Annotated in this window: 215 protein-coding genes, 1 tRNA gene, 1 other RNA gene and 6 pseudogenes (2 of these 223 cut by a window edge); 119 read left to right on the forward strand and 104 right to left on the reverse strand. The window is 70.7% G+C overall.

From position 1 onward, the window contains the following. Positions 1–431, forward strand: the 3' portion of a protein-coding gene (locus ACGFWE_RS10720) for a site-2 protease family protein (protein ID WP_393599338.1). 337 nt of this gene lie to the left of the window's left edge; the window shows 431 of its 768 coding nt (coding positions 338–768); its start codon lies beyond the left edge, outside the window; it ends in the stop codon at positions 429–431. Here the strand turns inward: ACGFWE_RS10720 and ACGFWE_RS10725 are convergent. Both ACGFWE_RS10725 and npdG read right to left on the reverse strand, forming a co-directional pair. Beyond that, positions 416–595, reverse strand: coding sequence for a hypothetical protein (locus ACGFWE_RS10725; protein ID WP_352383179.1), 180 nt, complete (start codon positions 593–595; stop codon positions 416–418). The genes ACGFWE_RS10720 and ACGFWE_RS10725 overlap by 16 nt on opposite strands. A gap of 60 nt (positions 596–655) precedes the next feature. After that, positions 656–1,363: an NADPH-dependent F420 reductase gene (npdG, locus tag ACGFWE_RS10730; RefSeq protein ID WP_352383181.1), complete on the reverse strand. Its 708-nt coding sequence runs from the start codon at positions 1,361–1,363 to the stop codon at positions 656–658. A 312-nt stretch (positions 1,364–1,675) separates the two neighbouring features. On the opposite strand from npdG, the gene ACGFWE_RS10735 reads away from it, so the two are divergent. Further along, positions 1,676–2,278 carry a hypothetical protein gene (locus tag ACGFWE_RS10735; RefSeq protein ID WP_393599340.1) on the forward strand — a complete coding sequence of 201 codons (603 nt, stop codon included), beginning with the start codon at positions 1,676–1,678 and terminating at the stop codon, positions 2,276–2,278. A 51-nt stretch (positions 2,279–2,329) separates the two neighbouring features. Beyond that, positions 2,330–3,628 (forward strand): MFS transporter, encoded by a 1,299-nt coding sequence (locus ACGFWE_RS10740; protein ID WP_393599342.1) that lies wholly within the window; start codon positions 2,330–2,332, stop codon positions 3,626–3,628. Here the strand turns inward: ACGFWE_RS10740 and ACGFWE_RS10745 are convergent, their stop codons facing one another. Continuing rightward, a complete protein-coding gene (locus tag ACGFWE_RS10745; RefSeq protein ID WP_352383186.1) occupies positions 3,629–3,859 on the reverse strand; it encodes a hypothetical protein in 231 nt (76 codons plus the stop codon). It abuts the gene before it with no gap. Between the two features lie 58 nt (positions 3,860–3,917). On the opposite strand from ACGFWE_RS10745, the gene map reads away from it, so the two are divergent. After that, positions 3,918–4,775: a type I methionyl aminopeptidase gene (gene map, locus ACGFWE_RS10750; RefSeq protein ID WP_393599344.1), complete on the forward strand. Its 858-nt coding sequence runs from the start codon at positions 3,918–3,920 to the stop codon at positions 4,773–4,775. 198 nt (positions 4,776–4,973) lie between these two features. On the opposite strand, the gene ACGFWE_RS10755 is transcribed toward map, so the two are convergent. Continuing rightward, entirely contained in the window at positions 4,974–5,618 is a 645-nt protein-coding gene (locus tag ACGFWE_RS10755; protein ID WP_393599346.1) for a PhzF family phenazine biosynthesis protein, read from the reverse strand. A gap of 157 nt (positions 5,619–5,775) precedes the next feature. On the opposite strand from ACGFWE_RS10755, the gene efeO reads away from it, so the two are divergent. From efeO to ACGFWE_RS10775, 4 genes are read left to right on the forward strand one after another with little or no spacing between them, the layout of a single operon-like run. Then, on the forward strand, positions 5,776–6,927 hold the full coding sequence (efeO, locus tag ACGFWE_RS10760) for an iron uptake system protein EfeO (RefSeq protein ID WP_393599348.1): 1,152 nt from the start codon (positions 5,776–5,778) through the stop codon (positions 6,925–6,927). 10 nt (positions 6,928–6,937) lie between these two features. Next, positions 6,938–8,194: an iron uptake transporter deferrochelatase/peroxidase subunit gene (efeB, locus tag ACGFWE_RS10765; RefSeq protein WP_393599350.1), complete on the forward strand. Its 1,257-nt coding sequence runs from the start codon at positions 6,938–6,940 to the stop codon at positions 8,192–8,194. 3 nt (positions 8,195–8,197) lie between these two features. Then, positions 8,198–9,070 (forward strand): iron uptake transporter permease EfeU, encoded by an 873-nt coding sequence (efeU, locus tag ACGFWE_RS10770; RefSeq protein ID WP_352383194.1) that lies wholly within the window; start codon positions 8,198–8,200, stop codon positions 9,068–9,070. Then, the gene (locus tag ACGFWE_RS10775) at positions 9,030–10,034 is read left to right on the forward strand and encodes a hypothetical protein (RefSeq protein WP_352383196.1); all 1,005 of its coding nucleotides are present in this window, start codon (positions 9,030–9,032) and stop codon (positions 10,032–10,034) included. The genes efeU and ACGFWE_RS10775 overlap by 41 nt, the downstream gene beginning before the upstream one ends. Before the next feature lie 11 nt (positions 10,035–10,045). On the opposite strand, the gene ACGFWE_RS10780 is transcribed toward ACGFWE_RS10775, so the two are convergent. Both ACGFWE_RS10780 and ACGFWE_RS10785 read right to left on the reverse strand, forming a co-directional pair. Next, entirely contained in the window at positions 10,046–10,783 is a 738-nt protein-coding gene (locus ACGFWE_RS10780; protein WP_352383198.1) for a bifunctional DNA primase/polymerase, read from the reverse strand. A gap of 90 nt (positions 10,784–10,873) precedes the next feature. Continuing rightward, complete coding sequence (locus tag ACGFWE_RS10785; RefSeq protein WP_352383200.1) at positions 10,874–11,506, reverse strand: TetR/AcrR family transcriptional regulator; 633 nt, start codon at positions 11,504–11,506, stop codon at positions 10,874–10,876. A 107-nt stretch (positions 11,507–11,613) separates the two neighbouring features. On the opposite strand from ACGFWE_RS10785, the gene ACGFWE_RS10790 reads away from it, so the two are divergent. After that, complete coding sequence (locus ACGFWE_RS10790; protein WP_393599353.1) at positions 11,614–11,808, forward strand: DUF6243 family protein; 195 nt, start codon at positions 11,614–11,616, stop codon at positions 11,806–11,808. 21 nt (positions 11,809–11,829) lie between these two features. Here ACGFWE_RS10790 and ACGFWE_RS10795 read toward each other — a convergent pair whose 3' ends face one another. From ACGFWE_RS10795 to ACGFWE_RS10805, 3 genes are all read right to left on the reverse strand, one after another. Continuing rightward, the gene (locus ACGFWE_RS10795) at positions 11,830–12,822 is read right to left on the reverse strand and encodes a small ribosomal subunit Rsm22 family protein (RefSeq protein ID WP_393599355.1); all 993 of its coding nucleotides are present in this window, start codon (positions 12,820–12,822) and stop codon (positions 11,830–11,832) included. A 270-nt stretch (positions 12,823–13,092) separates the two neighbouring features. Beyond that, a complete protein-coding gene (locus tag ACGFWE_RS10800) occupies positions 13,093–14,268 on the reverse strand; it encodes a serine hydrolase domain-containing protein (RefSeq protein WP_352383206.1) in 1,176 nt (391 codons plus the stop codon). Then, positions 14,220–15,521 (reverse strand): multidrug effflux MFS transporter, encoded by a 1,302-nt coding sequence (locus tag ACGFWE_RS10805; RefSeq protein ID WP_393599357.1) that lies wholly within the window; start codon positions 15,519–15,521, stop codon positions 14,220–14,222. Before ACGFWE_RS10805 ends, ACGFWE_RS10800 begins: the two co-directional genes overlap by 49 nt. Before the next feature lie 87 nt (positions 15,522–15,608). On the opposite strand from ACGFWE_RS10805, the gene ACGFWE_RS10810 reads away from it, so the two are divergent. The 4 genes from ACGFWE_RS10810 (at position 15,609) to ACGFWE_RS10825 (ending at position 19,976) form a co-directional block, all read left to right on the forward strand. Continuing rightward, positions 15,609–16,628: a Gfo/Idh/MocA family protein gene (locus ACGFWE_RS10810; RefSeq protein ID WP_393599359.1), complete on the forward strand. Its 1,020-nt coding sequence runs from the start codon at positions 15,609–15,611 to the stop codon at positions 16,626–16,628. A 28-nt stretch (positions 16,629–16,656) separates the two neighbouring features. Next, complete coding sequence (locus ACGFWE_RS10815; protein ID WP_393599360.1) at positions 16,657–17,433, forward strand: SDR family oxidoreductase; 777 nt, start codon at positions 16,657–16,659, stop codon at positions 17,431–17,433. A 343-nt stretch (positions 17,434–17,776) separates the two neighbouring features. Next, entirely contained in the window at positions 17,777–19,243 is a 1,467-nt protein-coding gene (locus ACGFWE_RS10820) for an ABC transporter permease (RefSeq protein ID WP_393599362.1), read from the forward strand. Between the two features lie 43 nt (positions 19,244–19,286). Continuing rightward, positions 19,287–19,976 carry an ABC transporter ATP-binding protein gene (locus ACGFWE_RS10825; RefSeq protein WP_393599364.1) on the forward strand — a complete coding sequence of 230 codons (690 nt, stop codon included), beginning with the start codon at positions 19,287–19,289 and terminating at the stop codon, positions 19,974–19,976. Between the two features lie 24 nt (positions 19,977–20,000). Here ACGFWE_RS10825 and ACGFWE_RS10830 read toward each other — a convergent pair whose 3' ends face one another. Both ACGFWE_RS10830 and ACGFWE_RS10835 read right to left on the reverse strand, forming a co-directional pair. Next, complete coding sequence (locus ACGFWE_RS10830; RefSeq protein WP_393599366.1) at positions 20,001–20,981, reverse strand: aldo/keto reductase; 981 nt, start codon at positions 20,979–20,981, stop codon at positions 20,001–20,003. A gap of 62 nt (positions 20,982–21,043) precedes the next feature. After that, positions 21,044–21,370 (reverse strand): nuclear transport factor 2 family protein, encoded by a 327-nt coding sequence (locus tag ACGFWE_RS10835; protein WP_393599368.1) that lies wholly within the window; start codon positions 21,368–21,370, stop codon positions 21,044–21,046. A gap of 129 nt (positions 21,371–21,499) precedes the next feature. On the opposite strand from ACGFWE_RS10835, the gene ACGFWE_RS10840 reads away from it, so the two are divergent. The 3 genes from ACGFWE_RS10840 to ACGFWE_RS10850 all read left to right on the forward strand — a co-directional run bounded on the left by ACGFWE_RS10840 (position 21,500) and on the right by ACGFWE_RS10850 (position 23,780). Then, the gene (locus tag ACGFWE_RS10840) at positions 21,500–22,075 is read left to right on the forward strand and encodes a DoxX family protein (protein ID WP_393599370.1); all 576 of its coding nucleotides are present in this window, start codon (positions 21,500–21,502) and stop codon (positions 22,073–22,075) included. A 39-nt stretch (positions 22,076–22,114) separates the two neighbouring features. Continuing rightward, entirely contained in the window at positions 22,115–22,459 is a 345-nt protein-coding gene (locus ACGFWE_RS10845) for a MazG-like family protein (RefSeq protein ID WP_393599372.1), read from the forward strand. A gap of 742 nt (positions 22,460–23,201) precedes the next feature. Next, on the forward strand, positions 23,202–23,780 hold the full coding sequence (locus ACGFWE_RS10850; protein ID WP_393599374.1) for a hypothetical protein: 579 nt from the start codon (positions 23,202–23,204) through the stop codon (positions 23,778–23,780). 418 nt (positions 23,781–24,198) lie between these two features. On the opposite strand, the gene ACGFWE_RS10855 is transcribed toward ACGFWE_RS10850, so the two are convergent. From ACGFWE_RS10855 to ACGFWE_RS10875, 5 genes are read right to left on the reverse strand one after another with little or no spacing between them, the layout of a single operon-like run. After that, positions 24,199–25,437: an ROK family protein gene (locus ACGFWE_RS10855; protein ID WP_393599376.1), complete on the reverse strand. Its 1,239-nt coding sequence runs from the start codon at positions 25,435–25,437 to the stop codon at positions 24,199–24,201. Between the two features lie 9 nt (positions 25,438–25,446). Beyond that, positions 25,447–28,101, reverse strand: a complete 2,655-nt coding sequence (locus ACGFWE_RS10860) for a beta-galactosidase (RefSeq protein WP_393599378.1) — start codon at positions 28,099–28,101, stop codon at positions 25,447–25,449. Then, positions 28,098–29,030, reverse strand: coding sequence for a carbohydrate ABC transporter permease (locus ACGFWE_RS10865; RefSeq protein WP_393599380.1), 933 nt, complete (start codon positions 29,028–29,030; stop codon positions 28,098–28,100). Before ACGFWE_RS10865 ends, ACGFWE_RS10860 begins: the two co-directional genes overlap by 4 nt. Next, entirely contained in the window at positions 29,030–29,935 is a 906-nt protein-coding gene (locus tag ACGFWE_RS10870; protein WP_311714221.1) for a sugar ABC transporter permease, read from the reverse strand. Before ACGFWE_RS10870 ends, ACGFWE_RS10865 begins: the two co-directional genes overlap by 1 nt. Positions 29,936–29,941: 6 nt before the next feature. Then, the gene (locus tag ACGFWE_RS10875) at positions 29,942–31,228 is read right to left on the reverse strand and encodes an ABC transporter substrate-binding protein (RefSeq protein ID WP_393599382.1); all 1,287 of its coding nucleotides are present in this window, start codon (positions 31,226–31,228) and stop codon (positions 29,942–29,944) included. Between the two features lie 459 nt (positions 31,229–31,687). Here ACGFWE_RS10875 and ACGFWE_RS10880 point away from each other — a divergent pair, with 459 nt between their 5' ends. Together ACGFWE_RS10880 and ACGFWE_RS10885 are read left to right on the forward strand one after the other, a co-directional pair. Further along, on the forward strand, positions 31,688–31,933 hold the full coding sequence (locus ACGFWE_RS10880; protein ID WP_393599384.1) for a hypothetical protein: 246 nt from the start codon (positions 31,688–31,690) through the stop codon (positions 31,931–31,933). A gap of 313 nt (positions 31,934–32,246) precedes the next feature. Further along, positions 32,247–34,139 carry a DNA/RNA helicase domain-containing protein gene (locus tag ACGFWE_RS10885; RefSeq protein ID WP_393599386.1) on the forward strand — a complete coding sequence of 631 codons (1,893 nt, stop codon included), beginning with the start codon at positions 32,247–32,249 and terminating at the stop codon, positions 34,137–34,139. Positions 34,140–34,261: 122 nt separating this feature from the next. On the opposite strand, the gene ACGFWE_RS10890 is transcribed toward ACGFWE_RS10885, so the two are convergent. Beyond that, positions 34,262–34,636, reverse strand: a complete 375-nt coding sequence (locus ACGFWE_RS10890) for an ATP-binding protein (RefSeq protein ID WP_393599388.1) — start codon at positions 34,634–34,636, stop codon at positions 34,262–34,264. A 313-nt stretch (positions 34,637–34,949) separates the two neighbouring features. On the opposite strand from ACGFWE_RS10890, the gene ACGFWE_RS10895 reads away from it, so the two are divergent. The 15 genes from ACGFWE_RS10895 (at position 34,950) to ACGFWE_RS10965 (ending at position 50,418) form a co-directional block, all read left to right on the forward strand. Further along, entirely contained in the window at positions 34,950–35,816 is an 867-nt protein-coding gene (locus ACGFWE_RS10895) for a helix-turn-helix domain-containing protein (protein ID WP_393599390.1), read from the forward strand. Next, entirely contained in the window at positions 35,813–36,034 is a 222-nt protein-coding gene (locus ACGFWE_RS10900) for a DUF397 domain-containing protein (protein WP_352383245.1), read from the forward strand. The genes ACGFWE_RS10895 and ACGFWE_RS10900 overlap by 4 nt, the downstream gene beginning before the upstream one ends. 1,000 nt (positions 36,035–37,034) lie before the next feature. After that, positions 37,035–38,087, forward strand: a complete 1,053-nt coding sequence (locus tag ACGFWE_RS10905; protein ID WP_393599392.1) for a lytic transglycosylase domain-containing protein — start codon at positions 37,035–37,037, stop codon at positions 38,085–38,087. A 54-nt stretch (positions 38,088–38,141) separates the two neighbouring features. Beyond that, the gene (locus ACGFWE_RS10910) at positions 38,142–39,185 is read left to right on the forward strand and encodes an RNA polymerase sigma factor (RefSeq protein ID WP_393599394.1); all 1,044 of its coding nucleotides are present in this window, start codon (positions 38,142–38,144) and stop codon (positions 39,183–39,185) included. Positions 39,186–39,380: 195 nt separating this feature from the next. Then, positions 39,381–40,325 (forward strand): ABC transporter ATP-binding protein, encoded by a 945-nt coding sequence (locus tag ACGFWE_RS10915; RefSeq protein WP_393600188.1) that lies wholly within the window; start codon positions 39,381–39,383, stop codon positions 40,323–40,325. Then, positions 40,322–41,092 (forward strand): ABC transporter permease, encoded by a 771-nt coding sequence (locus tag ACGFWE_RS10920; RefSeq protein ID WP_057614781.1) that lies wholly within the window; start codon positions 40,322–40,324, stop codon positions 41,090–41,092. Before ACGFWE_RS10915 ends, ACGFWE_RS10920 begins: the two co-directional genes overlap by 4 nt. 3 nt (positions 41,093–41,095) lie before the next feature. Beyond that, complete coding sequence (locus ACGFWE_RS10925; RefSeq protein WP_168490879.1) at positions 41,096–41,899, forward strand: ABC transporter permease; 804 nt, start codon at positions 41,096–41,098, stop codon at positions 41,897–41,899. Between the two features lie 5 nt (positions 41,900–41,904). After that, on the forward strand, positions 41,905–43,140 hold the full coding sequence (locus ACGFWE_RS10930) for an MCE family protein (RefSeq protein ID WP_393599396.1): 1,236 nt from the start codon (positions 41,905–41,907) through the stop codon (positions 43,138–43,140). Next, positions 43,137–44,174, forward strand: coding sequence for an MCE family protein (locus ACGFWE_RS10935; protein WP_393599398.1), 1,038 nt, complete (start codon positions 43,137–43,139; stop codon positions 44,172–44,174). The genes ACGFWE_RS10930 and ACGFWE_RS10935 overlap by 4 nt, the downstream gene beginning before the upstream one ends. 194 nt (positions 44,175–44,368) lie before the next feature. After that, on the forward strand, positions 44,369–45,349 hold the full coding sequence (locus ACGFWE_RS10940) for an MCE family protein (protein WP_393600189.1): 981 nt from the start codon (positions 44,369–44,371) through the stop codon (positions 45,347–45,349). Then, positions 45,346–46,470, forward strand: coding sequence for an MCE family protein (locus tag ACGFWE_RS10945; protein ID WP_393599400.1), 1,125 nt, complete (start codon positions 45,346–45,348; stop codon positions 46,468–46,470). Before ACGFWE_RS10940 ends, ACGFWE_RS10945 begins: the two co-directional genes overlap by 4 nt. Then, positions 46,467–47,744, forward strand: coding sequence for an MCE family protein (locus ACGFWE_RS10950; protein ID WP_393599402.1), 1,278 nt, complete (start codon positions 46,467–46,469; stop codon positions 47,742–47,744). Before ACGFWE_RS10945 ends, ACGFWE_RS10950 begins: the two co-directional genes overlap by 4 nt. Continuing rightward, complete coding sequence (locus tag ACGFWE_RS10955; RefSeq protein ID WP_393599404.1) at positions 47,741–49,018, forward strand: MCE family protein; 1,278 nt, start codon at positions 47,741–47,743, stop codon at positions 49,016–49,018. Before ACGFWE_RS10950 ends, ACGFWE_RS10955 begins: the two co-directional genes overlap by 4 nt. 8 nt (positions 49,019–49,026) lie before the next feature. Beyond that, the gene (locus ACGFWE_RS10960; protein ID WP_329242172.1) at positions 49,027–49,530 is read left to right on the forward strand and encodes a hypothetical protein; all 504 of its coding nucleotides are present in this window, start codon (positions 49,027–49,029) and stop codon (positions 49,528–49,530) included. Positions 49,531–49,593: 63 nt separating this feature from the next. Beyond that, the gene (locus ACGFWE_RS10965; protein ID WP_393599406.1) at positions 49,594–50,418 is read left to right on the forward strand and encodes a hypothetical protein; all 825 of its coding nucleotides are present in this window, start codon (positions 49,594–49,596) and stop codon (positions 50,416–50,418) included. A gap of 271 nt (positions 50,419–50,689) precedes the next feature. On the opposite strand, the gene rnpB is transcribed toward ACGFWE_RS10965, so the two are convergent. The 5 genes and pseudogenes from rnpB to ACGFWE_RS10990 all read right to left on the reverse strand — a co-directional run bounded on the left by rnpB (position 50,690) and on the right by ACGFWE_RS10990 (position 55,113). Next, an RNA gene (gene rnpB / locus ACGFWE_RS10970) (RNase P RNA component class A) lies at positions 50,690–51,107 on the reverse strand. Positions 51,108–51,285: 178 nt separating this feature from the next. Further along, positions 51,286–52,068: pseudogene (locus ACGFWE_RS10975) on the reverse strand (DMT family transporter); the annotation flags it as partial. Positions 52,069–52,086: 18 nt separating this feature from the next. Next, positions 52,087–52,914 carry a helix-turn-helix domain-containing protein gene (locus ACGFWE_RS10980; protein WP_393599408.1) on the reverse strand — a complete coding sequence of 276 codons (828 nt, stop codon included), beginning with the start codon at positions 52,912–52,914 and terminating at the stop codon, positions 52,087–52,089. Between the two features lie 48 nt (positions 52,915–52,962). After that, the gene (locus tag ACGFWE_RS10985; protein ID WP_393599410.1) at positions 52,963–53,541 is read right to left on the reverse strand and encodes a Uma2 family endonuclease; all 579 of its coding nucleotides are present in this window, start codon (positions 53,539–53,541) and stop codon (positions 52,963–52,965) included. A gap of 147 nt (positions 53,542–53,688) precedes the next feature. Further along, positions 53,689–55,113 carry an RNB domain-containing ribonuclease gene (locus ACGFWE_RS10990; protein ID WP_393599412.1) on the reverse strand — a complete coding sequence of 475 codons (1,425 nt, stop codon included), beginning with the start codon at positions 55,111–55,113 and terminating at the stop codon, positions 53,689–53,691. Positions 55,114–55,177: 64 nt separating this feature from the next. Between ACGFWE_RS10990 and yaaA the strand changes: the two genes are divergently transcribed. Both yaaA and ACGFWE_RS11000 read left to right on the forward strand, forming a co-directional pair. After that, entirely contained in the window at positions 55,178–55,960 is a 783-nt protein-coding gene (yaaA, locus tag ACGFWE_RS10995; RefSeq protein WP_393599414.1) for a peroxide stress protein YaaA, read from the forward strand. 74 nt (positions 55,961–56,034) lie between these two features. Then, complete coding sequence (locus ACGFWE_RS11000; RefSeq protein WP_393599416.1) at positions 56,035–56,661, forward strand: bifunctional 4-hydroxy-2-oxoglutarate aldolase/2-dehydro-3-deoxy-phosphogluconate aldolase; 627 nt, start codon at positions 56,035–56,037, stop codon at positions 56,659–56,661. On the opposite strand, the gene ACGFWE_RS11005 is transcribed toward ACGFWE_RS11000, so the two are convergent. From ACGFWE_RS11005 to ACGFWE_RS11015, 3 genes are read right to left on the reverse strand one after another with little or no spacing between them, the layout of a single operon-like run. Further along, complete coding sequence (locus ACGFWE_RS11005) at positions 56,644–57,774, reverse strand: bifunctional RNase H/acid phosphatase (RefSeq protein ID WP_393599418.1); 1,131 nt, start codon at positions 57,772–57,774, stop codon at positions 56,644–56,646. The genes ACGFWE_RS11000 and ACGFWE_RS11005 overlap by 18 nt on opposite strands. Positions 57,775–57,786: 12 nt before the next feature. Beyond that, positions 57,787–58,530 carry a C4-type zinc ribbon domain-containing protein gene (locus ACGFWE_RS11010; RefSeq protein WP_352384323.1) on the reverse strand — a complete coding sequence of 248 codons (744 nt, stop codon included), beginning with the start codon at positions 58,528–58,530 and terminating at the stop codon, positions 57,787–57,789. Next, complete coding sequence (locus ACGFWE_RS11015; protein ID WP_393599420.1) at positions 58,527–59,366, reverse strand: Nif3-like dinuclear metal center hexameric protein; 840 nt, start codon at positions 59,364–59,366, stop codon at positions 58,527–58,529. The genes ACGFWE_RS11010 and ACGFWE_RS11015 overlap by 4 nt, the downstream gene beginning before the upstream one ends. Positions 59,367–59,553: 187 nt before the next feature. Here ACGFWE_RS11015 and ACGFWE_RS11020 point away from each other — a divergent pair, with 187 nt between their 5' ends. Both ACGFWE_RS11020 and ACGFWE_RS11025 read left to right on the forward strand, forming a co-directional pair. Further along, complete coding sequence (locus tag ACGFWE_RS11020) at positions 59,554–61,011, forward strand: hypothetical protein (protein ID WP_393599421.1); 1,458 nt, start codon at positions 59,554–59,556, stop codon at positions 61,009–61,011. Positions 61,012–61,107: 96 nt separating this feature from the next. Further along, on the forward strand, positions 61,108–61,260 hold the full coding sequence (locus ACGFWE_RS11025) for a hypothetical protein (protein ID WP_352383280.1): 153 nt from the start codon (positions 61,108–61,110) through the stop codon (positions 61,258–61,260). 56 nt (positions 61,261–61,316) lie between these two features. Here ACGFWE_RS11025 and ACGFWE_RS11030 read toward each other — a convergent pair whose 3' ends face one another. Genes ACGFWE_RS11030 through ACGFWE_RS11040 form a run of 3 tightly spaced genes read right to left on the reverse strand, consistent with a single transcriptional unit; the run spans position 61,317 to position 64,270 of the window. Next, complete coding sequence (locus ACGFWE_RS11030) at positions 61,317–62,261, reverse strand: 3-oxoacyl-ACP reductase (protein ID WP_352384325.1); 945 nt, start codon at positions 62,259–62,261, stop codon at positions 61,317–61,319. 15 nt (positions 62,262–62,276) lie between these two features. Then, positions 62,277–63,353, reverse strand: a complete 1,077-nt coding sequence (locus ACGFWE_RS11035; RefSeq protein WP_393599423.1) for a Zn-dependent alcohol dehydrogenase — start codon at positions 63,351–63,353, stop codon at positions 62,277–62,279. Between the two features lie 44 nt (positions 63,354–63,397). Continuing rightward, positions 63,398–64,270, reverse strand: a complete 873-nt coding sequence (locus ACGFWE_RS11040) for a MaoC/PaaZ C-terminal domain-containing protein (protein WP_393599425.1) — start codon at positions 64,268–64,270, stop codon at positions 63,398–63,400. Between the two features lie 319 nt (positions 64,271–64,589). On the opposite strand from ACGFWE_RS11040, the gene ACGFWE_RS11045 reads away from it, so the two are divergent. Together ACGFWE_RS11045 and ACGFWE_RS11050 are read left to right on the forward strand one after the other, a co-directional pair. Continuing rightward, on the forward strand, positions 64,590–65,969 hold the full coding sequence (locus tag ACGFWE_RS11045; protein ID WP_393600190.1) for a sensor histidine kinase: 1,380 nt from the start codon (positions 64,590–64,592) through the stop codon (positions 65,967–65,969). Between the two features lie 101 nt (positions 65,970–66,070). Continuing rightward, positions 66,071–66,703 (forward strand): response regulator transcription factor, encoded by a 633-nt coding sequence (locus ACGFWE_RS11050; protein ID WP_352384329.1) that lies wholly within the window; start codon positions 66,071–66,073, stop codon positions 66,701–66,703. 13 nt (positions 66,704–66,716) lie between these two features. Here the strand turns inward: ACGFWE_RS11050 and ACGFWE_RS11055 are convergent, their stop codons facing one another. Genes ACGFWE_RS11055 through ACGFWE_RS11065 form a run of 3 tightly spaced genes read right to left on the reverse strand, consistent with a single transcriptional unit; the run spans position 66,717 to position 69,541 of the window. Continuing rightward, entirely contained in the window at positions 66,717–67,517 is an 801-nt protein-coding gene (locus ACGFWE_RS11055; RefSeq protein WP_352383286.1) for a hypothetical protein, read from the reverse strand. Continuing rightward, positions 67,517–68,056 (reverse strand): SigE family RNA polymerase sigma factor, encoded by a 540-nt coding sequence (locus tag ACGFWE_RS11060; RefSeq protein WP_352383288.1) that lies wholly within the window; start codon positions 68,054–68,056, stop codon positions 67,517–67,519. Before ACGFWE_RS11060 ends, ACGFWE_RS11055 begins: the two co-directional genes overlap by 1 nt. A 51-nt stretch (positions 68,057–68,107) precedes the next feature. After that, positions 68,108–69,541, reverse strand: coding sequence for an MFS transporter (locus ACGFWE_RS11065; protein WP_352383290.1), 1,434 nt, complete (start codon positions 69,539–69,541; stop codon positions 68,108–68,110). 136 nt (positions 69,542–69,677) lie between these two features. On the opposite strand from ACGFWE_RS11065, the gene ACGFWE_RS11070 reads away from it, so the two are divergent. From ACGFWE_RS11070 to ACGFWE_RS11095, 6 genes are all read left to right on the forward strand, one after another. Further along, positions 69,678–71,417 carry an MFS transporter gene (locus ACGFWE_RS11070; RefSeq protein WP_393599428.1) on the forward strand — a complete coding sequence of 580 codons (1,740 nt, stop codon included), beginning with the start codon at positions 69,678–69,680 and terminating at the stop codon, positions 71,415–71,417. A 345-nt stretch (positions 71,418–71,762) separates the two neighbouring features. After that, positions 71,763–72,413, forward strand: a complete 651-nt coding sequence (locus ACGFWE_RS11075) for a class I SAM-dependent methyltransferase (protein WP_393599430.1) — start codon at positions 71,763–71,765, stop codon at positions 72,411–72,413. Positions 72,414–72,449: 36 nt separating this feature from the next. Further along, positions 72,450–73,343, forward strand: coding sequence for an N-acetylmuramoyl-L-alanine amidase (locus ACGFWE_RS11080; protein ID WP_393599432.1), 894 nt, complete (start codon positions 72,450–72,452; stop codon positions 73,341–73,343). 85 nt (positions 73,344–73,428) lie between these two features. After that, positions 73,429–74,295, forward strand: a complete 867-nt coding sequence (locus tag ACGFWE_RS11085) for a DUF5336 domain-containing protein (RefSeq protein WP_393599434.1) — start codon at positions 73,429–73,431, stop codon at positions 74,293–74,295. A 114-nt stretch (positions 74,296–74,409) separates the two neighbouring features. Further along, positions 74,410–75,420, forward strand: coding sequence for an LLM class F420-dependent oxidoreductase (locus ACGFWE_RS11090; protein WP_393599436.1), 1,011 nt, complete (start codon positions 74,410–74,412; stop codon positions 75,418–75,420). Positions 75,421–75,472: 52 nt separating this feature from the next. Then, a complete protein-coding gene (locus ACGFWE_RS11095) occupies positions 75,473–75,766 on the forward strand; it encodes a hypothetical protein (protein ID WP_028807437.1) in 294 nt (97 codons plus the stop codon). 15 nt (positions 75,767–75,781) lie between these two features. On the opposite strand, the gene ACGFWE_RS11100 is transcribed toward ACGFWE_RS11095, so the two are convergent. Genes ACGFWE_RS11100 through ACGFWE_RS11110 form a run of 3 tightly spaced genes read right to left on the reverse strand, consistent with a single transcriptional unit; the run spans position 75,782 to position 78,977 of the window. Next, complete coding sequence (locus ACGFWE_RS11100) at positions 75,782–76,852, reverse strand: prenyltransferase/squalene oxidase repeat-containing protein (protein WP_352383301.1); 1,071 nt, start codon at positions 76,850–76,852, stop codon at positions 75,782–75,784. Next, positions 76,849–77,583, reverse strand: coding sequence for a class I SAM-dependent methyltransferase (locus tag ACGFWE_RS11105; RefSeq protein WP_020116038.1), 735 nt, complete (start codon positions 77,581–77,583; stop codon positions 76,849–76,851). Before ACGFWE_RS11105 ends, ACGFWE_RS11100 begins: the two co-directional genes overlap by 4 nt. Next, the gene (locus ACGFWE_RS11110; protein WP_393599439.1) at positions 77,577–78,977 is read right to left on the reverse strand and encodes a glycosyltransferase family 4 protein; all 1,401 of its coding nucleotides are present in this window, start codon (positions 78,975–78,977) and stop codon (positions 77,577–77,579) included. The genes ACGFWE_RS11105 and ACGFWE_RS11110 overlap by 7 nt, the downstream gene beginning before the upstream one ends. Positions 78,978–79,231: 254 nt before the next feature. Between ACGFWE_RS11110 and ACGFWE_RS11115 the strand changes: the two genes are divergently transcribed. Next, the gene (locus ACGFWE_RS11115) at positions 79,232–79,855 is read left to right on the forward strand and encodes a TetR family transcriptional regulator (RefSeq protein ID WP_352384331.1); all 624 of its coding nucleotides are present in this window, start codon (positions 79,232–79,234) and stop codon (positions 79,853–79,855) included. A 69-nt stretch (positions 79,856–79,924) separates the two neighbouring features. On the opposite strand, the gene ACGFWE_RS11120 is transcribed toward ACGFWE_RS11115, so the two are convergent. The 3 genes from ACGFWE_RS11120 to ACGFWE_RS11130 form a co-directional block, all read right to left on the reverse strand. Further along, positions 79,925–80,788 carry a tetratricopeptide repeat protein gene (locus tag ACGFWE_RS11120; RefSeq protein ID WP_393599441.1) on the reverse strand — a complete coding sequence of 288 codons (864 nt, stop codon included), beginning with the start codon at positions 80,786–80,788 and terminating at the stop codon, positions 79,925–79,927. A 318-nt stretch (positions 80,789–81,106) separates the two neighbouring features. Then, positions 81,107–81,340 (reverse strand): ferredoxin, encoded by a 234-nt coding sequence (locus tag ACGFWE_RS11125; RefSeq protein WP_393599443.1) that lies wholly within the window; start codon positions 81,338–81,340, stop codon positions 81,107–81,109. A gap of 6 nt (positions 81,341–81,346) precedes the next feature. Next, entirely contained in the window at positions 81,347–82,804 is a 1,458-nt protein-coding gene (locus tag ACGFWE_RS11130; RefSeq protein WP_352383307.1) for an aldehyde dehydrogenase, read from the reverse strand. Positions 82,805–82,972: 168 nt separating this feature from the next. On the opposite strand from ACGFWE_RS11130, the gene ACGFWE_RS11135 reads away from it, so the two are divergent. The 7 genes from ACGFWE_RS11135 to ACGFWE_RS11165 all read left to right on the forward strand — a co-directional run bounded on the left by ACGFWE_RS11135 (position 82,973) and on the right by ACGFWE_RS11165 (position 90,508). Further along, a complete protein-coding gene (locus ACGFWE_RS11135) occupies positions 82,973–83,998 on the forward strand; it encodes an MBL fold metallo-hydrolase (RefSeq protein ID WP_352383308.1) in 1,026 nt (341 codons plus the stop codon). A 407-nt stretch (positions 83,999–84,405) separates the two neighbouring features. Further along, a complete protein-coding gene (locus tag ACGFWE_RS11140; RefSeq protein ID WP_393600191.1) occupies positions 84,406–85,581 on the forward strand; it encodes a prenyltransferase/squalene oxidase repeat-containing protein in 1,176 nt (391 codons plus the stop codon). Next, positions 85,578–86,213 (forward strand): SCO2322 family protein, encoded by a 636-nt coding sequence (locus tag ACGFWE_RS11145; protein WP_352383311.1) that lies wholly within the window; start codon positions 85,578–85,580, stop codon positions 86,211–86,213. The genes ACGFWE_RS11140 and ACGFWE_RS11145 overlap by 4 nt, the downstream gene beginning before the upstream one ends. Continuing rightward, positions 86,203–87,306, forward strand: coding sequence for an energy-coupling factor transporter transmembrane component T (locus ACGFWE_RS11150; protein ID WP_352383313.1), 1,104 nt, complete (start codon positions 86,203–86,205; stop codon positions 87,304–87,306). The genes ACGFWE_RS11145 and ACGFWE_RS11150 overlap by 11 nt, the downstream gene beginning before the upstream one ends. After that, a complete protein-coding gene (locus ACGFWE_RS11155; protein ID WP_393599445.1) occupies positions 87,303–88,964 on the forward strand; it encodes an ABC transporter ATP-binding protein in 1,662 nt (553 codons plus the stop codon). The genes ACGFWE_RS11150 and ACGFWE_RS11155 overlap by 4 nt, the downstream gene beginning before the upstream one ends. Further along, positions 88,961–89,803, forward strand: coding sequence for an ECF transporter S component (locus ACGFWE_RS11160; protein WP_393599447.1), 843 nt, complete (start codon positions 88,961–88,963; stop codon positions 89,801–89,803). Before ACGFWE_RS11155 ends, ACGFWE_RS11160 begins: the two co-directional genes overlap by 4 nt. Before the next feature lie 285 nt (positions 89,804–90,088). Continuing rightward, positions 90,089–90,508, forward strand: a complete 420-nt coding sequence (locus ACGFWE_RS11165; RefSeq protein ID WP_352383318.1) for a transglycosylase SLT domain-containing protein — start codon at positions 90,089–90,091, stop codon at positions 90,506–90,508. Between the two features lie 13 nt (positions 90,509–90,521). Here the strand turns inward: ACGFWE_RS11165 and ACGFWE_RS11170 are convergent, their stop codons facing one another. Next, a complete protein-coding gene (locus ACGFWE_RS11170; protein WP_393599449.1) occupies positions 90,522–91,808 on the reverse strand; it encodes an alpha/beta hydrolase family protein in 1,287 nt (428 codons plus the stop codon). 103 nt (positions 91,809–91,911) lie between these two features. Between ACGFWE_RS11170 and ACGFWE_RS11175 the strand changes: the two genes are divergently transcribed. Beyond that, the gene (locus tag ACGFWE_RS11175; RefSeq protein ID WP_393599451.1) at positions 91,912–92,610 is read left to right on the forward strand and encodes a YoaK family protein; all 699 of its coding nucleotides are present in this window, start codon (positions 91,912–91,914) and stop codon (positions 92,608–92,610) included. Between the two features lie 27 nt (positions 92,611–92,637). Here the strand turns inward: ACGFWE_RS11175 and ACGFWE_RS11180 are convergent, their stop codons facing one another. Then, complete coding sequence (locus ACGFWE_RS11180; protein ID WP_352383324.1) at positions 92,638–93,471, reverse strand: alpha/beta hydrolase; 834 nt, start codon at positions 93,469–93,471, stop codon at positions 92,638–92,640. Positions 93,472–93,577: 106 nt separating this feature from the next. Between ACGFWE_RS11180 and ACGFWE_RS11185 the strand changes: the two genes are divergently transcribed. After that, a complete protein-coding gene (locus ACGFWE_RS11185; protein ID WP_393599454.1) occupies positions 93,578–95,818 on the forward strand; it encodes a helix-turn-helix domain-containing protein in 2,241 nt (746 codons plus the stop codon). A 106-nt stretch (positions 95,819–95,924) separates the two neighbouring features. Here the strand turns inward: ACGFWE_RS11185 and ACGFWE_RS11190 are convergent, their stop codons facing one another. The 4 genes and pseudogenes from ACGFWE_RS11190 to ACGFWE_RS11205 all read right to left on the reverse strand — a co-directional run bounded on the left by ACGFWE_RS11190 (position 95,925) and on the right by ACGFWE_RS11205 (position 97,772). After that, the gene (locus tag ACGFWE_RS11190; RefSeq protein WP_352383328.1) at positions 95,925–96,383 is read right to left on the reverse strand and encodes a pyridoxamine 5'-phosphate oxidase family protein; all 459 of its coding nucleotides are present in this window, start codon (positions 96,381–96,383) and stop codon (positions 95,925–95,927) included. Position 96,384: 1 nt separating this feature from the next. Beyond that, positions 96,385–96,840, reverse strand: coding sequence for a hypothetical protein (locus ACGFWE_RS11195; protein WP_393600218.1), 456 nt, complete (start codon positions 96,838–96,840; stop codon positions 96,385–96,387). Positions 96,841–96,955: 115 nt separating this feature from the next. After that, a pseudogene (locus ACGFWE_RS11200) lies at positions 96,956–97,372 on the reverse strand (DUF6461 domain-containing protein); the annotation flags it as partial. Positions 97,373–97,379: 7 nt separating this feature from the next. After that, positions 97,380–97,772, reverse strand: a complete 393-nt coding sequence (locus ACGFWE_RS11205) for an ATP-binding protein (protein WP_352383329.1) — start codon at positions 97,770–97,772, stop codon at positions 97,380–97,382. 95 nt (positions 97,773–97,867) lie between these two features. Here ACGFWE_RS11205 and ACGFWE_RS11210 point away from each other — a divergent pair, with 95 nt between their 5' ends. Both ACGFWE_RS11210 and ACGFWE_RS11215 read left to right on the forward strand, forming a co-directional pair. After that, on the forward strand, positions 97,868–98,692 hold the full coding sequence (locus tag ACGFWE_RS11210; RefSeq protein WP_393600192.1) for a helix-turn-helix domain-containing protein: 825 nt from the start codon (positions 97,868–97,870) through the stop codon (positions 98,690–98,692). Beyond that, positions 98,673–98,855 carry a DUF397 domain-containing protein gene (locus tag ACGFWE_RS11215; protein ID WP_393599456.1) on the forward strand — a complete coding sequence of 61 codons (183 nt, stop codon included), beginning with the start codon at positions 98,673–98,675 and terminating at the stop codon, positions 98,853–98,855. Before ACGFWE_RS11210 ends, ACGFWE_RS11215 begins: the two co-directional genes overlap by 20 nt. Here ACGFWE_RS11215 and ACGFWE_RS11220 read toward each other — a convergent pair. Further along, positions 98,839–100,008, reverse strand: a complete 1,170-nt coding sequence (locus ACGFWE_RS11220) for a steroid 3-ketoacyl-CoA thiolase (protein WP_393599458.1) — start codon at positions 100,006–100,008, stop codon at positions 98,839–98,841. The two genes, ACGFWE_RS11215 and ACGFWE_RS11220, sit on opposite strands and share 17 nt — an antisense overlap. A gap of 265 nt (positions 100,009–100,273) precedes the next feature. Between ACGFWE_RS11220 and ACGFWE_RS11225 the strand changes: the two genes are divergently transcribed. Continuing rightward, positions 100,274–101,512, forward strand: a complete 1,239-nt coding sequence (locus ACGFWE_RS11225) for a cytochrome P450 (RefSeq protein WP_352383337.1) — start codon at positions 100,274–100,276, stop codon at positions 101,510–101,512. Between the two features lie 138 nt (positions 101,513–101,650). On the opposite strand, the gene ACGFWE_RS11230 is transcribed toward ACGFWE_RS11225, so the two are convergent. Beyond that, positions 101,651–103,657: a bifunctional glycosyltransferase 87/phosphatase PAP2 family protein gene (locus ACGFWE_RS11230; protein ID WP_393599461.1), complete on the reverse strand. Its 2,007-nt coding sequence runs from the start codon at positions 103,655–103,657 to the stop codon at positions 101,651–101,653. 311 nt (positions 103,658–103,968) lie between these two features. On the opposite strand from ACGFWE_RS11230, the gene proP reads away from it, so the two are divergent. Together proP and ACGFWE_RS11240 are read left to right on the forward strand one after the other, a co-directional pair. Beyond that, entirely contained in the window at positions 103,969–105,324 is a 1,356-nt protein-coding gene (gene proP, locus ACGFWE_RS11235) for a glycine betaine/L-proline transporter ProP (RefSeq protein ID WP_393599463.1), read from the forward strand. Positions 105,325–105,410: 86 nt separating this feature from the next. Beyond that, positions 105,411–106,082, forward strand: a complete 672-nt coding sequence (locus ACGFWE_RS11240; protein WP_352383343.1) for an O-methyltransferase — start codon at positions 105,411–105,413, stop codon at positions 106,080–106,082. Between the two features lie 10 nt (positions 106,083–106,092). Here the strand turns inward: ACGFWE_RS11240 and ACGFWE_RS11245 are convergent, their stop codons facing one another. From ACGFWE_RS11245 to ACGFWE_RS11255, 3 genes are all read right to left on the reverse strand, one after another. Beyond that, on the reverse strand, positions 106,093–106,485 hold the full coding sequence (locus ACGFWE_RS11245) for a hypothetical protein (RefSeq protein ID WP_352383345.1): 393 nt from the start codon (positions 106,483–106,485) through the stop codon (positions 106,093–106,095). 176 nt (positions 106,486–106,661) lie between these two features. Next, complete coding sequence (locus ACGFWE_RS11250; protein WP_393599466.1) at positions 106,662–107,219, reverse strand: hypothetical protein; 558 nt, start codon at positions 107,217–107,219, stop codon at positions 106,662–106,664. Between the two features lie 107 nt (positions 107,220–107,326). Continuing rightward, a complete protein-coding gene (locus ACGFWE_RS11255) occupies positions 107,327–108,022 on the reverse strand; it encodes a hypothetical protein (RefSeq protein ID WP_352383348.1) in 696 nt (231 codons plus the stop codon). Between the two features lie 67 nt (positions 108,023–108,089). Here ACGFWE_RS11255 and ACGFWE_RS11260 point away from each other — a divergent pair, with 67 nt between their 5' ends. Next, positions 108,090–108,578 (forward strand): GNAT family N-acetyltransferase, encoded by a 489-nt coding sequence (locus ACGFWE_RS11260; protein ID WP_393599468.1) that lies wholly within the window; start codon positions 108,090–108,092, stop codon positions 108,576–108,578. Between the two features lie 122 nt (positions 108,579–108,700). Here ACGFWE_RS11260 and ACGFWE_RS11265 read toward each other — a convergent pair whose 3' ends face one another. Beyond that, positions 108,701–110,734, reverse strand: a complete 2,034-nt coding sequence (locus ACGFWE_RS11265; protein WP_352383352.1) for an MDR family MFS transporter — start codon at positions 110,732–110,734, stop codon at positions 108,701–108,703. 161 nt (positions 110,735–110,895) lie between these two features. Here ACGFWE_RS11265 and ACGFWE_RS11270 point away from each other — a divergent pair, with 161 nt between their 5' ends. Both ACGFWE_RS11270 and ACGFWE_RS11275 read left to right on the forward strand, forming a co-directional pair. Beyond that, positions 110,896–111,840, forward strand: coding sequence for a peptidoglycan-binding domain-containing protein (locus ACGFWE_RS11270; protein WP_393599470.1), 945 nt, complete (start codon positions 110,896–110,898; stop codon positions 111,838–111,840). A gap of 367 nt (positions 111,841–112,207) precedes the next feature. Further along, on the forward strand, positions 112,208–112,408 hold the full coding sequence (locus ACGFWE_RS11275) for a hypothetical protein (protein ID WP_393599472.1): 201 nt from the start codon (positions 112,208–112,210) through the stop codon (positions 112,406–112,408). Here the strand turns inward: ACGFWE_RS11275 and ACGFWE_RS11280 are convergent. Next, entirely contained in the window at positions 112,396–113,064 is a 669-nt protein-coding gene (locus ACGFWE_RS11280) for an HAD-IA family hydrolase (RefSeq protein WP_352383358.1), read from the reverse strand. The genes ACGFWE_RS11275 and ACGFWE_RS11280 overlap by 13 nt on opposite strands. A 215-nt stretch (positions 113,065–113,279) precedes the next feature. Continuing rightward, entirely contained in the window at positions 113,280–113,861 is a 582-nt protein-coding gene (locus ACGFWE_RS11285) for a TMEM165/GDT1 family protein (RefSeq protein ID WP_352383359.1), read from the reverse strand. 373 nt (positions 113,862–114,234) lie between these two features. Here ACGFWE_RS11285 and ACGFWE_RS11290 point away from each other — a divergent pair, with 373 nt between their 5' ends. The 4 genes from ACGFWE_RS11290 (at position 114,235) to ACGFWE_RS11305 (ending at position 118,045) form a co-directional block, all read left to right on the forward strand. Then, positions 114,235–114,879 carry an HNH endonuclease family protein gene (locus tag ACGFWE_RS11290; RefSeq protein ID WP_393599474.1) on the forward strand — a complete coding sequence of 215 codons (645 nt, stop codon included), beginning with the start codon at positions 114,235–114,237 and terminating at the stop codon, positions 114,877–114,879. A gap of 72 nt (positions 114,880–114,951) precedes the next feature. Next, complete coding sequence (locus ACGFWE_RS11295; protein WP_352383363.1) at positions 114,952–116,622, forward strand: alkaline phosphatase D family protein; 1,671 nt, start codon at positions 114,952–114,954, stop codon at positions 116,620–116,622. Between the two features lie 246 nt (positions 116,623–116,868). Then, positions 116,869–117,318 carry a DoxX family protein gene (locus ACGFWE_RS11300; protein ID WP_393599476.1) on the forward strand — a complete coding sequence of 150 codons (450 nt, stop codon included), beginning with the start codon at positions 116,869–116,871 and terminating at the stop codon, positions 117,316–117,318. A 115-nt stretch (positions 117,319–117,433) separates the two neighbouring features. After that, the gene (locus ACGFWE_RS11305) at positions 117,434–118,045 is read left to right on the forward strand and encodes a VTT domain-containing protein (protein ID WP_352383366.1); all 612 of its coding nucleotides are present in this window, start codon (positions 117,434–117,436) and stop codon (positions 118,043–118,045) included. Positions 118,046–118,254: 209 nt separating this feature from the next. Here ACGFWE_RS11305 and ACGFWE_RS11310 read toward each other — a convergent pair whose 3' ends face one another. Further along, complete coding sequence (locus tag ACGFWE_RS11310) at positions 118,255–118,485, reverse strand: DUF2277 domain-containing protein (protein WP_352383367.1); 231 nt, start codon at positions 118,483–118,485, stop codon at positions 118,255–118,257. Positions 118,486–118,602: 117 nt separating this feature from the next. Between ACGFWE_RS11310 and ACGFWE_RS11315 the strand changes: the two genes are divergently transcribed. Next, the gene (locus ACGFWE_RS11315; protein WP_393599479.1) at positions 118,603–119,517 is read left to right on the forward strand and encodes a ketopantoate reductase family protein; all 915 of its coding nucleotides are present in this window, start codon (positions 118,603–118,605) and stop codon (positions 119,515–119,517) included. A 40-nt stretch (positions 119,518–119,557) separates the two neighbouring features. Here the strand turns inward: ACGFWE_RS11315 and ACGFWE_RS11320 are convergent, their stop codons facing one another. Then, positions 119,558–120,070, reverse strand: coding sequence for a GNAT family N-acetyltransferase (locus tag ACGFWE_RS11320; protein ID WP_393599481.1), 513 nt, complete (start codon positions 120,068–120,070; stop codon positions 119,558–119,560). A 90-nt stretch (positions 120,071–120,160) separates the two neighbouring features. Beyond that, positions 120,161–121,309, reverse strand: a complete 1,149-nt coding sequence (locus ACGFWE_RS11325) for an MFS transporter (RefSeq protein WP_393600193.1) — start codon at positions 121,307–121,309, stop codon at positions 120,161–120,163. A gap of 142 nt (positions 121,310–121,451) precedes the next feature. Here ACGFWE_RS11325 and ACGFWE_RS11330 point away from each other — a divergent pair, with 142 nt between their 5' ends. Together ACGFWE_RS11330 and ACGFWE_RS11335 are read left to right on the forward strand one after the other, a co-directional pair. After that, entirely contained in the window at positions 121,452–122,000 is a 549-nt protein-coding gene (locus ACGFWE_RS11330; RefSeq protein WP_393599483.1) for a YciI family protein, read from the forward strand. A gap of 60 nt (positions 122,001–122,060) precedes the next feature. Next, a complete protein-coding gene (locus tag ACGFWE_RS11335) occupies positions 122,061–123,026 on the forward strand; it encodes a YihY/virulence factor BrkB family protein (protein WP_352383373.1) in 966 nt (321 codons plus the stop codon). A gap of 190 nt (positions 123,027–123,216) precedes the next feature. On the opposite strand, the gene ACGFWE_RS11340 is transcribed toward ACGFWE_RS11335, so the two are convergent. Then, complete coding sequence (locus tag ACGFWE_RS11340; RefSeq protein ID WP_393599485.1) at positions 123,217–123,642, reverse strand: DUF6003 family protein; 426 nt, start codon at positions 123,640–123,642, stop codon at positions 123,217–123,219. A gap of 224 nt (positions 123,643–123,866) precedes the next feature. Here ACGFWE_RS11340 and ACGFWE_RS11345 point away from each other — a divergent pair, with 224 nt between their 5' ends. Continuing rightward, entirely contained in the window at positions 123,867–125,153 is a 1,287-nt protein-coding gene (locus ACGFWE_RS11345) for an MFS transporter (protein WP_393599487.1), read from the forward strand. Between the two features lie 540 nt (positions 125,154–125,693). Further along, positions 125,694–126,032, forward strand: a complete 339-nt coding sequence (locus ACGFWE_RS11350; protein WP_393599489.1) for a hypothetical protein — start codon at positions 125,694–125,696, stop codon at positions 126,030–126,032. Between the two features lie 46 nt (positions 126,033–126,078). Here ACGFWE_RS11350 and ACGFWE_RS11355 read toward each other — a convergent pair. Next, positions 126,079–126,150 (reverse strand) — tRNA-Val (locus tag ACGFWE_RS11355). Positions 126,151–126,395: 245 nt separating this feature from the next. Between ACGFWE_RS11355 and ACGFWE_RS11360 the strand changes: the two genes are divergently transcribed. The 7 genes from ACGFWE_RS11360 (at position 126,396) to ACGFWE_RS11390 (ending at position 132,794) form a co-directional block, all read left to right on the forward strand. Beyond that, positions 126,396–127,166 carry a DUF4097 family beta strand repeat-containing protein gene (locus ACGFWE_RS11360; RefSeq protein ID WP_393599491.1) on the forward strand — a complete coding sequence of 257 codons (771 nt, stop codon included), beginning with the start codon at positions 126,396–126,398 and terminating at the stop codon, positions 127,164–127,166. A gap of 224 nt (positions 127,167–127,390) precedes the next feature. Beyond that, entirely contained in the window at positions 127,391–128,728 is a 1,338-nt protein-coding gene (locus ACGFWE_RS11365; protein ID WP_393599493.1) for a hypothetical protein, read from the forward strand. Positions 128,729–128,869: 141 nt separating this feature from the next. After that, the gene (locus tag ACGFWE_RS11370; protein WP_007381710.1) at positions 128,870–129,058 is read left to right on the forward strand and encodes a hypothetical protein; all 189 of its coding nucleotides are present in this window, start codon (positions 128,870–128,872) and stop codon (positions 129,056–129,058) included. A gap of 13 nt (positions 129,059–129,071) precedes the next feature. Further along, the gene (locus tag ACGFWE_RS11375; protein WP_352383382.1) at positions 129,072–129,785 is read left to right on the forward strand and encodes a hypothetical protein; all 714 of its coding nucleotides are present in this window, start codon (positions 129,072–129,074) and stop codon (positions 129,783–129,785) included. 11 nt (positions 129,786–129,796) lie between these two features. Next, complete coding sequence (locus ACGFWE_RS11380; protein ID WP_352384339.1) at positions 129,797–130,804, forward strand: DUF6895 family protein; 1,008 nt, start codon at positions 129,797–129,799, stop codon at positions 130,802–130,804. Further along, positions 130,801–131,721 (forward strand): DUF6895 family protein, encoded by a 921-nt coding sequence (locus ACGFWE_RS11385; protein ID WP_393599495.1) that lies wholly within the window; start codon positions 130,801–130,803, stop codon positions 131,719–131,721. The genes ACGFWE_RS11380 and ACGFWE_RS11385 overlap by 4 nt, the downstream gene beginning before the upstream one ends. After that, a complete protein-coding gene (locus ACGFWE_RS11390) occupies positions 131,718–132,794 on the forward strand; it encodes a serine hydrolase domain-containing protein (protein WP_393599497.1) in 1,077 nt (358 codons plus the stop codon). The genes ACGFWE_RS11385 and ACGFWE_RS11390 overlap by 4 nt, the downstream gene beginning before the upstream one ends. 43 nt (positions 132,795–132,837) lie before the next feature. On the opposite strand, the gene ACGFWE_RS11395 is transcribed toward ACGFWE_RS11390, so the two are convergent. Then, complete coding sequence (locus ACGFWE_RS11395) at positions 132,838–134,202, reverse strand: carbohydrate-binding protein (RefSeq protein ID WP_393599499.1); 1,365 nt, start codon at positions 134,200–134,202, stop codon at positions 132,838–132,840. Positions 134,203–134,362: 160 nt separating this feature from the next. Next, positions 134,363–135,988, reverse strand: a complete 1,626-nt coding sequence (locus ACGFWE_RS11400) for an alkaline phosphatase D family protein (RefSeq protein ID WP_393599500.1) — start codon at positions 135,986–135,988, stop codon at positions 134,363–134,365. 104 nt (positions 135,989–136,092) lie between these two features. Here ACGFWE_RS11400 and ACGFWE_RS11405 point away from each other — a divergent pair, with 104 nt between their 5' ends. Next, complete coding sequence (locus ACGFWE_RS11405; protein ID WP_352383390.1) at positions 136,093–136,314, forward strand: zinc ribbon domain-containing protein; 222 nt, start codon at positions 136,093–136,095, stop codon at positions 136,312–136,314. 58 nt (positions 136,315–136,372) lie between these two features. Continuing rightward, positions 136,373–136,999 carry a DedA family protein gene (locus ACGFWE_RS11410; RefSeq protein ID WP_393599502.1) on the forward strand — a complete coding sequence of 209 codons (627 nt, stop codon included), beginning with the start codon at positions 136,373–136,375 and terminating at the stop codon, positions 136,997–136,999. On the opposite strand, the gene ACGFWE_RS11415 is transcribed toward ACGFWE_RS11410, so the two are convergent. From ACGFWE_RS11415 to ACGFWE_RS11425, 3 genes are read right to left on the reverse strand one after another with little or no spacing between them, the layout of a single operon-like run. Then, positions 136,974–137,798: an HAD family hydrolase gene (locus ACGFWE_RS11415; protein ID WP_352383394.1), complete on the reverse strand. Its 825-nt coding sequence runs from the start codon at positions 137,796–137,798 to the stop codon at positions 136,974–136,976. The two genes, ACGFWE_RS11410 and ACGFWE_RS11415, sit on opposite strands and share 26 nt — an antisense overlap. Further along, positions 137,798–140,266 carry a phosphoribosyltransferase domain-containing protein gene (locus tag ACGFWE_RS11420; protein WP_393599504.1) on the reverse strand — a complete coding sequence of 823 codons (2,469 nt, stop codon included), beginning with the start codon at positions 140,264–140,266 and terminating at the stop codon, positions 137,798–137,800. The genes ACGFWE_RS11415 and ACGFWE_RS11420 overlap by 1 nt, the downstream gene beginning before the upstream one ends. 24 nt (positions 140,267–140,290) lie before the next feature. After that, complete coding sequence (locus tag ACGFWE_RS11425; protein WP_352383397.1) at positions 140,291–141,454, reverse strand: HpcH/HpaI aldolase/citrate lyase family protein; 1,164 nt, start codon at positions 141,452–141,454, stop codon at positions 140,291–140,293. A gap of 206 nt (positions 141,455–141,660) precedes the next feature. Here ACGFWE_RS11425 and ACGFWE_RS11430 point away from each other — a divergent pair, with 206 nt between their 5' ends. Next, positions 141,661–142,461, forward strand: coding sequence for a TerD family protein (locus tag ACGFWE_RS11430; protein ID WP_352383399.1), 801 nt, complete (start codon positions 141,661–141,663; stop codon positions 142,459–142,461). 6 nt (positions 142,462–142,467) lie between these two features. Here the strand turns inward: ACGFWE_RS11430 and ACGFWE_RS11435 are convergent, their stop codons facing one another. From ACGFWE_RS11435 to ACGFWE_RS11460, 6 genes are all read right to left on the reverse strand, one after another. Then, positions 142,468–143,205: a Tellurium resistance gene (locus tag ACGFWE_RS11435; RefSeq protein WP_280851750.1), complete on the reverse strand. Its 738-nt coding sequence runs from the start codon at positions 143,203–143,205 to the stop codon at positions 142,468–142,470. An 87-nt stretch (positions 143,206–143,292) separates the two neighbouring features. Beyond that, on the reverse strand, positions 143,293–144,441 hold the full coding sequence (locus ACGFWE_RS11440) for a DUF475 domain-containing protein (protein WP_352383401.1): 1,149 nt from the start codon (positions 144,439–144,441) through the stop codon (positions 143,293–143,295). A gap of 125 nt (positions 144,442–144,566) precedes the next feature. After that, positions 144,567–145,142: a TerD family protein gene (locus ACGFWE_RS11445; protein WP_352383402.1), complete on the reverse strand. Its 576-nt coding sequence runs from the start codon at positions 145,140–145,142 to the stop codon at positions 144,567–144,569. A 123-nt stretch (positions 145,143–145,265) separates the two neighbouring features. Continuing rightward, positions 145,266–145,841 carry a calcium homeostasis/redox stress adaptation protein gene (locus ACGFWE_RS11450; RefSeq protein ID WP_007381726.1) on the reverse strand — a complete coding sequence of 192 codons (576 nt, stop codon included), beginning with the start codon at positions 145,839–145,841 and terminating at the stop codon, positions 145,266–145,268. 126 nt (positions 145,842–145,967) lie between these two features. Then, positions 145,968–146,426 (reverse strand): peroxiredoxin, encoded by a 459-nt coding sequence (locus tag ACGFWE_RS11455; RefSeq protein ID WP_020136458.1) that lies wholly within the window; start codon positions 146,424–146,426, stop codon positions 145,968–145,970. Positions 146,427–146,536: 110 nt separating this feature from the next. Next, the gene (locus tag ACGFWE_RS11460) at positions 146,537–146,968 is read right to left on the reverse strand and encodes a DUF3052 domain-containing protein (RefSeq protein ID WP_020116104.1); all 432 of its coding nucleotides are present in this window, start codon (positions 146,966–146,968) and stop codon (positions 146,537–146,539) included. Positions 146,969–147,340: 372 nt separating this feature from the next. Here ACGFWE_RS11460 and aceE point away from each other — a divergent pair, with 372 nt between their 5' ends. Then, positions 147,341–150,073 carry a pyruvate dehydrogenase (acetyl-transferring), homodimeric type gene (gene aceE / locus ACGFWE_RS11465; protein WP_393599507.1) on the forward strand — a complete coding sequence of 911 codons (2,733 nt, stop codon included), beginning with the start codon at positions 147,341–147,343 and terminating at the stop codon, positions 150,071–150,073. A 79-nt stretch (positions 150,074–150,152) separates the two neighbouring features. After that, a complete protein-coding gene (locus ACGFWE_RS11470; protein WP_352383406.1) occupies positions 150,153–150,890 on the forward strand; it encodes a potassium channel family protein in 738 nt (245 codons plus the stop codon). 74 nt (positions 150,891–150,964) lie between these two features. Here the strand turns inward: ACGFWE_RS11470 and ACGFWE_RS11475 are convergent, their stop codons facing one another. Together ACGFWE_RS11475 and ACGFWE_RS11480 are read right to left on the reverse strand one after the other, a co-directional pair. Beyond that, the gene (locus tag ACGFWE_RS11475) at positions 150,965–151,276 is read right to left on the reverse strand and encodes a small hydrophobic protein (RefSeq protein ID WP_352384341.1); all 312 of its coding nucleotides are present in this window, start codon (positions 151,274–151,276) and stop codon (positions 150,965–150,967) included. Between the two features lie 252 nt (positions 151,277–151,528). Beyond that, on the reverse strand, positions 151,529–153,148 hold the full coding sequence (locus tag ACGFWE_RS11480) for an MFS transporter (RefSeq protein WP_393599509.1): 1,620 nt from the start codon (positions 153,146–153,148) through the stop codon (positions 151,529–151,531). Between the two features lie 66 nt (positions 153,149–153,214). On the opposite strand from ACGFWE_RS11480, the gene ACGFWE_RS11485 reads away from it, so the two are divergent. Genes ACGFWE_RS11485 through ACGFWE_RS11495 form a run of 3 tightly spaced genes read left to right on the forward strand, consistent with a single transcriptional unit; the run spans position 153,215 to position 156,038 of the window. After that, on the forward strand, positions 153,215–153,850 hold the full coding sequence (locus ACGFWE_RS11485; protein WP_393599511.1) for a TetR family transcriptional regulator: 636 nt from the start codon (positions 153,215–153,217) through the stop codon (positions 153,848–153,850). A 54-nt stretch (positions 153,851–153,904) separates the two neighbouring features. Continuing rightward, positions 153,905–155,122 (forward strand): alpha/beta hydrolase, encoded by a 1,218-nt coding sequence (locus ACGFWE_RS11490; RefSeq protein WP_393599513.1) that lies wholly within the window; start codon positions 153,905–153,907, stop codon positions 155,120–155,122. 58 nt (positions 155,123–155,180) lie between these two features. Next, positions 155,181–156,038 (forward strand): DUF4429 domain-containing protein, encoded by an 858-nt coding sequence (locus tag ACGFWE_RS11495; RefSeq protein WP_393600194.1) that lies wholly within the window; start codon positions 155,181–155,183, stop codon positions 156,036–156,038. A gap of 1 nt (position 156,039) precedes the next feature. Here ACGFWE_RS11495 and ACGFWE_RS11500 read toward each other — a convergent pair whose 3' ends face one another. Continuing rightward, on the reverse strand, positions 156,040–157,056 hold the full coding sequence (locus tag ACGFWE_RS11500) for an aldo/keto reductase (protein ID WP_393599515.1): 1,017 nt from the start codon (positions 157,054–157,056) through the stop codon (positions 156,040–156,042). Further along, positions 157,053–157,517 (reverse strand): MerR family transcriptional regulator, encoded by a 465-nt coding sequence (locus tag ACGFWE_RS11505; protein ID WP_125191391.1) that lies wholly within the window; start codon positions 157,515–157,517, stop codon positions 157,053–157,055. Before ACGFWE_RS11505 ends, ACGFWE_RS11500 begins: the two co-directional genes overlap by 4 nt. Before the next feature lie 97 nt (positions 157,518–157,614). On the opposite strand from ACGFWE_RS11505, the gene ACGFWE_RS11510 reads away from it, so the two are divergent. Both ACGFWE_RS11510 and ACGFWE_RS11515 read left to right on the forward strand, forming a co-directional pair. After that, positions 157,615–158,085, forward strand: coding sequence for a GNAT family N-acetyltransferase (locus tag ACGFWE_RS11510; protein ID WP_393599517.1), 471 nt, complete (start codon positions 157,615–157,617; stop codon positions 158,083–158,085). 19 nt (positions 158,086–158,104) lie between these two features. Next, positions 158,105–158,920 carry a serine hydrolase domain-containing protein gene (locus ACGFWE_RS11515; protein WP_352383419.1) on the forward strand — a complete coding sequence of 272 codons (816 nt, stop codon included), beginning with the start codon at positions 158,105–158,107 and terminating at the stop codon, positions 158,918–158,920. Here ACGFWE_RS11515 and ACGFWE_RS11520 read toward each other — a convergent pair. Then, the gene (locus tag ACGFWE_RS11520) at positions 158,917–159,570 is read right to left on the reverse strand and encodes a pirin family protein (protein WP_352383421.1); all 654 of its coding nucleotides are present in this window, start codon (positions 159,568–159,570) and stop codon (positions 158,917–158,919) included. The genes ACGFWE_RS11515 and ACGFWE_RS11520 overlap by 4 nt on opposite strands. Positions 159,571–159,662: 92 nt before the next feature. Here ACGFWE_RS11520 and ACGFWE_RS11525 point away from each other — a divergent pair, with 92 nt between their 5' ends. The 5 genes from ACGFWE_RS11525 (at position 159,663) to fabF (ending at position 164,589) form a co-directional block, all read left to right on the forward strand. Next, positions 159,663–160,871 (forward strand): helix-turn-helix domain-containing protein, encoded by a 1,209-nt coding sequence (locus ACGFWE_RS11525; RefSeq protein WP_352383423.1) that lies wholly within the window; start codon positions 159,663–159,665, stop codon positions 160,869–160,871. An 89-nt stretch (positions 160,872–160,960) separates the two neighbouring features. Next, the gene (locus ACGFWE_RS11530; protein ID WP_393599520.1) at positions 160,961–161,884 is read left to right on the forward strand and encodes an ACP S-malonyltransferase; all 924 of its coding nucleotides are present in this window, start codon (positions 160,961–160,963) and stop codon (positions 161,882–161,884) included. A 16-nt stretch (positions 161,885–161,900) separates the two neighbouring features. After that, a complete protein-coding gene (locus tag ACGFWE_RS11535; RefSeq protein WP_352383427.1) occupies positions 161,901–162,896 on the forward strand; it encodes a ketoacyl-ACP synthase III in 996 nt (331 codons plus the stop codon). A gap of 78 nt (positions 162,897–162,974) precedes the next feature. Further along, entirely contained in the window at positions 162,975–163,223 is a 249-nt protein-coding gene (locus ACGFWE_RS11540) for an acyl carrier protein (RefSeq protein ID WP_062042561.1), read from the forward strand. 85 nt (positions 163,224–163,308) lie between these two features. Then, on the forward strand, positions 163,309–164,589 hold the full coding sequence (gene fabF, locus ACGFWE_RS11545) for a beta-ketoacyl-ACP synthase II (protein ID WP_031055970.1): 1,281 nt from the start codon (positions 163,309–163,311) through the stop codon (positions 164,587–164,589). 78 nt (positions 164,590–164,667) lie between these two features. Here the strand turns inward: fabF and ACGFWE_RS11550 are convergent, their stop codons facing one another. Beyond that, positions 164,668–165,162, reverse strand: a complete 495-nt coding sequence (locus ACGFWE_RS11550) for a DUF3145 domain-containing protein (protein WP_352383431.1) — start codon at positions 165,160–165,162, stop codon at positions 164,668–164,670. Positions 165,163–165,412: 250 nt separating this feature from the next. On the opposite strand from ACGFWE_RS11550, the gene ACGFWE_RS11555 reads away from it, so the two are divergent. Beyond that, complete coding sequence (locus ACGFWE_RS11555) at positions 165,413–166,297, forward strand: SGNH/GDSL hydrolase family protein (protein WP_352384345.1); 885 nt, start codon at positions 165,413–165,415, stop codon at positions 166,295–166,297. 10 nt (positions 166,298–166,307) lie between these two features. Further along, on the forward strand, positions 166,308–167,279 hold the full coding sequence (locus ACGFWE_RS11560) for an aldose epimerase family protein (protein ID WP_393599523.1): 972 nt from the start codon (positions 166,308–166,310) through the stop codon (positions 167,277–167,279). Between the two features lie 25 nt (positions 167,280–167,304). Here the strand turns inward: ACGFWE_RS11560 and ACGFWE_RS11565 are convergent, their stop codons facing one another. After that, positions 167,305–169,788, reverse strand: a complete 2,484-nt coding sequence (locus ACGFWE_RS11565) for a glycoside hydrolase family 3 protein (RefSeq protein WP_393599524.1) — start codon at positions 169,786–169,788, stop codon at positions 167,305–167,307. Positions 169,789–169,892: 104 nt separating this feature from the next. Here ACGFWE_RS11565 and ACGFWE_RS11570 point away from each other — a divergent pair, with 104 nt between their 5' ends. Further along, entirely contained in the window at positions 169,893–170,474 is a 582-nt protein-coding gene (locus ACGFWE_RS11570) for a TetR/AcrR family transcriptional regulator (protein WP_352383436.1), read from the forward strand. Positions 170,475–170,498: 24 nt separating this feature from the next. Here ACGFWE_RS11570 and ACGFWE_RS11575 read toward each other — a convergent pair whose 3' ends face one another. Continuing rightward, positions 170,499–170,888 carry a RidA family protein gene (locus tag ACGFWE_RS11575; RefSeq protein ID WP_393599526.1) on the reverse strand — a complete coding sequence of 130 codons (390 nt, stop codon included), beginning with the start codon at positions 170,886–170,888 and terminating at the stop codon, positions 170,499–170,501. 58 nt (positions 170,889–170,946) lie between these two features. On the opposite strand from ACGFWE_RS11575, the pseudogene ACGFWE_RS11580 reads away from it, so the two are divergent. Further along, positions 170,947–171,607: pseudogene (locus ACGFWE_RS11580) on the forward strand (LysR family transcriptional regulator). Between the two features lie 75 nt (positions 171,608–171,682). Next, positions 171,683–172,930, forward strand: a complete 1,248-nt coding sequence (locus ACGFWE_RS11585) for a pyroglutamyl peptidase (protein ID WP_393599527.1) — start codon at positions 171,683–171,685, stop codon at positions 172,928–172,930. On the opposite strand, the gene ACGFWE_RS11590 is transcribed toward ACGFWE_RS11585, so the two are convergent. Both ACGFWE_RS11590 and ACGFWE_RS11595 read right to left on the reverse strand, forming a co-directional pair. Beyond that, positions 172,878–173,177 (reverse strand): hypothetical protein, encoded by a 300-nt coding sequence (locus tag ACGFWE_RS11590; RefSeq protein WP_393599529.1) that lies wholly within the window; start codon positions 173,175–173,177, stop codon positions 172,878–172,880. The two genes, ACGFWE_RS11585 and ACGFWE_RS11590, sit on opposite strands and share 53 nt — an antisense overlap. Then, positions 173,161–173,982, reverse strand: a complete 822-nt coding sequence (locus ACGFWE_RS11595; RefSeq protein WP_352383445.1) for an EI24 domain-containing protein — start codon at positions 173,980–173,982, stop codon at positions 173,161–173,163. Before ACGFWE_RS11595 ends, ACGFWE_RS11590 begins: the two co-directional genes overlap by 17 nt. Before the next feature lie 172 nt (positions 173,983–174,154). Here ACGFWE_RS11595 and ACGFWE_RS11600 point away from each other — a divergent pair, with 172 nt between their 5' ends. Both ACGFWE_RS11600 and ACGFWE_RS11605 read left to right on the forward strand, forming a co-directional pair. Next, complete coding sequence (locus tag ACGFWE_RS11600) at positions 174,155–176,686, forward strand: M14 family zinc carboxypeptidase (protein WP_393599531.1); 2,532 nt, start codon at positions 174,155–174,157, stop codon at positions 176,684–176,686. 15 nt (positions 176,687–176,701) lie between these two features. Further along, positions 176,702–177,853, forward strand: coding sequence for a serine hydrolase domain-containing protein (locus ACGFWE_RS11605; protein ID WP_393599533.1), 1,152 nt, complete (start codon positions 176,702–176,704; stop codon positions 177,851–177,853). Between the two features lie 85 nt (positions 177,854–177,938). Here ACGFWE_RS11605 and ACGFWE_RS11610 read toward each other — a convergent pair whose 3' ends face one another. Together ACGFWE_RS11610 and ACGFWE_RS11615 are read right to left on the reverse strand one after the other, a co-directional pair. Further along, a complete protein-coding gene (locus tag ACGFWE_RS11610; protein WP_352383450.1) occupies positions 177,939–178,361 on the reverse strand; it encodes an organic hydroperoxide resistance protein in 423 nt (140 codons plus the stop codon). 108 nt (positions 178,362–178,469) lie between these two features. Then, the gene (locus ACGFWE_RS11615) at positions 178,470–179,468 is read right to left on the reverse strand and encodes an NADP-dependent oxidoreductase (protein ID WP_393599534.1); all 999 of its coding nucleotides are present in this window, start codon (positions 179,466–179,468) and stop codon (positions 178,470–178,472) included. Positions 179,469–179,560: 92 nt separating this feature from the next. Here ACGFWE_RS11615 and ACGFWE_RS11620 point away from each other — a divergent pair, with 92 nt between their 5' ends. Then, positions 179,561–179,995 (forward strand): MarR family transcriptional regulator, encoded by a 435-nt coding sequence (locus ACGFWE_RS11620; RefSeq protein ID WP_352383454.1) that lies wholly within the window; start codon positions 179,561–179,563, stop codon positions 179,993–179,995. A gap of 32 nt (positions 179,996–180,027) precedes the next feature. Here ACGFWE_RS11620 and ACGFWE_RS11625 read toward each other — a convergent pair whose 3' ends face one another. From ACGFWE_RS11625 to ACGFWE_RS11650, 6 genes are all read right to left on the reverse strand, one after another. Beyond that, complete coding sequence (locus ACGFWE_RS11625; protein ID WP_393599535.1) at positions 180,028–180,945, reverse strand: hypothetical protein; 918 nt, start codon at positions 180,943–180,945, stop codon at positions 180,028–180,030. Between the two features lie 144 nt (positions 180,946–181,089). Then, on the reverse strand, positions 181,090–182,121 hold the full coding sequence (yjfF, locus tag ACGFWE_RS11630) for a galactofuranose ABC transporter, permease protein YjfF (RefSeq protein WP_352383458.1): 1,032 nt from the start codon (positions 182,119–182,121) through the stop codon (positions 181,090–181,092). Continuing rightward, the gene (locus ACGFWE_RS11635) at positions 182,121–183,206 is read right to left on the reverse strand and encodes an ABC transporter permease (protein WP_062042626.1); all 1,086 of its coding nucleotides are present in this window, start codon (positions 183,204–183,206) and stop codon (positions 182,121–182,123) included. Before ACGFWE_RS11635 ends, yjfF begins: the two co-directional genes overlap by 1 nt. After that, positions 183,203–184,741, reverse strand: a complete 1,539-nt coding sequence (locus ACGFWE_RS11640; protein ID WP_352383459.1) for a sugar ABC transporter ATP-binding protein — start codon at positions 184,739–184,741, stop codon at positions 183,203–183,205. Before ACGFWE_RS11640 ends, ACGFWE_RS11635 begins: the two co-directional genes overlap by 4 nt. Positions 184,742–184,863: 122 nt before the next feature. Further along, positions 184,864–185,865 (reverse strand): ABC transporter substrate-binding protein, encoded by a 1,002-nt coding sequence (locus ACGFWE_RS11645; RefSeq protein WP_352383460.1) that lies wholly within the window; start codon positions 185,863–185,865, stop codon positions 184,864–184,866. Positions 185,866–185,983: 118 nt separating this feature from the next. Further along, positions 185,984–187,003, reverse strand: a complete 1,020-nt coding sequence (locus tag ACGFWE_RS11650) for a LacI family DNA-binding transcriptional regulator (RefSeq protein ID WP_352383461.1) — start codon at positions 187,001–187,003, stop codon at positions 185,984–185,986. Positions 187,004–187,422: 419 nt separating this feature from the next. On the opposite strand from ACGFWE_RS11650, the gene ACGFWE_RS11655 reads away from it, so the two are divergent. From ACGFWE_RS11655 to ACGFWE_RS11690, 8 genes and pseudogenes are all read left to right on the forward strand, one after another. Beyond that, entirely contained in the window at positions 187,423–188,583 is a 1,161-nt protein-coding gene (locus ACGFWE_RS11655; protein WP_352383463.1) for a mandelate racemase/muconate lactonizing enzyme family protein, read from the forward strand. Beyond that, positions 188,580–189,584, forward strand: a complete 1,005-nt coding sequence (locus ACGFWE_RS11660; protein ID WP_393599539.1) for a zinc-binding dehydrogenase — start codon at positions 188,580–188,582, stop codon at positions 189,582–189,584. Before ACGFWE_RS11655 ends, ACGFWE_RS11660 begins: the two co-directional genes overlap by 4 nt. 121 nt (positions 189,585–189,705) lie before the next feature. Continuing rightward, entirely contained in the window at positions 189,706–190,674 is a 969-nt protein-coding gene (locus tag ACGFWE_RS11665; RefSeq protein WP_352383466.1) for a hypothetical protein, read from the forward strand. A gap of 153 nt (positions 190,675–190,827) precedes the next feature. Next, positions 190,828–191,934: a multiple monosaccharide ABC transporter substrate-binding protein gene (chvE, locus tag ACGFWE_RS11670; RefSeq protein ID WP_352383468.1), complete on the forward strand. Its 1,107-nt coding sequence runs from the start codon at positions 190,828–190,830 to the stop codon at positions 191,932–191,934. Between the two features lie 41 nt (positions 191,935–191,975). Beyond that, on the forward strand, positions 191,976–193,526 hold the full coding sequence (mmsA, locus tag ACGFWE_RS11675) for a multiple monosaccharide ABC transporter ATP-binding protein (RefSeq protein WP_352383469.1): 1,551 nt from the start codon (positions 191,976–191,978) through the stop codon (positions 193,524–193,526). After that, positions 193,523–194,767, forward strand: a complete 1,245-nt coding sequence (gene mmsB / locus ACGFWE_RS11680; protein ID WP_352383471.1) for a multiple monosaccharide ABC transporter permease — start codon at positions 193,523–193,525, stop codon at positions 194,765–194,767. The genes mmsA and mmsB overlap by 4 nt, the downstream gene beginning before the upstream one ends. 58 nt (positions 194,768–194,825) lie before the next feature. Next, positions 194,826–195,881: pseudogene (locus tag ACGFWE_RS11685) on the forward strand (aldose epimerase family protein); the annotation flags it as partial. A gap of 175 nt (positions 195,882–196,056) precedes the next feature. Beyond that, positions 196,057–197,742, forward strand: a complete 1,686-nt coding sequence (locus tag ACGFWE_RS11690) for a pyridoxal phosphate-dependent aminotransferase (RefSeq protein ID WP_393599542.1) — start codon at positions 196,057–196,059, stop codon at positions 197,740–197,742. A gap of 24 nt (positions 197,743–197,766) precedes the next feature. On the opposite strand, the gene ACGFWE_RS11695 is transcribed toward ACGFWE_RS11690, so the two are convergent. The 8 genes from ACGFWE_RS11695 to ACGFWE_RS11730 form a co-directional block, all read right to left on the reverse strand. Further along, entirely contained in the window at positions 197,767–198,723 is a 957-nt protein-coding gene (locus ACGFWE_RS11695; RefSeq protein ID WP_352383474.1) for an arabinan endo-1,5-alpha-L-arabinosidase, read from the reverse strand. A 349-nt stretch (positions 198,724–199,072) separates the two neighbouring features. Beyond that, complete coding sequence (locus ACGFWE_RS11700; RefSeq protein ID WP_352383476.1) at positions 199,073–199,603, reverse strand: SUKH-4 family immunity protein; 531 nt, start codon at positions 199,601–199,603, stop codon at positions 199,073–199,075. Between the two features lie 36 nt (positions 199,604–199,639). Beyond that, positions 199,640–200,194: a hypothetical protein gene (locus ACGFWE_RS11705; protein WP_393599545.1), complete on the reverse strand. Its 555-nt coding sequence runs from the start codon at positions 200,192–200,194 to the stop codon at positions 199,640–199,642. Next, positions 200,187–200,996 carry a hypothetical protein gene (locus tag ACGFWE_RS11710; RefSeq protein ID WP_352383480.1) on the reverse strand — a complete coding sequence of 270 codons (810 nt, stop codon included), beginning with the start codon at positions 200,994–200,996 and terminating at the stop codon, positions 200,187–200,189. The genes ACGFWE_RS11705 and ACGFWE_RS11710 overlap by 8 nt, the downstream gene beginning before the upstream one ends. Beyond that, on the reverse strand, positions 200,993–201,697 hold the full coding sequence (locus tag ACGFWE_RS11715; RefSeq protein WP_393599547.1) for a hypothetical protein: 705 nt from the start codon (positions 201,695–201,697) through the stop codon (positions 200,993–200,995). Before ACGFWE_RS11715 ends, ACGFWE_RS11710 begins: the two co-directional genes overlap by 4 nt. A 676-nt stretch (positions 201,698–202,373) precedes the next feature. Beyond that, a complete protein-coding gene (locus tag ACGFWE_RS11720; RefSeq protein WP_393599549.1) occupies positions 202,374–202,859 on the reverse strand; it encodes a hypothetical protein in 486 nt (161 codons plus the stop codon). 77 nt (positions 202,860–202,936) lie between these two features. Beyond that, complete coding sequence (locus ACGFWE_RS11725; RefSeq protein ID WP_393599551.1) at positions 202,937–203,281, reverse strand: DUF1330 domain-containing protein; 345 nt, start codon at positions 203,279–203,281, stop codon at positions 202,937–202,939. Between the two features lie 103 nt (positions 203,282–203,384). Beyond that, positions 203,385–204,335, reverse strand: a complete 951-nt coding sequence (locus tag ACGFWE_RS11730; protein ID WP_352383487.1) for a helix-turn-helix transcriptional regulator — start codon at positions 204,333–204,335, stop codon at positions 203,385–203,387. A gap of 155 nt (positions 204,336–204,490) precedes the next feature. Between ACGFWE_RS11730 and ACGFWE_RS11735 the strand changes: the two genes are divergently transcribed. From ACGFWE_RS11735 to ACGFWE_RS11745, 3 genes and pseudogenes are all read left to right on the forward strand, one after another. Further along, positions 204,491–205,336 (forward strand): SDR family oxidoreductase, encoded by an 846-nt coding sequence (locus ACGFWE_RS11735; RefSeq protein WP_393599552.1) that lies wholly within the window; start codon positions 204,491–204,493, stop codon positions 205,334–205,336. Positions 205,337–205,356: 20 nt separating this feature from the next. Further along, a pseudogene (locus ACGFWE_RS11740) lies at positions 205,357–205,518 on the forward strand (nitroreductase/quinone reductase family protein); the annotation flags it as partial. Continuing rightward, a pseudogene (locus tag ACGFWE_RS11745) lies at positions 205,445–205,876 on the forward strand (trypsin-like serine protease); the annotation flags it as partial. The pseudogenes ACGFWE_RS11740 and ACGFWE_RS11745, both read left to right, overlap by 74 nt. A gap of 176 nt (positions 205,877–206,052) precedes the next feature. Here the strand turns inward: ACGFWE_RS11745 and ACGFWE_RS11750 are convergent. Next, positions 206,053–206,358: a hypothetical protein gene (locus ACGFWE_RS11750; protein WP_352383490.1), complete on the reverse strand. Its 306-nt coding sequence runs from the start codon at positions 206,356–206,358 to the stop codon at positions 206,053–206,055. Between the two features lie 157 nt (positions 206,359–206,515). On the opposite strand from ACGFWE_RS11750, the gene ACGFWE_RS11755 reads away from it, so the two are divergent. Next, on the forward strand, positions 206,516–207,286 hold the full coding sequence (locus ACGFWE_RS11755) for an intradiol ring-cleavage dioxygenase (protein ID WP_352383492.1): 771 nt from the start codon (positions 206,516–206,518) through the stop codon (positions 207,284–207,286). Positions 207,287–207,331: 45 nt separating this feature from the next. On the opposite strand, the gene ACGFWE_RS11760 is transcribed toward ACGFWE_RS11755, so the two are convergent. Together ACGFWE_RS11760 and ACGFWE_RS11765 are read right to left on the reverse strand one after the other, a co-directional pair. After that, positions 207,332–207,982 (reverse strand): DUF4360 domain-containing protein, encoded by a 651-nt coding sequence (locus ACGFWE_RS11760; RefSeq protein WP_393599554.1) that lies wholly within the window; start codon positions 207,980–207,982, stop codon positions 207,332–207,334. A 198-nt stretch (positions 207,983–208,180) separates the two neighbouring features. Then, a complete protein-coding gene (locus ACGFWE_RS11765; protein ID WP_352383496.1) occupies positions 208,181–208,639 on the reverse strand; it encodes an Rrf2 family transcriptional regulator in 459 nt (152 codons plus the stop codon). Positions 208,640–208,749: 110 nt separating this feature from the next. On the opposite strand from ACGFWE_RS11765, the gene ACGFWE_RS11770 reads away from it, so the two are divergent. Beyond that, complete coding sequence (locus tag ACGFWE_RS11770) at positions 208,750–211,737, forward strand: beta-galactosidase (RefSeq protein ID WP_393599556.1); 2,988 nt, start codon at positions 208,750–208,752, stop codon at positions 211,735–211,737. A gap of 9 nt (positions 211,738–211,746) precedes the next feature. On the opposite strand, the gene ACGFWE_RS11775 is transcribed toward ACGFWE_RS11770, so the two are convergent. The 5 genes from ACGFWE_RS11775 to ACGFWE_RS11795 are packed head-to-tail and all read right to left on the reverse strand — an operon-like array spanning position 211,747 to position 217,416. Continuing rightward, the gene (locus ACGFWE_RS11775; RefSeq protein WP_393599558.1) at positions 211,747–213,264 is read right to left on the reverse strand and encodes an alpha-N-arabinofuranosidase; all 1,518 of its coding nucleotides are present in this window, start codon (positions 213,262–213,264) and stop codon (positions 211,747–211,749) included. Between the two features lie 21 nt (positions 213,265–213,285). Then, entirely contained in the window at positions 213,286–214,251 is a 966-nt protein-coding gene (locus tag ACGFWE_RS11780) for an arabinan endo-1,5-alpha-L-arabinosidase (protein WP_393599560.1), read from the reverse strand. Between the two features lie 11 nt (positions 214,252–214,262). Next, positions 214,263–215,123 carry a carbohydrate ABC transporter permease gene (locus ACGFWE_RS11785; protein ID WP_352383503.1) on the reverse strand — a complete coding sequence of 287 codons (861 nt, stop codon included), beginning with the start codon at positions 215,121–215,123 and terminating at the stop codon, positions 214,263–214,265. Beyond that, the gene (locus ACGFWE_RS11790) at positions 215,120–216,070 is read right to left on the reverse strand and encodes a carbohydrate ABC transporter permease (RefSeq protein WP_393599562.1); all 951 of its coding nucleotides are present in this window, start codon (positions 216,068–216,070) and stop codon (positions 215,120–215,122) included. Before ACGFWE_RS11790 ends, ACGFWE_RS11785 begins: the two co-directional genes overlap by 4 nt. Further along, the gene (locus tag ACGFWE_RS11795) at positions 216,067–217,416 is read right to left on the reverse strand and encodes an extracellular solute-binding protein (protein WP_393599564.1); all 1,350 of its coding nucleotides are present in this window, start codon (positions 217,414–217,416) and stop codon (positions 216,067–216,069) included. Before ACGFWE_RS11795 ends, ACGFWE_RS11790 begins: the two co-directional genes overlap by 4 nt. A gap of 194 nt (positions 217,417–217,610) precedes the next feature. Between ACGFWE_RS11795 and ACGFWE_RS11800 the strand changes: the two genes are divergently transcribed. From ACGFWE_RS11800 to ACGFWE_RS11810, 3 genes are read left to right on the forward strand one after another with little or no spacing between them, the layout of a single operon-like run. Further along, positions 217,611–218,201, forward strand: coding sequence for a toxin-antitoxin system, toxin component family protein (locus ACGFWE_RS11800; protein ID WP_393599566.1), 591 nt, complete (start codon positions 217,611–217,613; stop codon positions 218,199–218,201). Continuing rightward, complete coding sequence (locus ACGFWE_RS11805) at positions 218,198–219,430, forward strand: MAB_1171c family putative transporter (protein ID WP_352383511.1); 1,233 nt, start codon at positions 218,198–218,200, stop codon at positions 219,428–219,430. Before ACGFWE_RS11800 ends, ACGFWE_RS11805 begins: the two co-directional genes overlap by 4 nt. Next, positions 219,423–220,823, forward strand: a complete 1,401-nt coding sequence (locus ACGFWE_RS11810; RefSeq protein ID WP_393599568.1) for an NAD(P)/FAD-dependent oxidoreductase — start codon at positions 219,423–219,425, stop codon at positions 220,821–220,823. The genes ACGFWE_RS11805 and ACGFWE_RS11810 overlap by 8 nt, the downstream gene beginning before the upstream one ends. 20 nt (positions 220,824–220,843) lie before the next feature. On the opposite strand, the gene ACGFWE_RS11815 is transcribed toward ACGFWE_RS11810, so the two are convergent. Continuing rightward, positions 220,844–221,692 (reverse strand): SMP-30/gluconolactonase/LRE family protein, encoded by an 849-nt coding sequence (locus tag ACGFWE_RS11815; RefSeq protein WP_393599570.1) that lies wholly within the window; start codon positions 221,690–221,692, stop codon positions 220,844–220,846. Beyond that, positions 221,689–222,462 carry an IclR family transcriptional regulator gene (locus tag ACGFWE_RS11820; RefSeq protein ID WP_352383517.1) on the reverse strand — a complete coding sequence of 258 codons (774 nt, stop codon included), beginning with the start codon at positions 222,460–222,462 and terminating at the stop codon, positions 221,689–221,691. The genes ACGFWE_RS11815 and ACGFWE_RS11820 overlap by 4 nt, the downstream gene beginning before the upstream one ends. A gap of 253 nt (positions 222,463–222,715) precedes the next feature. On the opposite strand from ACGFWE_RS11820, the gene ACGFWE_RS11825 reads away from it, so the two are divergent. Then, entirely contained in the window at positions 222,716–224,770 is a 2,055-nt protein-coding gene (locus ACGFWE_RS11825; RefSeq protein ID WP_352383519.1) for a TerD family protein, read from the forward strand. A gap of 25 nt (positions 224,771–224,795) precedes the next feature. Here the strand turns inward: ACGFWE_RS11825 and ACGFWE_RS11830 are convergent, their stop codons facing one another. Beyond that, positions 224,796–225,393: the 3' portion of a helix-turn-helix domain-containing protein gene (locus tag ACGFWE_RS11830; RefSeq protein WP_352383520.1), read on the reverse strand. It continues 626 nt past the right edge of the window; the window shows 598 of its 1,224 coding nt (coding positions 627–1,224); its start codon lies off the right edge, out of view; its stop codon occupies positions 224,796–224,798.

The following is a 225,393-nucleotide window of genomic DNA, read 5'->3' on the forward strand; positions in this document are numbered from 1 at the left end:
TGTTCATCGAGCGCGACCGGATCCGCGGCCGCTGGCGGCACAGCCTGATCTCCGCGGCGGGTCCGCTGACGAACGTCCTGTTCGCCGTCGTCTGCACGGCCCCGTTCTGGCTGGACGCCCTCGACGGCGTACCGCCGGTGTTCCTCTACGCGCTGGCCTTCCTCGCCCTGCTCCAGGTCTCCGCCGCCATCCTGAACTTCCTCCCGGTCCCGGGACTGGACGGCTACGGCATCATCGAGCCCTGGCTCTCGTACGAGGTCAAGCGGCAGATCGAGCCCTTCGCCCCCTTCGGCCTGCTGTTCGTCTTCGCACTGCTGTGGGTGCCGCAGGTCAACAGCGTGTTCTTCGACCTGGTCCACGCGGTCCTGAACGGACTCGGGGTCAGCGACCTGGAGGCGTCGTACGGCTGGAGCCTCTACCGCTTCTGGTAGGCGTCGATCCTGCCGCGCTTGACGTAGTACCAGCACATGTTGGACGACAGCCCCGCCAGCAGCACCCACACGATCCCCAGCCAGCTGCCCTGGACGAAGGACACGACCGCCGCCGCGACGGCGAGGAGGCAGACGGCGAGGGCGTAGAGGGCGAGGCGGGGCATGGGATCGGGCTCCTGTCGGGGGACACTGCTGCGCTACGGCGTCCAGTGTCCCCCATCGGCTCACACGTCCGTGACCCGCAGTCCCGCGTGCGCCTTGTACCGCCGGTTGACCGAGATCAGGTTGGCGACCAGCGACTCCACCTGGTGGGCGTTGCGCAGCCGGCCCGCGAAGATGCCGCGCATCCCGGGGATACGGCCGGCCAGCGCCTGCACGATCTCCACGTCGGCCCGCTCCTCGCCGAGCACCATGACGTCGGTGTCGATCTCCTCGACCTCCGGGTCCTGGAGCAGCACGGCCGACAGATGGTGGAAGGCGGCGGTGACCCGCGACTCCGGGAGCAGGGCCGCCGCCTGTTCCGCCGCGCTGCCCTCCTCCGGCTTCAGCGCGTAGGCGCCCTTCTTGTCGAAGCCGAGCGGGTTGACGCAGTCGACGACGAGCTTGCCGACGAGTTCCTCGCGCAGCGACTCCAGCGTCTTGCCGTGGCCGTCCCACGGCACGGCGACGATCACGATGTCGCTGCGGCGCGCGGTCTCGGCGTTGTCGGCGCCCTCGACACCGTGCCCGAGTTCGTCGGCGGCGGCCTGGGCGCGGTCGGCGGCGCGAGAGCCGATGATCACCTTCTGCCCGGCGCGGGCGAGCCGGTAGGCGAGGCCCTTGCCCTGCGGCCCGGTCCCGCCGAGCACGCCGACGACGAGCCCGGAGACGTCGGGAAGGTCCCAGGGGTCCTTGGCGGGAGCCTTCTGTGCAGCACTGTCGGTAGAGGTCATGGGCCCGACTTTACGTCCGCCCCGCCCACCCCGGCCGGTCGGGTGAGCCGCGTCACGGGCACCCGCCCGAAGGCGATCCGCTCCCCGGCGCCGAGGTCCCAGGCCTCGTCGCGGCGCCCGACGGGCGAGGCGTCGACCCGAGCCAGGTCAGATCCCCCGATCCGGACCGGCTCGCAGCAGGCGGCGGGCAGGCCGTCGGCGGTGCGTGCCGGCGCCGGCGATCCGTCGTCCTCGGTGCCGCTCTGCCCGGTTCGGGCGAATCCGGGCCGAACCACGGGCCGCGCACGTCCGCTTGCGGCAGGATGCGGCCCCATGGACGCCGTACGGGTCGCGCTGCTGCGCGAAGTGCTCGCCGGGACCGAGTGGTTGGGAGCCACGCGGCGGTTCGCGGGCGTGCTGCGCGGGTCGGTGGTCTCGCACGGGGGCGGACTGCTCCTGGTCGGCACCCCGGAGTACGAACCGTGGCACCTGGCGGCCCATCTGGTCGACGAGGCCGCCTGGTCGGGCACACCGGAGCTGGCCCCCACGCTCGTACGCCACGACGCCCGTCCCTCCGACCCCGCGCACCTGTCGGTCGGTCCTGGCCGGCTCGCGGCGGCCCGGCGCGGCGAGACCCTGCTGGTGGTGTCCCTGGACCGGCCGGGCGCCCCGCTCCTGGAGCAGGTCCACGACGCCCGGCGGGCCGGCGCGACGGTCCTCTCCCTCGGCCCCGGCGAGGGCGAACTCGCCGCGATGGCCCACGAGTCGCTGGCCGTACCGGAGGGCACGGACCTCGATCTGGACACCGTGCAGCACCTGGTGAGCGCGGCGGCCGGCGAGAACGCCGTGCCCACGCCCAGGGGCCGGCGGCGGTTCCGGGACCGGCTGTCGAGACTGGCCGACCAGCTGACGGCGCCGCCTCCGGCCCGCTGGTAGCCTCGAAAAGCAGTTGCCGCACCGGGAGGCCTCCCCGGACCATGACGAGTCGTGACCGACGACGCCCCCGCACCCCCTTCCGGCCTTCGCGCGATGCTCCCCGACCTCGCCCCCTGGCGGGCCTCCCGGGACTTCCGGCGGCTGTGGTACTCGGGGCTGATCTCGAACTTCGGCTCCTTCCTGACCTTCGTGGCACTGCCGGTGCAACTGAAGGACCTGACGGACTCGGCGGCGGCGGTGGGCGCGATCGGGGCCGTGGAGCTGCTCCCGCTCCTCGTCTTCGGCCTGTACGGCGGCGCGCTCGCGGACGCGTGGGACAAGCGGAAGCTGATCGTGTGGACCGAGGCCGGGCAGGGCCTGCTGAGCGCGGCCCTGCTGCTCAACGCGCTGCTCCCGCACCCCGCCGTCTGGCCGCTGTACGTCGTCGCCGCCCTGTCCTCCGCCCTGGTCTCGGTGCAGCGTCCCGCGCTCGACTCCCTCTGGCCCCGGATCGTGGCTCACGAGCACCTGCCGGCGGCGGCCTCGCTGAACTCCTTCCGCTGGACGGTCGGCGGGGTCGCGGGCCCGGCGCTGGCGGGCGTGGTGGTGGCCTACGCGGGTCTCGGCTGGGCCTACGGCGCGGACCTGCTGACCTTCGCCGTGTCCGTCGTCCTCGTCGTACGGATCGCGGCCTCCCCCGCCGCCCACGAGGCGGCCAGGCCGTCGCTGAAGGCCATCGCGGAGGGCGCGCGGTACGCCTGGAGCCGCAAGGAACTCCTCGGCACCTACGCCGTCGACCTCGCCGCGATGTTCCTGGCGATGCCGCTGGCCGTGCTGCCGTTCCTCGCGGACGAGCTGGACGCCGAGTGGTCGCTGGGCCTGATGTACGCGAGCGTCCCGCTGGGCGCGCTGCTGGTGAGCCTGGTCAGCGGCTGGACCGCGCGGATCCACCGGCACGGCCGGATGGTGGTGCTGTCGGCCGCCCTCTGGGGCCTGGCGATCGCGGCGGCCGGGACCATGAGCAACGTCTGGCTGGTGCTGTTGTTCCTCACCGTGGCCGGAGGCTGCGACATGGTCAGCGGGATCTTCCGGGGGATCATGTGGAACCAGACCATCCCGGACGAGCTGCGCGGGCGGCTCGCCGGAATCGAACTGCTGTCGTACTCCGTGGGCCCGACCGTCGGCCAGGTCCGCAGCGGTGGTTTCGCCGCGTGGTGGGGCGTGCGGACGTCCGTCTGGTCGGGCGGGGTGCTGTGCGCCGGGGCGGTGGGCCTCCTGGCCCTGTGCCTGCCGAAGCTGATGACGTACGACGCCCGCACCGACGAGCACGCGGCCCGGGTGCGGGAGCAGAGGACCGCGGCCCAGGTGTGATCAGTCGTCCTCCCGGCCCGCCGCCGGGGTGTCGTGCCACTTGGGGTCGTTCTCCCACTCGACGTTGCGCTCGCGGGCCGTCTCCATGGCCTGCTCGGCCTCCTTGCGGCTCGCGTACGGCCCGAACCGGTCCTTGGCCGGGCACTCGGGCCCTTCCTCGACCTTCTTGTGCTCCAGGCAGTAGTACCACTCGCCCGGCTTGCCGACCGCGCGCTTCTTGAACAAGGACATGACCTGCTCCTCTCGCCTCCGACATGTTCCCCCATCGCCGCTGGATAGACTCTTCGCCATGTCTGGCCAGTCGCTGCTCGTGCCCGGGGACCTGTCCCCCATCCGTTCCGTGCCCGGAAACATCCGTCGCCCCGAGTACGTCGGCAAGCCCGCGCCGACGCCGTACACGGGGCCGGAGGTGCAGACCCCGGAGACCGTCGAGGCGATGCGGATCGCCGGCCGTATCGCGGCGCGGGCGATGGCGGAGGCCGCGAAGCTGATCGCCCCCGGGGTGACCACCGACGAACTGGACAAGGTGGCGCACGAGTACATGTGCGACCACGGCGCCTACCCGTCGACGCTCGGCTACCGGGGCTTCCCGAAGTCCCTGTGCACCAGCCTCAACGAGGTGATCTGCCACGGCATTCCGGACTCCACCGTGCTCCGGGACGGCGACATCATCAACCTCGACGTGACGGCGTACATCGGCGGGGTGCACGGCGACAACAACGCGACGTACCTGGTGGGGGACGTCGACGAGGAGAGCCGGCTGCTGGTCGAGCGGACCCGGGAGTCGCTGGCCCGCGCGATCAAGGCGGTCAGGCCGGGCCGTCAGATCAACATCATCGGCCGCGTGATCGAGTCGTACGCCAAGCGCTTCGGCTACGGAGTCGTCCGCGACTTCACGGGCCACGGCATCAACTCCTCCTTCCACAGCGGCCTGATCATCCCGCACTACGACAGCCCGCACGCGACGACGGTCATCCAGCCCGGCATGACGTTCACGATCGAGCCGATGCTGACGCTCGGGACGCACGAGTACGAGATGTGGGACGACGGCTGGACGGTCGTCACGAAGGACCGCAAGCGGACGGCCCAGTTCGAGCACACGCTGGTGGTGACGGAGACGGGCGCGGACATCCTGACGCTGCCGTAGTCCTGTTCCGGGGTGGCCGACCGAGTGGCGGTGGTTCGGGTACGCGGCGTCGGCCCGGTGGCGCGCGCAGGAGCGGGACCTGGCGTATCTGCGGGGACCGCAGCGGCGGTCGAACCAAGAGGGCCTTCACGCTGGACAGCGGAGCGTTCCGGGCACTCGGCCGAGACGTTCCCGCTGTCCGCGTGAGACGCGTGAGCCTCAGCGTTCCAGGAGGACGCGGCCTCCCACCTCGACCCAGTCCCCCGGCTGCGGAGCCGTGAGGATCTGGGAGCCGGCGCCCTGGACGATGTTCAGGGCGCGCCCCAGTTCGGCGGTGAGCTGGAGAGCGGCGGCGCCGGTGGCCTCGTCCTCCTCGACACCGTCACCGCGGCCGGGGAAGCCGCGGGCCCTGATCCGCCCGGCGGCCTCGTCCTCCCAGGCCCAGGCGTAGATCCAGTCCCCCGCCGAAGGGATGGCCAGATCGTCCACCTCGGCGGCGGTGGCGTACTGCCGGAACGTCCGCGGCGCCGCCCATTCGGCCCGCGCCTCGATCCAGCTGAACTCCCCGTCGAGCCGGGTACCGACGACCCCGGCGGGTGTGACGAGTTCGGGCACGTCGAGCAACCAGGCGGCCCCGACGCACGGGTATCCGGCGAAGGCCAGCCGTACGGAGGGGGTGTAGATGTCGATGACGCCCCGCTCGGGGTCGTCGACGAACACGGTCTCGCTGAACCCGAGCTTCGCGGCGAACACCTGTCGCTCGTCCGGGTCCGGGATCGCGGACCCCTCGCGGACGACCCCCAGCTCATTGCCGTAGCCGCCGTTCGGCGCGCAGAAGACGCGCAGCACGTCGTAGTCAGTCACGGGGGAATTGAAGCATCCGCGCAGGTCCCGTACCTCCCCGTGCCTCCGGAGCTGAGTCTTTGACTCTCACTTGACCCTTACTTGGCAATTGCTTGGGGCCATACATAGATAAGCCTCAGATAAGTTAGGCGAGCCTATCCAACCCTCAGGAGCTCGTATGCGCGCCGCCAGACTGTCCGTCGTCACCGTCACCGCCGTGGCGGCCCTGACCGCCGTCACGGGATGCACGGAGAAAGCGAGCTCCGGCTCCGGCGACAGCGACCGTGTGATCGACGTGACCGCCACGGACAGCAAGTGCGAGATCTCCAAGAAGGAGTTCCCGGCCGGCCACGTGGAGCTCGCGATCGAGAACAAGGGTTCCAAGGTCACCGAGGTCTACGTCCTGTTCCCCGACGACCGGATCGTCACCGAGCGCGAGAACATCGGCCCGGGCACCAAGCAGAAGGTCACCGCCGAGGTGAAGGCCGGCACCTACACCATCGCCTGCAAGCCCGGCATGAAGGGCGACGGCATCCGCCAGCAGGTCAAGGCCACCGGGGGCACCGCGGCCAAGCGCGATCCGCGGCTGGACGCGGCCGTCGCCGCGTACCGCAAGTACGCGCAGGAGCAGGCCGACGCCACCCTGCCGCTCGCGAAGACCTTCGCCGCCGCGGTCAAGGCGGGCGACCTGGAGGCCGCCAAGAAGGCGTACGCCCCGTCCCGCATCGGCTGGGAGCGCACCGAGCCGGTCGCCGAGTCCTTCGGGGACATCGACCCGAAGGTCGATGTGCGGGCCGACGGGCTGGAGGACGGGCAGAAGTGGACCGGCTGGCACCGGCTGGAGAAGTCCCTCTGGCAGGACAAGAAGATCACCGCCGAGGACAAGACGCTCGCCGACCAGTTGATCACCGACCTCACCGACTGGCAGAACCGGGTCGGCAAGGCGGACATCACCCCGACCTCCATGGCCAACGGCGCCAAGGAGCTCCTCGACGAGGTCGCCACCGGCAAGGTCACCGGCGAGGAGGAGCGCTACTCGCACACCGACCTCGTCGACTTCAAGGCCAACGTCGAGGGCGCCGAGAAGTCGTACGAGCTGCTGAAGCCGGTCGCCAAGGAGAACGACGCGGCCCTGGTCACCGAGCTCGACAAGCAGTTCGCGGCGCTGAACACGCTGCTGGACAAGTACCGCGCCGACAAGACGTCGTACGACTTCACCTCGTACGACAAGGTCGGCGACGGCGATCGCAAGCAGCTGTCGGACGGGGTCAACGCGCTCGCCGAGCCGCTGTCCAAGCTCGCCGCCGCCGTCGTCACCAAGTCCTCCTGAGGCAGGGGTCATGACGGACGCAGAGAACACCACGGCGCCCTCGCGCCGCGCGCTCATCGGCTGGGGCGGGGCCGGGCTCGCGCTCGGTGCCGCCGCGGCCGGGGGCGCGGTCGCGATGACGCGTACCGGGGACGACATCTCCCCCACCGCCGCCGAGACCGGTGCCGCCGTCGAGTTCCACGGCACCCACCAGGCCGGTATCGCCACGCCCGTGCAGGACCGGCTGCACTTCGCCGCGTTCGACGTGACGACCGACGACCGCGCCGAGTTCGTGCAGATGCTCAAGGACTGGACGGCCGCGGCCCGGCGGATGACCGAGGGGAAGGCGGTCGGGGATGGGGCGTACGGCGGTCTCGCCGAGGCGCCTCCGGACGACACCGGTGAGGCGCTGGGGCTCAAGCCGTCGCGGCTGACGCTGACGATCGGCTTCGGGCCGTCCCTGTTCGGGAAGTTCGACCTCGCCGACCGGCGGCCCGAGGCGCTCGTCGACCTGCCCCAGTTCGCCGGGGACAACCTCGACAAGAACCGCAGCGGCGGCGACCTGTGCATCCAGGCCTGCGCGGACGACCCGCAGGTCGCCGTGCACGCGATCCGCAACCTCGCCCGGATCGGCTTCGGCAAGGTCGTCATCCGCTGGTCGCAGCTCGGCTTCGGCAAGACCTCGTCCACCACGCCCGACGCGCAGACCCCGCGCAATCTGATGGGCTTCAAGGACGGCACCCGCAACATCGCGGGCACGGAGACGGACCGTCTGAAGAAGTTCGTGTGGGTGGACTCCAAGGACGCCAAGGACGCCCCGTGGATGAACGGTGGCTCCTACCTCGTGGCCCGTCGCATCCGCATGCACATCGAGACCTGGGACCGCACCTCGCTGCAGGAGCAGGAGGACGTCTTCGGCCGTGACAAGGGCGAGGGCGCACCGGTCGGCAGGGCGAAGGAGCGCGACAAGCCGTTCCTGCCGGCGATGAAGCCCGACGCGCACGTCCGGCTCGCGCACCCCGACTCCAACGGCGGGGCGACGATCCTGCGGCGCGGCTACTCCTTCACCGACGGCACGGACGGCCTCGGCCGGCTGGACGCGGGGCTGTTCTTCCTTGCGTACATGAAGGACGTCCGGGAGGGCTTCATCCGTATCCAGCGTCATCTGGCCACCGACGCGCTCAACGAGTACATCCAGCACGTGGGTTCGGCGGTCTTCGCCGTCCCGCCCGGCGTCCGTGACAAGGACGACTGGTGGGGCAGCACGCTGTTCTCCGAGGAGGCCTGACCCGTGTTCTCCAACTACCTGATCGGTCTGCGCGAGGGCCTGGAGGCGTCTCTCGTCGTCTGCATCCTCATCGCCTACCTGGTCAAGACGGGCCGCCGGGACGCCCTGCGGCCCATCTGGACCGGCATCGGCGTCGCGGTCGCGCTCGCCCTCGGCTTCGGATGCGCGCTCGAATTCGGCTCGCAGGAGCTGACGTTCGAGGCGCAGGAGGCGCTCGGCGGCTCCCTGTCGGTGCTCGCGGTCGGCCTGGTGACGTGGATGGTCTTCTGGATGCGGCGCACCGCCCGGCACCTGAAGTCCGAGCTGCACGGCAAGCTGGACGCCGCCCTGCAGATGGGCACCGCCGCCCTGGTCGCCACCGCGTTCCTCGCGGTGGGCCGGGAGGGCCTGGAGACCGCCCTGTTCGTGTGGGCGTCGGTGCACGCGGCCGGCGACGGCACCCCGCGCCCGCTGATCGGCGCGGCCCTCGGTATCGCCACGGCGGTCTTCCTGGGCTGGCTGTTCTACCGGGGCGCCCTGCGCATCAACCTCGCCAAGTTCTTCACCTGGACCGGCGGGATGCTGGTCGTCGTGGCCGCCGGTGTGCTGGCGTACGGCTTCCACGATCTCCAGGAGGCCGACTGGCTGCCCGGCCTGAACGACAGGGCCTTCGACATCAGCGACACCATCCCGCCGGACAGCTGGTACGGCACGCTCCTCAAGGGTGTGTTCAACTTCCAGCCGGACCCGACCGTCCTTCAGGTCACGGTGTGGCTGCTGTACTTGATCCCGACGCTCGCGCTGTTCCTCGCCCCGGTAGGGTTCGCCTCCGGGAAGGGGAAGGTGAAGGCACCTGATGAGCAGGGATCGCGGCCCTCGAAGGCTCCGCAGGCTTGACCGGAGCGCACTGACAGCAGCCACTGTGACCGTTTTGTCGATGACGGCGAGCGGATGCGTGGTGGTGCACGGCGAGCGGGAGGTGCTGCCCGCGACCACCAAGGCGGAGGCCGCCAAGGCGCTCCAGCAGTTCACGAACGCGTACAACGCGGCGGACAAGGCGTACGACAGCTCGCTGGACGCCGCCCATGTCACCGGCGCGCTCGGTGCCATCGACGCGGCGCGGCTGAAGGCCGGCAAGGCCAACAGCCCGAGCGGGAACGCCTCGCACACTCCGCTGAAGCTCTCGGACGTGACGTACACCATCCCGAAGAAGGCGGGCTGGCCGCGCTGGTTCGTCGCCGACGCGGCCGGCAACAAGGGCGGTACCGCGCGCTGGTTGCTGGTGTTCACCCGTGACGGCCTGAACGAGCCGTTCCAGGTGGCGTATCTGACGCTGGTGGCCGAGGGCAAGGTGCCGGAGTTCAAGAAGGACGCGGACGGCTGGGCCGAAGCGGTCCCGGCGAACTCGACCGGTCTGGCCACCGAGCCCGGGGACCTGAGCAAGGACTACGCGAGCTATCTGAAGAGCGGCGCGGACGACGTCTTCGCGGACGGCACCCACACCAGCGTGTGGCGGGCGGACCGGGCCAAGGACGCCATCAGGCCGGGCCTTGCCACGCAGTACATCGACGCACCGCTGGCGAACGATGCGTACGCGCCGCTGGCGTTGCGCACGAAGGACGGCGGGGCGCTGGTGTTCTTCGCCACGCACCACTACGTGAAGGAGACGGCCCACTCCGGTACGTCGGTCCCCAGTCCCGGTGCGGCCGTGCTCGCGCTGACGACCGGTGAGATCAAGCAGTCGCTGATGATGGAGTTCGTCTCCAACGAGGTGGCGCTCGACCCGCCGAAGGGCGCGGACGACCCAAAGGTCGACGTGATCGGCAGGATCCAGGGCCTGACGTCAGCGCAGGGCTCCTAGCGCTCGGGCCGCTATCGGCGCAGGGGCCAGGCCGTGTTGGTGTGGTCCGGCTCCTCGCCGACGTGGCGGGCGCAGACGTCGGTGAGGACTTCCAGGAGGCTCAGCGGGTCGGGCAGCGGGTGTTCGAGGCCGCGGACCCAGTGCACGGTCTGGTCGCCGGGCAGCCGGGCGGGCGGTACGAGGACGTAGGAACCGCGGCAGTGCCAGCGCAGGCCGGGGTGTTCGTCCGCGGTCTCGGGGTGGCAGTCCAGTTCGCACGGCCACCACTCGTCCTCGTCCTCGGGGGTGCCGCGGGTGAGGGTGAAGAAGAGGAGCCGGCCGTCGTCGCTCTCGGCGACCGGGCCGACCTCGATGCCGGAGGCCAGGAGCCGCTCGAGGGCCTCCCGGCCGGCTTCCAGGGGGACGTCCAGGACGTCGTGGACCATGCCGGTCGCGGTGATGAAGTTGGCCTGCGGCTGATTCCGGGCCCAGCGTTCGATCTGCGCGCGGTCGGTGGTCGACTGGGTCTGCCAGGCGAAGGACACGGGGTGGCGGGCGGGCGTGGGACAGCCGACCCGGTCGCAGGAACACCGGTATCCGGGGGCGGGGTGCGCGGCGGGCGCGAGCGGGAGTCCCGCTGAGGCGGCGGCCAGCAGCAGGGCCTCACGACCGCCTTCGTCCCCGGCGTCGGCCTCCTTCGGCCGGCGACCGCGCAGCCACTGGGAGAGTTTGCCCTGCAGGCCGGTCAGGCCCCCCGACTCCGCGCTCATCTACCACCCTCGCCTCGCTGTCGTGCGGAACAGCATGCCTCATGGTCCCACTTTCCACGGCTTCGGGGGTCCGGAACCGAGGTGGGGCACTCAGCGGGGTGCGATGCCGTGGAGGGCGTAGTCGACGAGGGTGTCGGTGTAGTCGTAGCTGATCGGGCCGGTGTGCTGGAGCCAGCGCTGGGCGAGGGGGGAGACCCAGAGTTCGAGGGCGATGCGCGGGTCGATCTCGGGGCGCACCTGGCCGGCCTCCTGGGCGGCGCGCACCCGGTCGACGTACAGCTGGAGCGACGGTTCGAGGAGTTTGGTCATGAAGGCCCGGCCGACTTCCTCGTTGACGACGCCCTCGGCGGCCAGGGCGCGGGAGGGGGCCTCGAAGCGGGGGTCCTTGAGCTGGTCCACGGTGAGCCGCAGAACGGCCTTGAGGTCGGCTGCGAGGTCACCGGTGTCCGGGATGGTGTACGCCGCCGGCTCGGGGCCTGCCTCGCGGGCCGCCTGCTCGCCCAGGTCGAGGAACGCCTCCATCAGGACCTCCGCCTTCGACGACCACCAGCGGTAGATCGTCTGCTTGCCGACACCGGCGCGGGCGGCGATCCCCTCGATCGTGGTCTTGGGGTAGCCGACCTCGGCGACGAGGTCGAGGGCGGCGTCGTAGATGGCGCGGCGGGAGCGCTCGCTGCGGCGGGTGGTGTCGGGGGCGGGCTGCTTGGGGTTGTGGGTGGCCATGAAGCGAACTTACCAGGTTGACAAGACGGCGCGTCTCGCCGGAGAGTGGAGGCCATGGGCGAGACGAGACGTCTCGTTTGGAGTGGGAGGCGTGAAAGGAGCAGGTCATGGCACGAGGTGGATCGGGCGGCATGCTCGGCGTCGGCGGTACGCGCAGCAACATCGGCCGCAAGGCGCTGCGCGGCGGCGAACGCGACGGCCGGATCGGCGGCGCGCGGGACCCGCAGGCGCACAAGCGTGAGCTGTTGCGGAAACTGCAGGAGAAGCGGGCCGCGGACGCGGCGGGGGAAGCGTCCGCGTGAGGGGGCCACCGCGGATCGGGGCTACGGCCTCTCCGGCGGGGGCCAGGCGTCGCCCCACGCCGTGTCCCTCGCCGCCTTGTACAGGTCGCCGTGGCGCTTGGTGACCGTGCGGCGGGTCAGTTGCTCGTCCGGCTCGCAGAGGTCGAGGAGGACCTGGCCCTTGCGGATCTGGGGACGCCGGATCACCCGGGCCGGCGCCGGGGTGGCGGGGAGCCGGGTGGCGGCGACATAGCTGAACTTCTCGTCCTCGTACGGCAGGGAGCCCCCCTTGACCTGACGGTGGAGGGAGGAGCGGCTGACCCTCGCCGAGAAGTGGCACCAGTCCTCGCCGGGGGCGATCGGGCAGGCGGCGCTGTGGGGGCAGGGCGCGGCGACGCGGAAACCGGCGGCGACGAGACGGTCGCGGGCCTCGATGACGCGGGCGTACCCGGCGGGGGTCCCGGCCTCGACGATCACGACCGTCTGTGCCGACGCCGCCGCGGTGTCCACGAGGGCGGTGCGGTCGGCCGGGGCGAGTTCGTTGAGGACGTACGACACGGTGACCAGGTCCGTCGCGGGCAGAGCGAGGTCCTGGCCGATCCTGGCGCGCTGCCAGCGGGCGTCCTTCAGGGCCGGGTTGGCGGCGGCGATCTCGCGGCCGAGGGCGAGCGCGGGCTCGGACCAGTCCAGGACGGTGACCGCCCGGTCGCCCGGCCAGGTGGCGGCGACGGCCCAGGTCGCGGCACCGGTGCCGCCGCCGACGTCGGTGTGACCGGCGGGACTCCAGTCGGGGACGGCCTCGGCGAGCGCCTCCAGGGCCGCGTGGACCGCCTCGAAGGTGGCGGGCATGCGGTAGGCGGCATAGGCGGCCACGTCCGCGCGGTCGCGGAGGATGGGGCTGTCGGTCGGGGTGGCTCCGCGGTAGGCGGCGATCAGACGATCCACCGCCTGGGCGGCCTGCTTCGGGGGAAGGCCGTCGAGGAGGGCGCCGAGGGCGCTACGGAGGGTCTCGGCCGGGGGTGCGGGGGCGGTCACCCGGTGATTCTATGGGCGGCCGGGGGGCGGACCTCGCGGTGCGGGGGCGGACCTCGCGGTGCGGGGGCGGTTGCCCTCGCCATGCGGCGGCGGGCCTCGCGGGTTCTCACCCTCCCGCTGTCCCTGTCCGTACCGTCCTTCAGGGGCTGCCGCTCCTACGGCCCGCCCGTGGGCTGCGGCCCCAGACGTCAGCCCCACCGGCCCTGAGGGCCGCGCTCTCGAACGCCGGACGGGCCGAGATCGCCCGGGTCGGCGTGAGAGCGAAGCCGCTCACGCCCCCCGCACCGCCCGCGCCACCCTCGTCGCCGCCTCCGCTCGCGGCCGGTTGTCCGGTGGGCGTCTTCTCGGGTGCACGGTGTTGGCCAGGAGTACCACGAAGGTGTCGGTCGCCGGGTCCAGGACCAGGGACGTGCCCGTGAAGCCCGTGTGGCCCGCCGCTCCCCGGCCCGCCAGCTCCCCCATGAACCACTTCTGGTCGATGGCGAACCCCAGCCCGGGTGGCGTCAGCAGCAACTCCACGAAGTCCGGGCCGAGGATGCGGGCGGGGCCGTACGCGCCGCCCGCCAGCAGGGTCCGGCAGAAGATCGCGAGGTCGTGCGCGGTCGAGAAGAGACCGGCGTGGCCCGCCACCCCGCCCAGCGCCCACGCGTTCTCGTCGTGGACCTGGCCCCGCAGCATCCCGCGGTCCGCCTTGGCCCACGGCCGGCGCTGGTCCTCCGTGGCCGCCGCCCCGGGGCAGGGGCCGAAGTGGGTGGACATCATGCCGAGGGGGCGGGTGATGCCCTCGTGGACGAGGACGTCGAGAGGGCGGCCGGTGATGCGTTCCAGGACGTGCTGGAGGAGGAGCGGGTTGAGGTCGGAGTAGGTGTAGGTGCCGGGAACCCCGACGGGCGGCTCGGCGCGCAGGAGGTTCAGGCGGTCCTCGTCGTCGTCGCAGTCGTGGAGCGGGAGTTCGGGGCGCAGTCCCGAGGTGTGGGTGAGCAGTTCGCGGACGGTGATGCCGTGGGTCACGGCCGCCGTGAAGTCGGGCAGGTAGGCGCCCACCCGGGCGTCGATGCCCAGCGTGCCCCGCTCGATCTGCTGCACCGCCGCCACGGCTGTGAACAGCTTGGTGAGGGACGCCAGGTCGAAGGGGGTGTCCACGCGGGCGGGGACGCGCGCCCCGGGGGGCAGTTCCACGCCCGCGTCGGCCGCGGGGTCGTAGGACGCGTAGCGGACGGCCCAGCCCGACGCCTCCTCCACGGCGATCACCGGGCCGCGCCCCGCGACCAGGACGGCGCCGGGGGCCCAGGGACGTTCGCCGGTGGTGAGGGCGTGGAAGTCCCGGACGAGATGCCGGAGTTCCCCGGGGTCGAGCCCGGCCCGCTCCGGCGTGTCGGTGCGCAGTCTCGGTGCGCTCAGTTCTCTGCTCCCTCCACAGTCGCACGCCTGTTCCAAGGACGGCACATTGCCATGAAACACAGCAGCGCTACCAGTGCGGCCACCAGCTGGACGACCGCCATCGGGACCGCCGTGCCTTCTCCGGCCATTCCTACCAGCGGGGAGGCGATCGCGCCGATGAGGAAGGAGGACGTACCGAGCAGGGCGGACGCGGAACCCGCGGAGTGCTTGGTGCGCAGGAGGGCGAGGGACTGGGCGTTGGGCAGGGCGACACCCATCGCGGACATCAGGACGAAGAGGCCGGCGGCGACGGGGAACAGGCCCACCTCGCCGAAGACCCCGGTTGTCATCAGCAGCAGCGCCGTGGCCGCCGCCGTCACGGTCAGCAGGCCCACGCCCAGGACCCGCTCCAGGCTGACCCTGCCCACCAGCACCTTGCCGTTGATCTGGCCGACCACGACGAGGCCGACCGAGTTCACGCCGAACAGCAGGCTGAACGTCTGCGGGGAGGCGCCGTAGATCTCCTGGATCACGAACGGGGACGCCGAGATGTAGGCGAACAGCGCGGCGAAGGCGAAGCCGCCGGTGAGCATGTAGCCGGTGAAGGGCAGGTCGGCGAGGAGACGGCGCATGGAGTGCAGGGCCTCGACGACACCGCCGGTGTGCCGCTCGGCCGCCGGGAGGGTCTCGGGCAGCCTCGCCCACACCAGGGCGGCGAGCAGCGCCCCGATGACCGTGAGGACGACGAACACGCCCCGCCAGTCCGTGACCCGCAGGATCTGCCCGCCGATGAGCGGTGCCACGATCGGTGCGACCCCGCCGATCAGCATGAGGGTGGAGAAGAACCGGGCCATCGCCACGCCGTCGTACAGGTCCCGGACCACGGCCCGGGCGATCACTATGCCCGCGGCGCCCGCGAGCCCCTGCACCAGCCGGAAACCGACCAGGAACTCCACGGTCGGCGCGAGGGCGCACAGCGCGGTGGCGACGACGTATGCGAGGAGACCGGCGAGCAGCGGACGGCGGCGGCCCCAGCGGTCGCTCATCGGGCCGACCACCAGTTGCCCGAGCGCCATGCCGAGCAGGCAGGCGGTGAGGGTGAGCTGGACGGTGGCGGCGGGCGCGTGCAGGGAGTCGGTGACCTGCGGCAGCGACGGCAGGTACATGTCCATCGCCAACGGGGGCGTGGCGGTGAGGCCGCCGAGGAGCAGCGTGACGAGCAGACCGGTGCGACGCACGGCGGCCGCCGGTGGTTCCGCCTTCGGTACGTTTGCCCTCTCGACGTGCCCCCGCTGCTCAAGGTGCCCCTGCTCGGGCATGTGCCCCTCCCTCTCCACGTGATCCGACACCTATGCTCTCAGCTCGTACAGAGTGGCGACGGTCACGTGAGCGAGGGTGGAGCCGGGATGACGGAGCAGAGGGTGCGCTGGGGGATTCTGGCGACGGGCGGGATCGCGGCCGCGTTCACCGCGGACCTGGTGGATCTGCCGGACGCGGAGGTGGTCGCGGTGGCCTCCCGGTCCGAGGCCTCGGCGAAGGCGTTCGCGGAGCGGTTCGGGATCGAGCGGGCGTACGGCGAGTGGGGTGCCCTGGCCGAGGACGCGGACATCGATGTCGTGTACGTCGCCACCCCGCACGCGGCGCACCGGGCGGCCGCCGGGCTGTGTCTGAGCGCCGGCCGCAATGTGCTGTGCGAGAAGGCCTTCACGCTGAACGCCCGGGAGGCCGAAGATCTGGTCGCGCTCGCGAAGGAGCACGACCGCTTCCTCATGGAGGCCATGTGGATGTACTGCAATCCGCTGGTCCGGCGGCTCAAGGCCCTCGTCGACGACGGCGCGATCGGCGAGGTCCGCACCGTGCAGGCCGACTTCGGGCTCGCCGGGCCCTTCCCGCCCGCGCACCGGCTGCGGGACCCGGCGCAGGGCGGGGGCGCGCTCCTGGACCTCGGGGTGTACCCGGTGTCGTTCGCGCAGCTGCTGCTCGGGGAGCCCTCGGACGTCACGGCGAAGGCGGTGCTCTCCGAGGAGGGCGTCGATCTGCAGACGGGTGCGCTGCTGTCCTGGGACAGCGGGGCGCTCGCCTCTCTGCACTGTTCCCTGACCGGCGGCACCGCCACGATCGCGTCGGTCACCGGCTCGCTGGGCCGCATCGACATCCCCAACGGCTTCTTCCACCCGGACCGTTTCGTGCTGCACCGGGACGGGCGTGACCCGGAGGAGTTCGTCGCCGACCCGGCCGACGGGCCCCGCAACAGCCTCAAGCACGAGGCCCTCGAGGTAATGCGCGCGCTGCGGGCCGGGGAGACCCAGTCCCCGCTGGTGCCGCTGGAGGGCACCCTCGCGGTGATGCGGACGCTGGACGCGGTTCGGGACCGGATCGGCGTGCGCTACCCGGGAGAGACCGCCGGGATCGTCACGCCGGCGTGAGTCCCTGTCTCACCTACGCTGCGGGTTCATGGACACCAAGAAGTTCACGGACACCAAGAACGTGAAGACCGCCGTGGTGACCGGCGCGGGCTCCGGGATCGGCCGCGCGGTCGCCGTGGAACTGCTGCGGACGGGATGGTCGGTGGCGCTGGCCGGGCGGCACACCGAGACCCTGGAGGAGACGGCGGCCCTCGTGCCCGAGGGCGACCGTCTCGCCGTACGGACGGACGTCTCGCAACCCGACGACGTGGCCGCGCTGTTCGCCGTCGTGGTGGAGCGGTTCGGGCGGGTGGATCTGCTGTTCAACAACGCGGGGACCTTCGGGCCCGGCGGGGTGCCGGTGGAGGAGCTGCCGTACGACGCGTGGCGGCACGTGGTGGACACCAACCTCAACGGGGCGTTCCTGTGCGCGCAGGCCGCGTACCGCCAGATGAAGGAGCAGGACCCGCGGGGCGGCCGGATCATCAACAACGGCTCGATCTCGGCGCACACGCCCCGGCCGCACTCCGTCGCCTACACCGCGACCAAGCACGCCCTCACCGGCCTCACCAAGTCGCTGTCGCTGGACGGGCGGGCGTACGGCATCGCGGTCGGGCAGATCGACATCGGGAACGCGGCGACCGACATGACGGCGGGCATGGGGGCCGGGGCGCTGCAGGCCAACGGGGAGGTCGTGCCGGAACCTGTGATGGATGTGGCCGATGTGGCGCGCACGGTGCGGCACATGGCGGAGCTGCCGCTGGAGGCGAACGTGCAGTTCGCGACCGTACTCGCGACGGCGATGCCCTATGTGGGGCGTGGCTGAGCAGCCGATTACCACAAGCGGAATACGACATTCCACCCCACTGCGGCCGGTTGGCGGCTTATGCTCATCACGCGTCCTCCACAAGAGCTTCACACTTGAGGAGTGGCGTTCCGACGACCGCATCCGAGGGGGGAGCGCGGCGGCCATCCACGGACCGGGTGGGGGTGGATCTCGCGTGGGACCGCGAGGTACGCACCGGTCCGTGGACGGCCGCCGCGCACATTCTCAGCTCCCGCACATCCCTTCTCAGCCTGCGCATATCCCTTCCTCACGGCCCCGCAATGCAGCGTCCCTACGTTGAGGGCGCGCCCACAGCGGGCGCCAAGAACCTTCGAGGAACGGGATGTTTGGCATCTATCTCAAGCGCGAGCTGGGCCGGCGCAAGAAGGCGGCCCTGGTCATCGCTCTGGGTCTGGCGCTCGGTATCGCGCTGGTCATCACCGTCAACTCGGTGTCGGCCGGCATGACTCAGGCTCAGGACAAGGTCCTGAAGTCGCTGTACGGGCTCGGCACCGACATGACCGTCACCAAGACCAGGTCGGCCCCCACGTCGGGGAGTTCGGGCAGACCGAACTTCCAGTTCGACGCCAACTCCAACGACAGCGACGACACGCAGAGCTCCGACCGCGTGACGACCCAGGGCGGTCAGGCCCTGGCGTCCAGTGTGGTCACCAAGGTCGCCGCGCAGAAGGGCGTCTCCAGCGTGGTCGGCGCGCTGACGCTCAACGTCACCAAGGTCGACGGCTCCTTCACCCAGGGCAAGGCGCAGAGTTCCGGCGGAAACACCGGGAACGGCGGCCAGGGCGGTCCGGGCGGCGGCAGCAGTGGCAGCACCGCCGCGCCCCAGGTCCAGGGCGGCGGCGCCAACTTCGACGTGAACTCCTACTCGGTCGCCGGCGTGGACGTCACCGACCAGACGCTCGGCCCGCTGGCCGGCTCGAAGATCACCACCGGCAAGACCTTCGCCGCCGCGCAGACCAACGCGAAGGTCGCCGTCGTCAGCAAGGCGTACGCCAAGGAGAACTCCCTCAAGGTCGGCAAGACCCTGACCATCTCCGGCACCAAGTACACGATCATCGGCATTGCGACGCCCGACAGCAGCGAGTCCACCACCGACGTCTACCTGCCGCTGAAGCAGACCCAGACGCTGGCCGACGCCAAGAACCAGGTCACCACGATCTACGTCAAGGCCACCGACTCGCAGCAGATCGACTCCGTCAAGGCGGCGATCCAGAAGAACATCTCCGGTACGACCGTCACGACCTCCGCCGACCTCGCGGAGACCGTCTCCGGGTCCCTGTCCACCGCCTCCGACCTCGCGACCAGCGTCGGCAAGTGGCTCTCCATCGCCGTGCTCGTCGCCGCCTTCCTGGTCGCCGCGCTGCTGACCTCCTCGGCGGTCTCGCGCCGGGTGCGGGAGTTCGGCACCCTGAAGGCGCTCGGCTGGCCGAGCCGCCGGGTCACCCGGCAGGTCGTCGGCGAGTCGATCGTGAACGGCCTGCTCGGCGGCGCCCTCGGCATCGGCCTGGGCCTCGCGGCCGCGTACACGGTGACCGCGATCAGCCCCAAGCTGACCGCGCAGCTCGGCAACACCGGCGGTGGTGGCGCGGGCGGCCCCGGCGGGGGCGGCGGTCCCGGCCGGCAGGCCACCCAGAACACCATGGAGATCGCGCTGTCCGCGCCGGTCTCGATGACCACCATCGCGCTCGCGGTGGGCCTCGCGGTGACCGGCGGACTGATCGCCGGCGCGATGGGCGGGTGGCGGGCGTCCCGGATGCGGCCGGCGGACGCGTTGCGCAGCGTGTCGTAACACCCCCTCACTTCATCGCTACGGAATTGGCAACGGAGCTCTCATGTACAGACTCACCGGCGTCACCAAGCGCTACACGCGCGGCAAGGAGACGGTCGAGGCACTGCGCGGCGTCGACCTCACCATCGAGGACGGCGACCAGTTGGTCATCCAGGGCCCCACGGGCGGCGGCAAGTCCACGCTGCTCCAGATGATCGGCGGCCTGGACCGCCCCACCGAGGGCAGCGTCGAACTGGACGGCGTAGACCTCGCGAAGATCAGCGAGGCCAAGCTGACCCGGCTGCGGGCCGAGAAGGTCGGCATCATCTTCCAGTCGTTCAACCTCATCCCGACGCTGACGGCGCAGGAGAACGTGGAGACGGCCCTCGTGCCGCTCGGCGTGAAGCCGGCCGAACGGCGCGAGCGCGCGGCGGAGGCCCTCAGGTCCGTCGGCCTCGGCGAACGGCTCACCCACGCGCCCGCCGAGCTGTCCGGCGGACAGCAGCAGCGGGTGGCCATCGCGCGGGCGCTGGTCAAGAAACCGAAGGTGCTGCTCGCCGACGAGCCCACCGGCAACCTCGACGAGTCGATGCGCGACGAGATCATGGCCTTGCTGGAAGGGCTGTGGCACGAGTACGGGCTGACGTTCGTCCTGGTCACGCATGACTCGTCGATCGCGCGGCGGGCGCCACGCCTCGCGACCATCAAGGCGGGGCAGATCACGTTGACCGAGCAGGCCTTGGCTCAGGGCTAGTAGTCGCTCGCCCGGGGGGGCCGCTCACCGTTCCAGAAGCTTGTTGATCTCGGTCACCTGCTCGGCGGTGAGCGGCCCCTTGTCGATCGCGCCCGCGTTCTGCTCGGCCTGGGCCACCGACCGGAAGCCGGGAATCGGAACCGTGCGCGGGCTGCGGGCCCAGATCCAGGCCAGGGCGCCCTGCGCGAGCGTACGGCCGTCGCTCGTCAGGATCTCCTTGAGCGCGTCGATACGGGACAGCCACTCCGCGTCGGCGGACGTACCGTCACCGAAGCCCTGGAGCCAGGCCGGGGGCTTGCTGCGGATGTCACCGGCGTCCTTCGGCCCTTGGCGCTTGCCGGCCAGCAATCCCATGGCGAGCGGGCTGCGGTTGATGCCGGCCAGGTCCAACTCCTCGCACAGGGACAGCATGTCGGGCGCGTCCTGCAGCACGTTGAGGGCGTGCTGTACGGCCGTGCAGTGCTCCCCTCGCGCGAACACCGCGGCCCGGGCCGGGTCGTCGGTGCTCCAGGCGTAGGCACGGATGAGCCCCTCGCTCACGAACTCCTCGCACAGATCCCGGAGTTCGGCCGCGAGTGCCGGGTCGAGGTCGGAGAGGTGGAGCTGGTACAGGTCGATGTGGTCGGTGCCCAGACGTCCCAGGGAGGCGGTCAGGGCGCGGCGGGCGTACTCGGGGGTGTGGTCGGAGCCGGTGAGGGTGCGGGTGTCCTCGTCGAAGACGTTGCCCCACTTGGTGGCGAGGACGATGTCGTCCCGCCGCTTGCCCAGCGCCCGTCCGAGCACCCGCTCACTGTGTCCGGCACCGTAGGTGTCCGCCGTGTCGAAGAAGGTGATGCCGAGGTCGAGGGCGCGCCGGACGGCCCGTACGGACTCCTCGTCATCGACCTTGCCCCAGCCGAGGGGCTGTCCGTCGGCGTCCTGCCATTCGCCGCCGATCGCCCAGCACCCGAAGCCGAGCGCGCTGACCTCGATGCCGGAACGGCCGAGAGTGCGTGTGGTACCCATGATCTCCATGGGTGAGAACGCTAGGAGTTGGAGTGCGCTCCAGGGCAAGGGCTTTCTCGGAATTAGGCCTGGCCGGTCTCGAATCGGGAGATCCTGCCGTCCTCACCGACCGTGAAGTCCCAGCGGGTGCGCATCTCGCCCCAGGCGTCGTTGCGGTAGTGGGCGAGCAGGGAACGGCCGCCGTTGGACTCGTTGTCGACGTCGAGATGGCCGTGGGAGGAGAAGATCTCCCGCTCGACCCACTCGTCGAGGTCACGGTCGCTGCCGTCGTCCGCCATGGTCGCCCCGGGCGCGAGCAGGGCCAGGAACGCCTCGCGGTCATGGGCGTTGACGGCGGAGACGAAGGCACGGACGGCCGGGTCGCTGAGCCTCGCGGTCTGAATCGTCATGCCAGCCAGACTCACACCGCTCCCCCGCACCCGCCACCCGAACGGCGGCGCGGGTTTTCCGGGCAGGTGTGAGCGGTGCGACGGTGGAAACGCGAGGGGGGTCTCTTTCCACTTCTGCTGGGAGTCATCGTGAGCGCTTACGACCGACGCGATCTGGGCCTGCTGCTGCTCCGGCTGGGAACCGGGGGTGTACTGGCCGCCCACGGCGCGCAGAAACTGCTCGGCTGGTTCGGCGGGGGCGGCCTCGAAGGGACCGGCCAGTTCATGGAGTCCGTCGGCTACGCGCCGGGCAAGGCCAGCGCCACCGCGGCGGGCCTGGCCGAGGCGGGCGGCGGCACGCTGCTGGCACTGGGTCTGGCGACCCCGGCGGCGGGTGCGGCGGCGGCCGGCGCGATGGCCGGAGCGTCCGCGGTACATGCACCCAACGGCTTCTTCAACACGGGCGGCGGCTACGAGTACGCGGCAACGCTGGGACTTACGGCGGCCGGTCTCGCGGTGACGGGCCCGGGGCGCCTCTCCCTGGACCACGCGCTCGGCCACACGGTGAACCGGGGGTGGATGGTGCCGGTGGCGCTCGCGGCGACGGGGCTGGTGACCGCGGCGGTCGTGGGGGCGCGGGGGCGGCGGCTGCGGGAGAAGGAGGGTGCGGGCGACGACGGGCAGGCGTCGCTGTTCGAGGAGGAAGAGGCGTTGTTCGCGGAGTAGCGGAGTAGCGGAGTAGCGGACCATGGGAACCTGCTCCGCATGAGTGAGCACGACTCGTCCCGCGAGGACCTGTGGACATCCGTCGACGCCCTGTGGAGCTGGCTGGAGAGGGACCAGCCGGTGAACGGCCGCGAGGGTCTCCTGCTGCGCATGCTGAAACTGTCCGAGGAGGTCGGCGAGGTCTCCGAGGCGGTCATCGGGGCGATCGGCCAGAACCCCCGCAAGGGCGTCAGCCACACCTGGGACGACGTGCAGGGCGAGCTGTGCGACGTGGTGATCACGGCACTGGTGGCGCTGCGCACGCTGACACCGGATACGCGGGAGGTCTTCCATCGCCATCTGAGGGGGGTGACGGAGCGTTCGCTGGGGAACGGGGCCGTGTGACTCCGTCACCCGGTCGGCCTACGTCCCGGGCTCCCCGCGCCGCCCCGCTCCTCGGACGATGAACGGACGACGGCGGCGGTCGGAGGAGCCCCATGAACGACACCCCGGCCTACTTCGCAGACTAGGACTACGCAGCCCGCTGCACGGCTACCGCCCCGCCGCGACGACGGTGCCTCACCCTCCTCGTCCTCACCCCCGGCACCGAACCCGCCTGCTGGTCCCGTCCCTCGAACGGCCTCCGCATCGGTCTCGACCTCGCCGGTTTCATCCCCTTCGGTGACCTGGCGCGCGTCGGGAAGGTGGCGAAGGGAACGCTCACGGCGCGTGGTTACGAAGCGGTGGTCGGCGCGAAGGATCTTCACGCGGAAGGGCGCCCGTCTTGTCACGGAGGATGTCCAGTACGCGTCCGAGAAGTTCCACGAGAGCGTCGAGGGGCGCGTAGTGCCGCCGGGGAGTTCGCCAACCGCGCAGCCGCCGTAAATCCCTTCGGCTGAGCAGGTCGGCACCTTCCGACCTGCGTCAACGGCGGCCGTATCCTCTACATCCTCTACGCATGTACGAATGACCTGATCGAACGAGCGCATCCGTATCTCACCCGGAGTCCGAGAGCAGAATGCACCCCACTCCTCAGGAGCAGCCCTCTTCGGCCTTCTCCGTGCCGATGCAGTCGCCACAGACCCGATACACGTTCGTGGTCAAAGCGAACAGCCCTGTCCCCGCAGTTTCTCAGCGCGATGTCGAGATGAGTTCGACGATCCAGCTGACGGATGCTCAGCGTGAGGCCGCCCCCGCGGCGGAGGTCTTCGAGCGGCGGACGACGGAGCGGTGGAGTCGCCGGTCTCCGATTCCCTTCTGGATCCACGGCGGAGGCGGGGGTGGGCTGATGTGCTCGATCCAGCCGGCCGGCCCGGACGTCCACGACGTGTACGCCGCCGACGGCACACCACTCGCCCGCATCACACGGCGCACAGGCCGGTTCCTCCCCTGGCCTCGCCGTATCCGGTGGACCGTACAACTCAGCGGCGCGCCAAGGGCCTTCACGGGGAAGGTCGGGAGCGGGCAGACCTGGCTGCTGTACGTCCTGACCTCTCCGCTCTGGCTGCTCTTCTTCCTCTTCATGCTGGTCTACTCACTGTTCGAGGGCGACACGACCGACACCGGCCTCGACGGCCCGACCCGTACGCGGTGGCGCATGGCTGGAGCCGGCACGGCTTTGGACTACCGGGGAATCAACAAGATCTACCACTACGAGCCCCAGCAGCTGGACGTCCGCGTCGCCTATGCCCAGGCGGTGCTGCATGCGTGGGAGCGGGTGCTCTGATCCGGGCGCGCGGAGGGCATGGCAGGGGCAGCCGCATCCGGTGCAACTCGTCGTGCAGGTGAGATTGCTGGACGAGACGTTCCCAGCCGCCTGGGAACGTCTTGCAGTGCGTCTGCTCATCCTCAGCTGGGACGAACGCCGCGACGATACGCAGGAACGGATACTGGCCGCGCGGCCCTACGCCTGCCGAGGACCAGCCTCGGTCCAGCTACCGGCGAGCCTCCCGGCTTCCAGGTGACTGCCGCATTCCGGGCACCTGGCTCAGCAGTGCGCGGGCGATGGGGCCCCCCCGGCCCCTTCAGGCGAAAGGCGTGGGCGGACTCGGTAGGACAGAAGCCGGCCGCGTGCCAGGGCCTGATCGAGGAGATGTCCGAGCCAACTCATCGATCAGTTGCGCAAGCGGCGTACCCAGAACCTCCTACGACTCCGGGTCCGGCCGAGGCCGTGTTCCCGCCGGGCTGCCCAGCCCCAGCCGTGTGAGGAACCGCTGCAGGGTGAAGGCCGCCATGCCGAGGGCCACGGCGTTGCCCGGGACCTGGGACGGCTCCACGGTGAGGCCCTGCAGGGAACCCGGCATGACATGGTCGGGGAGTTCGGCTCGCACGGCGGGGACGAGCCACCGGGCCAGGGCCGTGGAGGTCCAGCCGGTGAGAGTGACGCTGGGGATGTTGAGCAGGTTCACCAGGTCGCCGAGGGCCGCCGCGAGGTAGCGCGAGGTGCGCAGGGCCAGTTCCTTCAGCGCAGGGTCGCCCGCGTCGAGACCGTCGGCGACCGCCTCGACGAAGTCGCGCTGCCGTGGCTGTCCGAGCGTGGGGTGGTCCGGGTCGATCTCGGCGAGCGTCGTATGCAGACCGGGGGCGCCGAGGTACGCCTCCACACAGCCACGCCGGCCGCACCGGCACGGTCTGCCGTCCAGCCGGAGGAGCGTGTGGCCCCATTCCCCGGCATTGTTGGTGGCGCCGCGCACCAGTGACCCGTCGATGGCGATGCCCACGCCGACACCGGTGCCGAGGTTGACGACGGCCATGCTGTCGACGACCCGCCCGACACCGAACCACATCTCTGACAGGACGACCGCCTTGAGCGGGTTGTCGACGTACACGGGGACCGGGAGCACCTTCTCCAGCAGCTCCTCGATGTGCACGTCGTGCCAGTCCCAGTTCGGCGCGAAGACCGAGACGCCGGCGTCGGGATGGACATGCCCCGGCATGCTGACACCGACGCCGAGGATGCGCTTCTGCTCGACTCCCCCGTCCGCCACGGCCGCCTCGATCGCGCGAACGATTCCGTCGACGACGTACGAGGGGTCGTTCTCGTGCTCGTCGAGTGCGACCTCGCCATGCGCGAGCACACCGAGTTCGAGGTCGTACACCGTGGCGTCGACGTATGTCTCGGCCACGTCGACGCCGACGATGCGGCCGCGCTCGGGGTCGATGGTGAGCCGCTCCTGCGGCCGTCCACCGGTGTTGTTCTCCACGGTGGCGACGCGCAGGACACCTTCGGAGAGGAACTCTGTGACGATGGTCGCCACGGTCGCCGGGCTGAGTCCGGTGTGCCGGGCGAGCTCCTGCCGGGTGGAAGGCCCGAGTTCGAACAAAGCGTGCAGAACCTCGAAACGGTTCTCGCTCCGGAGATCCCGGGCCGTGCGTCGCGCCACCGCGCTCCCTCAGTCGTCTGGACACTCCAGCCGCAGTGTACGGAGCTCCGGATTGCCCGGTCCGGCGGTGCCCCGCACCAGCAGGGTGAGGCCGGACCAGCCTGGCGGTATCCATAGTATGTTCGAGTCTCCGCCGGAGAAGGCGGGCCTGTCGCCGGCCCAGACCCGGCCCAGGCACTCCCCCGCGGCCCATCCGGTCACGCGGATCTGCGTCCCGGCCGGCCGCACCGCGAAGCCCTTGTCGGACGGCGGCAGTTGCGGCAGATCGACGTCGAGCCAGGCCTCCTCGCCCGGTTCCAGGGCCAGCGGCAGCCGGATGTCGTACCGCTCGAGGGCCGCGGGGTCGGCGGGGTCGGCGGGGTCGGCGGGGTCGGCCTCGGCAGCGAACCTCGTCAGTACGTCATCGTTCTGGACGGCGCAGGTCCAGTCCGTCACCGGTTCCAGGCCGAGCAGCTCGGCGCGCAGGCCCCCGCCGCTGGGGTGGTGCGGCAGCGTGACGGAGACCCGGTGGGTTCCCGCGGGGAGCAGGACCCAGGGGTCCTCGGTGTGGACGGTGCGCGGCTCGCCGTCGTCCACGCTCACCCGCACCGGCTCGACCACGCCCCTCAGGTGCAGCGCCGACGCGGTGGCCGACCGGATCTCGCGGCGGTAGGTGACGGGGATGCCGACCCGGGTGCTGCTCCAGCCGCCGAGCCCGCGGACGGGCGCGGGCAGGCCCGCCCAGTGGCCGTGCACCGCCCACAGCGCCGACACGTCCGTCACGTCCCGGACCGTCCACAACGACCCGAGCCCGCGCAGTGCCCCGAGTCGGAGGGCCGGCAACCGCGCGTCGTCGAAGTTCGCGTGCCCCCAGATCTCCACGACGGCCTCGACACCGACCCGGCCACCCGCTTCCCGGACGTCGATCCGCTGTGCCGCGCCGAACCCGGCGATCGTGGGATGCACCCGGCCACCGACCGACAGGTCGACGATGTCTGCGGCGCCGACGAGCAGCAGTTCGTCAACTCCCGTCAGATCAACGGTGGTTCGGTAGGCCCCACGCCCCCGATACACACCGAGTGCCTCCAGCGCGGGCGGCAGCTCATGGGCCCCGGCCGGCTCCTCGTGGGCCCCGGCCGCCCGCCGCCGGACGTCCCGTACCTCGACGGACGGCGCCGCACTCGGCAGGGGCAACGCGTCGGCCAAGCGCACCGTTCCGTCGCGCTCCGTCGCCCGCAGTCGTACGGCATCCCCCGGCGCCAGCGCGACAAGGGTCAGCCCCTCGAACGTCACCCGCTCGGGCGTGCCGACCGCCGGAGCCGGGATCTCGACCCGGTTGCCGCCGAGGACGACGGTGACCGGCACCTCGGAGGAGAACGTCAGCACACCCTCCGACGCGGCCACCAGATCCGCGGAGGCCAGGGTGAGCGTCCCGTCATGGCCCCACGGCCGCAGCGGCACGTCCGTCAGCATCAGCGGGCACGAGTCCGCGGCGACGGCGACCGGTACGCCGTTCACGACCGCCGTGCCCGGTGCCGTACCTGCCGTGCCTGCCGTACCTGCCGTGCCGAGATGCGGTACGGCGATGAGCTGCCCGCCTCCGTCGAGGTCCCGAGCCGAAGGTGAGGAGCTGGTGGGGAAGTCGGCGGTGACCGGCACGCGGGGCACGGACGAGCCGGCGAGTGCCAGCCGAGAGCCCAGAGCGTCGATCACGCGCGCGAGCAGCTGGGCCTGGGCGTACTCGGGGCGTTCGGCGCCGGTGGAGGAGACGTAGCCGCCGAAGTCGTAGCCGTGACTCATGAAGTTGCCGGGGGCGCCCCAGTTCCCGGTGGACGGGGTGTACCCGAAGTTCCAGCCGGACGACTGGAGATAGGGCGCGATCAGCGAGGCGCCGCTCGCCAGGAGCCGCCGCAGTGTGCGGTGACGGCGGTTGGTCTCGGTGATGAGCAGGGGCAGGTCACGGTCGGCCAACACCTGTGCGTATCGCCGGACTTCGGGCTCGATGTCCGGGGAGTCGTCGTCCGGGTAGAAGTTGCACGCGGGGATGACTCCGGGGACGTCTCCGGTGGCTCCCTCGATGTCGCCCTGTCCGGAACAGGCGATGAGGGGCACGGTGATGCCGTGACGCAGGGCCTGGTCGCGCAGGGCGGTCAGGTATCCGGCGCGGTCCTCACAGTCGAAGAAGTCGAGCTCGTTCTCCAACTGCACCATGATGACGGGGCCGTTGGCCGGGCACTGGCGCTCGGCGAGCAGCGGTAGCACCTGGTCGAACCATGCGGTGACCTGGGCGAGGAAGCGCGGCTCGTGCTGCCGTACACGGAGGTCGGGATCGAGACCCAGCCAGGCCGGCAGCGCGCCGCCGTCCCACTCGGAGCAGATGTACGGTCCGGGGCGGGCGATGACGTACAGTCCGGTCTCCTGCGCGAGGTCCAGGAAGGCGGCGACGTCGCGCCGGCCCTCGAAGGACCAGCGGCCGGGCGCCAACTCGTGGAAGTTCCACGGCAGGTAGACGTCCACGCAGGTGTATCCCGAGTCCCGGACCTGTTCGAGCCGGGCGCGCCACTGCTCCCGCGGCAGGCGGAAGTAGAACAGGGACGCGCACAGCACGACACGCTCGGTGCCCTCGATCCGGATGCCGCGCGCATCCAGGTCGACGCCGGTGCCCGCGATGGTTGAGTGGCTCACTTGACTCCCGCGCTTCCGCCGCTGATGTCCATTTCGTACAGGTACCGCTGGCCCAGGTAGTAGACGGCGATCATCGGCAGGGTGAGCAGGATCGAGCCGACCATCACCAGGTTCCACGGCGGCGGCTGGCCCGCCACGGCCGTTGTGGTGATGTACTGCACGCCCAGCGCCAGCGGCATCTTCGAATCATCGTTGAGGTAGATCAACGGCCCCATGAAGTCACCCCAGTTGTAGGTCAGGGTGAAGATGCCGATCGCGATCAGCACGGGCCACAGCATCGGGAGCATGATGCGCCGGTAGATGCCGAAGAACCCGAGCCCGTCGACCATGGCGGCCTCGTCGAGCTCGCTGGGCAGGCGGGAGACGAACTGCCGTACCAGGAAGACGTTGAAGGCGTTGGAGAAGAAGTTCGGCACGATCAGCGGGAGGTAGGTGTTCACCCAGCCCAGGTCCTTGAACAGGATGAACTGCGGAATCATCGTGATCTGTGTCGGGATCATCATCGTCGCGATGACGACGAGGAACATGACGTTCTTGCCGGGAGCCCGAAGACGCGCGAACGCATAGCCCACGAGTCCACTCGACACCATCTGGCCGATGACCGAACCGAGGGCGATGAGCAAGGAGTTGACGAGGAACCGGCCCATCGGCAGGTCGCCTTCGAAGACCTTGGTGAAGTTCCGCCACTCGAACTCGTGCGGGAAGATCGTGAACGCGTTGGTGGTCACGGTGTGGTCGGTCGACAAGGCGATCGACACGGCGAACACCAGCGGCACGGACAGCACCGCCGAGACGATGATCAGGGTCGCGTAGGTGAACGGGGTCGCCTTGAAGACGCCGAGAACGCGACTCGTACCGCCCCCGGGCTCCTCATCCTTGTCGGCCTGGCCACCCTGTTGGGGTGCGACGGTGGGTGCGAGGGTCGCCATCACTTCACCTCGGTCTCGTAGAACACCCAGCGGCGGGTGGTGCGGAAGGCCAGCAGGGTGAACACCAGGATCACGGCGAACAGCAGCCACGAGATCGCCGAGGCGTAGCCCATGTGGTAGTAGGAGAAGGCCTGGTCGAAGAGGTAAGGCACCATCGTCTGGCTGGCGTTGTAGGTGCCGGGCTGGGAGGCCTTCGGCATGAGGATGTACACCTGCGAGAAGACCTGGAAGGCCGCGATGAGCCCCATCACCAGGTTGAAGAAGATGACCGGGGTCAACTGCGGAACCGTGATGGACCAGAACTGCCGCACCGGCCCCGCGCCGTCGATCTCGGCGGCCTCGTACAACTCCCGCGGGATGCCCTTCATGGCGGCGAGCAGCAGGACGGTCGCGCTGCCGGCGCCCCACACGGACAGCAGGATCAGCGCGTACTTCACCCAGGACGGGTCCAGCAGCCACTGCGGCCCCTTGATCCCGACCCACCCGAGGACGTCGTTGAGCGGGCCGGACGGGGCGAGCACGACCCGGAAGGCCAGCGACGCGGCGACCAGCGGGACGAGTGTCGGCAGGTAGATCAGAGTGCGGAACAACTTGCGGGCCCGGACCTGCTTGTTGAGCAGATTGGCCAGCCACAGCCCCACGAGCAGCCCCAGCGGAACAGAGACCGCTGCGTAGAAGAGGGTGTTCCCGAGGGCCTTCCAGAAGATGGGATCGTCGGTCAGCAACTTGGTGTAGTTGTCCAAGCCGACCCACTTGGGCGGGGTGAAGGAGTCCCAGTCCGTCATCGAGAAGTAGATCGAGGAGATCATCGGCCCGAGCAGGAACGCGAGGAACCCGATCACCCACGGTGAGACGAAGACGTAGAACCAGAGCGCCTCACGGCGCCGCAACCTCGACATGGCCATGGGCGGTCATCCCGCGGACTTGATGATGGACTCGAGGTTCTTCTGGAGCGCGGTGAGCGCCTTCTTGGCGCTGCGCTCCTTGCCGAGCCAGAAGTCGGCCGTCGCGGTGTCGATGGCCGCGAGCATCTCGTTCCACTCGGGGATGAACGGTGCCTTGAAGAGGAACTCGCTGGACTCGGCGAACACACCCATGTTCACGTCCGACTTCATCCAGGCGGGCTTGAGGAACGCCGCGCTCTTCTGCACCTCGAGGTTGGCCGGCACGTCCTCGGCGGCGGCGATGATCTGCTGCTGGGCCGCGGGCGAGGTGAGGAAGTCGATCGCCTTGAAGGCGTTGTCGGGGTTCTTCGCGGTACGGGAGATGGCGAGACCGCTGCCGAAGGAGGCCACGGCCTGCTTCTTGCCGCGCCACATCGGCGCGATGTCCCACTCGAACTTGGACTCCGCCTGGCCGGCGATGGCCCAGAACCCGGTGGCGTTGACCGCGACCGTGCCGGCCGCGAAGGCCTGGTCACCGCCGACGTCCGTGCCCATGTCGGCGTACTGCGCCTTCGTCGGCACCACGCCGTGCTTGAAGGTCAGGTCACCGACCCACTGCAGCGCCTCGACGACCTCGTCGCTGTCCGCGGTCGGCTTCCCGTTGGCGTCGATGATGGCGCCACCGTTCTGGTACGCCATGCTCCACCACTGCGGCCACCAGCCGGCGCCTCCGTAGCCCCAGGTCTTCCCCTTCTCCGTCAGCTCCTTGAAGGCATCGAGGGTGTCGTCCCAAGTCCAGTCGGCGGTAGGAGCCTTGATGCCCTTCTTCTCGAAGAGGGTCTTGTTGTAGTAGACGATCATCGCGCCGGACCGGTCCGGTATCGCGTAGAGCTTGTCCTCGTACGAGTAGAGCGACCCGATCGTCCCGAACCGCTGCGTCAGGTCCAGCCCCGCGCTCTTGGCGAGGTCGTCGAGCGGCCGAAGCTGGTTCTTGCTGGAGTAGACGTTGACGTTCTCGGCGACCTGCATGATGTCCGGGCCGTTGCCGCCCGCGATCATCGTCTGCACCTTCTGCGCGTACGACTCCGACGGGATCAGCTGGAGCTTGACCTTCAGCTCGGGGTACTTCTTGACGAGCAGGTTGATGCGCTTCTGGTACGTCGCCCGGTCGGTCTCCCCACCCCACACGGTCATCACCAGCGGGTCATCACTCGACCCGGCGCCGGAGCCGCACGCCGTGAGCGTGATGACCCCCGCCGCGACTCCGAGACCCAGAAAACCCCGACGCGAAAACTGCGCCCTGTCAACCGTCATGGCACTGCCCTTCCTTGAAGCATGCACACGCCGTGGAGACGCCCGGGTGATCAGGTCGGGCTTCGAATGGCGGTTAAACTAACCGTCGTTTTAAGTCGGAGGCAAGGGCTTGTTTCGTGCGAGTTTCAACTGGGTTCGGCGGGGGCGCTCGCGAATCCTCAGATAGGCGGGGTAGCCGTAGCCAAACATGACAATGGGCGCTGACCGGCCATTGGACCAGGTCAGGTCGCTGCGGTCTGCCTCGCGCTGTTGCTCATTCGCGTTACCTCCAGCCAGGTGAGCCGAGACGTCGAGGACCGACGCCTCGACGAAGAAGGAACTCGTGGGCAACGCGCTCAAGCACACAGTCGGCGGACCGGACTGCCTGCGGGTGGAGATCCACCGGGACGTGGCTGTATTGCGAGTCCATGACGCGGACGGGATGTCTCCAGAGTCCGGGCACGCTCTGCGGAGGAGTCGGTGGATGAGTTGACGGGCAGTGGTCTCGGACTGCTGCTCGTCGGGGAGTTGGCCTCCGCGTGGTCCGTCCGCCCGACCGCGATCGGCAAGGAAGTGGTCGTGGTTCTCGCCCTGGACGCCGGTGGGCTATCCGAGCGGGACGCTCTTCCGCACATCCCAGCGGTACGTCCGCCCCACACGGCAGAGTTCCACCAACTGGACGGCGGGCACGGAGAGTTCCATGGCAGGGCGACCCCGGAGGCTTGAGACCGCGTCCACTACCGGCGCTGCGGGGCGCCGACGGTTGTTGTACACGAGGCTCAGGTGCAGCCAGAAAACGGACGTCGGCTTCTTCGGGTCCAGACCGACGCTGCTCGACTGGCTACGAGCGGAACTCGGCGAGCGAGACTCCACCTGACGCCCCCCTCCACCGCCCCCTCCCCGTGATCGACTCGCTCACCTAGGATGGCGAGCAACATCTCAGCGGCCCGACGGGCTTCCTGATCCGCCTGCGCGGCGGCCAGCACAGGACATGCCCCCACCCGCACGAGTCTTCTTCGTGCTGCATGGGGGCGTTTTCTTGCTGTTCCGTGAGTCCGCGGCGTCCGTGGCCGCCCGCATCCTCGAAGGGTCGCTGGCGCTGCATCTGACCGAGAACTTCCGTCACCAGCACGGCCGGAGGCCCGCACAGGCGGAGATACGGTCCTGGGAACGCAGCCTTCCCGCCCTCGTGAACGCGCTCATCGAGGCCGGGCTCGACGAAGTGGAGGTCCTCGTCGAGTACAGCTTGCCCCTGACCAGCAAGCGCGCGGACGCCGTACTCGCCGGTGTGCACCCGACCACAGGCGAGCCGTCGTACGTCGTCGTGGAACTCAAGCAGTGGAGCGCGGCCTATCCGGAGGAGGACGAGCCGCTGCTGTGCCGGATCGACGCGTACGCGCAGCCCGTCCTCAACCCGATCGAGCAGGTACGGGGCTACTGCGAGTATCTGCATTCGTTCAACGGTGCGTTGGAGCGGATGCCCAACTCGCTGGCCGGCGTGGCGTTCCTGCACAACGCGACCGAGTTCCAGATCGCTGGTCTGAGGAACGTCGAGGAGAACCAGTACGGTCGGATGTACACCGGGGAACAGCGCGGCGCCTTCCTCGACTTCCTGCGCTCGCGGCTCGCCGCGAAGCCCGGCGCACACGTGGCCGACGTACTGCTCGACGCCAAGGTACGGCCGTCGAAGCAGCTGATGTCGGTAGCGGCAGCCGAGATCCGCGACCGCGAGCAGTTCGTGCTCATCGCCGAGCAGCGGGTCGCGTACGAGAAGGTGATGTCCGCCGTCCGCAAGGCCAAGCGCGGCAACCACAAGCAGGTGATCGTGGTGACCGGCGGTCCCGGATCCGGCAAGAGCGTCATCGCGTTGTCGGTCCTGGGTGAGCTGTACCGCCGCGGCGTACCCGCGCTGCACGCGACCGGATCCGCGTCGTTCACCAAGACGATGCGCAGGGTCGCGGGTCACAAGAAACGTGAAGTGCAGCAGCTGTTCATGTACTTCAACAGCTTCATGGACGCCGAGCCCAACGACCTCGACGTGCTGATCTGCGACGAGGCCCACCGTCTACGGAAGACCTCCGCCAACCGCTACACCAAGGCGGCACTCCGCACCGGACGCCCCCAGGTGGCGGAACTGATCGACGCGGCCAGGGTCCCCGTGTTCCTGCTCGACCAGCACCAAGTGGTGCGCCCCGGCGAGATGGGAACCAGGCAGGAGATCGAACGGGCCGCCGCCGCGGAGGGCCTCGACTGCACGGTGGTGGAACTGGACGGCCAGTTCAGGTGCGGCGGGAGCGACGCCTACGAGAAGTGGGTCGTCGACCTGCTCGGCCTCGACGGCGGCACACCCACCCAGTGGGAGCCCGACGGCAAGCTGCAACTACTGACCGCCGAGACCCCTCAGGAGCTGGAGGACTTCCTCGTCGCGCGCCGGGAGGAGGGCTACGGCGCCCGCATGTCGGCCGGCTACTGCTGGAAGTGGACCACGAAGATCACACCCGACATGACGACACTCCCCGAAGATGTCGTGATCGGCCAATGGTCCCGCCCCTGGAACCTCTACGGCGACCGCTCCGCCCTCGGCGCACCACCTGCCCCCCTGTGGGCCACCGACCCGGCCGGCTTCGGCCAGGTCGGCTGCGTCTACACCGCGCAGGGCTTCGAGTACGACTGGTCGGGCGTGATCATCGGCCCCGACCTGGTCTGGCGAACGGACCGCTGGGTCGTAGACCGCTCGGCATCGAAGGACCCGTCCTTCACGAAGGCCACCCCGGACGACGACGTCGACCAGCTCATCCGCAACACGTACAAGGTGCTGCTGACGCGGGGAATGGTCGGGACAATCCTCTACTCGACGGACGCGGAGACCCGCGAGAAGCTGCGGTCGCTCATTCATCCGGCATCTCGGGCCGAGGTGCCGGAACTCGTGTAGTTCGGTGTGCGTGAGAGGTGCTCAGCTGGTGGCACCGGGATTGCGTGATCACTGGCTGCCCGTGAGGTTCGTCCGGTGTCAATGCCGTCTCATACGAGGCGGTGCGCTTCCGGACGACGCCCTCATGCGGCCAGAACCTGGGCAGGGCCCTTCAGTCCCACCCAGGTTCGGCGGCCACCCCGGCAACGCACCTGCTTCCCAATCGCCGACCTCCGCACGTTCCATCCCGGCGCAAGCAGCTCGACTAGGCCCAGCCCACGCCCGCCCTGTGCTTGCGCGCTATCGAGGGGCGTAGCCCGGCTCATCGGCAGCGCGCCGGGGTCCGGGTCGTGCACGTTCACCGCGACGCCGTGCGCCGTCACGTACACCTCGACCACGAGCGGTACGTAATCGCCGTAGGCACGCACCGAGTTGCCGACGAGCTCTGAGAGGACGAGTTGCGCAGAGTCGACGGTCTCGTCCTCGATGCCCCGAGCCAACAGTTCGGCGCGGGCCAACTGCCGTACAGCGCAGAGATTCTGGGGTGAAGCGCAAATGTGAGCGGCGAAGCCGTGGGGGCGAGGACGGAGGTAAAAACCGAGGTCGGTGGGGTGAGTGGTGATGCGTGTGCGGTGGTACCGAGGAGCGCTGGGTGAGCAACGAGGGGCGGAGTGGGGTGCATGTCGCTTGGCCTCCGGGTTGGTTGACGGGGCTGCCCCAGCTTCAGCCCCAAGCACAAATTTCCCCCTAAGGTAGAAAACTTCCAACCCGAAGGAGTGAAGTTCTCGCTACGGTGTGCGATCTACGCGAAGGCGTTGCCAGACTCCCCACATGCCCAACTCACCACTCGTTCCGACCGTTCGACGCCGCCGACTGGGCGCGAGCCTGCGGCGCCTTCGCAGTGACGCAGGCATGACACTCGAGGCCGCTGCCGGCGCCATGGGCTGGAGGGCACCGAAGCTCTCGAAGATCGAGGGAGCCACCCAGTCGATCAGACCCGCAGACGTCGGGTCCCTGCTGAAGGTCTACGGAGTAGAAGACGCACAAGTAAGGGAGGCTCTAGCCGCCCTCGCGCGGGACGCCGGAAAGAAGGGGTGGTGGCAGACGTACAGCGCGATTGTCTCGCCTACCTATGCTGACTACATCTCCCTCGAATCGGACGCCGACACGATCTACGCATGGTCCCCTCTGGTCGTACCCGGCCTGTTGCAGACAGCCGCCTACGCACGCGAGACGATCGCCGGCGCGACGACATCACGCACACCGGAAGAGGTAGCCGCCCTGACAGAGGTACGGATGGCCCGGCAGTCCGTACTCTCCCGCCCGGGTACGGCTCCGGAGCTGTGGGCCATCGTCCACGAGGCAGCGCTGCACCAGCGCTTCGCCGAACGCCCTGCGATCATGCGTGAGCAGCTCCGGCGGCTGCTCGACGTTTCGGAGATGCCCAAGGTCACCGTGCAGTTGATGCCGCTGGACTCCACCGCGCACCCCGGCGTCGTGGGCGGCTTCACCCTGACTGGCTTCCCCCAACCGATGCCCTCCGTAGTGCTCTTGGAAAACCTCAGCGGCGCGACATACGTTGAGGGCGACGACGCGACGCCCTTCGCCAAGGCCTTCGAACGCATCCGCGCGACAGCGCTGCCCGTGGAGGACTCGCTCGCGAGAATCGCCGAGCTGGAAGAGGGCCACCGGAAGTGAACGACCCCAGGGCTGAGCTGCACGCATACGACCTCACCGGGGCGATATGGCGGAAAGCATCCGCCAGCGGCGCGGAACACGACTGCGTCGAGGTCGCAGGACTCCCCTACGGCGCAAGGGCCGTCCGCGACTCCAAGAACCCCAGCAGCGAACCCCTCCGCTTCACGGCCTCGGAGTGGGCTGCCTTCCGCTGGGGCGTCATCTCCGGAGAACTCTGACTCACGCCGAAGCGGACGGCGGTCTCCAGGAATCACTCAGGGGCCCGAGCCGCGATGGGGATCAGGCCTCTGACCCGGTATTTCAGCGTCGGCATGACGGGATGTGAACCTACGACCTCTTCGTCCCAAAGGACGGGCGACCGGTGAGCGAGGTCCACCAGGTCATCACTGCGGATAAGGCCGCCTACCCGGGGCCCTGCTGTGCCGTGTCCTGCGCGTGGTCCGCTCCTCGTTCACGCCTGGCTGGAGGCGGAGAGAAGGTCCTGTCCTGCCATCCGCCACCCCCCGACCAAACCGCAGAACGCGGCTCTGACCTAGGGAAACAAAGAGCGGCAGACGAGCCGAACTGTACGCCGGGCACAGCTGCAAGGCATGTGAAGCGGCCGCTGAGCTGCGCGGCCGTTGCGCGTGACCAGAGGCCGTGCCCCTCGCGTGCATACCGGCCGGAGCAGGCTCGGCTTCGAGGACAGGTACCGGCAGTCCCCCGGATCCGCGACCAAGGACGGGCGGCCGAGGAACTCATCGAGCAAGCCGGGCTCTATGCGGCTTGCAGGGGTCAGGCCCTCGGCCGGACCACGCAAAGCCCCGTCAAGCAGTTCGCATGCCGCTAGGTCGCTTGCAGCCACTCCGCCCCGCAGCCCGGTCCGTGCCCCTGCACGCCAGTCGCGTCCTCATCTCCGCACGCCGGTCCCCGCCTCGCCCCCGCACGCCGGTCCCCGCCTCGCCCCCGCACGCCAGCCGCAGGCCGCTCACGACCGGCCCGGAACCGCCGCTCGCGACCTGCCCGGAACCGCCGGCCTGACACCGCGAAGCCCTCATGCCGGCACCCGCGCGTCTCGCCGGGTCCGCCATCGCGAGCGCGCCGCCCCGGCCGCTCGGGGAGATCTTGACGGACGTGCGTGCGGACCCCGTTTCCTGAAATCGCCCCGCTCCGTGCGACGGACCCGCCGCCCTGGCACGTAGAGCAGATGACATCAGTTCACCGGGAGGGGAGCACGACGTGGCAGGGCACAGAGTCAGAGGCGCCAGGGGTACGGCGATCGCGGCGGCGACCATGGCGGTTCTGACCGCGTCACAGGCGCCGGCGGCGCTTCCGGCACGGGCCTCCGTACCCCCGCGGCAGGCGGCCGCCGAGCACGGGCCGAGCGTGTCGGGCGACACCCGGTACCGCACCGAGCTCCCGCCACTGCGGACCCGGAAACGCAAGGGCGGGGCGCCGGTGGCGGGCGCCGCGCTGCCGGTGAGCGTGTTCGCCGCCTACCGGCAGGCCGAGGCAGAGCTCGCGCGCACCGCGCCCGGCTGCCGGCTGCGGTGGCAGTTGCTGGCCGCGATCGGCCAGGTGGAGTCCGGGCAGGCGCGTGGCGGTCGGGTGACGGCGGACGGTACGACCGTGGCGCCGATCCTCGGGCCGCGACTGGACGGCGGCCTCTTCGCCGTCGTGCGGGACACCGACGGGGGCGCGTACGACGGGGACCCGGCCTACGACCGGGCGGTCGGACCGATGCAGTTCATCCCGTCGACCTGGGTTCGCTGGGGCGCGGACGGCAACGGCGACGGGCGGGCCGACCCGAACAACGTCTTCGACGCGGCGCTCGCCGCCGGGCGCTACCTGTGTGCGGGCGGGCGAGACCTCTCCGACCCGGCCGAACTGGACCGGGCGGTCCTCGGTTACAACCACTCGCAGGACTATTTGCGCACGGTCAGGGCCTGGTACGCGTACTTCCTGGAGGGGCACCGGGTGGTGCCGGACAGCTCCGCGAAGGCGTCGACACGCCCCAAGCCGTCGCGGCCGAAACCCACGCCGGAGCCGACATCGTCCCCCTCCCCCAGCGCCTCCCCGTCCCGGACTCCGTCCGCGCCTGACTCGCCGGCCCCCACCAGGTCACGTCCGGCGGGCGGGGCCGAGAGGACCGAGGAGCCCCAACTCCCCCCGCCCGGCACGGACATCGAGCTGCCCGGCGACGATCTGCTGCCCAGCGACGGTCCGCTGACCAGCAACAATCTGGATTTGATGACCTCCTCCCCCTCCCCAACCGCGGATACTGGGCGGTAATGTCGCCACCCGCCGGACGGCACAGGACCGGCGGGTGAGCGCAAAGGGGCCCTCATGGCGACGGACATGCCGGACATGCCTGCTGAGATACAGGCGGCCCACGACCGTTGGCAACGCATGTGGAGTCACCGCGAGCAACTGCTCAAGGTGGCCCGGCGCAGGTCGATGAGCCCGGAGGACGCCGAGGACGCGGTGCACGAGGCGATGCTGCGCGCCGCGGAGCGCCCCGACCTGGACGACGAGCGCCTCGGCGGCTGGCTGACGACTGTGACCGTGCGGCTGTGCGTCGATCGATACCGCCAGGTCAACCGTGAGACCGAGGTACACCGCAGCCCCACACTCGCCGCGCCGGGTCCGGTGCCCGTCGAGGAGGCGGTGTGCGACCGGGCCGAGGCCATGTGGCTGGCCGTGCGCAGCGGGGAACTGCCCGCGCGCCAGGCCGAGGCACTCCGGCTGAAGTCCGAGGACCTCGACGTCGGCCAGGTCGCCGTGCGCATGGGGCTGAGCTACCGCACCGTCGAGTCGCTGCTCGCCCGGGCCCGGCGCACGCTGCGCAACTCGCTGGCCGGAACGCTGGCGCTCGCCCTGTTCCTGTGGGGGCGCGGCAAGCTGCGCGCGGGCGGACACGCGCAGGCCGTGGTGGTGACCTCGACGGCCGCGACCCTGGTGGTGGCGGGGTTCGTGTTGCCGTACGTCCACGACGGGGGCGGGCAGGGCACAGCTCCCCGTCCCTCCGTGTCCCGCATGGCCCAGGCGACCACGCAGACCGTCCGGCCCGACAGCGTCAGCCGGGTCGCCGCCCCGAACGCCCGTGATCTCTCGGCCGCCTCGGCGTCTCCCGCAGCGACGCCGGCGGTGCCGCCCGGCGATCACGGCCGGTCGCTGCTGCCTCTGTCGGTGCCACCGCTTCCGGATGCCTCGCTGTCACCAGTGCCGTCCGTCCCCGACGTCCCCGGCGTGTCCGACCTGCCCAGCGTGCCCGGCCTCCCCGATCTGCCGGCCACGTCCACGGTCCCGACGACGCTTCCGTCCCTCCCGAAGGCTCCCGCCACGCCCCCCGCCCCGGCCGACGTACCGACCCCGACCGCGCTGCCATAGCACCGCCGGAAATGCACTGCCCTAGCACCGCCGGAAGAGCACTGCCGTAGAACCAGCGGAAAAAGCGCGGCCGCCGAGCCGCCGGAACCCCGGCTGCAAGACCCCCCGAAAAAAACCGCCTCCGTCGCGACGGACGCCCCGCCCCTCCCCGTAGAGCAGATGTCGGAGCTGCTCCACGGCCGAAGGGTGGACTGGATGGGTGTCGAGATCTGTGTGGAAGGGCTGACCAAGTCCTTCGGTCACCAGGTCATCTGGCAGGACGTCTCGCTGACGCTGCCCGCCGGGGAGGTATCGGTCATGCTCGGCCCCTCGGGCACGGGCAAATCGGTGTTTCTCAAGACGCTCGTCGGACTGCTGAAGCCGGAGCGGGGTTCCGTGAAGGTCGCGGGCCGGGACGTCACCAAGCTGCGCGAGCGCGACCTGTACGAGGTGCGGAAGCTGTTCGGGGTGCTGTTCCAGGACGGCGCGCTGTTCGGCTCGATGAGCCTGTACGACAACATCGCTTTCCCGCTGCGGGAGCACACCCGTAAGTCCGAGAGCCAGATCCGGCGCATCGTGCTGGAGAAGATGGACATGGTCGGGCTGATCGGTTCGGAGGGGAAGCTGCCCGGCGAGATCTCCGGCGGCATGCGAAAGCGGGCCGGTCTCGCCCGAGCCCTGGTCCTCGACCCCGAGATCATCCTCTTCGACGAACCCGACTCCGGCCTCGACCCCGTACGCGTCGCCTATCTCAACCAGCTGATCGTCGACCTCAACGCACAGATCAATGCGACCTTCCTGATCGTCACCCATGACATCGCCTCGGCCCGCCAGGTGCCGGACAACATCGGGCTGTTGTTCCGCCGTGAGCTGATCATGTTCGGCCCCCGCGAGAAGCTGCTGACCAGCGACGAGCCCGTCGTACGGCAGTTCCTGAACGGCCGGATGCAGGGCCCCATCGGGATGGCCGAGGAGAAGGACGCCGCGCAGGTCGAGCAGGAGCTGGCCCAGCTCGGCGACGGAGCGCACACAAAATCTCCCGGCAGCCAGACTCTGACTCCCCGCCTGCTGCCGGGACCAGGCATCACCAGGCCACCCCGCTGGGAGGCGATCGCGAGACGCGAGGCCGAGCTGCGCCAAAAGGCGGTGACCGGCGCATGAGGCTGTCACCGACCGGAGCCCTCAGACAATCCGGGAACCTCTTCGCGATGGCGCTGGACGTCGTCCGGACCATCCCCCGACGGCCCTTCCAGGCACGGGAGTTCATCCAGCAGGCCTGGTTCGTCGCGAGCGTCACGATCCTGCCGACGGCCCTCGTGTCCATCCCCTTCGGCGCGGTCATCGCGCTGCAGATCGGCAGCCTGACCCGGCAGCTGGGCGCCCAGTCCTTCTCCGGGGCCGCCTCGGTCCTCGCGGTGTTGCGGGAGGCCTCACCGATCGTCACCGCCTTGCTGATCGCGGGCGCCGGCGGCACGGCGATCTGCGCGGACCTCGGGGCCCGGAAGATCCGCGAGGAGATCGACGCGATGCAGGTGCTGGGCATCGACCCCATCCACCGGCTGGTCGTTCCGCGGGTCCTTGCGTCGATGGTGGTGGCGGTGCTGCTCAACGGCCTGGTCTCGGTGGTCGGCGTCGCGGGCGGCTACTTCTTCAACGTCGTCCTGCAGAACGGCACACCCGGCGCCTATCTCGCCTCCTTCACGACGCTCGCCCAGCTCTCCGACCTGTGGGCGGCGGAGATCAAGGCGCTGGTGTTCGGTGCGATCGCCGCGATCGTCGCCTCGTACAAGGGACTCACCGCGAAGGGCGGTCCGAAGGGTGTGGGCGACGCGGTGAACCAGTCGGTGGTGATCACCTTCATGTTGCTGTTCGTGACGAACTTCGTGATGACTGCCGTGTACTTCCAAGTCGTTCCGCAGAGGGGCTGAGTCATGGCGCTGCTGAATCGCCTGGAGGAACTGGGCAGCCAACTGTCCTTCTACGGCCGCTCGTTGGCGTGGACGGGCCGCACCCTGCGCCGCTACAAGAAGGAGATCCTGCGGCTGCTCGCCGAGGTGAGTTTCGGGCGCGGCGCCCTCGCCGTCGTGGGCGGCACGGTCGGCGTCATCGCCTTCCTGTCGTTCTTCACCGGCACGGAGGTGGGCCTGCAGGGGTATGCCGCGCTCAACCAGCTCGGCACCTCCAACTTCGTGGCGTTCCTCTCGGCGTACTTCAACACCCGGGAGATCGCCCCGCTGGTGGCCGGCCTCGCGCTGTCCGCCACGGTGGGCGCCGGGTTCACGGCGCAGCTGGGCGCGATGCGGATCAGCGAGGAGACGGACGCCCTCGAAGTCATGGGCGTCCCCTCCCTGCCGTTCCTGGTGACGACCCGGATGATCGCCGGCTTCGTCGCGGTGATCCCGCTGTACGTGGTCGGGCTGCTGTCCTCGTACTTCGCCGCCCGCACCATCACCACCGGCTACTACGGGCAGTCGGCGGGCACCTACGACCACTACTTCCAGCAGTACCTGCCGCCGGTCGACGTGCTGTGGTCCTTCGGGAAGGTGCTCGTCTTCGCCGTCCTGATCATCCTGGTGCACTGCTTCTACGGCTACTACGCGAGCGGCGGCCCGGCGGGCGTCGGCGTCGCCGTGGGCCGCGCCGTGCGCACCTCGATCGTCGCGATCAACGTCCTGGACTTCTTCCTGTCGCTCGCGATCTGGGGCGCCAACACAACCGTACGGATTGCGGGGTGAGCCGAATGAGGGTGCTGAGACTGCGGTTGTACGGCGTCGTGTTCCTCGCCGTGCTCGCGCTGCTGTTGTCGCTGTCGGTCGCCGTGTACCAGCAGGTGTTCACCCCGGCCGTACGGATCGAGCTGGAGGCCGACAGCCTCGGCAACCAGCTCGATCCCCGCGCCGACGTCAAGCTGCGAGGACTGCTGGTCGGCGAGGTGCGCGCGGTGCACGCCGACGGGACGAAGGCGACGCTCGACATCGCGCTCAAGCCGGAGTACGTCACGTACATCCCGTCCGACGTGCACGCGCGCCTGCTGCCCAAGACGCTGTTCGGCGAGAAGTACGTCGACCTGGTCGCGCCCGCGCGCCCCTCGGCCAGGCCCATCCGCGCGGGGGACGTCATCACCCAGGACCGCACCCGCGTCGGCATCGAGCTCCAGCAGCTGATGAACGACCTGCTGCCGCTGCTGCGGACCGTGCAGCCCGGCAAGCTCAACGCCACGCTCTCCGCGTTCGCCACCGCCCTCGAAGGGCGCGGCGACCGGATCGGCGCCAACCTCACGCGCGTGGGGGACTATCTGCACCGGCTCAATCCTCACCTGCCCTCCCTCACCGAGGACTTCGCACGCCTGGCCGACGTCGCCGAGGTGTACGGCGACGCGGCTCCCGACCTGATGGAGATCCTGCGCAACACCGTCACCACCAGCCGCACCATCGTCGAGCAGCGGGACCGGCTCGCGGCCGCGCTCACCACGACGGCCACCGCCGCGGCCACCGCGGACGACTTCCTCGACGCGAACGGTGACCGGCTGATCACCCTGGGCCGGGTCTCCCGCCCCACGCTCGACCTCTTCGCCCGCTACTCGCCCGAGTACCCCTGCCTTCTCGCCGGCCTGGTCCATGAGGAGCAGGCCTCCGAGCAGGCGTTCCGCGGCGGCAAGATGCACATCACGCTCGAAGTCGTCCGCCGGCAAGGGGCGTATGAACCCGGTGAGTATCCCCGCTACGACGACCGGTCGGGGCCCGACTGCCGCGACCTGCCCCATCCCCCGGTGCCCGCCCCCGGGGTCCACCTCAACGACGGTTCGGCGAAGGGCAGTTCGTCGGGTCCGGTCGGCGTCTCCGCCACCCGGGCCGAGCAGCGCTCCGTCGGCTCGCTCGTGGCGCCCGTCATGGGCGTACCCGCCGACGAGGTGCCGCCGGTCGCGACCCTGCTGTTCGGACCGATGGCGCGCGGAACGGCGGTGAGCGTCGCATGAGGACGTCAGGAGCCCGGCAGGCCGCCGCCCCGCTGATCAAGTTCAGCCTCTTCGCCCTGGTGACAATCCTGGCGACCGCCCTGCTCGCCGCCACCATCGTCAACATCTCCCTCACCCCCGAGCACACGTATCGCGCGGTGTTCAGCGACGTGACGGGCCTGGAGAAGGGCGACGACATCCGGGTGGCCGGGGTGCGGGTCGGCGAGGTCGAGGGCATCCGGCTCAAGGACCGGACGCTGGCGGAGGTCACCTTCACCGTCAGCGCGGAGCGTCCACTGCTGAACAGCACCGGCGCGGTCATCCGCTACCGGAACCTGGTCGGACAGCGTTACGTCGCCCTGACCGAGGGCGCGGGAGACGGCACCCTGCTGAGGCCAGGCGCCGCGATCCCGCTGTCGCGCACGCAGCCCGCGCTGGACCTCAACGCGCTGCTGAACGGCTTCAAGCCACTGTTCGCCGCGCTCAGCCCGCAGGACGTCAACCAGCTCGCCACCGAGATCATCCGGACTCTCCAGGGCGAGGGCGGCACCGTCAACAGCCTGCTCGCGCACACGGCTTCGCTCACCACGACCCTGGCCGGCCGCGACAGGCTGATCGGGTCGGTGATCGACAACCTCAACACCGTGCTGGAGACGCTGGACAAGCGTGACGCCCGCTTCTCCGGGCTCCTCAAGCAGCTGCGTCGGGTGATCTCGGGGCTGTCCGCCGACCGCAAGCCCATCGGACAGTCGCTGGTGGGCATCGGCGACCTGACGGACGCCACCGCGGGGCTGCTCAAGGACGCGCGTCCGCCCCTGAAGGACGACATCGCCGAGCTGACCGATCTCACCGGAACGCTCAACAAGAACGAGAACACCGTGGAGGGCGTCCTGAAGCGGCTGCCGAACAAGCTCAACGCGCTCACGGGGACGGCGTCCTACGGCTCCTGGTTCAACTTCTACCTCTGCGACTTCGACGGCCGGATCGTGCTGCCGAAGACGAAGCAGGTGCTCACACCGGAACTGCACGTGGCGAGGGCGAGGTGCGGCGCATGACGAAGCACTTCCTTCCGCGCAGGACCCGCAAGCGCCGCCCGGAGCCGCTGGTCAAGGTCCGCATCGACCCACCGAAGCTCCCGAAAATACGGCTCCTGCCGCGCCGGGCACCACGCCCCCGCCGCCCCGACCCCCTGGCCGAAGTCCGCGTCGACCCACCCAAGCTGCCCCGCATACGGATACGCCGCCCACGCCTGACCCCGTTCCGCGACCGCAACCCCGTGGTGATCGGAGCCGTCGGCCTCACCATCCTCGGGCTGCTGACCGTGGCCGCGTTCAACGCCGACAGCCTGCCGCTGATCGGCGGCGGCGAGACGTACAGCGCGGCCTTCTCGGAGGCGGGCGGCCTCAAGCCCGGCGACGAGGTGCGGATCGCCGGCGTCAAGGTCGGCAAGGTCGAGGACGTCGATCTGGACGGTGATCACGTCAGGGTCACCTTCAAGATCAAGGACGATCCGGGGTTCGGTACCGAGACCGGCGCCTCGATCCGGGTCAAGACGATCCTCGGCGCGAAGTACCTCGCGCTGCACCCCAAGGGACCGGGACAGCTGAGGCCCGGCAGTGAGATACCGCTGAAGAGGACGGTTCCGGCGTACGACGTCGTGCAGGCGTTCAGCGATCTCACCACGACGACGGAGAAGGTCGACACCGACCGGTTGGCGAAGGCCCTGGACACCATCTCCACCACCTTCCAGGACTCGCCCGCCGAGGTACGGGCGTCCATCAAGGGCCTGTCGAAGCTCTCCCGGACGGTCGCCTCGCGCGACAAGGCGCTGGGTGAACTCCTCGACCACGCGAACGGAGTCACGGGCGTGCTGGCCGAGCACTCCGAGGACTTCTCCGCGCTGGTCAAGGACGGCGACAAGCTGTTCAAGGAGATCAGCCTGCGGCGCGAGGCGATCCACAAGCTGCTGAAGAGCTCGGCCGTGCTCGGCATCGAGCTCTCCGGCCTGGTCGCGGACAACGAAAAGGAGATCGGGCCCGCGCTCAAGGGCCTGAACCGCGTGGTGCAGATGCTCGAACGGAATCAGTCCAGCCTCGACCGGAGCGTCAAGCTGCTCGCGCCGTACGTCCGGGTCTTCACCAACGCCGTCGGCAACGGCCGCTGGTTCGACAGCTACGTCCAGAACCTGGTCGCCGCTCCGGTGGTGCCGCGGACGGGAGGCGCGCAGTGAAGAACCTGAAGAGGCGCGTGGCCGTGGTCACCGCCCTCGCCCTCGCCGTCGCGCTCACCTACGTGCTGTGGCCGCGCTCCGAGTCCGTGCACGTCACCGCGTACTTCCCGCGCACCGTCGGCATCTACCCCGGCTCGGACGTCCGCGTCCTCGGCGTCCGGATCGGCGAGGTCGAGAAGATCACGCCGGAGGGCGACCGGGTGCGGGTGGAGCTGGCGTACGACGAAGGCCGCAAGGTCCCGGCGGACGCGAAGGCCGCGATCATCAACTCCTCGGTGGTCAGCGACCGTTACCTGCAGCTGCTGCCCGTGTACCGAAAGGGCCCGGTGCTGCAAAACGGCGCCGTCATCCCCGAGACGCGGACCGCCGTGCCGGTCGAGCTGGACCGCATCTTCGACAGTCTGCACACGACAGCCGACGCGCTCGGCCCCGAGGGCGCCAACAAGGACGGCTCGCTGTCGCGGCTTCTCGGGGTGAGCGCGGACAACCTCGACGGCCAGGGCGAGAACCTCAACCAGACGGTCGAGGACCTCTCGCAGGCCGTCACCACGCTGTCCGACGGCCGCAAGGACCTCTTCGGCACGGTCAGGAATCTGCAGGTGTTCACGGCGGCGCTGGCCGCCGACGACAAGAGCGTGCGGTCGTTCAACACCAGCCTCGCCGAGGTCGCCGGGCAGCTCGCGGGCGAGCGCGAGGACCTCGCGGACGCGCTGCGGAACCTGGGGACGGCGCTCGGCGACGTGTCGGACTTCGTGAAGAACAACAAGAAATCGCTGACCTCGAACGTGCAGGGCCTGAGCAAGGTGACCAAGGTGCTCGTCACCCAACGGGCCGCACTGGACGAGTTGTTGGCGGTCGCTCCCACGGGCCTGTCGAACCTGAACAACGCGTACAACCCGTCCGCGGGCACCCTCGACACCCGCAACAACGCCCAGCAGGCGCAGGATCCGGCCTCGCTGCTGTGCTCCGTGCTGAAGACGACCGGCGACGAGGGCGGCAAGAACCCCGACTGCGAGGAGCTGAGGGACCTCTTCGACTCCCTGCCGAAGGTGCCTCAGGGTTCCGCGGTGACAGGAACGGTCGACCGGACACTCGGCGGAATTCTGGGGGCGAGCGCATGAGCGCACTGCGCGGAGTCGGGGCCCTCGCGTGGGCCGCGGTCGGAGCACTGCTGCTGTCCGGGTGCGAGTTCAACGGTTGGTACGACGTCCAGCTGCCCGGTGGAGCCGCCGCGGACGGCCACGCGTACCACGTCACCGTCGAGTTCCGCGACGTCCTCGACCTGGTGCCGCAGTCGGCGGTGAAGGTCAACAACGTCACCGTGGGCGCGGTCGAGAAGGTGCAGCTGGACGGCTGGCACGCGCGCGTACGGCTGCGGGTCGCCGACTCGGTGAAGCTGCCCGCCAACGCGGTCGCGGAGCTGCGGCAGACCAGCATGCTCGGCGAGAAGTACGTCGCGCTCTCCGCCCCGTCCGGCACGGCCCCCGTGGGCCGGCTCGGCGACGGCGACCGTGTCCCGCTGTCCCGCAGCGGCCGCAACCCGGAGATCGAGGAGGTGCTGTCCGCGCTGTCGGCGCTGCTCAACGGTGGCGGGGTGGCCCAGCTCAAGACGATCACCGTGGAGCTGAACAAGGCTCTGAACGGCCGGGAGAACCGGGTCAGGTCGCTGCTCAAGGAGCTGAACACGTTCATCGGCGGTCTGGACGACCAGCGCAAGGACATCGTCCGCGCCCTCAAGGCCGTCGACCGGCTCGCAGGGCGGCTCGGGAAGGAGAAGAAGACGATCGCCCAGGCCGTCGATGCGATGCCGCCCGCGCTGAAGGTCCTTGCCGACCAGCGACGCGATCTGACAAAGATGCTCACCGCCCTGTCGAAACTGGGCAAGACGGGCACCAAGGTGGTCACGGCCTCGCACGACGACACGGTCGCGAACCTCAAACAGCTGCGGCCGATCCTGCAGCAGCTGAACACGGCGGGGGACGATCTACCCAACTCCCTGGAACTGCTGACCACTTACCCGTTCCCGCGCAACGCGTTGGACGCCGTCAGGGGTGACTACGTCAACCTCGACATCACAGCCGACCTCGATCTGTCCGACCTGTACGGGAACTTGACGGGCGGGTCCGGCAAGTCCGGGGAGGGGAACGGCGATTCCAAGCAGCCCGAGGCCCCCGATATACCCGACCTCCCGGACCTGCCGGCCGTCCCGACCCCCACCGCGCTGCCCAGCACACCGAGCCTGCCGTCGTCCCCCTCGGTGCCGTCGGCCCCGTCGGGCGGCGGCGGTCCGTTGTGCCCGCCGGTGTGCACCAGCAGCTACACCGCCCGAGGAGAGCTGCCCGAGGGGATCGACCTCGCGCTCGCAGAGCTGATGCTGAAGGGGGTTCAGTCGTGATCACACGTACGGTCAAGGCCCAGTTGCTCGCCTTCGCCACCGTCACCGCCGTCGGGGTCTCGTACGTCGGCGCCGAGTACACGGGCCTGGTGGACGACGTCCTGGGCGGCGGCTACACCGTGCGGGCGGACTTCGCCGACTCCGGGGGCATCTTCCCCGGCGCCGAGGTCACCTACCGCGGGGTGCCGGTGGGCCGCGTCGGCGCGCTGCGGCTGACCGGCTCCGACGGCGTCTCGGTCACCCTCGACATCAAGGACGGCGCGCCGCGCATCCCGGCGGACACCCTGGCCGTCGTGGCGAACCGCTCGGCGGTGGGCGAGCAATACGTAGATCTGCAGCCGCGAACTTCGCATGGCCCGTATCTCCTCGACGGCAGCGCCATCCCGCGCGGCAGCACCCGCGTGCCGCTGGCAACGACGGACTTGGTTCTCAGCCTGGACGGACTGGTGAACTCCGTCGGCAAGGACGATCTACGCATCACCGTCGACGAGCTGGGCAAGGCATTCTCGGGCACCGGGCCGAACCTGAGCCGGCTGGTGGACTCGGGCAACGCGCTCGTGGAATCGGCCTCCGAGTCACTCCCCCAGACGATCTCGCTGATCGAGGACTCGCGAAAGGTCCTCAGGACACAGGCCGACCAGGGCTCGTCCATCAAGTCGTTCGCGCACGACCTGGCAGCGCTCAGCGCACAGCTGAAATCGAGCGACGGGGACCTGCGCAAACTGATCGGCAACGCGACGCCGGCCGCGCAACAGGTGAACTCTCTGCTGAGATCCACCGGCCCACGGCTGTCGGTCCTGCTGGCCAACCTGATCAGCGGCGGCCAGGTCACGCTGGCCCGCCTGCCCGGCGTGGAGCAGTCCCTGGTCACCTTCCCGGCGCTGGTCGCGGGCAGCTACACGGTCGTCCCGGGCGACGGCACCACCCACTTCGGCCTGGTAGTGAACGCCGACGACCCGCCGGCGTGCACCCAGGGATACGGGACAACACGGCGTGATCCCTCGGACACCAGCACGCGCGAGGCGAACACCGACGCACGCTGCACCGCCCCGCGCGGAAGCAAGACGTCGGTGCGGGGCGCACAGAACGCCCCCGGCACGTCGACCACGTCCGGCGGTGCGAACCAGGCGGCGTACGTCACGCCGTACGACCCGGAGACCGGCACCACAACCGGCCCGGACGGAAGGCCCGTCGAGATCGGCTCGACGGGCGGTCAACAGGCGGTGTTCGGAGGGGAGTCGTGGCAATGGCTGCTAGTCGGACCGATGGCATGAGCAGGACCATGAGAGGTGCCCTGTCGGGCAGAGGGACGGGCAGAGCCTGGTCGGTGGGGCTGGTCGTGGCGACCGTCCTCACCACCGCGCTGACGATCTGGCTGAGCTTCGGGCTCTACAACCAGCGCGAGGCGGAGCAGCGGCGCCAGGACCTCCTGGCCGCGGCCCGCCAGTCGGCGCTGAACTTCACCTCGCTCGACTACCGGCACTACGACCGGGACAGCGCGAACGTCCTCGAGAGCGCCACCGGCGACTTCAAGAAGCAGTTCGCCGCGCAGACGGAGGAGCTGACGCAGCTGGTCGCCCAGAACAAGTCGGTCTCCGAGGGCCAGGTTCTGGAGGCGGGCATCGTCCGGTCCGACGAGCACTCGGCCCGCGTCCTGGTGGTCGCCGACAGCAGGGTGACCAACATCGCCGCGCCCAAGGGCGAGGCGCGCACCTATCGGCTGCAGCTCGACCTGGTGCACCGGGACGGCCGCTGGCTGACCTCCGACGTGGAGTTCGTCGGCTGACGCGCGGTCGGCTGACCGCGCCCCGACCGCCGCACGCCCCATGAGGACTTGAGGAGCAAGACCGTGACGAAGACGACCACCCGAAGCCGCGGCTCCGGTTCCGGATCCGGCACCGGCACCGGCACCGGCACCGGGCGCACCATGACCGCAGCCGCCCGCGCGGCGGCCAAGCGCGCGGAGCGCGGCCACCGCGAACCGGACCCGGCGGCCACCGACAAGGAAACCCCGGGGCGGCCGGAGGCGCCGGAAGCCGGACGCACCGTGCTCATCGAGCCCAAGGACGAGAACGGCTGGGACGACCCGCCCGAGCCCTCGCCGGAGTCCTTCGAGGAGGACGCGCCGCAGCAGGAGGGCGAACCCGGCGGCCCCGCCGCGCCAACGCGGCACGGTCGGCGGCGCCTGCTCACCACGACCCTGTGCGTCCTGCTCGTGGCGGGCCTGGTCGCGGCCGCCTTGCTCGGATGGCGGTACCGGGAGGGGGCGCGGGCCGAACAGGCCCGGGGACAGGCGCTCGCGGCCGCGCGGCAGGCGGCGCCCGTCGTGCTGTCGTACGACTACCGTCACCTGAACCGCGACTTCGCCGCGGCCCGCGCCCGGCTCACTGGCCACTTCCGCGACGAGTACAGGAAGACCACCACGGCGGTGGTCGGCCCGACGGCCAGGAAATACCACGGGGTGGTGAAGGCGACGGTGGCGGCTCCCGCCGGCGGCTCCCCGGCAGCCTCCGTGATCTCGGCCTCGGCGGACCGCGCCGTCGTCCTCCTCTTCGTCAACCAGGTGACCACGAGCACCCAGGTCTCGGGCTCCCGCGTGGACCTGAACCGGGTGCGGATGACGCTGACCCGTACGTCCGACGGCTGGAGGGTGAGCGCGGTCGACGCGCTCTGACATCCGTATCCTCCGGCCCGCGGAGGACAGCCGAGTCGGACTGGTGTTCCAGTCGATCACCTGCATCTGGTCGATCTGCGTCGCGACGACCGCGCCTATCGCCGGCGCGTCATCGAGCAACGGGCTCTGAGCTGATCTCAGGGACTTTCAGTGCTGCCTGGGGGACTTTCGAGGGTCTTTTCGCCACCTGACGCGGCAAACCGCTGAAAGATCGGAAAGGGCATCCGGCGCAGGTCAGAGGCCCTTTACCAGGCAAATCCGCAGGTGGCGGCAGACGAGTCGGGCTGTACGCCGGGTTCTGTCGCCCGACTGCCTCGCGGCGGTCGGGGAGACGGCCATCCATCTAGGACCGGCGTTGCCGCCGGTCTCGTGCGGTCTACCCGGGGACTCGGGCGGGCAGCCCTCGAACGTCCCCGCAGGAGCCCTTTCCTATCCTTGGCAGGAACTCCCTTTTGACCTTGCTCCGGGTGGGGTTTACCTAGCTGCTCAGGTCGCCCTGGGCACTGGTGGTCTCTTACACCACCGTTTCACCCTTACCGAGGACCGAAGTCCCCGGCGGTTTGTTTTCTGTGGCACTTTCCCGCGGGTCACCCCGGGTGGCCGTTAGCCATCACCCTGCCCTGTGGAGCCCGGACGTTCCTCGGGAAGCCCTCCAAGAGGGGACTTCACGCGGCCGTCCGCCCGGCTCGTCTGCCGTGTCGACCATGTTACCGGGCGCGCGCCCCGCCTCTGTCCGGCCGGGGCCCCGCCCGCGGCCTCGCCCCTCGGGGGACCCGGCGCCGGGGAAGTGGCGGCCCCGGACGCGGTCGCCAGTACCGAGCCCGCCAGGATCAGGGTGAAGGCCACGACGATGGTCGCCGTCAGTGGCTCGGACAGGAAGATCGCGCCCGCTGCCACCGCTACCGCCGGGTTGACGTACGTGAAGACGGTTGCCCTCGTCGGGCCCGCCTCCTTGATCAGCTCCAGGAAGGCCACGAAGGCGACCGCCGTGCAGACCACGCCCAGGGTGGCCAGCGCAGCCAGGACCGAGGCGGAGGGCATCGCCGACGGCCAGGTCATCGCCGCCGCCGGGGCGTAGACCAGGGCCGCGAGGGCCAGGCAGGGGGCGATGAGCTGGAGGGTGGGGACAGCCTTGAGGTAGCGCGCGGCGATCAAGGGGGCCGTTGCGTAGCCGATCACCGTTATCAGCACCTCGGCCAGGGAGCGGGCGTCACCGCCGGTCAGGTGCGGGACCGTGAGGACTCCTACGCCGGCCAGGCCCAGGCCGAGCCCGACGACGCGCCGCACTCCCAGCCTCTCCGTCTCGCCGAAGAAGCGGGCCAGGGCCACTCCGACGATCGGGACGCCCGCGATCAGCAGGCCCGCTGTCGAGCTGGACAGGTGGCGTTCCGCGTCGGTCAGGGTCCACCAGGGGCCGATGATCTCGATGCACGCGAAGGCCAGCATCGGGCGCCAGTGGGTTCGCACGGTGGCGGGCAGGCCGCCCTGCCGTATCGCGAAGGGCAGGAGCAGGGCCGCGCCCAGCGCGCAGCGCGTGAACACCACCATCGACGGGGACAGCGGGGCGTCCACCGCCACCTTGATCAGCAGGTAGGGGATGCCCCAGACCACTCCCATCAGGGAGAACAGGAACCAGCCGCGTGCAGTCATGCGGCCATCCTCGGCGCGTCAGCGGCCCGCGTCTTGAACGCTGTTGCGGTATGCCGCCGGAGTCACCCCGAGCACCCTGCGGAACCAGCGCGTCAGGTGTGCCTGGTCCGCGAAGCCCACCAGGCCCGCAACCTCGGCCGGCTTCAGGCCGGACTCCAGTAGTCCGCGGGCTCGGTGTACCCGGTGCTGCGCCAGCCAGGCGTACGGGGGTATCCCCATCGTCGTACGGAAGGCTCGGAGGAGTTGGTAGCGGGACAGGCCCAGAGCGGTGGCGAGTTCGGCGAGGGAGGGGGGTTCCAGGAGGTCGTCGGCCAGGCGGTCCCGTACCGCGTGGGCGATGTGGGCGGCGCCCGCCACCCTGTCGTCCGTCGCACGGGCCGTGGAGTGGCGGCGGGTGAGGGCCGTCAGCAGCCATGGGAGGCGGGACTCCGTCTCCAGCGGGTCGGGGCAGACGCTCAGTTCGGCGTGGGCGCGACTGAAGGCGGTGGCGAGTTCGGGGTCGTCCAGGAGGGGTTCGCGGAAGTACGGGAGGCCGCCGCCGAGGGTGCCTTCGGTGAGGAGGGAGGGGGCGGGGTACAGGGCGCGGTAGGCGTAGCCGCCGTCAGGGGCGGCGGGGCGGCCTGTGTGCATTTCGCCTGGGGCCAGTACGACGATGGAGCCCGGGCCTGGGCGGAGGTGGTCGCCCCGGTAGTCGATGACCTCGGCGCCGCCGACGCAGATGCCGATGCTGAACTGCTCGTGCGTGTGCGCGGCGTAGACGTGGCGGTCGAAGCGGGCGGTCAGCAGGTCCAGTGCGGGGCCGCAACGGCCCAGCCGCGCCCTTGTCCACAGTGCCTGTTCCGCCACGGTCCGTCCCCCTGTCCGTCTTGCTCAGAGGGTGCAACGCCGTGGCAGTCAGAGAAAGTCCGCGGTCTCCAGGTCGAAGGCGAACGGTTCGGGGAGAGTGACTGGCTTGCCGAAGGGCCGGGTGCAGTGTCCGCGGTAGTCGTCCTTCTCCGGGTCGCCGAACAGCGTGACCGAGGCTGCGTCTCGGTCGACCAGAAGGTAGAGGGGAATGCCGCCGCGTGCGTAGCAGCGGCGCTTGGCCTCACGGTCTGCCTGGGGCTTCGTGGACGTCACTTCCAAGACCATGGCGACACCGTTGCAGCGCATCCAGGATCCGGCATGCGCGAAAAGGTCGAGGTCAAGGGGCGCGAACGTGACATCCGGAACCACGTGGTTCTTCGGACAGGCCTCGCCGCTCTTCAGTAGGAGACCCTTGTTCCCGGAGAAGTCCATTTCCGTCCGGGACTGTTTGATCACTTGTCGCACGAGCCTGCTGATGTACTTCTCGTGCTCCCCGTCCGGCGGCGGCGTCACAACGATCTCCCCCTCGATCAGCTCCGCCCGGAAACCCTCCGGGGTGTCCAGGGCGAGAAAGCCCTCCAGCAGGACCTCTTCCTGCGTGAGCGGCTCGTGGGCCATGGCAGTCATGTCACGCCCCTCCTTCTGTCGCTCGCCAGACTGGGACATCGGAAGATCACCTGCCCGAGAGATCGGGAACCGTTCCCTCGATCGTGGCACATGAGGATGGGCAACGTCAGTCACCGAGCCCCCCGCCCCTCACCTACCGGCCTTCGGTCAAGCGGGCGCGAACCGCACCTTCGAGGTTCCCGGATCCGACTGAACGACCTTCACCCTGAGGCGTTCACCCAGAGACAGCGACAGATCCGCCCCGTCGATCCGGCCCATGACCGCCGGCGTCTCCAGCTGCACGGTCCCCACCGTCGGTCGGTCTTCGTCGACGTCCACCACACAGCCGTCGAACACCTCCCCCACCCGGTCCTTCAGCAGGGCCGCCTCGACGAGGTCGACGCACTCCCGTTCCGCCTTGGCAGCGAGCCGACCGCCTTCGGTCATCTCGCGAGGCAGCGCCTCGAAAGCCGCGAGCACCCACTCCGGCACCGGCTCCCCCGCCACCGCGGCCAGGCAGATCTCCGACGCGTACCGGTCGATGAGGCGCCGCAGCGGGGCCGTGCAGTGGGCGTAGGGGGCGGCGACCGCCGCGTGGGTGGTGAGGGAGGGCAGGATGCCGTCGCGGAAGACCGTGTAGCCGGCGCCGCGCAGCAGGGTCGTGCACTCCTGGAGGAAGGCCGCGTGGTGGGGGATCCGCGGGTCCAGGGAACGCACCAGCGCCGCGTACGACACATGGTGCGGCCAGTCGATGTGCAGGGCGTGAGCGGTGCGGCGCAATCGTCCCACCGCGCCGTCCGGTGCGGCGGGCAGGGTGCGGAGCACTCCCGTGCCGTGTCCGAGCATCAGGTCCGCCGCCGCCATGCCCGTGAGCAGGGAGATCTGGGCGTTCCAGCCGTCGGCGGGCAGCGGGGCGCGGTACGACAGTTCGTACGTGCCGTCCCGCTCGGCAATCTCCTGCTCGGGGATCCGCAGGGAGATCCCGCCGCGCTCGACCTCCAGCCGTTCCCGCAACTCGCCGACGACGCGAAGCAACTCCAGCGGCTCCTCGGCCGTGCCGGAGTCGATCGCTCGCTGCACGCCCTCGTAATCGAGCTTGGCACGGCTGCGGACCAGGGCCCGGCGGACGTCGGCCGCGGTCGTACGGCCTTCCGCGTCGAGGTCGATCGTCCACAGCGCGGCCGGGCGGACCTGGTCCGGGAGGAGGCTCGCGGCGCCCTCGCTCAGCACCGGCGGGTGGAGCGGAATGCGGGTGTCCGGGAAGTACAGGGTCATCACCCGCCGGTGCGCCTCCGCGTCGAGGAGGCCGCCCGGGACGACGAAGGCGGCGACGTCGGCGATGGCGTACCGGAGGCGGTAGCCGGTGCCCCGCCGGGAGAGGTGCATGGCCTGGTCGAGGTCGGTGGAGGCGGGCGGGTCGATGGTGAAGAGGGGGAGGTCGGTGGCGTCCTCGTACCCCTTCGGCACAGCCGCCCTTTGCGCTTCCGCCGTCACTTCGGGCGGGAAGTCCGACGGCACGTCGAGTTCGGTGCGCAGGGCGGCGAAGGCGGTCCGGAGCGAGGCGTCGGTCACGCGGATGCGACGGCGAGGCATACAGCGAGGGTAAGCAGATCGGGCCCCGTACGCTGTCCGGAGCTCAAACAGAAGGAGACGTTCCGTGCTTGTCCTGCTGCCTCCCTCCGAAGGCAAGGCGTCCTCCGGTCGTGGCGCCCCGCTGAAGCTGGAGTCGCTGTCGTTGCCGGGGCTCAACGAGGGCCGTGAGGCGGTGCTCGACGCACTCGTCGAGCTGTGCGCCGGCGACGAGCAGAAGGCGCGGGAAGTACTGGGGCTGAGCGAGGGGCTGGCCGGCGAGGTCGCGAAGAACGTCGAGCTGAGGACCGCTGGGGCGCGGCCCGCCGGGGAGATCTACACGGGTGTGCTCTACGACGCCCTCGACCTGGCTTCCCTCGACGCGGCCGCGAAGAGGCGTGCGGGGCGTTCGCTGCTCGTGTTCTCGGGGCTGTGGGGAGCGGTCCGGGTGACGGACCGGATTCCGTCGTACCGCTGCTCGATGGGGGTGAAGCTGCCGGGGCTCGGGGCGCTGGGTGCGCACTGGCGCAAGCCGATGGCCTCCGTGCTCACCGAGGCCGCCGGGAACGGACTCGTGCTCGATCTGCGGTCCTCCGCCTACGCGGCCGCGTGGAAGCCGAAGGGTGAGGTCGCGAGGCGGACGGCGAGCGTACGGGTGCTGCACGCGCCGACACGGAAGGTCGTCAGCCACTTCAACAAGGCGACCAAGGGGCGGATGGTGCGGAGTCTGCTGGCGGCGGGGGTCTCACCGAAGGGGCCGGCCGAGCTGGTCGAGGTGCTGCGGGAGCTGGGGTACGAGGTGGAGGCCGAGGCGCCCGCCAAGGCGGGGGCGGCCTGGACGCTGGATGTGCTGGTGGACGAGGTTCACTGAGCCTCCCCGAACCATTGATTGCAGCATGTGCAACGACCTTTGCGCATGCTGCACACCGCGGGCAGGATGACGCCATGGCCCCCTCGCTCCTGGACCTCGCCCCCGTCGTGCCCGTCGTCGTCATCGAGGACGCCTCCGACGCCGTGCCGCTCGCCCGGGCCCTTGTCGCCGGCGGGCTGTCCGCGATCGAGGTGACCCTGCGGACGCCCGTCGCGCTCGACGCGATCCGGGCGATCGCCGGAGAGGTGCCGGAGGCCGTGGTCGGGGCCGGGACCGTCATCACGCCGGAGCAGGTGAGGGAGTCGGTGGAGGCCGGTGCGCGCTTTCTCGTCAGCCCGGGCTGGACGGACGTACTCCTGGAGGCGATGCGGGAGTCCGGGGTGCCGTTCCTGCCGGGGGTGTCGACGACCTCGGAGGTCGTGGCGCTGCTGGAGCGGGGGGTGCGGGAGATGAAGTTCTTCCCGGCCGAGGCCGCCGGCGGGACGGCGTATCTGAAGTCCCTGTCGGGGCCGTTGCCGCAGGCGCGGTTCTGTCCCACGGGAGGGATCGGGGCCGAGAACGCCCCCGAGTACCTGTCGCTGCCCAACGTCGGTTGCGTGGGCGGGACTTGGATGCTCCCGGCGGATGCGATCGCCGCGCGGGACTGGGCACGGGTCGAGAAGCTGGCCCGCGCGGCGACGGGGCTAAGGACGCAGGTGTGACGTGTCGTTCAGGAGCCGTACGCTCGCGTTGCCGTCGGCGTAGTACGCGACCACCGACATGGACGCAGCCGAGAGTTCCATGCGGAACAGGGACTCGGGAGGGGCGCCCAGCGCGAGGCGTACGAACATCTTGATCGGGGTGACGTGGGTGACGAGCAGGACCGTACGGCCCGCGTAGGCGGCGACGAGCTTGTCCCTGGTCGCCGCGATCCGCGTCGCCGTGGCCGCGAAGCTCTCGCCGCCGCCGGTGGGTTCGGCCTCCGGGTCGGACAGCCAGGTGGTGAGGTCGTCCGGGTAGCGCTCGCGCACCTCGCCGAAGGTGAGGCCCTCCCAGGCGCCGAAGTCGGTCTCGATCAGGCCGTCCTCGACGGTGACCTCGAGACCGAGCCGGTCGGCCACGGTCTCGGCGGTCTGCCGGGTACGGGTCAGAGGCGAGGCGAGGATGTGCTGGATCGTGCCTCGGCGGGCCAGGGCGGTCGCTGCGTGTTCTGCCTGCTCCCTGCCGACCTCAGAGAGGGAGGGATCCGTACCGCCGCTCCCCGAGAACCGCTTCTGGGGCGTGAGCGGGGTCTCCCCGTGCCGAAGGAGTACGAAGGTGGCGGGCGCACCCATGTCGGCCGGGGCCCAGCCGGGGCTTGCCACGGCCTTGGCGGCACGCACGTCGGCCTCGGCCTTTGCGGAAGACAGCTTCTTCACCGAACTAGCCGACGCCCGCGAGTCCATCGCCTCGTTCGCCAGCCGGTCCGCGTGCTTGTTCTGCTCTCTCGGGATCCACTCGTACGTCACCCGCTCCGGCGGAAACGCCCTCCCCGCCTCCAGAGCGAGCGGCTTCATGTCGGGGTGCTTGATCTTCCAGCGCCCCGACATCTGCTCGACGACCAGTTTGGAATCCATGCGCACGTGGACGCGGGCCGAGGGATCGAGGTCGTGTGCGGCACGCAGGCCCGCCAGGAGTCCCCGGTACTCGGCGACGTTGTTGGTGACGATGCCGAGGTATTCGTACGTCTCGACCAGCGTCTCCCCCGTCGCCGCGTCCCGCACCACGGAGCCGTAGCCGGCCGGCCCGGGGTTGCCCCGCGAGCCGCCGTCCGCCTCGACGATGAACTCCCGCACGCCGACGACCGCCTACAGACCCGACTCGGACGTGCGGACGAGGATGCGGCGGCAGTTCTCGCAGCGCACCACGGTGTCCGGCGCGGCCGCGCGGATCTCGTTGATGTCGGTGATGGCGAGCTCCTGGCGGCAGCCCTGGCAGGTGCGCTGGTACAGCTTGGCCGCACCGATGCCGCCCTGCTGCGCGCGGAGCTTGTCGTAGAGCTTGAGCAGGTCGGCGGGGACGGAGGCCGCGATGACCTCGCGCTCCTTGGTCGCGGAGGCGATGTCGCCGTCGAGCGTCTGGAGGGCCGCGTCCCGGCGGGCGGTGGCGTCCTCGATCTTCGACTGGACGGAGGCGACCCGCTCGGTCAGCTCGGCCACCCGCTCCTGGGCGGACTCCAGGCGCTCCATGACCTCCAGGACGACGTCCTCGAGGTCGCCCTGGCGCTTGGCGAGGGAGGTGATCTCGCGCTGGAGGTTCTCCAGGTCCTTGGGCGAGGTCGCGGCCCCGGAGTCCAGGCGCTGCTGGTCGCGGGCGGCGCGCTGGCGCACCTGGTCCACGTCCTGCTCGGCCTTGGTCTGCTCACGGGCGGTGTCGCTCGCCTCGGTCTGCGCGGCCACGAGCAGGTCGCGCAGCTGGGTGGCGTCCTTGGTGAGCGACTCGATCTCGGCGTGCTCGGGCAGTGAGCGGCGCTTGTGGGCGAGCTGCTGGAGGCGGACGTCGAGGTCCTGGACGTCGAGGAGTCGGATCTGGTCGGCGGGCGCGGCGTTCAGTTGGGGGCTCCAGGTGAAGGGGAGTGGCTGGTCCAGGGGTCGGTGACCGTCTTGGAGACGTGCACGCGCAGGTTCCAGCCGTGGCGGTCGGAGATCTCGTCGAGCTGGGCGGCGGCCAGCTCGCACCAGGGCCACTCGGTGGCCCAGTGCGCCGCGTCGAGCAGCGCGAGAGGAGTGTGGGCGCGGGCCTCGGAGACGGGGTGGTGGCGCAGGTCCGCGGTGAGGAAGGCGTCGACGCCGGCCGCGCGGACCTGGTCGAAGAGGCTGTCGCCGGAGCCGCCGCTGACGGCGACCGTGCGGACGGTGGCCTCGGGGTCGCCGGCGACGCGGATGCCCTGGGCGGTGGCCGGCAGGCGTGCGGCGGCTCGCTCGGCGAGCTCGCGGACGGTCGTCGGGGGGTCCAGCTCGCACACGCGGCCCAGCCCCCGGCGCCCTTCCGGGTCCGTCGGGTCCGGCACCAGCGGCCCTACGACACGGAGGTCGAGCGCGCCCGCGAGCGCGTCCGAGACGCCCGGGTCGGCGGTGTCCGCGTTGGTGTGGGCCACGTGCAGCGCGATGTCGTTCTTGATGAGGGTGTGGACGACCCGGCCCTTGAAGTGCGAGGCCGCCACGGTGGTCGTACCGCGCAGGTAGAGGGGGTGGTGGGTGACCAGCAGGTCCGCGCCCAGCTTCACCGCCTCGTCGACGATCTCCTGGACCGGGTCGACGGCGAAGAGAACCCGCGTGACCTCCTGGTCGGGTTCGCCCACGACGGTGCCGACCGCGTCCCAGGACTCGGCCCGCTCGGCGGGCCACAGGTTCTCCAGCGCGGCGATGACTTCAGACAGACGGGGCACGGGGAAAGGCTACCTGCCTGGTCTGTCCCGCTGAACCCGCGCTGCCCACGGCTGTCCCGCTCAGCACAGTCGCCCCGGTTTCCTCAGGCGAATCGTTCCTGGGCCATCCCTTTGTGTGAAGCGGCGGCCCGCCCGTCCCACGACTGTGCGTGCGAAAACTAGTTTCGTCGCCGGAGGTGACCGGACGATGACGGCCTGTGCCATCGAACCTGCGGCGGCGAACGAGGAGAACGCCGAGCACGCGGACGGGGAGATCCCGCGGACGGAGGACGCGATCACCGAGGACGGGCAGACACCGCGGAGCGGGAACGACCGGCAGACACCGCGGAGCTGGAGCGACGCGCAGACACCGGGAACCGGGAACGACGCGCAGACGCCGGAGACCGGGAACAGGGCGACACCCCGGACCGGGAACGGGGAGACCCCGCGGGCGGGGTGTGTGATCACCGTCGACGGCTCCTATGCGGCCCGTCTCGCCGGGCACGGCGACTCCTGGTTCCCGGAGCGCTGGACCCTGGACGGCCCCGAGCCCTACGCGGTGCCGCTGCCCGGCAACCAGCCCGAGGAGCCCGGCACCGAGGTGCAGCCGATGGGCGACGGACGGGTGCTGATCAGGCGGTTCGCGGACCGGCGGCACACCTTCTCCCTGCTCTACCCGACCGGGCCGCAGACCGGCGAGCTGCCAATGGGCGCGGTCGAGTGCCCGGACGCGGGGACGGTCCTACGGCTGCTGCCGCCGGCGCCGGGCGGTGAGAAGGCGTACGCCCTCGCCGTGGGCCCGCACTCCAGTGCGGTGTGGCTGGTGGCGGGCGGTGCCTTCGGGCCGGAGCACCTCGCGGAGGTCCCGGGGCGCTGCTCGGGCGGGGTGTGGCTGGACCGGGCCGGACGGATGCTGGCCCTGGACCGGGAGGCCGGCGGGCGGACCAAGGCTGTCGTGGTCGATCTGGAGCGGGGCGGGGAGGTGTCGCCGCTGCTGCAGATCGCCGACGGCAGCGACGACCGGTTGCTGCTGGCCGACCCGGACAGCGGGCTGCTGCTGATCTCCTCGGACGCGCCGTCGCCGGGGTGCGCGCGGCTGGGCTGGGGGGTGCTGGGCAGCACGCTGCCGGTGCGCTTCCCGGAGTGCCTGCGGGTGCCGGGCTGCGCGGTGACGCCGTTCGCGATCCAGCCGGGGCAGGTGCTGATGCCGGAGAGCTGCGGGGTGGCGCTGCGCGTCGACGGCTCGATGGGCAGCTGGCTGGGCGTGTGGCGGCCCGCCGCACGGCAGGTCCTGCATCTTCCGGCGCCCGAGGGGTGGTTGGCGGGTGCCGGGCTGTGGACCGAGGACGGGGAGCTGCTCCTGCCGTACGCCACGCCGGCCGCGCCGTGCGGGGTGGCGCGGTGGGCGGCGGCATCGGGGAACGGGGCCCTCACCGGGGATACGGAGGGCCCGGGGGGAACGGGGGACGCGGGGAGAACGGGGGAAGCGGGGGCGGGGGGCGCGGGCCCGGAGGATCCGGAGGGCGGTGGTGGCGACGGCAGCAGTGGCCGTGGCGGTGGTAGCGATACAGCCACGCAGTCGCCCGAACCGGGTCCTCCGGAGCCCGTCATGGCACGCCCTGTGCCCCTGCAGCAAGCCCCGTTGGGCAGTCTTGTAACGAAGTAGTGCCGGTTGGTCCGGCCGCCTGGATTCGCCCTGTGGTGTGCCGGTTAAACTCCCCCCGCTGTAAGAAAGATCATGTTGACGGGGTGAATTACTTCCATGAGCGACGCCAGCAGGAACCAGTCGACCGCCGACGTCCAGGAGTCCACGGGCCACGGTAGGCACCGGGGTCCGGTCTCGGTCCAGGACAGCGACACGGCCCCCCGCGGCCGTCACCGCAAGTCGGTCGAGCAGACCGAGGCCGCGGCCTGAGGTCGGACGACGACACACGGCCCTGTTTCCTTACGGGAGACAGGGCCGTTGCGCGTCTACTCCCTTTTGAGTCCCAGCACTTCGGCCGCCGCGAAGGTCTCCCCCGCCGGCCTGCGCGCGTAGTGGGGGGTGAGCAGGGCGTCCAGTTCGTCGTAGGTGAAGGTGTCCTGTTTGCTGTCGAACTTCGCCTGCACCCGCGGTCGTTCGACGATGGTGACCATCCCCCCGTGGACGACGAGCAGCTGGCCGTTGACGCGCTCGGCGGCGGGCGAGGCCAAGTAGCCGACGAGGGGGGCGACATGCTCGGGGGCGAGGGGGTCGAGTCCCGACTCGGGTCGCTCGAAGCCGGCGCCCGAGAAGACGTCCTCGGTCATCCGGGTGCGGGCGCGCGGGCAGATGGCGTTGGTGGTGACGCCGTACTTGGCGAGGGCGAGGGCCGTCGAGGTGGTGAGTCCGACGATCCCGCCTTTGGCCGCCGCGTAGTTGGGCTGTCCGGCGGACCCGGCGAGGAACGCCTCCGAGGAGGTGTTCACGATACGGCCGTACACCGGCCCGCCCGCCGCCTTGGACCGCTCGCGCCAGTGCGCGGACGCGAACCGGGTCGTGTTGAAGTGGCCCTTGAGGTGGACCCGGATCACCGCGTCCCACTCGCCCTCGGTCATGGAGAAGATCATGCGGTCGCGCAGGATGCCCGCGTTGTTGACGAGGATGTCGAGCTTGCCGAACTCCTCGATCGTCAACTCCACGAGCTGTCGCGCCTGTTGGTGGTCGGCCACGTCCCCGGTGTGGGCGACGGCCTGTCCGCCCGCGGCCCGGATCTCCTCGGCGACCTGCTCGGCGGGGCCCGCGGAGGCCTCGCCGGAACCGTCCCGGCCGGGCTGTCCGAAGTCGTTGACGACCACGGCCGCGCCGAGCCGGGCGAGCTCCAGCGCCTCGGCGCGGCCAAGACCCCGGCCGGCGCCGGTGACGATCGCCGCGAGCCCGTCGAGTGGCAGTGGCAGGGTCATCGCGGGCCCTCAGATCTCGATGCACGTACGGAGTGAGGTCCCCGAGCGCATCTGGTCCAGCGCCTCGTTGACCTCGCTCAGCGGCACCCGGTGGGTGATCAGGCCGTCCAGGTCGACGCGGCCGGCCCGCCACAGGGCGATGGTCCGCTCGTAGGAGCGCAGGACGTCCCCGCCGCCGTACAGGGACGGCAGGATGCGCTTCTCGTCGAAGAACAGCTCGAACATGTTGAGCTGCAGGTTGTCGTCCATGGCGCCCGCGCCGACGATCACGAGGGTGCCGCCGCGCCGGGTGGTCTCGTACGCCGTCCTGGCCGTCGCGGACTTGCCGACGACTTCGAAGACGTAGTCGAAGCCCTCGCCCGCGGTCACCTGCTGCTTGGCGTCGGCCAGTTCGCCCGGGGAGACGGCCCGGGTGGCGCCGAACTTCAGGGCGGCCTCGCGGCGGGAGGCGACCGGGTCGACGGCGACGATCTCCGCGGCGCCCTTGAGGCGGGCGCCCTGGACGGCGGAGATGCCGACGCCGCCGCAGCCGATGACGGCGACCGAGGAACCGGCTTCCACGTCCGCGGTGTTGAGCGCGGCGCCGAGCCCGGTGGTGACCCCGCAGCCGATGAGCGCCGCGATGTCGAAGGGCACGTCGTCGGGGATCGGCACCGCGCAGCCCGCGTCGACGACGACCTCCTCGGTGAAGGTGCCGGTGCCCGCGAAGCCGAACACATCGCCGCCGGGGCGCCGGAAGTTGGGGGTGCCCGCGTTCATGAAGCCGGCCAGGCACAGTTCGGTCTGGCCCCGCTTGCAGGCGGGACAGATACCGCAGGCCGGCAACCAGCAGACGACGACCCGGTCGCCCGCCTTCAAGTGGCTGACGCCTTCCCCGACTTCGACGATCTCTCCCGCGCCTTCGTGTCCGGGCACGAACGGCGCCGGCTGCGGGAGGACCCCGGCCATCGCGGACAGGTCCGAGTGGCACAGGCCGGTGGCCCGGATCCGGATCCGCACCCTGCCGGGTCCGAAGCCCACCGCCTCGACGTCATCGAGGACTTCGAGCTTTTCCTGGCCGATCTCGTGCAGTACGGCTGCGCGCATGGTGCGGGCTCCCCTCGTACGGCGTTCTGGGTTCAGGAGTGTTCTCAGTGGTCGACGACGGTGTCGGCGAGGACGGGCGCGTCGTCGCGCTCCACGGCGGTGACGGCGACCCGGGTGGACCGCGGGGTGTGCCACATACGGATCCGCAGGGTCTCCCCCGGGTACACGACCCCGGCGAACCGGGTGACGTACGACCGCACCCGGGTCACGTCCCCGCCGAGCAGCGTGTCGACGACCGCCTTGAGCGTGATGCCGTAGGTGCACAGCCCGTGCAGGATGGGCCGCTCGAACCCGGCGACCTTGGCGAACTCCGGGTCGGCGTGCAGCGGGTTCCAGTCGCCGGACAGGCGGTAGAGCAGGGCCTGGTCCTCGCGGACGGGACGTTCCACGGTCCGGTCGGGTTCGCCGGTGGGGGGTTCCAGGCGTGCGGAGGGCCCCCGGTCGCCGCCCCAGCCGCCCTCTCCCCGTACGAAGATCTGGGCGTCGTTGGTCCACAACGGGCCCTCGGTGTCGGCGACTTCGGTCCGCAGGACCAGGACGGCCGCCTTGCCCTTGTCGTACACGGCGGCGATGCGGTGGGTGGCGGTCGCGGTGCCCTGGGCGGGGAGCGGGCGGTGGACGATCAGTGACTGGCCGCCGTGCAGGACCTTGGCGAGGTCGACGTCGATGCCGGGCATGGACAGTCCGCTGATCACTCCCGGCGATCCCGAGCCCGCCACCGTGGCGAAGCTCGGCAGGACGTGCAGCCGGGATTCGAGGGTGTAGCGCAGTTCGTCGGGGTCGGTGGCGGGGCTGGGTTTGCCGGGATGCGAGCCCGCCCCGATGCCGAGGTGGTAGAGCTGGACGTCCTTGGTGTTCCAGGAGATCTCGCCGATCCGGGGTTCGGCGGCGAGGGCCTTGGCTGCGTCGATGGGCATACGGCTCCTGACAGGGGCTCGGTCAAGACCTCGATCAAGACCTCGGTACGGCCGTCCGCACCGTCGGCCGCACCGAGGTCGTCGCGGGCCGATCTAGAACGCGTTCCAGTCCGGCGCCCTCTGTATAGCCGAGCCCACCGCACTTGTGAAGGCTCCTGACGGTGTGTCAGGTGTGGGGCCTGGTGGGCTGCCCCGGGTTCCGGCGCCGTGACATTTGTACTGCCCAAGTCCGTACACGCACACCTGCCGGGCGGACTCCGCGATCCGTAGCGTCTTGGGTATGACAACAGGAGACACGAGCGGGTTCGGGGGAACGGTCATGGTCTGGTCGCGCAAGCTCTCGCGCCGCGTCGGCGAGGTCCGCGAGCAGGTCCGCGAGGCGCGGAGGCACCAGCGGGACTGGAAGGCGAACAAGGCACGCTGCAAGGCCGAGTACAAGGCCGCGCAGGAGGCCGGAGAGGTTCACACGAAGGCGGGCCTGGGCAGCGGGTTCGGTCTGCTGCCGTGGCTGCTGCTGGGGATGGGCGCCTTCTCCAACCTCTTCCAGGGCGAGGCCGCGAACCCCTGGATCGGCGGCCTGGGGCTGCTCACGTTCAACTCGCTCTACATCTACGTCGCCTTCCGCGCCTTCCACAAGGAGACCCGGGAGGCGGTCTCCACCCGGGTCGCCCTGGTGCTGATGGGACTGGTCACCTGCGGTCTGGCGATGGGGTACGGCGGCAACTGGCTGCTGTTCTTCCCCCTGCTCGGGCTCGCCACGGGCGCGGTCGTGCGGCTGCCGCACCTGCGGTGGGTGGGAGCGGTCGTGACGGTGGTCGCCGGCGCGGCCTCCGTCTTCCGCGACGGCTGGGGCGGCCTCGACACCGCGTACGCCACCTGGATCTCCACGATGGTGACGGCCGCGATCCTGTCCCTGTCCGAAGCGGTACGGCAGTTGCGGGAGGCCCGCGAGGAACTGGCCCGGCGTGCGGTCGAGGAGGAGCGGCTGCGGTTCTCGCGCGATCTGCATGATCTGCTGGGGCACACGCTGTCGGTGATCGTGGTGAAGTCGGAGGCGGCCCGGCGCCTGGCCCCCCGCGATCTGGACGCGGCGCTCGTCCAGGTCTGCGACATCGAGTCGGTCGGCCGCCAGGCGCTCACCGAGATCCGTGAGGCGGTGACCGGCTACCGCGAGGGCAGCCTCAGCACGGATCTCGACCGGGCCGCCTCGGCTCTGCGCGCCGCGGGCATCGAGCCCGTCGTCCACCGTTCCGGTCACCCGCTCACCGCCCAGACCGAGGCCCTGCTGGGCTGGGTGGTCCGCGAGGCGGTGACCAACGCGGTCCGGCACAGCGGGGCGGAGCGCTGCGAGATCTCCGTGCGGGGCTCGGCGGAACGGGTGCTGCTGAGCATCCGGGACGACGGCCCGAGGGCGGCGGCCACGGGGCCGAGCGTGGGTGAGCGCGCCGCCCCTGAGGACGCCGGCACCATGCATGACCCGATCATCGGCGGCACCGGTCTCAAGGGGCTCACCGAGCGCCTGGCGGCGGCCGGTGGATGGTTGGAGGCCGGGCCGGGACCACGGGGAGGGTTCGTGGTGCGGGCCGAGTTGCCGGTCGGGCTGCCGGTCGAATCGGTGGAACCGGCGCGAGCCGATGAGCCTGCGGGCGCGGGGGCGGGGGCCGCCGGTGGGTCCCGGATCGGTGACGCGGCCCGGTGACGCGGCACCGGGCCGCCGACTCCTCGTTTCCCCTGTGCACTCCACTCTTCAGTTCTCAAGGATCCGGCGCGCCGTCCCCCTACTCTGGGGCCGTGAACGAGATGCCCCGGGACCACCGGCCCGCCAAGTCCATCCGCGTGCTGCTCGCCGAGGACCAGGGGATGATGCGTGGGGCGCTCGCGCTGCTGCTCGGCATGGAACCGGACATCCAGGTCGTGGCCCAGGTCGCGGCGGGGGACGCGATCGTGGACGCGGCCCTCACGCACCGCCCCGACGTGGCGCTGCTCGACATCGAGCTGCCGGGGATGAGCGGTCTGGACGCCGCCGCCGAACTGCGCGACCAGGCGCCGGACTGCCGGGTGTTGATCCTGACCACCTTCGGAAGGCCGGGTTATCTGCGCCGGGCCATGGAGGCGGGTGCCGCCGGTTTCCTCGTCAAGGACGGTCCCGTCGAGGAGTTGGCCGCCTCGATCCGCCGGGTGCTGACCGGCGAGACCGTGATCGACCCCGCCCTCGCCGCGGCCGCCCTCAGCGCCGGCCCGAACCCTCTCACCGCCCGCGAGTGCGATGCCCTCAGGGCCTCCACGGACGGCGCGACGGTGGCCGACATCGCCGACAGGCTCCACCTGTCCGAGTCCACCGTCCGCAACTACCTCTCCTCGGCGATCGGCAAGACCGGCACCCGCAACCGGATGGAGGCGGTACGGGCGGCCCGGCAGCAGGGGTGGCTGTGAGCCCGGCCGCTCCCTACTCGACCACCTCCGCCGTCTTGTACTCGGTGCCCTTGGGTGCCAGGCACACGAACCAGTTGTAGGGGGAGCCCGCCGCCGACCGGATCGCCGGGACGTCGGCGCCCGTACCGGAGCCGGCCTTCTCCACCACTGTCGCCGTGTCGTTCGTCCAGGCGCAGATGACGCGCTGGGCGGTCTTGGCGACATAGCCGATGACGAGGCGGACGTCCTTCGTGTCGCCGCGTTCCAGAGGGAGGGAGCCGGACATGAGATCCGTGCCGGTGAGGGTGTCCGTCCTGGCGACCGTGTTCTCCATGACCTTGGTCGTCCGGCCGCCGTAGTCGCGATAGACGAAGTAGGTGATCTTGCCGATCAGATCCGAGGCCTTGTGGGCATCCGGCGGGGTCTCACCTCGCAGCGCCATGGCGGCAAGCTGGGAATCGGCCTGTCGCTCGTCACGCGGGGCCGGCCACATGTCGAGCAGAACCCGCCACTTGGTGCCCTGGTCGGTACCGGTCGCCAGGGTGGTGCGCAGAACCCTGGACGGATCGGCGTCGGCCGAAGCGGACGGCCGGCTCGCCACCTGCCCGCCGTCCCCGCCCGGCAGCCCCGCCACCGCGAGCGTCGCCGAGGAGCCCGCGAGGACCAGTGCCGTGGCCGCGGCCACCGCCCAGCGTCGGGCCCGGCGCCTGCGGCCACCGCGGAGTACCGCCTGGTAGGGGGCTATGCCGATCTCCACCTCGTCGGTGGCGTCGGCCAGCAGGAGGGCGATGTCGCTGTCGCTCATGTCGTGGCTCTTCTCCCGGTCCGCGCTCATCACTTCCGCCCTCCCTGGGTCGCCATGTCGGCCAGTGCGGGTATGGCGCGAAGTTTCGCGATCCCCTTGGCCGCGTTGCTCTTCACCGAGCCGACCGAGCAGCCCATCGCCTCGGCCGTCTGTGTCTCGGTGAGGTCCTCCCAGTACCGCAGGACCACCGCCTCCCGCTGCCGCGGCGGCAGTTGGGCCAGCGCCGTCAGCAGGGCGCCGCGGTCGTCGGCCTGGGCGATGCGGTCACCGGTGTCGGCGACCTCGCGCACCAGGCCGAAGTCGTCCCCCCGTGCCAGGAACTCCCTGAGTTTCCTGCGGTGCTTGCGTGCGTGCGCGTTGATCATCACGCGCCGTACATACGCCTCCGGATCGTCCGCCGAGCCGACCCTGCGCCAGGCCACATAGGCCCGTTCCAGGGTCGACTGGACCAGGTCCTCCGCGGCGTGCTGCTCCCCCGTGAGGAGAAATGCCGTCCGCATCAGCCGTGGCCAGCGGCCGATGACAAAGCTCTGGAACTCCTCGTCCCGAGCCTGTTTCCGATCCCCCATGGGCACCTCCTAGATGTCTGAAGGAGTCCATGGGCGGCCCGGACCGTTGCCTCAGTTCGCGGAGATCTTTCTCGGCAGCCACGCCAGCATCAGCACCACCCCGCCGAGCAGCACCCCCGTCCCCACCCGGAACGCCAGCGCGTACCCCTCCGTCAGCGCCTGCGGCGAACCCGCTCCCCCCGTCCGTGCCGCCGCCAGCGTCGACAGGACGGCGAGCCCCAGCGAGCCCCCCATCGTGCGCGAGGTGTTGACCAGGCCCGACACCAGCCCGGCCTCCCCCGGCGCCGCCCCCGACGTGGCCAGCGAGGCGAGCGGCGTCGTGGCGAGACCGGCGCCCAGCATCATCAGGATCCCGGGGCACATGATCGCGGTCACATAGGCGCCGTCCGCGGTCATCGTCGACTGCCAGGCGAACCCGGCGACCGCGACCGCCGTACCGAGCACCGCCACCCACCGCGCCCCGAGCCGGCGCATGAAGCTCGGGGCGAGTTTCGAGCCGACCACGATGGCCAGCGAGGTCGGGATCAGTGCGGCTCCGGCGGCCAGGGGCGAATAGCCGAGGGCGTTCTGGGCGTACAGCGTCATGAAGTACCACATGGAGAACATCGCGGAGCCGCTCAGGAACATCGCCGCGTTCGCCGAGGCCACCGCTCGCACCCTGAGCAGTCCGAGCGGCATCAGCGGGGCGGCCGTACGGGACTCGACGACGAGGAAGCCCCCTACCAGCGCGAGTCCGGCGGCCAGCGGGACCACGGTCGCTGCCGCCGTCCATCCCTCGGCCTCGGTCTGCGAGATGCCGTACGCCAGTACCGCCAGCCCCCCGGTGATCAGCAGCGCTCCCGGCAGGTCGAGGCGTCGCCCGTCGCCGCTGCGGCTCTCGGTCAGCCACAGCAGCGAGCCCAGCAGGACCAGCGCGCCGACGGGCACGTTGATCAGCAGCACCCAGCGCCAGGACAGGGTGTCCACCAGGAGTCCGCCGACGAATCCGCCCGCGGCTCCGCCCCCCGCGCCCACGGCCGTCCAGGTGGCGATGGCCCGGGCCCGCGCGGCCCCCTCCGGGACGGCCGAGGTGACGATGGTCAGCGTCGCGGGAGCCAGCACCGCCGCGCCCAGGCCCTGCACGGCCCGCGCGATCAGCAGCTGGGCGTCCCCCTGGGCCAGCCCGCCGGCCAGCGAGGCCACGGTGAACAGCCCGAGCCCGACCAGGAACATCCGCTTGCGGCCGTAGAGGTCGCCGGCCCGGCCGCCGAGGAGCATGAACCCGGCGAAGGCGATCGAGTAGGCGTTCACGACCCACTGGAGTCCGGATTCGCTCATGCCCAGGTCGGCGCGCATGGACGGCAGCGCCACATTGACCACCGACACGTCGAGCACGACGAGGAACTGGCCCGCGCACGCCAGCGCCACCACCAGCCAGGCGGGCGGGGCCGACCGGGGACGGCGGGGTCTGCGGGCGACTTCAGCGGCTTCGAGCATGGCCGTCATGCTCTCAACCCGGCCTCCACTTCCCCAAGAGAATATAAAGAAATCGTTAGTACGCCGAAGCATCGGAATAGTTGCCCATGCATACGTAGTTCAAGCCACACGTAACCGATCTTCCAGGCCCGGAGGCCTCCCTCACATGACGCACACGCCGACCGACCAGCCCACCCGGAGAGCGTCCGGCGCTGTCGTCCCGGTGCTCGCCTTCGCGGGCATCGTGGTCGCGGTGATGCAGACCCTGCTCGTCCCCGTCATCAAGGACCTGCCGCAGCTGCTGGACACCGCGCCGAGCAACGCCACCTGGGTCCTGACGTCCACCCTGCTCTCGGGCGCCGTCGCCACCCCGATCATGGGCCGCCTCGGCGACCTGTACGGCAAGCGCCGCCTGCTCATATTCAGCCTCGCCGTGATGGTCGTGGGCGCCCTGGTCAGCGCCCTCACCAGCGACCTGCTCACCATGATCGCCGGGCGCACCCTCCAGGGCTTCGCCATGGGCGCGATCCCCCTCGGCATCGGCCTGATGCGGGACATGCTGCCCCGCGAGAAGCTCGGCTCGGCCATGGCCCTGATGAGCTCCTCGATCGGCGTCGGCGGCGGCCTCGCGCTGCCCCTCGCGGCCCTGATCGCCCAGCACGCCGACTGGCACGCCCTCTTCTACGGCGCCGCGGGCATCGGCGCGCTCGCCATCGCCCTCACCCTCCTCGTCGTCCCCGAGTCCCCGGCGCGCGCCGAGGGCACGTTCGACGTCATGGGCGCGATCGGCCTCTCCATCGGCCTGGTCCTCTTCCTCCTCCCGATCACCAAGGGCAGCGACTGGGGCTGGACCTCGGCCACCACGCTCGGCCTGTTCGCCGCGTCGGCCGTCGTCCTCCTCCTGTGGGGCGTCATGGAACTGCGCGTGAAGGCCCCCCTGGTCGACCTGCGCACCACGGCCCGCCCCGCGGTCCTCTTCACCAACCTGGCGTCGATCATGGTCGGTGTCTCGTTCTACGTCGTCTCGCTCGTCCTTCCCCAGCTGCTCCAGCTCCCGAAGGCGACCGGCTACGGCCTCGGCCAGTCGATGGTCGTCGCGGGCCTGCTGGTCGCTCCGCTGGGCCTGACGATGATGTTCACCGCGCCCGTGTACGCCCGGCTGTCGGCGAAGTACGGCCCCAAGGTCACCCTCATCCTCGGCATGCTGATCATCGCGATCGGCTACGGCGCGGGCCTCGGCCTCATGAGCGCGGCCTGGCAGAGCCTGGTCATCGCGGTGGTGCTGGGCGCGGGCATCGGTCTCGCGTACTCCTCTCTTCCCGCCCTGATCGTCGGCGCGGTCCCCGCGTCGGAGACGGGTGCGGCCAACGGGCTCAACACCCTGATGCGCTCCATCGGTACGTCCGTGTCGAGCGCCGTGATCGGGATGGTGCTGGCGAACACGGCGAACAACGTCGGGGGCGTCGCGGTACCGACCATGCACGGGTTCCGGGTGTCCTTCCTGATCGCGACCGGCGCGGTGGCCGTCGGACTGCTGATGGCCCTGTTCCTGCCGAAGCCGAACCGTGCCCCGCAGCTGCGGGCGAGCAGCGAGGAGGAGGCGAACCTGGAGCGGGCCGAGGCGGTACTGCGAGGGTTCCGGGGCCGTGTCCTCGACGCCTCCGGTGCTCCGGTCGCCCGTGCCAAGGTCACGCTGATCGACCGGCGCGGTCGGCAGGCGGGGGCGACGCTGTCCGACGAGGACGGCACGTACGTACTCGGGGTGCCGAGCGGGGGTGCGTACGTGCTCGCCGCACGGGCCGCCGGCCACGGTCCCCTGGCCTCTTCCGCCACCCACGCGGGTGACGAGCGCGCGATCGCCCTCGACCTGGCCCTGCCGGGCGAGACCGAGACGGTCACGGCCTGACGACCGCTCAGCGGAACCACACCCCCGCCCGACACCGGGCGGGGGTGTGCCGTACCAGGACGCGCCCAAGACCGTAGGCCCGGCGCAGGGCGCGCAACCGTCGCCCCCCCCGGCCCCCGGGGGGTGTGGGTGTTCGGAGCCCTCCGGGGCAGGTGGCGATGGTCGCTCGCCGGGCGGCCGCGTGTCCTGGTCGGCCTGGTCTGCCTGGTCGGTCTCACGGTCGCGCCGGGCGCGGGGCTTCCCGCCGCCGAACCCCCTGTCCCTCTGCGAAGGAGCGTGCGGCAGCATGGGCGTCCGGCGTCCGCCCACCCGCACGACCGACCCGTACGACCGAGAGGAACCCCCATGGCCGCGGCTCCCAAGCCCGAGATCCTCGCCGCCTTCGAGGCCGCCAAGGGGTTCATGCCCCTGGGTGAGGGGCTGGCCCTCTACGCGGCCGCTCTGGAGGCCGGGCGGCTCGGGCTGCCGCTCCTGGAGGTCGGTACGTACTGCGGACGTTCCGCGATTGTGCTGGCCGACGCGGCCCGGGAGGCCGGCGTCACCGCGCTGACCGTCGATCATCACCGCGGCAGCGAGGAGCAGCAGCCGGGGTGGGACTATCACGACCCGGAGACGGTGGATGCCGAGCTCGGGCTGATGGACACGCTGCCCACCTTCCGCAGGACCCTGCACCGGGCCGGGCTGGAGGAGCACGTGGTCGCCCTGGTCGGCCGTTCTCCGCAGATCGCGAAGGTCTGGGGCTCGCCTCTCGGCCTGGTCTTCGTCGACGGCGGTCACACCGACGAGCACGCCACCGCCGACTACGAGGGCTGGGCCCCGCACGTGGCCGAGGGCGGGCTGCTCGTCATCCACGACGTGTTCCCCGAGCCGGAGGACGAGTTCACCGGGCAGGCGCCCTACCGGATCTACCTCCGGGCCCTCGACTCAGGCGCCTTCACGGAGGTCTCGGCGACCGATTCGCTGCGGGTGTTGCGGCGGACGCGGGCGGGGATCTGAGGGCGGGGCGGCAAGGGCAGGGTTAGAGTCGCAGACGTGTCGTACGCAGGCCCTGAATTCGATTCCTCCCAGCCCCGCCGCCCCCGGCGCCGGCCGCTGGCCCTCGCTCTCGCCGTGCTCGTGCCGGGCGCGCTGCTCGGGTGGCTGGTGTACGCGGGGGTGAGCGGGGCGGCCGACAACAACGGGACCACGGCCGCGTCCACCAGGGCGTCGCCGACCGTCTCCTCCACCACCGCCGAGGACAAGAAGCCGCTCGGCTCACTCCGGGGCAAGGTCGTCGTCATCGACCCCGGACACAACCTCACCAACTTCCGGCACCCGGCCGAGATCAACCGCAAGGTGGACATCGGCACGAACCGCAAGGAGTGCGACACCACCGGGACGTCCACCAACTCCGGTTACGCGGAGGCCAAGTTCACCCTCGACGTCGCCCGCCGGCTGCGCACGCTGCTGGAGAGGCAGGGCGCGACGGTGAAGCTGACGCAGGACGGCGACCGGCCCTACGGCCCCTGTGTGGATGAGCGAGCCAGGATCGGCAACAGGGCGAAGGCCGACGCGGTGGTGTCGATCCACGCGGACGGCGCGGGCGCCGGGCAGCGTGGTTACCACGTGATCCTCCCGGGCCGCGTCCACCAGGGCATCGCCGACACCCGCCGGATCATCGCCCCCTCCGCCGCACTCGGCAAGAGCATCGCGCACGACTTCGGACGCAAGACGGGCACCGCCCCCTCCAACTACATCGGTCACGGCACCGGCCTGGACACCCGCACGGACCTGGGCGGCCTCAACCTGTCAAAGGTTCCCAAGGTGTTCATCGAATGCGGCAACATGCGGGACAGCAAGGACGCGGCCCTGCTCACTAGCGGGGCCTGGCGGCAGAAGGCCGCGCAAGGAATCTCTGAGGGAATCGTGAGTTTCCTGCGCGGGTGACGATCAGCGCGCGAATCCCGTCGTACGCTCCGCCGGGCGGGCGATAGGGTCTACCGACGACGAGACGACCTACGAAGGACTTGAAGTGAATATCCGCTCCCTCACTCGAGGCGACGGCGTGGTGATCGGTGCAGCGGTGGTGCTGTTCATCGCGTCGTTCCTTGATCTGTACTCGGTCGACGGCGCCCCCGACGACGCCGACCTTCCCACTGCCTGGGCGAGCGGCCCGGTCGTGATGGGGGTGGTGCTCGCGGGCATCATCGGCGCCGCCCTCGTCGTCCTGTCGCGCGGACTGCCGCAGCTCCCCAAGGTGGCGGGCCTCGACCTCGGCCAAGTGGGCGCCGCGTTCACGGTGTTCGCCGCCTGGAGCGCGCTCGGGAACGTCTTCGACCCGCTGAGCGCCGCGGACTACGGCTCCAGTTCGGACACCATCAGCGCCGGCATCGGCCTGATCCTCGCTCTCGTCGCCACTCTGGTCATGGCCGCGGCCGCCGTCGCCACGCCTCTCGTCCCCGCCCTCCAGGCCGGTCTCGTCCCGGCCCCCAAGCCGCCCCAGCCGCAGCCCTACGGCGCCCAGCCCCCCGGTGGTTACGGCTACCCCGGTGCCCAGCAGCCGGGACAGCAGGGGCACCCGGGCCAGCCCGGTCAGCAGGGACAGCAGGGTCAGCAGCCGTACGGCGGTCAGCCGCAGCCGGGTCAGCCCTTCGGCGCGCAGCCGCAGCCTCAGGCGCAGGCCCCGCAGCCGCCGGCGGCGGAGTTCTCGCCGTTCTGGTTCGCGGTGCCGGTGCCGCGTCCGCTGTTCGCGGAGGACGGTTCGCCGACGCCGATCGCCGAACTCGCCCCGGGCACCTGGTACCTGGCGGTCGAGCAGCGCGGTCCGGCTCTGGTCGCCCAGACGCAGGACGGCCGCCGTGGGGTGCTGCAGGACACGAGCGGCATCCAGCGCGGCTGATCCAACCTCGCGGTCCCCAAGGTCGTAGGACGGCCCCTCGCCCCTTCCGGGCGGGGGGCCGTTGCCGTACATTCGCGAGCGGCTCGAAGAACTGACATATCGTCAGGAGGCGTCGTGCGACTCGGCCTTGCGCTCGGCTACTGGGGCCGTGGCCCCTCCCCCGACCATGTGCCGCTGGCCCAGGAGGCGGAGCGGCTCGGCTATCACTCGGTGTGGACGGCCGAGTCGTGGGGGTCGGACGTGTTCACACCGCTCACCTGGATCGCGGCTCGGACGTCAACCATCAGGCTGGGTACGGCCGTTGCCCAGATGGCCGCCCGCTCGCCCACCACGACCGCCATGCACGCCCTCACGCTGGACCATCTCTCCGGCGGGCGGGTCATGCTCGGTCTCGGGCTGTCCGGGCCGCAGGTCGTCGAGGGCTGGTACGGCCGCCCGTTCCCCAAGTCGCCGCTGACCGCGACCCGGGAGTACGTCGACGTCGTACGGCAGGTTCTCCGGAGGCAGGCGCCGGTCGAGCTGGACGGCCGCTTCCACTCCCACCCCTACCGGGGCCCGGACGGCACCGGGCTCGGCAAGGCGCTCAAGCCGATCACCCATCCCCTGCGCGCCGAACTGCCCATCCTCCTGGGCGCCGAGGGGCCGAAGAACGTCGCCCAGACCACCCGGATCGCGGACGGCTGGCTGCCGTTGTACTGGTCGCCGAACCGGCCCGAGGTCTACGAGGCCTCGCTCGCCGAAGCGCCGGAGGGCTTCCTCGTCGCCCCCATGGCCCAGGTGCGGGTCTGCGACGACGTGGCCGAGGGGCTGCTGCCCGTGAAGACGATGCTCGGCTTCTACATCGGCGGGATGGGCCACGCGGCCCGCAACTTCCACGCCGATCTGATGGCCCGCATGGGGTACGAGGAGCAGGCGCGCCGAATCCAGCGGCTGTTCCTGGAAGGCCGTCGCGAGGAGGCCGTGCTCGCCGTGCCGGACGCGTTCGCCGACGAGATCTCCCTGGTCGGCCCGCGCGAACGCATCGCCGAGCGGCTGGAGTCGTGGCGCAAGGGGCCGGTGACGGACCTGCTGGCGCTGGCTCCGGACCGGGAGTCGCTGCGGGTGCTGGCGGAGCTCAACGTGTGACACAAGCCATGAGGGCAGGTTTCGCCCGGGAATTCGCGGCCATTCGAACACCATGTCCACTCATACGCGCCGTGGTGCCAACTCAGCCGGGACGGTCATAGCGGTCGTCGCCGACATCATGGCCCTCATCCTGGGCCTGTGGATCCTGATGTACCTGCTGGACGCCAACCGTGCGAACGACTTCGTGCAGTTCATCCACGATGCCGCTCGCTGGCTCGCCGGCTGGTCCTACGACCTCTTCACGTTCGACGAGGCCTGGGCCCGGGTCGTCGCGGGCTACGGCCTGGCAGCGGTGGTCTACCTGTTCGTGGGCCACGCCATCGCCAACCGGGCCCACCGCCACTGAGGCCCGACCGGGTTCTCAGGGGCAGCAGTCCGGGTCGAGGCCCAGCGGCAGACGCTCCCCGCTGAACACCGCGCAGGTGGCCTCGTGGCCGCCCAGGGCGGCGACGGCCAGCAGCAGCGACCCCGCCGTCCAGGTGGTCAGCTCCCGCGGCCACACCGCCCCGTCCTCGAACACGTACCCGGTCCAGTACAGGCCGCTCTCCGCGTCCCGCAGGTGCTGGATCGACTGGAGGATCTCCAGGGCCCGGTCGGACTCGCCCATGACCCACAGGGCCAGGGCGAGTTCGGCCGACTCGCCGCCCGTGACCCACGGGTTGGGGACGACACAGCGCACCCCGAGGCCGGGTACGACGAACCGCTCCCAGCCCTCCTCGATACGGGACTTGGCCTCCGCGCCGGTCAACGCGCCGCCCAGGACCGGGTAGTACCAGTCCATGGAGTAGCGGTCCTTGTCGAGGAAGCGTTCGGGGTGCCGGCGGATCGCGTGCCGCAGCGCACCGACCGCCAACTCCCAGTCGGGCTGGGCCTCTTCGCGCTGTTCGGCGATCGCGAGCGCGCATCGCAGCGCGTGGTGGACGGAGGAGGACCCGGTGAGCAGCCCGTCGGTGAGGGCGCTGCCGTCGTCCTCCCGCTTCCATCCGATCTGGCCGCCCGGCTGCTGGAGCTCCAGGACGAACTCCATCGCGGCGTACACGGTCGGCCACATGCGGTCGAGGAAGGTGTCGTCGCCGGTGGACAGGTAGTGGTGCCACACGCCGACGGCTATGTAGGCGACGAAGTTGGTCTCGCGCCCGCGGTCGGTGACGTCCGCGAAGTCCCCGTCCTGGTAGGCGGCGTACCAGGACCCGTCCTCGTTCTGGTGCCGGGCGAGCCACTCGTAGGCCCGCTCGGCCGCCTCGTGTTCGCCCGCGGCGTCCAGCGCCATCGCGGCCTCGGTGTGGTCCCACGGGTCGAGGTGGTGTCCGCGGAACCACGGGATCGCCCCGTCCTCGCGCTGCGCGGCCAGGATTCCGGCGACGGTCGCGGCGGCCTGCTCGGCGGTGAGGACCCCGGGCAGGACGAGGTGTTCTGTCCGGGGAGTGGTCACTTGGCGTCCACCCGCGGCAGGTGCGGCTTGGTCGCGTACGCCACGAAGCTCTTGCCGATCAGCGGGTTGAGCGCCTGTTCGGCGACCCGGGTGGCCAGCGGCTTCTTCATGATGTCCCAGACCAGCAGCTTGTGGTACGCCTGCACCGGCAGCGCCTTGTCGTTGTCGACGCCGAACGCGCACTTCAGCCACCAGTACGGGGAGTGCAGGGCGTGCGCGTGGTGGGTGCCGTACGGCTTGAGGCCGGCCTCGCGGATCTTCGCGAGGAGTTCGTCCGCCTTGTAGATGCGGATGTGGCCGCCCTCGACCTCGTGGTAGGCGTCGGACAGGGCCCAGCAGACCTTCTCGGGGCCGTAGCGCGGGACGGTGACGGCGATCCGCCCGCCGGGCTTCAGCACCCGGACCATCTCGGCGAGTACGCCCTTGTCGTCGGGGATGTGCTCCATCACCTCGGAGATGATCACGACGTCGAAGGACTCGTCGGGGAAGGGAAGCGCGAGGGCGTCCCCCTCCATGGCCGTGGCGGTGGCCCCTTCCGGCGCCTCCCCGGCCTCCTTCATCGCCGCGAACCACTTGGCGACCTCACGGATTTCGTCGGCGTTCTGGTCCAGGGCCACGACCTGCGCGCCGCGCCGGTAGCACTCGAAGGCGTGCCGGCCGGCCCCGCAGCCGAGGTCCAGAACACGGTCGCCCGGCGCGAGCGGGAACCGGGAGAAGTCGACGGTCAGCACGTGGCCCTGCTTTCGGGATAGACACCGGTGTCTGTGGTCGGGGGTGCGAGCTCGACCCCCCGAGAGGACGCGGGGCGGCCGCGGAGCGTGGTGGCGGAGGAGGCGATCGCCTCGCGGTACCGGGCCACCGTGCCCTCCGCGGCCTTCGCCCAGGTGAACTTCGCCAGTACCCGCTCACGTCCGGCCCGGCCGAGTCGCGCCCTCAGGTCCGGGTCGCCCAGGAGGCGGCTCAGCGCGGTCGCCAGTGCGCCCGGGTCCCCCGGCGGTACCGCGAGGCAGGTCTCGCCGTCGCGCCCCGCGACCTCGGGGATCGCGCCGCCCGTCGTGGCGACCAGCGGGGTGCCCGTCGCCATCGCCTCCGCCGCCGGGAGGGAGAAGCCCTCGTAGAGCGACGGCACGCAGGCGACCTCCGCCGAGCGGACCAGGTCGACCAGTGCCGCGTCCGAGATGCCCTTGACGAAGTCGACGGCGCCTTCGAGGCCGTAGCGCTCGATGGTCTGCGCCACCGGGCCCTCGGCCGGCCGCTTGCCGACAACTATCAGGTGCGCCCCGGGGTGTTCGGTGCGGACCTTCGCCAGCGCCTCGACGAGGAAGACCAGGCCCTTGAGGGGGACGTCGGCGCTGGAGGTCGTGACGATCCGGCCCGGCACCACGGGCACCGACGGATCCGGCGCGAACTGGTCCGTGTCGGCGCCGATGTGGACGACGTGGATGCGGTCGTCGCGGACGCCCAGGTGGTCGACGATCTCCTCGCGGGAGGTGCCGGAGACGGTGAGGACCGAGGGGAGGCGGCGGGCCACCCTCTTCTGCATGCGGGTGAAGGCGTACCAGCGGCGCTTGGACAGCCGCTGCCACCGGCCCTCGGCCGCGTCCAGCTCCAGCTGCCGGTCCACGGTGATGGGGTGGTGGATGGTGGTCACCAGCGGCGCGCCGACATCGCCCAACAGGCCGTAGCCGAGGGTCTGGTTGTCGTGAATCACGTCGAACTCACCGCTGCGGGCCCGGAGATGGCGTCGGGCCCGCAGGGAGAAGGTGAGCGGCTCGGGGAAGCCGCCGGTCCACATCGTGGCGACTTCCAGGGCGTCGATCCAGTCGCGGTACTCGTCGCGCCTCGGGGTGCGGAAGGGGTCCGGGGAGCGGTAGAGGTCCAGGCTCGGCAGCTCGGTCAGGCTCAGACCGTCGTACCCGGGGTCGAGGACCGGGTACGGCTGGGAGCCGATGACCTCGACGCGGTGGCCGAGACGGGCCAACTCGCGCGAGAGGTGCCGTACATAGACGCCCTGGCCGCCGCAGAACGGGTTCCCTTTGTAGGTGAGGAGCGCGATACGGAGCGGTCGCTCGCCGTCGACTGCCAGGTCCTCGAAGGCCCCGGCCTGACTGGCCTCAGCGGTCACTCTGCGCCCCCTTCTGACTGCACTGTCCCGCGAGATTACGACGAGACGGTAATCTAGAACAAGTTTCAGACTTGATCGTTCAGGAGGCTCTGAATCTACCGGCAGGTAGGGGTCCTGTGAGCGGTGGATCAGGTGATTCACGCCACGAACACCGCGACCGCGCACCGGCCCGGCACCCTGCCATGCTGTGTGATCGCGAGCCCTCACGGACTGTCACGGAAGCCAAGGTGGACAAGGTGGCCAAGCCCGCCGGAATGGAAGCCAGCACCGCACGACCCGCCGCGCCACCGCTGACCGAGCGGCAGGAGGCGCGGCGCCGCCGCATCCTGCACGCGAGCGCGCAGCTGGCGAGCCGCGGCGGGTTCGACGCGGTGCAGATGCGGGAGGTCGCGGAGTCCTCGCAGGTGGCGCTCGGCACCCTCTACCGCTACTTCCCCTCCAAGATCCATCTGCTGGTCGCCACCATGCAGGACCAGCTGGAACACATGCACGGCACGCTCCGCAAGAAGCCGCCGCAGGGCGAGACGGCGGCCGAGCGGGTCGCGGAGACCCTGATGCGGGCCTTCCGCGCCCTGCAGCGCGAACCGCACCTGGCCGACGCGATGGTCCGCGCGCTGACCTTCGCGGACCGCAGCGTGAGCCCGGAGGTCGACCAGGTCTCCCACCAGACCACGCTGATCGTCCTGGACGCCATGGGTCTCGAGGACCCGACGCCCGAACAGCTCTCCGCGGTCCGCGTCATCGAGCACACCTGGCACTCGGCCCTGATCACCTGGCTCTCGGGCCGCGCCTCCATCGCCCAGGTGAAGATCGACATCGAGACGGTGTGCCGGCTGATCGACCTCACGGAACCGCGGGCCCAGGGGCCCCTGCTCTGAGGGTCCCCCCGGCCGAAGGTCGGGGGAGTGCCGGGCGTCGCGACCGGGCGAACGTTGCCTGCCCCGGCGCTAGCCGACGGCGGCGAGCCCGCTCCAGCTCCGTCCGGTCACGGTCTTCGCCGCCCACTGCTCCAGCAGCCGCCGGGCCTCCTCCTCGGGGGCGGCGAGGGAGACCTGCTGGGCGCCCGCCTCGACGGCACGTTCCTGTGCGTGGGTGCCCTCGCTGCAGCAGGCGCAGAGCATGCGCACGCTGCTCGCGGGCTCGGCGCCGAAGCCGTGACCGGTGAACAGTTCGACGAGTGCCTCCAGGTCGGCGGCCTCGCCCGCGGCCACCGTGACCTCCAGGGTGGGCAGTTCGGACGCCTCGAAGAGCAGGAGTTCCTCGAAGACGGGGTAGGCCGAGCCCTCTACGGTCCGCTCGCCCTTCGGTTCGCCGTCGTGGACGACGATCTCGCCGTAGCGCCGTCCGCCCGTCACGGGCACGCTGACGACGCGGCCCCGGGTCGGGCACAGCCGCTCGATCCAGACGACCTCGCGCTCGCCGCCGGTGTCGAGGCGCACGCAGGCGTACCCCAGGCGGGCCTCGATCTCCCCTTCACCGTCCGGGAGTTCGATGCCGAAGCCGGCCCAGGCGTCCCTCGCGGTCGCCCAGTCGCGCTGGATCGTGGCCGCGATGCCGAGGTTCCAGTACGCCGGGTCGCCCTCGCCGCGCGGGGAGCGGGCAGCGGCCTCCTTGCCCAGCTCGTACGCCTTGGCCCAGTTCCGCAGGAACTTGTGGGCGAGCGCGGCGTCGTACCACCACACCGCGCTCGCGTTCAGGTCCGGGAAGTGCGCGAGCACCCGCTCGTACAGTTCTGCGGCGCGCAGCCACTCCTCGGCGTCCCACGCGGCACGCGCCTGCTCGATCAGCTTCCTGGCCTCGGACTTGTCCACCCTTGCCCACCCCTGCGATGTCCTGACGACGACCGCAGGAGCGTAAGCCCTCGCGCCGGAGGGGAGCACATGAGGGACCTACGGGGCGGGTTCCCTTCGCCGGTATGGTCCGGATCAGGTTCTCGGGGTCGCCGTCGAGCCTTCCCGCTGCTCTTCGGCCTCTCAGCCCTACCGTCGACGTCGGCCCTGGCGGAAGCCTTCACATCTCGCCTGAGTCGGCTACTTCGGTCGGACTCCCTCACTCGCCTCGTAGGCCTGTGTCCAGAATAGAACGCTCATCCGGAAATGAACCCTCTCGCACCATGATTTTCTCGACCCCTACTCCTCGGGCGGGAACACCGGCTCCCCGCTCCCCAGCAGCGTGATCGTGATGGCCTCCACCGGGCAGTTCTCCGCTGCCGCCAGGATCTTCTCGTTGGCGTCGGTGTCCGGGTCGGCGGGGTGGGACTGGCGGGCGGTGTCCAGGCGGAAGCCGTCGGGGGCGGTGTGGACGCACTGTGCGGAGCCGATGCACAGGGAGCGGTCGACCTCGACGTGCCAGCGGTCCCCCATCACCCCTCACCCCTCCCAGCCGGCCGGCAGATGGATCATCTTGTGCTCCAGGTACTCGCCGTAGCCCTCCGGGCCGAACTCCCTTCCCAGGCCGGAGCTCTTGTAGCCGCCGAAGGGGCCGAGCATGTCGAGGCTGAAGGTGTTGACGTTGTAGGTGCCGGTACGAACCTGGCGGGCGACCTCGATGCCGCGCTCGACGTCGGCCGTCCACACGCTGCCGGACAGGCCGTAGTCGGAGTCGTTGGCGATCTTCACCGCCTCGGACTCGTCGCCGTAGGGAAGGAGACAGATCACCGGTCCGAAGATCTCCTCGCGCGCGATCCGCATCGAGTTGTCGACGTCGCCGAAGAGCGTCGGCTCGACGTACCAGCCGCGCTCCAGGCCCGCCGGGCGCCCGCCGCCGGTGAGGATCTTGGCGCCCTCCTCCTGGCCGATGCGGATGTAGTCGAGGTTGCGGCGCTGCTGGCGTTCGGCGACCAGGGGGCCGACCTGGGTGGCGGGGTCGAGCGGGTCGCCGACGACCAGTGCACCAGCCGCCGCGGCAAGGGCCTCGGCGAACTCGTCGTAGCGGGAGCGGGGCAGCAGGATGCGGGTCTGGGCCACACAGGCCTGTCCGTTGTTCATCCAGGCGGACGGGACGATCCCGGCGACGGCCGCCTCGACATCCGCGTCCGGCAGGACCACGGCCGCCGACTTGCCGCCCAACTCCAGTGTCACGCGCGTGAGGTTGCGCGCGGCGACCTCCATCACGCGCTTGCCCGCGCCGACCGAACCGGTGAAGGAGACCTTGTCGATCCCGGGGTGTCCGACCAGGTACTCGCTGACCTCGCGGTCGGCCGGGAGGATGGACAGGACGCCCTCCGGCAGCCCGGCCTCCTTGGTGATCTCGGCCAGGATGTACGCGTCCAGCGGTGACTCGGGCGACGGCTTGAGCACCACCGTGCAGCCGGTGAGCAGCGCGGGCGCGAGCTTGGCGGCGGCGACGAACTGCGGGACGTTCCAGGGGACCACGGCCGCTACGACCCCCACCGGTTCACGCCGCACGAGGATGCGGCCGAGGACTCCGTCGCGCCGCTCCTCGTAGGTGAAGTTCCGTGCGACCGTGATCGCCGAGTCCCAGACCATCATCGCGCCGAGGGCCTGCGCGAGGACGCTCCAGGAGTACGGGGAGCCGTTCTCGGAGGAGATCACGCGGGCGATCTCCTCGTGCCGGACCGCGATGGCGTCCTTGATCCTGGTGACGACCTCGATGCGCTCGTCGAGCGTCATCCGCGGCCAGGGTCCCTCGTCGAAGGCGGTGCGGGCGGCGGCGACCGCCGCGTCCACGTCCGCGCGCGAGGCGTGCGGCACCCGTCCGATGACCTCCTGGGTGTGCGGGGAGATCACCTCGATGACGTCCTCGCCCAGGGGGTCGGTCAACTCCCCGCCGATGAACAGCTGTCCGTGTTCCACGAGCTCGGTCATGGCGAACGCCTCCCAGGGGCGGCTTGCTGACGCACCATCAGATACGGAACTGATACCAGTTCCCCCCGGAGGAGTCCACGGGCCGCACACCGCGACTGTTGGTCACCTCGGGCTACCGTCGAAACCCGTTCTAGTTATAGTGGCGAGAAGCCGGTGATTGGGGAACTCATGGCGCAGGTGCACGACCATGGCGGCGGCGTCCGGTCCGTCCAGGTGCCCATCCCCGACAACCCCCTCGGCCACACGCTGGTGTACGTCGTCGACACCGACCGGGGGCCGGTGCTGGTCGACACCGGCTGGGACGACCCGGACTCCTGGGACACCCTCGCCGAGGGGCTGACCGCGTGCGGGACCGACGTGGGCGAGATCCACGGCGTGGTCATCACCCACCACCACCCCGACCACCACGGCCTCTCCGGCCAGGTGCGGGAGGCCTCCGGTGCCTGGATCGCGATGCACGCGGCGGACTCCGCGATCGTGCGGCGCACCAGGGAGACCCGGGCCGAGCGCTGGTTCACCTACATGACGGCCAAGTTGGTGGCCGCGGGCGCCCCCGAGGACCACGTGGCCCCGCTGCGCACCGCCCGCCGCCGCCAACTCCCGGGCTTCTCCCCCGCGTTGCCCGACCGCGAGATCGTCCCCGGCGAACTCCTCGACCTCCCCGGCCGCAGACTCCGCGCCATCTGGACCCCGGGACACACGCCCGGCCATGTCTGCCTGCACCTGGAGGAGGAGCACCCGGCCCGGCTGCCCGGCCACGGGCGGCTGTTCTCCGGTGATCATCTGCTCCCCGAGATCACCCCGCACATCGGCCTGTACGAGGACCCCGACGACGCCACCGTGACCGACCCCCTCGGCGACTACCTCGACTCCCTGGAGCGCGTCGGACGGCTCGCGCCCGCCGAGGTCCTCCCCGCCCACCAGCACGTCTTCACCGACGCGAGCGCCCGGGTACGGGAGTTGCTCGCCCACCACGAGGAACGCCTCATCGACCTGCGCTCCCTGCTCGCCGAGCCCCTCACCCCCTGGCAGCTCGCCGTCCGCATGGAGTGGAACCGGCCCTGGGACCAGATCCCCTACGGATCGCGGAACATCGCCGTCTCGGAGGCCGAGGCGCATCTGCGGCGGCTGGTGAAGCTGGGGCGCGCGGAGGCGGTGACGGGGAGCGATCCGGTGACGTACGTGGCCGTCTAGCCCGGACCCCGAGGCTCCCCCGGCTCTCAGCCGCTTCCCTACGGGCGAGTACAGTAGCCAGGTCGTCATCACATGCCGTACGGGGGGAAGCCGGTGCAATTCCGGCACGTCCCCTCCCCCAGTGCCCCTAGGGCCCTTCTGATGGATCTCCGTGGAAGACGGAGCGGCGTTCGGTGCGTGCGATCGGCGTGCGGCGTGGAGGGTCATGTGGCGGAGCCACCTGGCCCTTCGCGCCGTGCGGTGAGCGTGCGTGCCGGGCGTCGCGACGCCGCGGAGATCCATCAGAAGGGCCCTAGGGCCTGGGAGACCGGCCGGTGCGCGGCACCGTCGAGGTATACGGAGCCGAGCCGCCCGCGGGTTCTCCCGCGCTGCCCGGCTCCCCGCAGGGAGAAGGGCTTCCGCCGATCATGAACGTCCGCCGCAGCGCCGCGGTCCTGGCCGCCACCGTCGTGATCGCCACGGCCACGCCCGCCGTCGCCGCCTCGCCGTCTCCGTCGCCGTCCCTGCCCTCGGGGCTGTACGGCAGCAGCGACCCCACCTACGACGGGGTCTGGCGGCAGTCCCTCGCCCTGATCGCCCTGCACCGGGTGGACGTGGAGCCCGCCGCCGCGGCCGTCGACTGGCTGGCCGGGCAGCAGTGCGCGAGCGGGGCGTTCCCGGCGTTCCGCGCGGACCCGGCCAAAGCCTGCGACGCCAAGCTGATGGTCGACACCAACAGCACGGCAGCCGCAGCGCAGGCCCTGTCCGCGGTCGGCGGGCACGGCACCGCGGTCACGAAGGCGGTGACCTGGCTGAAGTCCGTCCAGAACAAGGACGGCGGCTGGGGCTTCTCCTCCGGCGGGGCCAGTGACGCCAACTCGACGTCCGTGGCGATCGGCGCGCTGAAGGCTTCCGGCGACGATCCCGCCAAGTCCCTCAAGGGCGGCAGGTCGCCGTACGACGCCCTGCTGAAGCTGGCCCTGCCGTGCGCCGACGGGGGCGCCTTCGCCTACCAGCCGGACAAGAAGGGCAGGCTCACGGCCAACGCGGACGCGACGGCGGCGGCTGTCGTCGGCGCGCTGGGCCAGGACATGGTGTCGGCGAAGGCCGGCGGCAAGGCGGCCGCCACCTGCGCCGACGCGGCTCGCCCAAGTCGGGAGCAGGCGGCGGCCAACGGCGCGGCCTACCTGGCGAAGGCGGTCGCGAAGGACGGCCACCTGACCGCCGCCCTCCCCGGCTCCGAGAACCAGCCCGACTACGGCAACACGGCCGACGCGGTCGTCGCGCTCGCCGTCCAGGGCGGTCCCGTGGCCACGCGCGAGCCCCTGGCGTGGCTGGAGCGCAACTCCGCGAAGTGGGCCGCGCAGAACGGGCCGGCGGCATACGCCCAGCTGATCCTCGCCGCCGAGGCGGGTGGCGCCGACCCGCGCGACTTCGGCGGCACGGACCTGGTCGAGCAGCTGACCGCGACGGGACCGGCGCCGGTCACCGCGTCCCAGGACGACTCCGGCACCTCCGTGTGGTGGACGGTCGGCGCGGGTCTCGCCGCCGGCGCGGGGATCGGCTTCCTGCTCAGCAGCCGCAACAAGAGGAAGCAGCCGTGACCCGCAAGGCGGTCCTCCTCTCCCTCCTGACGGGCCTCCTCCTGGCCGCCGTGAGCCCGGCCCACGCCGCCGGATACCGCTACTGGTCCTTCTGGGACCGCACCGGCACGACCTGGACCTACGCCACCCAGGGCCCCTCCACCGCGGTCCCCTCCGACGGCGACGTCCAGGGCTTCCGCTTCGCGGTGAGCGAGGACTCGGCGGACGCGGACAAGCCCCGCGGGACGGCGTCGTTCACGGCGATCTGCGGAGACACGGCGGCGCGGGACGGCCGTAAGCGCGTGGCGTTGGTCATCGACTTCGGTACGGCCTCGGACGCCCCGTCCGGTGCGAAGCCCCCGGCGAGCCGCACCGCGTGCGCGGTGGTGTCCCGCGACGCGACCACGGCGGAAGCCCTGGCGACGGTGGCCGAACCCCTCCGCTACAACAGCAGCGCGCTGTTGTGCGCGATCGTGGGATATCCGGAAGCGGGCTGCGGGGAGCAGGAGGCGGGGAAGAAGACGGGACCGGAGAAAAGCCGGTCGGACGGCGGGCCGTCCGTGGGCCTGTTCGCGGGCCTGGGGGCGATCGCCGTACTGGGAGCGGCGGCGGTGTGGCGGGCGAGGGCGAGGCGGCGCGGCAATGCCGCATAGCCCAGCCGGCCGGCCCGTGCCTCTGCACCCCGGCGCCTGGTGGCTCTGGTCCCTGGGCCTCGGCACAGCGGCCACCCGCACCACCAACCCTCTCCTCCTGACCCTCCTCGTCGTCACCTCGGGCTACGTGGTGGCGACCTGCCGCCGGAACACCCCCTGGGCCCGCTCGTACACCGCGTTCCTCAAACTCGGCCTCGCCGTCCTCCTCGTGCGTCTCCTCTTCACGATCGTCCTCGGCTCCCCCGTACCCGGCACCCATGTGCTCGTCGCCCTCCCCGAACTCCCACTCCCCGGCTGGGCGCAGGGCGTCCGCCTGGGCGGCCGGGTGACCGCGGAGTCCCTCGTCTTCGCCCTCTACGACGGCCTCAAGCTGGCCACCCTCCTGATCTGCGTGGGCGCGGCGAACGCCCTCGCCAACCCGCACCGCCTCCTGAAGTCCCTCCCCGGCGCCCTCTACGAACTCGGCGTGGCCGTGGTGGTGGCCCTGACCTTCGCCCCCCATCTCATCGCCGACGTCCAGCGCCTGCGCGCCGCCCGCCGCCTCCGGGGCCGCCCGGACACCGGCCTGCGCGGCCTCCTCCAGGTCGGACTCCCGGTCCTGGAGGGCGCGTTGGAGCGCTCGGTCGCCCTCGCCGCGGCCATGGACGCCCGCGGCTACGGCCGTACCGCCGAGGTCCCGCCCGGGGTCCGCCGTACGACCACCGCGCTCACCCTCGGCGGACTGCTCGGCGTCTGCGCCGGGACGTACGGACTGCTCACCGCCGAGGGCGGCACGTACGGCGTCCCGGTGCTCCTCGCCGGCCTCGCCGCCGCCCTCGCGGGCCTGCGTCTGGGCGGCCGGCGCACTCCGCGCACCCGTTACCGTCCGGACCGCTGGACCGCCCGGTCCCTCCTGGTCGCCGGTTCCGGCGCGGCCGTGGCGGCGGGGATGTTCCTCGCGAGCGCCACCGATCCGGCCGCCCTGCACCCCGGGGTGGTGCCCCTCGTCGCCCCCGCCCTCCCCCTGTGGCCGGCCGCGGCGGTCCTCCTGGGCCTGCTGCCGGCCTTCCTCGCCCCCGCCCCAGCACCAGCCCCCGAGGAGCCGTCGTCGTGATCCGCTTCGAGGATGTCTCCGTGACCTACGACGGGGCGCCCGAACCAACCGTCCGTGACGTCGACTTCGAGGTGCCGGAGGGTGAACTCGTGCTGCTCGTGGGCCCGTCGGGGGTCGGCAAGTCCACGATCCTCGGCGCGGTCAGCGGGCTCGTCCCGCACTTCACCGGCGGCACCCTGCGCGGCCGGGTCACCGTGGCCGGCCGCGACACCCGCACCCACAAGCCGCGCGAACTGGCCGACGTGGTCGGCACGGTGGGCCAGGACCCGCTGTCCCACTTCGTCACGGACACCGTGGAGGACGAACTCGCCTACGGCATGGAGTCGTTGGGGCTGCCCCCGGCGGTGATGCGCCGCCGGGTGGAGGAGACCCTGGACCTGCTGGGCCTGGCTCCCCTGCGCGACCGTCCACTGGCCACCCTCTCCGGCGGCCAGCAGCAGCGCGTGGCGATCGGCTCGGTCCTCACCCCGCACCCCCGGGTCCTGGTCCTGGACGAACCGACCTCGGCCCTGGACCCCGCGGCGGCGGAGGAGGTCCTCGCCGTCCTCCAACGCCTGGTCCACGACCTGGGCACCACAGTCCTCATGGCCGAACACCGCCTGGAACGCGTCATCCAGTACGCCGACCAGGTGGCCCTCCTGCCCGCCCTCGGAGAAGCACCGGTCTTCGGCACCCCGGCCGAGATGATGGCCGTATCCCCGGTGTATCCGCCGGTGGTGGACCTGGGCCGGCTGGCGGGCTGGTCCCCGCTCCCCCTGACGGTCCGCAACGCCCGCCGCCAGGCAGGACCTCTACGAGACCGACTCGCCGCACAGGCACCCGCAGCCGCCGACGGCGAGACCGGCCCCCAGGTGCACCGGGCCCGCCGGTTCGCCCGCCGTGAGCGCCCCACCCCTGCCGCCGCACCCCACCTCGCCGAAGTCACCGCCCTCTCCGTCCGCCGCGCCCACGTCCGGGCCCTGACCCACATCGACCTCACCGTCCGCCCCGGCGAGACCATCGCCCTCATGGGCCGCAACGGTGCCGGGAAGTCCACGCTCCTCAACACCCTGGTCGGCCTGGTGGAGCCCTCCGCGGGAACCGTCCACGTCGGCGGCGCCCGGCCCCACCGCACCGCCCCGCGGGACCTCGTCCGCCGAGCGGGCCTCGTCCCCCAGGAACCCCGGGACCTCCTGTACGCCGACACCGTCGCCGCCGAGTGCCGGGCCGCCGACCAGGACGCCGGCGCGGCACCCGGCACCTGCCGTGCGCTGGTCGACGACCTCCTGCCGGGCGTGACCGACGACACCCACCCCCGCGACCTCTCCGAAGGCCAGCGGCTCGCCCTCGCCCTCGCCGTGGTCCTGGCCGCCCGCCCGCCCCTCCTGCTCCTCGACGAGCCGACCCGCGGCCTGGACTACGCGGCCAAGGCCCGTCTCGTCCGCCTGCTCAGGGAACTCGCCGCCACCGGTCACGCGATCATGCTGGCCACCCATGGCGTGGAGCTCGCAGCCGAGCTCGCCCACCGGGTGGTCCTGCTGGCGGAGGGCGAGGTGATAGCCGACGGCCCGGCGGCGGACGTGATCACGTCCTCCCCCTCCTTCGCCCCGCAGGTCAGCAAGATCCTCGCCCCGCAGCGGTGGCTCACGGTCGCCGAGGTGAGGAAGGCCCTGTCATGACCCAGGACCCTGTGATGGCACCCCGTGTGACGGCCCGAGCCGTACCCCTGGGCCCCCGCCCCCTCCTCGCCCTCGCCCTGGTCAGCGCCGTGGGCGTCGTCGCCTTCGGCTGGCCCTTCCTCGCCCCGCCCACCTCCCGGGTCGGCACCCACACGCAGGACGCCCCCTGGCTCTTCGCCGGACTGCTCGTCCTCCTCGTCGCCGTGGTCGCCGCGGCGCTCGCGGAGTCGGGACTCGGCCCCAAGGCCGTGGCGATGCTCGGCGTACTCGCCGCGACCGGCGCCGCGCTCAGGCCGATCGGCGCCGGCACCGCCGGTATCGAGCCGATGTTCTTCCTGATGGTGCTCAGCGGCCGGGTTCTCGGCCCGGGGTTCGGCTTCGTGCTCGGCAACGTCACGATGTTCGCGTCCGCCCTGCTCACCGGCGGGGTGGGGCCGTGGATGCCGTTCCAGATGCTGGCGATGGGCTGGTTCACGATGGGCGCGGGCCTGCTGCCGGTGCCCGCCCGCGCGCGGGCCCGTACGGAGGTCCGGCTCCTGGCCGCCTACGGTTTCCTCGCCGCCTTCGCCTACGGCACCGCCATGAACATGGCCGGTTGGCCCTTCATGGGCGCACTCGCCTCGGACATCGCCTTCGACCCGCACGCCGGTGTCCCCGCCAACCTGGCCCGTTTCCTCGCGTACTGCCTGGCCACGTCGCTCGGCTGGGACCTGGGCCGGGCCCTGGTGACCGTCGTCCTGACGCTCACCCTCGGCCCGGCCCTCCTCAGGGGGCTGCGCCGGGCCACCCGCCGTGCGGCCTTCGAGGCCCAGGTCACATTCGAGGCGCCCGAGCGGTGAAGCGCCCCACATGACCCAGCTCACCTACTAACGGGAACAGTAGGAACAATTCCGACATAACACCCAACCCGTACCCCTCCTGACCTGCGCATTGAGAGCCGGATCACACGGGTGCCCTTTCCCGGTGATTCGGCCACAACTAGTAAAAGGGGTCATTGCGGACACCTTCCGAGCCTGTTTCTGTAGACGACGTCGCACGGCGCCGACAAGCCCACGGGCCTCGGCGCCGCCGCATGTCCCCCGGGACCGCGAGCGGCACCACCGTCCCCGAAGAAAAGGTTCTCCGTGTCCGTCTCCCGCATCGCCCGCCGCATCGCTTCTCCGAAGAAGGCCATCACCACCGTCGCGATGGCCGCCGCCACCGCCGGCCTGGTCCTGACCGCGGCGCCGGCCCAGGCGGCCACGACCAGCTCGTCCGCCCAGGCCAAGGCCATCGCGCACAAGATGATCCCGAACGCCGCGCAGTACAACGCGTTCAGCAGGATCGTCGAGCACGAGAGCGGCTGGGACGTCAACGCCACGAACTCCTCCTCCGGCGCCTACGGCCTGGTCCAGGCCCTGCCCGGCTCCAAGATGGCCTCCGCCGGCTCCGACTGGAAGTCCAACGCCAAGACCCAGATCAAGTGGGGCCTTGACTACATGAACTCCCGCTACGGCAGCCCGACCGCCGCCTGGGCCTTCTGGCAGGCCAACGGCTGGTACTGAGCCGCCGCGCGCATCACCCCCGGACGCCGTCGAAGAACCGCACCACCTGCGGGGCCGACACGGCGAGGGAGCCGAAGTGATCCACGGCTCCCTGCTCGACCACCCGCACCCTCGCTCCCTGACCTGCGAGGGTGCGGGCGCATGTCCGGGTGTTGCCGACGGGCACGTCCGTGTCACCGGCAGCGGCGTACAGCCGCACCGGCACCTCCGGCTTCCAGTCGCAGGTGTGGTCGGCGGCGCGCATCGCGTCCAGCACGGCGCCGGACGGGTGCCGCAGACGCTCGTAGAAGGCGGGCGTGAGCAGCTGTTCCACCGAGGGCGCGAGCCCTGTGACGACGTCCTCCTGCTCGTGGCTCCCGTCGAGCAGGCCCTCGACCCGGCTCGCGTAGGGGGCGCGGAAGGCGTCGGACGGGTCCTTGTAGAGGGGATGCAGACGGTTCTGCGCGACCAGCCAGTACGCGATGTAGAGGACCCCGCTGGTGTCGTTGACCCGGCCGTCGAACAGCGCGGGCATCTCCTGGCCCTCCAGGTCGTACGGGCCGCTGACCGGTGCGAGTGCCCTCAGCCGGAAGTGCCGGTCGGCGCCCGCGTCCAGCGCCTTGCCGAGCGCCATCGCGACCTGGCCGCCCTGGGAGAAGCCCGTCGCGTACACGTCCCCGGTGAGCGGACGCCCGAGTCGGTCCGCGGCCGTCCAGGCGGCGCGCAGCATGTCGAGGGAGGCGGTCACCGACGAGGCCGTGTCCATGTACGGGTGCCGGCCCGGGCCCCGGCCGAGGCCGAGATAGTCGGGGGCGGCCACGGCCCGGCCCGCGCTCGCGTTCAGATACGACGGCACCCGCCCGAAGTCCTCGCTCGCCGAGGGCGCGTAGTCGCGGTGGACCATCGTGCCGTGGGTGTCGGAGACCAGGTCGAGGCGGTGGCCGCCGCCTTTGGGGAGCGTCAGCAGCCCGGTCGCGGTCGTGGGCCCGCCGTACGGATCGACGGTCCGGTACGTGAGCCGGTAGGCCCGCACGCCGTACCGCACGGAGCCGGTGGCGACGTCCTGCCCGTCCAGGAACGCCCGGACGGCCCCCGCGTCCCGGTCGGCGACCGGCGTGACGGCGACCAGGTCGCCGCGCCCGGCCTGCTGCGTCCGCCCAGCCTGATGCGTCCGCCCGTCCTGATGCGTCCACTCATCCGCGGCCGCTGCCGCCGGGGCCGCCGCGAGCCCGGCGAGCAGCAGGGCCGCCGCTGCGGCGAGCCCCCTCCGCGTGCGCCGACTCGCCCTTGTTCCACGGGGTTTGCGCGTCTCATCACTCATGTCCTCGACGCTACGGACGCGCGGGTCGCCCCGACATCCGAGAATCCCCCGCCTCCGTGGTGGACTTGGGTGCACCCCGTCCGTCCGGCCGTCCGGAGAATCGATGAGCGAACAGAGCGGCACCGACACGAAGGCGGCCGGCGATCCCGAGGCGCGCGGGCTGCGCCTGGTGGCCGTACTGCTGGGGCTGACGGTGGTCAGCGGACTGATCGACGCCGTCAGCTATCTCGGCCTCGAACACGTCTTCACCGCGAACATGACCGGCAACGTGGTCGTGCTCGGGTTCGCCGCGGCCGGGGCGCCCGGCTTCTCGGTGGAACACACGTTGACCTCGCTGGCGTCGTTCGTGGTGGGCGCGGTGGCGGGCGGCCGGGTCGCCGTACGGCTCGGCTCCGGCTCCCGCCGCACCTGGGCCCGGCTCACGCTCGCCGCCGAGGCGGTGCTCCTGGGGGTGTCGGCCGTGGTCGCCTTCGCCGCGCCCGGCGCCACGGCCACCGCCTACACCCTCATCGCCGTCACTGCCTTCGCCATGGGCCTGCGCAACGCCACGGTCCGCAGGCTCGGCGTCCCTGACCTGACGACGACCGTGCTGACCATGACGCTGACCGGCCTCGCCGCCGACTCGCGGGCCGGCGGCGGCCCCGGCACCCGCTCGCCGCGCCGTACGGCGTCCGTGATCGCGATGGTCGCCGGGGCCGCGCTGGGTGCGTGGCTGGTGCTCCACCACGGCCTCGGCATTCCGCTGGCGATCGCGGCGGGGCTGGTGGCCCTGCTGGCACTGACCGCCTCGGGGCGCGAGTGAGCCCCCTGTCCAGGGACTCTCCAGGGGCTACTTGGCCAGGAAGGCCAGCAGCGCCGAGGTGACCTCCTCCGCGTGGGTCCACAGCAGGCCGTGCGGGGCGCCCTCGATCTCGACGTACTCGGCGGCGGGCAGCAGCGCGTGGAAGGGCCGGCCGGTCGCGTCGATCGGCAGGATGCGGTCGCCCGTGCCGTGCAGGATCAGCGCCGGTACGTCGATCTTCGCCACGTCGGCCCGGAAGTCGGTGATCCAGGTCGGCACGCAGGCCACCGACGCGTGCGCCGAGGCACCCGCGGCCACGTTCCAGCTGCCCCGCACGGCCGCCTCGCTGATCCGGCTGCCGAGCGTCTCGTCCAGGTTGTAGAAGTCCTGGTAGAAGGCGTCGAAGTAGGCGTACCGGTCCTTGGTGACGGCCTCCAGGATGCCGTCGAAGACCGACTGGTCCACGCCGGTCGGGTTGTCGTCGGTCTTCAGCAGGAAGGGCTCCAGGGAGGCCAGGAAGGCCGCCTTCGCGACCCGGCCCGAGCCGTACGTGCCCAGGTAGCGGCCCACCTCGCCGGTACCCATCGAGAAGCCGACGAGCACCGCGTCGGTCAGGTCCAGGGTCGTGAGCACCTTGTCGAGGTCGGCGGCGAAGGTGTCGTAGTCGTAGCCGGTGGTGGGCTGCGAGGAGCGGCCGAAGCCGCGGCGGTCGTAGGTGATGACCCGGTGGCCGGCATCGAGGAGCGCGGGCAGCTGCTTCTCCCAGGAGTGGCCGTCGAGCGGGTAGCCGTGGATCAGCACGACGGGCTGTCCGGTGCCGTGGTCCTCGTAGTAGAGCTCGATCGGCGCGCTGTTCTCTTCGCCAACGGTGATGTACGGCATGTCGTTTCGTCCTCTCGAAATGGAACCTCCAGCTCACCACGGGTCGCCGGAGGCCACCAGGCAGAAGTGCAGGCGGAAGTAGAGAGCGCTTGTTCTAATTGTCATGATGACCAGTCACACCTCTCCCCCCGCGACCCCCTTCGGCGGCACGCTCCGCTCCCTGCGCCGGGCCGCCGGGCTGACCCTGGAGGAACTCTCCGAAGCCTCCGGAGTCAGCGTCCGCGCACTCGGCGACCTGGAGCGCGGTCGCAGCCGCGGACCGCAGCGCCGTACCGTCGACGCCCTAGCCGCCGCACTCGGGCTCGACGACGAGCAGCGCGAGCGCGTGCAGCGGCTGGCCGGCACCGGCCGGGAACGCGGCGGGGCGCCGACACCGCCGTACCTGCTGCGGACCGTCCCGGACTTCACCGGCCGGGAGCAGGAGCTGGCGGAGCTGGAGTCCCTGGCGACCGGCACGCGCACCCGTGCGGCGGTGCTCTTCGGGCCGGGCGGACAGGGCAAGACGACGCTCGCGGCGGAGGCGGTACGACGCCTGTCCGGCGCCTTCCCGGACGGCAGCGTCTGCGTCCAGCTGCACGGTATGAGCGACTCCCCGCTGCCGGCCGCCGAGGCGCTGGTCCTGCTGCTGACGGCACTGGGGCACCCCCCGGACCGGATCCCGGTGGACCCCGTCGCCCGCGAGGCCGTCTACCGGGCCGCGCTCGCCGGCCGGCGGGCCCTGGTCGTCCTCGACGACGCGGCCGACGAGACCCTGACCAGGCCGCTGCTGCCGGACGCCGAGGGCAGTTTCGTGCTGGTCACCAGCCGGCGTCCGCTGGCCGGTCTCGAAGGCGTACGCCGGATCAGACTCGGCGGCCTCAGCGGCGGGGAGTCGACGAGGCTGCTGGAGCGCATCCTCGGCACCCCGCGCACCGACGGCCAGTCCGAGGCGCTCACCCGGCTGACCGAGCTGTGCGGCCACCTCCCGCTGGCCCTGCGCATCGTCGGCAACCGCCTCTCCAGCCGCCCGAGCTGGACCCCGGCCCACCTGGTGGGCCAACTCGCCGACGAGGGGCGGCGCTTGAGCGGGCTGGTCGCGGGCGACCTCGCCGTACGCGGCGCCCTCGCCCTCTCCTACGGCCAGCTCACGCCGCCGCACCGGCTGTTGCTGCGGCGTCTCTCCCTCCTCCCCGGGCACGGCACCGGCCCCGGCCTCGCCGCCGTACTGACCGGCGAGGACCCGCTCACCACCGGGGATGTCCTCGACCTCCTGGTCGACCGGGGCCTGCTGGAGGAGACCGCACCCGGCCGCTACGCCCTCCATGACCTCGTACGGCTCTTCGCGCGCGAGCGACTCGACGCCGAGGAGCCCGAGTCGGTGGCTCGGGAGGTCCAACTGCACATGGCGGACTGGTTGTTGCGGTCGGCCTCGGCGGCGGGCCGCATGTTCGAGGCACCGGGCGCGCCCGAGCCATGGGCGGGGACGGTCCCCGCGTTCTGCCCCGGGTCCGCCGAGGAGGCGGAGGAGTGGCTCATCGCCGAACGCTCCAACTGGGCCGGCGCCCTGCCCCTGATGTACGCGGCGGACCGGCACACGGAGATCCTCCACACCTCGCGCACCCTGTACTGGTTCTCCGACCGCTGGAGCCAGTGGCCCGAGTGGCGGACCCTCTTCTCGTACGGCGCCCGGTCCGCAGCGGCCGTCGGTGACCGGGCCGCCGAGGCCCACCAGCTCAACTGTCTGGCCTGGGCCCACAGCGTCGGCGCGTCCCAGTACGAACGCGCCGAACAACTCGCCCGCCAGGCCCTGGAGTTGGCGATCGAGACCGGTGACGAGGGCCAGCAGGCCTGGGCGTGGGCCTACATCAGCGGGGCCTGTCTGGCCCTGCGGCCAGCAGAGGCCGCGGAGGCCGCCGCCAAGGCCACCCGGCTCTTCGATGTCGTCGGCGACAGCGCCGGGAAGGCGGTCTCCCAGCGAGTCCTCGGCAGGGCGCTGCGCGAATCCGGCCGTGCCGAGGAGGCGCTGGCCCTGCACCGGGCCCTGCTGGACACCTCCGCCGGGGATGTTCCGGGCCTGAACGAGTTCATCCAGGTCCTTCTCCGCCACGAGATCGCGAACGATCTGCTGGCCCTCGAACGGTGGCCGGAGGCGGTGGCGGCCTACCGCACCGTCATCACCCCCCTCGCCCGCGGCGACCTCGACCGCTACCTGGCCCAGGCGCTCACCAATCTCGCCACGGCCCTGCGCCACTGCGGCGAAGTCCCCGAGGCCCGCGAACACCTCACCCGGGCACAGGAACTGTTCACGGCAGCCGGCGACACGGTGTCCGCGGCGGAGACGGCGACGACGATCGAGCGCCTCGGATGAACCGGTACGGCGACCCGCGAACTGCTCCCCCAGACCTCACCCGAGCCGGGATCGACCCCCCGCACGCACCCCTTCGACCGGGCAGGTGCCCCGTCCCGTTACTGCCTCACCCCAGGTCGACCGCCACCCGGTGATCCGGGCGCCCGTCCTTCGCCAGCATCGAGTGCGCCTCGGCCACCGCCCGGTAGAGCCGCATCCCGGAGTCGCCCCGCACGTCGCCGAGGGTCCAGACCCGCCCGCCGTGCCCGAGTGACCGCCGGGAGAAGACCTCCAGCACCCCCTCCGCTCCCTCCACGATCTCGGCGGCGACGGCGGACACGTACACCCCCTGCCCGGTGCCGATCTCCACCGACGAGTCGAAGACCGCGATCCCGACCTCGGGCCGCACCGCGATGTTCCGCGAGTGGACCGCGTCCGGCGAGGACACCCAGAAGAACTCCCGGCACCCCACATGCGCGAAGTAGACCGGCGTACTCCAGGGCCGCCCCTGCGCGTCCGCCGTAGCCAGCACCAGGTACCGGCTCGCGTCGACGATCCCGCGCGCGTTCTCCGCCGTAGGCTTCATGTCAGCGGTTCCTCCGGTACGTCAGCCCGAAGTCCGTCTCCCACTGCGCCGACCCGTCCTTCGACTGCTCCCACACGCCGTGGATGCTGTCGCCGTCCGCGCTCAGCCGCCCGGTGAAACGCTGCCGGAAGGACAGCGGGGAGAAGTCCTCCTCCTCACGCAGCAGCCGCCACACCTCGCCGTCGAAGGTCATCGCGTACAGCCGTACGACCCCCCGCGCGTCGAAGTAGTGCTGCGTGTACGCCCCCGTCTCCGGCTCGACCGACACGATCGCCGTACTGTCCGGCGCGGGGGCCGGGACCTCGATCCGCTGCACCAGGAACTGCCCGTCCAGCGCCCACTCGAAGACACTCCGCCCGGCCCCAACCGCCTGCCCGGGAAACTTGGCCTCCACGTCCCATTCGCCGACCAGGACTCCGAGCCGCTCCAGAGCTTCCTGCCGTGCTGTCGCGCCCATCGCGACCACCTCCTCGCAGTGAGGACCGTGCGGGCGGGCCGAAGTCATCGGTGGGTCGACAGGCCGGCCGCCGGAAGCCGCCGCTCCTCGGAGTCCTTCGGCTGGCCGACGGGTCCGCGCCGTCGTCGTACGCGGGACTCCCGGGGTCGAAGGAGGACAGGACCTGCCCGTCGACCGCGTACTCCACCCGCTGCGTGGCGTTGACGTCGCAGCTCACGGCGAGGACGCGGCTGCCCGAGGAGAGCGCGGGAAGGCAGTTCACCGCCGATACGTACGAGGCGGAGGCCTGGACGGCGAAGGCCCAACCCTCGATCGACCCGGCCCGCACGACCACGTCCACCGAGCGCCGCAAGAAGCCGATTTCCTCCACGGCTTCGACGTCCAGATCCTCCAGGTGCCGGGTCAGCGGTAAGACGGACTTGCGCCGGGCACCGAGGCGCCGGAGCACCTCCTCCGGCGTGAGGCCCTCGCAGAAGATGAGGCTGTAACCGAAGGAGTACGCCTCGGACACCCACCGAAGGCCCTCTGCCATGTCGCCGTCAGCGGGGCCCGCACTCGAACCAGACAACCTTCCCGCCACCCGATCTCGGCCCCACGCCCCACTTGTCCACGACAGCGTCCAGCAGCAGGAGTCCGCGGCCGTGTTCGGCCTCCGCGGTCGACTCGGCCGCCGGGAGCGGGAGTTCGGGCGCCTCGTCCGCGACCTCCACCCGAACACCGGACTCCAGCCGCAACACCAGCACCACACACCGACGGTCCGGGACATGGCGTACGACATTGGCGACCAGCTCCGTCACGCCGAGCTCGGCGGCGTCGCACAGCGCTGACAGCCCCCACTCGTCCAGCAGCGAGCGGACGATCCGGCGGATGTGGCGGGCGGAGTGCTCGCCCGCGGTGAGCGACAGGCGCCACTGGGGAATGTATGAGTTCACGGCACGAGCGTGACCTCGCACGACTACGCTGGGCCATCGAACGGACACAACCGGTAGAGCCGTGGACCCAGTTGCCCGAGAGGGGACCCCGCGTGATCGGCATCCACTCCCTTGACCCCGGCGCCTCGCCCGGCGACTACTACGGTTTCGAGCTGCGCCGACTCCGAGAGGCGGCACACCTGACCCAGCGTCAACTCGGTGACATTCTCAGCTACACCGGCTCACTGGTCGGCCAGATCGAGACGGCGAGGAAGGTCCCGACACCGGAGTTCAGCGAGCGGGCGGACGCGGCGCTGGGGTCGGACGGGTTGCTGACCCGGCTGGTGGGTCTGGTGCTGCGCAGCCAACTACCCGCGTGGTTTCAGCAGGTTGCCGAGCTGGAGGCGCGGGCGACCGAGATCTGTACCTTCCAGGCCACCATGATCCACGGACTGTTGCAGACCCCCGCCTACGCCCGCGCCACGCTCAGCGCACTCCGACGGAACGACCTCGACGACCGCACCGCCGTACGACTGGCTCGTCAGCGGATCTTCGAGAAGGAGGAGCCACCGGTCTTCTGGATGGTCATCAGCGAGGCCGCGCTGTACCAGGAGATCGGCGACAAGGAAACGATGCGTGGCCAACTGACCCATCTGTTGTCCTTCGAGAGCGATCCCCAGATCAACATCCAGGTGCTGCCGTTCTCGACAGGAGCCCACGCGGGGCTGACGGGCACGTTCACCCTCTTCCGCTTCGCGAGCGACCCGGCCATCGTCTACACCGAGGGATACGGCAGCGGACATCCGACCGCGAACCCGGACACCCTCAAGGACTGCACACTCCGTTACGATCATCTCCGGGCCGCCGCGCTCTCCCTCAGGGACTCGGCGGAGTTGATCCGGCGCGCGATGGAGGACCGCTATGGAGAGCAACTGGCGTAAGTCCAGTTACAGCAGCGACCAGGGCGGCGAGTGCGTGGAGATCGCCGAGACGACCAGCACCGTATCCGTCCGCGACTCCAAGACCCCGGCGGGACCGATCCTCACCGTCGACCCCGCCGCCTTCACGACCTTCGTCAACTGGACGTCTACAACCGCTGAATGATCGTGCCGGTGGCCAACGCGCCCCCCGCGCACATCGTGATCAGCGCGAACTCCTTGTCCGTGCGCTCCAGTTCATGCAGGGCCGTCGTGATGAGCCGTGCCCCCGTCGCCCCCACCGGGTGGCCGAGCGCGATGGCGCCGCCGTTGACGTTGACCTTCTCCAGGTCCTGTTCGAAGACCTGGGCCCAGCTGAGCACCACGGACGCGAAGGCCTCGTTGATCTCGACGAGGTCGATGTCCTTCAGGGACATGCCCGCCTTGCCGAGCACCGCGCGGGTCGCGTCGATCGGTCCATCGAGGTGGAAGTGCGGGTCGGCGCCGACCAGCGCCTGGGCCACGATCCGAGCCCGCGGCCTCAGCTTCAGCGCCCGCGCCATCCGCTTCGACGCCCACATGATCGCCGCGGCGCCGTCGCTGATCTGGGAGGAGTTGCCCGCCGTGTGGATCGCCGCCGGCATGACCGGCTTGAGGCCCGCCAGTGCCTCCATGGACGTGTCGCGCAGCCCCTCGTCGCGGTCGACGAGCCGCCACATGCCCTGCCCGGCCCGCTGTTCGTCCTCGGTGGTCGGCACCTGGACCGCGAACGTCTCCCGCTTGAAGCGCTCCTCGGACCAGGCGACGGCCGCCCGCTCCTGCGAGATCAGACCGAGTGAGTCGACGTTCTCCCGGGTCAGACCCCGGCGCCGCGCGATCCGCTCGGCCGCCTCGAACTGGTTCGGCAGGTCGACGTTCCACTCGTCCGGGAACGGTTTGCCCGGCCCGTGCTTCGAGCCCGACCCCAGCGGCACCCGGGACATCGCCTCGACACCGCAGCTGATGCCGACGTCGATGACCCCGGCCGCGACCATGTTGGCGACCATGTGGGAGGCCTGCTGCGAGGAGCCGCACTGGCAGTCGACCGTCGTCGCCGCGGTCTCGTACGGCAGCCCGACGGTCAGCCAGGCCGTGCGCGCGGGGTTCATGGACTGTTCTCCGGCGTGGGTGACCGTGCCGCCGACGATCTGTTCCACCGCGTCGGCGGGGATGCCGGCGCGGCCGAGGAGCTCACGGTAGGTCTCGCCCAGCAGATAGGCGGGATGCAGATTGGCGAGCGCGCCGCCGCGCCTGCCGATGGGGGTACGGACGGCTTCGACGATCACGGGTTCGGCGGCCATGGGTGCGGGTCCTCTCCTCCGAACGGATCCATGGAACTTCCGTGGAACACGCAGAACTTGGCAGAACTAGTACGTGTTCTACTTCGCGCTGCTCTGCAGTCTGCGGACGGGCCGCCCACCACCGCAAGGGTCGTGCACGCAATTGAGGGCTCCGCGCCCCTTGCCACTTGTAGAACCCGTTACTACCTTCACGGCAGCTCTGTTCCTGATGGACCGTCAGAAAGCTTCCAGTCGGAGGCTTCCAGAGAGCTGGAGTGAGTTGCCGATGACCTGTCCAGCGTTCCCCGACGGGTTCGACTTCACCGACCCCGACCTGCTGCAAAGTCGCGTACCGCTGCCGGAGTTCGCCGAACTGCGCCGGGCCGAACCGGTGCGCTGGATCCCCCAGCCGGCCAATGTCGCCGGCTTCCAGGACGAGGGGTACTGGGCGGTCACCCGGCACGCGGACGTCAAGTACGTCTCCACCCACCCGGAGATCTTCTCGTCGTACCTCAACACGGCGATCATCCGCTTCAACGAACGCATCGAGCGCGACGCGATCGACGCGCAGCGGCTGATCCTGCTCAACATGGACCCGCCCGAGCACACCAGGGTCCGCGGGATCGTCCAACGGGTGTTCACCCCCCGGGCCATCCGCGCCCTGGAGGAACGTCTGCGCAACCGCGCCCAGTCGATCGTCGACACCGCGCGCGCCCTGCCCGGCGAGTCGTTCGACTTCGTCACCCAGGTCGCCTGCGAGCTGCCCCTGCAGGCCATCGCCGAGCTCATCGGCATCCCGCAGGACGACCGGGCGAAGATCTTCGACTGGTCCAACAAGATGATCTCGTACGACGATCCGGAGTACGCGATCAGCGAGCAGGTCGGCCAGGAGTCGGCCATGGAGGTCATCGCCTACGCGATGAACATGGCGGCCGACCGCAAGCAGTGCCCGGCCAAGGACATCGTCACCACGCTGGTGGCCGCCGAGGACGAAGGCAACCTGAACTCCGACGAGTTCGGCTTCTTCGTGCTGATGCTGGCGGTCGCGGGCAACGAGACGACCCGCAACGCCATCACCCACGGCATGCACGCCTTCCTCACCCACCCCGACCAGTGGGAGCTCTACAAGGCCGAGCGCCCCTCGACGGCGGCGGAGGAGATCGTCCGCTGGGCCACGCCGGTCAACTCCTTCCAGCGCACGGCCACCCAGGACACGGAGCTGGGCGGCAAGCAGATCAAGAAGGGCGACCGGGTGGGCATCTTCTACGCCGCCGCCAACCACGACCCCGAGGTCTTCGAGAACCCGGACGTCTTCGACATCACCCGCGATCCCAACCCCCACCTCGGCTTCGGCGGCGGAGGCCCGCACTACTGCCTCGGCAAGTCCCTCGCGGTCCTGGAGATCGACCTGATCTTCAACGCCATCGCCGACGCCATGCCCGACCTCCGCGCGGCCGGCGACCCCCGCCGCCTGCGCTCGGCGTGGATCAACGGCGTCAAGGAGCTCCAGGTCACCCTGAGCTGACTCCCGCCCCGGCCATTCGGGCCGACGGTCCCTCCGGGCCGCCGGCCCGTCCCGGTGCGAGCGGCGGGAGTTGGCCGGCGGGTCGGTGCGCGAGGTGGCCGACGTGGCGCGGTGTACAGGGCCCCCGGGCGAAGTCCTTCACCCCTTCGCCGGCACCCGTTCCTCATCGACGTCCGCGGCAGCGGCCACCATCCGGGCCCGCGGCCCCTGGAAGAGATACGACAGCCCGAACCCGCCCGCGACGACAGCCGCACCCCCCACCGCGTCCAGCACCCAGTGGTTCCCGGTGGCCACGATCGCCGAGACGGTGAAGAACGGATGCAGCAGGCCCAGCCCCTTCATCCACCACCGGGGCGCGATGATCACGATGACGACCCCGCACCACAGCGACCACCCGAAGTGCAGCGAGGGCATCGCCGCGTACTGGTTGGTCAGCGCGGTCAGGGTGCCGTACTCCGGCTTGGAGAAGTCCTGCACCCCGTGCACGGTGTCGATGATCCCGAGCGCCGGCATGAGGCGCGGCGGGGCGAGCGGATAGAGCCAGAACCCGACGAGGGCCAGCAGGGTCGCGAACCCGAGTGAGGCCCGGGCCCACCGGTAGTCCACCGGCCGCCGCCAGTACAGGACGGCCAGCACGCTCAGCGGGACCACGAAGTGCAAGGACTCGTAGTAGAAGTCGAAGAAGTTCCGCAGCCAGTCGACCTCGACGACCGCGTGGTTGACCCAGTGCTCGATGTCGATGTGCAGCAGGCGCTCCAGATCGAAGATCTGCTGCCCGTGCTTCTCGGCGGTGGCCCGCCCCGCGGAGTTGGTGCCGCCGGTCGCCGCGAGTCTGACCTGCTGGTAGGCGGCGTAGGTGACACGGAGCAGCAGCAGTTCGAGGAGGAGATTGGGCCGGGTCAGCACCCGCCGCAGGAACGGCAGCAGTGGCACGTGCCGGAACCGCGTGGGTACCGGCGCGGCGCACTCCGTGGGAATCGGCGCCTGGTAGTAGGGCGAGGTGCGCGACAGGAAGGGGATCACCGTGGCGGCGGCGAGCGCGGCCAGCAGCACCAGGTTGTCCCGCAGGGTGTACAGCGCCGAGATGTGCGGCAGCATCATCGTCGCCGGGAGGGTCATCACCACGACGACGGCGACCGGCCACACATACCGGTCGGAGGCCCGCTTGCCGACCCGTCCGACGACCGCGAGCAGCACCCACAGCAGCTGGTGCTGCCAGGTGGTCGGTGAGACGGCGATCGCCGCGCACCCGGTGATCGCGACGGCGAGCAGCAGCTGGCCGTCGCGGGCGTAGCGCACGGCCCGGCGCACGCCCAGCGCGGCGACGGCCGCGCCGAGCGCCAGGAAGAGGGAGATCTCCAGCGGCCCCGCCATGCCCAGCCGCAGCAGCAGGCCGTGCAGGGACTGGTTGGCGAGGTCGTCGGCGGGAGCCCCGAGGCCGGTGCCGGCGATGTGGTGCACCCAGTAGGTGTACGAGTCGTGCGGCAGCGCGGCCCAGGCGAGCGCGGTGCCGGCGGCGAAGGCCGTGGCCGAGGTGAGGGCGCCCCGGCGGCGGCCGGTGAACCAGAGCAGGGCCGCGAAGAGCAGGACCGTGGGCTGGAGGGCGGCGGCGAGTCCGATGAGCAGTCCGCTGACCCGCTCGCCCCGGACGACGAAGCAGGCGACCAGGACCAGCAGGACCGGGATGATGCTGGTCTGCCCGAGGTAGAGCGTGTTGCGCACGGGCAGCGACAGCATGAGGAGGCTGATCGCGACCGGCGCGGCGAGCAGGGCGGTGCGGCGGCCGACGGGCCGGGGCAGGGCGCGGGCGGCGACGAGACCGAGGGCGACGACCAGGAGCAGGGTGCCGAAGGTCCAGCCCCAGCCGAGGGCCTGTTCGGCGGCGCGGGTGAGCGGCTTCAGGACGAGTCCCCCGAACGGGGTACCGGTGAACTGCGTCGAGTCGTACAGCGAGCCCTTCACATGCAGGACGCCGTCCGGGCCGACCCAGGTCTCCAGGTCGGTCAGCCGCTCGCCTCTGGGAGTGCGGAGGACGACGGCCACCTCTCGTGCGGCGAGGACGGCCGCCACCAGCCATAAGGCGAGCCTTGCCGCGAGCAGCCGCGCCTGGACCTCGGTGGTCCCACTGTGCTCCGCGTTCGCCACGCCTCGTCGGCCTCTCAGTTCCGGTCGTGCCATGCGTCCGGGAGGAAGGACGCAGGCAACCCCGTCTTCACCTGACGTCCGCCTCCTTTTGTCCGAATGACGATAGTCCGCAGCGAGGGCCGTCGCGCAGACAGGCGCGAGATGGATCACACGCGTCGGGGGTAGGGGCGTCCATGATCGGGCGCAGGGTACCTGCATACGGCACGTTTATGTACGCTCCGCGACCGGACTTGAGCATGACGTAAGCCCGGCAAGTCCGCCTATGGTCGCTTTTTGCCCTGGTCCCCGTCGAAAGGCAGGCGAGCGAAGTTTTGCCGAGTGCCCCCGCCCCCGCTCACCCCGTCCACCCCCCTCGCGATCCCGAGGCGGTCGGCGTCGACCCGGCCCTCGTGAAGCGTGCCGTGAAGGCCGCCGCGCTGGGCAACGCGATGGAATGGTTCGACTTCGGCGTCTACAGCTACATCGCCGTCACCCTGGGCAAGGTCTTCTTCCCCTCCGGCAATCCGACCGCCCAGCTCCTGTCGACGTTCGGCGCCTTCGCCGCGGCCTTCCTGGTCCGCCCGCTCGGCGGCCTGGTCTTCGGCCCGCTGGGCGACCGCGTGGGCCGCCAGAAGGTCCTCGCCGTGACCATGATCATGATGGCCGCCGGCACCTTCGCCATCGGCCTGATCCCGTCGTACGCCACGATCGGCGTCGGCGCCCCGCTGCTGCTCCTGGCCGCCCGACTGGTCCAGGGCTTCTCGACCGGTGGCGAGTACGCGGGCGCCTCCACCTTCATCGCCGAGTACGCGCCCGACAAGAAGCGCGGCTTCCTCGGCAGCTGGCTGGAGTTCGGCACGCTCGCCGGCTACATCGCGGGCGCCGGTCTGGTCACGGTGCTGACGGCCCTGCTGTCCACCGAGGACCTGGTGTCCTGGGGCTGGCGGATCCCGTTCCTGATCGCGGGCCCGATGGGTGTCATCGGCCTCTATCTGCGGCTGCGCCTGGAGGAGACCCCGGCGTTCACGGCCGAGACCGAGAAGGCCGAGGCAGACCGCCGCAAGGTCCCGCTGCGCGAGATGATCACCGGCCAGTGGCAGGCCCTGCTGCTGTGCGTGGGCCTGGTCCTGGTCTTCAACGTCACCGACTACATGCTGCTGTCGTACATGCCGAGCTATCTGACCAGCGAACTCAAGTACGACGAGACGCACGGTCTGCTGGTCGTCCTCGGCGTGATGGCGCTGATGATGGTCGTCCAGCCCTTCGCGGGCGCGCTGAGCGACCGTGTCGGCCGCCGCCCGGTGATCGCGGCGGGCTGCGCGGGCTTCCTGCTCCTGTCCGTCCCGGCCCTGCTGCTGATCCGGCAGGGCAGCCTGTTCGCGATCGCGCTCGGCATGGGCGCGCTGGGCCTGCTCCTGGTCTGCTTCACGGCGGCGATGCCGGCTGCCCTCCCGGCGCTCTTCCCGACCCGGGTGCGCTACGGCTCCCTCTCGGTCGGCTTCAACATCTCGGTGTCCCTCTTCGGCGGCACGACCCCGCTGGTGGTGACCGCGCTGATCGGCGCGACCGGGAACATGATGATGCCCGCCTACTACATGATGGCCGCGGCCGTGATCGGCGGTGTGGCGGTGTGGTTCATGACGGAGTCGGCGGGCAGGCCCCTGCCGGGCTCGCCGCCGCAGCGGTAATCCGCTGACAGGGACCGGGTGCCGGACTATATTCGTTAGCGCAACTAGTTAGCTGATCTAACTAGCCATACGAAAGGCACAGGTGCATGAGCGAGTCGCAGCTCTGGGACGACGTCGACGACTACTTCACCACCCATCTTGCCCCGGAGGACGACGTGCTCCGGGCGGCCTTGCGCGACAGCGAGGCCGCCGGCCTGCCGTCCATCGCCGTGACGGCACCGCAGGGCAAGCTCCTGCAGCTCCTGGCTCAGATCCAGGGCGCCCGTACGATTCTGGAGATCGGGACGCTCGGCGGCTACAGCACGATCTGGCTGGCCCGCGCCCTGCCCGCCGACGGCCGTCTGGTCTCGCTGGAGTACAGCCCGGTCAACGCCGAGGTCGCGAACCGCAACATCGCCCGCGCGGGTCTCGACAAGATCGCCGAGGTGCGGGTCGGCCCGGCCCTGGAGTCGCTGCCCCGGCTGGCCGACGAGAACCCGCCCCCCTTCGACCTGGTCTTCATCGACGCCGACAAGGCCAACAACCCGCACTACGTGGAGTGGGCGCTCAAGCTCACCAGCGCGGGCAGCCTGATCGTGGTGGACAACGTCGTACGGGGCGGCCGGGTCGCCGACCCCGGCAACCCGGCCCCCGATGTCCAGGGCACCCGCACCGCGCTCGAACTGATCGGAGGGCACCCGAGGTTGAGCGCCACGGCGATCCAGACGGTCGGCGGCAAGGGCTACGACGGCTTCGCGCTGGCCCGCGTCCTGCCGTAGCCCGTCCCGCTCAGGCCTCGTGGTAGAAGCCGACGTTGACGCTGCGCGGGGCGGTGCGGTCGCGGATGATGATCTCGCCGTTGCCGCCCCGGGGCAGCGTCACGGAGCCGCCGTAGATCAGGGGCTGCGCGTAGGCGCCGGCCACCAACTGCACCTCGGACGAGGGATCGGGCTGCGAGCCCTGGAGCCAGGTCACCTGCCAGACGCCCTCGGGCCCGCACAGGAACTCCAGGTGCACCCGGGAGACGAACAGCCAGTCGTCGGGGGTCGCGAGCCGGCACACGGACTTGTCCCGGCCCACCCGCAGCACGGTGCCCGGGTCACTGGGCGCGTCGGCCATCTGCATCCCGGCCGTGGCACCCTCCTCCGCCGCGGTGACGACGGCCATGGTGAGTTCGAGCACGTGCGCTCCTCCTGAAAGGTTCCTTGCGCGGCAACCCCGTTGACCTGCCGCCGCCGCATGATAATTCGCCCGGCACGGCGGTGTCCGGCGCAAGCAACCCAAGACCGGCCCGTAACCCAGGACCGGCCTGCCACCCGAGTGCGGGCGACAGGCCGGTCGTACGTACGGACGACGGGTCAGCTGTGCAGCAGCCGCTCCGTCAGCTCGCGGTAGTCCCGCAGCGCCAGCCGGAGTTGCTCGGTGTCGCCGGCGCCCACGCCCTTGTCGTGGCCGCCGTCGCCGGTCTGCCAGGAGTTGCGCAGCGTGCGCCGACGCTGCTTCACGGCATCGGCGAAGCGGGCGGCGACCTCCTCCAGCACCTGGTCGGCCTCCTCGACGGCGGACCGGGGTTCGTCCACGAACCCGGCGACGGCGTGCTGGAGCCGTGTGCTGAGCTTGTCGCTCTCGTCGTGCGGCAGCAGCCGGGCCTCATGACCCGAGACTCCGCCCACACCCGGACCGACACCGCCGACGGCGTCGGATCCGGCGCCCCGCTCCCCCTCCAGCTCGGTCCCACGACCGAGTCCGGAGGTCTTGTCATGGCCGGCAGCCGAGTCTCGACCTCGACCGAGGCCACCTTGGTCACGGGACTGCTCACGGGACTGCTCACGGGACTGCTCACCGGAGCCGGTCGTACCCGCCGGACGTCCGGCCACCGGGTCCAACCCCGGCGCCTCGCTCTCGGTGGGAGTCACCAGGGGACTGTGCGACCCCGCGGGGTCCCCGGTCGTAGCCCTGCCGGTCTTTCCTTCCCCCCGGGTGCCGTCGGCGCCCGGCCTGCTCGTGGCATCCGTCATGTCACTCAACTCCCCTTCGCGTGACGCCTGTTGAATGCCCACGGCAGGTGTCCGCGGCTGTCGCTGCGGCCGTCGCGGGCCTGGCCCGCGCGCTCGTGGGACTCATGGGTGGGTGTCCGGGACTCCTCGCGGCTGCGCGACGGGCCGACGAGCTCCTCGAAGAGGGCCCGCGCCTCCACCATGGCGGCGCGCATGTCCTCCGTGTCCGTCCGTCCGTCGCCGTCCTGCCGGGCGTCCGTATGGGCACTCGCCACCGTGTGCACCCGCCGGTAGCCGTGCACGTGGTGCGCGTGGTGCACGGACAGCGCGTTGTACTGCTCCTCGTACTGCCCGCCGCCCGGGAAGCCCCGGGCCTCGGCGAGTTCGGCGAGCAGCCGGTCGGCCTCGGCGACGGCCTCCCGAGGAGAGTCGACGAAGCGTTCCTGGGCGGCCGTCCAGCGGTCCTCGTACCGCTGGCGCTCCGCCGCTTCGAGGGGCTGCTCGCGCAGGGATCCATGCCGCTCCACGCGCTCGGTGAGTTCACGTTCGGCGGCCTTCTCGTCCCCGTTGTGCCGGGCCACGGTACGGTCGTACTCGGGCCCGAAGCGTCGCTTCAGGCCCCGGCCGTGCTGCGGACCCCGGCCACGCAGAGTCAGGACGGCCGCCACGATGATGACGGCCGCCACGATCACGATCAGAGCGATGATCAGGCCAGTTGACATATCTGTCGGGTTGCCTCGAACGTTTTATTCAAACCGTCTCCGCATATGTGTAGGCGACAATCGGGCCATGACCTGGACCGTCACTCCCGAAGCTCCCGGCTCCCCCACAGCAGCGGCACTCTGGCGCGCGTACTACACAGAGGTCAGCGACCGCTACTACCTCCTGCACGAGAACCGCAGAACGGATCCGGCCGAGCTGGAGCGGGAGGTGGCGAAGGGCACGGGCAGCGAACTCGCCCCTCCGAGCGGCCTGTTGCTGGTGGCCAGATACGCGGGAGAGCCGGCCGGCACGGCGGGCATACGCCTGCGCCCCGACGGGAGCGCCGAGCTCACCAGGGTCTACCTGCACGAGAAGATGCGCGGCAAGGGTGGCGCGGTCCTCCTCGTCGAAGCGGCGGAGTCCGCGGCCCGAGCCCTCGGCGCCACCCGCCTGATCCTCGAAACCCGCGCGGACCTGACCGAGGCCCTCTCCCTCTACGCGAGGCTCGGCTACCAGGAGATCACCCCGTACAGCGACGACATCTACGCGGACCACACACTGGGCAAGTCCCTGTAACGACGACGGACGGGCGGGGGCGCCCGCCTGCGACGCCGGCCGCAGGCACTCAGGGGCGCGGGGAACTGCGCAACGCACCCGCGCCCCCACCGACGAGCAACAGGCCGCCGCAGGCACCCCCCTCAAACCGCCGGAGGCACCGGCTGCTCCCGATCCGATCCGCACAGCTCGTCGGTCAGCTCCTTCACCAGCTGGGCGAGATCCGTGGACCGGTCGGGACCCCACCAGTCCCCCAGCAGCTCACCCAACGACTCCTCCCGCGCCGCCGCGAGCCGCACCGCGACCTCCCGCCCCGGCTCGGTGAGCAGCAGCCCGACACCCTGCCGTGTCGCCAGCCCCCGTTCCTCCACCTGCCGCGCCGCGGCGATGACCGCGCCCAGCGGCACGGACGTGCGCTCGGCGAGCAGCGCCGGCTCCACCCACCCGTACTTCCGCAGGCGCAGGATCAGCCAGCTCGACGCGGGCAGCAGGTCGTACCCGGCCCGCGCGGTGATCTCCCGGTAGATCTCCCGCCGCCCCTCGCGGGTCCCGAGCAGCGACAGTGCCCGGCAGACCTCGTCGTGCGACGACCGTTGCACGGGATTGCTGGCCAGCGTCTCGGTGACGTCGGGCGCCGTGACCGACCCCCGCAGCCGGTCCTCCTTGAGGAACCACGCGAGCACGAACCCGAGGAACGCGACGGGCGCGGCGTAGAGGAAGACGTCGGTGATCGACGAGGCGTACGCGTGCAGCGCCTCGGGCCGCACCGAGCCCGGCAGCTGAGCGAGCCCCCGGGAGTCGGCCTCGATCCCCGACACCGAGACGCCGGGCGGCAGTTGCGTCCCCTGCAGGGCCTCGGCCAGCTTGTCGCCGAGCCGGTTGGCGAAGACCGTCCCGAAGATGGCGACCCCGAAGGACGCCCCGATGGACCGGAAGAAGGTCGCACCGGACGTGGCGACGCCGAGGTCCTCGTACGAGACGGCGTTCTGCACGATCAGCACCAGCACCTGCATGACCAGACCGAGCCCCAGCCCGAACACGCAGAAGCAGATGCTCATCACCCAGGTGGAACTGCTCTCGTCGAGCCGGTGCAGAAGCAGCAGCCCCAGCGTGGTGACCGCGGTGCCGGCCACCGGGAACACCTTCCACCGCCCGGTACGGCTGACGATCTGCCCGGAGACGGTCGAGGACAGCAGCAGCCCGAACACCATGGGCAGCATGTGCACACCGGACATGGTCGGCGAGACTCCCTGCACCACCTGGAGGAAGGTGGGCAGATAGGTCATGGCCCCGAACATCGCGAACCCGACGATGAAGCTGATGACGGCCGCCAGGGTGAAGGTCCGCACCCGGAAGAGCTTCAACGGCAGCACGGGCTCGGCGGCCCGGCGTTCGACCCCCACGAACGCGACCGCCAGCAGCACGCCCAGCACCGCGAGCCCGACGATCTGGGGCGATCCCCAGCCCCAGGTGTTCCCGCCCAGCGAGGCCACCAGCACCAGACACGTGGCGACGGCGGCGATGAGGAAGGTCCCCAGGTAGTCGATGACGTGCTTCGTCGACTTACGGGGAATCCGCAGCACCACGGCGATCACGGCCAGCGCGACCACACCGACCGGAAGATTGACGTAGAAGACCCACCGCCAGCTCAGATGTTCGGTGAACAGTCCGCCCAGCAGCGGGCCGAGCACGCTCGTCGCCCCGAACACCGCCCCGAACAGCCCCTGGTACCGTCCCCGTTCGCGCGGCGGGACGAGATCGCCGACGATCGCCATCGACAGCACCATCAGCCCGCCACCGCCCAGCCCCTGGAGAGCCCGGAAGGCGATCAGCTGGGTCATGTCCTGGGACATGCCGCACAACGCCGACCCGATCAGGAAGATCACGATCGCGGTCTGGAACAGCCGCTTGCGCCCGTACTGGTCACCGAGCTTGCCCCACAGCGGGGTCGCCGCCGTGGAGGCCAGCAGATAGGCGGTGACCACCCAGGACAGGTGCTCCATGCCGCCGAGGTCGCTGACGATGGTGGGCAGCGCGGTGGACACGATCGTCTGGTCCAGCGCGGCGAGCAGCATGCCGAGCAGCAGGGCCCCGATCGAGACGAGGACGTTTCCGGACACGTGGCTTTCTCTCGCGTCTCGCACATCCTTCGTCATCCCGTGCGCATCCGCGGCCATGAAGACCTCCCGAGGCTGTCGTTACTTGTCCATCGTGGTCGGTGTGACCGCTTACGGCCTGTTGAGTCCTGTTGGAAGCCGATATTCCGGGGGCTTCCGAAAGTCGGCTGTGGAGGGGGTCTGCATAATCTCTGGAGTTTGTGAGGGGAGGGACGAACACCATGGCGGAGTCGAACGGTCATCTGTGCCCGGAGTGCGGGGCACCGAGAGGGGCCGACAACACCCCGTCCTGCGGGTGCACCCGGCGCGCGTCGGACGCCCTGCGGGACGCACGTACGGCGGAGGCGGCCGCGGCGGAGGACTTCGATCCGCTGCGCATACGGCCGTACGTGGAACTGGACGACGAGACGGCGCCGGTGCACCGGGTGCCCGCATCGGACGCCACGATGCCGCTGCGCGCGCTGACACCGCCCCCGGCCACCCCGAGCCCCACCGATCTGAGCCTGTTCGAGGCGGAGGGGAACTCCTCCGCACCCCGCTCGACCACGCACGCTCCACACCCGAGCCGCACCCGACGCCGTACCGCCCTGCTCGCCGCCGGGGCGGTCGTGGCCGTGGTCGCCACGGCCGGGTTCGCCAGTGGGCTGTTCGCGTACGAGTCGCCGTCGCGGGACGAGGCGGCACCGCGGGACGTACGGCCGGCGGTGCCGGACGCGACGACGACCGCGGCGTCTGCGTCCCCCTCCACTGCTTCGACGTCGGTACGGCCGTCCTCCGCGTCCCCGTCCGCCACGGCGAGCGCGAGCCCGTCGGCCTCCCCGTCCCCGTCGAGGTCCAGCGCCTCCCCCAGCCCGTCCCGGTCGGCCGGACCCTCGGCGACCCCGTCGGCCCCCGCCACGACGGCTCCGGCGGCCGGATCCGACGCGGCACGCGAGGCGAACCCGCCGGTCCTGCGCCGGGGCTCCGAGGGCCCCGAGGTGGTCGAACTCGAACTACGGCTCACCCAGGTCGGCCTGTACTCGCGCAAGGCGAGCGGGCACTACAACGAGGGGGTCGAGGACGCGGTCGCCACGTATCAGTGGCAGCGGGGGATCCAGGCGCCGGAACACGGGGTGTACGACCTGACGACCCGCCAGCGACTCGAGTCGGAGACGACAGAACCCTAGGGGGTTCTCCGGGCACGGATCCGGTGGCGGTTGGTCCCGCCCACGCGGCGGAGCCGCAGACGCACCGGAGCACGTAAGTCAGGGGGCCACCTGACGACCCGGCTGCGCCTGCACTCGGAGACGACAGAGCCCCAGGCGGTTCTCCGGACACGGATCCGGTGGCGGCTGATCACGCCCACGCGGTCGCGTCCCGCGCGGCGGAGCCGCAGACGCAACAGCCCCCCGGCCCCGGCCCGGACAGGCGGGCCTGCCTGATGACCCGGCAGTGGCTGGACTCCGGGACGACAGAACCCTGGGCCGCTCCCTGGGCACAGATCCTGTGGAGGCCGGTCGCGCCCACGGGGCGGAGCCGGAGACGATGGAGGTCGTGCCCACGCGCACCGGTCCGGCGAGTGCGGCGAGCAGGGCGGCGCGGGCGGTCGGTGCCGTGCCGGCCTGTGCGGCGTTGCCGACGAGGCGGGCAACCGTCCTCGGCGGCATCCTCGGCGCCTGCACCACCGCCTGGCTGCGCCGCCGCGCGACAGCCGCACCGGACCCCGCCCCTCCCGGGGACATCTACCCGACGTAGATCCCCACCGTGCCGTCGTCCCGCGCCTCCACCCGCACCTGTGTCAGGTCCCGCACCACGACGTCCGGCCCGTGCGCGCCCGCGCGGGGACCGACTCCCACGACCCGCATCCCGGCCGCTTTACCCGCCGCGATCCCCGCCCCCGAGTCCTCGAAGACCACGCACTCCGCCGGTGCCACGCCCAGCTCCGCCGCGCCCTTGAGGAACCCCTCGGGGTCGGGCTTGCTCGCGCCCACGGACTCGGCGGTGACTCGGACATCGGGCAGTTCAAGACCCGCCGCCGCCATCCGGGCCGTGGACAGCGGGACGTCGGCCGAGGTCACCAGCGCGTGGGGCAGCCCCCGCAGGGAGGCCAGGAACTCCGGCGCCCCGGGTATCGCCACCACGCCGTCCATGTCCGCGGTCTCCTCGGCGAGCATGCGCGCGTTGTCCGCGAGGTTCTGCTCCACGGGCCGGTCGGGCAGCAGGACCGCCATCGACGCGTGCCCCTGGCGGCCGTGGACGACCTTCATGACCTCGTCGCCGTCCAGCCCGTGACGTTCGGCCCAGCGGCGCCAGATGCGTTCCACGACGGCATCGGAGTTGACGAGGGTGCCGTCCATGTCGAGCAGGAGGGCGCGGGCGGTGAGCACGGTGGGGGCGGCGGTGGCCGTCATCGGCAGCTCCAGGACGCGGGACGTGGGGCTTCGGAGGTGTCTTCCCCGCGCCCCCCGGGAGGGACAAGGCGGCCCCGCCCGCCGGTCAGGGAGAACGGGCGGAGGCCACTTTGTTTCTCTACGGTACAAAACGGGGCCGGTTCCCGCCACCACCCCCCGGAAACCGCCTGGAGATCGCCCGGAGATGGCCCGGAACAGTTCACCCGGAGTTCAGCTCATCCGGACACGGCCTCCCACAGGCTCCACAGCCCGAGCCCCAGCATCAGCAGCGCGGCGACCTTGGTGATCAGCTTCAGCGGAACCCGCTTCATCAGGGCCTTCCCGCCGACGATCCCGAGACCCGCCACCGCCCACAGCGCGAGCACCGCGCCGAGGCCCACGGAGAGCGGGTCGTCGTAGCGGGCAGCGAGGTTCGCCGTCATGATCTGGGTCAGGTCCCCGAACTCGGCGACCAGGATGAGCATGAACCCGGCGCCGGCGACCTTCCAGAAGGACTGGTCCCGCGGCTTGCGGATCTCCTCGTCACCGTCGTCCTTCTTGAACAGCAGCACGGCCGCGCCGCCGAGGAAGAGCACGCCGGTCACCGCCTGGACGATCTGTTGCGGCAGCAGGGTCAGCACACTGCCGGCCGCGACGGCGAGCGCGACATGCAGTGCGAAGGCGGCGGCGACGCCCGCGAAGACGTAGGAGGCACGGTAACGAGTGCCGAGGACGAGACCGGCTAGCGCGGTCTTGTCGGGCAGTTCGGCGAGGAAGACGACGCCGAAGACGACGGCCGTCACGGTCAGGCTGATCAAGGGTCCTCAATCGGTCGGGGCCGCCCCACCGAGAGTGTTCCTGCGAAACGACGCCTCGGCACGGCAGCACACAGTCAGTGCACTACTGGCCGAAGGTCTCGCTGGCCGATCCGTGAGGACCTGCCTCCGGGCGCCGGCTCAGACGAGCTGAGCAGTATGTCGACGGTCCGGCGAAGAGCTACTCCCCTTCAACGCCCTCCATCGTACGTGATCGTTTCGCCGCACATCTTTCGCCGTACATCTTTCGTCGCACACCTTGTCGTGTCATGTACGCGTCACTAACTTCTCACCGTACGCACATCTCCCCGCAACACGGAGCCGCGAGCATTCGACCGCTCGCACTCCAACGCCCCCGTCCCCCAAGGGAGTTCGCATGCCGAAGTTCTACGCGCGTCGACGGCTGAGCATACTCGCCGCGCTGACCGGGCTCATAGCCTCCGTCGGGCTCTTCAACGGCCCGACCGCCTCCGCCGCCCTCCCCACCCCGGTCAGCGCCGCCACCGCCCGCACCTACCTCGCCTCGCTCACCGTGGCGACCGAGAACCGCACCGGCTACGCCCGGGACCTGTTCCCGACCTGGATCACCATCAGCGGCACCTGCAACACCCGGGAGTACATCCTCAAGCGGGACGGCTCGAACGTCGTCACCAACTCCGCCTGCACCGCCACCAGCGGCAGCTGGTACTCCCCGTACGACGGCGCCACCTGGACCGCCGCCTCCGACCTCGACATCGACCACCTGGTCCCGCTCGCCGAGGCCTGGGACTCCGGGGCGAGCGCCTGGACCACCGCCCAGCGCCAGGCCTTCGCCAACGACGTCACCCGCCCGCAGCTGATCGCCGTCACGGACAACGTGAACCAGTCCAAGAGCGACCAGGACCCGGCCGAGTGGATGCCGTCGGTCACCTCGTACCGCTGCACCTACGTCCGCGCCTGGGTCCAGGTGAAGTACTACTACGACCTCTCCGTCGACTCCGCCGAGAAGAGCGCTCTCACGAGCTACCTCGCCGACTGCTGACCGATTCCGCGCCGGAATCTCCCCGCAGGCCTCGGTCGTTCCGTACCGTACGGGGCGACGGAGGAGGATCACGTGACGGATCTGCGGGTCGGACCACTGCTCAGGTACGTCGACGGCTCGTCCGCGACCGTATGGGTCGAGACGAGCCGTCCGTGCACCACGGAGGTGCGCTGCTCGGACGGCACCGGGGGTGAGGCCCCCACCTTCCAGATCGAGGGCCACCACTACGCCCTGGTCCCGGTCGACGGCCTCGCCCCCGGCACCGAGCGGTCGTACGAGGTGTTCCTGGACGGCACACGCGTGTGGCCGCTGCCCGACTCGCCCTTCCCGCCCTCCGTGATCCACACGCCCACCGAGGAGGTGCCCGTCCGCGTCGCCTTCGGCTCCTGCCGCTGGGCCGCGCCCCCGAAGGGCGAGAAGGACCCGGTGGGCCCCGACGCCCTGGACACGCTCGCGTCCCGTATCGCCTCCGAGCCGGAGGGCGAACGGCCGGACGTCCTCGTCCTGCTGGGCGACCAGGTCTACGCCGACGAGACCTCCCGGGCCACGCAGAGCTGGCTCGCCGCGCGCCGCGATCTGAGCGAGCCGCCGGGCAGCCAGGTGGCGGACTACGAGGAGTACACCCACCTCTACTACGAGTCCTGGCTCGATCCCGAGGTGCGCTGGCTGCTGTCCACCGTGCCCAGCTGCATGATCTTCGACGACCACGACGTCATCGACGACTGGAACACCTCCGCCGCCTGGGTCGAGGACATGCGCGCCCTCCCGTGGTGGCGGGAACGGCTGCTGAGCGGGCTGATGTCGTACTGGGTCTACCAGCACCTGGGCAATCTCGCCCCGGCCGAGCTGGCCGCCGACCCGCTCTACGCCGCCGTACGCCGATCACCCGACGGCACCGACGAGCTGCGCGACTTCGCCTGCCGGGCCGAGGCCGACGCGGCCTCCGTGCGCTGGAGTTACCGGCGCGACTTCGGCCGGGTGCGGCTGCTCATGGTGGACTCCCGCGCGGCCCGCGTCCTCGACGAGCAGAACCGGTCGATGCTGGACCCCGGCGAGGCCGAATGGCTGCGCGGACAGGCGCTGGAGGAGCGGGCCTCCTACGACCACCTCCTGATCGGCACCTCGCTGCCCTGGCTGCTGCCGCATCTGGTGCACGACGCCGAGGCGTGGGACGCCGCGCTGTGCCGGGGGGACCGCGGGGCGCGCTGGGCCCGGTTCGGGGAGGGTCTGCGGCGCAAGGCGGACCTGGAGCACTGGGCGGCGTTCCCGGAGTCCTTCGCGGCGCTGGCGGATCTGATCGCCGAGGTGGGGTCCGGTCCCGAGGCGCCGGCGACGGTGCTGGTGCTGTCGGGGGACGTGCACCACGCGTACGTGGCCGAGCCCAAGTGGCACTCCGGCGGACCGGACGCCCGCGTTCTCCAGCTCACGTGTTCCCCCGTCCACAACTCCGTGCCCAGTTACATGCGGTTCGGCTTCCGCTTCGGCTGGAGCGCGGTGGCACGGACACTCGGTCGGGGGCTCGCCCGGCACGGAGGCTGTGCCCGACCGCCGGTCTCGTGGCGGCACACGGGCGGCCCCTGGTTCGGCAACCAGCTCATGACGCTGACGCTGAAGGGCCGTTCGGCGCGGCTGCGGCTGGACCATGCGCGGGAGTCGGGCGAGGGACAGGCGCGGCTGGTGACGCTCTCGGAGTCCGAACTCACCGGTCGGAGCGGCCGCGAGGCGTCCCGGCTCACCCGCTAGCCGGGCCCCTACAGAACGGCGCCAGGTGTGGATTCGGACACACTTTCGGACGCCGATTCGGTGACCCGCAAGCCGCTCCACGTGCAGGTCGGAGTGAAACGGAAGGGGCAGCAGAGGCAAACCGATGGCTAAATGTTGAACTTGAAAGCATTGCTGGGGCGCCCCTACCGTGGATGGCTTCACTCGGTTCCATCCCCCTGGGGACACCCCCCTGTGGGACCGACCCGACCGAAGGAGTCCCCCACGATGACCGGACGCCTGAACAGCGCCCAGCCATACGTCCTCGGCCTTTACCGCATCGTCGTCGGCCTGCTCTTCCTCTGTCATGGCGCCGCCTCCCTCTTCGGTGTCCTCGGCGGTGCCGCCGGTACCAACGGCGGCACGCTCGAAGCGGGCACCTGGCCCGGTTGGTACGCGGCCGTGATCCAGCTCGTCTGCGGCGCCCTCGTGCTGCTCGGCCTGGGCACGCGCGCCGCCGCGTTCATCGCCGCGGGATCCATGGCGTACGCGTACTTCAAGGTCCACCAGCCGGTGGCCCTGTGGCCCATGGAGAACGGCGGTGAGGCCTCGGCGATGTTCAGCTGGGCCTTCCTGCTACTGGTCTTCACCGGGTCCGGCGCGTTCGGCCTGGACCGGCTGTTCGCGAAGCGCTCGGCGGACGAACGGAAGCCGGCGGCGGAGCCGGTGGCCGTCTGAGGCGAAGCAGCCGGGTGAACATACCGAGTTCATCCCATGCGCCCCCCGTGAATCTCCTGTCCCGGCCGACGCGTACGCTGTATGGCTGTCTACGGGGGAATCACGGGGAGTCGCGGTGTTGGAGAGCCTGGGGTCACTGACCGGCAGTCCATGGATCTACGCCATGGTCGCTTTGTCGGTGCTCCTCGACGTGTTCGTGCCGGTGCTGCCCAGCGGGGTGCTGGTCATCACGGCCGCGACGGCCGCGGCCGCGGGCAGCGCGGCGACCGGACAGGTCCCCGATGTGATGACCCTGATCCTCTGCGCGACCACCGCCTCCGTGCTGGGCGACCTGGCGGCGTACCGCCTCGCCTTCCGGGGCGGTGCGCGCCTCGACCGCGCGATCGCCCGCTCACGCCGACTCACCACGGCGCAGGAACGTCTCGGCGACGCGCTCTCCGCGGGCGGCGGGGCCCTGGTCGTGCTCGCCCGATTCGCGCCCGCCGGCCGCTCGGTGGTCTCCCTCCTGGCCGGCAGCGCCCAGCGCCGAGCCCGCGACTTCCTCCCCTGGTCCGCCCTCGCGGGCCTGTCCTGGGCGGCCTACAGCGTGGCCCTCGGCTACTTCGGCGCCCACTGGCTGGGAGCGACCTGGCTGGCGACAGGGGTGTCGGTGGCAGCACTCTTCGGAGCGGGCGCGGCGGCGACCTATGTGATGCGGCCACGTACGGGGGCGGCGGGGGCGCGGTGACGCGGACTGCGTCGGCGGCTACGACTGCGACGGCAGGACGTGCGTCGGCTGCGGGTCGGCGGGCACTGGTCGCAGCCGCGCGGGAGAGCCGCATCTCGGCACGACCTCGAAACCCCCGGTAGGTGCTGCTGCGGCGGCACCCGGTCGGTGGTTGACACGATCTGCCCCGGTCGCTCCCGCACCCGGCACTTCCCCGACGCCGGCCCCGGTCAGCTCGCCTCGCGTCGAGTTGCTCCCCGGATTTCCAGTCCCTCCAGCAGCTCCGCCGTCGCCTCCGCGATCACCTCCACGGCCCGGTCGAAGACCTCCTGGTTGTGGGCGGCGGGGGCCCGGAAGCCCGACACCTTGCGCACGTACTGAAGCGCGGCGGCCCGAATCTCTTCCTCCGTCGCCTCCTCGGGCAACACAGGCGGACGAAGCGTCTTGATACTGCGGCACATACCGACAGTCTCCCTCCCCGAGCGGATCGGCGCTTCCGCCCGCCCGTCCCGAATGCCATGATCCTCGCCGAGGCGGCCACCGACCCCGGGGCCGACCGACGAGAGGAACACCCCGACATGGCGCACGACTCCGCGCACCGTAAACCCACCGTGGCCGTCCTGGGCCCGGGCGGCACCGGCGGCCTCCTCGCCGCCCTCCTGGCCCGCGCCGGACACCGCGTGATCTGCCTGGCCGGCGAGGACACGGCGAACACCCTGCGCACGACCGGCATCCAGGTCCGCAGCAGCACCTTCGGCGACTTCACGACCCCCGTCGAGGCCGACACCGAGCTGCGCGAACCGGTCGACGCCTGTGTGATCGCCGTCAAGCACACCTCCCTGCACTCCGCCCTCGACCGCGTCCCGCCCACCGCCCTCGGCGACGGTCTGGTCGTCCCCCTCCTGAACGGCGTCGAACACCCGGCGACCCTGCGCACCCGCTACCGCCCGGACCGGGTCGCCCCCGCGGTGATCCGCGTCGAGTCGACGAGGCTCGCACCGGGCGTGATCGAACACGGCAGCCCCTTCGCCGAGCTCGACCTGACCGGCGACGGCGTCCCCCGCGAGCGCCTCGACGCACTGGCCTCCGCCCTGGCCGCGGCCGGCCCCGCGACCCGCGTCCTGGACGACGAGACGGCCGCCCTGTGGGCCAAGATGTCCTTCCTCGCTCCCTTCGCCCTCCTCACCACCCTGCACGCCGTCCCCCTCGGCGAGGTGCGCACCCACCACCGCGAGGAGCTGACCGCACTGGTCGAGGAGACCGCCGCGGTCAGCGCGGCCTGCGGCGGCCCCGCCGATGCCGCCCAGGCCCTGGCCCGCTACGACGCCTTCCCGCCCGGCACGAAGTCCTCGATGCAGCGCGACGCGGAGGCGGGCCGCCCCCTCGAACTGGACGCGATCGGCGGGGCGTTGCTGCGTGCGGCCGACCGGCATGGAGTGAAGGTGCCCGTCGCGGCCCGGGTGGTGCGGGAGGTGGCGGACGCCGCCCGCTGACGCGCACACCCGCTGACGCCCCACCCTCACGCGCGCCCCCTCAGTCGCCGTCGCCGCCCGTCAGGTCGAACCGCCAGTCGTTCGACTTGATCCAGTGCCCCTTCGGATACTCGAACTCGGCCTGTCCGAGCAGCGTGAAGCCCGCCCGACGGCAGACGGCGTTCGACGCGGTGTGCTCCACGCTCGGGAACGCGTGCAGATACCGGTGTCCGCCGGCGGCCCGTGCCTCCTCCACGACGGCGCGGGCCGCCTGCTCGGCCAGCCCCCGCCCCTGGAACTCCGGCAGGATCCCCCACCCGGTCTCCCATATCAGGGAGTCCCGCCACTCACGCTGCCAGAACCCCACCGAGCCGACGGTCTCCCCGCCGTCCGCGAGCGTGACCCGGTACATCCGCCCCGACGACAGCCCGACATACCGCCGGTGCCGTGCGACGAGCTTCTCCTCGCTCTCCGACCCGCCCAAGTGATCGGTCATCTCAGGGCTGTTGATCCGCTGAAGCAGCCAGAAGTCACCCTCCGCCCAGGGCACCAGCCGCACCTGCTCCGTATCCATGCCGACCACCTTAGGCACCAGGACTGACAACGCCCCCGGCCTGCGGATCTGCCGAACCGGCAACCCCTGAGACCGGCCCGCGCACCAAAATCATCGCCTCGCCCGATGCACGGCGACGGCCATGACGACCACGGAGGTCAGCACGATGCCGGCACCCACGTAGAGCGGTGCGGTGTAGCCGAGGCCCGCCGTGATCGCGAGGCCTCCGGCCCAGGCGCCCAGCGCGTTGCCGATGTTGGACGCGGAGACGTTGGCACTGGCGGCCAGTGCCGCGCCCTGGGCATAGTCGGTGACGCGGGTGATCAGGCCGGGCACGCCGGCGAACCCGAACACGCCCATCAGGAACAGCAGCACCACCGACGCCGTGGCGCCGGTGGCGAGCAGCCCGAACAGGGCCAGGGTGACGGCGAGACCGGCCAGGGCGAGGAGCAGCGCACGGTCCCGGTCGTGGTCGGCGGCCCGACCGCCGATCAGGTTGCCGACGACCAGGCCGACGCCGTACACCATGAGCAGCCAGGCGACATCCGACGGGGAGAAGCCGCCGACCTCGGTGAGCGTGTAGGCGATGTAGCTGAACGCGCCGAACATTCCGCCGTAGCCGAGCGCGGTGGCCACCAGGGTCAGCCAGACCTGCTGGGAGCGGAACGCGCCGAGCTGGGCGCGCAGCGCGGTGGGAGCCGTCGGTGTCTTGCCGTGACCGCCCGGCACGAACGCGACGATCCCCGCGAGCGCGAGCAGGCCGACCGCGGTGACCGCCCAGAACGCGGCCCGCCAGCCCCAGCACTCCCCCACCAGCGCGCCGAACGGCACACCGAGCACGTTCGCGACCGTCAGCCCGGCGAACATGACGGCCACCGCGCGGGACTTGCGCTCCGGTGCGACCAGGCTGCGCGCGACGAGGGAGCCGATGCCGAAGAACGAACCGTGGCACAGCGCGGCGACGATCCGCCCGAGCAGCATCACCCAGTAACTCGGTGCGACGGCGGACAGCAGGTTGCCGAGGACGAACAGGACCACCAGGCCGACCAGGACGTGTTTGCGGGGCAGCCGCGCGGTCGCCGCCGTCAGGGCGATCGCGCCGACCGCGACACTCAGCGCGTATCCGGAGATCAGACGTCCCGCGGCCGCCTCGGACACCGCGAAACTCGACGCCACCTGCGGCAGCAGCCCCGCGATCAGGAACTCGGTCAGCCCGATGCCGAACCCACCGACGGCCAGCGCCACGAGCCCACTTGGCATCCGTCGCCGTTCGATCGCCGGGCTGTGCACATGGCAATCCCCAAGGTCCGCGCTCATGGACCGACCCTCGCGTCCCGACCACGGACCGGTCCATGGACAAAGCGGCGACGACGCTTGGACGAAAGCGGGGACGATGTTCCTCATGGAGTTCTTCTGCTACCACCGTGACCGGCCCGGCTCCCTGCCCCTGCGGGAGGAGCTGACGGAAGCGCACTGGGCCTACATGGACCGGTACGAGGCCGAACTGATCGCCCGCGGCCCGACGTTCGCCGCCGACGGGGAGACACCCACGGGCAGCGTGCACATCGTCGGCCTGCCCGATCCGGCGGCCGCCCGCGCGTTCGCCTTCGACGAGCCCACCTACCAGGCCGGCGCGTACCGGGATGTACTGCTGCGCCGCTGGCGCAACCTGCTGGGCCGCACCATGTGGGACTTCCCCGGCGGCCGGACCGGCGGCGACCGGTACCTGGTGCTCGGTCTCGGCGCGGGAGAGGCCGCCGACCTCGCCGTACCGGCCGACAAGGACGACCTGATCGCCTACGGTCCTCTCCTGTCCGACGACGCCGGCGCCTGGCTGGGCACCGCGGCCCTGGTCCGCGCCCCGGATCCGGACCGGGCACGGGCCGTGCTGACCGCAGACCGATATGCCGTGGTAGAGGTCCACGAGTGGGAGTTCGGCGGACGACGCTGACAGCCCGTTCTCGGGGCAACCGCACAGGGACCAGCCGCACGAACAAGGAGCGTCCACGCCATGGGTACCGCCGTCCACGTCCCGCAGACCCGGGACATGATCGGGGACGAACTCTCCGGAGACGAGGCGTTCACCGCCCTGCGCCACTACGGCGGGCTGCGGCTGCTGACCGACTCCTTCGCGCGGTTCCGTTACGCCGACGGCTTCACCAACGCGCGTGCTCTCGCCTTCCAGGTGGTGCTCGGGCTGGTTCCGTGCACCGTGGCGCTGGTCGGTCTGGCCACGTCGGTGCACACGGAGGGCGTGGGCCGGATCATCGAGCTCACGCTCGGCCGGATCGTGCCGGGCGCGAGCGCCGACGTCGTGAAGGACGCCTTCGACGGGACGCGCCGCACCGCGCACGGCAGCGCATGGAGCACGCTCGCCCTGTGGCTGGGTCTGGGCTTCGCGCTGTTGAACCTCGCCTCGGCCATGGGCCAGATCGAACGCGGCGCGAACCGGATCTACGGCATCGAGCGCGACCGCCCCTTCCCGCGCAAGTACGCGCGCGGGATCGTGCTCGCGCTCGCCGCCGGTCTGCCCCTGGTGCTGGGATTCGTCGTGCTGGTCGCCGGAGAGGCCGTGGGCGACGCGGTGGCCGAGTCCGCGGGCCGGGAGGGCGGCGGGCCGCGCTGGTGGGGAGTGCTGGACCTGCCGGTGGGGCTCGCGCTGGCCTGGGTGGCCTCCGCCGTGATCTTCCGCTGGTCACCGCGCCGGGTGCAGCCGGGTTACACCTGGCTGGCCTTCGGCTCGGCCGTACATCTGCTGCTGTGGGTGGCGGCCACCTGGCTGCTCGCGCTGTACGTCGAGGAGAGCGGTGCCTTCGGTGCCGTGTACGGGCCGCTCACGGCCTTCATCGCCCTGCTGCTGTGGGCGAACCTCACCGCTGTCGCCCTCTTCCTCGGCATCGCATTCGCCGCCCAACTGGAAGCGGCCCGCGCCGGCATCGAGTCGGCCGTACACCCCGATCCGGGCCCGGGGGTGTGAGGCCATCCGGCAGCGATGTGACGCGGGGTGCGGGATGCGGCAGCACACCGGCGGCCGTACCCCCAGATCCCCGCCCCGGGGTGTGAGGCCGCCCAGCAGCGATGTGACGCGGGCTGCGGCGGCATACCGGCGCCGTACACCCCATCCCGGCCCCGGGAGGTGCGCCGGAGCCCGCCCGCAGCCCCCGGCGTCAGCCTTCCGCAGCCGCGGTGACCGTCGCGGGGTCCACGCCGGTCAGTTCGACGATGCGGTGCGGTGGTACGCCGGCGGCCAGCGCGCGGCCGATCAGGTCGTCCCGGCCGTCCGCGTAGTCGCGGTAGGTGAGCAGTTCCTCCTCCACCCCGGCGAGGGACTCCGGTGCCAAGTGGTGGCGGACCCGGCTCAGTTCCTCGTCGCTCAGCGGCACGGGCAGCCGTTCGGCCCCCTCGGGCACGGCGGCGGTCTCCTCCGGCGGCAGCAGGCGAAGATGCGGGGAGGTCAATGTGGTGCCCTGGGCGTCCAGCCACGCGCGGACCGCGGGCGTCTCCATGCACGCGAGCTCGCCGACGGCGGCGGGGGCCACGCCCAGCCGCGCGGACGCGTTGTCGAGCAGGAACAGGTAGGCGTCGTCGGTCATCCTCGGCTCCTTCACACCAGGGGTCGATCGACGTCCCATTACCCCGCCTCGCCCGGCTAATGTTCAGGTTCGGTGGATGACCCCGGAGGAGTGAGGACATGCCCGGTTTTCCCAGCACGCGTTGACGTCGTAGGCCGTCCGGCCTGTCATCGCGTGCCGCCCCCGACGGTGTGGCACAGCAAGCCTTCGATCCGGGGATCCTTGTGCCGTCCGCTTCCTCCGACGTGTCCGATTCCGGTCGCCCCACCCCGTCGAGCCTGTGGCGGAACGGCGACTTCCGTAGCCTCTGGGTGGGCCAGACCGCCTCCCAACTCGGCGAACAGACAAGCCTGTTGGTGTTACCGCTGTTCGCCGTCCTGACCCTCGACGCCGGTGCCGGCCAGTTGGGTGTCCTGCGGGCGGTGGGGCAGGCGCCGATCCTGCTGCTCTCGCTCTTCGTCGGCGCGTGGGTGGACCGATGGCGCACCCGCACGGTGATGGTCCTGTCGGACGCCGGCCGGGCCCTGGCACTGGGTGCCGCCGCCCTGGCCGGGCTCCTGGGGCTGCTCGGCCTGCCCGCGCTGTTCGCGGTCGTCTTCGCCGTCGGGGTCCTGTCCGTGTTCTTCGACGTCGCCTACCAGTCCTCTCTCGTGCGGCTGGTGGGACGCGACCAGTTGGTGCGGGGCAACAGCGCGCTCGAGGGCAGCCGGTCCGCGGCGCAGATCGGCGGTCCCGCCCTCGGTGGTGCGCTGGTGTCCTGGCTGTCGGCACCGGTCGCCGCCGCGGCGGGCGCGCTCTTCTTCGCGCTGTCGTTCCTGTCGATCCGAGGGATCCGTCGCGGCGAGTCGATACCGGAGCACTCGGGACGCTCCCCTCGCACAGGGCGGCGTATTCATGAGGGCCTCCGTTTCGTCGTGCGCGACACCTCGCTGCGGACCGTGTGCCTGGCCTCGGCGGCCTTCCAGTTCTCCTTCGCCGCGCTGATGACCGTCTATCTGCTCTTCCTGCCGCGGGAACTGCATCTGTCGGGCGCGGTCGTCGGACTGTGCCTCGCGGCTACGGGGCCGGGCGCGCTGCTGGGCGCACTGCTGGCCGCTCGTCTGCCGGGCCGGTTCGGTCATGGCGTGGTGCTGGTGACCGCGGCGGTACTCGGCGACGGCGCGTTCCTGTGGGTGCCCGCGCTGCACGGCTCCTCCGCGGTGACGGTCGCCGCGCTCCTCGCGGTCGGCTTCGTGTTCGGGGCGGGCGGCCAGTTGGTGAACGTCACGGTCATGGCCGTACGGCAGGCGGTCACCCCGGACGGACTGCAGGGCCGCGTGGCTGCCACGATCACGTTCGTCGGCATGGGCCTGACTCCGCTCGGCTCCCTGCTCGGCGGGTACCTCGCGCAGGAGTGGGGGTTGCGGGCCAGTCTCCTGGTGACGGCCGCGGGCATGATGCTGTCGCCGGCACTGATGGCCCTGTCCCCGCTCGCCCAACTGGGACGGACGCTCCCGACCCACGTGGGGCCCACCGACCTCGCGTCCGACTGATTCCAGCGGGACCGACGGCCTGCCGCGAGGACGACGGGTCCGCCGCCCAGACCGACCACCCGCCTGCCCGCCGCGACCCCCGTCTGCCCGCCCCGGAGTCGCCTTCGTTCACCCGCACCGCCTCGACGCCCGCCGCGCGTCGCCGGTCGTGAACCTCTCAGCGCCGCGAGGCCTTCGGGAGCGGAGGCGACGACCACGGCGCCCAGCCCACCCGCCCGCTACAAACCGCCCAGACCGACCGCCAGCCGCCGGCCCACCCGCCCATCCGTCACGCGACCACTCGTCCGCCACCCACACCGACCGCAATCACGACACCAACCGCCCCCCACACGGGCCATCCGTGCCACGCCCAGCCGCCGGCCCACACCGACCATCCGCCACGACCACCCGTCCGCCCAAACCGACCGCCCACCCACAGACCGTCCGCCACCAGCCCAAACCGGCCATCACCGCCGCCCAGCTCACCCGCCCGCCACCCCATTCGCATGAACCTCCCGAAGCCACTCGCCACTCAAAATCGAACAGGCGTAGCATTGTGTCGTGGCTAAGACCTATGACTTTCCGAGTGACCTCCTCGCCGGTCAGGAGGAGCTGCATCAGGTCCGGGCCGAGCTGTCGGCCCTGCTCAAGCGGCTCCCTTGGTCGGTCGCGCCTCTGGACGGCTTCAGCGACGACAACGGCTGGCGGAAGGTGGAGCGCCCCGCCTCTCCCGGCTGGACCCCCGACGAACAGGCCGAGGTGGAGAAGCTTCGGCAACGCGAACACGAACTCGCGGTCTTCGTCACCACCCACCGCTTCTGGACGGAAGTGGAGACACCGGACCGCGTGGACGCCCGGACCGGCCTGAAGCACGCGACCGGCACGCGAGAAGCGGGCTGAACGACGAAGGACCCCGGCCGAGATCGGCCGGGGTCCTCTCCTGATGTGGGCGCGGACGGTTTCGAACCGCCGACATCCTGCTTGTAAGGCAGGCGCTCTACCCCTGAGCTACGCACCCGAGACGAGTCGACAGCCTACCTTGCCCGGGGCCCTGCCCTGCAAACCCTTACCCCCGGGGCCCGGGGAAGTCAGGGTCGGTACGGGGGAAAACCCCACCCCCGATCCGGGAGCGGCCCGGATCCCCCGCAGGCGCCCCGGTCCCTAGGGTCGAAGCAGGGTCGCGGAGTGCCCGCGGCCGCCCGTCCAGGGCTCGATCAGAGCTCGATGAGGGCTGAGTCAGGGCTGAACCAGGGGGAGATCATCATGTTCCGTTCCGTTCCCGCACGTGCCGTCGCCGCGGCCGGGGTCGTCGCGCTTCTCGTCGCGGGGGCCACCGCCTGCGGTGCTTCCGCCGGGGACGACAAGACCCCCGACCACAAGTCCTTCGCGCTACAGGGCCGCACCCTGACCGTCGACTCCGACGACTCGGCGCTGGAGATCGTCGCCGCCGATTCGAACAAGTCGGGGACGGTCGAGGTCACCCGCTGGTTCCAGGGAACCGTCGCCGTCGGCAAGGACCCCGAGGTGACCTGGTCGATGAAGGACGACCGGCTGGTGCTGCGGATGAAGTGCAGCGGCGTCGTGGCCGACTGCGCGGCCAAGCACCGTATCGAGGTGCCGCGGGACATCAGCGTGAAGGTGAAGGACGGCGACGGCAGTGTGCGGGCCCGTGGGTTCACCCGGCCGCTGAGCATCAGCACCGGGGACGGTTCCGTGCGGGTCACCGACTCCAGCGGGCCGCTGGAGCTGCACACCGGCGACGGGTCGATGCGCGCGGAGGTCACCTCCCGCCGCGTCACCGCCCGCACCGGCGACGGCTCGGTCCACCTGGAACTCGGCGCCGTACCGGACCGGGTGCAGACCCGCAGCGGCGACGGCTCGGTGACCGTCGAGCTACCGAGGGCCACCTACCGCGTCGAGACGAAGACCGGCGACGGAGGGGTCGACGTGTCCGTGCCCCGTTCCGACTCCAGTGACCACGTCGTGTCCGCCCAGAGCGGAGACGGAAAGGTCACCGTGCGAACCGCGAACTGATCGGCCCGTGTGTTCGTCCCTTACCGGTGGGAGAATGACACCGGGCACCGCCAGGACGGACCACAGCACGGGAGAGGGATGTGACGGCGACACCAGCGCAGCCGTACTCGTCGTCGTCGGTGCCGCCGGCACAGTCGTCGGTGCCGCGCGCACAGTCTTCAGTCCCGCGCGCACAGTCTTCAGTCCCGCGGGCACAGTCTTCAGTCCCGCGGGCACAGTCGTCGGTGCCGCGGGCACACCGTCAGGCGTTCAAGGACACCCTTATTCTCGTCGGCCTCCCCCTGCTCGCCGCCCTCGTGCTGCCGGCCGCGTTCGCCGGCGGCGGCACCCGGCGCTGGTTCGGCGGGCGCGCGGAGAGCCAGCGGGCCGAGGCGCAGGCCGCGAAGGACGCCGCCGCGGCCGCGTTCTACGAACTGGACACCGCCCAGCGGGATCTGCGGATCTCGATAGAGACGATCACGGCCGTCGACGACTCCCCCGCCGCCCGGCGGGCGGTCGCCGACTTCCAGGCGATCAGCGGGCGGATCGACGAGGCCAGCGGGCGCTACATCGAGGCCGTCGACGCCCATGACCTCGACCGGGACGACCTGGAGGCGTCGGTCGCCGCACACGCGCGCACCGAGCTCACCCGGGCCAAGGACGACCTCGGCAACGTCAAGAAGGAGCTGGATCGTTTCGGCGACAGCCTCGGCCCGCTGCTCGGCAAGGCCGAGACCCAGCTGGCCCGCCTCGCCCCGGCCGTCGAGCGGGCCCGGCAGGGACTGCTGGCCGCCTCCAACGCCCTGGACGCCGTACGGGAGTCGGGGCTGAAGGCGGACGACCTCGCCGCCCGGCTCGCCGCCCTCGGAGCCGACCTGACCAAGCTCAACCAGGGTGCCGGGCAGCACGGCGTGCCGGAGACCCTGGAGCGCGCCGAACGGGTGGCCCGGGAGGCCGAGTCGATCCGGGTGGAGGCCGAGCGGCTGCCGGAGCGGGCCGCGGAGATCGATCACCGGCTCGTCTCCCTGCGTACCCGCGCCGAGGCCCTCACCACCCGCGCGGGCCAGGTCGATCCGGTCCTGAGCGAACTGCGCCGCCGGTTCACCGCCGCCTGCTGGCAGGACCTCCAGCACGTCCCGGACCACGCCGCCGAGAACGTCCGGCAGGCCGAGCAGAAGCTCCGCGAGGCCCGTGCGGCACGCGACGAACAGCGCTGGCCGGACGCGACCTCCCTGCTCTCCACGGTCCGCGCCCTGCTCAACACCACCGACGAGTCCGTCTCCGCCGCCGGCGACCGGCTGCGCCGGCTGAACGCCGTGCAGAAGGACCCCCAGCAGGAGATCGACCGCACCCGCTTCGCCATCCGCGACGCGCAGCGCCTGGCCATGACCGGCCGCACCACCCCCGACCCACGGCACGCGCGCCCCCTGGACGACTCGGTGGCCCGCCTGGACCGGGCGATCGCCACCCTGGAGGGCCGCCACCCCGACTACTGGCACTTCCTCACCGAGACGGAAGCGGTACGGCAGACGGTGGCCCGGGTGGTCTCGCAGATCCGCGAGGAGCGCGGGGGCGCGCACTGAGGGTGCGTCAGCCCTCAACTACTTGCGAGCAGGAAATTGAAGTTCGCACGAACTAGACAAATCGACCTTTTTTGCATACATCGCGCCAATACGGTGACATGGACTAAGACCCGCATATCTCTCGCAAAAGGAGATGGTGGTATGTCTTCCACCGAGTTCCAGCTCGAGGACCTCACCGAGGTTCCCGGCACCGACGTCGAAGCGGCTCTCGACCCCGTCGAGGCCGACGGCTACTACCGCGACAGCCGCCAGTGCGCGGCGCTTGCTCTGACGTCCTCGTCGAGCAACCTCCTGCTGTCGCCTCCGACGCCACGGCCGAAGAAGGGCTGACGGGAGAATCCGTATGGAGCAGTCAGGCACTTCGACCCGCCTCGCGGGCGCGGTGCAGGGCCTCACGTCGGAACTGGTCTCCGCTCTTCGGAGCGGAGACCGCTTCCGGCTCGCGGGCATGGTCGCGCAGGGGCACGCCCCCGGGACGACCGCCGACCCGACCCTCGCCGCCGTACGGGTGGTGGGAGCCGATGTCGTCCTGCCGAGCGTCCTGCTGCGTTGCCCACCCCCGGACGGGGACGATCTCGCCGTGTTCGGCAAAGCCGTACACGCCTACCCGCCGCCCGCCGGAGCCCCTCCCGCCTCGGTGTGGAGTCACTGGGCCATGCGGCGGGCCCTGCTGCGGCTGGACGCGTCCCTCGACGGCGCGTGGGACGACGACGCCGAGCCCGAAGCGGCCTGGCTCGACGACGTGCCGTGGCAGTTCCTGACCCATCAACTCGCCGTGCTCGCACCGCTCGCGCTGCCCGGCGAGGACTGCGCGGTGGCCCGTGCGGCACGCCGCCGCCCGGTCGACGTCGCCCGGGGATTCGTCCGGGCGGTCCGCCGCCGCGACTGGCTGCAGGCAGCCGGAGCAGGACGCTGGCTGGCCGTCCTCGACGGCGTGCCGCGGACGCTGGGCCTGGACACCGGGCTGGAGTTCGTGGCCCAGATGGGCGGCGAGGACGCCCGCGTGGCGTTCCAGGTCGAGGCCGCCCAGCTGATGCGGACCGGGGTGCTGGTGTGACGGCGCACCAGGTGCGGGCGGCGGACCAGGCCCGGGCGGCGAGCGAGGTCCCGGCAGCGCGCGACGTCCGGGCTCTGGGCGAGGCCGCACTGGCCTGGGTGTGCGCCCACCGCGACGGATTCGCGCTCGGCGACGACGCGCTCGCCGAGCACGGCAACGTGAACACCACCTGGAAACCCCTCGGCGAGCTGGCCCAGGTGTGCGTCAGCGTGCGACGGCACACCGATCCGGCCGACCCGCTCCACGTGATGGCGTCCGACCTGCTGTCGTTCGCGTGGCAACAGACCGGTCGCGGTGCCCTGTTCACGGAGTTGCAGCGCCTGGAACCCTTCGCGACGTATCCGCTGGAGGTGTACGCGGCGTTCGCGTCGGCGGGCCTGCGTCATGCCGGCTACGAACGCGCCACCGCGACGGTGGCCCGTACCCGCGGCTGGCACGTGACGGAGCAGGAACCGAACCGGCGCCTGAGCGTGCTCAACTCCGAGCGCCGCAGCGGCCTCCCCCAACACGGCGACATGGCGCGGGCGTTGGACCGCACCTGGCTCGCCGGCCTGCCGGAGCCGTGGACGTTCGAACTGGCCGCCGGCTACACGCTCACCCATGTGATCTTCCATGTCACCGACTGGGGTCTCACCCCGCGGGCCGTCCCCCCACCGGTCGCGGCCTATCTACGGCACTGGCTGCCGCCCTGGCTCGACACCTGTCTGGAGGACGAGCAGTGGGACCTCAGCTGCGAACTGCTGGCCGTGGCGAGCAGCCTGCCCGGTCCGCCGGAGACCGCCCTGTTCGAGGAGGCGTGGGCGAGGCTCTCGGTGGCCCAGGACGACTCAGGTGCCGTCCCGGAGGTCGGCGGACGAGGCAGCCGTACGACCGCGCCCGCCTTCCTCGACTGCTACCACTCGACGCTGATGACGGCCTTCGCCGCCGTGCTGACCGTCAACCGGCTGCGCGAGGCGGCCGGGGACGACACGGAGGCGGAGGCGGAGGCGGCGGCCGACGGACAGGGAGTGCCGGGATGACCTCCACGCGTCTCATCCACCAGGTCGGGCTCGGCGCCCTGGAGTGGCTGCACGCCCACCGTGACGGATTCCGGCTGGAGTTGGACGTCGATCCGGAGGTCGGCTTCCTGGAGCGTTTCAAGCCGGTCGGCGAACTGGCGCTGATCTGCAAGGTGTTGTTCCGAGAAGGCGTGGCGGGGTCCCGACAGGCCACGCTGGCACGGCAGTTGATCGACCACGCCTGGCGCCACACGCTGGACGGCGGCCGGATGCTGGTGCTGGGCCAGCGCACCGAGCCCATCTCACCGATCCCCTTCGAGGTGTACCTGCCGTTCAGGGAACTGGGCTACAGCAACCCCGAGGCCGAGCGGGCCTTCCGGCTCAACCAGCGGCTGGACAGCTTCGCCGCCCTGGAGATGGCACCGGTGCGGCGCCTGGGCCTGTCCGCCTTCCAGCGCCGCTTCGGCCTGCCGCCCCGGGTTCCGGAGGCCGACATCGTCGGCGCGACATGGCTGGGGCGTGCACCCGAACCCTGGACGGTGGAAGGGCACATCGCCTACGACATCACCCACACCGTCTTCCACCTCACCGACTGGGGGGAGAACCCCGACGGCCTGCCGGCCGGGATCGCCGGCTACCTCGCGGACTGGCTGCCGGCCTGGCTGGACGACTGGCTCGACCTGCAGCGCTGGGACCTGCTCGGTGAACTGCTCGTCGTCGACGCCTGTCTGCCCCGTCCCACCTTCGACGAGCGGGCCTGGGAGGGATTCGCCGCCGCCCAGCAGCCCGACGGCGCGATGCCCGCCGTACGCGAGATGCCGCCGGGCGGACCCGACGAGGTCTTCGACGTCGTCTACCACCCCACGCTGGTCGCCGCCTTCGCCTCCGTCCTGGCCACCTCCCGCGCCCTGACACAGCTGGCGCACACCCCGTCATGACAGCCCCAGCACGGTGGCCGGGCAGTCCGGCCGACGTCACCGGCGTGACGTCGAAGCAGGCACCCCTCGACGACGAGACGGTACGGCGGCGGCTCGACGTGGCCGTCGACGCCGTGGACGCGCCCGACGTCGTCTTCGCCCTGTCCCGGCACGGTCGCCGCACCGTGCGCACCGGAGGCACCGCGCCGCCCCCGCCCGTGGCCCGCGAGCGGCTGCGCTACGAAATGGGCTCGGCCTCCAAGACGTTCACCGGACTGCTGCTGGCCCAGCTGACGCAGACGGGCCTGCTGTCCGCGGGCGAGCCCGCCGCAACCCTGCTGGATCCGGCCCGGCGCCCCGGCGAGGACCCGGTCACCCTCGCCCACCTGATCACCCACACCGCCGGTCTGCCCGCGCTGCCCGCCGACTTCTTCGTCCGGGCGCTCCCGGCGTGGCGCACCAACCCCTACGCCCGCTATCCCGCCGAGCGCGTGGTCGACGCCTTCCTGCGTCACCGGCGACGCCACCGGCCCGGCACCCGCTGGCACTACTCCAACTTCGGGGTCGCCGTCCTCGGTCACGCCCTGACGGCGGCGACCGCCACTCCGTGGGACGAGCTGCTCACCGGCCAGGTGCTGGGCCCGCTCGGGCTGAGCGAGGCCACCCTCGTCCCCGGCGGCCCGGACACCGACGCCACCGGTCATCGCAAGGACGGTACGACGCCCGTGCCCCCGCTGATTGTCGGCGGCTTCCAGGCGGCCGGGGCCGTCCGGGCCACCCCGCACGACCTGCTCACGTTCCTCGAAGCCCATCTGGACCCGGCGGGCCGCCCGCTGGCCGACGCGCTGTGCGCGGTACAACGCCCGGTGCTCCGGCGCGGTCTCGGGCACCGGCATGTGCACACGGTGGCCTGGTTCCAGCACCCCACGGAGTGCGGTCCGATGTACTTCCACGGCGGGGCGACCCTCGGTCAGCAGGCATTCCTGGGCTTCCGGCCCGACATCGGCACGGCGTTGGCCGCCGTGTGCACCCGCCGTTTCCGCGCCGGCGATGCCTTCGTGCCGACCGCGTACACCCTGCTGGCAGAGATGTAGCGGACCGGCGAGCCCGGCATCGCCGACGTCACCGCGTCCGTCCTCAGACGCGCTGCCACAGCCCCGGAGCGAGGGCGGGTTGCCACGCGGCCTGCGCCTGGTGGGACTGCAGGCACTCGTACGTGACTCCGTCGACGGTCACCCGCGCGCCGACCTGGTACACCCGGCCCGCGGCCCAGGAACCCTGCTGGCCGTCCTCGGGGGCGGATGCACCGCTCTCGCTCGTGCTGGTCTTCAACGTGAGGCCGTAGGCGCTGAGCACCGGGTTGATCGGCTGGTAGAAGGTCGTGCCGCCGCTCGTGCAGTCGCCGGATCCCCCGGACGTGACGCCCTGCGCCTGGACTCCCGAAATGTACGAGCCGCCGGAGTCACCCGGCTCCGCGCACACCGTCGTACGGGTCACGCCGTCGACGGTGCCCTCGGCGTAGTTGACGCTCGTGTCGTGCTGCTCGATCGTGCCGCAGTGCCAGCCCGTGGTGGAACCGGACCGGCACACCGCCGCCCCGGTCAGGGCCTGCACCGAGCCGGCGGTCAGAACGTCCTGGTCGCCCTCGCCCTTGACGGCGGGCGTCGCGGTCCAGTCGCTGTTGACGCCCACCCAGGCCATGTCCTGCCCGGGGAAGACGGACGCCTGGAAAGTGCCCTGGGCGACCTGGTTGTAGCCGGTGGTCGTCGCCCCCGCCTTGCCGCAGTGCCCGGCCGTGGCGAAGCCCTGCTGGTCGCCCTTGGTGACGCCGAACCCGATGGAGCAGCGGGCCGTGCCGTCGATGTAGAAGGCGTCACCGCCCCGGATGTCGTACAGGGCGCGCGGCCGGTCGGCCGACACCTTGACGTCCACGAGGGCGCTGTCGACGCCGGCGGCCTTGACGAGCGCGTCGGCGGCGGCACGGCTCGTCGCCTGCACCGTCACCCGGTTGGTCCGTACGTCGATGTACCGGACCGGCGTGTCGAGGGCCTTGCCGGTCACGGAACGGTCCAGCTTCCGCTTGGCCTTCCTCAGGTCCTTCAGCGGGGTCTTGACGACCACCGCCCGTGCTCCCCCGGCCTCGATGGCCGGCCCGTCCGCGGCGTCGGTGGTCGCGACCGTCAGGTCGGCGGAGGTGGCGCCGCTCACCCACGCTCCCGCGAAGCGCTTGCCCAGCGCGTTCTGCAGCCGGCCGGCCCGCGTGCCCGCCTCGGCCTCGTTCACCAGGCGCGTCCTGGCCTGTGTCTCGGTCAGGCGCAGGTCGCGCTCCAGGGCCCGCAGGACCACGGGTGAGGGGCTGTTCGCACCGAGCGTCTCGGCGGCGGAGGGGGCCGGCGTCGGCGCGGGGGGCTCGACGGCCGCCGCGGCGGGCAGCCCGGTGAGCACGAGTGCACCGAGTACCGTCAGCGCGGCACAAGCGGCTGAAACGGGTCTGTGGACCATCAGGCGTCTCCTCGGATAGGGGAACAAAGGCCTCGAATCCCTAGGTTTTGCCGAAAACGGCTCAGCGGATGTCGGTTTCCCGTGCGTTCCGCGCATCGGACGACAAGAAGGGCCCGCCCGGCGCAGCACCGGATGCTGACAAGCCGACAGGCGGGGTACGTCAGACGGGCTCGATGCCGGGGTTGCCCGCCTCCGTCACGAAGGACGCGGCGGTCGTGATCGGGGCGCCCGGTGTCGTCACGGCGGACACGGTCCTGAAGTCGGCCCGCGCCTTCTGCCGGTCGAGGGTGACCTTCACATAGCCGCGGCGCCCGTCGTAGAACTTCAGATGGGGATTGGCCTTGAGATACGTGTCCCAGGTGGGAGGCCGCTCGGCGCCGTCCCGTCCGCTCGTGACCGACGTGGCGGTGAACTCCGTGCCCAGGGTCTTCGAGGCCGGGTCCTCGAAGTCGTCCTTGATGTCGAAGGCGTAGGCGACGTGCACGTCCCCGGTCATCACCACCAGGTTCTCCACCCCGGCCGACTTCGCGCCGTCGAGGATCCTGCGCCGGGAGGCCCGGTAGCCGTCCCAGGCGTCCATGGACATCAGGGGTTCCGACGTGAGGTCGAGTTTGCGCTGGGAGAAGCAGACCTGTTGCGGCAGCACGTTCCACAGGGCCTGCGAGGCACGCCAGCCGTCGATCAGCCAGCTCTCCTGCGCGGCCCCGGTCATGGTGCGCGCCGGGTCGTCCTGGAGGGGACCGCCCGAGTGCTTGGTGGACGCGTACACCTGGTCGGAGCGGTACTGCCGGGTGTCGAGGACGTCGAACTGGGCGAGGGTGCCCCACTGGAGCCGGCGGTAGAGCTGGGCGTCGGGGCCGGTCGGCTGTTGCGCGGCGCGCAGTGGCTGGTTCTCCCAGTAGGCCCGGTAGGCGGCGGCGCGGCGCAGCAGGAACTCCTCCGGCGGATCGTCGTTCTCGCTGACGGCGCCCGCGTAGTTGTTCTCGGCCTCGTGGTCGTCCCAGGTGACGACGAAGGGGTGCGCCGCGTGCACGGCCCTGAGGTCCGGGTCGCTCTTGAAGAGGGCGTAGCGCAGCCGGTAGTCCTCCAGTGTCATGGTCTCGCGGTTGAACAGGGCCGGCAGCTTCCGGTCGGTGTAGGCGCGTTGGCCGCCCACCGAGTTCACGGCGTACTCGTAGAGGTAGTCGCCGAGATGGAGGACCACGTCGACGTCGTCCTGGGAGAGATGGCGGTGCGCCGTGTAGTACCCGTCGTGGTAGGCCTGGCAGGAGACGGCGGCGTAGGTGAGCGACGCGGCCTCGGCAGTGGCGGCCGGCGCCGTGCGGGTACGGCCCGTCTCGCTCATCCATGTCCCGGCCTTGAACCGGTAGTAGTAGACGCGGTCGGGTTCGAGGCCGTCGACGTCGACGTGCAGGGTGTGGTGGTACTCCGGATAGGCGACGGCCGTGCCACTGCGGACGGGGGCGCCGAAGCTCGCGTCGGAGGCCATCTCCCACTGGACGACGACGTACTGCTGGGGCAGGCCGCCGTCGGGCTCGAAGGGGGCGGGCGCGAGCCGGGTCCACAGCAGCACGGAGCCGGGCAGCGGGTCCCCGGAGGCGACGCCGAGCGTGAAGGGATCGCTGTCGATCCTCGCCGCGTCGAGTTCCCTGGAGCCCGCCGCACCCCGGGCCGGCAGATGGGTGCCGAACGCCAGGGCGGCGGCCGCCGCGGTGACCGTGAGAAAGCGGCGCCGCCCGAAGTGCCGTGCGGCTGCCCGCAGTTCGGGGTCGTGTCGCTGGGCCAAGGGGTTCCTCCCACGGTTGATCATCGGCGGAGAACCCCAGCATGTTAACCAGACAAAGTTCAGAATTCGGACATGGCCACCGGAGCGCCGGTTAACCTGTGCACATGCCTCGCTACGAGTACCGCTGCCGGACCTGCGGCGACACCTTCGAACTGAGCCGTCCCATGGCCGAGTCCTCCGCCCCCGCCGACTGCCCGTCAGGCCACGACGACACCGTGAAGCTGCTGTCGACGGTGGCGGTGGGCGGCTCGGCGTCCGCGTCGGCCGCCCCGGCCCCCCAGTCGGGGGGTGGCGGCGGCTGCTGCGGCGGAGGCTGCTGCGGCTGACCGCCGTACCGGAAGCCTCTTCAGCCTGCCTTCAGGTCGACTTCCCTAGCGTGGGCCCATGTCAGCCATCGACTGGGTCAACGGCCTCATGGACACCCTCGGCGCGCCCGGCGCCGGGGTGGCCATCGCCCTGGAGAACCTCTTCCCGCCCTTTCCGAGCGAGGCGATCCTGCCGCTCGCGGGCTTCGCGGCGAGCACCGGCCGGATGAGCCTGGCCGCCGTGCTGCTGTGCACGACGGCGGGCTCGGTGATCGGCGCCCTCGCGCTGTACGGCGTCGGCGCGCTCCTCGGCCGGGACCGCACGGTGGCGCTCGCGGCCCGGCTGCCCCTCGTCAAGGTCTCGGACATCGAGAGGACCGAGGCATGGTTCCTGCGGCACGGCACCAAGGCGGTGTTCTTCGGCCGGATGATCCCGGTCTTCCGCAGCCTCGTCTCGATCCCGGCCGGTGTCGAGCGCATGCCGCTGCCGGTGTTCCTGACGCTGACCACCGTGGGCAGCGCCCTGTGGAACACGGCGTTCGTCCTCGCGGGCCACGCCCTGGGCGCGAACTGGGCCCAGGTGACGGACATCGTGTCCACGTACTCCAAGGTCGTCCTCGTGGCCGCCGCGCTCGCGGTCGTGGCGTTCGTCGCCGTACGACTGCTGCGGCGGCCCTCGTCTACTGAGGCGTCCGAGCCGTCCTGAGCAGCTCCCGCAGGATCCGCTCCCCCGCCAGCACTCCCCGCTCCGGCAGCGCGCTGATCGCCGGAGCGGTCCAGTTCTCGTCCGCCAGTTCCCCGTGCCCGGGCCGCCAGCCCCGGTCGGCCGCGAGGAGCAGGTCGGCATCCAGCAGGGAGTCGCCCGCGGCCAGTGTCAGGGTGGCCCCGGTACGCCGGGCCACCTCGCGCACGGCCGCGCTCTTGGTGAGCGGCTTGGGGACGGCGTAGATCTTGCGGCCCTGGAGGGAGACCGTCCAGCCGCGGCTCTCGGCCCACACCGCGAGCTCCTTCACCCACTCCTCGGGCAGCAGTTCGCGCTCGACGACCAGGTAGGCGAAGAGGTCCTCGGCGATCCGGTGCTTGCGCACCCACAGGGGGTCGGCCGTCTCCTGGAGGTGCGCGGCGATCTCGTCCAGCGGGGCGCACTCGTCGGCGAGGCGGGCCGTGACCCGCGCGTGCCAGTCGGGGTCGGTGACGCCGTCGACCAGCAGATGGCCGCCGTTCGCGCAGATCGCGTAAGTGGGCGCGGGGCCGGGCAGGTTGATGCGCTGGTACTGCTTGCGGGTGCGGGTCGTCGTCGGCACGAAGACCGCCTCGTCCCCGAGTTCGCAGAGCAGTGCGGCCGCGGTCTCCGTCATGTACGACAGCGGCCTGCTCTCGTGCACCTCGACACAGAGCAGCCGGGGCGCCCGCGCGTCCGGCATGGTCAGCGCGAGGGCGGCGGCGGAGTAGATGAGCGTGCGGTCGAGGTCGCTCGCCACGAGCACCGGAGGCTGCGTCGGCATCAGAGGGCCACCGCCCTGCCGTCGGCGCCCGTCGCGCCCCGCGTGTACTTGGGGTGGATCAACCCCACGCAGGTGTACGGGAGTTCGGCGACCTCTTCCACCGGGACACCTCTCTGCTCGGCCAACAGGCGTACGTGGTCCAGGTCCGCGCCCGCGCCTGCCTTGGCGAGGATCTTCCAGGGCACCCGGCGCAGCAGCACCCGGGTGGTCTCGCCGACGCCCGGCTTGACGAGGTTGACGTCGTGGATGCCGTACTCCTCACTGATGCGTTCGACGGCGGCCCAGCCCTCCCAGGTGGGCTCGCGGTCCCCGGCCAGCAGTTCCTTCACGGTGGCGTCGACGGCGTCCACGACTTCGGGGAACCGGGCGGCGACGGCGTCCAGGAAGTCCACCGACACGTCCGCGCCCGCGAGTTCGCGGTAGAACTTGGCGCCGTGGAAGTCGTGCGGGCCGACCAGGTCCGCGCGCAGGACCGTACGCGAGATCAGCCCGGAGACCGTGGAGTTGAGGCAGGCCGAGGGGATGAGGAAGTCCTCACGGGTGCCGTACGTCCGTACGCACGAGCCCGGGTCGGCGAGTACGGCGATCTCCGGGTCGAAGCCCGCGGCACCGCCCTCGGCCTCGAACTTCCGTACCGCTTCGGTGAGTTCGCGGGTGATCGCGCCCTTGCCGGTCCAGCCGTCGACGAAGACGACGTCGGCGGGGTCGTGGTGTTCGGCCAGCCAGCGCAGGGCGTTGGCGTCGATGCCGCGGCCGCGGACGATCGAGACGGCGTAGTGCGGCAGTTCCAGCCCGTGGCGGAACCCGGCCCAGCGGCGCATCAGGACGCCGACGGGGGTGCCGGCGCGGGCGAGGGAGACGAGGACGGGGCGTGGTGAGCGCTCCTGGAGCACGAGCTCCGTGACGGCGCCGACGGCCTGGGCGAGCCGCGCGGAGGACTCCTTGAGGGCGGTGTGGAACAGCTCCTGGTACCGGTCGCTCGGCTGGTACTCCACCGGCAGCGACTCGGCGTAGTGCGCGCCGCCGCTCTGGATGGCCTCCTCGCGCTCCTCGGTCGGCGCCTCCAGGGTGACGTCCGAGAGGTCCTGGAGCAGCCAGCCGACCTCCTCGGGGGCGTACGAGGAGAAGGCGGGGCCGCGGAGGGGCTCGGGGAGCATGGGGGGCCTTTCGGGGGTGTGGCTGGGGACGACGGCGAGGACGACCTGCCGGGTGTGCGCGGCGAGTTGGGCCAGCAGGCCGTCGGGGGCGTGCAGTTCGGGGGTGTCGGCGGTGGAGTCGACGACCACGATCACCGCGTCGAAACCGGCACCGGCGACGTTGTAGGCGTAGCGGTCGCCGGGGCCGTCGGCCGGGTTGTCGTGGGCGGGGAAGACCAGACGGCTGCGGATGGCGTAGCCGGGGTCGTCCACCGCGAGCACCGGGGAGCGGGTGGTGGTGGAGAAGGTCGCTTCGAGACCTTCGGCTACCTGTTCCAGCTCGCGGGCGAGTCTCAGGGGGGCGTACATCAGCTCTTCGAAGCCGAGGATGTGCACGCGGTGCGCGTCTTGCGGCAGGGCGTCGGCGAGCCTGGCGGCCATTGCGGGGAGCGCGGTCTCCAGGCGTATTCGGTGCGCCGGAGTGAAGCCGTGGCGGCCTCCGTCGGGGAGGTCTCGGGGCCACGACAGGTCTACGCGGTTGAGTGCCGGGTGCGGGTGCGTGGGGGCTGGTCGCGCCGTTCCCCGCGCCCCTGGGTGGGTTTCCTCGAACCTCGCTACAAGGGCCTGCCCTTTCTCCAACACCCCCTCCGGCAGCTTTACGGTGCCGGATGCCGCTGCCACCAAGTCCACCCGTGCGCCGATCTCCCGCGCGAAATCCTCCAGCCGCCCCGTATCCTCCTCCGACCGCATGTCCACCAGGGCGACCACCACGTACCGGTCCCTCGGATACCGCTCGTGCAGATCCCTGATCGTGTTCAGGACCGTGTTGCCCGTCGAGAACTCGTCGTCGACCAGGACCAGGGGGCCGTCGCCGGCCAGCAGGGCCGGGTTCTCCGGCAGCAGGAGATGGCTCGTGGCGTGGGAGTGGGACTCCTCGAAGCCGCCCGCGGGGGTCACGCCGGGGACCGGGCGGCGGGTGGAGTGGAGGTAGGGGGCGAGGGCGATGCCGTCGGCGACGCAGTGGCCGAGACCCGTCGCCGTCTCCGCGTAGCCGAGGACGACCGCGCGGGCCGCCTCCTCGTCGCCCAGCAGGTCGCGGACCCTGCGGCCCAGTGCGAAGCCGTGGCCGTGGACCACCGACGGTGACTGCGGGACGTGTTTGCCCAGCACGTTGGAGACCAGCAGATGGGCCCGCTTGGGGTTGCGGCGCAGGGCCAGTCCCAGCAGGTCGGTCAGCCGGCTGTCGCCCACGAGTTCGACGCCGAGCCGGTCGGCGACCCACGTCCCCGACCAGACCTCGCCCGGCGTCCCGTCGTTCACTGCCTTGTTCATACGTCCCTTGGTGTCCACGGATGATCAGCCGGAGATTCCGGCGGCGAGCAGCTCCACGAAGCCGATGTCCTCGTTGGCCACCCCGAAGACCTCGGCGCGCAGCATGGTCCGCTCGGCCCAGGCGCGATGTGGCTTCACTTCGTTCATCTTGTTCGTGTACTGCGACCTCAGCACCCCGCCGCCACCGCGCTCGGGCCGCAGGATGTCCTGCGCGTCGCTGAACTCCTCGTGGCTGACCACGGACAGCGCGTGCACGGGCAGCACGTGGGTGGGGTGGATGCAGGTCTTGCCGAGCAGGCCGTTGGCCTGGTCGAGGGTGATCTCGCGCAGCAAGCCGTCCATGGCGTGCTCGATGAGCGCCTCGCGCAGCTCCTCGGCCTGGCCCTCCAGGAAGGGGCTGCGGCGCAGCTGCGGCTTGAACATGCGCTCCTGGACCCGGAAGTACTCCCAGACCGGCCCGGTCACGGTGAAGCCGGTGCCGTCGGCGCGGCCCAGCATGTTCACCACGTCGGCGATCACCGAGGCGACGATCTGGACGTCCCAGGCGGTCATGTCGGGGGCGCGGCGCAGCCCGTAGGAGGAGCAGAAGTCGGTGACGCCGAGGCGCAGTGCCAGCACCCGGTCGCGGTACTTGTCGACCGCGCGGGCGATGCCCTCCAGCGTCTCTACGCGCGTCTCCCGGTAGAGCAGCTCCGGCGACTCCAGCACCGGCATGGCGAACAGCCGGTGCCCGCTCGCGACCTCGGCGCCGGAGAGGGCCTCCAGGAAGGGGATGCCGCGCTCCTCGGTGAACTTCGGGAGCACGAATCCGGACAGCAGCCGGACGGCGGGACCGAGCCGTCGTACGAGATCGGGGATCTGCCGGGGGTGGCGGACCCGGATGAAGAGCAGGGGCGGGTCCACCTGCCGCTCCGCGAGGTCCGTGAACTGCCGGACGAGGTTCTCCTCACCCTCGGCGACGTCGTCGTCACCGATCGAGTCTTCCAGGCACAGCACCATCGAGACCACGCCGAGCCCTGCCTGCTTGACGATGTCGTCGGCGAGGCGCGGCCGCGTGGCCGGACTGTAGAGCGTGGCGCCCAGGGCCGCGGAGAGCAGCCGGGCCGGGGAGTCCGAGGTGAACTCGCAGGGCTCCTGGTGGAAGAGGCGCTGACGCACCTCAGGGGTGATGTGCCCGAAATGCCGCATATGACTCCCCCGTGGTAGCTGTGCCGCCTGTGAAGGGTTCACAGGTGGCCGGTAATAGTACGTAGGTACCCATGTCCGAGGTTCCCACCGGGCATGAATTTCAGGTAACGCAGACAAACACGGCCATGCCGACACCGGGACGACATGAATCGGTGTCCCGTACCCCCGCATTGTCGTGATCAGGACCGAGAGGGCAGGATGACCGCATGACGCACGCCATGCTGAAGGGGTCGAACGTCCCACTGGAAGCCACCACGGTACGCGCCGTGCTGCGCTGGGCCCCCGGGCAGGGGGTCCCGGTCGTCGACGCCTCGGCGCTGCTCCTCGGCCCCGACGGTCGTGTGCGATCCGACGAGGACTTCGTCTTCTACAACCAGCCCCGGCACCCCTCCGGGCAGGTCTGGCTCCTCGGCAAGAAGCGCGTCGCCGAAGGCCCCACCGACACGATCCAGACGGATCTCGCCGGTGTCGAGGCCGACGTCAGCCAGATTCTCCTGGTCGCCTCGGTGGACGAGGGGTCGGTGGAGAACGCCACCTTCGGCCGCGTACAGGGCCTGTGCATCCTGCTGTACGACGCCTCGGCCGCCGACGGCGAACCGCTGATCTCCTTCGACATCAAGCCCGAGACGGGCCAGGAGACCGCCCTGATCTGCGGTGAGCTGTACCGCCGCGGCGAGGGCTGGAAGTTCCGCGCCCTGGGCGAGGGCTATGTGGAGGGCCTGCAGGGCCTGGCCACGGACTACGGCATCGTGGTGGACGAGTCCGACTCCGCGCAGACCCAGCCCCGGCCCCAGGCCGAACCCACGTCGTTCCCCCTGCCCCCGGAACAGCCGGCGCAGTCGGCGGCCTCGGTCCCGACCCAGGCCGCCTACGGCTACCCCCAGCAGGCGACCCCGGCGACGGCTCCCGTGGCGGCGTCGGGCTACGGCTATCCGCACCCGGTGGCGCCGGTCCCGGCGGCGGAGTTCCGTATGCCTCCCCAGGGCCCGCAGTTCATCGGGCGGTAGCGGCGCTCACCGGTCCGCCTTCGCCTTGTAACCCCGCCCCCACTGCAGCCCCCACCCGTACAACCGGTCCAGCTCGCCCTGGAAGCCGTACACGAACTGCACCTCACGGCGCACGACGAGCTCGCCCTTGACGTTCTCGATCATCACCACCGCACACGACCGGGCCTGGGGGTGCCGCTCGTCGAGGCCTATCTCGATCCGCGGTCCGTTGCTCGGGTACAGCGTCACGATGGCGTGCGTACGGTCGAACGCCGGGGTCTGGTCGTAGATGTACACGAAGACCAGCAGCCGCTTGATCTGGTCCCGGTGATCGAGGTTGACGTACATCGTCTCGCCGGACGCCGACCCGAACCGGTCGTCCCCGCTGAGCTTCACGTACGGCGGCGCGTTCACGTCCCCCAGCAGGCCGCCGAGGGGCTGGACGACCCCCTTGGTGCCGTCGGCCAGTTCGTACAGGCACCCCAGGTCGAGGTCGACGTTGACCATGCTCTGGCTGTGGCCGAGGACCTCCGGCGGCTTGAGGGCCTTGAAGGGGTGCCGCAGCAGCGACTCCCGCTGGGAGCCCCCGATGTCGGAGGTCCGCATCCGCCAGGTGAGGTTGATGCGGAGGTTCCCGGTCGCCGCGCCCTGCTTGGTGAGCGAGACCCGGTTGTGCCGCTTGGTCAGTTCGATCGCGTTGCTGGCCGCGCTGCCCGAATCGAAGTCGACCTCACGGCCGCCCCGGAGTCCGTCCAAGAAGCCCATTCCCGCCCCCATGTTCACTTAGGAGAAACCGGCGGGGCGGCCGGAGGCCGGCCGCCCCGCTCAGAGCGTTCCTCACCGGGAAGGGTGTCACACCCCGGACGAGACCTCAGTCTTCTCGTCCGAGCCCGCCGCTTTTCCCTCGGCGGCCGCGAGCGCCTTGTTGCGGCGCACCGAGGACCAGAAGGACCAGCCGATCAGCAGGACACCGATCATGCCGGTGATGATCTCGTGGATCTCGTACTGGATGGTGACCATGAGGATCACGGCGAGGGCGCCGATCGCGTAGTGCGCGCCGTGCTCCAGGTAGACGTAGTCGTCGAGGGTGCCCTGGCGGACCAGGTACACGGTCAGGGAACGGACGTACATCGCGCCGATGCCCAGGCCCAGCGCCATCAGGACGATGTCGTTGGTGATGGCGAACGCGCCGATCACACCGTCGAAGGAGAAGGAGGCGTCCAGGACCTCCAGGTACAGGAACATGAAGAACGCTGCCTGGCCGGCCATCAGGACCGCCGACTTGGGCTTGCCCTCGCGTTCGGCCCGTTCCTCGTCCTCGTGCTCGCGTTCCTCCTCCTCTTCGAGCTTGTCCTCGAAGTAGCCGGAGAGGCCGCCGACGATCATGTAGGTGATCAGGCCCGCGATGCCGGAGATCAGGACGGTCTGCGCCTTGTCGACGTGCGCGCCGCCGTGCTGGTGGGCGTGGGTGGCGAAGGTGAAGGCGGTGATCAGCAGGACGACCAGGGCGATGCAGACCGACAGCATGTCGACCTTGCCGAGCTTGGCCAGCGGTCGCTCGATCCAGCGCAGCCACTGGATGTCCCGGTCCTCGAAGATGAAGTCGAGGAAGATCATCAGCAGGAACATGCCACCGAACGCGGCGATCGACGGGTGCGCGTCGGTCACCAGCTCCTGGTAGCGGTCCTTGTTGTTGAGCGCGAGGTCGACCGCCTCGATGGGCCCCATCTTGGCGCTGATCGCGACGATGACGACGGGGAAGACCAGCCGCATGCCGAAGACGGCGATGAGGACGCCGACCGTGAGGAAGATCTTCTGCCAGAAGGCGTTCATCTTCTTCAGGATTCCGGCGTTGACCACCGCGTTGTCGAACGACAGGGAGATCTCGAGGATGGAGAGGATCGCCACGATTCCGAAGGCCTCCCACCCCCCGTAGAGGACCGCAGCGACCAGGCCGAGCGCGGTGACCGCGAACGACCAGCCGAAGGTTTTGAGAACCACTGGCTACCCAATCCGTACGTGTACGGGGTTCCCCCGTGCCGCACTCGGCTTTACGAAACTTTGAAGCGAAGTGTAGTCGGGCACCCTCGAAGCCCCACCCGGCCCCGGCTTTTGCTCATATCGCGTTATGAGACGTTGACACCGAAGTCCAGGGCGATGCCCCTCAGGCCCGACGCGTACCCCTGCCCCACCGCCCTGAACTTCCACTCGCCCTGGTAGCGGTAGAGCTCGCCGAAGATCATCGCGGTCTCGGTGGAGGCGTCCTCGGAGAGGTCGTAGCGGGCCAGTTCCTGGCCGTCGGCCTGGTTGACCACGCGGATGAAGGCGTTGCTGACCTGGCCGAAGGTCTGGCCGCGGTTGTCGGCGTCATGGATGGAGACCGGGAAGACGATCTTGTCGCACTGCGGCGGCACCTTGGAGAGGTCGATCAGCAGCGACTCGTCGTCGCCCTCGCCCTCACCGGTGAGGTTGTCGCCGGTGTGCTCGACCGAGCCGTCCGGGCTCTTGAGCTGGTTGTAGAAGATGAAGTACTCGTCACCCAGGACCCGCCCGCTGCTGCACATCAGGGCGCTGGCGTCGAGGTCGAAGTCGGCTCCGGTGGTGGAGCGCGCGTCCCAGCCGAGTCCGACCATCACCTGGGTGAGGTTGGGTGCGGCCTTGGACAGGGAGACGTTCCCTCCCTTGGCGAGCGTGACGCCCATGTGCTGTCCCTCCCCGAAAGTGTGCTTCTGTGCTTGTCCTGCACATCCGGCGCCGCACGCAAACCGTGCGGCGCCGGACGAAGAGAGCCGGGCCGGTCCGAGGGCCGGCCCGGTGAACGGGTCCTAGACGTTGACGCCGAAGTCCTGGGCGATACCGCGCAGGCCCGAGGCGTAGCCCTGGCCGATGGCGCGGAACTTCCACTCCGCGCCGTTGCGGTAGAGCTCGCCGAAGACCATGGCGGTCTCGGTGGACGCGTCCTCGGAGAGGTCGTAGCGGGCGATCTCCGCCTCGCCGGCCTGGTTCACGACGCGGATGAACGCGTTGCGCACCTGGCCGAAGGACTGCTGGCGGTTCTCGGCGTCGTAGATCGACACCGGGAAGACGATCTTGTCGACGTCGGCCGGGACCGCGGCGAGGTTGACCTTGATCTGCTCGTCGTCTCCCTCGCCCTCACCGGTGATGTTGTCGCCGGTGTGCTCGACCGAGCCGTCCGCGCTCTTGAGGTTGTTGAAGAAGACGAAGTTCGCGTCACTGGCGACCTTGCCGGCCGCGTTCAGCAGCAGTGCGCTGGCGTCCAGGTCGAAGTCGGTGCCGGTCGTGGTGCGGACGTCCCACCCCAGACCGACGATGACCGCGGTCAGGCCCGGGGCCTCCTTGGTCAGCGATACGTTGCCGCCCTTGCTGAGGCTGACTCCCACGAGTCCTCCATTTTTGGTGTCCGGGGGCCGGGAGCCCCACAGTGCGTGCGATGTCGGATGCTGTCGGATCAACGATTCGATCCTAGTGACGGGTTCCCGGCCCACGCAGTCCCTGGAGGCGAACAATCACAGGGTGTCGAGCGCTTTCACGTACTCGTTCAGGTCGCGGGCGTCCGGCAGGGCGTTGACGACGGTCCAGCGGACCACGCCCTCCTTGTCGATGACGAAGGTGCCGCGCACCGCGCAGCCCTTGTCCTCGGCGAAGACGCCGTAGGCGCGGGAGACCTCGCCGTGCGGCCAGAAGTCGCTGAGCAGCGGGTACTCCAGGCCCTCCTGCTCGGCGAAGACGCGCAGGGTGTGGATGGAGTCGTTGGAGACGGCGAGCAGCTGGGTGTCGCGGTCGGAGAACTGCGGAAGGTTGTCACGCAGCTCGCACAGCTCACCTGTGCACACACCGGTGAAGGCGAAGGGGTAGAAGAGCAGCACGACGTTCTTGCTGCCACGGAAGTCGGACAGCTTCACGGTCCGGCCGTGGTTGTCCTTGAGCTCGAAGTCGGGGGCCTTTTCGCCGACCTGGATCGCCATCGCGTGGATGTCCCTTCGGGGGGCTGTTCGAGTGACGCGACCACCCTACGCAGCGATCACCACAGGAAAGCGGACGGGCCGGTCGCGCCGGCCCGTCCGGTCCTACTGGGCTACTTCTTGGACTTGGCCGCCTTGGGTGTCACCAGCCGGCTGCCACTCCAGTCCTTGCCCACGCTGACGCTCTTGGAGGCGGACAGGCCTGCCGTCGTCGCGGCTTCGGAGATGTCACTCGGCTCCACGTAGCCGTCCCGGCCGGTCTTCGGCGTCAGCAACAGGATCGAGCCACCTTCCTCGATGTACGTGGTGGCGTCCACCAGCACATCGGTCAGGTCGCCGTCCTCGTCACGGAACCAGAGCACCACGGCATCGGCGACGTCGTCGTAATCCTCGTCCACAAGGTCGCTGCCGATGACTTGCTCGATGGCCTCGCGGAGTTCCTGGTCTACGTCGTCGTCGTAGCCGATCTCCTGGACCACCTGCTCGGGCTGGAACCCCAGCCTCACGGCAGGGCTCGTCTCCGCGTGGTCCGCGGTCGCGCTCACGGGTTGCCTCCTGGTCTTGTCTTTGATTGGGGGTCCCTCCAGGCCGTCGGCTCGGGGGGAGTCTCAGCCACGCGCGTGCGCGAAGCATTGGCCGTAGTCCACACGGGCGGGGCGGATCGCGCAAGTACCCGGCGTTTCAGACCGCCGAAACGGTGACGTTCCGGGACTGTCACCCCAACTCCAGGCACATCATCGCGGTCACGTCGTGACGCATGCCACACCTTTCTGCCCTCTTTGCGTGTTTGGGAACCATACCCGGGTACGGGACCTGGGGTTACCCCGGAGTAGAGATGACGTTTGGCCCCCCGAGGTACACGATGGGGAGCGGTGCAGACATACAGAAATACGGCCCTCTGACAGGTAAGGAACAGCGTGGCTTCCGGATCCGATCGCAATCCGATCATCATTGGCGGCCTTCCGAGTCAGGTTCCTGACTTCGATCCCGAGGAAACCCAGGAGTGGCTCGACTCCCTTGACGCCGCCGTGGACGAGCGCGGCCGGGAGCGGGCCCGCTATCTGATGCTGCGGCTCATCGAGCGGGCCCGCGAGAAGCGCGTGGCCGTGCCCGAGATGCGCAGCACGGACTACGTGAACACCATCCCGACCAGAGCGGAGCCGTTCTTCCCCGGCAACGAGGAGATCGAGCGCAAGATCCTGAACGCCACCCGGTGGAACGCGGCCGTGATGGTCTCGCGCGCCCAGCGTCCCGGGATCGGCGTCGGCGGCCACATCGCCACCTTCGCGTCCTCCGCGTCCCTGTACGACGTCGGCTTCAACCACTTCTTCCGCGGCAAGGACGAGGGCGACGGCGGCGACCAGGTCTTCTTCCAGGGGCACGCCTCGCCGGGCATCTACGCGCGCGCGTTCCTGCTCGACCGGCTCAGCGAGGACAACCTCGACGCGTTCCGCCAGGAGAAGTCGAAGGCGCCGCACGGGCTGTCCTCGTACCCGCACCCGCGGCTGATGCCGGACTTCTGGGAGTTCCCGACCGTGTCGATGGGCCTGGGCCCGATCGGCGCGATCTACCAGGCGCGGATGAACCGCTACATGCACGCGCGCGGGATCGCCGACACGAGCAAGTCCCATGTGTGGGCGTTCCTCGGCGACGGCGAGATGGACGAGCCCGAGTCGCTCGGCCAGCTGACCATCGCCGCACGCGAGGGCCTGGACAACCTGACCTTCGTCGTCAACTGCAACCTCCAGCGCCTCGACGGGCCGGTGCGCGGCAACGGCAAGGTCATCCAGGAGCTGGAGTCGGTCTTCCGCGGCGCCGGCTGGAACGTGATCAAGCTCATCTGGGACCGGACCTGGGACCCGCTGCTCGCGCAGGACCGCGACGGCATCCTCGTCAACCGGATGAACACCACCCCGGACGGCCAGTTCCAGACCTACGCCACCGAGTCCGGCGCCTACATCCGCGACCACTTCTTCGGCGACGACCAGCGGCTGCGCGCCATGGTCGAGGGCATGACCGACGACCAGATCCTGCACCTGGGGCGCGGCGGTCACGACCACAAGAAGATCTACGCCGCGTTCAAGGCGGCCGTGGAGCACACCGGCCAGCCGACGGTCATCCTCGCCAAGACCGTCAAGGGCTGGACGCTGGGCCCGAACTTCGAGGGCCGCAACGCCACGCACCAGATGAAGAAGCTGACGGTCGACGACCTCAAGGGCTTCCGCGACCGGCTGCACCTGCCGATCTCCGACAAGGAGCTGGAGTCGGGCGCGCCGCCCTACTACCACCCGGGCCGGAACTCGGAGGAGATCCAGTACATGCACGACCGCCGACTGGGTCTGGGCGGTTACGTCCCGACGCGTGTCGTGCGTGCCAAGCCGCTCGCGCTGCCGGACGACAAGACGTACGCGAGTGTGAAGAAGGGGTCCGGACAGCAGTCGATCGCCACCACCATGGCCTTCGTGCGACTGCTCAAGGACCTCATGCGGGACAAGGAGCTCGGCAAGCGGTTCGTGCTGATCGCGCCGGACGAGTACCGCACCTTCGGCATGGACTCGTTCTTCCCGAGTGCGAAGATCTACAACCCGCTCGGCCAGCAGTACGAGTCGGTGGACCGTGAACTGCTGCTCGCGTACAAGGAGTCGCCGACCGGCCAGATGCTGCACGACGGCATCTCCGAGGCGGGCTGCACGGCCTCCCTCATCGCGGCGGGTTCGGCGTACGCCACGCACGGCGAGCCGCTGATCCCGGTCTACGTCTTCTACTCGATGTTCGGTTTCCAGCGCACCGGCGACCAGTTCTGGCAGATGGCGGACCAGCTGGCGCGCGGATTTGTGCTGGGCGCGACCGCGGGCCGTACGACGCTGACCGGTGAGGGGCTCCAGCACGCGGACGGCCACTCGCAGCTGCTCGCCTCGACCAACCCCGGGTGTGTGGCGTACGACCCGGCGTTCGGGTTCGAGATCGCGCACATCGTGCAGGACGGTCTGCGGCGGATGTACGGCCCGGACAGCGAGAATGTCTTCTACTACCTCACCGTCTACAACGAGCCCATCCGGCACCCGGCCGAGCCGGAGAACGTGGACGCCGAGGGCATCATCAAGGGCATCTACCGGTTCTCCGAGGGCACCTCGGGCTCGATCCCGGCGCAGATCATGGCGTCCGGGGTGGCTGTGCCGTGGGCGGTCGAGGCGCAGAAGATCCTCGCCGAGGAGTGGAACGTCAAGGCGGACGTCTGGTCGGCGACCTCCTGGAACGAACTGCGGCGCGAGGCCGTGGCCTGCGAGGAGCACAACCTGCTGCACCCGGAGGAGGAGCAGCGGGTGCCGTACGTGACGCGGAAGCTGGCCGGCGCGCAGGGTCCGTTCGTGGCCGTGTCCGACTGGATGCGGGCGGTTCCCGACCAGATCGCGCGGTGGGTACCGGGCACGTACCAGTCGCTGGGAGCGGACGGGTTCGGCTTCGCGGACACCCGGGGCGCGGCGCGGCGGTTCTTCCACATCGACGCGCAGTCGATCGTGCTGGGCGTGCTGACGGAGCTGGCGCGGGAGGGCAAGGTGGACCGGTCGGTGCTGAAGCAGGCGATCGACCGGTACCAGCTGCTGGATGTCTCCGCGGCCGACCCTGGGGCCGCGGGCGGCGACGCGTAAGCGCTGCGCTCGGCCGGAGCGGACGAAGGGCGGTGGAGCTATGGCTCCACCGCCCTTACCGTTTCCTTACGATGCGGTCATGAAGGAACAGTCGGCGCAGGTCCGTTGGGAACAGCACACCCAGCGGCCCCTTCTGGCGCTCGCGGTGCTGTTCGCCGTCGCCTATGCCGTGCCGATCGTGGACACCTCGGCGGGACGGTCGCTCACGGCGGTGTGCACGGGGGTCGAATGGGCGGTGTGGGGGGTGTTCGCCGTCGACTACCTCATGCGGTTGTCGCTCTCGCGGGACCGCCGCGGATTCGTACGGCGGCACTGGATGGACCTGTGCGCCGTGGTGCTGCCGCTCATACAGCCGCTGCGGCTGCTGCGGCTGGTCTCCACCCTGCTGCTGGTGGGGCAGCGGGCCCGGATGGCGTCGCAGATCCGGGTGACGACGTATGTGGCCGGGGCGGTCGTGGGACTGCTGATGTTCGGGTCGCTGGCGGTGCTCTCGGTGGAACGGGACGCGCCGAACGGGAACATCCGCACGTTGGGTGACGCGGTGTGGTGGTCCTTCACCACCATGACGACCGTGGGCTACGGCGACCACGCCCCGACCACCGGCCTGGGCCGCATGATCGCGGTCGGGCTGATGCTGTCCGGCATCGCCCTGCTCGGTGTGGTGACCGCGAACATCGCCGCCTGGTTCATCGAGCGGTTCGAGAAGGACGACGTGGAGGAACGCCGGCAGACGGAGGCGATCCAGACCCTGACGGAGGAAGTACGGGCCCTGCGCGCGGAGGTCGCGGCCCTGCGCAAGACGTCCGTCGGGGGATGAGACGAACTCCGGTCCGAAGACGCGGGCGGGCCCCCGGTCGTCCCACCGGGGGCCCTTCCCTCACGCGCCCCGGGTCAGAACAGACCGCTGCCCGGGGTGGCCGCTCCGACGAGCCAGATGATCGCCAGGAGCGTGTCGATGGCGCCCAGAACGAAGGCGACCAGAGCAGGCCAGGCACGGTTGCCGCCCGACCAGGTGCGGCCCATGGCAAGCCAACCGCAGACCATCGCGACAGGGCCCAGAATGATGCCCAGCACGAAGAAGCCCGCGACCGCACAGATGACTCCGATGATTCCGAGCGTCGCGCGATCCGGCCCGCTCCGTGACCACGTCCGGCCACGTGATCGGGGGTACTTGCGCGTTCCGTGTCCGTAGCCCGCCATCATCAACTCCCTGACACCCTTGGTTGGTTGGGTTCGTCTCGGGTTCAACGATGCGAGTACCCCGGTCTCCGCGGTTAATCCTCCGGCCTTGCGGCGCGCCGCCCCCCTCCGGCAGCGCGCCGCAGCGCCGTCCGTCCTCCGCGTCGCACGAGCGTGCCGTGCGGAGGACTTGACTTACTGTGACCTGCGGCGCGCACCGAGGGCGAGAAATCTTTAGCCTCTTCACCCTGATAGGGGAAGAAGGCTGAAGTCCCGTCAGATGTGACCGACGCCCGCGCCCGCCTCCGCGTTCTCGCCGCGCTTGGTGAGCAGGGCGACGAGGACGGCGAACGCGGCGACACCCGCGGCGACCAGGGACGCGAGGCTCATCCCGGAGATGAAGGTGTCATGGGCGACGTCCGTGATCTTCGCGACGATCTCCGGTGGGGTGCCCTTGGCGACCGGCGCCACCCCCACCTGGACCGCCTCCGAGGCCTGGTCCAGCTGGGCCGGCGTGAGCGCCGGCAGACCCGCGTCCTTCCAGTTGGCCGCGAGGTCGCCGTCGACCTTGGAGGCCATCACGGCGCCGAGCACGGCCGTACCGAGGCTGCCGCCGATCTGCATCGCGGCCTGCTGGAGACCGCCGGCCACACCGGAGAGCTCCATGGGCGCGTTGCCCACGATGACCTCGGTGGCGCCGACCATCACGGGCGCGAGGCCGAGGCCGAGCAGGGCGAACCAGAGGGACATCAAAGCGCTGCCGGTGTCCGTCTCCAGCGTGGACATGCCGTACATGGCGATCGCGGTGGCCGCCATGCCGCCCGCCAGCGGGATCCGCGGGCCGAGCTTGGTGATCAACGCGCCCGCGAGCGGGGAGCCGACGATCATCATCCCGGTGAGCGGGAGCAGGTGGAGGCCGGCGTCGATCGGGCTCATACCGTGCACGTTCTGCAGGTAGAAGGTCACGAAGAACAGGCCGCCCATGAACGCGATCGCCATGAGGACCATGAGGACCACACCCGCCGACAGCGCCACCGAACGGAACAGCGCGAGCGGGATCAGCGGTTCCTTGACCTTCGTCTCCCAGAAGGCGAACAGCGCGAAGCCCACGGCGGAGGCGGCGATGAAGGTCCAGGTCAGTCCGTCGCCCCAGCCCCAGGTCGGGGCCTTGATGAGCGCCCACACCAGGCAGAACATGGCGACGGACAGCAGGGCTATGCCCAGGATGTCGAAGGAGCGCGGGGCGTTCTCGGCGCGGTGATCGAGGAGGATCAGCACACCGAGGACGAGGGCGAGGACACCCACCGGCACGTTGATGAAGAACACCGACTGCCAGTTCACGTGCTCGACGAGGACACCGCCGAGGATCGGCCCGCCGGCGGTGGAGGCGCCGATGACCATGCCCCAGATGCCGATGGCCATGTTGAGCTTCTCGGCCGGGAAGGTGGCCCGCAGCAGACCGAGCGCGGCCGGCATCAGCAGGGCGCCGAACAGGCCCTGCAGGACACGGAAGGTGACGACCCCGGCGATGCTGCTGGACAGTCCGATCGCGCCCGAGGCGGCGGCGAAGCCGACGACCCCGATCAGGAAGGTCTGGCGGTGGCCGAAGCGGTCACCGAGCTTGCCCGCGGTGATCAGGGCGACCGCCAGGGCGAGGAAGTAGCCGTTGGTGATCCACTGGACGTCCGCGAAGCTCGCCTCGAGGTCGGCCTGGATGGCCGGGTTGGCGATGGCCACGATGGTGCCGTCCAGGGCCACCATCATGACGCCGACAGCCACGGTCAGGAGGGTGAGCCACGGGTGGCCGCGCAGCCCGGAGGCGGGCGGCTGATCCGACGGGGACCGCGACGCGCCGTCCCCCGCCCCCGTCGTATCGATGGTGGTCTGACTAGTCATGTGTTCGAGGCTAGTGACAGCCACTGACAATTGACAAACCAATTCACAAGTCGGTAACTGACACCAATGGAAACACTGCGCGAACGCAAGAAGCAGCGCACCCGTGAGGCACTGCTGCGGGTCGCGATCGAGCTCTTCACCACCCGGGGCTACGAGCAGACGACCGTCGACGACATCGCCGACGCCGTGGGGGTCTCGCAGCGCACCTTCTTCCGCTACTTCGCCGGCAAGGAGGACGCGGCGCTCGGGCTCGACGCGATGACGGTGACGCGTTTCGTGGAGGCCGTACGCGCCCGTCCGCCGCACGAACCCCCGCTGGAGGCCCTGCGCCAGGCCGTGCTCCAGGGCTGGGACACGCTGCACGAGGTCGTCGAGTCGGTCGTCCCGGTGGAGCGGTTCCTGAGCATGTACCGGGTGATCGAGTCGACGCCCGTGCTGCTCGCCGCGCATCTGCGGCGCTCGGCGGAGGTCGAGGAGGTGCTCACGCGCGTGCTCGCCGAACGCGAGGGCCTCGACCCGGCCACCGACCCGCGGCCCATGCTGCTGGTGGCCATCTTCAGCGGTGTGATGCGGGTGACGGAACGGCAGTGGTCGGCCGACGGGGAGTTCAGCCTGGAGGCGATGCGCGCGTTGACGGTCTCCCACCTCGAACTGTTGGGTCCCGCCCTGACCGGAAAGTGGTTCCCCTACACCGAAACGTGATCCCTGTCACTCGATTAACCCGAGACCGTCTCGTTCTCCTAGTGTGTCCTTTCAGTGACTTCCTTCGACACCTCCCCGCAACTCAACGTCTGGCGCGCACTGCTCGCGCTGGCCGTGGTGTTCGTGATGCTGGCGACCACCGGCTGGACCGCCCTGCGCAACCACAGGGAGACCACCCCGCTCCAGGCCTCGCTCCAGTCCTGGGCGCACGGCCGCCTCCACGGACACCCGCTGCCGGACCCGGACACCGACCCGGACCGGCTCACGCGGTTCTTCGCCGCGCTCACCTCCCAGGAGCGGGTCCGCCTCGCCCAGCGCTACCCGCTCGCGGTCGGCAACATGAACGGCACCCCCGTCGCCCTGCGCTACCAGGCCAACCGGCTCGCGCTGTTCCAGGCCCGGGCCGTCGAGCGCACCCGCATGCACGACACCCGGCTCAGCCCGGCCGGTCAGCAGGAGGCGGGCCGCCGTATGCACCGCTTCGAGTCGCTGACCGCCCCGGAGCGCCACATCCTCGCCTTCGACCCCGACGGCTCCGGCCGGGTCGCCGAGGTCTTCGGCGATCTGGGTACGGCGGAGCGGATCTCCGTGGTCGTGCCCGGTGTCGACACCGACGTGCTCACCTTCCAGCGCACCAGGCGGACGTACTCCGCGCCGGTCGGCATGGCCCAGGCCCTCTACCGGGCCGAGCGCGAGGCGAGCCCGGCCACGCGTACGGCGGTGATCGCCTGGGCCGACTACACGGCACCCGCCGGACTCGGCATCGACTCGGCCACCGCGATGCGCGCCGAGACGGGCGCCGTCCGGCTGAACGCGCTGGTGCGCGCGCTGCCCGGCAGCTCGCCCGTCTCCCTGTTCTGCCACAGCTACGGCTCCGTGGTGTGCGGGGTGGCCGCGCACACGCTGCCCGGCCGGGTGGCCGACATCGCGGTGGCCGGCAGCCCCGGAATGCGGGTCGCCAGCGCCTCCCACCTGCGCACCGCCGCGCACGTGTGGGCGATGCGGGACGCCGACGACTGGATCCAGGACGTGCCGTACATGGAGGTGGGCGGGCTCGGCCACGGCGCCGACCCGGTGTCCTCCGCGTTCGGCGCGCGTGTGCTGTCCGCGCGGGGTGCGGACGGGCACGCCGGTTACTTCGAACCCGGAACGGAGAGTCTGCTCAACTTCGCCGAGATCGGCATTGGCGCGTACCGCTCGGTGCACTGCGCCCACGAGGACGAAGCCTGTCGCGCCGGTTTGTCCGGCACGGCCACGGCCGGACGCGCGTAGAGACCGCAGGAATCGCGGTCTGCGCGAGGAGGGGACGAAGGAGCTCGTGCCGAATACGATGACCCGCATGGGTGACGTACTGGCCGGATTTCATGCCGCCTGGGAGTTCGAGTCCGACTCCGTGCTCATCCGCTACGAAAGGGGGATTCGCACTCCGAAGCTCTTCCAGGCGCTGGGGGAACGACGGATCCCCCTGGAGGCGATCTCCGGTGTGACGCTGACGCCGGGCAAGCGGGGCACGGTGGTACTGCAGGCCGAGCCGCGGCCCGGGGCGGATCCCCTCATGGAGGCGGCGGCGGGGCAGCTGAAGGAGGGGTGCGATCCGTACCGGCTGGTGCTGCCGGCGGACAAGGAGACGCTCGCCGAGTACTACGCGGACGAGCTGCGCGCACTCCTGAAGGAGGACGCCGAGCCGGCGGAACGTTTCCTGGTGCCGGCGCCCGAGGTGCCGTTGCAGTTCAAGGCGTACGACGGGAAGGCGTCCTTCGACGGCCGTACCGTGCGCTTCCGCTGGTTCTGGACGGGAGCGTCCTCGGCGAAGTGGAAGGCCGGCGACCAGAGTTTCCCGGTGTCCGAGCTGACGGGTGTCGAGTGGCGGTCACCGGAGGTCTTCGAGGGGCATCTTCGGCTGCTGCGCGGCGAGCCGGGGCCGGTGCAGGCCGACCAGGATCCGGCGGCCGTGGTGTTCGGGCTCGGGTACGGGCCGGTCCATGAGTCCCTGCCGTTCGCGGCGGCGGTCCTGGCGGCCGTACGGCAGCGAGGGCCCGCGGCGGTGATCCCGGCCGCGACCGCGCCACGCCGGGACCCCGCCGACATCGCCGAACGGATCCGCCATCTCGGGGAGCTGCACCAGGCCGGGCTGGTGACCGACGAGGAGTTCTCCGTGAAGAAGGCGGAGCTGCTGGCGGAGCTCTAGCTCACTCCCGGCCCGCTGAAGAGAACCGCATGTCCGCGTACCGGTCCCCGGCCACCTGGGCCGCGATCGGCTCCAGCAGCTCCAGCTCCTCCTTGGTGAGCTCGATGGCCGTCGCCGCCGCGTTCTCCTCCACGCGGCTCGGCTTGCGGGTGCCCGGGATCGGGATCACCGGGAGGTCGTGGACCGCCGTCTGCTGCTGGACCCAGGCCAGGGCGATCTGGCCCAGGGAGACGCCGTGGGCCTCGGCGACCGTGCGGACCGGCTCCAGCAGGGCCGCGTTCGCCGCCGCGTTGTCGCCCGTGAAACGGGGCTGCTGGCGGCGGAAGTCGTCGGCGGTGAGGTCCTTGTCGGCGTTGGTGAAGGACCCGGTGAGGAACCCGCGCCCGAGCGGGGAGTACGGCACGAGCGCCACGCCCAGTTCGCGGGCGGCCGGGACCACCTTGGCCTCGATGTCCCGGCTGAACAGGGACCACTCCGACTGCACGGCGGCGATGGGGTGCACGGCCTGCGCCGCACGCAGCTCCGAGGCGGTGACCTCGCTCAGGCCCAGGTGCTTGACCTTGCCCTCGCGCACCAGCTCGGCCATGGTGCCGACGGATTCCTCGATCGGCACGTTCACATCGCGCCGGTGCATGTAGTAGAGGTCGATCGCGTCGACGTCCAGGCGCTTCAGGCTCGCCTCGACCGCCTGGCGGATGTACGGCGGGTCGTTGCGGATGATCCGCCGGGTCGGGTCGTCCGGGGGTATCGCCAGGGCGAACTTGGTGGCGATCACGACCTCGTCGCGGTGGGCCTTGAAGAACGGGGACAGGAACTTCTCGTTCTCCCCCTGGCCGTAGGCGTCCGCCGTGTCGTAGAGGGTGATGCCGAGCTCCAGGGCCCGCTCCAGGGTGGCCCGGGACGCCTCCGCGTCCGGGGGGCCGTAGGCGAAGCTCATGCCCATGCAGCCGAGTCCCTGGACGCCGACCGTGGGGCCGGTGTCGCCGAGCTGTGCGGTGGGGATCGTGCGGTCCGTCATCCGGCCTTCTCCGATTCGTAGGCGCGACCGGCTTCGGCGTAGAAGCTGATCTTCCGGTCGAGAACGGCGAGCGTGTCCTGGAGTTCCGCGATCCGGGACAGGACGTCCCGGCGGGTCGTCTCCAGGAGCTCGAACCGTTCGGTGAACGTGTGGTCGCCCTCGCGCACCAGTTCCGCGTACCGCACCATGTCGGCGACCGGCATGCCGGTGAGCCGGAGCTTGCCGACGAGGTCGAGCCAGTCGAGGTCGCGGTTGCTGTAGCGGCGCTGGCCGGTGTGCGAGCGGTCGATGTGCGGCATGAGGCCGATGCGCTCGTACCAGCGCAGGGTGTGCGCGGTCAGGCCGGTGAAGGCGACGACCTCGCTGATCGTGTAGCTGTCCTGGCCCGCCGGCCGCCGGTGGGGGTGCGGCGGGGCGGCGCAGCTGTCGGTCCTGGTACCCGTGGTCTCCATCACCGTCATGGCCCCAACGCTATGGCCTTGGAGTGCACTCCAAGCAAGCGGTACCGGTAAGAAATCGGCAGGACGCCCCTTGGGTGCGATCGCTACCGTGCGGTGCATGAGTCTCGTACGCCGTGCCACGACCGAGGACGCCCAAGAAGTACTGCGGCTGCGTCAGGTGATGATCGACTCCCTGCCCGGTGGGGACGGCTCCACAGCGTGGCACCCGGAGGCGCTGCCGTCGCTGCGGGAGAAGCTGGCCGAGGCCGACGGGGACTTCGCGGCCTTCGTGGTCGACCACCCGGACCGGCCGGGGGCGCTGGCCGCACTGGTCGTCGGGACGGTCGACTACCGGATCGGGAAGGCGTCCAATCCGCACGGCCTGGCCGGGTACGTCTTCAGCGTCGCCACCGATCCGGACGCCCGGCGACGCGGCTACGCGCGCGCGTGCATGGACGAACTGCTGGCGTGGTTCCGCGAGCGGGGCGCCGGGCAGGTCATGCTGACCGCGTCCCCCGAGGCCGAGCCGCTCTACGTCTCGCTCGGGTTCGTCCGGAAGCCGGACCCCACGATGATTCTCGGGCTCTGAGCCGCTTACGCTCGACGGCATGTCCTTGCAGAGCCTCGCGTTGATCGAAAACTGGCCGGTTCCCACCGCTGCGGCGGGGGTGGTGCGCGGCGACGGTACGGTCCTCGGGACCCACGGTCCGACCGATCACCGCTTCCCGCTGGCCTCGGTCACCAAGCCGCTCGCCGCGTACGCCGTCCTCGTCGCGTACGAGGAGGGAGCGGTCGAGCTCGACGAGCCGGCCGGGCCGAGCGGATCGACGGTGCGGCACCTGCTCGCGCACACCTCGGGGCTGGCCTTCGACGAGCACCGGGTGACGGCCGCACCCGGGGAGCGGCGGCTGTACTCGAACGCGGGCTTCGAGCAGCTCGGCGACCATGTCGCCAAGGCCACGGACATCCCGTTCGCGGAGTATCTGCGGCAGGCCGTGCTGGAGCCGCTGGGCATGACGTCGACGTCGCTGGAGGGCTCCCCCGCGAAGGACGGTGTGTCGACGGTCGGGGATCTTCTCCGGTTCGCGGCGGAGGTGCAGGCGCCACGGCTGCTGGATCCGCGGACGGTCGCGGCGGCGATGACCGTCCAGTACCCGGGCACGAAGGGCGTGCTGCCCGGCTACGGTCACCAGAACCCCAACGACTGGGGCCTCGGCTTCGAGATCCGCGACTCCAAGTCCCCCCACTGGACGGGCTCTTCGTCCTCGCCGCGCACCTTCGGGCACTTCGGCCAGTCCGGCACGTTCCTGTGGATCGACCCCGACGCGGGAGCGGCCTGTGTGGCGCTGACCGACCGCGCGTTCGGGCCCTGGGCGATCGAGGCGTGGCCCGCGTTCACCGACGCGGTGCTCGCCGGCCTCTAGGACATCTCCCACACCAGCAGTTCGGCCGGGGTCACCGCCACCACGTCCAGCTCCTCGGCGTCGGTGACCCGGGCCGCGTCACCGGCCCCCAACTCCTCGCCGTCCAGGCGCACTTCGCCGCGCACGACATGGACGTACAGGTGGCGCCCGTCGGGCACCGCGGTCCGCTCCCCCGCCGCCAGCCGCCGCACATGGAGCATCGCGCCCGCCTCCGGGACCGCGTACGGCGTCGAGTCGGCGATCCCGCGGACGATCTCGTACGACGGTTCGCCGCCGGGCTCCAGGGGCGCCAGCCAGGTCTGCACGAAGGTCAGCGTGGTCCCGGCGTCGTTGCGCTCGACGTGCCGGACGCCCGCGGCGGCGCTCAGCCGCTGCACGTCACCGGGCCGCACGACCGTCTCGTGCCCGGTGGAGTCCCGGTGCGTCAGCTCCCCCTCGACCACCCACGTCACGATCTCGGTGTGGCTGTGCGGATGCTCGTCGAACCCGGCGCCGGGCACGAGCCGCTCCTCGTTGCAGGCGATCAGCGCGCCGAACCGGAGGTTGTCGGGGTCGTAGTGCGGCCCGAACGAGAAGGCGTGCCACGACTCGATTCCGGTCCCGGGGTCCCCGCCTGGGTAGCGCTCCGCTGCGCGCCGTACGTCCGTCACGGGACCACGGTAGTGCCAGGGCTGCCTGCCGGTGGGGACTCGTCGGTACCCGGCGGCACGCGCTGACGTCCCGATAAGGCAGTCTTGTCCCCGTGCCCGAACCCGAACACCGCAAGTCCGACCCCGACGCGCCCCGCGGCGTCCACGCCCATGCCGCGACCCTGAAGCGGCTGGAGAAGTCGTCCGGGTCCCTCGCGCAGCAGGCCATCACGCGCATGGACGAGACGCTGCCGTGGTACCGGGCCATGCCGCCGGAGAACCGTTCCTGGATCGGGCTGGTCGCCCAGGCCGGCATCGCCGCCTTCACCGAGTGGTTCCGGCGTCCGGACGCCCCGCAGGCCATCTCCACGGACGTGTTCGGGACCGCTCCCCGTGAGCTGACCCGGGCCATCACGCTGCGGCAGACCGTGGAGATGGTGCGCACCACCATCGAGGTCATGGAGAGCGCGATCGACGAGGTCGCGGCCCCCGGTGACGAGTCCGTGCTGCGCGAGGCGCTGCTCGTGTACGCCCGCGAGATCGCCTTCGCCACCGCGCAGGTCTACGCCCAGGCCGCCGAGGCACGCGGTGCCTGGGACGCCCGGCTGGAGTCGCTGGTCGTGAACGCCGTGCTCAGCGGTGAGGCCGACGAGGGGGCCGTGAGCAGGGCCGCCGCGCTGGGCTGGAACGCTCCCGAGCATGTGTGCGTCGTCCTCGGCCCCGCCCCCGAGGGCGACTCCGAGCTGACCGTCGAGGCCATCCGGCGGGCCGCCCGGCACGCCAAGCTCCAGGTGCTGACCGGGGTCCTCGGGGCCCGGCTCGTCGTGATCGCGGGCGGCAGCGACAACCCGCTCGCCGTGGCGAAGTCGCTGATCGGGCCGTACGCGGCCGGACCCGTGGTGGCCGGGCCCGTCGTCCCCGATCTGCTGGCCGCGACCCGCTCCGCGCAGGCGGCCGCCGCCGGGCTCAAGGCATGTTCCGCCTGGCAGGACGCCCCGCGCCCGGTGCTGGCGGACGACCTGCTTCCGGAACGTGCGATGGCCGGCGATCCCAGCGCGCGCGAGCAGTTGGTGGAGGAGATCTACAGACCGCTGGAGGAGGCCGGTTCGGCGCTGCTGGAGACACTCTCCGTCTACCTCGAACAGGCGTCCAGTCTGGAGGGGGCGGCCCGGATGCTGTTCGTGCATCCCAACACCGTGCGCTACCGGCTTCGACGTGTGACTGATGTCACCGGCTGGTCGCCCTCCGACGTACGTTCGGCCTTCACCTTGCGCATCGCGCTCATCCTGGGGCGTCTGGCCGACGGGGATCTCCAGCCCTAGGCTTTTGTCGGGGGCCCACAAAACCCCCTCCTGTTCTTCGTCCCTGTCCCCACGGGCGGCTTGGGCCGCCCTCAAGAGAGAGTGTGAGAGTGCTCGTACTCGTCGCTCCCGGCCAGGGCGCCCAGACGCCCGGCTTCCTGACCCCCTGGCTCGAACTCCCCGGTGCCGCGGACCGCGTCGCCGCGTGGTCCGACGTCATCGGACTGGACCTCGTCCACTACGGCACACAGGCCGACGCGGACGCCATCCGCGACACCTCCGTGGCCCAGCCGCTCCTGGTGGCGGCCGGGATCCTGTCGGCCTCGGCACTCGGTGCCCTCGACGACATCGCCCCCGGCGCGGTCGCGGGGCACAGTGTCGGTGAGATCACGGCCGCGGCCTTCGCGGGCGTGCTGGACGACACCGCCGCCCTCACCCTCGTACGCAAGCGGGGTCTGGCCATGGCCGACGCCGCCGCGATCACCGAGACCGGCATGTCGGCGCTGCTCGGCGGGGACCCCGAGGTCTCCGTCGCGCACCTGGAGAAGCTGGGCCTGACCCCGGCGAACGTCAACGGCGCCGGGCAGATCGTCGCCGCGGGCACGCTGGAGCAGCTCGCCGTCCTGAACGAGGACAAGCCCGAGGGCGTCCGCAAGGTCGTCCCGCTCAAGGTCGCCGGCGCCTTCCACACGCACCACATGGCCCCCGCGGTCGACGCGCTGGCCAAGGCCGCCGCCGATCTCACGCCGGCCGATCCGACGCTCACGTACGTCTCGAACAAGGACGGCCGGGCCGTCGCCACCGGCGCCGAGGTGCTGGAGCGGCTGGTCGGCCAGGTCGCCAACCCGGTCCGCTGGGACCTGTGCATGGAGACCTTCAAGGAGCTCGGCGCCACCGCGTTGATCGAGGTCTCCCCCGGCGGCACGCTGGTCGGCCTCGCCAAGCGCGCGCTGCCCGGCGTCAAGACGCTGGCCCTGAAGACCCCGGACGACCTCGACGCTGCTCGCGAGCTCATCGCCGAGCACAGTGCCTGAGAAGGAGCACGAGAGCATGTCGAAGATCAAGCCCAGCAAGGGCGCCCCGTACGCGCGCATCCTCGGTGTCGGCGGCTACCGCCCGACCCGGGTCGTGCCGAACGAGGTGATCCTCGAGACGATCGACTCGTCCGACGAGTGGATCCGCTCGCGCTCCGGCATCCAGACCCGGCACTGGGCGAACGCCGAGGAGACCGTCGCCGCGATGTCGATCGAGGCGTCCGGCAAGGCGATCGCCGACGCCGGGATCTCCGCCGAGCAGATCGGCGGCGTGATCGTCTCGACCGTCTCGCACTTCAAGCAGACCCCGGCCGTGGCGACGGAGATCGCCGACAAGCTGGGCACGAACAAGGCCGCCGCCTTCGACATCTCGGCGGGCTGCGCGGGCTTCGGCTACGGTCTCACCCTCGCCAAGGGCATGATCGTCGAGGGCAGCGCGGAGTACGTCCTCGTCATCGGCGTGGAGCGACTGTCCGACCTGACCGACCTCGAGGACCGGGCCACGGCCTTCCTGTTCGGCGACGGCGCCGGCGCGGTCGTCGTCGGCCCGTCGAAGGAGCCCGCGATCGGCCCCACGGTCTGGGGCTCCGAGGGCGACAAGTCCGAGACGATCAAGCAGACCGTGGCGTGGACCGAGTACGACTCCTCGGGCAAGTTCCCCGCGATCACGCAGGAGGGCCAGGCGGTGTTCCGCTGGGCCGTGTTCGAGATGGCGAAGGTCGCCCAGCAGGCGCTGGACGCGGCCGGGATCAGCCCGGACGACCTGGACGTCTTCATTCCCCACCAGGCCAACGAGCGGATCATCGACTCGATGGTGAAGACGCTGAAACTGCCGGAGCACGTCACGGTCGCGCGTGACGTGCGCACCACCGGCAACACCTCGGCCGCCTCGATCCCGCTCGCGATGGAGCGGCTCCTGGCGACCGGTGAGGCGAAGAGCGGCGACACGGCGCTCGTCATCGGATTCGGGGCGGGTCTCGTCTACGCCGCCACTGTCGTTACCCTCCCCTAGGCACTCCGTGCCGGATCATCCGGTCCGGGACGGGAAGCACTGCCAACCCTCTGAACAAGAAAACGAAGGAGCGCCACCATGGCCGCCACTCAGGAAGAGATCGTCGCCGGTCTCGCCGACATCGTGAACGAGATCGCCGGCATCCCGGTTGAGGACGTCCAGCTGGACAAGTCCTTCACCGACGACCTGGACGTCGACTCGCTGTCCATGGTCGAGGTCGTCGTCGCCGCCGAAGAGCGCTTCGACGTCAAGATCCCGGACGACGACGTCAAGAACCTCAAGACGGTCGGCGACGCGACCAGCTACATCCTCAAGCACCAGGCCTGAGCCACTGCTTGGGCCGGACGCTGACCGGCCCCGCCACCCGGCGGTGGCGCCGCTTAATCCTCGTACCGTTGGAGAAAGATTTCCCGTGAGCCCGACCAATCGCACCGTGGTCGTCACCGGTATCGGCGCAACCACACCGCTGGGTGGCGACGCAGCCTCTACCTGGGAGGGTCTGGTCGCCGGCAAGTCCGGCGTCAAGCCCCTCGAGCAGGAGTGGGCCGCCGAGCAGGCGGTCCGCATCGCCGCACAGATCGCCGTGGAGCCGACCGAGGTCATTCCCCGGCCGCAGGCCCGTCGCCTGGACCGCTCGGCGCAGTTCGCGCTGATCGCGGCCAAGGAGGCGTGGGCCGACGCCGGTTTCGAGGGCAAGGCCGGTGAGGACGGCTCCGTCGGCGAGGTCGACCCGGACCGTCTCGGCGCCGTCATCGCCTCCGGCATCGGCGGTGTGACGACCCTGCTCGACCAGTACGACGTGCTCAAGGAGAAGGGCGTCCGCCGCGTCTCCCCGCACACCGTGCCGATGCTGATGCCCAACAGCCCGTCCGCCAACGTGGGTCTGCTCGTCGGCGCCCGCGCCGGTGTGCACACCCCGGTCTCCGCCTGCGCGTCGGGCGCCGAGGCCATCGGCTACGCCATCGAGATGATCCGTACCGGCCGCGCCGACGTCGTCGTCGCCGGTGGCACGGAGGCGGCGATCCACCCGCTGCCCATCGCCGCGTTCGGCAACATGATGGCGATGTCCAAGAACAACGAGAACCCCGAGGGCGCCTCGCGTCCCTACGACGTCGCCCGGGACGGCTTCGTCCTCGGCGAGGGTGCCGGTGTCGTCGTCCTGGAGTCCGCCGAGCACGCCGCCAAGCGCGGTGCGCGGGTGTACGCCGAGGCGGTCGGGCAGGGCATCTCCGCCGACGCCCACGACATCGTGCAGCCGGAGCCGGAGGGCCGCGGCATCTCGCACGCCCTGCAGAACCTGCTGGACCGCACCGACCTGAACCCGGCGGAGATCGTGCACGTCAACGCGCACGCCACGTCGACCCCGGCCGGTGACATCGCGGAGCTCAAGGCGCTGCGGAAGGTGTTCGGGGACGACGCCGACCACATGGCCGTGTCCGCCACCAAGTCGATGACGGGTCACCTGCTGGGTGGCGCGGGCGGCGTGGAGACGGTCGCGACGGTGCTCGCCCTGTACCACCGGGTGGCTCCGCCGACCATCAACGTCGAGAACCTCGACCCGGAGGCGGAGGCCAACGCCGACGTGGTCCGCGGCGAGGCCCGCAAGCTGCCCGTGGAGGGCCGTATCGCCGCGCTGAACGACTCGTTCGGGTTCGGCGGGCACAACGTCGTACTGGCGTTCCGTACGGTCTGAGGACCGTCTGTACGCAACGGAAGGGCCCCCGCCGGTCGGTGGGGGCCCTTCACGTGCACGGGGGAGTTGTACGGGGGCTCACACCACCTGGTGCAGCCAGCGGACCGGGGCGCCCTCGCCGGCGTACCTGAAGGGCTCCAGTTCGTCGTCCCAGGGCTTGCCGAGGAGCTTGGCCAGCTCGGCCTCCAGGTCCGTCTCCCCGCGCTGCGAGCGGGTCAGGGCCGCGCGCAGGCGGTCCTCCGGGATCAGGATGTCGCCGTGGATGCCGGTGACGGCGTGGAAGATGCCGAGCTCCGGGGTGCAGCTGTAGCGCTCGCCCTCGGCGGTGGCGCAGGGCTCGGCGGTGACCTCGAAGCGCAGCAGGTGCCAGCCTCTGAGGGCCGACGCGAGCTTGGACGCCGTGCCCGCCTCGCCCTTCCAGGAGAACTCCGAGCGCCAGGTGCCCGGCGCGGCCGGCTGCCGGATCCAGTCGAGGCTCACGCGCGTGCCGAGCACCCCGGCGACGGCCCACTCGACGTGCGGGCACAGCGCGCGCGGCGCGGAGTGCACGTACAGGACTCCACGTGTCGTCACCGGGACCTCCGGGCTGAGCGGGACAGGTCTTGCCGGCCGGCATGGCGGCGATGCCGACCGGCCACGTTGATGGCGAGGCTACCGTGCGGCGGCGCAAGGAGTGTGACGTACCGTCGGTCCCGGTGCCCGGAAACGCCCGCCATTCACTCGGCAGGACGCTAGTACGGGTGTCGATCGTTCCCTCGCGGCCCCCGGGAACTCCCGTGCGTTGTGATGAGAGGACCACCATTTCATGAGGGGAACACCACGGATGCGGAAGCAGGGCCACCGCTCGCGGGCCGTCGTCGCCGTCCTGACGGCGGCTCTTGTGGGCGTCGCCGGCTGTGACGCCGTGGGCGGCGACTCGGCGGGACCGACCCAGAAGCCGAAGACCTCACCGAAGCCCACCCCGGCGTGGGACACCAGCCCGGGCTCGATGGCCGCTGTCGGCGACTCCATCACCCGCGGCTTCGACGCGTGCGGGATCCTGAAGGACTGCCCCGACGTGTCCTGGGCCACCGGGAGCAGTACCCAGGTCGACTCCCTGGCCGTGCGGCTGCTGGGGCGGGCGAAGGCGGCCGGGCGCAGCTGGAACTACGCGGTGTCCGGGGCGCGGATGGCGGATCTGCCGGGCCAGATGACCCAGGCGGCCTCGCGCACGCCGGCGCTGGTGACCGTGATGGTGGGCGCCAACGACGCCTGCCGGGACTCCACGGCGGCGATGACGTCGGTCTCCGACTTCCGCGCCGGCTTCGAGGACGCGCTCGGCGTGCTGCGGAAGTCGGCGCCCAAGGCGCAGGTGTACGTGGCGAGCGTGCCGAACCTCAAGCGGCTGTGGTCCCAGGGCCGGACCAATCCGCTCGGCAAGCAGGTGTGGAAGCTGGGCGTGTGCCCGTCGATGCTGGCCGACGCGGACGCCCTGGACGCGGCGGCGACCGAGCGGCGGGACACCGTGCAGGAGCGGGTGGAGGCGTACAACGCCGTGCTCAAGGAGGTGTGCGCCAAGGACGAGCGGTGCCGGTACGACGGGGGCGCGGTGTACGCCTACCGGTTCGGCACCGACCAGCTCAGCCACTGGGACTGGTTCCACCCGAGTGTGAACGGACAGGCGCGGCTGGCGGAGATCGCATACCGCAAGGTCAGGTCCGTGTCCTAAAGTTCCGCACATGAACGAACTCTTCGCCGCACTTCCCGACGGCACACCTGTGCACCGCTGGACCCTGGAGCGCGCGGGTGTCCGCGTGCGGATCCTGTCGTACGGCGGGATCGTGCAGTCGGTCGAGGTCCCGGACCGGGACGGCCGGACGGCGGACGTGGTGCTGGGCTTCGCCGGCCTCGAGGGGTATCTGGAGCACTCCGGTCCGTATCTCGGGGCTTTCGTCGGGCGGTACGCGAACCGGATCGCCGGCGGCCGCTTCGAGCTGGACGGGGTGACGTACGCGCTCGCACCCAACAACGCGCCCAACTCCCTGCACGGCGGCGAGCGCGGCTTCGACAAGCGGGTGTGGGACATGGAGCCCGCCGGTGAGCACGGGGTGCGGCTGAGCCGGGTCAGCCCGCACGGCGAGGAGGGCTTTCCGGGGCGCCTGGAGGTCTCGGGGACGTACAGCCTGGACGAGTCCGGTGCGCTGCGGATCGCGTACGAGGCGGTCACCGATGCGCCGACCATCGTCAACCTCACCAACCACAGCTACTTCAACCTGGCCGGGTCCGGGAACGCGGGCGGGCACGAACTGCGCATCGACGCCTCGCGGTTCACGCCGGTCGACGCGGATCTGATCCCGACCGGCGTCGAGGAGGTCACGGGCACCCGGTTCGACTTCCGTCAGTCGCGCAAGGTCGGCGCGGGCTACGACCACAACTTCGTGCTCGACAAGGGGATCACCGAACAGGCCGTCGAGGTGGCCGAGTTGTACGACCCCGCGTCCGGGCGGCTGCTGACCGTCGCGACCACCGAGCCGGGACTCCAGCTCTACACCGCCGACCACCTCACCGAGCCCTTCGCGCCCGGCGACGGCATCGCGCTGGAGACCCAGCACTTCCCCGACTCGCCCAACCGCCCGGAGTTCCCGAGCACGGTGCTGCGGCCGGGAGAGATCTACCGCTCGGAGACGGTGTACGGCTTCGGTACGCGCTGAGCACACACGAGCCCCGGCCCAGGGGTCAGGTCCCGGGCCGGGGCTGGTCATGTGAGGGCTGTGCCCCCTGGGAACAGACGTTAATCGTCGCGGTGACCCTGCGGTCCCCGATCGAGCGGCCCACCTGGATTTCGTACGAACCCTTCACATACGACCACGATGAGGTCTTCTCGTCCCAGATCTCGAAGGCCCGGCGCGGGATCCGGACGGTGACCTCGACGCTCTCGCCGGGGCCGGCCTCGGCCCCCGCGAAGCCGGCGAGCCGACGGGCCGGGCGCTCGGCGTCGCGTTCGGCGGGCGCCAGGTAGACCTGGACGACCTCGCGGCCCGCACGGGCTCCGGAGTTGCGCAGCCGGACCCGGACGGTGGTGCCCCGGACCTCGACGGACTCGTAGGTCCAGTCGGTGTAGCCGAGGCCGTGGCCGAAGGGGTAGGCGGGAGTGCGGCCCTCCTTCTCCCAGGCCGTGTATCCGATGAACACGCCCTCGCTGTAGGGGAGTTCGCCGCCCTCCGGAGCGACCCGGCTGACCGGGGCGTCGGCCAGGGCGGCGCCCCAGGTGGTGGGGAGGCGACCGCCGGGTTCGTGGGCGCCGGTCAGCACGTCGGCGAGGGCCGCACCGCCCTCCTGGCCGGGGAACCAGCCGAGCAGGACGGCGGCGACGTCCTCGCGCCAGGGAAGCTCCACAGGGGAGCCGGAGTTGACGACCACGACGGTGTTCGGGTTGGCGGCGGCGACCGCGCGGACCAGCTCGTCCTGGCGGCCGGGCAGCGCGAGGTCGCTGCGGTCGTAGCCCTCGGACTCGACGCGCTCGGTGGTGGCGACCACGACGACGGCCGTGTCGGCGTTCCGGGCCGCCTCGACGGCTTCGGCGATCAGCTCGTCGGGGTCGCGCCGCGGGTCCTGGTGGGCCAGGGAGAACGTGACGACCTTCATCGGGACGTCCTCGGGGATGACGACGGCATACGTCAGGGAGACCTCGACCGGTTCGCCGGCGGTGAGTTCGACCTGGGCGCGGGGCTCGGGGGCGCCGAAGAAGGAGATGAAGGGGTCGTCCTTGTCGGTGCCCTGAACGTCGTCGTAGTACGTCGTGCCGTCGACGGTCAGCGTGAAGGCGCCGAGTCCCTTGATGCCGAAGGTGTGCGGGCCGCTCTCGCGCGGGGTGAAGGTGCCGGTGAGCTCGACGGTGTGGAGCCGGTCGTGGGTGACGCCCTCGGGGAGGTCCGAACCCATCCACTGGATGTGGCCGTTGGGGGCGGACGCCGTGCCGATGACGTTCCCGTCCTCGCCCCGGCAGACCGCCCGGAGGTCGAACCCCTTGTCGGCGACGGCGAGTTCGGTGTTGGGGTCGGCGCCGACGGCATACGTGAGGGTGCCCTCGGGAAGGGCTCCGGTGAGGCCGTCGAGCGGGGAGACGACGCGGTCCGGGAAGACGGTGGCGGAGCCGCCGCCGAGGACCCGGGCGTCACGGGCGGCGGCGCCGATGAGGGCGACCGTGCCCTTGCGCAGCGGCAACGCCCCCTGGTTGCGGACCAGTACGAAGGAGCAGCAGGCGATCTCGCGGGCCAGTTCGATGCCGTCGACGGTGTCCGGGAGGTCGGTGACGACGGGCTCGGCGCCGTCCAGAATGCCGACGCGGGCGGCGAGCCGCAGAACGTTGCGTACGGCCGTGTCGACCGCGCTCTCCTCCACCTCCCCGTCCCTTACCGCCCGGGCGAGGGCCTCGCCGTAGACGGTCGTCGGGCCGGGCATGGCGACGTCGAGGCCGCCCTCGATGGCGCCCTTGGTGTTGCGAGCGGCCATCCAGTCGGAGACGTTGTAGCCGTCGAAGCCCCATTCGCCGCGCAGGACTTCGTTGACGAGGTGGTGGTGCTCGGTCATCGTCGTGCCGTTGACCGTGTTGTAGGCGGTCATGATGCCCCACGGGTGGGCGTTGGCGACGATGTGCTCGAAGGGCGCCAAGTACAGCTCGCGCAGGGCGCGTTCGGAGACCAGGTTGTTCACCGTGAAGCGGTCGGTCTCGGCGTCGTTGGCGACGAAGTGCTTGACGGTGGTGCCGACACCGCCCTGCTGTACGCCGGTCACGTACCCGGCGCCGATCCGTCCCGTCAGGTACGGGTCCTCGCTGTAGGCCTCGAAGTGGCGACCGCCGAGCGGGGAGCGGTGGAGGTTGACGGTGGGGGCGAGCAGGACGTGGACGCCCTTGCGGCGGGCCTCCTGGGCGAGCAGCGTGCCTGCCCTGCGGGCGAGTTCCGGGTCCCAGGCGGCGGCCAGCGCGGTCGGGGAGGGCAGGGCGATCGACGGGTCGTCGGCGCTCCAGCGCACACCCCGGACGCCGATCGGGCCGTCGGACATGACGAGAGAGGCCAGGCCGATCTCGGGGAGCGCGGGCAGGGTCCACATGTCCTGGCCGGCCAGGAGCCTTGCCTTGGCGTCGAGGTCGAGCGCGGCGAGTGCCTCTTCGACGGCCGCCTCGCGGGCCTGGTCGGCGGGTGCCTCGGGTGCCGCCATGGCGGTGCCTCCTCGTTGAAGTCCGTGCCGGTCCTCTCATCGTGCATCGATTACCTGGTGAGCGGTAGGTTTTGTTATGCGGCTGTTACATTTGCTTTGTCGGGATGTCGTACGGTGACGCCATGAGCGCCAGGACCAGAAGCGGGGAACGCCGGGCCGAGATCGTCCGGGCGGCCCTGGAGGTGATCGCCGAGCGCGGTTACCGGGGCGCGAGCCTGGCCGCGGTGGCCGAGCGGGTCGGGCTGACCCAGCAGGGGCTGCTGCACCACTTCCCGACGAAGGACGCGCTGCTGGTCGCGGTGCTGGAGGAGCGGGACAAGTGGGACGCAGTGCCGAACGGCAGCTGGCGCGTCGACCTGCTCGCCTCGCTCGTCGAGTACAACGCGATGCGGCCCGGCATCATCCAGACCTTCTCGGCGCTGCTCGGCGAGAGCGTGACGGAGGGGCATCCGGCACGGGAGTACTTCACCGACCGCTACACCCGGGTGCGCGCGTCGATGGCGGTGGCCCTGCGCACGGAGTACGGCGACCGCCTCCCGAACGGCCTGAGCCCGGAACGCACCGCACCGCTGCTGGTCGCGGTCATGGACGGCCTGCAGTACCAGTGGCTGCTGGACCCGGAGTCGGTGGACATGCCGGGAGCCTTCCGGGACTTTCTGCGACTGCTGGGCGAGCCGGCGGAATGAGGGTCACCGGCTCCGGGCGCACGGTCACCCGGCCGCCGGCACCGCTGCCACCACCTCGATCTCGATCCGCGCCTCGGGCCGGAACAGCCGGGACACCTCGAAGGTCATGCTGGTGGGCGGGGTGCCGGTGAGGAACTCCCGCCGTACGGCGCCGTACTGCTCCAACTCGGAGATGTCCGTGAGGTAGGTGCGGATGTTGATGACGTCGGCCAGACTCGCCCCGTGCGCCCCAAGCAGCGCGGCGAGGGTCTCGAAGACGCCCCGGGACTGTTCGGCGAGCGTGGCACCCTCGGCGATCTGACCGGAGACGAACAACAGGGCGCTGCCGTCGGCCTGTTCGACGCGGGCGACCTGGGAGTAGTAGGGGCTCAGGGGCTGGGGCGCGCCGACGGGGTTGTCCAGAGTGATCCGCATGTCGTCGACGCTAGGTCCGCCCTTGCGATGCGACAAGCGAATGTCCAGCATGGATGTCATGCCGAACCCGCATCGCAGGGCCCTCCCTCCCGACCTCGCCACCGTCTGGCTGCGGGTCTTCCTGGAGGTCGCCCGGCACGAGTCGTTCACGGTGGCGGCGCGCACGCTGGGCTGGACGCAGTCCGCGGTGTCCCGGCAGATCTCCTCGCTGGAGGGGGCGTTGGGCGGGGCGCCGCTGTTCGACCGGCTACCGCGGGGCGTCCGGCTGACAGAGGCGGGGCGGGTGCCATCTGCTCGACGAGTCGCTCTACGTCGCCGTCCCCACCGGCCACCCCCTGGTGGGCGGTGGCCCGGTACGGCTGGGGCGACTCGCGGACGCCGACTGGATCTCCGGGAGCCCGCGGCCCGAGGGCACGCTGCTCGACGCGGCCCTGCGGCAGGGCTTCCGGCCGCGGATCGCGCATGTCGTCGGCGAGTGGACCGCCAAGCAGGGCTACGTCGCCGCCGGACTCGGCGTGACGCTGGTCCCGGCGCTCGCCGCGCAGGCCGTACGACCGGACGTCGTGCTGCTCCCGGTACTCGACGAAGGGGCCCCGGCGCGAGCCGTGTACACGGCGACACCGCGGGGCCGGGCGCCCTCACCGGCCGTGGCGGCGTTCGTGGCGGCGCTGCGGGAGGCCGCGGGGCGGATCCCGCGCACGTCGCCCCCCATGGCGTAGACCACTTCCGTCACGCGATACTGCCGTCGTCCCGCACCACTCGCGCCCCACAGCGACGGAAGGACCTGAACTCCCTTGACATCCCTACGTGTTCGGATCGGCATTCTCGGACTGGCCCTGCTGGCGGGGTCGGCGGCCCCCGTGAGTCCGGCGGCGGCCGAGGCCACGCTTTCGCCCACGGTGGAGGAGCGGCGGCTCGACCGGGCCGTGCCGCGGGAGATCCTCGAACGGTCCGGATTCGACGCCGTACCGCTGCGCTTCACGCGGGCGCTCGGGTCGGCGCGTTCCTACGCGGAGGCGCGGAAGGTCGTCGTACGGCAGGGGTCCGCGCTGTGGAAGCGGGCCGTCGACCGGGCGCAGGGGCGGGGGCCGGCCGGCGGGGATCTCAGCCGGGACGACGACCGGCCCCTGTACTGGGCGCGGTTGGCGATGACGCGGGAAGTGCGGACCTGGGAGGCGCCGTTCGCACTGACGGATACGCAACGGACCGCGTTGCTGGACGAGTTGGAACGGACCTCGCGGGGGCAGACCGCGGTGCGGTATCCCGGTGGGCACCGGCTGAAGCGGGTGCTCGTCACCGGGTTCGATCCGTTCACGCTGGACCGTGACATACGGATCTCGAACCCGTCCGGGGCCAGTGCGCTCGCGCTCGACGGGACGGTGATCCGGACGGCGAACGGGCCGGCGCGGGTGGAGACCGTCGTGTTCCCGGTGCGGTGGCAGGACTTCACGGACCGGACCGTGGAGCGGGCGCTGCGGCCGTATCTGAAGCGGGTGGATCTCTTCACGACCGTGAGTCAGGGGCGGGTCGGGCGGTTCGACATCGAGCGGACCAACGGGGCCTGGCGGGGCGGGTTCGCGGACAACGACAACGTCGGGGTGACGGGGTCGGTGCCGGTTTCCGACCCGGGCTCGCAGCCGCAGTGGACGACGACGACCCTGCCGTACAAGGCGATCGTGGACGCGGACACCGGTCGCTTTCCCGTCTACGACCACACCAGCGTGACCGAGATCCCCGCGGGCGCAACACAGCCCGTGGTCCGTCCGGACGGGCCGAGCCCGGGGTCCACGGCACGGGCGGGAGGTGGCGGGGACTATCTCTCCAACGAGATCGCCTACCGGGCCACGCTGCTGCGGGACCGGCTGGGGCTGCACGACGTCCTGCCGGGCGGGCATGTGCACACGCCGGTGCTGGAGTTCGGGACCGGCAACACGGACCCGGCGACGGGGACGGTGACCGACCCGGGGTTCGTGCGCAACCGGCTGGACATCATCGCGCAGGTGCGGGGGATTCTGACGGTCGCGGTGGAGAAGACCACTTGAGGTAGGTCGCCGTGTCCGTGAAGTCCAGGCGGCGGTAGAAGTCGGCGGCCCTGCGTGTCGGCACGGTCATTTCCAGGACCGTGCCGCCCGCGAACAGGGTCTGCATCCGGGCCGCGTAGGCGTAGCCGATCACCTGGGTGTTCCGGTCCGCCACCAGGAACTCGGCGCGGTTCTCGGCGGCGGCGCGGAGGGCCTCGGGAAACGTGACGGTCGCCGGACGGACCGTCGGCTCAGGTTCCGAGCTCACCGGACACGGACTCACCGTCGGACTCGTCGGACCCCTCCGGTTCCTCGGACCCGTCCCGTGTCTCCTCCCCCAGCAGTTCCCGTGCCATCAGCGTGGCCCCCGCCACCGCGCCCGGCATCAGGAACACCGCGACGAAGGGGACCACGAAGGCCAGGGCGAGCGGGGTGCCGAAGCCCCAGATGAGGGTCTTGCGGGAGCGGAGGAGGGTCAGGCGGGCCCGGAGGTCCACGCCCCGGCGCTGGAGGGCGACCGCGGTCAGTTCCTCGGTGAGGAAGAAGCCGGTCACGAAGAAGCCGATCACCGGGATCGCGGTCTGGCCGATGAAGGGGACGAAGCCCAGGGCGAAGAGGAGGACCGCCCACAGCGCGGCCCGGATCACGATGCGCAGGCTGTCCCGCGCCGAGATCCACAGCTCGCGCCAGAGCGGCAGACCGGACTCGGGGGCCGTGCCGTCCGGGGAGACGTCCCGGTCGACCTTCTCGGAGAGGTTCTCGTAGAAGGGCTGGCCGATGAGGAGGGTGACCGCCGTGAAGGTCAGGACGGCCAGCAGGAGGGCCAACGCGAACAGGACGGCCGTGAGGAAGCCCCGGAACAGGCCCTGCCACGGGCTCGACCAGTCGTCGGCGAAGGGGGTCGCCCAGGACACCGCGTCCTCGCCCCAGGTCGCCAGGGCCACCAGTGCCGCCACGTACAGCACCAGGGTTATCAGGCCCGGGACCAGTCCGAAGCCGTACTGCTTGCCGTGCCGGGCCACCCACCGCTGGCCCTTCAGGAGATAGTGGAACCCCGCCCCGAGATCACGCATGTCCCGCACCCTATCGGGTGCCTGTGGAGCTGCGGATACGGCCCTGTGCCCGGTCCGGACACTCGAGTTGCGCCATCCGGGGCATCGGCGCCACGAACTCCCTCTTGTTGCGGTTGAGTCGAACAGGTACATCTCGCCGTACCGATCTCAGGAAGCCCAGGAGGAGGTACGCGTGCACACCACGAGAACCGTTCCTGCGAGACCCGTCCTGCTCATCGCCCTCACGAGCGCCCTGCTGCTCACCCCGGACAGCGCGACCGCGGACCAGGAACCCCCGATCCGCGAGAGCGCCGGCGACCGGGGCCCGGCCCGGGCCCCGGAGAGCGCCACCCGGCGGGCGCTCACCGCCCCGACCACCGGCTTCACGGACACCACCCGCGGCTATCCCCGCGAGCAGGTCCTCACCCCGGACCCCGTCGACCCGTCGGACAGGTCCGTCAAGCTGGGCCTCACGCCGTACCACGCGATCGCGCCGAGGCTCAACGCCCTGCAGCGACTGGGCGACCGGGTGAGCGTGGAGGTCGCCGGACGTTCGGCGGGCGGGCACCGGCTCTACCTCGTCACCGTGACCGCCCCGGAGACCACCGCCCGGGCCCGTGCCCAGGAGCGGATGCGCGAACTCATCGAGAACGCGCCCGCGGCCGCCGCCAAGTCGAGGGAGATCAAGGCGGGTTACAAAGCGCCGGTCTTCTTCAACAACAACATCCACGGCAACGAGTGGGAGGGCACCGACGCCTCCCTGAAGCTGATCGAGCAGCTCGCGACGGCCGAGGATGCCCGCACGAAGGACCTTCTCGCCCATTCCCGGCTGTACTTCAACATCACCGCCAACCCCGACGGCCGTATCGCCGGCACCCGGGCGAACGCCAACGGCTTCGATCTCAACCGGGACTTCGTGACCGCCTCGCAGCCCGAGACGCGGGCGATGCGGCAGATCGAGATCGACAAGCAGCCGGCCGTGATGCTCGACCTGCACGGGTACGTCAACGGCACGCTCATCGAGCCCACCACTCCCCCGCACGGCGAGAACTACGAGTACGACCTCTTCCTGAAGAACACCTATGCCAACGCCCTGGGCATGGAGGCCGCCGTCAACGGCCTCGGCTACACACCCGCGAAGGACGGTGTCGAGCCCGCGCAGATCCCCTTCCGGGACCAGGAGGAGGGCTGGGACGACTGGCCGCCGATCTTCACCCCGCAGTACGCGGCCTTCCACGGCGCGGTCGCCGCGCACACGGTCGAGATCCCGCTGGCCGTCAACAACTCCCTCTACGACAGCCTGCCCGTGGCGGAGTTGCGGCGCCGGTCCGCGGTCAACACGGCGGTGGCGGGCGCGGCCATCAGGGCGACGCTCGACTTCGTCCAGCACAGGCGCGCTTCGCTGATCGCCGACCAGATCGAGGTGTTCCGGCGCGGGGCGGCGGGAGCCGCTCAGGTGCCGGTGTCCGAGGAGACGGTTCCCGGGGTGCCGGGCATCGGGCCCGAGGACGTGTACACCGCCGACTTCCCCCGCGCGTACGTGATCCCGGCCGGTACGACCGACACCGCCGCCGCCCGTCTCGTCGGCCACCTCCTCGCCAACGACGTCCGCGTCAGCCGCGCGAGCCGTCAACTCCAGCTCGGCGGACGGACGTACCCCAAGGGCTCGTACGTCGTCGACATGCGCCAGCCGAAGCGGGGCCTGGCGAACGTGCTGCTCGCGGACGGCCGGGACATCAGCGACAAGGTCTCCGTGATGTACGACATCTCGGGCTGGAGCCTGGGGCGGCTGTGGGGCGCGACGGTCGTGCCGGTCACGTCCGGGAGCCTGGCCGGTGCTCCCCTGAGGGCCGTCCGGGCCGCCGCGCACGCCGGCCGGGTGCCCCCGCGCGGCGACCTGCGGCTGCGGCTGACCGACCCGCAGGAGATCGCGGCGCTCAACTCCCTGCTCCGGCAAGGTGTTCCGGTACGGCGGGCCGCCGACGGCAGCGCGATCGTGCCCGCGTCGGCGCGTGCCCTGGCCACCGAGGCCGCTCGCACCCATGACGTGGTCTTCGACGCGACGGGGCAGAAGGGCACGGCCCCACTGCGCCGCATCCGGGTGGCCGCCGCCGTGACTCCCGGCGAGCTGTTCGCCCTGCGGGAGATGGGCTTCGAGGTCACCCCGGTCTCGACGGCCGTCCTGAACGCCGGCTTCGACTGGTCGTCGGTGGACGCGCTGTTCGTGTCGGCGGGGCTGGACCGCGACGCCCTCACCAGCGGCGCCCGTACGGCCCTGGACGCCTTCCTGGGCGCCGGGCACGGGCTCGTCGGGCGCGGGGTCGTCGGGGCCCGGCTGAGCGCGGACACGGGACTGCTGGCCGCGAAGCCGGTGGAGGGCAACGGGGACGCCAACGGCGTGGTGCGGGTGGCGCGTTCGGGTCCGGTGACGGCCGGGGCGCCGGACCACAGCTTTGTCTACGCGCCGGTCTGGTTCACCGATCTCGGGCCGGGGGTGCGGGTGGAGCAGTCGTACGCCACCGGGAACCCGCTGGTCTCCGGGCACTGGCGGTCGCTGCCGGACGGCACCGGCGGTCCCGCCGCCGCGGCCGGGCAGGCCTCGGTCGTCAGCGGCCCGCGAGCCGTTCTGTTCGGCACCGAGCCCCTCTTCCGGGACCATCCGAAGGGGGAGTTCGCCCAGGTCGGGCGGGCATTGTTCACCATGGCACACGCGAGCAGCGGCTGAAGTTGAGGAGAGCGGATGACGCAGGAGATCCACGGCACCGTCACGGACGGCTTCGAGGCGGTGCGCGAGGAGTTCGCCGCCTTCGTGGCGGGCGAACGGCCCGACTACGAAGGGCAGTTGAGCGCGTTTGTGCACGGCAGGCAGGTCGTCGACCTGTGGACCGGTGAGGGCGTCGGACCGGACTCCCTGTACGGCGTGTTCTCGTCGACCAAGGGTGCCGCCCATCTGGTGGTCGCGCTCCTCGTCCAGGAGGGCACCCTGGAACTGGACCGCAAAGTGACCTACTACTGGCCGGAGTTCGGCGCCGAGGGCAAGGGCCAGCTGACCCTGCGGGAGCTGCTGGCGCACCGGGCCGGAGTGGTGGGCCTCGACGCCGGGTTCTCCACGCAGGAGCTGGCGGACGACCGGGCGCTGGCGGAACGGCTCGCGGACCAGAAGCCGTTCTGGCGCCCCGGCACGGCCTTCGGCTACCACGCGCTCGTGATCGGCGCGCTCAGCGGCGAGATCGTACGGCGGGCGACGGGCCGTTCGCTCCAGGACGTGTACGAGGAGCGGATCCGGGCCCCGTACGGGCTGGACTTCCACCTGGGGCTGCCCGAGGCCCTGGAGCCCCGGTACCGCTCCGTCCAGCCGATGGCCCCGACCGCCGAGCAGCAGGCGTTGCTGGACGCGGCGCCGACGGGTCCGCACACCCTGGCCGCGATCGCCTTCAACCAGCAGGTGCCGGACCCGGGCGACCTGGTGGGCTACGCCAACTCCCGTGCCGTACGGGCGAAAGGGCCGGCGTCGGCGGGCGGAGTGGCGGCCGCGCGGGGCCTGGCCGGGATGTACGCGGCGGCGATCAGCGACATGGCCGACCGGCCGCCCCTGTTGAAGCCGGACACGATCGCGGAGGTGGGTCAGATCCACTCCGTCGGCTACGACCTGGTGGCCCGTGCGCACAAGTCCTACGGCCTCGGCTTCCAGGCCACGGCCGACATGTGGCACCCCTTCCTGGGCGCCGGTTCCTTCGGCCACAGCGGCGCCGGGGGCTCCCAGGCCTTCGCCGACCCCCGCAGCGGTCTGGCCTACGGGTACACCCGCCGCCGGATGGCGTTCCCGGGAGGGGCGGCGCCGGAGAACGAGCGGTTCGTGCGGGCCGTGCACCGGGCGGCTCTGGCCGTGTGAGCCGTCGGTGAGCCGTATGACATGAGCGGAGGCGGTACCCCACGTCCAGGGGTACCGCCTCCGCCTGCACGACCAACGAGCTCCGTCAGGCGAGCGTCACGGAGATGTTCCCGCGGGTCGCCTTCGAGTACGGGCAGACCTGGTGGGCCTTCTCAAGCAGGGCCCGGGCGGTCTGCGTGTCGACGTTCGGGACGGTCGCCGAGATCTCCACGATCAGTCCGAAGCCGTCGGTGTTCTTGCCGATGCCGACCTTCGCGGTGACCGTCGAGCCGGAGAGATCGGCCTTCTCCTGGCGGGCGACGACACCGAGGGCGCCCTGGAAGCAGGCGCTGTATCCGGCGGCGAAGAGCTGTTCCGGGTTGGTGCCGTTGCCGCTGCCGCCCATCTCCTCGGGCGGGTTGACGACCACGTCGAGCCTGCCGTCGTCGGTGGCGACCCGGCCGTCGCGGCCGTTCTCGGCGGTGGCGACGGCGGTGTACAGGACGTCGGACTGCTGGATCTCCGGCATGCGGATGTCTTCCTCCTCGGTCCGCCGCGACTCGCGCCCACGATCGACGGCGGGATTCGGAAAGAAGTTACCGCATGCCGGAAATTCAGCACAGAGGACCGCCAGAGGTCAGAGCTTGACGATCATCTTTCCGGTGTTGTCGCCGCGCAGGACCCCGAGGAAGGCCTCCAGGTTGTTCTCGATGCCCTCGACGACCGTCTCGCGGTACTTGAGCTGCCCGGACGCCACCCACGGGCCGACCTCGGAGACGAACTCCGGCTGGAGGTCGTAGTGGTCGCCGACCAGGAAGCCCTCGATGCGGCCGCGGGTCTGGATCAGACGGGCGAGGTTGCGCGGGCCGGGGGCGGCCTCGGTGTTGTTGTAGACGGAGATCATGCCGCAGACCGCGATCCGGCCACCCTGGTTCAGGGAGCCGATGGCGGCCTCCAGGTGGTCGCCGCCGACGTTGTCGAAGTAGACGTCGACGCCGTCCGGGGCGGCTTCGCGCAGCTGGTCGCTGACCTTGCCGTTCTTGTAGTTGAAGGCCGCGTCGAAGCCGTACTCCTCGACGAGCAGCTTGACCTTCTCGTCCGAGCCGGCCGAGCCGATGACCCGGGAGGCGCCCTTGAGCTTGGCGATCTGGCCGACCTGGCTGCCGACGGCACCCGCGGCGCCGGACACGAAGACCGAGTCACCCTCCTTGAAGGAGGCGGTGCGCAGGAGGCCGGCGTAGGCGGTGAGGCCGGTCATGCCGAGGACGCCGAGGTACGTCGACAGGGGGGCCTGGTCGGCGTCCACCTTGACGGCGTTCTCGGCGCGTACGACCGCGTACTCACGCCAGCCGAGGAAGTGCAGGACATCGTCGCCGACGGCGATGCCCTCGGCGTTGGACTCCACGACCTCGCCGACCGCGCCGCCCTGCATGACCTTGCCGAGCTCGAAGGGGGCGACGTACGACTTCGCGGCGCTCATACGGCCGCGCATGTACGGGTCGACGGAGAGGTACTTGTTCCGGACCAGCACCTGGCCCGCACCGGGGGTCGGGACCTCGGCTTCGACCAGGGCGAAGTCCTCCGGCTTGGGCCAGCCGACCGGGCGGGACAGGAGGTGCCATTCGCGGTTGATCATGATGCCTGGACCTTTCCATTTTACTTCAGTACCTGAAACAACCATGCCTCTGAATATTTCAGGTTGTCAAGTAAAGGGGTACCCTGGAACCCATGCCCACTCCTCACAGAACCCGGCCCGACGCGCTGACCATGGAAGTCGTGGAGCTCATCGGGGACGTGGTCGCCCGCTTCTACTCGGACTACGAGGACGCGGCCGCGGAGCACGCCCTCACCGGGGCGCAGGCGCGGCTGCTGAGTCTGCTGTCCCTGGAGCCGCTGCCCATGCGCAAGCTGGCCCAGAAACTGAAGTGCGAGCCCTCGAACGTCACCGGGATAGTGGACCGTCTTGAGGCACGCGGGCTGGTGGAGCGGCGGCCCGACCCCGCGGACCGGCGGGTGAAGGTGGCGGCGGCGACGGAGGCGGGGGTCCAGGTGGCCCGGGACCTGCGCGAGGGGCTGCGCTTCGCCCGGGAGCCGCTGGCCGGGTTGTCCCACGGCGAGCGGGAGTCACTGCGGGATCTGCTGCGGCGGATGCGGGACGCGTAGGAGTGACGCGGTTTTCTACGTGAGCGAATGACTCACGTGCACCACCACAGGAAGCGGTCGCACTCCGTCGGGGACGGGTCCGGGCTCGGCGCCGCGGTGGTGGGGGTGGCCGTGGGGGCCGAACCGCCGCTCGTGGACGTGGGGGTGGCGGTGGGGGTCGACGCGCCGGCAGCCCTGGTGGGTTCCGACTGGGCGTCCGGGCTCTCGCTCGCGTCGGCCTCCTCGCTCTTGGACGCGGAGGGTGACGGGGACTCGGAACCGGACGGGGAAGGCGAGTTCGAGGGGACGGCTCCTCCGGAGTCGGCCTCCGTCGACGCCGACGCACTCACCTCCGGGGAGGTGCCGCCGTCGGCGGACTCCCCGCCCGCCGCGGCCGGCTTGGGGGACGATCCCGGGGCGTCCATGCCCAGTTCCGCGAGGCTCAGACCGCCGGCCGCGAGCACGAAACCGGCGGCGATCAGGAGGGTCCGGCGACGACGCCGGCGGTGCGCTGCGGCTTTGCGGTCGCGCCGGCTCGCCCCGCCCGCGAAACCGTCGGGGTCCTCGTCGTCGCCCTCGAACTCGTCGGCGTCGTCGTGGTCCTCGGGAACGTCCTGCGCCTGCGCGGCCCGGCCGCCACGGCCTCGCGCGCGTCGCCGCACCGCCCGGCCGCCGCCCACGGGTTCGGCCGTCGCCTCGGCCGCCTCCGGCCGCTCGACCTCGTCGTGACTCTCCCCGGCCTCCGCCACCACGCCGGCCTCGGCCTGATCGCCGTATGCGGCACTCCCCTGAGCGCTCTCGTACGAGGCGGCCACTTGAGGGGCCCCGTACGCGATGTCCGCGCCCTGGCTCCCGTACGCGACCGGGTATCCGGCGCCGTCGTACGCGTGCAGTTGGTGGGCCGGCGTGCCGCACCCCGGGCAGGCGAGGGCGCCGTTGAGGTGCCGTCGGCACGGGAGGCAGAAGTCCATGACGCGGGAAGATTAAGTTCCGGACCGGTGGCGTTCCTAGAGCCAGTCGTGAAGGTTGTGTGGGGAACCGGCCGTTCCGGTGCGGCAGTCGAGGATGTTCCACTCCCATCGCATCGAAACCGACATCGCCGGTTCCCCGTCGGCTCAGTTTTTCCTACGGGCCGTCATCACGCGCTGGATCAGGATGAACGCGCAGAGCAGCACACCGGTGGCGATCTTCGTCCACCAGGAGCTGAGCGTGCCCTCGAACTGGATGATGCTCTTGATCAGGCCGAGGACGAGGACGCCGAAGAGGGTGCCCAGGACATAGCCGGAACCGCCCGTCAGCAGGGTGCCGCCGATGACCACCGCGGCGATCGCGTCGAGCTCCATGCCCACGGCGTGCAGCGGGTCACCGGACTGGATGTAGAGCATGAAGAGCAGGCCGGCCAGCGCGGAGCAGAAGCCGCTCATCGTGTAGACCGCGATCTTCGTGCCGCCCAGCGGGAGGCCCATCAGCAGGGCCGACTGCTCGTTGCCGCCGATGGCGTACACCCGGCGTCCGAAACGGGTGTAGTGCAGGATGTAGAAGGCCGCGGCCAGGACGACCAGGGCCACGACGGCACCGATCGACAAGTCCCCCACGCCCAGCGGCACCCGTGTCTGCGCGAGGCTGCTCACGTCGGAGTCGTCGATGGCGATCGACTCCTTGCTGATGACCAGGCACAGGCCCCGGAAGAGGAAGAGACCGGCTAGCGTCACGATGAACGGCTGGATCTCGAAGTTGTGGATCACATAGCCCATGAGGAAGCCGCCGAACGCTCCCACGGCCAGGGATATGGGGATCACCAGGAGCAGGGGCAGACCCACGTCCTGTACCAGCCACGCCGTGAGCATCGTCGTGAAGCCGATCACCGAGCCCACCGACAGGTCGATGCCGCCCGACATGATGACGAAGGTGGCCCCGACGGCGGCGACCAGCAGATAGCCGTTGTCGATGAACAGGTTGAGGAACACCTGCGAGTCGCCGAAGCCGTAGTTCTGGTAGCGGCTGAGGCCGACGATGTACATCACGAGGAACAGGGCGGCCGTGACCAGGACGGGCAGCCGCCGGTCGCCGAGCAGGCGGGCCGACCTGGACGTCGTACGGCGCTCCGGCGCGCCCGGTGTCGCGGGAGTCCTGGTGGTCGTACTCATCACGACACCTCCATCTTGGGAGCGGAGTCGGCGGGCTCGGCGACCGCGGCGGGCGCTGCCGGGCCCGCGGTCTTCGCGCGGCCGCCGAAGACCTTGGCGCGGAACTTCGGGGACTGGAGCAGGCACACGACGATGACGACGGCCGCCTTGAAGACCAGGTTGGTCTGGGTGGGAACGCCGATGGTGTAGATCGTCGTCGTGAGGGTCTGGATGACCAGGGCGCCGATGACCGTGCCGCCGATGGAGAAGCGTCCGCCGAGCAGCGAGGTGCCGCCGATGACGACGGCGAGGATCGCGTCGAGTTCGATCCACAGGCCGGCGTTGTTGCCGTCCGCGGCCGAGGTGTTGGAGCTGATCATCAGGCCCGCGATGCCCGCGCACACCGCGCAGAACACGTACACCATGATCTTGATGCGCATCGACCTGATGCCCACCAGACGACTGGCCTCGGCGTTGCCGCCCACCGACTCGACGAGCAGGCCGAGGGCCGTGCGGCGGGTCAGCAGGACGGTGACGGCCACGACCGCGGCCACCACGAAGATGGAGAAGGGCAGCGTCAGCCAGTAGCCGCCGCCGATGAGCTTGTACGGCTCGCTGTTGATGGTGATGATCTGGCCGTCGGTGATCAGCTGGGCGACACCGCGGCCGGCGACCATGATGATGAGGGTCGCGATGATGGGCTGGATGCCCATCCTGGCGACGAGGAAGCCGTTCCACAGGCCGCAGACCACCGCCGCGATCAGGCCGAGGCCCATCGCGAGCAGCACGGAGGACAGGGCGCCCTGGTCGGCCTGGTCGCTGATGTACGAACAGGTGAGGGCCCCGGTGATGGCGACCACGGCGCCGACCGAGAGGTCGATGCCGCCGGTGGCGATGACCAGGGTCATGCCGACCGCCACCAGGATCAGGGGCGAGCCGAACAGCACGATCGAGACGAGGCTGCCGTAGAGGTGGCCGTTCGTCATGTGGATCGCGAAGAAGTCGGGCGTGAAGGGGACGTTGACGAGCAGCAGGGCCACCAGGACCGCGACCGGCCAGAACAGGTGATGGCGCGTCAGAGCTCGCCAGCGGGAGGTGGTGGTCACTGGTGTGCTCCGCTCGCGATGGTCTCGAGGATCTTGCTGGGGGTGATCTCGGGCCCGTTGGTGAGCTGTGCCACCAGCTTTCGGTCGCGCAGCACCCCGATGGTGTGGCTGAGGCGGAGGACCTCCTCCAGCTCGGCCGCGATGTAGAGCACGGACATGCCGTCCTCGGAGAGGGAGACCACCAGCTTCTGGATCTCCGTCTTGGCGCCGATGTCGATGCCGCGCGTCGGCTCGTCCAGGATGAGCAGTTTCGGCTGGGTGATCAGCCAGCGGGCGAGAAGCACCTTCTGCTGGTTTCCGCCGCTCAACTGGCCGACCCTGGCTTCGGGGTTGGCGGGGCGGATGTCCAGCGCCTTGATGTACTTGGCGACGAGTTCGTCGCGCTGTGCGGTGGGGATGGGCCGGGTCCAGCCGCGGGCCGCCTGCAGGGCGAGGATGATGTTCTCACGGACCGTCAGATCCGGTACCAGGCCCTCGGTCTTGCGGTTCTCCGAGCAGAACGCGACCCCGGCGCCGATGGCGTCGTTCGGGGCGCTCAGGGAGACCTGCTTGCCGCCGATGGTCACCGTGCCACTGTCCGGCTGGTCGGCGCCGAAGAGCAGCCGGGCCAGTTCGGTGCGGCCGGAGCCGAGCAGTCCCGCGAGGCCGACGACCTCGCCCTTCTTGATGTCCAGGTCGAAGGGGGCGATGCCACCGGTCCTGCCGAGGCCCTCGGCCTTCAGCAGCGACTCGCCCACGTCCGCGTGGAGTTGCTGGTCGTGCAGCTCCTCCAGCTGGTCCAGGGCCTTGCCGATCATCAGCTCGATCAGCCCGACCTGGTCGAGGTCGCGGACCATGTGCTCGCCGACCAGGGTGCCGTTGCGAAGGATGGTCATGCGGTCGCAGATCTCGTAGATCTGGTCGAGGAAGTGGGAGACGAAGAGGATCGCCACGCCCTCGTCCCTCAACTGCCGCATCAGGCGGAACAGTTCGAGGACCTCGTCACGGTCGAGGCTGGAGGTCGGCTCGTCCAGGACCAGGACCTTGGTGCCGGAGCCCTCGCCGTCACTGTCGCCGGTGCCCACCGACCGTACGATCGCGACCAGTTGCTGCACCGCGAGGGGGTACGAGGACAGCGGCGCGGTGACGTCGATGTCGAGGCCGAGGCGGTCGACGAGCTCCGCCGCCTCCTTGCGCATGCGCTTCCACTGGATGCGGCCCGCGCGGGTGGGTTCCCGTCCGATGAAGATGTTCTCCGCCACCGACAGGTTGGGGCAGAGGTTGACCTCCTGGTAGACCGTGCTGATGCCGGCCTGCTGCGCCTGCAGCGGGCTGTCGATCCGCACGGCCTCGCCGTCGAGGGTGATGGTGCCGCCGTCCAGGGAGTAGACGCCGGTCAGCACCTTGATCAGGGTGGACTTCCCTGCCCCGTTCTCGCCCATCAGGGCGTGGATCTCGCCGGGGAAGAGCCGGAAGTCGACGCCCGACAGAGCCCTTACCCCTGGAAACTCTTTGACTATGCCCGTCATCTCCAGGACGGGCTGCGGCTCTGCCATGGCAGCGCTCCTCATGGATTCGTCGAATCTCGTTCACGGCCTGCGGGGAGCCTCCTTGAGCCGAGGTGTGCTCGGCCTGCCGGAGGCTCCCCTGCGGTGGGTGCGGTCGGTCCCGCGGTCGGTCAGTACTTGCGGCTGGGGAGCGCGGCCTTGGCCTGGTCCTGCATGAAGTCGCCCTCCTTGGTCTTGATCCAGCGCTCGACCTTCTCGCCGTTCTTGACCTTCTTCACGGTGTCCATCAGCTGCGGGCCGAGCAGCGGGTTGCACTCGACGATGGCGTTGATCTTGCCCTCGGACATGGCCACGAAGCCGTCCTTCACGCCGTCGATCGAGACGATCAGGATGTCCTTGCCGGGCTTCTTGCCCGCCGCCTCGATGGACTGGATGGCGCCGATGGCCATGTCGTCGTTGTGCGCGAAGAGGACGTCGATGTCCGGGTTGGACGTGAGGAAGGCCGCCATGACCTGCTTGCCGCCGGCGCGGGTGAAGTCACCGGTCTGGCTGACGACGATCTTCCAGTCGTCCTTGTGGTCGGCGTCCATGACCTCCTTGAAGCCCTTGGCGCGCTCGATCGCCGGGGCGGCGCCGGTGGTGCCCTCCAGCTGGGCGATCTTCACCGGGCCCTTGTGGCCGGCCTTCTCCAGGACCTTCTCCAGGATCTTGCCGGCGCGGCGGCCCTCCGCGGTGAAGTCGGAGCCGACCAGGGTCACGTACAGGGACTCGTCGGAGGTCTCGACGGAGCGGTCGGTGAGGACCACCGGGATCTTCGCCGCCTTGGCCTCCTTGAGCACCGCGTCCCAGCCGGTGACGACGACCGGGGAGAAGGCTATGACGTCCACCTTCTGCGCGATGTAGCTGCGGATGGCGGAGATCTGGTTCTCCTGCTTCTGCTGGGCGTCGGAGAACTTCAGGTTGTAACCCGCCTCCTTGGCCGCGGACTTCACCGAGTCGGTGTTGGCGCTGCGCCAGCCGCTCTCGGAGCCGACCTGGGAGAAGCCGAGGGTGATCGCCTTGCTGCCGTCGGCGGAGGTGCTGGACCCCTTGTCGTCCTTGGCGCAGGCCGCCAGGGTGCCCGCCGCCGCCACGCCGATCGCCGCAGTGAGGAAGTTCCTTCTGTTGAGCATGTTCTTCTCCTTTGAAGAGCCAGGACCGATCGCACTGCGTCCAGCCTGTCGATCATTATTCGAAATACCGGTCACACTGGTGTGCGAATGTTGCCGGTTCGTGCTGTTTGGTGCCGCGTCAGTCGGGGGCCGTGCTGGCCCGGACGACGAGTTGGGGTTCGATGGCGACTCCGGGCGTCCCGGAGGGCTCCCGGCCTTCGATGAGATCCAGCAGCAGGTCGATGCTCCGCTTGCCCACCCTCGCGAAGTCCTGCCGGACGGTGGTGAGCGGTGGAGCGAAGAACTCCGATTCCGGGATGTCGTCGAAGCCCACCACCGCGACGTCCTGAGGAGTACGTACGCCCGCCTCACGCAGCGCCCGCAACACCCCCAGTGCCATCTGGTCGTTGGCGACGAAGACGGCGGTCAGTCCGCGGCCCACCCAGCCGGCCAGTTGCTGGCCCGCACGATAGCCCGACAGCGGACTCCAGTCCCCCCGCAGCGGCAGCGGCGGCTCGACGCCCGCCGCTTCGAGGGTCGCCCGCCAGCCGGCGGCCCGGTCGACCGCTTCCTGCCAGTCCTCGGGCCCTGCGAGATGCCAGACCGTGCGGTGGCCGGCGGCCAGCAGATGACGAGTGGCCAGCCGCCCGCCCAGCACCTGATCCACGTTGACACTGGGGATCTCCGCGCCGGAGCCGGTCCCCACGGCCACCACGGGGAAGGGACGACGGAGTTCGGCGAGGGCCTCGACCGCCGACCGCTGCGGAGCGAGGGCGATCACGCCCTCCACCCCGCCCTCACTGAGGTGGTCCAGTGCCTCGGAGAGAGTCTCCACCGCGAGCTTGCGCAGATTGACCGTCGAGACCGTGTACCCCTCGGCGCGCGCCGCCTCCTCCAGGGCGAACAGCGTGCTGGCCGGTCCGTAGAGGGTGGTGTTGGAGGCGACCACCCCCAGAGTCCGGGTGCGCCGGGTCACCAGGGCCCGTGCCGAGGAGTTGCGGCGGTAGCCCATCTCCTCGATCGCCCGCTGCACCCTGGCACGCGTCTCGTCCCGCACATTGGGGTGATTCCCCAGGACACGAGAGACGGTCTGGTGGGACACCCCGGCCAGGCGCGCCACATCGGCCATGGTGGGCGGTCGGAGCTGTACGTGGTTCACGGCCGCACCTCCTTGGCGATCGCTTGTGGACAGGTCCTGCGTCGTGGCGGACGACTCCGCCCCGACCGGGTCACTCCGGGGTTCCGGACAACCTCGTGCCTCCTTGGATGCCGGCGGGCACCGATCGGTGTGTGCGGAGGTCATTGTGAGCGCTAACAATTCCCGTCGGTCAAGAGGGCTGCAGCGGGAAGTGTCGTCACGGTTGAATAACGCGACCACCTGCAGGAGTCGAGGAGCTGGGTGGTTTCGTGCGGCCGTACACCCGCCATGTGCGGGCATGTGGGCGGTCACATTGAAACCGTTACGCGTTCGACCATCTGACCCATTGACACTCCGACCACGTCGTCTTTACGGTCGTGTCAGCATTTCGAACGTGAGCCGATATTTCGAACACGCTGAAAGCCTAGGGAGTAGTTGACGTGCGCATCACGGGAATCAGCACGCACGTGGTCGGGACGCCATGGCGGAACCTGACCTACGTCCAGGTGCACACCGACGAGGGACTGACCGGCGTCGGCGAGACCCGCATGCTGGGCCACACCGACGCCCTGCTCGGCTATCTGCACGAGGCGAAGACCAACCACATTCTCGGGTCGGACCCGTTCGCTGTCGAGGACCTCGTCAAGCGTATGAAGTACGGCGACTACGGCCGGGCCGGCGAGATCGTGATGTCCGGTATCGCTGTGATCGAGATGGCCTGCTGGGACATCAAGGGCAAGGCCCTGGGCGTTCCGGTCTGGCAGCTGCTCGGCGGCAAGGTCACCGACAAGGTCAAGGCGTACGCCAACGGCTGGTACACCACCGAGCGGACCCCGGAGGCCTACCACAAGGCCGCCCAGGGGGTCATGGAGCGCGGCTACAAGGCGCTCAAGATCGACCCCTTCGGCACCGGGCACTTCGAGCTCGACCACGAGCAGAGCCTGTACGCCGTCTCGCTCATCGAGGCCGTCCGTGACGCCATCGGGCCGGACGCCGAGCTGATGCTGGAGATGCACGGCCGCTTCTCCCCCGCCACGGCGGTCCGCCTGGCCAAGGACCTCGCGCCCTTCAAGCCCGCCTGGCTCGAGGAGCCGGTGCCGCCGGAGAACCTGAAGGCGCTGGAGAAGGTCGCCGCCAAGGTGGACATGCCGGTCGCCACGGGTGAGCGGATCCACGACCGCATCGAGTTCCGCGAGCTCTTCGAGAGCCAGGCCGTGGACATCATCCAGCCCGACGTCGGCCACATCGGCGGCATCTGGGAGACCCGGAAGCTGGCCGCGACCGCCGAGACCCACTACGTGCTGGTGGCGCCCCACAACGTGGGCGGACCGGTGCTGACCGCCGCCTCCCTCCAGGTCGGCTTCACCGCGCCGAACTTCAAGATTTTGGAGCACTTCAACGACTTCGCCGACGCGGAGATCAAGAAGGTCGTCAAGGGTGCCCCGCAGGTCGTGGACGGCTACTTCCATCTCTCCGACGCCCCCGGCCTCGGGGTCGAGCTGGACGTCGACGCCGCCGCCGAGTTCCCGCAGCAGCAGGCACGGTTCGACCTGTGGGCCGAGGGCTGGGAGCGGCGCCAGCCCAAGGGCGCCGCCGAGTGAACCTCGCGGTCGTCATCGAGGCGCCCGGTGAGCACCACCTCGTCGAGCACACCCCTCGGGAGCCCGCCGCCGGCGAGGCGCTGGTCCGCGTCCACGCCGTCGGCATCTGCGGCAGCGACCGCGAGGTGTACCAGGGCAACCGGCCCGAGGGCTACGTCCGCTACCCGCTCACGCCCGGTCACGAGTGGTCCGGCACGGTCGAGGCGGTGGGCGCCAGAGTTCCGACGTCGCTCGTCGGCCGCAAGGTGGTGGGTGAGGGCTTCCGGAACTGCCAGGTCTGCGACCGCTGCCACGCGGGCCAGACCACTCTGTGCGCGGCCGGCTACGAGGAGACGGGCTTCACCGAGCCCGGCGCCATGGCCACCACGCTCACCCTGCCGGCCCGGCTGCTGCACGCCCTCCCGGACGACGCCGATCTGACGGCGGCCGCTCTCCTCGAACCCGCCGCCTGCATCGCCGCCGCCGCCCTCAAGGCGAACACGCGGCCCGGCGACCGGGTCGCCGTGGTGGGGACCGGGACGCTCGGGATGTTCGCCGTCCAGTTCCTGAAGGCGGGTTCGCCGTCGGAGCTGCTGATGGTGGGCACCCGCCCGGACCGGGCGGAGCTCTCGAGGTCCTTCGGCGCCACCGACTTCCGCACCCGGGACCAGGAGCTGCCGGACGACTTCGACATCGTCATCGAGACCGCTGGATCTGCGTCCGCCGCCACCACCGCTGCCGCCCTGCTCAGACGCGGTGGCCGGCTCGTCCTCACCGGCCTCCCGGCCCCGGGCGCCGACGGACTCGACCCCACCGATCTCGTCGTACGGCAACTGGAGGTGCACACCGTGTTCGGGGCGCCGCCGGACGCCTGGGCGCACACCGTGCGGGTCTTCGGGGCCGGGTTGCTCGATCCGCTGCCGCTCGTCACGCACGAGTTGCCGTTGGAGGAGTTCACTCATGCCATCGAGTTGGTCGGGTCCGGTGACCCGAAGGTCGGAAAGGTCCTCCTCCGGCCATGACACACCGCTGAGCCGTACGCCGGTACGAGGTACCTGACGACTTCGTACCGGCGTACATCCAAAGCCTTGCGTACCCAGAGCCGCGAATGTCGTCCGAAATACCGAACCAGAAGGACAGCTTGTGACCGAGACCACCGCCAGCGCGGCCCGACGACCCGGCGAGCAGGCACTCGCCGCGCTGGGCCTGAGCGCGCCCGCTCTCGCCCCCTCCGACGCGTCCCCGCACACCTTCCCCGGGGGCGGGCGCTGGCGTACCGAGGTGCCCTCCGTGGAGGGCCCCGAGGCGCTCGGCGTGGTCCTGAAGGAGTCTTCGCGGCTCGATGTCCCGATCCACCGGATCAGCCAGGGGTCGGGCGTCTGGATGCTCACCGACGCCGAGATCACCGAGATGGTGGAGGCGGCCTCCGAACGTGACATCGAGCTCTGCCTGTTCACCGGCCCCCGCGGCACCTGGGACATCGGCGGCTCCACCCGCACCGACTCCCGGGGCGGCGGGTTGCGCGCCCGGGGCCACGACGCGGTCGCCGGGTGCGTCGAGGACGCCGTCCGCGCCACCGAGCTCGGTGTGAAGTGCCTGCTCGTCGCCGACGAGGGCGTGCTGTGGACGCTGCACCGGGCGCGGGGCGCCGGGATCATCCCGGCCGACACGACGCTGAAGGTGTCGGCGCTGATCGGGCCGGTGAACCCGGCCGCGTACGCCGTGTACGAGAACCTCGGCGGCGACTCGATCAACGTGCCCAGCGATCTGACGCTCGATCACCTCACCGAGATCCGGCGGGTGTCGGCCGCCCCGATGGACATGTACATCGAGGCTCCCGACGATCTCGGCGGCTATGTACGGATGTACGAGGTCGCCGAGCTGATCCGGCGCGGCGCACCGATCTATCTGAAGTTCGGCCTGTCGAAGGCCCCGGGGATCTACCCGTACGGGCACCACATGCGCGATCTCACACTGTCCACCGCCAAGGAGAGAGTGCGGCGCGGACGGCTCGCCCTGGACCTGCTCGCGCGGCACGGAGCGGACGCCGACATGGCTCCGCTCGGCTCCCGGCTGCCGGGCGCCCTGAAGCGGTTCGAAACGCCTGCATAACGTTCCGGACAACTCCCCTTCACAAAACCCGACGCAGTCGCACAGACTCCGACACGACCCAACCTCTCCAGGTTGCTCCCCCGCACCGCCCCCAGACACCCTCACCGCCGGACCGCACCCGGCCTCCCGACATCAAGATCAAGGATGATGATCATGCGTACTCGTCGAGCCGCACTCACCGCCATAGCCGGCGCCGCCTCTCTCGCCCTCACCCTCACCGCCTGTGGCCAGGACAGCAAGGGCGGCAGCGAGGAGAGCACGGGCAGCGCCAAGGGCGGCACCATCGGCATCGCGATGCCGACCAAGTCCTCCGAGCGCTGGATCGCCGACGGCAACAACGTCGTCAAGAACCTCCAGTCCAAGGGCTACAAGACCAAGCTGGTCTACGGCGAGGACGACCCCGACCAGCAGGTCTCCCAGATCGAGAACCTGATCACCCAGGGCGTCAAGGGCCTGATCGTCGCGGCCATCGACAACAAGTCGCTGAACAACGTGCTCCAGCAGGCCAAGGACGCCAAGATCCCGGTCATCGCCTACGACCGCCTGATCCTCGGCACGCCGAACGTCGACTACTACGCGTCGTTCGACAACACCAAGGTCGGTGAGCTCCAGGCCAGCTACATCGTCGACAAGCTCGGCCTGAAGAGCGGCAAGGGCCCCTTCAACATCGAGCTGTTCGCCGGCTCCAACGACGACAACAACACCAAGTACTTCTTCGGCGGCGCGATGAGCGTGCTGCAGCCGTACATCGACAGCAAGAAGCTCGTCGTCAAGTCCGGCCAGACCAAGATCAACCAGGTCACCACGCTGCGCTGGGACGGCGCCACCGCCCAGAAGCGCATGGAGGACATCCTCACCTCGACGTACGGCAGCGCCAAGGTCGACGCGGTCCTGTCGCCGTACGACGGCATCTCCATCGGCATCCTCGCCGCGCTGAAGTCGGACGGCTACGGCTCCGCGAGCAAGCCGCTCCCGGTCATCACCGGTCAGGACGCCGAGCTCGCCTCGGTGAAGTCGATCATCGCGGGTCAGCAGACGCAGACCGTCTACAAGGACACCCGCAAGCTCGCCGAGGTCGCCTCGACCATGGTGGACGACGTCCTCAACGGCAAGAAGCCCGAGGTCAACGACACCAAGACGTACGACAACGGCTCCAAGGTCATCCCCGCCTACCTGCTGCAGCCGGTCAGCGTCGACAAGAGCAACTACACGAAGGAACTGGTCGACACCGGCTACTACAAGGCCAGCGAGCTCAACTAGTCAGCTCTGTCGGCACATTCCTCTGATTGAAAGGCACGACCATGGCGGGACCCGTCCTGGAAATGCGCTCGATCGTCAAGACCTTTCCCGGCGTCAAAGCGCTGTCGGACGTCACACTGACCGTCCGTCAGGGCGAGGTCCATGCCATCTGCGGTGAGAACGGCGCCGGGAAGTCCACCTTGATGAAGGTGCTCTCCGGCGTCCATCCGCACGGCACGTACGAGGGCGACATCCTCTTCGAGGGAGACGTCGTCCAGTTCAAGGACATCCGGGCGAGCGAGCAGCACGGCATCGTGATCATCCACCAGGAACTGGCCCTGGTGCCGTTCCTGTCGATCGCGGAGAACATCTTCCTCGGCAACGAACACGCCTCCGGCGGGTTCATCAACTGGAACGAGACGCTGAAGCACGCCACCGAGCTGCTGCGCCGGGTGGGTCTGAGCGACCACCCGGAGACCCGGATCACCGACATCGGTGTGGGCAAGCAGCAGCTGGTGGAGATCGCCAAGGCGCTCTCGAAGAAGGTGAAGCTGCTCATCCTCGACGAGCCGACCGCGGCTCTCAACGACGAGGACAGCGGCAAACTCCTGGATCTGATCCTGGAGTTGAAGAAGCAGGGCATCACCTCGATCATCATTTCCCACAAGCTCAACGAGATCCGCAAGGTCGCCGACTCGGTGACGATCATCCGCGACGGGAAGTCGATCGAGACCCTGGACGTGAAGGCCCCGGAGACCACCGAGGACCGGATCATCTCGGGCATGGTCGGCCGCGACCTCGACCACCGCTTCCCCGAGCGCACCCCGTACAAGGGCGAGGCGGACGCGGCCCCGGCGCTGGAGATCCGCGACTGGACCGTCCACCACCCGATCGACCAGCAGCGCAAGGTCGTCGACGACGTGTCGATCCATGTGCGGCGCGGGGAGATCGTCGGTATCGCGGGCCTGATGGGCGCGGGGCGTACCGAGCTCGCGATGAGCGTGTTCGGGCGGACCTACGGCCGGTACGCGGGCGGCAAGGTCTTCAAGGACGGCAAGGAGATCCGTACCAAGTCCGTCGCGGAGGCGGTCGAGCACGGTATCGCCTACGTCACCGAGGACCGCAAGCACTACGGTCTCAACCTCATCGACAACATCAACCGCAACATCTCGCTGACCGCCCTGAACAAGGTCGCGAAGCACGGTGTGGTCGACGAGCACGAGGAGCGGAAGGTCGCCGAGCGCTTCCGCAAATCCATGAACATCAAGGCGCCGACGGTCTTCGAGACGGTGGGCAGGCTGTCCGGCGGCAACCAGCAGAAGGTCGTCCTCAGCAAGTGGATCTTCGCGGGTCCCGAGGTGCTGATCCTGGACGAGCCCACGCGCGGTATCGACGTGGGTGCCAAGTACGAGATCTACACGGTCATCGACCAGCTGGCGGCCGAGGGCAAGGCGGTCGTCTTCATCTCCTCCGAGCTGCCGGAGCTGCTCGGGATGTGCGACCGCATCTACACCATGGCCGCCGGACGGCTCACGGGTGAGGTTCCGCGGGCCGAGGCCACGCAGGAAGTGCTGATGCGCCAGATGACGAAGGACAAAGAGGTAACGCGATGAGCACCGATGTGACGAAGGTTCCGGCCGCGGCGCCGCCGGGCAAGGGCGGGGGGTCGTCCTCCGACGGGGGCCTGCTCCAGCTGATGCTGAACGGGCTGCGCCGCAACATGCGGCAGTACGGCATGCTGATCGCGCTCGGTCTGATCGTCGCGCTGTTCGCGGTGTGGACCGACGGCGACCTGCTGCTGCCGCGCAACGTCTCCAACCTGGTGCTCCAGAACAGCTACATCCTGATCCTCGCGATCGGCATGATGCTGGTGATCATCGCGGGGCACATCGACCTGTCGGTCGGTTCACTGACCGCCTTCGTGGGCGCGTTCGCCGCCGTACTGACGGTCCAGCACGACGTGGCCTGGCCGGTCGCGCTGGTGCTGACCCTGGTGGTGGGCGCGGTCGCGGGCTCGGTCCAGGGCTACCTGATCGCGTATCTCGGCATACCGTCGTTCATCGTCACCCTGGCGGGCATGCTGCTCTTCCGCGGTCTGACGGAGATCCTCCTGGAGGGCCAGACCCTCGGCCCGTTCCCGAACGGGCTGCAGAAGCTCGGCAACGGCTTCCTGCCGGAGGTCGGCCCGGAGACCAACTACCACAACATCACCCTGCTGCTGGGCTTCGCGCTGCTGGCCTTCGTGGTCTACCAGGAGGTCCGCGACCGCAAGCGCCAGCAGGAGTTCGCGCTGGACGTGCTGCCCAGGAACGCCTTCCTGCTCAAGCTCGTCGCGATCGCCGCCGCGGTCCTCGCGGTCACGATGCTGCTCGCCAGCTACCAGGGCGCGCCGATCATCCTGATCGTCCTCGGTGTGCTGGTGGTCGGCTACGGCTACGTCATGCGCAACGCGGTCTTCGGCCGGCACATCTACGCGATCGGCGGCAACCTGCCGGCCGCGAAGCTGTCCGGCGTCAAGGACAAGAAGGTCACCTTCCTTGTCTTCCTGAACATGGGCGTGCTCGCGGCCCTGGCGGGTCTGGTGGTCGCGGCCCGCCTGAACGCGGCCTCTCCGAAGGCGGGCCTGAGCTTCGAACTCGAGGCCATCGCCTCGTCGTTCATCGGTGGCGCGTCCATGAGCGGCGGTGTGGGTACCGTCCTCGGCGCGATCATCGGTGGTCTCGTCCTCGGTGTGCTGAACAACGGCATGAACCTCCTCAGCGTCGGCACCGACTGGCAGCAGGTCATCAAGGGCCTGGCCCTGTTGGCGGCGGTCGGCTTCGACGTGTGGAACAAGCGCAGGGTCGGTTCGTAGACCGGACCGAACGGATCGGGCCCCGCCTGAAGGCGGGGCCCTTCCCATGGGAGGAGAGGAAAGACCGGTGAAGACGCTCTTCGGCAGGCTCGCCGACGGGACCGAGATCCACCGCTGGTCGCTGGAGAACGGCGGCACCCGGCTGAAGGTCCTGTCGTACGGTGGGATCGTGCAGTCGCTGGAGATACCGGACCGGGACGGCCGGTACGCGAACGTCTGCCTCGGCTTCGACAACATCGAGGACTACGTCACCAAGACCCCGTACTTCGGCGCGCTGATCGGGCGTTACGGCAACCGCATCGCCGAGGGCCGGTTCACCCTGGACGGCGAGAGCCACCAGCTCTCCGTCAACGACGGGGACAACAGCCTGCACGGCGGCACCCAGGGCTTCGACAAGCGGGTGTGGGACGTCGAGCCGTTCACCGAGGGCTCGGACGTCGGCCTGCACCTGTACTACACGTCGGTCGACGGGGAGATGGGCTACCCGGGCACCCTCGCGGTGAAGGTGACGTACATCCTCACCCGGTACGGCGACTGGCGGATCGACTACGAGGCCACCACCGACCGGGCCACCGTGGTCAACCTGACCAACCACGTGTACTGGAATCTCGGCGGCGAGGGCGCCGGCACCATCGAGGACCACGAGCTGCGCATCGCCGCCTCCCGCTACACGCCCACCGACTCGGGTCTGATCCCCACCGGTGAGCCGGCGGAGGTCGCGGGCACCCCCTTCGACTTCCGCCAGGGCAAGCGGATCGGCCGGGACCTCCGAGCCGGTCACGAGCAGCAGGTCTTCGCCAAGGGCTACGACCACAACTGGGTCCTGGACAAGGGCGTCACGGCCGAGCCCGAGCACGTGGCGACCCTGCGCGACCCGTCGTCGGGCCGCTCGCTGAAGATCTCCACCGTCGAGCCGGGTCTGCAGTTCTACTCGGGCAACTTCCTCGACGGCACCCTCACCGGCACCGGCGGTCACACCTACCGCCAGGGCGACGCGCTGTGCCTGGAGACACAGCACTTCCCGGACTCGCCGAACCACCCGTCGTTCCCCTCGACAGTGCTGCGTCCGGGTCAGACGTACCGGACCACGACGATTCACTCGTTCGGCGTCTGACCTGGTCAGATGACGAGTTCGGGCCCGGGGTTCCCGAACTCACACTTCTTTCACACCCGTTGAACAGCGCCACTCAGGCGTCCGTATGTAAGGGCGGCCCGTGCTCCCCCGCGCGGGCCACCCAATGACGACGGACCCGGTCGTCCCCGCCGGGTCCGCCCCATACGGAGGTTCGATGGCCGACAACGTCACCTCGTTGTTCCGCAGCACGGCTGCGCACAGCCCGTCCATGGCGGCGCTGGCGCGCGAGGGCGGCGACGGGACGGGGCCGGTGGACTTCTGTATCCCCTGCAATCCCTACTTCCCCACTCCGGCGATGATGGACACCATGGCCGCGCGGCTGAAGGACATCATCACCTACTACCCGTCCAGTGCCGACACGATCACCGCCGAGCTGTGCAACCTGCTCCAACTCCCGCCGCAGGCCGTGGCGATGGGCAACGGCTCGACCGAACTGATCACCTGGATCGACCATCTGCTGGTCCGCGAGTCCCTCGCCATCCCGGTCCCCACCTTCGGCCGCTGGACCGACCAGCCGATGGAGACCGGCAAGCGGGTCGACATGTTCCCGCTCCAGGAGTCCAGCGGATTCGCCCTGGACCTCGCGCAGTACGCCGAGTTCATACGCACCCGGGGCACGCGGGTCGCGGTCATCTGCAACCCGAACAACCCCGACGGCGGCTTCCTCCACAAGCACGCGCTCGTGCAGTTCATGGACGCCATGGCCGACCTGGACCTCATCGTCATCGACGAGTCGTTCCTGGAGTTCGCGGACGCCGAGCAGGAGCCGAGCGTCGTCCAGGAGGCGATGATCCGGCCGAACGTCATCGTCCTGCGCAGCCTCGGCAAGAACTTCGGACTGCACGGCATCCGCTTCGGCTACATGGTCGCCAACCCCTCGTTGGCGGGCCGGGTCCGCTCGATGCTGCCGAAGTGGAACCTCAACGCCTTCGCCGAGTACGTGGTGTTCATGCTCAAGGAGCACGGCGCCGAGTACGCGCAGAGCCTCCACCAGGTCCGCCGGGACCGCCTCGACATGGCGAGCCAGCTCTCCGCGCTGCCCGGCCTGACCGTCTACCCCTCCCAGGGGAACTTCCTCTTCGTGCGCCTGCCCGTGGGCGCCGAGGGCACCGTGGTCCGGGACCGGATGCTCACCGAGCACCGGATCCTCGTCCGCGAGTGCGGCAACAAGATCGGCTCGTCAAGCCGCTTCCTGCGTCTCGTGGTGCGCCCCCAGGTGGACGTGCGTCGCCTGGTGTCCGGCCTGGAACAGGTGCTCTACGGGACCAGGAGGGGAGCCGTCGTGCCCGAGCTCGCTCAAGGGACCGGCTACAGCTCGGGTACGGCGGCAGTGGACCGCTTGGTCGGCCAGACCAACGGGGCCGGCATGCAGGACCTGGCCGCGATGGCCGTCGGCGGTGGCGGGATGAGCGCAGGCGTCGGCATGCCGATGCCGGTCGCCCAGCCGATGGCGGTGGCCGCGCCGGCGCCGATGGCGCCGGCTGCGTCCATGGGTTCCATGGGTTCCATGGGTTCCATGGGTTCCATGGGTTCCATGGGCGCGGGGATGCCGATGCCGGCCCAGATGCCGGCGCCGGCCCCCATGCCTGCCCCAGCCCCAGCCCCCGCCCCCGTGCCGGCCCAGATGCCGACGCCTCCGCCGGCTCCGGCGCCCTTCGCACCGCCCAGCGGGCCGACTCCGGTGGGAGTGCCGGCCCGTGGTGGGCTCACGGCCGCGCAGGTGCGGGGCATGACCGCCCCGGCACCCGGGGCTCCGCAGGAGCTGTCCCAGGCGCCCGCCACCGGGTGGCCCAACGCCCAGAGCTGGCCGAACGCGGCGGGGATGGGGCAGACCGGCTGAGCGGCGCCCACGGGTCCGACCGGGTCAGTAGGCGACAGGCCAGCCGCTGCTCCAGTTCAGCAGGTTGATGCCGAGCTTGGGTGTGCCGTTGGCGTTGCCGTCGTAGTAGTGGTAGACGATCAGGTCGCCGTCGGAGTCGTTCATGATGGACTGTCCGCCGGGGCCGATGATGCTGCCGTGGGACTCCAGGACCGCCGTGCCGCCGTTGTTCATCATCGAGACGCCGTTCTTGTCGACGTACGGCCCGGTGACGCTGGTGGCACGGCCGACCTTGACCTTGTACGTCGAACTGGTGCCGGCGCAGCAGGTGTCGTAGGACGCGAAGAGGTAGTAGTAGCCGTTCCGCTTGACGATGTACGGCGCCTCGACGGCCTTGGTCCCGGTCGGGCGGGAGGCGATCGAGTACCGGGTCGTGTTCGTCGAGAGCTGCTTGCCGGTGGCCGGGTTGATCTGGATCATCTTCAGGCCGGTCCACCAACTGCCGAAGGACAGCCACCACTTGCCGTCGCCGTCGACGAACAGGTTCGGGTCGATGGCGTTGTAGTCGCTGGAGGTGGTGGAGGTGTACACGGTGCCCTGGTCGCTCCAGGAGCCGGGCAGGCCGGTGCTCGAAGTCGCCAGGCCTATCGCGGACTTGTTGGAGCCGAAGGTCGAGACGGCGTAGTACATCAGGTACTTGCCGCCCTGGTAGGAGATGTCGGGCGCCCAGGCCTCGGTGGCGTACGACGACCACCAGCCGGGCTTGGTGGAGAAGGCGTCACTGCCGGCCGTGAACGCGATCCGGTCGGTGGAGGTGCGGTAGCCGAGCCCGCCGCCGGTGCCGTACAGCAGGTAACGGCCCGCCGACGTACGGATCATCGTCGGGTCGTGGATGGTGGTGGCACCGGTGACGGTTCCGGGGTTGGGGTACGCGGAGGCGGTGCCCGGGATCAGGGCCAGCAGGAAGGCCACGGGGACGGCCAGAAGTGAGGTGCGGCGCACGTCGACGCTCCTTGAGTGGGGGGAGGTGTTCGACAGGTCGATCACCGATCAGAGCTTCGGACGGGACCGTAGAATCGAACCCCTTGCGCGTCAATGGTCCGCGCACACCTCGGTCGCCGTCAGTGGTCCTCCTGGGACGGGGTTCCGCCGCCCATGCCCATGCCACCGCCCGGGCCTGCGGCGCTGGAGTGCCTTCTACTACCGCGTGCACAGCCCGGTGATCCTCATCGAGTACGACGCCCAGGCCCCGCTCTTCTACAAGGGCGGCTCCTCCGCGACCCCCAGCGCGAGCGCCGGCGCGACCTCCGGAGCCTGGGAGGGCCGCCGGGGTCGCGGCTCTCCGCAGGACTCAGGCGACCTGCTCGAAGACCATCGACCACCAGCTGTCCGGCTGGGCGAACGCGTACGGGTCGCGGGCCTTGAGGTACTCGACGAGCTTGTCGGTGTACGGGGCGCGGTCCTGGGGCGCGGCCTGCTCCAGGTGCCTGGTGCGCAGCGCGAAGCGGTACAGGAACTCGACGAGGTCGGCGAGGGTGCGGTTCACGATCTCGGCGCGCGGCTCCGCGTCGAAGGACATGAGGATGACGTAGCCGCGGTCCATGTCGAGGCAGTACCGCATCGCGGGGTCGTCGGTGGGGCCGCCGAGCACGAGGATGTGGGTCTCGTCGCCGCCCGCGGCCACCGGGACCACGGTGAAGGGATCGGGTCCCTCCTCGGCGGTGTCGAGGGTGAACAACACGTCGACGAAGACGGGGACACCGACCTCGCACAGCACCTCGGCGTCGGCCTCGGACAGTCCGCGCTCCTCGGCGACGGCACGGTCCAGCGTGACCACGCGGTCCGCGCCGAACAGCTCCGTCATCTCGTCATGGGTGGCCATGCGTCTCTGCTTTCCCTTCGTGAACGTGCGGGCGGATCAGTCGGCGAGACCGGCCCGTCGCAGCAGCTTCAGCCAGTCGTCGTACTCCACCAGTTCGTCGTCGACCAGCGCGAGCCGCTTGTACGCGTCGGCAGTGGCCGGCCCCTCCAGGAAGAACGTCCCGAGGCCGGGCGCGAGCCGGTCGAAGCGCTCCGCGTCGACCCAGTCGGGGCCTGCTTCCGGGGCTCCGAGGACGCCGCCGCCCGCGCGGTCGAGGAAGACCGGGGCCTCCTGGATCATCCCGACACAGTAGAGCTTCTCGGGGGACAGCGGCAGCGGGGAGTCGACCACCGGCTCGCAGTAGAACTGGTGCTCCTCCGCCTCCTCGAGCCCGAAGAGCTGCACGGACGGCCCGCAGCTCGCGCCGTCGAGCACTCGGCAGAAGTCCAGGAACTCCCGCGGCACCCCGTCCGCCTCCGCGGCGGCGGCCGTCTCCTCGTCGATCGTCCCGCCCAGCGTGAACGACAGCACGTCCGGGCTCTGGGCCAGTGCCGTCCGCAGGGCGTCCACCGTCGCGATCAGACGGGACGACGCCGGGCTCGCGCTAGTCATCTGGCCACCACTTGATGTCGATGTTGATGGGATTGCCGTCCGGAAGATCCTTGATCTGCGGACGTATCTGCTGCGTACCGATGTCGTAGTTGGTCGTCCGGTCGAGCATCCGCAGGTTACGCCACGCGTCCGGACCACCGGTCTGGAGTTCGTTGACGTGGTCGGGTTGCATTTTACGGGCGGCCTGCGCGGCCTCCTCGGCGAACTCCGGGTCGTCCTTGTGGTTCCTGCGGATCAGCGCTTCCAGTGCGCCCTTGTACTTGGCGGTGATCTCCTTGTCGCGGTAGTCCTCGGTCCTGCCCTTGAACTTGAAGAGCTTGCCCTCCTCGCCGAGCCGCTGGAGGGCCCGTGCCTTCCGCTCGAAGGCCTGCTTGGGCATCCCGGGCTTCCACTCCAGGGTGACCGTGTGGGGGTCCTTGGTCGTGTCCGGCTGGTTCTTGCCGATCCCGCCGGCGTCACGGACGGTGTCCTGGTCGCGGGAGCGTTTGACGATGCTCTGCAGCATCGTCTCGATGTTCTTGTCGTTGCGCGCGTGGTTGTCCCCCATCGCCCGCACGCCCTTGGACACGTCCTGGAGGTGCTTGTGGAGCTGGTCCTCGGCCTCCTCGATGGCCTTGAGGATCTTCTCGGCCCCGGTCTCGACGGCCGCCGCGAGGGCGCCCTTGCCGCGTGTCCGGTTCAGCCCGGCGCGGCTGCGGCGCAGGTGGGGGCGGGCGCCGGACTCGTGCTCGTCGGCCTGGGAGGTGATCCGGTCGGCGAGCCGTTCGTGCAGCTCCTGGTCGCTGCGTACGGTGTCGCTCACGCGGCGCCTCCCTTGCTGGTGAAGCTCCCGTTGGTGCCGTCTGCTCCCGTGACGGCGTCCAGCCCGTCGGAGAAGCCCTCGCTGCCCGCGTGCAGGGTCTTGCCGGGGCTGTAACCGTCCTGCAGGCCCACGGCGTTGGCGCCGAGCTGGAGGACGAGGTCGGTGGCCATGTTGCCGAGCGCGGAGTAGACCGGGCCCATGGCGACCGACATGAGCTCCTCGACGAGGAGTTGCTCGGCCTCCTTCAGCAGCCGCCGCACGATGAGGCGGGTGGCCTGGGTGGCACCGAGCGCGCCGACCTCGGAGAGCCCGAGGGTGAACGGTGCGGCGGCCTGGGCGGCGATGATCTCGGCGGCGAGGATGCCCAGTTGGACGATGGCGGCGACCTTGGCACCGGCCACGGCGACGGCGGCACCGTCCAGGGCCATCGCCCCGAGGTCGGCCGCCTCACCGAGCCGTTCCAGGTGTACGTCGCTGACCTTGCCCCAGTGCTGCTGGAAGGCGGCGGTCGCGATGCCCTCGTTCCCTTCCAGGAACTCCCTCACGACGCTCGCCGTGGCGTCCTTGCCCTCCCGCATCTGCGAGGCGAAGGAACGCAGGCCGTCGGCCATGTCCCGGTAGTCGTCCTCGTCGACGTTGGGCCACTCGACGCCGATGAGGTCCAGCACCCAGGCCGCCTCGTCGGGCAGCACGACCCCCATGCTCGTTCCCCCTTCGCCTTGGCAGGACCATTTCAGGTCACGCGTACGACGGCCGAACTTTACTACGGGGGGCGGGATTTGCCCGGGGTACGGGAGGGAGTGGATGGGGTGGAGTTGTTGGGGCGGGGGGCTTTGCCGGGGGCGCGGGACGAGAGCGGTGCGTGTTGGCGGGGTGGGGGCGGTCTCGTGTTCGGTGGCTGGAATTCGGTGGTGGAGGGGGGGAGGGGTTCGGGGCGGGGGTGCGGTGTTCGGCGGTGGCCGAGAGGACCGGGGCCGGGAGGGCGGTCGACGAGGACCGAGGTGGGCCTGAGCAGGCGCGGTAGTCAACGGTGACCAAAGCCCCCGAGGCCGAAGGGACATAGGCCCAGCGCTCGACGAGGACCGAAGCGACCCCGCCAGGCACGGTACTCAACAGTGCCCACAAGCCCCGGCCCGGAGGGACTCAGGTCCACCCAGGCCGCAGTGATCCGGGCGAACCCGCACACAGCGGCAGCCGACAGAACCCCGGACCGGCGAAAGCGCTCTGCGGGGACCGAAACGACCCGGACCGCCGCGGTGCTCAGCGGTGACCAACAGGCCCCGCGGTGGGAAGGCCAGAGATGCATCCAGGCGGCAGCGATCCGGACTCAACCCGCACACAGCGGCAGCCGAAGCCCCCTGGACCGACGAAAAACACTCAACGCGGCCCGAAGGGTCCTGCCGGCCGGGAGCCGCCCAGGCCGCCCAAGCCCCCCGGTCCGCCCACGCCTCGCCAAGGCCCGGAGTGCTGCTGGGGATCCGTACGGCTATCCGTGTCGGACTGTGACGCGCCCTGGTCCTCGCCCCGGACCTCGCCCTGATCCTCGCCCTCGTCCTCCGTGCGACGCGCCCGCTGCCACTCCCCGAACCGCTCGCCGGCCTCGCGGGCCTCGGCGTCGGTGCGCAGCTCGCCCGCGCGGCGGATCTTGTCCGCGCCGGAGAACAGTGCGGCGGTGTACTCCGGGTCGGTGAAGGCCTGTTCGGCGGTGAGGTCACCGCGCAGCACCCCGCGCGCCATCTCCCGCAGTTTCGGATCGGGCCCGGTGCTCAGGGTGCGCAACGCGCGGAGCAGGCTACGGGCCCGGTCCTCGTCCTTGGCGACATCCAGCAACTCCGCCTGGTCCACCTCACGTCCGTCCGGCATGCGCCCCTCCCCCTTCCGTACGCCAGTCGCCCCAGTATCCAACAGCCCCGCGGGTCACGGGAGTCGGGAGCGCGTCCTCAGGAAGCGAGCGCGTCCCGCATCGCCTTCGCGGTGACCGCCGGGTCGTAGCCGTCGGGAACGCCCTCGACGAGGATGATGTCGCCCGCGATGTGCCGCGAACGCAGCGGCGCGATCTCCTGGTACGCGGCGGAGTCCCACCAGGACCGCGCCTGCGCGATCCCGGGAAATCCGATCACCACGACATGTCCCGGCCAGCCGCCCTCCTTCACCTCGTGCTGCGTGCCATGCACGAGGAAGCGCCCGCCGTACGGCTCGAAGGTGGCGGTGATGCGCTCGATGTACTCGGCGATCTCCGGATGCGGCGCGGCTTCCCGCAGGTGGGCTATGGCGTAGGCGGTCATGGCGTCCTCCCGGTCGGTGGGGCTCCGTACGCGGACGAGCCTGGCAGGCGGGGCCGACCGGGGTCGATTACCCGGGAAGTAAGCGGTGCGCACGGCGATCCGCTCAGTCGGGCGTCTCGGCCGGCTCGGAGCCGTCGTCCGCGGCGGACCGCTCGATGTCGTCGTTGCTCGCGGCCCAGCTGGCCAGCAGGTTCAGGGCGTCCTGCGAGGGGGACGCGGGCTCGGCGGTGTAGGTGAGGAGGAACTGGCTGGGGCCGTCGCCCAGCGGAAAGGTCTCGAAGGGCAGGTCGAGGTCGCCGACGACCGGGTGGTGAAGGAGCTTCACGCCGGTGGTGTGCATCCGGACGTTGTGGGCGGCCCAGCGGCGCCGGAATTCCTCGCTGCGGGTGGACAGCTCCCCGATCAGGTCCGTGAGCCGCCGGTCGTAGAGGTCACGGCCGGCCTCGGCGCGCAGCATGGCCACGGCGTCGTTGGCGACTTCGTCCCAGTGGCGGAAGAACTCGGTCGCGTGCGGGCTGAGGAAGACGAACCGGGCGTTGTTCGGCGGCCGCAGCGGGTCGGCGTAGACCGGGGAGAACAGGGCGCGCCCGAGGTGGTTGGCGGCCAGGATGTCCCCGCGGCCGCTGAGGACGAACGCGGGTGTGCCGGCCATCGAGTCGAGGACGCGCCGCACTGTCGGCCGGACGCGCTGCTGAGCGGGCCGGCGGCGTGGTGGGCGGGTGGTGCCGGCGCCGCGCAGGAGGTCGTTCAGGTGGAGGCGTTCGGCCTCGTCGAGCTGGAGTGCCTGCGCGATGCCTTCGATGACGCTCTCGGAGACGCCGGTGGCGTTGCCGCGCTCCAGCCGGGTGTAGTACTCGCTGGAGATGCCCGCGAGCAGGGCGACCTCCTCGCGGCGCAGCCCGGTGACCCGTCGGCGCTCTCCGCCGTACAGGGGCAGTCCGGCCTGCTCGGGGGTGACCCTGGCGCGCCGCGTGCCGAGGAATTCCCGGATCTCCGCGCGGAAATCATCACGGATGTCGCGATTGCTGCCTTGTGGGTCGTTTCTGCCTGTCATGCGCTTCACTCTACGAGCGCTTGCGCCGGGGAGGGGGTCCCTGTCAGTGACCCCCTCATCAGGGACTCCCATCCGCGCGGGACAGCGGGTTTCGTTGAAAGCACACCCCCGCACACACCGGGCGCCGGATCGCGGCACCTGAAAGGAAACTCCGCATGAGCAAGGTCATTCTCGTCACCGGTGCCGGACGCGGCCTGGGCACGGACATCGCCCGCGAGGCCCTCGCCGCCGGCCACCAGGTCGTCGCCACCGGCCGCCGCCCCGAAGAGGTCGAGAAGGCCTTGGGCGGACCGCAGGACGACCTGCTGGTCACCAAGCTCGACGTCACCAGCCTCGAGGACGCCGAGGCCGCCGCGCAGGCCGCCGTCGACCGCTTCGGCCGTATCGACGTCCTGATCAACAACGCCGGTAACCTCTTCACCGGCTACTTCGAGGAGATCTCGCCCGCGCAGATGCGCCGGCAGTTCGAGACGAACCTCTTCGGTCCGATGAACGTCACCCGCGCCGTCCTGCCCGTCATGCGGGCACAGCGCGACGGCCACGTCATCACCATCACCTCGACGGCCGGCCTGGTCGGAATGGAGTTCACCTCCGCCTACGCGGCCTCCAAGTTCGCGGAAGAGGGCTGGATGGAGTCCCTGCGCCACGACGTGGAGCCGTACAACATCCGCACCACGGTCGTGGAGCCGGGCTACTTCCGCACCGAACTCCTCGTGGACGGCTCCACCGTCTGGCCCGAGCTGTCCATCGAGGACTACGCCCCGCGCACCGCCCCGCGGGTCGAGGGCATGAAGAGCATGAACGGCCGGCAGCCCGGCGACCCCGCGAAGCTCGCCCGCGCCCTGCTCACCATCGCCGGCCAGGACAAGCCGCTGGAGCGCTTCGTCGCCGGCGCGGACGCCATCGAGGCCGCCGAGGCCAAGGCGAAGCAACTCCTCGCCCAGGCCGAGGCCTCCCGCGAACTGGGCGGCGCCCTGGACTACGACGACGCCCACGCCTGAGTCATCCATCCTGACCAGCCCTGGGGGCCGGGAGCGGCAAGATCCGCAAGACCCCGGTGATGCGCGCGGAGCACGACGGCGTCCACGCCGTGGTCGCCTCCATGGGAGGTGCCCCCACGCACCCGGCCTGGTACCACAACGCGGTGGCCGACCCCCGGGGCGAGCTGCGAGAAGGCCCTGTGGTGGGCCCGAGCCGTCGAGGCGTTCGCCGCGCTCCTGGTACTGACCGACAGAGCAACCGCCGCACCCGCCCGTCTTCCCGGTGCCGCAGAACGGCCGCCCGCCACCGGCACCGAGTTCGGCTGGGGCCGGGACGGCTACGGCGGGGTCGCCCCGTGCCGCCGCACCGCCGTCCCCTTGCGCTTCGTGGCCGGGGAGCGGTGCACCCGCGCCCAGCTCGACCTTGACATCACTCCCAACCCGGCCTGGCAGCTGTGCGCCCTGCCGACCGCCGACGCCACCCGCAATACCTGCACAGGCGACTCCGGCAGCCCGGTCGTGGCCGCGAACACGGTGTGGGGCCTGGTCACCTGGGGTCCCAGCTGCCGCATCGACGACGTGGGCGTCTATACACGCGTTCCCGCACTCGCCACCTGGCTGGCCCAAAAAAACACGGCGCGGTGCAGCCACCGTGAGTCGGGGGCAGTCGGGTGGCCCCACCAGGCGCGTCGAGACGACCGGTTCGACAGCCGCGGTGGGGCTCTCACACCCGTAGGTCAGCCGGCCGGAGCCGCCGGACCGAAGTCCGCCTCCAACCGCTCTCTCCACCCCGCCTCCGCCAGCCCCGCCCCCACCAGCACGTCCCGCCAGTCCTCCTTGGCCAGCTGGACGGCGTCCAGGAGCCGGTCCACCCGGCCCTGTCCGCACAGCAGCGTCGCGGCGGCGATCCGCTCCTTGTCCTCCTGGTCGCCCCGGTCGGTCAGATGATTGACCAGTTCGGTGAGGAGATCGCCGACCACCTCGCCCTCCCGGCCGGGAAAGTCCTCCGCGATGCGCCGTTCGACCCGCACGGTAAGCCCCATTTACCCTCCTTGTCGGCATACGCCCCTATACGCTACCGCGCCCACTCCGCCCGACACCGCAACCCGACCGCAAGCTGTCTCGCAAGAAACTTGACGGCCCCTCACTTTGCCGAACTGACAGCCCACCAACAGAAACGGCTTCTAGGGTGCCGTGTTCATGACAGACACCCCCATGAATGAGACCCCCACGAGAGACACCATCGCCCGCCGCACCGTCCTGGTCGCCACCGGCGCGACCGCGGTGAGCCTCGCCGTGGGCGCCGCCACCTCCGACACCCAGGCGTCCCCCGACACGGCCCCCGTGGCCGCCGCGGCCGTCTGCACTCTCACCCGGGAGATGACCGAAGGCCCCTACTACCTCGACGGCCAGTACGTCCGTTCCGACATCACCGAGGGCAAGACCGGCTTCCCGCTCAAACTCGCCCTCACCGTGGTCGACGACGACACCTGCGCCACGATCAGCAACGCCCTCGTCGAGATCTGGCACTGCGACGCACTCGGCGAGTACTCCGGCTACGTCGGCAACAACGGCCACAACGAGCCCGACAGCGGCACCTTCCTGCGCGGCGGCGTGCTCACCGACTCCAGTGGCGTCGCCCGCATCACGACGGTCTACCCCGGCTGGTACATCGGCCGCTGCGTCCACATCCACGTGAAGGTGCACGTGAACGTCACCCTCACCTCCGACGGCTCCTTCACCGGCGGCACCGAACTCCACACCGGCCAGCTCTTCTTCAACGAGACGGTCACCGCCAAGGTCGGCGCGCTCTCGCCGTACTCGGCCAACACGGTCCGCCGCACCACCCTCGCCCAGGACGGGATCTACGACGACGGAGGCGCCGCGTCCGGCCTCCTGACCCTGACCGCCCTGGGCAGCAGCCCCTCGGCCGGCTACTCCGGCACCCTGACGCTCGGCGTCGAACGCTGATCAACGCGTCGCCCGCCGCCCACAGGAGCGGCGGGCGACACCCCTTCACTTGCCCGGGCACTCCTTCCACGCCATGTGGTACACGGTGCTGATGTCACCGTCGGTCGAGTCCATCGTCATGAAGCTGACCTTGGACGGCGAGGAGCTGCCCGCGTTCACGCGGACCTCCGTGTTGATGTTGAAGTTGCGCTGAACTCCGCAGGGGGCCCACACCAGCTGGGCCCAGTCGGTGGTGTCGGTCGCCTGCCAGTTGTCGTTGTAGGCGCCGGGGAAGGTGTGGGTCTTGGCGGCCGTCTGCGAGGAGCCCTGGAAGTAGTACGAGGCCCGCTGGACGCCGCTCGCGCCGGCCTGGAGCGAGGCGAAGCCCCGGTAGTCGGCCTCGGCGATGGCGTAGGTGAAGCCCTGCGGGACATGGACGATCAGGTTGAGCTGGCAGTTCTTGCGGAACGCCGTGGGGTCGGAGTTGCCGCCGACCTGGGCGAGGTAGTCGCTGTAGGTCACCGTGAACGCGGTGTTGTCCTCGGAGACGGCGACGGCCGCAGTGCCGGCGCGACAGCCGGAGCCGTTCACCGTGGCGACGTCGATGACGATCTTGTCCGGGGGCGGGTCGACGAACCCGCCGGACGGGTTGTGCGCGGGCACCGCCGCGGTGAGAAGGGCGGCGACGGCGCCGCCCAGAAGCAGTCCACTTGCCATGGGGGGTCTCTCCTCTGCGCTGTTGTTGAAGCGTGGAGAACCTGTGTGGTTTCTGTGGAGCACCGCGGCGATCGAATCGTAGGGAGCACTCTGTGGCGCCGCCAGGGCGAACTCCAGCCATTCCCCTGATGGCCGAACTCACGTGTAAACAGGGGAAGTTGGACACCTACTGAACCCCGGTCGACCCCCGGCTGGAATTCAGGGGTTCTCCCACGCGGCCGGTTCGGCCGCGAGCCGCTGGACCGGCTCCGGGAGCGCGTCGCCCGCGATGTCGGCGATGGTGACGCCCTCCAGGATCTTGCGGACGTTGGCCCGCAGCGCGATCCACAGCGGAAGCAGCGGCTGCGCGGAACCCGTGTACTCCAGACCGGTGGGCCGCTCGCCGCGCACCGACACGATCGGCCCGTCGACCGCGCGGATGACATCCGCGACCGTGATGGCCGAGGCCTCGCGCGCGAGCCGGTAACCGCCGCCCCCGCCCCGCCTGCTGTCGACGATCCCACCGCGCCTCAGGTCGCCGAGAATCCCCTCCAGGAACTTGTGCGGAATGTCCTGGACCGCGGCGATGGCCTCGGCCTTCACCGGCTCGGAGTCCTGCCGCACGGCAAGCTCCAGCACCGCCCGTACCGCGTAGTCCGCCCGTGCAGAGATCCTCATACGGCAATTGTGCGGTGTGCGGGCGTAGACAATGGTCACGCCACAATAGGCACACCACCCACACCCACGGACGGACTGGCGCTAGCGCGGCACGACCAGGAGGCGCTCCCTTGGAGCTGAGCAGACGTACATTCAGCGCCCTCGCCGGCACCACGGCGCTCGGTTTCGCGCTGAGCGGCAGCGGTGGGGAGACCACCCCGGCCTACGCCTCCCACAGCGTGCCCACCGGGCCCGCGCCCGGCGCCCCGGCGGCCGACCGGGTCCGGCACAAGGTCGGTTACGACAAGTACTCGCTGGTGGTCGACGGCCGGCGCCTGGTGCTGTGGTCCGGCGAGATGCACCCCTTCCGGCTGCCGAGCCCGTCGCTGTGGCGGGACGTCCTGCAGAAGATGCGCGCCCACGGTTTCAACGCGGTCAGTGTGTACGTGGCCTGGAACTACCACTCCCCGGGCCCCGGCCAGTACGACTTCACCGGCGTCCGCGACCTCGACCTGTTCCTGCGCACCGCCACCGAGACCGGCCTGTACGTGATCCTGCGGCCGGGCCCGTACATCAACGCCGAGGTCGACGGCGGCGGCTTCCCCGGCTGGCTCGCGGCGACCGCCGGCCGGGCCCGCACCTCCGACCCGGCCTATCTGTCGTACGCCGACGAGTGGCTGACCGAGGTCAACGCCATCGCCGTCCGGCATCTGTTCACCAAGGGCAGGGGCACGGTCCTGCTCTACCAGATCGAGAACGAGTACGACGCCTTCGTCGACGAGAGCCTCGGCCGCGACTACATGTCCCACCTGTACAAGAAGGTGCGCGCCGACGGCATCGACGTCCCGCTGTTCCACAACGACAAGGGCAGGAACGGCTACTGGACGCCCGGGTCCTTCAACACCGGGGGCGAGGAGCGTGGTTGGCTCTACGGCTTCGACGGGTATCCCGCGCCGTCCGAAGTGCCGCCCGACTGGGGCGACTTCGGCGTGGGCGGACTGAAGGGCGGGGCCACGGCCAGCCCCAGGACACCCGGGTTCATCCCGGAGTTCGGCGGCGGCTGGTTCGACCCGTGGGGCGGGGCCACCTTCGACGGCAAGGGGTACGCCGAGGCGCGGCGGACCCGGGACGCGGCCTACGAGCGGCGCTTCCAGCTCACCAACCTCGCCAACGGCATCACCGTGCACAACGTCTACATGACCTTCGGCGGCACCTCGTGGGGCTGGCTGCCCGCACCGCAGGTCTACACGTCGTACGACTACGGGGCGGCGATCGACGAGGCGCGCCGGCCGACACCGAAGCTCGCCCCGACGCACCAGCTCGGCCATCTCCTGCGGACCGTGCCGGACTTCGCCAAGCTGGACCGGGCCGACGCGGTGCGGGCCGCCGACGAGCGGCTGAAGGTGTACCACCTGACCAACCCGGACACCGGCTCCCAGGTGTACGTCGCGCGCAACGACACCGACGCACCGATCACCACCACGATCCCGGACGCCGGGATCGACGTGGCGTTCACCGTCGCCGCCCATGACGCCCGACTGCTCGCCGCGAACCTGCAGTTGGGCGGGCACACCCTCAAGTACGCCACCGCGCAGCCCATGATGTACCTGAAGGTCGGGCGGATGGACGTCGCCGTGTTCACCGCCCCGCACGGCGAGATGGCCCAGGTCCTGCTGGAGTGCCCGGAGGAGCCGCTGGTCACCCGGGGCGACGCGCAACCCGCGTGGAACTACGACCTCGGCGTCCTCAGGATCACCGTGCCGATGGGCGTCGGCGGCCCGGCCCGGGTGCGGATCGAGGGCGGCGGCAGCGACACGCCGCTGCTGCTGATCTTCGCCGACGACCCCTGGTCGCTGCGGCTGTTCCCGGTGGACACCCCGACCGGACCGGTGCTGGTGTACGGGCCGTCGCTGGTGCGCGGGGTCACCCTGGACGGCGCGACCGCCCACCTGACCGGAGACACCGTCGAGGGCACGGGCATGGAGGTGTGGGGGCCGCGCGGCATGGACCGGATCACCTGGAACGGCCGCCCGCTGCGCACCTCCGCCACCCCCATGGGCAGCCTGCGCGCGGACATGCCGGCCACACCCGGGCAGCTCCCGATCCCCGGCGTGGGCGAGGTGCGGCTGCCCGCGCTGGGCGGCTGGCGGCGCCGTACCGAGAACTTCGAGTCCCTCCCGGACTACGACGACTCCGGCTGGACACGGGCCGACCGCGCGAGCTCGTTCAGCGTCACCCCGGTCCCCAAGGACGGGCCGGTCCTGTTCGCCGACGACTACGGCTTCCACTACGGCGATGTCTGGTACCGGGGACACCTGACCGACGCGGACGAGCTGGAGTCGGTGTCCCTGTCCTACAGCACCGGCACGCAGGGGCTGCTGATGGCGTGGCTGGACGGCGAGCCGCTGGGCACGCACCGGATGCCGGTGCCGGACAAGAGCTCAGCGCGCAAGGGCAGTTGGACGGCGAGGGCCACCTTCGACGTGCCGCCGCCCTCCGGGTCCTCGACCCGTGTCCTGTCCGTCCTCGTCCGGCGGACGGCGCACGACATGGACGGCGGGTCCGCCGACACCCACAAGGCGGCCCGGGGGTTGACGCAGGTCACCTTCAAGGGCGGTTCACCGAAGGTGAGTTGGCGCATCCAGGGCGAGACGGCACCCGACCCGGTGCGCGGGCCGCTCAACAACGGCGGACTGTTCGGGGAGCGCAAGGGCTGGCATCTGCCGGGCTTCGCCGAAGAGCACTGGAAATCCGCCGAGTTGCCCCGCGCCGACCGGCGTCAGGGGGTCACCTGGTACCGGACGACGTTCCGGCTCGCCGTGGACACCGGCACCGACGCCTCCATCGGCCTCACCCTCGACGACGACCCGAAGCGGGCCTACCGCGTCCAGATCTTCCTCAACGGCTGGAACATGGGCCAGTACGTCAACGACGTGGGCCCGCAGCACACCTTCGTCCTGCCCAACGGCATCCTGCGCACGCGCGGCACCAACACCCTGGCGCTCGCGGTCCTGTCCGACGGGACGACGGAGTCGGGGCCCGGTGACGTACGCCTGACGCTGCTGGGGGCCGCGGCCGGAGGAGTGCCGGTGACACCGGTGGACTCCCCCGGCCGGTAGCCCGGTCGGTCACGCGAGCCGGATCACGTTCCAGGACAGCGGCTCCAGTACGGCGGTGAGGGTGCCGTCCTTCAGCGCGGTGCCCTCGGCCGGGTGCGGGGCGACCCGGTCGGGGGCGTCGAGGGTGTTGCGGGCGTCCGGGTCGGCGTCGGCGAGGACGCTGTGCTCGACGACGTCCGTCAGGTCGAGGCCGCTCAGGGCGACTTCGAGGGGCAGGGACTCGCCCCGACTGCGGTTGACGGCGAAGACGGTGACCGTACCGTCCTCGGCGCGCACGGCGGTGGCGTGCAGGAGGTCCGTCTCGCCGTACTTCTTCGTCTCGTACGTCGGTGAGTCGACCCGTACGTCGAGGACCTCGCCGCGGCCGTACTTCGAGGCCTGGGCGAACGGGAAGAACGTCGTCTGGCGCCAGGCCGGCCCTCCCGGCTCGGTCATGATCGGGGCGATCACGTTGACGAGCTGGGCGAGACAGGCGACGGTGACGCGGTCGGCGTGCCGCAGCAGGGCGATGAGGAGGGAACCGAAGACGACCGCGTCGAGGACGCTGTAGTTGTCCTCCAGGAGGCGGGGGGCCTCCGCCCAGTCCCGCGCGCCGGAGTTCTCGATCTCGTGCCACTCCGAGATGTACCAGACGTTCCACTCGTCGAAGGAGAGGTTGATCTTCTTCTTGGACTTGAGCTTCGCGCCCACGTGGTCGGCGGTGGCGACCACGTTCTCGATGAAGGACTCCATGTCGACGGCGGAGGCCAGGAAGGAGTCCACGTCGCCGTTCTCGGGCTGGTAGTAGGCGTGCAGGGAGATGTAGTCGACGAGGTCGTACGTCTCGGCGAGGACCGTTGCCTCCCACTCGGCGAACGTGGGCATGGACTGGCTGGAGGAGCCGCAGGCGACGAGTTCGACGCCAGGGTCGATCTGGCGCATCGCACGGGCTGTCTCGGCGGCGATCCGGCCGTACTCCGTCGCCGTCTTGTGGCCGGTCTGCCAGGGGCCGTCCATCTCGTTGCCGAGGCACCAGAGGTTGATGCCGAAGGGGTCCTTGTCGCCGTGGGCGCCGCGGAGGTCGGAGAGGGCGGTGCCGGAAGGGTGGTTGGCGTACTCCTGGAGTTCCAGGGCCTCGGCGACACCGCGAGTGCCGAGGTTGAGGGCCATCATCGGCTCGGCCTGGGGGCCGACCTTCTTCAGGAAGTCGATGTACTCGGAGAGGCCGAAGCGGTTGGTCTCGGTGGAGCGCCAGGCGAGGTCGAGGCGGCGGGGGCGGTCCTCCACCGGGCCGACGCTGTCCTCCCACTTGTAGCCCGAGACGAAGTTGCCGCCGGGGTAGCGGATGGCGGTGACGCCGAGTTCGCGGACGAGTTCCAGGACGTCGGTGCGGATGCCGTCCTCGTCCGCGGAGGGGTGACCGGGTTCGAAGATGCCGGTGTAGACGCAGCGGCCCAGGTGTTCCACGAAGGAGCCGAAGAGACGGGGGTTCACTTCGCCGACCTTGAAGGCGGGGTCGAGCGTGAAGCGGGCGGTGGGCTTGCTCATGGGGACCTTTCAGGAACGGAGTTACTTGACAACGGGCCAGTCACGCACCCAGCCGAGCCTGTTCAGGCCCAGCTTCGGTGTGCCGTCGTCCTCTGCGTCGTAGTAGTGGTACGCCAGCCAGTCCTGGCCGCGGGTGCGGAAGACCGACTCGCCTCCCGTGCCGATGTACCTCCCGTGTCCTGCCAGCAGCAGGTCGCCGCCGCCCTCGAGGAGCGGCTTGCCCGTGCTGTCGACGTACGGGCCCGTGACCTTGGTGGATCTTCCGACCCTGATCCTGTACGTGGAGTTCACTCCCGCACAACAGGCGTCGTAGGACGCGAAGAGGTAGTAGAAGCGGCCGTGCTTCACGAGGGCCGGGCCCTCGACGGCGTACGGGGCGTCGGGGCGGGTGGCCAGGTGGTGGACGCCGGCCCCGGGGAGGGCCTTGCCGGTGGCCGGGCCGAGCTCGACCATGCGGATGCCCGTCCAGTACGAGCCGAACGACATCCACAGCCTGCCGTCCGCCCGGATGATCGCCGGGTCGATGGCGTTCCAGGAGTCGGTGGTCTCGGAGGTGAAGACCTTGCCGCGGTCGGTCCAGGTGCCGGGGAGACCGGACGGGGAGGTGGCGACGCCGATCGCGGAGTGGTTGGTGCCCCAGGAGGAGACGGCGTAGTAGAGCCAGTAGCGGCCCGCGCGGTAGGAGATGTCCGGCGCCCAGGGGTCACCGGTGTCGTTGTACTCGTACCACCAACTCGGCGCCTCGGCGAAGGCGTTGCCCGCGTCGCTCCAGTGCCTGAGGTCCTTGGACAGCCGGGCCCCGATCACACCGCCGGTCGAATAGGCCACGTAGCCGCCGGACTTGAGGTGGATGACGGCCGGGTCATGAATGATCTGCTGACCGCTGATCGGAAGCGGGTCGGGGTAGGTGGGATCGGCCTGGGCCGTGGTCGGGAGCAGGGCGATGAGGGCGGCGGTCAGGAAAGTCACGTACCTCAGGCGCTTCACACTCGGACTCCTCATTGACCCGCCAGCCCCGTGTGGGCCACGCCCGCCACGATCTGGCGTTGGAAGAAGACGAACACGATGATCAGCGGGAGGCCCGCCATGAGGCCGCCGGCCATGAGTTGGGCCCACTGGATGCCGTAGGAGTTCATGACGGTCGCGATGCCGTTCGGCATGGTCATCAGGTCGGGGTTGTTGGTCACCATGTAGGGCCACAGGAAGTTGTTCCAGGAGGCGATGAAGGTGAAGATGCCCACCGCCGCCAGGGAGGGACGGGCCAGTGGGACCACGATCGTGAAGAAGACCCGCCAGCGGCCCGCGCCGTCGATGAAGGCCGCCTCCTCCAGTTCGCGCGGGACGCCCTGGAAGAACTTGTAGAGGATGTAGACCATCGCGGCCGGCGCGCACTGGGGAAGGATCATGCCCCAGTACGTGTCGACCATCCCCATCTGCTGGACCGTGGTGAACAGGGGCACGCCGAGGACCGCCGGGGAGATCATCAGCCCCGACATCACGATGCCCATGAGCACGTTCTTGCCGCGGAACTCCGTGCGGGCGAAGCCGTATCCGGCGAGGGCGCTGACGGTCAGGACCACGGAGGTGACGCAGACCGAGACCACCAGGGAGTTGACGAACCAGTTGGTGATGTTGCCGGTCTCCCACAGCGCCTTCCACGCCTGGGCCGTCCAGACCTTCGGCAGCCAGTGCGGCGGGATCTCGGCCGCCTCCGCCTCGGACTTGAGGGAGGTGAACAGGGCCGCGGCGATCGGCGCCACGAAGACGGCGGAGACGGCGACGCCGAGGATCGTGAGGATGATCTGGCTGGGTGTCCAGGGCTTACGGGGGCTCTTGCGGGCCGGTACGGCGGTGGTCATCGGCCGCCCTCCTCACGGTTGCGCAGCAGCCACATCCGCGACAGGGCGACGACTGCGATGATCACGAAGAAGATGATGGACATCGCGGAGGCGTAGCCCACGCGGTAGCTGGTGAAGCCCTGTTCGAGGGTGTACTGCACGAAGGAGCGCGTGCTGACCTCCGGCCCCGGCCCGAAGTCCATCATCACGACGGCCTGGTCGAAGAGCTGGAGCGAGGCGAGGATCTGGAGCGCGATCACCAGGCCGGTGATGTGGCGCAGCATCGGCAGCGTGATGTGGACCATGCGGTGCCAGGCGTTCGCGCCGTCCAGCTTCGCGGCCTCGTAGAGGTGGTCGGGGATGCCCTGGAGGGCGGCGAGGTAGAGCAGGAAGCTGAAGCCGACGGTCCACCACAGGGTCTCGATGACGATGGCGAGCATCGCGTACGACTTGTCGGTCAGCCAGGGCGTGTCGAGTCCGAAGGTCTCGTTGATCAGGCCGATGCCCTGGGTGAACAGCCACTGGAACATGTTGGCGGCGACCGTCGAGGGCAGCAGGAACGGCACGAAGAAGCACAGCCGCCACAGCCACTTGCCGCGCTCGATGTGGTGCGCGAGCATCGCCAGCAGGAAGGCGAGGACGGTGATGCACGGGACGACCAGCAGCGTGAAGTACGCGCTGTGGCCGAGCGCGTCCCACATCGCCGAGTCGCCCAGGGCCTCGCGGTAGTTGTCGAGGCCGACGAAACTCGCGCCGTCGCCGGAGATGTTGGCGTCCGTGAAGCTGAGGTAGACGCCGCGCAGCAGCGGCCAGATCACGAACAGCACGAAGAGCGCGAGGAACGGGGCGACGAACCAACCCCCGTGCTGGAAGCCCTGCTTGCGGCGGACGGTCGCCGTCGCGGCCGCGGTCCTGGCGCGGGCCGGTGCGGCGACGGCTCCGGTCGTCATGTGAGCGCTGGTCGTCATGCGACCGCACCTCCCTGCGCGGCGGTCCTGCCGTCCATCGGGTTCTTCGAGGCGAGGAGCTTGGTGAGATGGCTCTTCATCGTCTGCGCGACCTTGTCCGGCTTGGCGGAGCCCATCGTCGAGGAGACGACGACCGGGCCGAGGTCCTGGGCGAGCACGCCGGTGGAGCCCGCGAACCACACCTTCGGCTCGGTGGCCTGGTGGTCCATGGCGCCGGCGTACTCGTTCTGCGGGGTGAGCTTCTTGTACGCGGCCGTGGAGAGCGTCGGCGTGTACGCGGGGATGTGACCGCCGGCCGCCCACTGGAGGGCGTGCGTGACGACGTACGCGGCGAGTTCGTGGGCGCCCTCGTTGGTGGCGCCGCCGCGGCCGGCCTGGTGCGGCAGGACGAAGGCGTGCGACTCGGCGTGGGTGGCCGGCCTGCCGAAGACGGGCGGCAGCGGGGTCGCGCCGTAGTCGAGCTTCGCGCCGGAGAAGACCGGCACGGACCAGTTGCCCTCCCAGGTGAAGGGGGCGCCGTTGATGAACTGTTCGCCGGTGGGGGCGCCGGGGACGACGTACCCGTCGGTGACGTGCCGGCGGAGGAACTCCAGTACCCGGGTGGCCTTGTCGGGGTCGAAGAGGACCTCGGTGTTGTCGGCGTTGAACCACTTGCCGCCGAGTTGGGTGTAGAAGGCGACGAAGAACCACCACTGGAAGTTCTGGTCGTTGGTCCACAGGCCGATCGTCTGGAGGCCCTTCTTCTGGACGGCCCTGGCCTTCTTCAGGACGTCGAACCACTCGTCGGTGGAGGTGACCGGGATCATCCGGCCGTCGTCGCCGAGCAGGCCGGCCTTGCCCAGGACGTCCTTGCGGTAGAAGCAGAGCTGGACGTGGATGTCGAGCGGGAGGGCGTAGAGCTTGCCGTCGATGACGCCGCGCTTCCACAGCGCAGGGTTGTAGTCCTCCTCGCGGACGCCGTACTTGGCGAGCAGGTCGACGTCCCACGGGTCGAGGAGGCGGCCCGGCGAGAAGCCGGTGACCCGGCCCATGTGCATGACGCCGAGGTCGGGGGCGCGGTTGCCCGCGGCCGCCATGGCGAGCTTGGTGTAGAAGGGGTTGCCCCACTGGAGGGTGGAGTCCTTCACGTCGATGTCCGGATGAGCCTTACGGAAGGCGTCCAGCATCGCGATCATGTTGGCGCCGTCGCCGCCGCTGAACAGGTTCCAGTAGCGCACCCGGGTGTCCGCACCGGAGGCGAGCGCGTCGGCCCCGGTGCCGAGGGCCGCGAAGCCGAAGCTCGCGGCGACGGTCAGGCCGCCCGCCGCGGCGAGAAGATGCCGGCGGCTCAGGTCAGGTCGTCCCATTCCCTGCCCCATCTGTCGAATATCATCTGTTCGATATCTCGAATTGCGCTCGTAACTTCGAACGGGACCGTAGGCAGGAAGCGCTTTCTAGTCAATGGGGTGCGCAGGCAAAATCGGATCGCGTGACGGGACAGTTCGGGGCGCGTAGTCTCGAACAGCCCGTCCTACGGCGGCGGGAGAGCTCAGGGGGTGGGATGGACATCGCGGGCGCGCGCAGGAGTGCGGCCCGGATCGCCTCGGCGCTACGACGCACCCGTGCGACCCCGGCCATGCGCGATCTGGTCTGCGACCTCACCGACGCGGTCCGGGCCCGGCCCCGCCCCCCGGCCGACGTGCCCGAGCTGTGCCGGATCCTGTGCCGGGAGATGAGCGCGCGCCGCGGCGGCCGCCTCGTCGACCTGCGTTTCGAGCGGTTCCCCGACGAGATCGCGGTGACCGGACTGTGGGTGGAGTTCGAGGACTTCGACCTCGTCATCGTCGAGGAGCGGGCCGAGGAGATGCAGCAACTGGTCATCCTGGGCCATGAGTTGTGGCACCTGCACGCGGGGCACGCCCACCATCACGCGGCCGCGGCGGACGCGCTCGCCGGACGACCCGGCTGGGACTCCGTCGCCCTGACCGTGGCCGCCCGCAACGGCTCCCGGGAGGCGGACGAGGCCGAGGCCGACGACTTCGGGCACCGGCTCGCGGCCGCCTTCCTGCAGGTGGGGCGAGGCGACACGGCCTCCCCCGACCCCCTCCAGAGGTCGCTCGGCTACCGGGGCCGCGGAGGCGGGACGCTGTGACACCTCAGCACCTGGCCGAGGGACCGACCGCGTTCTTCACCGGTCTGTACATCTCCTTCTGGCTGCCGGGCCTGGTCCTGGGCGCGGCCCTGGCGATCAAGCTGCCCAGCATCGTCAAGCTGTGGCGGGATCCGCTGCTGCGTGCCGTCGGCGGTGTGCTGCTGCTCGCCTGCGCGGTGTTCGTCTTCGCGGCGCCGAGCACCATCGCCTGGACCAACCGGGTCACCGGTGTCCCGAACATCGCGGCCCCCTGGGTGTACTCCCTGATCACCGCGCTGTCCGCGTCCTGGCTGCTGCTGGTCGTGCACTGGCGCAACGGCCACACCGACCGCCGTGCGCAGACACGGCGTGCGACCCGCTGGGTGGTCGGCGTCTACACGGCCGTGGTGGTCGCGCTGTGGGTCCTGTTCGCCCTCGCCGACGTACCGGTGGAACAGATCCGGGACCTGGACACGTACTACGCCACCACGCCCTTCATGCGCGAGGAGATCCTCCTCTACCTGATCGTGCACACGGCGGCCTGTCTGATCACCGCCCGGCTCATCTGGACCTGGATCCGCACCGAGGGACTCGACGGCTGGCTGCGCTGGGGCCTCAGGTTCCTGAGCGTCGGCTACGTCACCAACCTCCTGTTCAGCGTGTCCAAGTTCACCGCCATCGTGGCCCGGTGGACCGGGCACGACCTGGACTGGCTCAATACCAACATCGCGCCGTCCGCCGCCTGTATCGGCGCCACCATGGTCGCGACCGGCGTCATCGTCCCGCACGCCGGGCAGTACCTGCAGGAGCGCTGGCTGGTCCGCCGCCGGCGCCGGAACCTCAGGCCGCTGGCCCGCCTGCTGCGGGCCGTGCCGGGCCGCCGTGAGCCCCTCGCCCTGCAGGCCACCCCCGAGATCCGTCTGATCCGCCGCGAGACCTACATCCGCGACGCGCTCCTCCAGCTCTCCCGCCACCTCGACGAGGACCTGCGGCGGCGCTCCCACGACGCCGCCCTCGCCCTCGGCGCCGACCCCGGCCGGGCCCGGGCCCTCGCCGCCGCGGTGACGATCCTGGACGCCGTGGAGACCGGGCGGCACGCCGGGGACGGCGACGACACGACGGCTCCCGACACCGCCTACCTGCTGCAGGAGATCCACGCCGTCTCCGCGGCCCTGCGCAGTCCCGACGAGATCACGGCGGTGCGCGCCCGCGCGGCCGTCCCGGCAGAGAGCATGTCCACGCATGACTGAAAGCCCCTCCCCCGCCAGAGTCGCCGTCGTCCTCGGGGGGTCCCACACCGGCATGCTCGCGGCAGCCGCCCTGGCCGGGCTCGCCGACCGGGTCGTCGTCGTGGAACGCGATGTGCTGCCCGCCGGACCCGCGCCCCGCAAGGGACTTCCGCAGGCCCGCCATGTCCACCAGCTCTGGTCCGGCGGGGCGCTCGCGCTGGAGGAACTGCTGCCGGGGGTCACGCAAGGATTGCGGGCGGCGGGTGCGCACCGGCTGCCGGTGACCACCGACATGGTGGCGCTGTCCCCGCGGGGCTGGTTCCGCCGCTGGACCGAGTCGCACTTCATGCTGCTGTCCAGCAGGGATCTGCTGGACGCCGCGGTGCGGGCCCAGGTGCTGGCCGACGACCGGATCGAGCTGCTGCAGGACGCCGAGGTGCTGGGGCTCGACGGCACCGGCGCGGCGGTCACCGGCGTCCGGGTCCGGGTGGACGGTGCCGAACGCATTCTGCGCGCCGATCTGGTGGTCGACGCGACGGGCCGTGCCTCACGGACCCCGCAGTGGCTGACCGAGCTCGGCCTGCCCGTCCCCCGGAGCCGGACCGTGGACTCCGGCCTCACCTACGCCAGCCGCCGCTACCGCGCCCCCGAACCCGCCCGCGACGGCTACCCCGTCGTCAGCGTCCAGCCCGACGCGCGCTCCGGCCGGCCCGGACGCGGCGGTGTGCTGCTGCCGATCGAGGACGGGCAGTGGCTGGTGACGCTGTACGGCACCCGGGGCGGCGAACCCACCGCCGACACCGCCGACTTCACCCGGTACGCCCGTACGGAGCTGCGCCACCCCGTCCTCGCCGACCTCGTCGACCGGGCCGAGTCGCTGACGGAGGTGGCCCTCACCCGTACGACGGCCAACCGCCGCCACTTCTACGAGCGGATGCCGGCGTGGCCCGAGAACTTCGCCGTGCTGGGCGACGCCGTCGCCGCGTTCAACCCGGTGTACGGGCACGGCATGTCGGTGGCGGCGCAGGGCGCGGTGGCCCTGCGTGCGGTGGTACGACGGCACGGCTGGGGCGCGCCCGGTCTGTCCCGCCGTATCCAGAAGGCGGTCGCCCGGCCGGTCTCGGCCGCGTGGGACCTGGCGATCGGGCAGGACGTGTTCTACCCGGGCGCCACGCAGGACGGACCGACGCTGCGGGACCGTGTGGTGGCCGCGTACGTCGACCGCTTGATGTACACGGCCACCGGGAACGGGCGGATCGCCCGCCGCGTCACCGACGTCACGTCGTTGGAGCGGCGGGCGGAGGTGCTGCTGACACCGGGGGTCCTGCTGGCGGCGGCGGTGGGGCCGTTGAAACCGGCGTTGACCGAACCGCCTCTGACCGCCGAGGAGTTGAAGCAGGCGGGGCTCGAGTAGCCGGCCCGGGTCAGGCCGGCTCAGCCCGCGAACGGCTGTTGCCGTACGCCCTTCCCGGCCCCCGGCACCACCAGCAGGGAGCCCGCCACGGGGTGCGGGGCGTCCAGGCCCACCCGGGCCGTGGTGATGTACAGGTCGCTGAGATCGGGCCCGCCGAACGCGCACGCGGTGACACGCGAGGTCGGGAGGGTGATCACCCGGTCCAGCTCGCCGCCGGGCGTGTAGCGCCGTACCGCTCCCCCGTCCCACAGGGCGACCCACACGCACCCGTCGGCGTCGACGGTGAGGCCGTCGGGGAAACCGGCGCCGTCCTCGATCTCGACCAGGGTCCGGCGGTTCTCGATGTGCCCGTCGTGGTGGTCGAAGACATCGACGCGGCGGGTGGGCGAGTCGATGTAGTACATGAGCCGGCCGTCCGGGCTCCAGCCGGCGCCGTTGCTGACGGCCACGTCGTCGAGGACGGTGTGGTGCATGCCGTCACCGGTGATCCGGGACAGGGTGCCGCCGCCCGGCGCCTCGTCGTAGCGCATGGTGCCGGCCCACAGCGAACCGTCGGGGGCCACGGCGGCGTCGTTGGCCCGGCGGCCGGGGACGGGCTCGTGGTGGAGCCAGCGCAAGGAGCCGTCGGGGTCGAGCAGGGCCACGCCGTCCCGCAGGTTGAGGACGAGTCCGCCGCCGGCGCGCGGCTTGACGGCACCGATGTGCTGGTCGAGGACGCGGACCGTGCGGTGGCCGGAGACGGGGTCGTAGCTGTGGAGCCGGGCCCCCAGGATGTCGATCCACAGCAGCCGCTCGCCGTCCCACGTGGGCCCCTCGCCGAGGGTGGCCTCGGCACGTACGGCAACCTCGTACTTGGTCATGCGGGTCATCCCACGCTCCGGTGACCGAGGCGCTCGGACAGCTCCGCGGCACCCTTGGCGGCCAGCTGCTCCAGCTCGCCGCGGCGGTCCTCGCTCCAGCGGATCATCGGCACGGAGATGGAGAGCGCGGCGACGACCTGCCCGGTGCGGTCGCGGACCGGGGCGGCGACGCAGGACACGTCCGGGTTGGACTCGCGGTTCTCGACGGCGACCCCGCGCTGTCGGATCTCGTCGAGGGCCTCGCGCAGGGCGCCGGGGTCGGTGATGCTGTTGGGTGTCATCCCGGCGAGCGGGGTGCCTTCCGGGATGCGGGAGGCGAGCTGCGGCTCGGGGAGGGAGGCGAGGAGCATCTTGCCGACGGAGGTGCAGTGGGCGGGCAGGCGCCGCCCGGCGGCGGACACCATCCGCACCGCGTGCGTCGAGTCGACCTTGGCGATGTAGATGACGTCGGTGCCCTCCAGGATCGCCACGTGCACGGTCTCGTCACAGGTCTCGGCGACGGACCGGGCGACCTGCTGCCCCTCGGCGGCGAGGTCGAGCTGCTCGGCGTACCGGCTGCCGAGCTGGTACGGCCGCACCCCGAGCCGGTAGCGTCCCGGCTGGCCGGGAACCTGGACGATGTACGACCGGGCGGCGAGAGTGGTCACCAGCTCGTGCACGGTGGTGCGCGGCAGCTGCAGTCTGCGCACGATGTCGGGGGCGGAGAGCGTCCCGTCTCCGTCGAGGAAGAGCTCGAGAATGTCGAGAGCCCGGGTCACGGCAGGTACGAGGCGTCCCACAACCGGCCACCTCCCTTTACGTCTAAGGCGTCTGCGTTCGAAATCTCAACAGACGATCGGAATGACGAACACAGGCTAGCGACAGGCTGTTTCCTCCGGCAATGGCCATGCGGGTCACGAACTCCTCATCGGAGCTGTTTCCGCAGGATGGACACGGGTGCGGGCCGCCGGTACTACTGTGTTCGTGTGCGACACGTCACATTGCGTGGTGTGTTCTGGGGGATGTGATTCCAGGGGGGATCTCGTGCTTGAAATGACCAAGGGGTCGAACACTGCCCTGTCGGCCCTGAGCGAGAACGCCGCTTCGGTGATCGTGAGCCTGGGCTGGAGCAGCCCGACGGGGGACGGCGACGCGGATGTGTCCGTCTTACTGCTGAACCAGGACGGCAAGGTCCGCAGCGACACGGACTTCTACTTCTACAACAACCCGGTGGCGGCCGACGGCAGCGTGCAGCTGCTGGACAAGACACCCACGGAGGACGGGAACGAGGACCGGATCGGCTTCGACCTGACCGCGGTCCCGCCCGAGGTCGACCGCATGGTGGTGGCCGCGAGCCGCTATGAAGGCGCCCACTTCGGCGAACTGGACGACCTTCGCGTCACCCTCTCCGACGCGGTCGGTGAAACGCTCCTCCGCTTCGCCATCGGCGACACCGGAACGGTGAGCGCGATCATCTTCGGCGAGCTGTACCGACGCGGTGACGACTGGAAGTTCCGTGCCGTCGGCCAGGGATACGACTCGGGGCTGGCCGGGCTGGCGACGGACTTCGGGGTGGACGTCGACGACGACGCGGAGACGACCGCGGAGGCCGTGGACGACATGGCGGTCGCGGCCACTCCGGAACCGGCTGACGCCGGCCGGCCGGTCGGTGTGCCCCCGGACGCGGCTCCGGAGCCGGATGCGCCGGGCGCGCTGGACGCCGTGCCGGCTCCCCGTCGGTCCGCCGACGAGACCGGGTCACGCAGGCCGGCTGCCCGACCCCGTACCGCCAAGAAGAAGGCGGCGCTGCCCAGCGCGCCTCCGAAGTCGCTCGCGGAGAACGACTCCTGGAAACCCGCCAGGCTCTTTCCGGTCTCCGCGCTCAAGAGCGACCCGGACCGGGAGATGCGTGCCACTTCGGTACTGCTGTCGGTGATGACCCAGGTTCCACGGTTCGGCAGACGCCTCACCGCCGCGTTCGGGGCACCGTCCGGCCGCATGGAGACGTTCACCGAAGTCTCCCTGCCGCACGGCGACACACCCCGGCGCCCCGACGGAGTGATCCGCATCGAGCGGGCCGGCAAGCTCTGGACGGCTCTCGTCGAGACGAAGACCAACGGCAATGCGCTCAAGGCCGACCAGGTGCAGGCCTATATGGACATCGCCGCCCGGCGCGGTTACGAGGCCGTGATCACACTGTCGAACGACGTGGCACTCGAGGGCAGCCCGCTGGTCGATGTCAAGATCGACCGACGGCGCAAGCACCAGGTGGCGCTGTGGCACCTGTCGTGGGCCGAGGTGGCCCATCAGGCGCAGTTGCTGATCCGGCACGAGGGCGTCGGGAACGCGGCACGGACCTGGCTGCTCCAGGAGTTGCTGCACTATCTCCAGCACGAGAACTCCGGCTGCCACGGTTTCCAGAACATGGGCTCGGCCTGGGTGCCGGTGCGCAACGGGATCAGCGACGAGACCCTGTGCCAGGGCGATCCGCGTGCCCTCGAAGTGGTCGAGAGCTGGGAGCGGCTCGTCCGCCAGGTGTGTCTCAGACTCGGCGGCGAACTCGGGCAGAAGGTGCTGCCCGCCCAGCGCGCCCGGCGGGGCACCGATCCCGAGGCCCGCCGGTTGCAGCTCGCCGACCGGCTCTGCGTGGAAGGCAGGCTTCAGGCGGAACTCCGCGTCGAGCAGGCGCCCGGCCTGCTCACCATCGGCGCCGACCTGCGCACCGGCAGACTGCGCACTTCCATCGAGATTCCCGCGCCCGAGCAGGGCTACCCCCTGGCCTGGGCCAAGCGTCTGGTCCGCCGCCTCGCCGAGGCACCGGCGGACCTGCACGTCGAGACGCTGGTGGAAGGCCAGGCGGGAGGCCCGCGGGGCACGCTGGAGCGGCTGCGCCCCGAACCGGCGGACATGCTGCCGAAGGGCGGCGCGGCCATCACCGGTTTCCGTCTGTCCCTCCTCAAGACCATGGGGAACAGCCGTGGCAACGCCGAGTCCAGTTTCATCCGCAGCGTCGACGACGCCGTTCACCGCTTCTACTCCACGGTGATGGTCCACCTGGACGGTCCTGCGCCCCGACGGACGGGGGTGAGGGAGCGGGCCAGGGTGTGAGCCACGGGCGGCGGCGGTCCGCCCTTCACGCCAGCTCCCCCCGCAACCGCCGGGCCCTCAGCACCAGCTCCAGTTCGAAGCGGCGGTCCGGGTCGTCTATCTCGTCGCCCCAGAGTTCGCGGATCTGGCGGAGGCGGTAGCGGACGGTCTGGGGGTGGACGCCCAGGCGGGCCGCCACCTCCGGGGCTCCGCCGCGGGTCTCCAGCCAGGCGAGCAGGGTTTCGGCGAGGCGGCGGCCGTGGGTGGGGCCGCAGTGGCGGAGGGGGGCCAGGCAGCGCAGGGCGAGGTCGTCGATCAGTTCCTCCGGCTGGAGCAGGACCAGGGCCTCGGTGTGTTCGGTGCAGTACAGGACGTCCCCGGCGGGGAGCAGATCGCGTTCCATGAGGCGTACGGCGGCCTCGGCCCAGCGGAGGGATTTCGCCGCGTCCGCCAGCGGGACCGGGGGGCCGATCGCGCCGGCCCAGCCGGTCAGGGCCCGGTGCAGGAGTTCGGGCCGGCCCGCCGCGGCCGGTTCGGGGACGACCATGCGGGGCTGTTCGTAGTCCATGTCCAGGAGGACTCCCTGGCCCACCGCGGGAGGGACCGCCTCGCGCGCCGGACGCAGGAGGACGCCGACCGCCACC

Source organism: Streptomyces sp. NPDC048523 (assembly GCF_043199815.1).
GTDB lineage: Bacteria > Actinomycetota > Actinomycetes > Streptomycetales > Streptomycetaceae > Streptomyces.

Coding starts and splice junctions, on each gene's coding strand:
- ACGFWE_RS10725 (WP_352383179.1), bottom strand. CDS start 595: ATGCCCCGCCTCGCCCTCTACGCCCTCGCCGTCTGCCTCCTCGCCGTC.
- npdG (WP_352383181.1), bottom strand. CDS start 1,363: ATGACCTCTACCGACAGTGCTGCACAGAAGGCTCCCGCCAAGGACCCC.
- ACGFWE_RS10735 (WP_393599340.1), top strand. CDS start 1,676: ATGGACGCCGTACGGGTCGCGCTGCTGCGCGAAGTGCTCGCCGGGACC.
- ACGFWE_RS10745 (WP_352383186.1), bottom strand. CDS start 3,859: ATGTCCTTGTTCAAGAAGCGCGCGGTCGGCAAGCCGGGCGAGTGGTAC.
- map (WP_393599344.1), top strand. CDS start 3,918: ATGTCTGGCCAGTCGCTGCTCGTGCCCGGGGACCTGTCCCCCATCCGT.
- efeO (WP_393599348.1), top strand. CDS start 5,776: ATGCGCGCCGCCAGACTGTCCGTCGTCACCGTCACCGCCGTGGCGGCC.
- efeB (WP_393599350.1), top strand. CDS start 6,938: ATGACGGACGCAGAGAACACCACGGCGCCCTCGCGCCGCGCGCTCATC.
- ACGFWE_RS10775 (WP_352383196.1), top strand. CDS start 9,030: ATGAGCAGGGATCGCGGCCCTCGAAGGCTCCGCAGGCTTGACCGGAGC.
- ACGFWE_RS10780 (WP_352383198.1), bottom strand. CDS start 10,783: ATGAGCGCGGAGTCGGGGGGCCTGACCGGCCTGCAGGGCAAACTCTCC.
- ACGFWE_RS10785 (WP_352383200.1), bottom strand. CDS start 11,506: ATGGCCACCCACAACCCCAAGCAGCCCGCCCCCGACACCACCCGCCGC.
- ACGFWE_RS10790 (WP_393599353.1), top strand. CDS start 11,614: ATGGCACGAGGTGGATCGGGCGGCATGCTCGGCGTCGGCGGTACGCGC.
- ACGFWE_RS10805 (WP_393599357.1), bottom strand. CDS start 15,521: ATGCCCGAGCAGGGGCACCTTGAGCAGCGGGGGCACGTCGAGAGGGCA.
- ACGFWE_RS10810 (WP_393599359.1), top strand. CDS start 15,609: ATGACGGAGCAGAGGGTGCGCTGGGGGATTCTGGCGACGGGCGGGATC.
- ACGFWE_RS10815 (WP_393599360.1), top strand. CDS start 16,657: ATGGACACCAAGAAGTTCACGGACACCAAGAACGTGAAGACCGCCGTG.
- ACGFWE_RS10820 (WP_393599362.1), top strand. CDS start 17,777: ATGTTTGGCATCTATCTCAAGCGCGAGCTGGGCCGGCGCAAGAAGGCG.
- ACGFWE_RS10825 (WP_393599364.1), top strand. CDS start 19,287: ATGTACAGACTCACCGGCGTCACCAAGCGCTACACGCGCGGCAAGGAG.
- ACGFWE_RS10830 (WP_393599366.1), bottom strand. CDS start 20,981: ATGGGTACCACACGCACTCTCGGCCGTTCCGGCATCGAGGTCAGCGCG.
- ACGFWE_RS10835 (WP_393599368.1), bottom strand. CDS start 21,370: ATGACGATTCAGACCGCGAGGCTCAGCGACCCGGCCGTCCGTGCCTTC.
- ACGFWE_RS10845 (WP_393599372.1), top strand. CDS start 22,115: ATGAGTGAGCACGACTCGTCCCGCGAGGACCTGTGGACATCCGTCGAC.
- ACGFWE_RS10850 (WP_393599374.1), top strand. CDS start 23,202: ATGAGTTCGACGATCCAGCTGACGGATGCTCAGCGTGAGGCCGCCCCC.
- ACGFWE_RS10865 (WP_393599380.1), bottom strand. CDS start 29,030: ATGGCGACCCTCGCACCCACCGTCGCACCCCAACAGGGTGGCCAGGCC.
- ACGFWE_RS10870 (WP_311714221.1), bottom strand. CDS start 29,935: ATGGCCATGTCGAGGTTGCGGCGCCGTGAGGCGCTCTGGTTCTACGTC.
- ACGFWE_RS10875 (WP_393599382.1), bottom strand. CDS start 31,228: ATGACGGTTGACAGGGCGCAGTTTTCGCGTCGGGGTTTTCTGGGTCTC.
- ACGFWE_RS10895 (WP_393599390.1), top strand. CDS start 34,950: ATGCCCAACTCACCACTCGTTCCGACCGTTCGACGCCGCCGACTGGGC.
- ACGFWE_RS10910 (WP_393599394.1), top strand. CDS start 38,142: ATGGCGACGGACATGCCGGACATGCCTGCTGAGATACAGGCGGCCCAC.
- ACGFWE_RS10915 (WP_393600188.1), top strand. CDS start 39,381: ATGGGTGTCGAGATCTGTGTGGAAGGGCTGACCAAGTCCTTCGGTCAC.
- ACGFWE_RS10920 (WP_057614781.1), top strand. CDS start 40,322: ATGAGGCTGTCACCGACCGGAGCCCTCAGACAATCCGGGAACCTCTTC.
- ACGFWE_RS10925 (WP_168490879.1), top strand. CDS start 41,096: ATGGCGCTGCTGAATCGCCTGGAGGAACTGGGCAGCCAACTGTCCTTC.
- ACGFWE_RS10930 (WP_393599396.1), top strand. CDS start 41,905: ATGAGGGTGCTGAGACTGCGGTTGTACGGCGTCGTGTTCCTCGCCGTG.
- ACGFWE_RS10935 (WP_393599398.1), top strand. CDS start 43,137: ATGAGGACGTCAGGAGCCCGGCAGGCCGCCGCCCCGCTGATCAAGTTC.
- ACGFWE_RS10950 (WP_393599402.1), top strand. CDS start 46,467: ATGAGCGCACTGCGCGGAGTCGGGGCCCTCGCGTGGGCCGCGGTCGGA.
- ACGFWE_RS10960 (WP_329242172.1), top strand. CDS start 49,027: ATGAGAGGTGCCCTGTCGGGCAGAGGGACGGGCAGAGCCTGGTCGGTG.
- ACGFWE_RS10985 (WP_393599410.1), bottom strand. CDS start 53,541: ATGACTGCCATGGCCCACGAGCCGCTCACGCAGGAAGAGGTCCTGCTG.
- ACGFWE_RS10990 (WP_393599412.1), bottom strand. CDS start 55,113: ATGCCTCGCCGTCGCATCCGCGTGACCGACGCCTCGCTCCGGACCGCC.
- ACGFWE_RS11000 (WP_393599416.1), top strand. CDS start 56,035: ATGGCCCCCTCGCTCCTGGACCTCGCCCCCGTCGTGCCCGTCGTCGTC.
- ACGFWE_RS11020 (WP_393599421.1), top strand. CDS start 59,554: ATGACGGCCTGTGCCATCGAACCTGCGGCGGCGAACGAGGAGAACGCC.
- ACGFWE_RS11025 (WP_352383280.1), top strand. CDS start 61,108: ATGAGCGACGCCAGCAGGAACCAGTCGACCGCCGACGTCCAGGAGTCC.
- ACGFWE_RS11035 (WP_393599423.1), bottom strand. CDS start 63,353: ATGCGCGCAGCCGTACTGCACGAGATCGGCCAGGAAAAGCTCGAAGTC.
- ACGFWE_RS11040 (WP_393599425.1), bottom strand. CDS start 64,270: ATGCCCATCGACGCAGCCAAGGCCCTCGCCGCCGAACCCCGGATCGGC.
- ACGFWE_RS11045 (WP_393600190.1), top strand. CDS start 64,590: ATGGTCTGGTCGCGCAAGCTCTCGCGCCGCGTCGGCGAGGTCCGCGAG.
- ACGFWE_RS11050 (WP_352384329.1), top strand. CDS start 66,071: ATGCCCCGGGACCACCGGCCCGCCAAGTCCATCCGCGTGCTGCTCGCC.
- ACGFWE_RS11055 (WP_352383286.1), bottom strand. CDS start 67,517: ATGAGCGCGGACCGGGAGAAGAGCCACGACATGAGCGACAGCGACATC.
- ACGFWE_RS11060 (WP_352383288.1), bottom strand. CDS start 68,056: ATGGGGGATCGGAAACAGGCTCGGGACGAGGAGTTCCAGAGCTTTGTC.
- ACGFWE_RS11065 (WP_352383290.1), bottom strand. CDS start 69,541: ATGACGGCCATGCTCGAAGCCGCTGAAGTCGCCCGCAGACCCCGCCGT.
- ACGFWE_RS11070 (WP_393599428.1), top strand. CDS start 69,678: ATGACGCACACGCCGACCGACCAGCCCACCCGGAGAGCGTCCGGCGCT.
- ACGFWE_RS11075 (WP_393599430.1), top strand. CDS start 71,763: ATGGCCGCGGCTCCCAAGCCCGAGATCCTCGCCGCCTTCGAGGCCGCC.
- ACGFWE_RS11095 (WP_028807437.1), top strand. CDS start 75,473: ATGTCCACTCATACGCGCCGTGGTGCCAACTCAGCCGGGACGGTCATA.
- ACGFWE_RS11115 (WP_352384331.1), top strand. CDS start 79,232: ATGGAAGCCAGCACCGCACGACCCGCCGCGCCACCGCTGACCGAGCGG.
- ACGFWE_RS11125 (WP_393599443.1), bottom strand. CDS start 81,340: ATGGGGGACCGCTGGCACGTCGAGGTCGACCGCTCCCTGTGCATCGGC.
- ACGFWE_RS11130 (WP_352383307.1), bottom strand. CDS start 82,804: ATGACCGAGCTCGTGGAACACGGACAGCTGTTCATCGGCGGGGAGTTG.
- ACGFWE_RS11135 (WP_352383308.1), top strand. CDS start 82,973: ATGGCGCAGGTGCACGACCATGGCGGCGGCGTCCGGTCCGTCCAGGTG.
- ACGFWE_RS11140 (WP_393600191.1), top strand. CDS start 84,406: ATGAACGTCCGCCGCAGCGCCGCGGTCCTGGCCGCCACCGTCGTGATC.
- ACGFWE_RS11150 (WP_352383313.1), top strand. CDS start 86,203: ATGCCGCATAGCCCAGCCGGCCGGCCCGTGCCTCTGCACCCCGGCGCC.
- ACGFWE_RS11160 (WP_393599447.1), top strand. CDS start 88,961: ATGACCCAGGACCCTGTGATGGCACCCCGTGTGACGGCCCGAGCCGTA.
- ACGFWE_RS11170 (WP_393599449.1), bottom strand. CDS start 91,808: ATGAGTGATGAGACGCGCAAACCCCGTGGAACAAGGGCGAGTCGGCGC.
- ACGFWE_RS11175 (WP_393599451.1), top strand. CDS start 91,912: ATGAGCGAACAGAGCGGCACCGACACGAAGGCGGCCGGCGATCCCGAG.
- ACGFWE_RS11180 (WP_352383324.1), bottom strand. CDS start 93,471: ATGCCGTACATCACCGTTGGCGAAGAGAACAGCGCGCCGATCGAGCTC.
- ACGFWE_RS11185 (WP_393599454.1), top strand. CDS start 93,578: ATGACCAGTCACACCTCTCCCCCCGCGACCCCCTTCGGCGGCACGCTC.
- ACGFWE_RS11190 (WP_352383328.1), bottom strand. CDS start 96,383: ATGAAGCCTACGGCGGAGAACGCGCGCGGGATCGTCGACGCGAGCCGG.
- ACGFWE_RS11195 (WP_393600218.1), bottom strand. CDS start 96,840: ATGGGCGCGACAGCACGGCAGGAAGCTCTGGAGCGGCTCGGAGTCCTG.
- ACGFWE_RS11215 (WP_393599456.1), top strand. CDS start 98,673: ATGGAGAGCAACTGGCGTAAGTCCAGTTACAGCAGCGACCAGGGCGGC.
- ACGFWE_RS11220 (WP_393599458.1), bottom strand. CDS start 100,008: ATGGCCGCCGAACCCGTGATCGTCGAAGCCGTCCGTACCCCCATCGGC.
- ACGFWE_RS11225 (WP_352383337.1), top strand. CDS start 100,274: ATGACCTGTCCAGCGTTCCCCGACGGGTTCGACTTCACCGACCCCGAC.
- ACGFWE_RS11240 (WP_352383343.1), top strand. CDS start 105,411: ATGAGCGAGTCGCAGCTCTGGGACGACGTCGACGACTACTTCACCACC.
- ACGFWE_RS11255 (WP_352383348.1), bottom strand. CDS start 108,022: ATGTCAACTGGCCTGATCATCGCTCTGATCGTGATCGTGGCGGCCGTC.
- ACGFWE_RS11260 (WP_393599468.1), top strand. CDS start 108,090: ATGACCTGGACCGTCACTCCCGAAGCTCCCGGCTCCCCCACAGCAGCG.
- ACGFWE_RS11265 (WP_352383352.1), bottom strand. CDS start 110,734: ATGGCCGCGGATGCGCACGGGATGACGAAGGATGTGCGAGACGCGAGA.
- ACGFWE_RS11270 (WP_393599470.1), top strand. CDS start 110,896: ATGGCGGAGTCGAACGGTCATCTGTGCCCGGAGTGCGGGGCACCGAGA.
- ACGFWE_RS11280 (WP_352383358.1), bottom strand. CDS start 113,064: ATGACGGCCACCGCCGCCCCCACCGTGCTCACCGCCCGCGCCCTCCTG.
- ACGFWE_RS11290 (WP_393599474.1), top strand. CDS start 114,235: ATGCCGAAGTTCTACGCGCGTCGACGGCTGAGCATACTCGCCGCGCTG.
- ACGFWE_RS11300 (WP_393599476.1), top strand. CDS start 116,869: ATGACCGGACGCCTGAACAGCGCCCAGCCATACGTCCTCGGCCTTTAC.
- ACGFWE_RS11310 (WP_352383367.1), bottom strand. CDS start 118,485: ATGTGCCGCAGTATCAAGACGCTTCGTCCGCCTGTGTTGCCCGAGGAG.
- ACGFWE_RS11315 (WP_393599479.1), top strand. CDS start 118,603: ATGGCGCACGACTCCGCGCACCGTAAACCCACCGTGGCCGTCCTGGGC.
- ACGFWE_RS11320 (WP_393599481.1), bottom strand. CDS start 120,070: ATGGATACGGAGCAGGTGCGGCTGGTGCCCTGGGCGGAGGGTGACTTC.
- ACGFWE_RS11325 (WP_393600193.1), bottom strand. CDS start 121,309: ATGCCAAGTGGGCTCGTGGCGCTGGCCGTCGGTGGGTTCGGCATCGGG.
- ACGFWE_RS11330 (WP_393599483.1), top strand. CDS start 121,452: ATGGAGTTCTTCTGCTACCACCGTGACCGGCCCGGCTCCCTGCCCCTG.
- ACGFWE_RS11335 (WP_352383373.1), top strand. CDS start 122,061: ATGGGTACCGCCGTCCACGTCCCGCAGACCCGGGACATGATCGGGGAC.
- ACGFWE_RS11340 (WP_393599485.1), bottom strand. CDS start 123,642: ATGACCGACGACGCCTACCTGTTCCTGCTCGACAACGCGTCCGCGCGG.
- ACGFWE_RS11360 (WP_393599491.1), top strand. CDS start 126,396: ATGTTCCGTTCCGTTCCCGCACGTGCCGTCGCCGCGGCCGGGGTCGTC.
- ACGFWE_RS11370 (WP_007381710.1), top strand. CDS start 128,870: ATGTCTTCCACCGAGTTCCAGCTCGAGGACCTCACCGAGGTTCCCGGC.
- ACGFWE_RS11375 (WP_352383382.1), top strand. CDS start 129,072: ATGGAGCAGTCAGGCACTTCGACCCGCCTCGCGGGCGCGGTGCAGGGC.
- ACGFWE_RS11385 (WP_393599495.1), top strand. CDS start 130,801: ATGACCTCCACGCGTCTCATCCACCAGGTCGGGCTCGGCGCCCTGGAG.
- ACGFWE_RS11390 (WP_393599497.1), top strand. CDS start 131,718: ATGACAGCCCCAGCACGGTGGCCGGGCAGTCCGGCCGACGTCACCGGC.
- ACGFWE_RS11395 (WP_393599499.1), bottom strand. CDS start 134,202: ATGGTCCACAGACCCGTTTCAGCCGCTTGTGCCGCGCTGACGGTACTC.
- ACGFWE_RS11405 (WP_352383390.1), top strand. CDS start 136,093: ATGCCTCGCTACGAGTACCGCTGCCGGACCTGCGGCGACACCTTCGAA.
- ACGFWE_RS11410 (WP_393599502.1), top strand. CDS start 136,373: ATGTCAGCCATCGACTGGGTCAACGGCCTCATGGACACCCTCGGCGCG.
- ACGFWE_RS11415 (WP_352383394.1), bottom strand. CDS start 137,798: ATGCCGACGCAGCCTCCGGTGCTCGTGGCGAGCGACCTCGACCGCACG.
- ACGFWE_RS11420 (WP_393599504.1), bottom strand. CDS start 140,266: ATGAACAAGGCAGTGAACGACGGGACGCCGGGCGAGGTCTGGTCGGGG.
- ACGFWE_RS11425 (WP_352383397.1), bottom strand. CDS start 141,454: ATGCGGCATTTCGGGCACATCACCCCTGAGGTGCGTCAGCGCCTCTTC.
- ACGFWE_RS11430 (WP_352383399.1), top strand. CDS start 141,661: ATGACGCACGCCATGCTGAAGGGGTCGAACGTCCCACTGGAAGCCACC.
- ACGFWE_RS11435 (WP_280851750.1), bottom strand. CDS start 143,205: ATGGGCTTCTTGGACGGACTCCGGGGCGGCCGTGAGGTCGACTTCGAT.
- ACGFWE_RS11445 (WP_352383402.1), bottom strand. CDS start 145,142: ATGGGCGTCACGCTCGCCAAGGGAGGGAACGTCTCCCTGTCCAAGGCC.
- ACGFWE_RS11455 (WP_020136458.1), bottom strand. CDS start 146,426: ATGGCGATCCAGGTCGGCGAAAAGGCCCCCGACTTCGAGCTCAAGGAC.
- ACGFWE_RS11470 (WP_352383406.1), top strand. CDS start 150,153: ATGAAGGAACAGTCGGCGCAGGTCCGTTGGGAACAGCACACCCAGCGG.
- ACGFWE_RS11475 (WP_352384341.1), bottom strand. CDS start 151,276: ATGATGGCGGGCTACGGACACGGAACGCGCAAGTACCCCCGATCACGT.
- ACGFWE_RS11480 (WP_393599509.1), bottom strand. CDS start 153,148: ATGACTAGTCAGACCACCATCGATACGACGGGGGCGGGGGACGGCGCG.
- ACGFWE_RS11485 (WP_393599511.1), top strand. CDS start 153,215: ATGGAAACACTGCGCGAACGCAAGAAGCAGCGCACCCGTGAGGCACTG.
- ACGFWE_RS11495 (WP_393600194.1), top strand. CDS start 155,181: ATGACCCGCATGGGTGACGTACTGGCCGGATTTCATGCCGCCTGGGAG.
- ACGFWE_RS11500 (WP_393599515.1), bottom strand. CDS start 157,056: ATGACGGACCGCACGATCCCCACCGCACAGCTCGGCGACACCGGCCCC.
- ACGFWE_RS11505 (WP_125191391.1), bottom strand. CDS start 157,517: ATGACGGTGATGGAGACCACGGGTACCAGGACCGACAGCTGCGCCGCC.
- ACGFWE_RS11510 (WP_393599517.1), top strand. CDS start 157,615: ATGAGTCTCGTACGCCGTGCCACGACCGAGGACGCCCAAGAAGTACTG.
- ACGFWE_RS11515 (WP_352383419.1), top strand. CDS start 158,105: ATGTCCTTGCAGAGCCTCGCGTTGATCGAAAACTGGCCGGTTCCCACC.
- ACGFWE_RS11535 (WP_352383427.1), top strand. CDS start 161,901: ATGTCGAAGATCAAGCCCAGCAAGGGCGCCCCGTACGCGCGCATCCTC.
- ACGFWE_RS11540 (WP_062042561.1), top strand. CDS start 162,975: ATGGCCGCCACTCAGGAAGAGATCGTCGCCGGTCTCGCCGACATCGTG.
- ACGFWE_RS11555 (WP_352384345.1), top strand. CDS start 165,413: ATGCGGAAGCAGGGCCACCGCTCGCGGGCCGTCGTCGCCGTCCTGACG.
- ACGFWE_RS11560 (WP_393599523.1), top strand. CDS start 166,308: ATGAACGAACTCTTCGCCGCACTTCCCGACGGCACACCTGTGCACCGC.
- ACGFWE_RS11565 (WP_393599524.1), bottom strand. CDS start 169,788: ATGGCGGCACCCGAGGCACCCGCCGACCAGGCCCGCGAGGCGGCCGTC.
- ACGFWE_RS11570 (WP_352383436.1), top strand. CDS start 169,893: ATGTCGTACGGTGACGCCATGAGCGCCAGGACCAGAAGCGGGGAACGC.
- ACGFWE_RS11575 (WP_393599526.1), bottom strand. CDS start 170,888: ATGCGGATCACTCTGGACAACCCCGTCGGCGCGCCCCAGCCCCTGAGC.
- ACGFWE_RS11595 (WP_352383445.1), bottom strand. CDS start 173,982: ATGCGTGATCTCGGGGCGGGGTTCCACTATCTCCTGAAGGGCCAGCGG.
- ACGFWE_RS11605 (WP_393599533.1), top strand. CDS start 176,702: ATGACGCAGGAGATCCACGGCACCGTCACGGACGGCTTCGAGGCGGTG.
- ACGFWE_RS11610 (WP_352383450.1), bottom strand. CDS start 178,361: ATGCCGGAGATCCAGCAGTCCGACGTCCTGTACACCGCCGTCGCCACC.
- ACGFWE_RS11615 (WP_393599534.1), bottom strand. CDS start 179,468: ATGATCAACCGCGAATGGCACCTCCTGTCCCGCCCGGTCGGCTGGCCC.
- ACGFWE_RS11620 (WP_352383454.1), top strand. CDS start 179,561: ATGCCCACTCCTCACAGAACCCGGCCCGACGCGCTGACCATGGAAGTC.
- ACGFWE_RS11625 (WP_393599535.1), bottom strand. CDS start 180,945: ATGGACTTCTGCCTCCCGTGCCGACGGCACCTCAACGGCGCCCTCGCC.
- yjfF (WP_352383458.1), bottom strand. CDS start 182,121: ATGAGTACGACCACCAGGACTCCCGCGACACCGGGCGCGCCGGAGCGC.
- ACGFWE_RS11640 (WP_352383459.1), bottom strand. CDS start 184,741: ATGGCAGAGCCGCAGCCCGTCCTGGAGATGACGGGCATAGTCAAAGAG.
- ACGFWE_RS11645 (WP_352383460.1), bottom strand. CDS start 185,865: ATGCTCAACAGAAGGAACTTCCTCACTGCGGCGATCGGCGTGGCGGCG.
- chvE (WP_352383468.1), top strand. CDS start 190,828: ATGCGTACTCGTCGAGCCGCACTCACCGCCATAGCCGGCGCCGCCTCT.
- mmsA (WP_352383469.1), top strand. CDS start 191,976: ATGGCGGGACCCGTCCTGGAAATGCGCTCGATCGTCAAGACCTTTCCC.
- mmsB (WP_352383471.1), top strand. CDS start 193,523: ATGAGCACCGATGTGACGAAGGTTCCGGCCGCGGCGCCGCCGGGCAAG.
- ACGFWE_RS11690 (WP_393599542.1), top strand. CDS start 196,057: ATGGCCGACAACGTCACCTCGTTGTTCCGCAGCACGGCTGCGCACAGC.
- ACGFWE_RS11700 (WP_352383476.1), bottom strand. CDS start 199,603: ATGGCCACCCATGACGAGATGACGGAGCTGTTCGGCGCGGACCGCGTG.
- ACGFWE_RS11705 (WP_393599545.1), bottom strand. CDS start 200,194: ATGACTAGCGCGAGCCCGGCGTCGTCCCGTCTGATCGCGACGGTGGAC.
- ACGFWE_RS11715 (WP_393599547.1), bottom strand. CDS start 201,697: ATGGGGGTCGTGCTGCCCGACGAGGCGGCCTGGGTGCTGGACCTCATC.
- ACGFWE_RS11720 (WP_393599549.1), bottom strand. CDS start 202,859: ATGCCGGACGGACGTGAGGTGGACCAGGCGGAGTTGCTGGATGTCGCC.
- ACGFWE_RS11725 (WP_393599551.1), bottom strand. CDS start 203,281: ATGACCGCCTACGCCATAGCCCACCTGCGGGAAGCCGCGCCGCATCCG.
- ACGFWE_RS11730 (WP_352383487.1), bottom strand. CDS start 204,335: ATGACAGGCAGAAACGACCCACAAGGCAGCAATCGCGACATCCGTGAT.
- ACGFWE_RS11735 (WP_393599552.1), top strand. CDS start 204,491: ATGAGCAAGGTCATTCTCGTCACCGGTGCCGGACGCGGCCTGGGCACG.
- ACGFWE_RS11750 (WP_352383490.1), bottom strand. CDS start 206,358: ATGGGGCTTACCGTGCGGGTCGAACGGCGCATCGCGGAGGACTTTCCC.
- ACGFWE_RS11755 (WP_352383492.1), top strand. CDS start 206,516: ATGACAGACACCCCCATGAATGAGACCCCCACGAGAGACACCATCGCC.
- ACGFWE_RS11760 (WP_393599554.1), bottom strand. CDS start 207,982: ATGGCAAGTGGACTGCTTCTGGGCGGCGCCGTCGCCGCCCTTCTCACC.
- ACGFWE_RS11765 (WP_352383496.1), bottom strand. CDS start 208,639: ATGAGGATCTCTGCACGGGCGGACTACGCGGTACGGGCGGTGCTGGAG.
- ACGFWE_RS11775 (WP_393599558.1), bottom strand. CDS start 213,264: ATGAGCAAGCCCACCGCCCGCTTCACGCTCGACCCCGCCTTCAAGGTC.
- ACGFWE_RS11785 (WP_352383503.1), bottom strand. CDS start 215,123: ATGACCACCGCCGTACCGGCCCGCAAGAGCCCCCGTAAGCCCTGGACA.
- ACGFWE_RS11790 (WP_393599562.1), bottom strand. CDS start 216,070: ATGACGACCAGCGCTCACATGACGACCGGAGCCGTCGCCGCACCGGCC.
- ACGFWE_RS11795 (WP_393599564.1), bottom strand. CDS start 217,416: ATGGGACGACCTGACCTGAGCCGCCGGCATCTTCTCGCCGCGGCGGGC.
- ACGFWE_RS11800 (WP_393599566.1), top strand. CDS start 217,611: ATGGACATCGCGGGCGCGCGCAGGAGTGCGGCCCGGATCGCCTCGGCG.
- ACGFWE_RS11810 (WP_393599568.1), top strand. CDS start 219,423: ATGACTGAAAGCCCCTCCCCCGCCAGAGTCGCCGTCGTCCTCGGGGGG.
- ACGFWE_RS11815 (WP_393599570.1), bottom strand. CDS start 221,692: ATGACCCGCATGACCAAGTACGAGGTTGCCGTACGTGCCGAGGCCACC.
- ACGFWE_RS11825 (WP_352383519.1), top strand. CDS start 222,716: ATGACCAAGGGGTCGAACACTGCCCTGTCGGCCCTGAGCGAGAACGCC.